The 210,054-nt window shown below is 65.0% G+C and carries 174 protein-coding genes and 7 tRNA genes; 114 read left to right on the top strand and 67 right to left on the bottom strand.

The features are described from left to right. The 14 genes from G606_RS10220 to G606_RS0107185 all read left to right on the top strand — a co-directional run. On the top strand, window positions 1-131 hold a 131-nt coding region (locus G606_RS10220; RefSeq protein ID WP_034523902.1), incomplete at its 5' end, for a type II 3-dehydroquinate dehydratase. A gap of 410 nt (window positions 132-541) precedes the next feature. Next, window positions 542-5,740, top strand: coding sequence for a type I pullulanase (gene pulA, locus G606_RS0107245; RefSeq protein ID WP_026645405.1), 5,199 nt, complete (start codon window positions 542-544; stop codon window positions 5,738-5,740). A 283-nt stretch (window positions 5,741-6,023) separates the two neighbouring features. Continuing rightward, a complete protein-coding gene (locus G606_RS0107240) occupies window positions 6,024-8,825 on the top strand; it encodes an InlB B-repeat-containing protein (RefSeq protein WP_026645404.1) in 2,802 nt (933 codons plus the stop codon). Window positions 8,826-9,085: 260 nt separating this feature from the next. After that, window positions 9,086-10,684, top strand: a complete 1,599-nt coding sequence (locus G606_RS0107235; RefSeq protein ID WP_024541392.1) for an alpha-amylase — start codon at window positions 9,086-9,088, stop codon at window positions 10,682-10,684. Between the two features lie 139 nt (window positions 10,685-10,823). Continuing rightward, window positions 10,824-11,105 (top strand): ATP-binding cassette domain-containing protein, encoded by a 282-nt coding sequence (locus tag G606_RS0107230; RefSeq protein ID WP_026645403.1) that lies wholly within the window; start codon window positions 10,824-10,826, stop codon window positions 11,103-11,105. A gap of 93 nt (window positions 11,106-11,198) precedes the next feature. After that, on the top strand, window positions 11,199-12,062 hold the full coding sequence (locus G606_RS0107225) for a helix-turn-helix domain-containing protein (protein ID WP_024541391.1): 864 nt from the start codon (window positions 11,199-11,201) through the stop codon (window positions 12,060-12,062). Window positions 12,063-12,114: 52 nt separating this feature from the next. Beyond that, window positions 12,115-13,776 carry a CTP synthase gene (locus tag G606_RS0107220; RefSeq protein WP_026645402.1) on the top strand — a complete coding sequence of 554 codons (1,662 nt, stop codon included), beginning with the start codon at window positions 12,115-12,117 and terminating at the stop codon, window positions 13,774-13,776. A 248-nt stretch (window positions 13,777-14,024) separates the two neighbouring features. Continuing rightward, window positions 14,025-15,638 (top strand): L,D-transpeptidase, encoded by a 1,614-nt coding sequence (locus tag G606_RS0107215; protein ID WP_051198670.1) that lies wholly within the window; start codon window positions 14,025-14,027, stop codon window positions 15,636-15,638. 205 nt (window positions 15,639-15,843) lie between these two features. Then, window positions 15,844-17,325, top strand: coding sequence for a Fe-S cluster assembly protein SufB (gene sufB / locus G606_RS0107210; protein WP_231371453.1), 1,482 nt, complete (start codon window positions 15,844-15,846; stop codon window positions 17,323-17,325). A 3-nt stretch (window positions 17,326-17,328) separates the two neighbouring features. After that, window positions 17,329-18,555 (top strand): Fe-S cluster assembly protein SufD, encoded by a 1,227-nt coding sequence (gene sufD / locus G606_RS0107205; protein ID WP_026645399.1) that lies wholly within the window; start codon window positions 17,329-17,331, stop codon window positions 18,553-18,555. Further along, complete coding sequence (gene sufC / locus G606_RS0107200) at window positions 18,555-19,334, top strand: Fe-S cluster assembly ATPase SufC (protein ID WP_024541386.1); 780 nt, start codon at window positions 18,555-18,557, stop codon at window positions 19,332-19,334. Before sufD ends, sufC begins: the two co-directional genes overlap by 1 nt. A gap of 19 nt (window positions 19,335-19,353) precedes the next feature. After that, a complete protein-coding gene (locus G606_RS0107195) occupies window positions 19,354-20,625 on the top strand; it encodes a SufS family cysteine desulfurase (protein WP_026645398.1) in 1,272 nt (423 codons plus the stop codon). Between the two features lie 99 nt (window positions 20,626-20,724). Continuing rightward, window positions 20,725-21,270, top strand: a complete 546-nt coding sequence (gene sufU / locus G606_RS0107190) for a Fe-S cluster assembly sulfur transfer protein SufU (RefSeq protein ID WP_026645397.1) — start codon at window positions 20,725-20,727, stop codon at window positions 21,268-21,270. A gap of 85 nt (window positions 21,271-21,355) precedes the next feature. Next, on the top strand, window positions 21,356-21,937 hold the full coding sequence (locus G606_RS0107185) for a metal-sulfur cluster assembly factor (protein WP_423734396.1): 582 nt from the start codon (window positions 21,356-21,358) through the stop codon (window positions 21,935-21,937). Window positions 21,938-21,996: 59 nt separating this feature from the next. Here the strand turns inward: G606_RS0107185 and G606_RS0107180 are convergent, their stop codons facing one another. Together G606_RS0107180 and G606_RS0107175 are read right to left on the bottom strand one after the other, a co-directional pair. Then, window positions 21,997-22,872 carry a TrmH family RNA methyltransferase gene (locus G606_RS0107180; RefSeq protein WP_026645395.1) on the bottom strand — a complete coding sequence of 292 codons (876 nt, stop codon included), beginning with the start codon at window positions 22,870-22,872 and terminating at the stop codon, window positions 21,997-21,999. A gap of 110 nt (window positions 22,873-22,982) precedes the next feature. After that, window positions 22,983-23,069: transfer RNA gene (locus G606_RS0107175), tRNA-Leu, on the bottom strand. 120 nt (window positions 23,070-23,189) lie between these two features. Here G606_RS0107175 and G606_RS0107170 point away from each other — a divergent pair. The 6 genes from G606_RS0107170 (at window position 23,190) to era (ending at window position 28,672) form a co-directional block, all read left to right on the top strand. Beyond that, window positions 23,190-23,996 carry a 16S rRNA (uracil(1498)-N(3))-methyltransferase gene (locus G606_RS0107170; protein ID WP_026645394.1) on the top strand — a complete coding sequence of 269 codons (807 nt, stop codon included), beginning with the start codon at window positions 23,190-23,192 and terminating at the stop codon, window positions 23,994-23,996. A 113-nt stretch (window positions 23,997-24,109) separates the two neighbouring features. Next, on the top strand, window positions 24,110-24,445 hold the full coding sequence (locus tag G606_RS0107165) for a histidine triad nucleotide-binding protein (RefSeq protein WP_026645393.1): 336 nt from the start codon (window positions 24,110-24,112) through the stop codon (window positions 24,443-24,445). Between the two features lie 151 nt (window positions 24,446-24,596). Further along, window positions 24,597-25,703, top strand: a complete 1,107-nt coding sequence (locus G606_RS0107160; RefSeq protein WP_026645392.1) for a PhoH family protein — start codon at window positions 24,597-24,599, stop codon at window positions 25,701-25,703. Then, window positions 25,700-26,245 carry an rRNA maturation RNase YbeY gene (gene ybeY, locus G606_RS0107155; RefSeq protein WP_026645391.1) on the top strand — a complete coding sequence of 182 codons (546 nt, stop codon included), beginning with the start codon at window positions 25,700-25,702 and terminating at the stop codon, window positions 26,243-26,245. The genes G606_RS0107160 and ybeY overlap by 4 nt, the downstream gene beginning before the upstream one ends. Window positions 26,246-26,274: 29 nt before the next feature. After that, complete coding sequence (locus G606_RS0107150) at window positions 26,275-27,693, top strand: hemolysin family protein (RefSeq protein WP_026645390.1); 1,419 nt, start codon at window positions 26,275-26,277, stop codon at window positions 27,691-27,693. Beyond that, the gene (gene era / locus G606_RS0107145) at window positions 27,686-28,672 is read left to right on the top strand and encodes a GTPase Era (RefSeq protein ID WP_026645389.1); all 987 of its coding nucleotides are present in this window, start codon (window positions 27,686-27,688) and stop codon (window positions 28,670-28,672) included. Before G606_RS0107150 ends, era begins: the two co-directional genes overlap by 8 nt. A 146-nt stretch (window positions 28,673-28,818) precedes the next feature. On the opposite strand, the gene G606_RS0107140 is transcribed toward era, so the two are convergent. Then, window positions 28,819-30,870 carry an AMP-dependent synthetase/ligase gene (locus G606_RS0107140; RefSeq protein ID WP_026645388.1) on the bottom strand — a complete coding sequence of 684 codons (2,052 nt, stop codon included), beginning with the start codon at window positions 30,868-30,870 and terminating at the stop codon, window positions 28,819-28,821. A gap of 272 nt (window positions 30,871-31,142) precedes the next feature. On the opposite strand from G606_RS0107140, the gene G606_RS0107135 reads away from it, so the two are divergent. From G606_RS0107135 to G606_RS0107125, 3 genes are read left to right on the top strand one after another with little or no spacing between them, the layout of a single operon-like run. Further along, entirely contained in the window at window positions 31,143-32,288 is a 1,146-nt protein-coding gene (locus G606_RS0107135) for an NAD(P) transhydrogenase subunit alpha (RefSeq protein WP_026645387.1), read from the top strand. Between the two features lie 13 nt (window positions 32,289-32,301). After that, entirely contained in the window at window positions 32,302-32,610 is a 309-nt protein-coding gene (locus G606_RS0107130; RefSeq protein WP_026645386.1) for an NAD(P) transhydrogenase subunit alpha, read from the top strand. After that, entirely contained in the window at window positions 32,610-34,040 is a 1,431-nt protein-coding gene (locus G606_RS0107125; protein ID WP_423734405.1) for an NAD(P)(+) transhydrogenase (Re/Si-specific) subunit beta, read from the top strand. Before G606_RS0107130 ends, G606_RS0107125 begins: the two co-directional genes overlap by 1 nt. Window positions 34,041-34,161: 121 nt before the next feature. On the opposite strand, the gene G606_RS10215 is transcribed toward G606_RS0107125, so the two are convergent. Continuing rightward, the gene (locus G606_RS10215; RefSeq protein WP_051198668.1) at window positions 34,162-35,298 is read right to left on the bottom strand and encodes an alpha/beta hydrolase; all 1,137 of its coding nucleotides are present in this window, start codon (window positions 35,296-35,298) and stop codon (window positions 34,162-34,164) included. Between the two features lie 276 nt (window positions 35,299-35,574). Here G606_RS10215 and G606_RS0107115 point away from each other — a divergent pair, with 276 nt between their 5' ends. The 3 genes from G606_RS0107115 (at window position 35,575) to G606_RS10210 (ending at window position 38,594) form a co-directional block, all read left to right on the top strand. Further along, complete coding sequence (locus tag G606_RS0107115; protein ID WP_026645384.1) at window positions 35,575-36,195, top strand: 50S ribosomal protein L25/general stress protein Ctc; 621 nt, start codon at window positions 35,575-35,577, stop codon at window positions 36,193-36,195. 224 nt (window positions 36,196-36,419) lie between these two features. Continuing rightward, window positions 36,420-37,547, top strand: a complete 1,128-nt coding sequence (locus tag G606_RS0107110) for a branched-chain amino acid aminotransferase (RefSeq protein ID WP_026645383.1) — start codon at window positions 36,420-36,422, stop codon at window positions 37,545-37,547. A gap of 192 nt (window positions 37,548-37,739) precedes the next feature. Beyond that, window positions 37,740-38,594, top strand: a complete 855-nt coding sequence (locus G606_RS10210; protein WP_081664106.1) for a trimeric intracellular cation channel family protein — start codon at window positions 37,740-37,742, stop codon at window positions 38,592-38,594. Between the two features lie 120 nt (window positions 38,595-38,714). Here G606_RS10210 and rpsT read toward each other — a convergent pair whose 3' ends face one another. Then, the gene (gene rpsT / locus G606_RS0107100; protein ID WP_026645382.1) at window positions 38,715-38,975 is read right to left on the bottom strand and encodes a 30S ribosomal protein S20; all 261 of its coding nucleotides are present in this window, start codon (window positions 38,973-38,975) and stop codon (window positions 38,715-38,717) included. A 115-nt stretch (window positions 38,976-39,090) separates the two neighbouring features. Between rpsT and lepA the strand changes: the two genes are divergently transcribed. The 5 genes from lepA (at window position 39,091) to G606_RS0107075 (ending at window position 49,295) form a co-directional block, all read left to right on the top strand. Continuing rightward, the gene (lepA, locus tag G606_RS0107095; protein WP_051198666.1) at window positions 39,091-41,004 is read left to right on the top strand and encodes a translation elongation factor 4; all 1,914 of its coding nucleotides are present in this window, start codon (window positions 39,091-39,093) and stop codon (window positions 41,002-41,004) included. Window positions 41,005-41,012: 8 nt separating this feature from the next. After that, window positions 41,013-42,215: a radical SAM family heme chaperone HemW gene (hemW, locus tag G606_RS0107090; RefSeq protein ID WP_026645380.1), complete on the top strand. Its 1,203-nt coding sequence runs from the start codon at window positions 41,013-41,015 to the stop codon at window positions 42,213-42,215. A 259-nt stretch (window positions 42,216-42,474) separates the two neighbouring features. Further along, window positions 42,475-47,043, top strand: coding sequence for a glutamate synthase large subunit (gene gltB / locus G606_RS0107085; RefSeq protein ID WP_026645379.1), 4,569 nt, complete (start codon window positions 42,475-42,477; stop codon window positions 47,041-47,043). A gap of 1 nt (window position 47,044) precedes the next feature. Then, window positions 47,045-48,580 carry a glutamate synthase subunit beta gene (locus G606_RS0107080; RefSeq protein WP_026645378.1) on the top strand — a complete coding sequence of 512 codons (1,536 nt, stop codon included), beginning with the start codon at window positions 47,045-47,047 and terminating at the stop codon, window positions 48,578-48,580. A gap of 256 nt (window positions 48,581-48,836) precedes the next feature. Beyond that, the gene (locus G606_RS0107075) at window positions 48,837-49,295 is read left to right on the top strand and encodes a hypothetical protein (protein WP_026645377.1); all 459 of its coding nucleotides are present in this window, start codon (window positions 48,837-48,839) and stop codon (window positions 49,293-49,295) included. Window positions 49,296-49,374: 79 nt separating this feature from the next. Here the strand turns inward: G606_RS0107075 and G606_RS0107070 are convergent, their stop codons facing one another. Then, a complete protein-coding gene (locus tag G606_RS0107070; protein WP_026645376.1) occupies window positions 49,375-49,860 on the bottom strand; it encodes a peroxiredoxin in 486 nt (161 codons plus the stop codon). Window positions 49,861-50,169: 309 nt separating this feature from the next. Here G606_RS0107070 and G606_RS0107065 point away from each other — a divergent pair, with 309 nt between their 5' ends. From G606_RS0107065 to G606_RS10975, 14 genes are all read left to right on the top strand, one after another. Beyond that, window positions 50,170-51,039, top strand: a complete 870-nt coding sequence (locus tag G606_RS0107065) for an ABC transporter ATP-binding protein (RefSeq protein ID WP_081664105.1) — start codon at window positions 50,170-50,172, stop codon at window positions 51,037-51,039. 178 nt (window positions 51,040-51,217) lie between these two features. Next, on the top strand, window positions 51,218-52,315 hold the full coding sequence (locus G606_RS0107060; protein WP_026645374.1) for a tRNA (adenine-N1)-methyltransferase: 1,098 nt from the start codon (window positions 51,218-51,220) through the stop codon (window positions 52,313-52,315). A gap of 124 nt (window positions 52,316-52,439) precedes the next feature. Beyond that, entirely contained in the window at window positions 52,440-52,991 is a 552-nt protein-coding gene (locus tag G606_RS0107055) for a SixA phosphatase family protein (RefSeq protein WP_026645373.1), read from the top strand. Between the two features lie 162 nt (window positions 52,992-53,153). Beyond that, window positions 53,154-55,454: a 5-methyltetrahydropteroyltriglutamate--homocysteine S-methyltransferase gene (gene metE / locus G606_RS0107050; RefSeq protein ID WP_026645372.1), complete on the top strand. Its 2,301-nt coding sequence runs from the start codon at window positions 53,154-53,156 to the stop codon at window positions 55,452-55,454. A 178-nt stretch (window positions 55,455-55,632) separates the two neighbouring features. After that, entirely contained in the window at window positions 55,633-56,469 is an 837-nt protein-coding gene (metF, locus tag G606_RS0107045) for a methylenetetrahydrofolate reductase [NAD(P)H] (RefSeq protein WP_034523894.1), read from the top strand. A 46-nt stretch (window positions 56,470-56,515) separates the two neighbouring features. Next, a complete protein-coding gene (locus tag G606_RS0107040) occupies window positions 56,516-59,617 on the top strand; it encodes a bifunctional [glutamine synthetase] adenylyltransferase/[glutamine synthetase]-adenylyl-L-tyrosine phosphorylase (RefSeq protein ID WP_026645370.1) in 3,102 nt (1,033 codons plus the stop codon). 156 nt (window positions 59,618-59,773) lie between these two features. After that, complete coding sequence (pyrB, locus tag G606_RS0107035; RefSeq protein ID WP_026645369.1) at window positions 59,774-60,736, top strand: aspartate carbamoyltransferase; 963 nt, start codon at window positions 59,774-59,776, stop codon at window positions 60,734-60,736. After that, window positions 60,736-61,158 (top strand): aspartate carbamoyltransferase regulatory subunit, encoded by a 423-nt coding sequence (locus G606_RS0107030; protein WP_026645368.1) that lies wholly within the window; start codon window positions 60,736-60,738, stop codon window positions 61,156-61,158. Before pyrB ends, G606_RS0107030 begins: the two co-directional genes overlap by 1 nt. Beyond that, window positions 61,158-62,561 (top strand): dihydroorotase, encoded by a 1,404-nt coding sequence (locus G606_RS0107025; RefSeq protein WP_026645367.1) that lies wholly within the window; start codon window positions 61,158-61,160, stop codon window positions 62,559-62,561. The genes G606_RS0107030 and G606_RS0107025 overlap by 1 nt, the downstream gene beginning before the upstream one ends. A 90-nt stretch (window positions 62,562-62,651) precedes the next feature. Then, window positions 62,652-63,605, top strand: a complete 954-nt coding sequence (pyrF, locus tag G606_RS0107020; protein WP_026645366.1) for an orotidine-5'-phosphate decarboxylase — start codon at window positions 62,652-62,654, stop codon at window positions 63,603-63,605. Window positions 63,606-63,698: 93 nt separating this feature from the next. Beyond that, window positions 63,699-64,517 carry a dihydroorotate dehydrogenase electron transfer subunit gene (locus G606_RS0107015; RefSeq protein WP_026645365.1) on the top strand — a complete coding sequence of 273 codons (819 nt, stop codon included), beginning with the start codon at window positions 63,699-63,701 and terminating at the stop codon, window positions 64,515-64,517. 23 nt (window positions 64,518-64,540) lie between these two features. Next, a complete protein-coding gene (locus tag G606_RS0107010) occupies window positions 64,541-65,503 on the top strand; it encodes a dihydroorotate dehydrogenase (protein WP_034523928.1) in 963 nt (320 codons plus the stop codon). Between the two features lie 50 nt (window positions 65,504-65,553). Beyond that, window positions 65,554-66,249, top strand: a complete 696-nt coding sequence (gene pyrE, locus G606_RS0107005) for an orotate phosphoribosyltransferase (RefSeq protein ID WP_026645363.1) — start codon at window positions 65,554-65,556, stop codon at window positions 66,247-66,249. A gap of 252 nt (window positions 66,250-66,501) precedes the next feature. Further along, the gene (locus G606_RS10975) at window positions 66,502-67,488 is read left to right on the top strand and encodes an Abi family protein (RefSeq protein WP_081664104.1); all 987 of its coding nucleotides are present in this window, start codon (window positions 66,502-66,504) and stop codon (window positions 67,486-67,488) included. Window positions 67,489-67,920: 432 nt separating this feature from the next. Here G606_RS10975 and G606_RS0106995 read toward each other — a convergent pair whose 3' ends face one another. The 7 genes from G606_RS0106995 to G606_RS0106965 form a co-directional block, all read right to left on the bottom strand. Then, complete coding sequence (locus G606_RS0106995; RefSeq protein ID WP_026645362.1) at window positions 67,921-71,460, bottom strand: SIR2 family protein; 3,540 nt, start codon at window positions 71,458-71,460, stop codon at window positions 67,921-67,923. Window positions 71,461-71,609: 149 nt separating this feature from the next. Then, the gene (gene brxL, locus G606_RS0106990) at window positions 71,610-73,766 is read right to left on the bottom strand and encodes a BREX system Lon protease-like protein BrxL (protein ID WP_026645361.1); all 2,157 of its coding nucleotides are present in this window, start codon (window positions 73,764-73,766) and stop codon (window positions 71,610-71,612) included. 31 nt (window positions 73,767-73,797) lie between these two features. Then, a complete protein-coding gene (gene pglZ, locus G606_RS0106985) occupies window positions 73,798-76,443 on the bottom strand; it encodes a BREX-1 system phosphatase PglZ type A (RefSeq protein ID WP_026645360.1) in 2,646 nt (881 codons plus the stop codon). A 64-nt stretch (window positions 76,444-76,507) separates the two neighbouring features. Further along, window positions 76,508-80,101, bottom strand: coding sequence for a BREX-1 system adenine-specific DNA-methyltransferase PglX (gene pglX / locus G606_RS0106980; RefSeq protein ID WP_026645359.1), 3,594 nt, complete (start codon window positions 80,099-80,101; stop codon window positions 76,508-76,510). Further along, window positions 80,098-83,763 carry a BREX system P-loop protein BrxC gene (gene brxC / locus G606_RS0106975; protein ID WP_026645358.1) on the bottom strand — a complete coding sequence of 1,222 codons (3,666 nt, stop codon included), beginning with the start codon at window positions 83,761-83,763 and terminating at the stop codon, window positions 80,098-80,100. The genes pglX and brxC overlap by 4 nt, the downstream gene beginning before the upstream one ends. Before the next feature lie 95 nt (window positions 83,764-83,858). Further along, complete coding sequence (locus G606_RS0106970) at window positions 83,859-84,566, bottom strand: DUF1788 domain-containing protein (protein ID WP_026645357.1); 708 nt, start codon at window positions 84,564-84,566, stop codon at window positions 83,859-83,861. A gap of 6 nt (window positions 84,567-84,572) precedes the next feature. Next, window positions 84,573-85,250: a BrxA family protein gene (locus tag G606_RS0106965; protein WP_026645356.1), complete on the bottom strand. Its 678-nt coding sequence runs from the start codon at window positions 85,248-85,250 to the stop codon at window positions 84,573-84,575. Between the two features lie 243 nt (window positions 85,251-85,493). On the opposite strand from G606_RS0106965, the gene G606_RS0106960 reads away from it, so the two are divergent. Further along, entirely contained in the window at window positions 85,494-86,780 is a 1,287-nt protein-coding gene (locus G606_RS0106960) for a zinc ribbon domain-containing protein (protein ID WP_026645355.1), read from the top strand. Window positions 86,781-87,002: 222 nt separating this feature from the next. Continuing rightward, window positions 87,003-87,431 (top strand): GNAT family N-acetyltransferase, encoded by a 429-nt coding sequence (locus G606_RS0106950; RefSeq protein ID WP_026645353.1) that lies wholly within the window; start codon window positions 87,003-87,005, stop codon window positions 87,429-87,431. A 1-nt stretch (window position 87,432) separates the two neighbouring features. Here the strand turns inward: G606_RS0106950 and G606_RS0106945 are convergent, their stop codons facing one another. Next, window positions 87,433-88,332 (bottom strand): ADP-ribosylglycohydrolase family protein, encoded by a 900-nt coding sequence (locus tag G606_RS0106945; RefSeq protein WP_026645352.1) that lies wholly within the window; start codon window positions 88,330-88,332, stop codon window positions 87,433-87,435. A gap of 108 nt (window positions 88,333-88,440) precedes the next feature. Here G606_RS0106945 and G606_RS0106940 point away from each other — a divergent pair, with 108 nt between their 5' ends. Then, on the top strand, window positions 88,441-89,013 hold the full coding sequence (locus G606_RS0106940; RefSeq protein ID WP_165778683.1) for a T4 RnlA family RNA ligase: 573 nt from the start codon (window positions 88,441-88,443) through the stop codon (window positions 89,011-89,013). Window positions 89,014-89,075: 62 nt separating this feature from the next. On the opposite strand, the gene G606_RS0106935 is transcribed toward G606_RS0106940, so the two are convergent. After that, window positions 89,076-91,076 (bottom strand): hypothetical protein, encoded by a 2,001-nt coding sequence (locus G606_RS0106935; RefSeq protein ID WP_026645350.1) that lies wholly within the window; start codon window positions 91,074-91,076, stop codon window positions 89,076-89,078. Between the two features lie 303 nt (window positions 91,077-91,379). Next, window positions 91,380-91,724 (bottom strand): winged helix-turn-helix transcriptional regulator, encoded by a 345-nt coding sequence (locus G606_RS0106930; protein WP_026645349.1) that lies wholly within the window; start codon window positions 91,722-91,724, stop codon window positions 91,380-91,382. Window positions 91,725-92,146: 422 nt separating this feature from the next. Here G606_RS0106930 and G606_RS0106925 point away from each other — a divergent pair, with 422 nt between their 5' ends. Next, complete coding sequence (locus tag G606_RS0106925; protein ID WP_026645348.1) at window positions 92,147-92,356, top strand: hypothetical protein; 210 nt, start codon at window positions 92,147-92,149, stop codon at window positions 92,354-92,356. 63 nt (window positions 92,357-92,419) lie between these two features. Here the strand turns inward: G606_RS0106925 and G606_RS0106920 are convergent, their stop codons facing one another. The 5 genes from G606_RS0106920 to G606_RS0106900 form a co-directional block, all read right to left on the bottom strand. Then, window positions 92,420-93,349, bottom strand: a complete 930-nt coding sequence (locus G606_RS0106920) for a LysR family transcriptional regulator (protein ID WP_026645347.1) — start codon at window positions 93,347-93,349, stop codon at window positions 92,420-92,422. Window positions 93,350-93,393: 44 nt separating this feature from the next. Continuing rightward, complete coding sequence (locus G606_RS0106915; RefSeq protein ID WP_026645346.1) at window positions 93,394-94,026, bottom strand: HAD family hydrolase; 633 nt, start codon at window positions 94,024-94,026, stop codon at window positions 93,394-93,396. Between the two features lie 180 nt (window positions 94,027-94,206). Further along, entirely contained in the window at window positions 94,207-95,979 is a 1,773-nt protein-coding gene (locus G606_RS0106910) for an FAD-dependent oxidoreductase (RefSeq protein WP_034523885.1), read from the bottom strand. Then, on the bottom strand, window positions 95,979-96,542 hold the full coding sequence (locus G606_RS0106905; protein WP_026645344.1) for a redoxin domain-containing protein: 564 nt from the start codon (window positions 96,540-96,542) through the stop codon (window positions 95,979-95,981). The genes G606_RS0106910 and G606_RS0106905 overlap by 1 nt, the downstream gene beginning before the upstream one ends. A gap of 41 nt (window positions 96,543-96,583) precedes the next feature. Beyond that, window positions 96,584-98,404, bottom strand: coding sequence for a bifunctional ADP-dependent NAD(P)H-hydrate dehydratase/NAD(P)H-hydrate epimerase (locus G606_RS0106900; RefSeq protein ID WP_442852245.1), 1,821 nt, complete (start codon window positions 98,402-98,404; stop codon window positions 96,584-96,586). Window positions 98,405-98,678: 274 nt separating this feature from the next. Here G606_RS0106900 and bsh point away from each other — a divergent pair, with 274 nt between their 5' ends. The 3 genes from bsh (at window position 98,679) to G606_RS10200 (ending at window position 101,776) form a co-directional block, all read left to right on the top strand. Then, window positions 98,679-99,623 (top strand): choloylglycine hydrolase, encoded by a 945-nt coding sequence (bsh, locus tag G606_RS0106895; RefSeq protein ID WP_026645342.1) that lies wholly within the window; start codon window positions 98,679-98,681, stop codon window positions 99,621-99,623. A 202-nt stretch (window positions 99,624-99,825) separates the two neighbouring features. Continuing rightward, window positions 99,826-100,632 carry a carboxymuconolactone decarboxylase family protein gene (locus G606_RS10205; RefSeq protein ID WP_051198663.1) on the top strand — a complete coding sequence of 269 codons (807 nt, stop codon included), beginning with the start codon at window positions 99,826-99,828 and terminating at the stop codon, window positions 100,630-100,632. 58 nt (window positions 100,633-100,690) lie between these two features. Then, window positions 100,691-101,776: a cation diffusion facilitator family transporter gene (locus G606_RS10200; RefSeq protein WP_081664103.1), complete on the top strand. Its 1,086-nt coding sequence runs from the start codon at window positions 100,691-100,693 to the stop codon at window positions 101,774-101,776. Window positions 101,777-101,930: 154 nt separating this feature from the next. Here the strand turns inward: G606_RS10200 and G606_RS0106880 are convergent, their stop codons facing one another. The 3 genes from G606_RS0106880 to G606_RS10195 all read right to left on the bottom strand — a co-directional run bounded on the left by G606_RS0106880 (window position 101,931) and on the right by G606_RS10195 (window position 105,294). Then, entirely contained in the window at window positions 101,931-103,532 is a 1,602-nt protein-coding gene (locus tag G606_RS0106880; protein WP_026645341.1) for an ABC-F family ATP-binding cassette domain-containing protein, read from the bottom strand. Window positions 103,533-103,702: 170 nt separating this feature from the next. Beyond that, window positions 103,703-104,164 (bottom strand): uracil-DNA glycosylase family protein, encoded by a 462-nt coding sequence (locus G606_RS0106875; RefSeq protein ID WP_231371451.1) that lies wholly within the window; start codon window positions 104,162-104,164, stop codon window positions 103,703-103,705. Window positions 104,165-104,256: 92 nt separating this feature from the next. Beyond that, window positions 104,257-105,294, bottom strand: coding sequence for a hypothetical protein (locus G606_RS10195; protein WP_051198660.1), 1,038 nt, complete (start codon window positions 105,292-105,294; stop codon window positions 104,257-104,259). A gap of 388 nt (window positions 105,295-105,682) precedes the next feature. Here G606_RS10195 and uvrA point away from each other — a divergent pair, with 388 nt between their 5' ends. The 9 genes from uvrA (at window position 105,683) to G606_RS0106825 (ending at window position 117,735) form a co-directional block, all read left to right on the top strand. After that, window positions 105,683-108,619, top strand: a complete 2,937-nt coding sequence (uvrA, locus tag G606_RS0106865; RefSeq protein WP_026645339.1) for an excinuclease ABC subunit UvrA — start codon at window positions 105,683-105,685, stop codon at window positions 108,617-108,619. 130 nt (window positions 108,620-108,749) lie between these two features. Further along, a complete protein-coding gene (gene uvrC / locus G606_RS0106860) occupies window positions 108,750-111,113 on the top strand; it encodes an excinuclease ABC subunit UvrC (RefSeq protein WP_026645338.1) in 2,364 nt (787 codons plus the stop codon). Window positions 111,114-111,219: 106 nt separating this feature from the next. Continuing rightward, a complete protein-coding gene (locus tag G606_RS0106855; protein ID WP_026645337.1) occupies window positions 111,220-112,122 on the top strand; it encodes a shikimate dehydrogenase in 903 nt (300 codons plus the stop codon). Next, window positions 112,119-113,051: an RNase adapter RapZ gene (gene rapZ / locus G606_RS0106850; protein ID WP_026645336.1), complete on the top strand. Its 933-nt coding sequence runs from the start codon at window positions 112,119-112,121 to the stop codon at window positions 113,049-113,051. Before G606_RS0106855 ends, rapZ begins: the two co-directional genes overlap by 4 nt. 165 nt (window positions 113,052-113,216) lie before the next feature. Continuing rightward, window positions 113,217-114,176 (top strand): DNA-binding protein WhiA, encoded by a 960-nt coding sequence (whiA, locus tag G606_RS0106845; RefSeq protein WP_026645335.1) that lies wholly within the window; start codon window positions 113,217-113,219, stop codon window positions 114,174-114,176. 162 nt (window positions 114,177-114,338) lie between these two features. Then, window positions 114,339-115,544 carry a phosphoglycerate kinase gene (locus G606_RS0106840; protein ID WP_026645334.1) on the top strand — a complete coding sequence of 402 codons (1,206 nt, stop codon included), beginning with the start codon at window positions 114,339-114,341 and terminating at the stop codon, window positions 115,542-115,544. A 105-nt stretch (window positions 115,545-115,649) separates the two neighbouring features. Beyond that, the gene (tpiA, locus tag G606_RS0106835) at window positions 115,650-116,456 is read left to right on the top strand and encodes a triose-phosphate isomerase (RefSeq protein ID WP_026645333.1); all 807 of its coding nucleotides are present in this window, start codon (window positions 115,650-115,652) and stop codon (window positions 116,454-116,456) included. An 81-nt stretch (window positions 116,457-116,537) separates the two neighbouring features. Further along, window positions 116,538-116,789: a preprotein translocase subunit SecG gene (secG, locus tag G606_RS0106830; RefSeq protein ID WP_024541321.1), complete on the top strand. Its 252-nt coding sequence runs from the start codon at window positions 116,538-116,540 to the stop codon at window positions 116,787-116,789. 118 nt (window positions 116,790-116,907) lie between these two features. Next, window positions 116,908-117,735 carry an HAD hydrolase family protein gene (locus tag G606_RS0106825; protein ID WP_026645332.1) on the top strand — a complete coding sequence of 276 codons (828 nt, stop codon included), beginning with the start codon at window positions 116,908-116,910 and terminating at the stop codon, window positions 117,733-117,735. Between the two features lie 155 nt (window positions 117,736-117,890). Here G606_RS0106825 and G606_RS11205 read toward each other — a convergent pair whose 3' ends face one another. After that, complete coding sequence (locus tag G606_RS11205; protein WP_133120872.1) at window positions 117,891-118,403, bottom strand: hypothetical protein; 513 nt, start codon at window positions 118,401-118,403, stop codon at window positions 117,891-117,893. Window positions 118,404-118,409: 6 nt separating this feature from the next. On the opposite strand from G606_RS11205, the gene G606_RS0106820 reads away from it, so the two are divergent. Genes G606_RS0106820 through G606_RS0106805 form a run of 4 tightly spaced genes read left to right on the top strand, consistent with a single transcriptional unit; the run spans window position 118,410 to window position 122,315 of the window. Then, window positions 118,410-119,870, top strand: a complete 1,461-nt coding sequence (locus tag G606_RS0106820; RefSeq protein WP_231371449.1) for an aminotransferase class I/II-fold pyridoxal phosphate-dependent enzyme — start codon at window positions 118,410-118,412, stop codon at window positions 119,868-119,870. Window positions 119,871-119,914: 44 nt separating this feature from the next. Next, window positions 119,915-120,460, top strand: a complete 546-nt coding sequence (locus G606_RS0106815) for an Lrp/AsnC family transcriptional regulator (RefSeq protein WP_081664102.1) — start codon at window positions 119,915-119,917, stop codon at window positions 120,458-120,460. Next, complete coding sequence (locus G606_RS0106810) at window positions 120,460-121,623, top strand: pyridoxal phosphate-dependent aminotransferase (RefSeq protein WP_026645329.1); 1,164 nt, start codon at window positions 120,460-120,462, stop codon at window positions 121,621-121,623. The genes G606_RS0106815 and G606_RS0106810 overlap by 1 nt, the downstream gene beginning before the upstream one ends. Window positions 121,624-121,649: 26 nt before the next feature. Then, the gene (locus G606_RS0106805) at window positions 121,650-122,315 is read left to right on the top strand and encodes a hypothetical protein (protein ID WP_026645328.1); all 666 of its coding nucleotides are present in this window, start codon (window positions 121,650-121,652) and stop codon (window positions 122,313-122,315) included. A gap of 170 nt (window positions 122,316-122,485) precedes the next feature. Here the strand turns inward: G606_RS0106805 and tal are convergent, their stop codons facing one another. Both tal and tkt read right to left on the bottom strand, forming a co-directional pair. Next, entirely contained in the window at window positions 122,486-123,592 is a 1,107-nt protein-coding gene (gene tal, locus G606_RS0106800) for a transaldolase (protein ID WP_026645327.1), read from the bottom strand. Between the two features lie 98 nt (window positions 123,593-123,690). After that, window positions 123,691-125,787, bottom strand: coding sequence for a transketolase (gene tkt / locus G606_RS0106795; protein WP_026645326.1), 2,097 nt, complete (start codon window positions 125,785-125,787; stop codon window positions 123,691-123,693). 314 nt (window positions 125,788-126,101) lie between these two features. Here tkt and hrcA point away from each other — a divergent pair, with 314 nt between their 5' ends. Next, window positions 126,102-127,217 carry a heat-inducible transcriptional repressor HrcA gene (gene hrcA, locus G606_RS0106790; protein WP_026645325.1) on the top strand — a complete coding sequence of 372 codons (1,116 nt, stop codon included), beginning with the start codon at window positions 126,102-126,104 and terminating at the stop codon, window positions 127,215-127,217. A 73-nt stretch (window positions 127,218-127,290) separates the two neighbouring features. Continuing rightward, entirely contained in the window at window positions 127,291-128,433 is a 1,143-nt protein-coding gene (dnaJ, locus tag G606_RS0106785; protein WP_026645324.1) for a molecular chaperone DnaJ, read from the top strand. Here the strand turns inward: dnaJ and G606_RS0106780 are convergent. Next, a complete protein-coding gene (locus tag G606_RS0106780) occupies window positions 128,426-129,220 on the bottom strand; it encodes a fructosamine kinase family protein (protein ID WP_026645323.1) in 795 nt (264 codons plus the stop codon). The two genes, dnaJ and G606_RS0106780, sit on opposite strands and share 8 nt — an antisense overlap. 175 nt (window positions 129,221-129,395) lie before the next feature. Between G606_RS0106780 and G606_RS0106775 the strand changes: the two genes are divergently transcribed. Further along, on the top strand, window positions 129,396-130,286 hold the full coding sequence (locus tag G606_RS0106775) for an undecaprenyl-diphosphate phosphatase (protein ID WP_026645322.1): 891 nt from the start codon (window positions 129,396-129,398) through the stop codon (window positions 130,284-130,286). A 150-nt stretch (window positions 130,287-130,436) separates the two neighbouring features. Here G606_RS0106775 and G606_RS0106770 read toward each other — a convergent pair whose 3' ends face one another. Further along, window positions 130,437-131,237 carry a PAC2 family protein gene (locus G606_RS0106770; protein ID WP_026645321.1) on the bottom strand — a complete coding sequence of 267 codons (801 nt, stop codon included), beginning with the start codon at window positions 131,235-131,237 and terminating at the stop codon, window positions 130,437-130,439. 308 nt (window positions 131,238-131,545) lie between these two features. Between G606_RS0106770 and G606_RS0106765 the strand changes: the two genes are divergently transcribed. From G606_RS0106765 to G606_RS10180, 11 genes are all read left to right on the top strand, one after another. After that, window positions 131,546-131,618: transfer RNA gene (locus G606_RS0106765), tRNA-Gly, on the top strand. A 30-nt stretch (window positions 131,619-131,648) separates the two neighbouring features. Then, a tRNA-Cys gene (locus G606_RS0106760) sits at window positions 131,649-131,719 on the top strand. Between the two features lie 30 nt (window positions 131,720-131,749). Further along, window positions 131,750-131,821 (top strand) — tRNA-Val (locus G606_RS0106755). Window positions 131,822-131,852: 31 nt separating this feature from the next. Beyond that, a tRNA-Val gene (locus G606_RS0106750) sits at window positions 131,853-131,925 on the top strand. 397 nt (window positions 131,926-132,322) lie between these two features. After that, a complete protein-coding gene (locus tag G606_RS10740; protein WP_051198658.1) occupies window positions 132,323-133,315 on the top strand; it encodes a hypothetical protein in 993 nt (330 codons plus the stop codon). A gap of 476 nt (window positions 133,316-133,791) precedes the next feature. Next, the gene (locus tag G606_RS11430; protein WP_231371448.1) at window positions 133,792-134,643 is read left to right on the top strand and encodes a helix-turn-helix domain-containing protein; all 852 of its coding nucleotides are present in this window, start codon (window positions 133,792-133,794) and stop codon (window positions 134,641-134,643) included. Window positions 134,644-134,659: 16 nt separating this feature from the next. Continuing rightward, complete coding sequence (locus G606_RS10185) at window positions 134,660-135,226, top strand: PIN domain-containing protein (RefSeq protein WP_051198656.1); 567 nt, start codon at window positions 134,660-134,662, stop codon at window positions 135,224-135,226. A 131-nt stretch (window positions 135,227-135,357) separates the two neighbouring features. Next, window positions 135,358-135,570 (top strand): hypothetical protein, encoded by a 213-nt coding sequence (locus G606_RS0106720; RefSeq protein WP_026645319.1) that lies wholly within the window; start codon window positions 135,358-135,360, stop codon window positions 135,568-135,570. A 241-nt stretch (window positions 135,571-135,811) separates the two neighbouring features. Next, the gene (locus G606_RS0106715) at window positions 135,812-136,225 is read left to right on the top strand and encodes a GntR family transcriptional regulator (protein ID WP_231371447.1); all 414 of its coding nucleotides are present in this window, start codon (window positions 135,812-135,814) and stop codon (window positions 136,223-136,225) included. Then, the gene (locus tag G606_RS0106710; protein WP_026645317.1) at window positions 136,222-137,115 is read left to right on the top strand and encodes an ABC transporter ATP-binding protein; all 894 of its coding nucleotides are present in this window, start codon (window positions 136,222-136,224) and stop codon (window positions 137,113-137,115) included. Before G606_RS0106715 ends, G606_RS0106710 begins: the two co-directional genes overlap by 4 nt. Continuing rightward, a complete protein-coding gene (locus tag G606_RS10180; RefSeq protein WP_081664101.1) occupies window positions 137,112-137,735 on the top strand; it encodes an ABC-2 transporter permease in 624 nt (207 codons plus the stop codon). The genes G606_RS0106710 and G606_RS10180 overlap by 4 nt, the downstream gene beginning before the upstream one ends. Before the next feature lie 113 nt (window positions 137,736-137,848). On the opposite strand, the gene G606_RS0106700 is transcribed toward G606_RS10180, so the two are convergent. The 3 genes from G606_RS0106700 to G606_RS0106690 form a co-directional block, all read right to left on the bottom strand. Next, the gene (locus G606_RS0106700; RefSeq protein WP_026645316.1) at window positions 137,849-138,520 is read right to left on the bottom strand and encodes a hypothetical protein; all 672 of its coding nucleotides are present in this window, start codon (window positions 138,518-138,520) and stop codon (window positions 137,849-137,851) included. Window positions 138,521-138,638: 118 nt separating this feature from the next. After that, window positions 138,639-139,013 (bottom strand): hypothetical protein, encoded by a 375-nt coding sequence (locus G606_RS0106695; protein WP_155802824.1) that lies wholly within the window; start codon window positions 139,011-139,013, stop codon window positions 138,639-138,641. 24 nt (window positions 139,014-139,037) lie between these two features. Continuing rightward, on the bottom strand, window positions 139,038-139,820 hold the full coding sequence (locus G606_RS0106690) for a hypothetical protein (RefSeq protein WP_026645314.1): 783 nt from the start codon (window positions 139,818-139,820) through the stop codon (window positions 139,038-139,040). A 137-nt stretch (window positions 139,821-139,957) separates the two neighbouring features. On the opposite strand from G606_RS0106690, the gene G606_RS0106685 reads away from it, so the two are divergent. Genes G606_RS0106685 through G606_RS0106675 form a run of 3 tightly spaced genes read left to right on the top strand, consistent with a single transcriptional unit; the run spans window position 139,958 to window position 143,197 of the window. Further along, a complete protein-coding gene (locus tag G606_RS0106685) occupies window positions 139,958-141,337 on the top strand; it encodes a hypothetical protein (RefSeq protein ID WP_155802822.1) in 1,380 nt (459 codons plus the stop codon). Then, window positions 141,337-142,257, top strand: a complete 921-nt coding sequence (locus tag G606_RS0106680) for a hypothetical protein (RefSeq protein WP_155802820.1) — start codon at window positions 141,337-141,339, stop codon at window positions 142,255-142,257. Before G606_RS0106685 ends, G606_RS0106680 begins: the two co-directional genes overlap by 1 nt. A 58-nt stretch (window positions 142,258-142,315) precedes the next feature. Further along, complete coding sequence (locus tag G606_RS0106675; protein ID WP_026645311.1) at window positions 142,316-143,197, top strand: ImmA/IrrE family metallo-endopeptidase; 882 nt, start codon at window positions 142,316-142,318, stop codon at window positions 143,195-143,197. A 258-nt stretch (window positions 143,198-143,455) separates the two neighbouring features. Here G606_RS0106675 and G606_RS0106670 read toward each other — a convergent pair whose 3' ends face one another. After that, complete coding sequence (locus G606_RS0106670) at window positions 143,456-143,920, bottom strand: hypothetical protein (protein ID WP_026645310.1); 465 nt, start codon at window positions 143,918-143,920, stop codon at window positions 143,456-143,458. Between the two features lie 238 nt (window positions 143,921-144,158). Here G606_RS0106670 and G606_RS10735 point away from each other — a divergent pair, with 238 nt between their 5' ends. Continuing rightward, complete coding sequence (locus tag G606_RS10735) at window positions 144,159-145,313, top strand: hypothetical protein (RefSeq protein WP_051198652.1); 1,155 nt, start codon at window positions 144,159-144,161, stop codon at window positions 145,311-145,313. Window positions 145,314-145,422: 109 nt separating this feature from the next. Further along, window positions 145,423-146,361 carry a hypothetical protein gene (locus G606_RS0106660; protein ID WP_026645308.1) on the top strand — a complete coding sequence of 313 codons (939 nt, stop codon included), beginning with the start codon at window positions 145,423-145,425 and terminating at the stop codon, window positions 146,359-146,361. 70 nt (window positions 146,362-146,431) lie between these two features. On the opposite strand, the gene G606_RS0106655 is transcribed toward G606_RS0106660, so the two are convergent. After that, window positions 146,432-146,956: a GNAT family N-acetyltransferase gene (locus G606_RS0106655; RefSeq protein WP_026645307.1), complete on the bottom strand. Its 525-nt coding sequence runs from the start codon at window positions 146,954-146,956 to the stop codon at window positions 146,432-146,434. A gap of 164 nt (window positions 146,957-147,120) precedes the next feature. Here G606_RS0106655 and G606_RS0106650 point away from each other — a divergent pair. From G606_RS0106650 to G606_RS0106565, 18 genes are all read left to right on the top strand, one after another. Beyond that, window positions 147,121-147,193, top strand: a tRNA-Gly gene (locus G606_RS0106650). A 230-nt stretch (window positions 147,194-147,423) separates the two neighbouring features. Next, on the top strand, window positions 147,424-149,013 hold the full coding sequence (locus G606_RS0106645) for an ATP-binding cassette domain-containing protein (RefSeq protein WP_026645306.1): 1,590 nt from the start codon (window positions 147,424-147,426) through the stop codon (window positions 149,011-149,013). Between the two features lie 66 nt (window positions 149,014-149,079). Continuing rightward, entirely contained in the window at window positions 149,080-150,039 is a 960-nt protein-coding gene (locus G606_RS0106640; RefSeq protein ID WP_026645305.1) for a DUF2971 domain-containing protein, read from the top strand. 152 nt (window positions 150,040-150,191) lie between these two features. Further along, window positions 150,192-152,270 (top strand): threonine--tRNA ligase, encoded by a 2,079-nt coding sequence (thrS, locus tag G606_RS0106635; RefSeq protein ID WP_026645304.1) that lies wholly within the window; start codon window positions 150,192-150,194, stop codon window positions 152,268-152,270. Between the two features lie 164 nt (window positions 152,271-152,434). Further along, entirely contained in the window at window positions 152,435-153,097 is a 663-nt protein-coding gene (gene pgsA, locus G606_RS0106630) for a phosphatidylinositol phosphate synthase (protein ID WP_026645303.1), read from the top strand. Window positions 153,098-153,106: 9 nt separating this feature from the next. Beyond that, on the top strand, window positions 153,107-154,138 hold the full coding sequence (locus G606_RS0106625; protein WP_026645302.1) for a phosphatidylinositol mannoside acyltransferase: 1,032 nt from the start codon (window positions 153,107-153,109) through the stop codon (window positions 154,136-154,138). A 37-nt stretch (window positions 154,139-154,175) separates the two neighbouring features. Next, window positions 154,176-155,378 (top strand): glycosyltransferase family 4 protein, encoded by a 1,203-nt coding sequence (locus G606_RS0106620; protein ID WP_231371446.1) that lies wholly within the window; start codon window positions 154,176-154,178, stop codon window positions 155,376-155,378. Window positions 155,379-155,432: 54 nt separating this feature from the next. Further along, window positions 155,433-156,188: a YebC/PmpR family DNA-binding transcriptional regulator gene (locus G606_RS0106615; protein WP_026645300.1), complete on the top strand. Its 756-nt coding sequence runs from the start codon at window positions 155,433-155,435 to the stop codon at window positions 156,186-156,188. Between the two features lie 6 nt (window positions 156,189-156,194). Beyond that, entirely contained in the window at window positions 156,195-156,776 is a 582-nt protein-coding gene (ruvC, locus tag G606_RS0106610; protein ID WP_024540393.1) for a crossover junction endodeoxyribonuclease RuvC, read from the top strand. A gap of 44 nt (window positions 156,777-156,820) precedes the next feature. Beyond that, window positions 156,821-157,447, top strand: a complete 627-nt coding sequence (gene ruvA / locus G606_RS0106605; protein WP_026645299.1) for a Holliday junction branch migration protein RuvA — start codon at window positions 156,821-156,823, stop codon at window positions 157,445-157,447. A gap of 5 nt (window positions 157,448-157,452) precedes the next feature. Further along, window positions 157,453-158,535, top strand: a complete 1,083-nt coding sequence (gene ruvB, locus G606_RS0106600; RefSeq protein WP_026645298.1) for a Holliday junction branch migration DNA helicase RuvB — start codon at window positions 157,453-157,455, stop codon at window positions 158,533-158,535. 75 nt (window positions 158,536-158,610) lie between these two features. Beyond that, a complete protein-coding gene (yajC, locus tag G606_RS0106595; RefSeq protein ID WP_026645297.1) occupies window positions 158,611-159,057 on the top strand; it encodes a preprotein translocase subunit YajC in 447 nt (148 codons plus the stop codon). Window positions 159,058-159,103: 46 nt separating this feature from the next. Then, window positions 159,104-159,685 (top strand): adenine phosphoribosyltransferase, encoded by a 582-nt coding sequence (locus tag G606_RS0106590; protein WP_026645296.1) that lies wholly within the window; start codon window positions 159,104-159,106, stop codon window positions 159,683-159,685. A gap of 38 nt (window positions 159,686-159,723) precedes the next feature. Further along, window positions 159,724-160,920: an ADP-forming succinate--CoA ligase subunit beta gene (gene sucC / locus G606_RS0106585; RefSeq protein WP_026645295.1), complete on the top strand. Its 1,197-nt coding sequence runs from the start codon at window positions 159,724-159,726 to the stop codon at window positions 160,918-160,920. After that, window positions 160,917-161,834: a succinate--CoA ligase subunit alpha gene (sucD, locus tag G606_RS0106580; RefSeq protein WP_026645294.1), complete on the top strand. Its 918-nt coding sequence runs from the start codon at window positions 160,917-160,919 to the stop codon at window positions 161,832-161,834. Before sucC ends, sucD begins: the two co-directional genes overlap by 4 nt. Further along, a complete protein-coding gene (locus G606_RS0106575) occupies window positions 161,831-163,255 on the top strand; it encodes a cell division protein PerM (RefSeq protein ID WP_034523878.1) in 1,425 nt (474 codons plus the stop codon). Before sucD ends, G606_RS0106575 begins: the two co-directional genes overlap by 4 nt. Continuing rightward, window positions 163,203-164,837, top strand: coding sequence for a bifunctional phosphoribosylaminoimidazolecarboxamide formyltransferase/IMP cyclohydrolase (gene purH / locus G606_RS0106570; protein WP_026645292.1), 1,635 nt, complete (start codon window positions 163,203-163,205; stop codon window positions 164,835-164,837). Before G606_RS0106575 ends, purH begins: the two co-directional genes overlap by 53 nt. A 182-nt stretch (window positions 164,838-165,019) precedes the next feature. Then, window positions 165,020-165,307 (top strand): hypothetical protein, encoded by a 288-nt coding sequence (locus tag G606_RS0106565; protein ID WP_026645291.1) that lies wholly within the window; start codon window positions 165,020-165,022, stop codon window positions 165,305-165,307. Here G606_RS0106565 and G606_RS0106560 read toward each other — a convergent pair. Continuing rightward, window positions 165,269-166,300 (bottom strand): MIP/aquaporin family protein, encoded by a 1,032-nt coding sequence (locus tag G606_RS0106560; RefSeq protein WP_231371445.1) that lies wholly within the window; start codon window positions 166,298-166,300, stop codon window positions 165,269-165,271. The two genes, G606_RS0106565 and G606_RS0106560, sit on opposite strands and share 39 nt — an antisense overlap. A 158-nt stretch (window positions 166,301-166,458) precedes the next feature. Between G606_RS0106560 and G606_RS0106555 the strand changes: the two genes are divergently transcribed. Both G606_RS0106555 and der read left to right on the top strand, forming a co-directional pair. After that, window positions 166,459-167,232: a pseudouridine synthase gene (locus tag G606_RS0106555; protein WP_026645289.1), complete on the top strand. Its 774-nt coding sequence runs from the start codon at window positions 166,459-166,461 to the stop codon at window positions 167,230-167,232. Then, window positions 167,229-169,370 (top strand): bifunctional cytidylate kinase/GTPase Der, encoded by a 2,142-nt coding sequence (der, locus tag G606_RS0106550; protein WP_026645288.1) that lies wholly within the window; start codon window positions 167,229-167,231, stop codon window positions 169,368-169,370. Before G606_RS0106555 ends, der begins: the two co-directional genes overlap by 4 nt. Window positions 169,371-169,474: 104 nt before the next feature. Here the strand turns inward: der and G606_RS0106545 are convergent. After that, a tRNA-Pro gene (locus G606_RS0106545) sits at window positions 169,475-169,551 on the bottom strand. Window positions 169,552-169,835: 284 nt separating this feature from the next. On the opposite strand from G606_RS0106545, the gene G606_RS0106540 reads away from it, so the two are divergent. The 6 genes from G606_RS0106540 to G606_RS0106515 all read left to right on the top strand — a co-directional run bounded on the left by G606_RS0106540 (window position 169,836) and on the right by G606_RS0106515 (window position 177,570). Next, the gene (locus G606_RS0106540) at window positions 169,836-171,263 is read left to right on the top strand and encodes a UTP--glucose-1-phosphate uridylyltransferase (protein ID WP_026645287.1); all 1,428 of its coding nucleotides are present in this window, start codon (window positions 169,836-169,838) and stop codon (window positions 171,261-171,263) included. A gap of 144 nt (window positions 171,264-171,407) precedes the next feature. Continuing rightward, window positions 171,408-173,333: a helix-turn-helix transcriptional regulator gene (locus tag G606_RS0106535; protein ID WP_026645286.1), complete on the top strand. Its 1,926-nt coding sequence runs from the start codon at window positions 171,408-171,410 to the stop codon at window positions 173,331-173,333. Between the two features lie 12 nt (window positions 173,334-173,345). After that, entirely contained in the window at window positions 173,346-173,663 is a 318-nt protein-coding gene (locus G606_RS0106530; RefSeq protein ID WP_026645285.1) for a hypothetical protein, read from the top strand. Between the two features lie 120 nt (window positions 173,664-173,783). Continuing rightward, window positions 173,784-176,387, top strand: coding sequence for a DEAD/DEAH box helicase (locus G606_RS0106525; RefSeq protein ID WP_026645284.1), 2,604 nt, complete (start codon window positions 173,784-173,786; stop codon window positions 176,385-176,387). 69 nt (window positions 176,388-176,456) lie between these two features. Next, window positions 176,457-176,804, top strand: a complete 348-nt coding sequence (locus G606_RS0106520; RefSeq protein WP_026645283.1) for an RNA polymerase-binding protein RbpA — start codon at window positions 176,457-176,459, stop codon at window positions 176,802-176,804. Window positions 176,805-176,847: 43 nt separating this feature from the next. Then, window positions 176,848-177,570, top strand: coding sequence for an HAD hydrolase-like protein (locus tag G606_RS0106515; RefSeq protein ID WP_026645282.1), 723 nt, complete (start codon window positions 176,848-176,850; stop codon window positions 177,568-177,570). A gap of 417 nt (window positions 177,571-177,987) precedes the next feature. Here the strand turns inward: G606_RS0106515 and G606_RS10175 are convergent, their stop codons facing one another. The 13 genes from G606_RS10175 to G606_RS0106450 form a co-directional block, all read right to left on the bottom strand. Further along, the gene (locus G606_RS10175) at window positions 177,988-178,461 is read right to left on the bottom strand and encodes a hypothetical protein (protein WP_051198651.1); all 474 of its coding nucleotides are present in this window, start codon (window positions 178,459-178,461) and stop codon (window positions 177,988-177,990) included. After that, entirely contained in the window at window positions 178,458-179,129 is a 672-nt protein-coding gene (locus G606_RS10170) for a MerR family transcriptional regulator (protein WP_101671115.1), read from the bottom strand. The genes G606_RS10175 and G606_RS10170 overlap by 4 nt, the downstream gene beginning before the upstream one ends. 109 nt (window positions 179,130-179,238) lie before the next feature. Further along, window positions 179,239-179,679 carry an FHA domain-containing protein gene (locus tag G606_RS0106500; protein WP_026645281.1) on the bottom strand — a complete coding sequence of 147 codons (441 nt, stop codon included), beginning with the start codon at window positions 179,677-179,679 and terminating at the stop codon, window positions 179,239-179,241. 6 nt (window positions 179,680-179,685) lie between these two features. After that, a complete protein-coding gene (locus G606_RS0106495) occupies window positions 179,686-180,516 on the bottom strand; it encodes a DUF881 domain-containing protein (RefSeq protein ID WP_034523909.1) in 831 nt (276 codons plus the stop codon). Window positions 180,517-180,681: 165 nt separating this feature from the next. After that, on the bottom strand, window positions 180,682-181,014 hold the full coding sequence (locus G606_RS0106490) for a small basic family protein (protein ID WP_026645279.1): 333 nt from the start codon (window positions 181,012-181,014) through the stop codon (window positions 180,682-180,684). A 2-nt stretch (window positions 181,015-181,016) separates the two neighbouring features. After that, window positions 181,017-181,988 carry a DUF881 domain-containing protein gene (locus G606_RS0106485; RefSeq protein ID WP_026645278.1) on the bottom strand — a complete coding sequence of 324 codons (972 nt, stop codon included), beginning with the start codon at window positions 181,986-181,988 and terminating at the stop codon, window positions 181,017-181,019. Window positions 181,989-181,995: 7 nt separating this feature from the next. Continuing rightward, window positions 181,996-182,616, bottom strand: coding sequence for a CDP-alcohol phosphatidyltransferase family protein (locus G606_RS0106480; RefSeq protein WP_034523876.1), 621 nt, complete (start codon window positions 182,614-182,616; stop codon window positions 181,996-181,998). 12 nt (window positions 182,617-182,628) lie between these two features. Next, window positions 182,629-183,480, bottom strand: a complete 852-nt coding sequence (gene hisG / locus G606_RS0106475; protein WP_026645276.1) for an ATP phosphoribosyltransferase — start codon at window positions 183,478-183,480, stop codon at window positions 182,629-182,631. 56 nt (window positions 183,481-183,536) lie between these two features. Beyond that, entirely contained in the window at window positions 183,537-183,800 is a 264-nt protein-coding gene (locus G606_RS0106470) for a phosphoribosyl-ATP diphosphatase (protein ID WP_026645275.1), read from the bottom strand. A 130-nt stretch (window positions 183,801-183,930) separates the two neighbouring features. Then, complete coding sequence (gene rpe, locus G606_RS0106465) at window positions 183,931-184,596, bottom strand: ribulose-phosphate 3-epimerase (protein WP_026645274.1); 666 nt, start codon at window positions 184,594-184,596, stop codon at window positions 183,931-183,933. 57 nt (window positions 184,597-184,653) lie between these two features. Then, on the bottom strand, window positions 184,654-185,670 hold the full coding sequence (gene lgt, locus G606_RS10165) for a prolipoprotein diacylglyceryl transferase (RefSeq protein WP_081664098.1): 1,017 nt from the start codon (window positions 185,668-185,670) through the stop codon (window positions 184,654-184,656). Between the two features lie 109 nt (window positions 185,671-185,779). After that, the gene (gene trpA, locus G606_RS0106455) at window positions 185,780-186,649 is read right to left on the bottom strand and encodes a tryptophan synthase subunit alpha (RefSeq protein WP_026645273.1); all 870 of its coding nucleotides are present in this window, start codon (window positions 186,647-186,649) and stop codon (window positions 185,780-185,782) included. 43 nt (window positions 186,650-186,692) lie between these two features. After that, window positions 186,693-188,777, bottom strand: coding sequence for a bifunctional indole-3-glycerol phosphate synthase/tryptophan synthase subunit beta (locus G606_RS0106450; RefSeq protein ID WP_026645272.1), 2,085 nt, complete (start codon window positions 188,775-188,777; stop codon window positions 186,693-186,695). A 238-nt stretch (window positions 188,778-189,015) separates the two neighbouring features. Here G606_RS0106450 and G606_RS0106445 point away from each other — a divergent pair, with 238 nt between their 5' ends. From G606_RS0106445 to G606_RS0106435, 3 genes are all read left to right on the top strand, one after another. Further along, a complete protein-coding gene (locus G606_RS0106445; protein ID WP_026645271.1) occupies window positions 189,016-189,330 on the top strand; it encodes a hypothetical protein in 315 nt (104 codons plus the stop codon). Window positions 189,331-189,447: 117 nt separating this feature from the next. Then, complete coding sequence (locus tag G606_RS0106440; RefSeq protein ID WP_026645270.1) at window positions 189,448-190,476, top strand: adenosine deaminase; 1,029 nt, start codon at window positions 189,448-189,450, stop codon at window positions 190,474-190,476. 105 nt (window positions 190,477-190,581) lie between these two features. Then, window positions 190,582-191,172: a uracil-DNA glycosylase family protein gene (locus G606_RS0106435; RefSeq protein WP_026645269.1), complete on the top strand. Its 591-nt coding sequence runs from the start codon at window positions 190,582-190,584 to the stop codon at window positions 191,170-191,172. A 124-nt stretch (window positions 191,173-191,296) separates the two neighbouring features. On the opposite strand, the gene G606_RS0106430 is transcribed toward G606_RS0106435, so the two are convergent. The 3 genes from G606_RS0106430 to hisF all read right to left on the bottom strand — a co-directional run bounded on the left by G606_RS0106430 (window position 191,297) and on the right by hisF (window position 194,103). Continuing rightward, entirely contained in the window at window positions 191,297-192,853 is a 1,557-nt protein-coding gene (locus G606_RS0106430; RefSeq protein ID WP_026645268.1) for a chorismate-binding protein, read from the bottom strand. After that, a complete protein-coding gene (hisI, locus tag G606_RS0106425) occupies window positions 192,850-193,266 on the bottom strand; it encodes a phosphoribosyl-AMP cyclohydrolase (protein WP_026645267.1) in 417 nt (138 codons plus the stop codon). Before hisI ends, G606_RS0106430 begins: the two co-directional genes overlap by 4 nt. 66 nt (window positions 193,267-193,332) lie before the next feature. Then, a complete protein-coding gene (gene hisF, locus G606_RS0106420) occupies window positions 193,333-194,103 on the bottom strand; it encodes an imidazole glycerol phosphate synthase subunit HisF (RefSeq protein ID WP_026645266.1) in 771 nt (256 codons plus the stop codon). Between the two features lie 316 nt (window positions 194,104-194,419). Between hisF and G606_RS0106415 the strand changes: the two genes are divergently transcribed. Further along, window positions 194,420-195,445 carry a helix-turn-helix transcriptional regulator gene (locus G606_RS0106415; protein WP_024541300.1) on the top strand — a complete coding sequence of 342 codons (1,026 nt, stop codon included), beginning with the start codon at window positions 194,420-194,422 and terminating at the stop codon, window positions 195,443-195,445. A gap of 25 nt (window positions 195,446-195,470) precedes the next feature. Here the strand turns inward: G606_RS0106415 and G606_RS0106410 are convergent, their stop codons facing one another. The 15 genes from G606_RS0106410 to G606_RS0106340 form a co-directional block, all read right to left on the bottom strand. Then, complete coding sequence (locus G606_RS0106410) at window positions 195,471-196,085, bottom strand: DUF5067 domain-containing protein (RefSeq protein ID WP_196800011.1); 615 nt, start codon at window positions 196,083-196,085, stop codon at window positions 195,471-195,473. Between the two features lie 187 nt (window positions 196,086-196,272). Further along, window positions 196,273-197,025, bottom strand: coding sequence for an ABC transporter permease (locus G606_RS0106405; protein ID WP_026645264.1), 753 nt, complete (start codon window positions 197,023-197,025; stop codon window positions 196,273-196,275). Continuing rightward, window positions 197,022-197,747 carry an ABC transporter ATP-binding protein gene (locus G606_RS0106400; protein WP_026645263.1) on the bottom strand — a complete coding sequence of 242 codons (726 nt, stop codon included), beginning with the start codon at window positions 197,745-197,747 and terminating at the stop codon, window positions 197,022-197,024. The genes G606_RS0106405 and G606_RS0106400 overlap by 4 nt, the downstream gene beginning before the upstream one ends. 1 nt (window position 197,748) lies before the next feature. Beyond that, entirely contained in the window at window positions 197,749-198,318 is a 570-nt protein-coding gene (locus tag G606_RS0106395) for a TetR/AcrR family transcriptional regulator (RefSeq protein ID WP_026645262.1), read from the bottom strand. 195 nt (window positions 198,319-198,513) lie between these two features. Then, window positions 198,514-199,731 carry a 23S rRNA (adenine(2503)-C(2))-methyltransferase RlmN gene (gene rlmN / locus G606_RS0106390; protein ID WP_026645261.1) on the bottom strand — a complete coding sequence of 406 codons (1,218 nt, stop codon included), beginning with the start codon at window positions 199,729-199,731 and terminating at the stop codon, window positions 198,514-198,516. Window positions 199,732-199,791: 60 nt separating this feature from the next. Beyond that, window positions 199,792-200,760, bottom strand: a complete 969-nt coding sequence (locus G606_RS0106385) for a phosphatidate cytidylyltransferase (RefSeq protein ID WP_026645260.1) — start codon at window positions 200,758-200,760, stop codon at window positions 199,792-199,794. Window positions 200,761-200,893: 133 nt separating this feature from the next. Then, window positions 200,894-201,448, bottom strand: a complete 555-nt coding sequence (frr, locus tag G606_RS0106380) for a ribosome recycling factor (protein WP_024541293.1) — start codon at window positions 201,446-201,448, stop codon at window positions 200,894-200,896. Window positions 201,449-201,502: 54 nt separating this feature from the next. Next, window positions 201,503-202,249, bottom strand: a complete 747-nt coding sequence (gene pyrH / locus G606_RS0106375) for a UMP kinase (RefSeq protein WP_026645259.1) — start codon at window positions 202,247-202,249, stop codon at window positions 201,503-201,505. Between the two features lie 200 nt (window positions 202,250-202,449). Then, window positions 202,450-203,310, bottom strand: coding sequence for a translation elongation factor Ts (tsf, locus tag G606_RS0106370; protein WP_026645258.1), 861 nt, complete (start codon window positions 203,308-203,310; stop codon window positions 202,450-202,452). A gap of 78 nt (window positions 203,311-203,388) precedes the next feature. After that, window positions 203,389-204,291 carry a 30S ribosomal protein S2 gene (rpsB, locus tag G606_RS0106365; RefSeq protein ID WP_026645257.1) on the bottom strand — a complete coding sequence of 301 codons (903 nt, stop codon included), beginning with the start codon at window positions 204,289-204,291 and terminating at the stop codon, window positions 203,389-203,391. A 261-nt stretch (window positions 204,292-204,552) separates the two neighbouring features. Beyond that, on the bottom strand, window positions 204,553-205,038 hold the full coding sequence (locus G606_RS0106360) for a peptide deformylase (RefSeq protein WP_026645256.1): 486 nt from the start codon (window positions 205,036-205,038) through the stop codon (window positions 204,553-204,555). Between the two features lie 74 nt (window positions 205,039-205,112). Next, window positions 205,113-207,167, bottom strand: coding sequence for an AMP-dependent synthetase/ligase (locus G606_RS0106355; protein WP_026645255.1), 2,055 nt, complete (start codon window positions 207,165-207,167; stop codon window positions 205,113-205,115). A gap of 37 nt (window positions 207,168-207,204) precedes the next feature. Next, entirely contained in the window at window positions 207,205-207,870 is a 666-nt protein-coding gene (locus G606_RS0106350; RefSeq protein WP_026645254.1) for an Rv3235 family protein, read from the bottom strand. A 586-nt stretch (window positions 207,871-208,456) separates the two neighbouring features. Next, entirely contained in the window at window positions 208,457-209,737 is a 1,281-nt protein-coding gene (tnpB, locus tag G606_RS0106345) for an IS607 family element RNA-guided endonuclease TnpB (protein WP_026645253.1), read from the bottom strand. Then, window positions 209,730-210,054, bottom strand: a 325-nt coding sequence (locus tag G606_RS0106340) for an IS607 family transposase (protein ID WP_026645252.1), incomplete at its 5' end; no start/stop codon positions are given. The genes G606_RS0106340 and tnpB, both read right to left, overlap by 8 nt.

The following is a 210,054-nucleotide window of genomic DNA, read 5'->3' as shown; positions in this document are numbered from 1 at the left end:
ACCCGGCGGCGCGCGACGAGTTTCGCAAGCGTTCGGTGATCAGCCCGGTGGCCACCGGCACGATCACCGGCCTCGGCTTCCTCGGCTACAAGCTCGCGCTCGAGGCCGTCGCCGAACTGACGAAGGGCTGAGCGGGCTCTGACTGTATCGGCAATACGAGGGGGGGCCGGGAACCGATTGCGGTTCCGGGGCCGCCGTCGTATCTGCACCGGTCGCCCGATCGCTGGAGGGCATCGCCGGCATGACGAGATTGCGGTGGGGACTTGCGGTACAGGTCGTTGGGTCTCACGGTGGGGGGGCGGCTATGGACGTGGGTTGTCCACGTAGGCGCGTTCCGGTGGATTTTTGCTTACAGCTGAGGTATCATGAAGGGTGATTTCGTTGCAAACGTATGCATCATTCGTTGACGAATGCCTCGGAAATCCTTGCATGATATGCAAGCGAGGTCTGCATGCATTGGCAAACCGGACAGGTGAGACGGTCGGCATCCCGATGTCGCCGACGAACCCGGCCGGTTAGAGAAAAAGGGAATGGACAACATATGGTGAATCAGCAGTTCCGCACTGCGATGCGCCGCACGACCGGGATGGGCGTGGCTTTCGCTATGGCCTGCTCGGGTGCGTTGCTCACGGTGCCGATGGCGGCCAACGCCGCGCCTGCCGACACGGGAAGCACGGCGCTTCCCGCCGCGACCGATGTGCAGGTCATCGCGTTCCAGCAGACCTGGAAGTCGATCGCGAAGGAATGCACGAACACCTACGGGCCGCAGGGCGTCAAATACGTCGAGGTCTCGCCGCCGCAGGAATCGATCCAGGGCACGCAGTGGTGGACGAGCTACCAGCCGGTCAGCTACAGGCTCGATTCGAAGCTCGGCACCGAAGCCGAGTTCCAGGACATGATCGAGACCTGCGACGCGGCGGGCGTCGGCATCATCGCCGACGTCGTGCTCAACCAGACGACCGGTTTGGATGTCGCTGCAGGCGAGCAGACCGGTGTGGCGGGCACAAAGTACAACGGCTTGACCGGCGACTATCCGGGCTTCACCGGCGAAAACGGCCAATATCCGCAAGGTGTGACCGCCGCCGACTTCCATGACTACAACAACGGCGCAAGCGTCTCCGATTACACGAACCAGCAGGAGGTGCAGGAAGGCCGCCTGAACTCGATGTGGGACTTCGACACGTCGTCGGCCAAGGTGCAGGACATCCAGTCCGACTACCTCGCCAAGCTCTACAAGATGGGCGTGCAGGGCTTCCGCATGGACGCGGTCAAGCACATCAACAACGAGGACATGAAGGCCATCAAGGACCAGATGGCCACGAAGGTTGGCAAGAACGCCAACGACATCTACTGGATCCAGGAAGTCATCGGCAATGCGAGCGAAGCGCCCGGCATCCAGCCGCGCAATTACCTGGAGACCGGCACCGTGACGCAGTTCGACTACAAGTCGGACCTCAACGCGAAGTTCAAGGGCAAGATCGCCGAACTCAAGGACCTCTCGGCGCGCATCGGCGACCTGTCGTCGAATCCGAACGCGATTGCGTCCAAGGACGCGAACGTCTTCGTGACGAACTGGGACACCGCTCGCAACGACGGTGCGATCACGTACAAGAACGATTCGATGTACGCGCTCGCGAACGCATTCATGCTCGCCTATGACTACGGCACGCCACGTCTGCTCTCCGACTACAAGTACGACGACAACGCCGCCGGCGCCCCTGGCGCGACCGAGACCTCGGTGCCGGACGTCGACTTCGACCAGGCGTGCTCGACGAAGGACGGCGACTGGAACTGCCAGCAGCGTTGGACGACGACGCGCGGCATGATCGCCTTCCACAACTACGTCGACGGCACGTCGGTCTCCGATTGGCAGGACGACGGCGCCAACAACATCGCGTTCTCGCGCGGTGACAAGGGCTTCGTCGCGATCAACAACTCGACCGAGGACAAGGAGGCCGAATACGCGACCTCGATGCCCGACGGCGAGTACTGCGACGTCTACGCCGTGCAGGACTGCTCGAAGACGGTCACCGTCTCCGGCGGCAAGGTCAAGACGACGGTGCCGGCGATGCAGGCCGTCGCGATCTACGGCGGCGCCACGAAGGCGACGCACCCGGCCTCCGACGTGGCCGTCGATCCGAGCACCCCGGACGTCGTGATCCCGGACACCACCGTCAAGCCGGACGACCAGACGACGACCGTCTGGTACAAGCCGACCAAGAAGTGGGACAAGGTCTTCGTGCACCACGGCGCCGGCAGCGACTGGACGGCCGCCCCCGGCGAGGAGATGGAAGGACCGGACGCGCAGGGCTACTACAAGAAGACGATCGACACCAAGGGCGAGGAGCACCAGATCTGCTTCAACGACGGCGGTAGCGACTGGGACAGCAACAACGGCTCCAACTACCTGATCGCCAAGGGCATCACGCAGGTCGGCGTCGAGAACGGCGCGCTCAGCGTGGGCAACCCGGAGGCGATCGGCGCGCAGACCCGTCTCGTCGTGCACTACAAGCCGGCGGCCGATGAGGCCACCGCGAACCGCGGCGTCTACGTCTGGGGCAAGGACACCACCGGCGCCGACATGACGGCCGTGAATCATCCGTTCACCGGCGAGGACTGCTACGGCAAGGTCGCGGACCTCACCTTCGACGGCAAGTTCGAGGACCTCGGCTTCATCATCACGACCGAGGACTGGAACAAGTTCGGCGGCGACCGCAAGGCCGTCGTGTCCAAGACCGGCACCGCCGAGGTGTGGATCGACGGCACCGGCGACGCGGACACGACGCTCGCCGAAGCGCCGGCCGACTACAAGTGCAAGGCCGACAAGGTCGACGTCACCGTCCACTACATGCGCAACGACGGCCTGTACTTCAACGCCGCCGACACCGAGACGAAGATTCCGCAGTGGGATCTGTGGATGTGGAACTCGAACAGCAACGGCTTCGCCTCGAAGTTCACGCAGCATGACGACTGGGGCGAGCTCGCCACGGCCTCCTTCTCGAACTACACCTACCAGGCAACGAACGGCGATTCGGACTTCGGTCTGCTGCGCCGCTACGGCGTCGACGAGTGGAAGAAGAAGGACGGCTCCGACGGCGACATCAAGATGAGCGCCGACGCGCTCGTCTTCTCCGCAGACGGCACCGCGAAGGCCGAAGTGTGGCTCATGCAGGACGACCCGATCGTCTACACGGCGCGTCCGGCGCTCGGCGCCCGCATCTCCACCGCCGAGATCGCGCAGAAGAACGCGATCGACGCGAAGCTGACGAAGCCGGCCGACGTCAAGGCTTCGGACGTCAAGGTCACCGACGCCGACGGCAACGCCGTCGCGGTCGCCGACGTGAAGGCCGACGGCACGACCGTCACGATCACGCTCAAGGACGACCTCGACCTGACCGCGAAGTACACAGTCGAGATCGAAGGCTTCGGCTCCGCCGACGCCGTCGCCGGCTCGGTCGTGCGCACCGACGAATTCGACAAGGAATACGCCTATGACGGCGACGACCTCGGCGCGACCTATAACGACGCCGGCTCCACGTTCAAGCTGTGGGCGCCGACCGCGGCCAAGGTCGAGCTCGTCACGTTCAAGGCCTCCGACACTGCCGACGCGGCCGAGGACAAGACGGTCGCGATGAAGCGCGGCGAGCGTGGCGTGTGGTCCGTGACCGAAACGGTCGCGCCGGGCACCGCCTACGTCTACCGCGTCTCCTTCGCCGACGGCACGAAGAACGACTCGCCGGATCCGTACGCGCGCGCCTCGGTCATCAACGGCCGCCGCTCCGTCGTGCTCTCCGACGAGCAGACGAAGGTCGAAGGCTCCGACCGCATGGCCCCGTTCTCGAAGAACACCGACGCGGTCATCGCCGAAACCCATGTGCATGACTTCTCGAGCAACGCCAACTCCGGCGTCTCGGAGGCCAACCGCGGCAAGTACCTCGGCATGATCGAGAACGGCACGAAGAACTCCGAGGGCAAGGCGACCGGCGTCGACTACCTCAAGGAGCTCGGCGTCACGCACGTGCAGATCCAGCCGATGTACGACTATCTGAGCGTCGACGAGACGAAGCCGACCGACGACAACAACTACAACTGGGGCTACGATCCGGAGAACTACAACGTTCCGGAAGGCTCCTACTCGTCGAACGCCGCCGATCCGAAGGCGCGCATCGTCGAAGCCAAGGAGATGGTCAACGGGCTGCATAAGAACGGCCTTCGCGTGATCATGGACGTCGTCTACAACCACGTCGGCGACGTCAACACGAACCCGTTCAACCTGACGGTGCCGGGATACTACTTCCGCTACCAGAACGGCTCGCTCGTCTCCAACTCCGGCTGCGGCAACGACACGGCGTCCGAACGTGCGATGATGCGCAAGTACATCGTCGATTCCGTCACCTACTGGGCGAAGGAATACAACATGGACGGCTTCCGCTTCGACCTCATGGGCCTGCACGACCTCGACACGATGAAGGCCGTGCGCGCCGCGCTCGACGCGATCGACCCGTCGATCGTCATCGTCGGCGAGGGCTGGGACATGAATACGACGATGGACAAGTCCCTCATGTCGATCCAGCCGAACGCCTACGAGCTCGACACCCACAACTCGACGGTCGCGTTCTTCAACGACTCGATCCGCGACGGGCTCAAGGGCTCCGTGTTCTCCGACGAGGACACCGGCTTCGCGACCGGCAAGGCGAACACCGAGCAGCTGATCCTCAACAACATGCTCGGCTGCCGCAACGGCGAGGAGTTCGACGGTGCGTACTGCACGAACGGCAACGCCAACGTCAAGTACGACAACGCGAACCAGATCGTCAACTACGTCGAAATCCACGACAACCTGACGCTCAACGACAAGCTCAACGTCTCGATGTTCGGCGCCAAGACCGACGACGGACTCGACGAGGGTCAGGTCGCGCAGAAGGTGGCCGCCTCGAAGCTCGCGAACTCGTCGATCTTCCTTGCCAACGGCATCTCCGAGATCCAGCTGGGCCAGGAGTTCCTGCGTTCGAAGGACGGCGATGGCAACAGCTACAAGAACGCCGCCACGAAGAACGCGCTCGACTGGGACCGCATGAACGACGCCGCCTACGGCGACAACGCCCAGTATGTGGCCGACCTCATCGCGCTGCGCAAAAAGACCGCCGCGTTCCGCATCGGCGACTACGACGCGATCGGCAGGAACTCGAAGGTCCTCAAGTCCGCCGATGGCGTCGTGGCCTACGAGATCTCCGACGACAGCGGCACCTACGTCGTCGCGCTCAACAACAACGCCGACGCGGTCGCGCTGCCGGGAGTCACCTCCGGCGACTACGGCGTGCTCGTCTCGAACGGCCGCACCTACCGCCACGCCCCCGAGGCCGCGGCGCAGGCCGACGAGGCCGTGCAGGGCGTCGACGCGTCGGTCGCCGGCGCGAAGATCGCCGTGCATGACGGCGACTCGGTCGTCGTGCCGGCCAACAGCGCGCTCGTGCTCGGCCCCGAGTCGGCGCTCGTCGACCCGGTCGAGCCGGACAACCCGGACAACCCGGACCAGCCGGGCAATCCGGGCAACACGGGCAAGCCGGGACAGCCGGGCGCGAACGACCATGTGGACACGGGCTCCACGAACGCCGCCGGCACGGTGAGCGACATGGCTTCGACCGGTTCCTCGGTCGCCATCGTCATCGTCGTCGCGGTGGTCGCAATCATCGCGGCCGCGGTGCTGCTCGTGGTGAACCGCGAGCGCCGCTCGCACTGAGCGTCGGACGCTGACATGACGTCGTCCTCCTGAACGGCGTCACGGCAACCAAAAGCGGGCAGACTGACCTTCGGGTCCGTCTGCCCGCTTTCGCGTATGCGCCCGTCGTGCACGGCCATGCACCGGACACGCCCCGTGGCATCGAGGGCACGTTGCGTGGCAAGGAAGCAAACGTTGCGTGAATAGGGCCTGCGGATGCATCCCGGCATGCTATGCTTGTTCGCCGTAGGCGCAATCACCCGCGCCGTCCTTTTCCCCCAACGAGCGAACTTCGAGGAGAACAATGACCACCAAACTACGCGCCGCCATTGGCGCGGTCTCGGCATGCGCCGTGCTCATCGGCGCGCTCGTCGGCCCCGCCGGCGCGCAGGAGACCGATCTCGATGGACACATCACGAACGTCTACACGGCCGGCAACGGCATGGCCTTCCAGAAGGTCAGCCATCCCGAAAACGGCCTCGAGACGGCCGACGGCGTCGTCGACTACGTTGGCAACGGTGCGATCTCGGCCAAGGACAAGGGTCAGGGCGACCGCGGTCAGTCCTACAGCTACGCCGCCGAATCGGTCGGCGACTGGGTCTACATCGGCACGATGTACGGCGGCCTCGGCGTCCAGGCGATCCTCAAGGGCAGCCTGTCGGCCAACATGGGCATGAGCGTCGAGGAGGCGACCGCGCTCATCCAGACGCTCTACGCCGGCAACATGTACCTCGGCGAGCCGGACGGCAAGAGCGCCGGCGGCACGCTGTTCAAATTCAACGTGAAGACCGGCGAGACGCAGATCCTCATGTCCCAGTCCGAAGGCATCGAAGGCGGCAAGGGCGTCATCCCGACCTTCCGCAGCGCGTTCAAGATGAACGGCAAGCTGTACTTCGAGGGCATGGTCATGGACACGAACAACAAGGACCTGACCGCCCAGGAGATCGGCACGGCGATGGCGATGCAGAACGGCTTCCCGTGCATCTACGAGGTCGACCCGGCCAACGGCGACAAGCTGACGAAGGTCTACGACAGCGTCGACGCCGCCGGTTTCCGCGAACTTGTCAAGCAGAACGTGTTCACGTCGACGCGTGCGATCGGCTCGTTCAAGGACACGCTCATCGCCGGCGACCTGAAGCCGACCGCCGACGGCAAGGGCGCGGCCTACCTCGTCGCGTCAAACACGCCTTCGGAGCCCGGCTCCTACAAGGTCATCGCCGACATGGCCAGCTTCGACGGCCTGCCGGCGATCCACCGCTCCGACGTCAACGGAGGCGGCGGCATCTATCAGGTGCTCGAGTTCAACGGCAAGCTGTACGTCGTCGTGTGCACCGGCAGTGTCGAGACGCGCAACGAGCAGACCGGCACCGTGCGCTCCTTCGCGATCTACGTCGGTGAGAACTCCGGCGACCCGACCGAGAAGGCCGACTGGACGTGGCGTCCGCTCGTCGGTGACAAGTCGAAGGGCGCGAAGTACACCTTCGGCCTCGACGCGAGCCGCGTGAGCGCCGGCGCGTGCACGCTGCAGATCTACAACGACCACCTGTACATCGGCGACTACAACGACGTCTCGAGCGCGCTGCAGGGCTTCGCGCTGCGCATGAACTTCGTGACGCAGGCGACGAACCTCGAACAGTCGATCAACCTGTACCGCATGGACGCCGACGAAAACGTCGAAATGCTCGTCGGCGACCCGAACGAGACCTTCCCCGACGGCGGCACAACGGGCCTGGGCTCTGGATACGGCAACCACATGAACCAGTACACGTGGCAGACGACCGTGCACGAGGGCAAGATGTACCTGTCGACGATGAACACGACGACGCTGCTCGAGCCGATCGCGCAGTTCACGAACGGCGACATCCTCAACATGAGCGAGAAGGACTGGAACAACACCGTCCACTACCTGCGCACCTTCGTCGAGCTCATCCTCAACCGCGACACGGCGTCCGCTGCGACGCTTGCGTCCGAGGACGGCGACACTGCGCAGAACGACGACCGTCCGCGCTCCGACGACGCCGACGCACTCGTCGACTGGGCGGTCAAGGCCGCCGACGCGCGCCTGAACGCCGCGACGCTCGCCGACATGGACGACGCCGACGAGGAGGCGCAGCACGTCACGCTGAGCGACGCGCAGCGCAAGGCGCTCGTCGACGGCATCAACGACGGCTCGATCGTCCCCGGCAGCCTGAACGACGAGGAGTCCGCCGCCCGCATGCTGCAGGCGAACGACCTGCTCACCGTGCTCGGCACGCAGCTCGACGAGAAGGCCTCTGAGGACTTCGCCGAGATGTACGAGGAGACCGAGCAGCTGCTCGCCGCCGCGCCGCAGATGCCTGAGAACCTCAAGAAGATCTACGAGACGCTCGTCAAGCTGCTCAGCGTCAACAACCTCAAGGCCTTCTTCAAGTCGCTGCCGTATCTGGCCAAATCGAAGCGCGGCTTCAACCTCTTCGAGATCAGCGAACAGGCCGACGGCGGCGTCAACGTGACGACCGTCGCCGACGACGGCTTCGGCGACCCCTTCAACCACGGCCTGCGCATCTTCGTGAACACCGATGACCATATGCTCATCGGCACCGCCAACCCGTTCTACGGCACCCAGCTGTGGCGCGTGGCGAACACGATGTTCCCGGTGCACGTCACCGCCGGCATCGGCGGCACCGCGAGCGCCGACCGCATGCAGGATGTCGCGCCCGGCACGACGGTGACGCTGACCGCGACGCCGGACGAGGGCTACCGACTCGCCGGCTGGAAGGTGACGAAGGGTGGCGTCGAGGTCGGCGCCGACGGTACCTTCGCGATGCCGGGCGAAGCCGTCTACGTGGAGGCCGTCTTCGAACGCGCCGACGGCGGCGACGCTAACGATCCCGGCGACACCGACGATCCCGGCGACACCGACAAGCCCGGCGACGCCGGCAAGCCGGACGCCACGCCTGCCGTGAAGCCTGAGGCGGACGGCGCACAGACGCCGTCGGACGCGACGACGACCCCCGCGGACATCGCGAGCACCGGCTCGTCGATCGCGCTGGCGCTTGCGGCGATCGCCGCTCTGGCGCTCGCCGGCGTCACGCTGCTCGCCTCAAAGCGCGCGACGCGTAACTGATTCGGCCGTCATCCGCACGCCGATGACGCGCGCATGACGACGCAGCGCGGATGACAAGCGCGGATGACAGGGGAGGAGGAAACCCACAGCGGGTTTCCTCCTCTTTTTGGTATCGATGTTCTATATCGATCATCAATCATCTTTTTTCTCCTTCCATCGATATCCATCCGCCTGCCGGCGATGTGACGCGCCATGCACGGCCATGCGCTAGAGTGGGTGCGACGTCGTCGAGGTCGACGGCGGGAGGAAAGGCGGTCGACATGGCATACGGGAACAGGCGCGGGGCCTCGATCAGGACGGCGGCGGCATGCGCATGCGCGGCGCTCGTCGTCGCGGCGGCGCCGGCGTGCGGCGCAAAGGACACCGGCAGCACGGCGACGCCGAAACGCACCGACGTCGAGGTCATCGCGTTCCAGCAGCCGTGGACGTCAATCGCGAAGGAATGCACGAACACCTATGGTCCGGAAGGCGTCGCCTATGTCGAGGTCTCGCCGCCGCAGGAGTCGATTCAGGGCACGCAGTGGTGGACGAGCTACCAGCCGGTGAGCTACAGGCTCGATTCGAAACTCGGCACCGAAGCCGAATTCAAGGACATGATCGACACGTGCGCTGCCGCGGGCGTCGGCATCGTCGCCGACGTCGTGCTCAACCAGACGACCGGCGCCGCGCACGACGGCGGATGGAAGGAGGGCGTGGCCGGCTCGAAGTACGATCCGACGACCGGCGCATACCCGGCCTTCACCGGCGGCCACGACCAGTACCCGCAGGGCGTCGATGCGAAGGACTTCCACGACTGGGAGCACGGCGCGAGCATCTCCGGGTACATGGACCAGCAGGAGGTGCAGGAGGGGCGCCTGAGCGGCATGTGGGACTTCGACACGTCCAGCGACAAGGTGCGCGACATCCAGACCGACTACCTCGCCAAGCTCTACGACATGGGCGTCAAGGGATTCCGCATGGACGCCGTCAAGCACATCAGCGCCGAGGACATGCAGGCCGTCAAAACGCAGATGGCCGAGAAGGTCGGCAAGGATCCAGACGACATCTACTGGATCCAGGAGGTCATCGGCAACGCCGCGGAGGCGTCCGGAATCCAGCCGCGCAACTACCTCAACACCGGCTCCGTCACGCAGTTCGCCTACGTCTCCAACCTCAACTCGGCGCTGCGCGGCGACGTCTCGGCGCTCGCCGACCTCGGCGAACGCCTCGGCGACACCGGCCGCAACAAGTTCGCGATCGCCTCGAAGGACGCGAACGTCTTCGTGACGAACTGGGACACGGCGCGCAACCCCGGTCAGGCGATCACCTACAAGGACGGCGCGCTCTACGCGCTCGCGAACGCGTTCCTGCTCGCCTATGACTACGGCACGCCGCGGCTGCTCTCCGACTACCGTTTCGCCGACCGCGACGCCGGGGCTCCCGGCGCGACCGACACGTCGGTGCCGGCCGTCGACTTCGACGAGGCGTGCGCGGCCGCCGGCGGCGACTGGAACTGCCAGCAGCGCTGGACGCCGACGCGCGGCATGATCGCGTTCCACAACTACGTGCACGGCATGAAGGTCGAGGATCTGCAGGAGCCGGACTCGTCGCTGCTCGCGTTCTCGCGCGGCGACAAGGGCTTCGTCGCGTTCAACAACGGCGCAAAGGAGGTCACGCACGAGTTCGCCACGACGATGCCCGACGGCGAGTACTGCGACGTCTACGCCGTCGAGGACTGCTCGAAGACCGTGAAGGTGCGCAAGGGCAAGGTGCAGGTGACGCTTGCGCCGACCTCGGCCGTCGCGCTGTACGCGGGAGCGACGAAAGGGACGCACCCGGCCGCGTCGCGCGCCGTCGACCCGTCGACCCCGCAGTGGTGAACGAGACGTCGCAATGATGAACGAGGCGTTGCAAACGTTGCAATGACGTCGATGCTACGCATCGTTGCGTCCGCGGGCGCATGTGCCGGTGTCCGTTGCTGGAACGGCCGCGCACCGCCCCTCTAACGTGGAGCCGTCGATGTGGGAACGCCATCAGGGCATTCCCGCCAAGCAGATGGGAAACCACGATGACACAGCAGCGCACTGCGCAGCCGCGGCGCGCCGAAGCCGAGGGGGCGCATGCTCGGATCGACGATCATCAGCGCCCGGGGGCCAGACGCAGACCTTCGCCGGCGTCGGCGGCGACCAGAAGATGCTCGACGGCCTCGATCTGGACATGCGCCGCGGCGACGTCACGGCAATCATGGGACCGTCGGGCGCCGGCAAATCCACGTTGCTCTATGCGCTCATCACCCGGTGAGCGACGTCGGCCGCGCCCATGCCGAGACAAAACAATATATGTCGTCAATGCACTCCAACACCACGGCAATGCAAGAAAAGGAATAAGACATCCATGGATTTCACGACAAAACTCAAGGACCTGCGCAGGCAGTCGGGACTCTCGCAGGAGCAGCTCGCGAACCGCGTCGGCGTCTCCAGGCAGGCGATCTCCAAATGGGAGAGCGGCGCCGGCCGCCCCGAACTCGAGAACCTCGTCGCGCTCTCCGACGTGTTCGCCGTCAGCGTCGACGCGCTGCTCGGCATCGCGATCGACCAGGCCGGCGGCGCCGGCGAATACCGCTACGAAAGCGTCACGAACTACGACATCGGGCAGGCCAAGCATTTCGACATCGACTGCGGGTCGCTCTACGCGTGCACGGTCCGCGGCTACGACGGCGAACAGCTGCGCGTGCGCGTCGTGTCGAATACTGTTGCGACGCTCGCGCGGCATTTCAAGGTCTCGATCGACGACCGCCCGAAACGCCTCGACGTCGTCGTCAACCGCGGCCCGGGCATCAGCGAGACGCTCGCCAAGGACGACGTCTCCGTCGTGCTGTCGGTGCCGCTGCGCTACGTCACGACGATGGAATGCGCGGCGAAGGCGTACGAGGTGGAGGTGCACGGCCTCGACTGCGCCGGCGTCGAACTCGACGTGCGCACGCAGCGGCTCACGCTCGACGACGTGCACGCGCACGTCGAGGTGAACTGCAACCTCGACATGGACATCGCATGCCTGTCGCTCGACGGCCGCGTCGACGTCAACCAGCTGTCCGCGACCTCGCGCATCACGGTGCCGAAGGACCGTCCGCTCGCCGTGCGCACACGCGGGCTGCGCACGCGCACGATCGTGGGCGCGGGCGTGCATGTGGACGAGGATTCGCCCAACGTCGTCGAGCTCAACGGCGTGGCGAGCGAGCTGATCATCGAGGCGAGATGAAGCGGAAACGCCTTCTTGTGCATGTCACGACGCGGCGATACCATGAAGACCCATGGCAAGAAGACAACATGGCAATGCTCAGGAACACGTCACCAAGCACATCTTCGTCACCGGAGGCGTCGTGTCCTCCCTCGGCAAGGGACTGACCGCATCCTCCCTCGGACGCCTGCTGCGCAGTCGCGGCATCCGCGTCCTCCAGCAGAAGCTCGATCCGTACATCAACGTCGATCCGGGCACGATGAACCCGTTCCAGCACGGCGAGGTCTACGTGACCGAGGACGGCGCCGAGACCGATCTTGACATCGGCCACTACGAGCGTTTCCTCGACGTCTTCCTCTCGCAGAAGGCGAACGTGACGACCGGCCAGATCTATCAGGAGGTGCTGCGCAAGGAACGAGCCGGCGAATACCTCGGCCAGTGCGTGCAGGTCATCCCGCACATCACCAACGAGATCAAGTCGCGCATGCGCGCGCAGGCGTCGGACGACGTCGATGTCATCATCACCGAGATCGGCGGCACCGTCGGCGACATCGAATCGCAGCCCTTCCTCGAGGCCGCGCGCGAGGTGCGCCGCGAACTGGGGCCGGAGAACTGCATGTTCATCCACGTCTCGCTCGTGCCGTACATCGCCGCCGCCCATGAACTTAAGACGAAGCCGACGCAGCATTCGGTCATGATGCTGCGCCAACTCGGCATCACGCCGGACGCGCTCGTGCTGCGCAGCGACCGTCCGCTCAACCAGGGCATCAAGGACAAGATCTCGCTGATGTGCGACGTCGACCCCGAGGGCGTCGTCAACTGCGTGGACGCCGCGAGCATCTACGACGTACCGAAGGTGCTCTTCGACGAGGGCCTCGACACTTACGTCGTGCGCGAGCTCGGCCTGCCGTTCCACGACGTCGACTGGGACGAGTGGGAGGACCTGCTCGAGCGCGTGCACCATCCCAAGCACGAGGTCAGCATCGCGATCGTCGGCAAGTACATCGACTTGCCGGACGCCTACCTGTCGGTGACCGAGGCCATCAAGGCCGGCGGCTTCGCCAACTGGGCGAAGGTCAACGTCAAGTGGGTCGCGGCCGACCGCTGCGAGACCGAGGAGGGCGCCGCCGCGGCGCTCGACCAGATGGACGGCATCGTCATCCCCGGCGGCTTCGGCATCCGCGGCATCGACGGCAAGATCGGCGCGCTGCGCTACGCGCGCGAACACAAGCTGCCGGTGCTCGGCCTGTGCCTCGGCCTGCAGTCGATGGTCATCGAATACGCGCGCGACGTGCTCGGCATCGAGGACGCCGGCTCGACCGAATTCGATCCGGACTGCCCGAACCCGGTCATCGCGACGATGGAGGAGCAGAAGGACATCGTCGCCGGCAACGGCGACATGGGCCACACGATGCGTCTGGGTTCGTACCCGGCGGAGCTGCTCGAGGATTCGCTCGTCGCCCGCCTGTACGGCACGACCCACGTCACCGAACGCCACCGCCACCGTTACGAGGTCAACGTCGCGTACAAGGACCGGCTGCGCGAGGGCGGCCTCGTCATCTCCGGCCAGAGCCCGGACGGCGAGCTGACCGAATTCGTCGAGCTGCCGCAGGACGTGCACCCGTTCTACGTCTCGACGCAGGCCCACCCCGAGTTCAAGTCGCGCCCGACGAAGCCGCATCCGCTGTTCGCGGGCCTCGTCAAGGCCGCGCTCGACCATCAGGCGCAGCGCTGAGCATGCGCGGCGCGCCCGCGCATCCCGGGCGCGCCGCGCATTCCGCCTACTCCGCGCACTTCATGCACTCTGCCGGCCGGTTCCCGCATGCGATCTTCTGCGGGGACCGGCCGGTCGGCAGTGGATGCGCCGGGCGGATATACGCCAAACGTGGATGTTTTGTCATCATTCGGCCGTGAAGCTCGCCATGTTCACGACCTTCCCCTATTATCGAAGCGAATCATCGTATTTTTCGTACAAGGAACTCTATGTCTTTTCCCAATGGAAACCATGGCATGGGCGCGGATGGGGACGGCTTCCGCGCGAATCCCGCAGTGCCGCCGGCGCCGCAGGTCGACGAACTGGCGATCGCGCAGCAGGATCCCGAGACGGGCAAGCGCCGCCGCGTATGGCCGTGGGTCGTGCTCGGCGTCGCCGTGCTCGCCGCGGCTGCGTGCGGCGGGACCTACGCCTATTTCCAGAACCGCGCGCTGCCGGGCACGACGCTGTGGGGGCACTCCGTCGCCGGCAAGAACGAGCAGCAGATCGCGCGCATGATCGATGACCAGGTCGCCGCCGTGCAGGTGCCCGTCACCTATGAGGGCACGCAGGCGACGATTGACGCGGCCGACCTCGGCATCGACGTCGACGCGGACGCGATCGCGAAGCAGGCCGTCGACGCCAAGCGCGACGGCGCCTTCTGGACGCGCTACCTGCCGTGGGAGCGCCGCGACGTCGCCCCGACGATCACGCCCGAGACCGATCCGACCGTGCTCGACGCCAAGCTCGGCACGAACAGCGCGAAGCCGGTCGATGCCACACTCAAGCTCACCGAGGACGGCACGCACGTCGAGACCGTCGCCGGCGCGAACGGCTCCGGCGCCGACGCGAAGGCCGTCGCCGACGAGGCCGTCGCCGCGATCGAGTCGCTCGGCTCGCACGGCGCGAAAACGGTGGCGCTGACGATGGACACGATTGAGCCGAACGTGCCCGACGCGACGGCCGATCAGGCCAGGGACGCGCTCAACCGGCTCATCGACGCCAAGGCCGGCGTCGCGATCGCGGGCGAGAAGGTCGCGACCTTCTCGCCGGAGGCGATCCTCGACGCCTCGCGCATCGAGCCGAACGAGGAATCGACGCTCAAGGACGGCGAGACGCGCGCCGGCGTCGTCGTCTTCGACGCGAACAAGCTGCAGAGCCACTACGACGAGGACATCAAGCCGCACTACTCGACGACCAAGGAGGACCGCGAGGTCATCGTCAACAACAACGACGAGGACGTCGTCGTCCTCAAGGAAGGCCATGACGGCGTGCGCATCAAGGACGGTGCCGACGCGCGGATCGGCGAGCAGGCCGCCAAGGCCTTCGCCGCCGGCGACGGCGACGTGACGGTGGATGGCGAGGTCGATCCGATGGTCGTCAAGAAGACGAAGCGCCACGTCGTCGTCGACCTGAGCGACCATAAGGTCTACGCCTACGAGAACGGCAAGCAGATCAAGGCCTTCAACATGTCCGCCGGTCAGGGCAACGACTACGCCACTGGCGCATGCCAGCCGAGCGGCGACCTATGCACGCCGCTGGGCGACTTCGAGGTCTGGCTCAAGTACCCGTCGCAGCACATGAGCGGCACGCTCACGCTCGCTGACGGCACGAAGGAGACGTGGGACGCGCCCGACGTCGGCTTCGTCAACTACTTCTCGAAGACCGGCTGCGCGATTCACCGCATCGCCACCGAGACGCCGTACACCGACGCGCAGATCGCCGCGATGGGCGCGAATACGTCGCACGGCTGCGTGGGCATCGGCTGGGACGCCGCCGAATGGTTCTACGACTTCGCCGTGCAGGGCGCCGACCACGGCGTCACCGTGCACGTCCAACAGTAGGCTGCTCTTCGCGGCCCCACGCGCATCGCAGGCCGGGACCCCACAGGGTTCCGGCCTGCCGCCGTTTTCGTGGACGTCGCGGTGCGCGGCGGATGCGGCATGCGGCGGCCGCGAAACGCTCTGGCGTGTCCATACACTGTCCGTTACCATGTAATGCGGAACAACCAAGAAGAACGAGAGGCGGCGACCTGTGGCAGACGATCAGATGCCCAACGCAGCGTCCGACGTGGAGATGAATCAGTATCTGGCTGATCGCGGCCGCGTCAACGAGGACAAGATAAGACAGGATGACGAGATCATCGGTCAGTTCGGCGAATACTCGTACGGCTGGCACGATTCCGACGCGGCCGGCGAGGCGGCGAGGAAGGGCATCGACGAGCACGTCGTGCGCGAGATCTCGGCCGACAAGCACGAACCCGAATGGATGCTCGACATGCGCCTGCGCGGCTACCGGGCGTTCGTCGAACAGCCGATGCCCAAGTGGGGCGTCGACCTGTCCGGCTTCCACGCGCAGGATTTCAAATACTACGTCAAGCCCGTCGGCAAGCAGGCGGCCCGCTGGGAGGACCTGCCCGACGACATTCGCGAGACCTACGACCGTCTCGGCATCCCCGAGGCCGAGAAGAGCCGTCTCGTCTCCGGCGTCGCCGCGCAGTACGAGTCCGAGGTCATCTACAACTCTATTCAGGAGGATCTGGCCAAGCAGGGCGTCATCTTCGTGGACACCGACACCGCGGTGCGTGAATACCCCGATCTGGTCAGGAAGTACTTCGGCACCGTCGTGCCGCCGGAGGACAACAAGTTCGGCGCGCTCAACACGGCCGCATGGTCCGGAGGCTCGTTCGTCTACGTGCCCAAGGGCGTGCACGTCGACATCCCGCTGCAGGCCTACTTCCGCATCAACACGCCGAACATGGGCCAGTTCGAGCGCACGCTCATCATCGCCGACGAAGGCTCCTACGTGCACTACGTCGAGGGCTGCACGGCGCCGATCTACTCGACCGACTCGCTGCACGCGGCCATCGTCGAGATCATCGTCGAGAAGAACGCGCGCGTGCGCTACACGACGGTGCAGAACTGGTCGAACAACGTCTACAACCTCGTCACGCAGCGCGCCTACGTGCGCGAGGGCGCGACGATGGAATGGGTCGACGGCAACATCGGCTCGAAGGCGACGATGAAGTACCCGGCGTGCATCCTCGCCGAGCCGTACGCGAACGCCTCGACGATGTCGCTCGGCTTCGCCGGCGCCGGGCAGTATCAGGACACCGGCGCGAAGATGATCCATCTGGCGCCGCACACGAGCTCGACGATCGTCGCGAAGTCGATCTCGCGCGGCGGCGGACGCTCCGCCTACCGCGGACTGGTGAAGATCGTCGACGGCGCCGAGGGCGCCAGCTCGAACGTCGTGTGCGACGCACTGCTCGTCGACGACTTCTCGCGCTCCGACACGTACCCGCATGTGGACGTGCGCGAGGACGACGTCTCGATGGCGCACGAGGCGACCGTCTCGAAGGTCTCCGAGGACCAGCTCTTCTATCTGATGAGCCGCGGCATCGAGGAGAAGGAGGCGATGGCGATGATCGTGCGCGGCTTCGTCGAGCCGATCAGCCGCGAGCTGCCGATGGAATACGCGCTCGAACTCAACAGACTCGTCGAACTGCAGATGGAAGGATCGGTGGGCTGACCGATGGCAGACAACGCGGAAATCAACATCCCGGTCGCGGATCCCGATGATCCGTACGCGGTGCCGGCGGCGATGCCGTCGAGCGCCGACACGAGCCCGCGCTCCTTCGACGTGGCCGACTTCGCCACGCCGACGCGCAAGCAGGACGACTGGCGCTTCACTCCGGTCGAACGCATCCCCGAGTTCTTCGAACCCTTCGAGCCGAGCGGCGCCACGCGCATCTCGGTGGGTTACATCGACGGCTCGCCGCTGGACGATGACGACGTGGACGTGCGCGAGGTCGCGATCGGCGAGGCGCCGTGCGGCACCGTCGGCAAGCCGTCCGACCGCGCCGCGGCCGTCGAATGGAACAGCGCGAGGAGGGCATGGGTCGTCGAACTCAAGCGCGAGCCGGCGCATCCGGTGCTCGTGCAGGTGCACGGCGAGGGGCTCGACCCCGACGCGCTGCACCTCGTCATCGTCGCGCGCGACCAGGTGCACGGCGACGTCGTCGTTGAACACGACGGCGACGCGCGGCTGGCCGAAGGCGTCGAGATCGTCACCGGACGCGACGCGCACATCGGCACGACCTTCATCCAGGAGTGGTCCGCCGACTCGAAGCATGTGGCGAACCACCGCATCCGGCTGGGCGCCGAATCGTCGCTGCGCCACTCGGTCGTCACGCTCGGCGGCGCCTTCGTGCGCATCCGCATGGACCAGGAGTTCGGCGGCGAACACGGTGACCTCAACATGCTCGGCATCTACTTCGTCGACCCCGGCGAACACATCGAGCATCGCACGATGGTCGTGCACAACCATCCCGAATGCCGTTCGCGCGTCGTCTACAAGGGCGCGCTCAGCGGCAAGGGCGCGCATTCGACATGGGTCGGCAACGCGCTCATCGAACCGACGGCGCCGGGTACCGACTCCTACGAGCTCAACCGCAACCTCGTGCTTACGCCGGGCGCGATCGCCGACTCCGAGCCGAACCTCGAGATCGAGAACGGCAACATCATCGGCGCCGGCCACGCGAGCTCCGTGGGCCGCTTCGATGACGAGGAGCTGTTCTACCTGCGCTCGCGCGGCATCCCGGAACGTCAGGCGCGCAAGCTTGTCGTGCGCGGCTTCTTCGGCGAACTCGTCGAGGAGATCGGCATCGACGAACTCGCGGCCCATCTGATGGACGCGATCGACCGCCGTCTGGCGCGCGGTGAAGACGAAGACACGCAACACGCATTGGAGGAGAAGTAATGTCCACGCTCGAAATCAAGGACCTGTACGCATCGGTCGAGACGAAGGAGGGCCGCAAGCAGATCCTGCGCGGCGTCAACCTGACCGTCAACTCCGGCGAGACGCACGCGATCATGGGACCCAACGGCTCGGGCAAGTCGACGCTCGCGTACACGCTCGCCGGCCACCCCAAGTACGAGGTCGACTCCGGGCAGGTGCTGCTCGACGGCGAGGACATCCTGACGATGACCCCCGACGAGCGAGCCAAGGCCGGCCTGTTCCTTGCGATGCAGTACCCGGTCGAGGTGCCGGGCGTGTCGATGACGAACTTCCTGCGCACCGCGAAGACCGAGATCGACGGCAAGGCGCCGGCGATCCGCACGTGGACGAAGGAGCTCACCGAGGCGATGAAGCGCCTGAAGATGGATCCGAAGTTCGCGACGCGTTCGGTCAACGAAGGCTTCTCCGGCGGCGAGAAGAAGCGCGCCGAGGTGCTCCAGCTCGAACTGCTCAAGCCGAAGTTCGCGATCCTCGACGAGACCGACTCGGGCCTCGACGTCGACGCGCTGCGTATCGTCTCCGAAGGAGTCAACCGCGCCAAGGCGGCCGACGACTTCGGCATCCTGATGGTGACGCACTACACGCGCATCCTCAAGTACATCAAGCCTGACATCGTCCACGTCTTCGCCGACGGCCACTTCGTCAAGACCGGCGGCCCCGAGCTCGCCGACGAACTCGAGGAGCGCGGCTACGACGAGTACCTGCCCGAAGGCTCCGACTCCGAGTCGGCGCTCGCCTGAGCGGGGGAGCGGAACGCGGATGAAGGACATCGAGACGATACGCGCGCAGTTCCCGATCCTCAACCAGCGGATCAACGGGCATCCGCTCGTCTACCTCGACAGCGGCGCGACGGCGCAGAAGCCGCAGAGCGTCATCGACGCCGAATCGCGGTTCTACGAGACGATCAACGCCGGCGTGCATCGCGGCGCGCACACGCTCGCGGCACGCTCGACCGTCGCCTTCGAGCAGGCGCGCGTTCAGGTCGCGCGTCTTGTCGGCGCCTCGAGCGAAGAGGGAGGCGAGGAGCTCGTCGTGACGATGGGCGCGACCGACGCGCTCAACATGCTCGCCACGGCGATCGGCAACGCCTCGCTCGGCCGCGGTGGCACCGAGGCGGAACGCTTCGTCCTCAAGCCCGGTGACGAGATCGTCGTCTCGCGCGCCGAGCACCATTCGGTGCTGCTGCCGTTCCAGGAGCTCGCCGCGCGCACCGGCGCGACGCTCAAATGGCTCGAGGTCGACGAGGACGGCCGTGTCATGGCCGACCTCGCGCCCGAGACGATCGGCGAACGCACACGCATCGTCGCGGTCACGCACATCGGCAACGTCACCGGCGCGATCACCGACATCGCGCCGATCGTGCGCCGCGCGCACGAGGTCGGCGCGCTCTTCGTCCTCGACGCCTGCCAGTCGGTGCCGCACATCCCCGTCGACTTCCACGCGCTCGACGTCGACTTCGCCGCGTTCAGTGCGCACAAGATGTACGGGCCGACCGGCGTCGGCTTCCTGTACGGCAGGCGCGAACTGCTCGAGGCGCTGCCGCCGGCGCGCTTCGGCGGCTCGATGGTCGAGCTCGCCTACATGGACCGTCCGGCGCTGTATATGGCGCCCCCGGCGCGCTTCGAGGCCGGCACGCAGCCGGTCGCGCAGGTCGTCGCCGCCGGAGTGGCCGCCCAATGGATGATGGACGTCGGCATGGAGAACATCGCCGCGCACGAACGGCTGATCACCGACGAACTGCTCAAGCTCGGGCAGGTCGACGGCGTGCGCATCCTGGGACCCGAGACGAACAAGGATCGCATCGGCACCGTCGCCTTCGAGGTCGACGGCGTGCACCCGCACGACGTGGGGCAGTACCTCGACGCCTCCGGCATCGCGATCCGCGTCGGCCACCACTGCGCGCAACCGATTCACCGGCATTTCGGCGTCTTCGCGTCGAACCGCGCGTCGGCGGGTGTCTACAACACCCCCGACGAGGCACGCGCGCTCATCGAGGCGGTCAAGGGCGTCAGGCCGTTCTTCCTGCGCTGAACGCGGCGGTAGGAAGGCCGGAAAAGGAATAATGCGGCCCGCGAACTGTTGGCCCGATAGGGCGGACGGATTGACGGGCCGCACGGAAAGGAAGGCACGATGGCCGACAACGGCACCGACGAACTCGAACAGATGTATCAGGAGGTCATCCTCGATGCCTCTCGTCACCCGCACGGCAAGGGCGCGCTTCCGCAGACGGACGCGGCGGCGACCGACGGCGAGGCGACGGTCACGGCGAGGCACGAGGCGTGCTCGACGGCGCGTTCGCACCAGTTCAACCCGACGTGCGGCGACGAGGTCACCGTCCACGTGGAGGTGGGTCGCGACGAGCCGCACCGCATCGAGGACATCGTCTGGGACGGGCAGGGATGTTCGATCTCGCAGGCGAGCCTGTCGATCATGGTCGACCTCGTGCGCGGACGCACCGTCGACGAGGCGATGCACCTGTTTGACGAGTTCCATGCGCTGATGTCCTCGCGCGGCGCGGGGCTCGACGACGAGGAGGCGATGGACGAGCTCGGCGACGCGACCGTGTTCCAGGGCGTCTCGAAGTATCCGATGCGCATCAAATGCGCGCTGCTCGGCTGGGAAGGCCTCAAGGACTCGGTTGCCAAGGCGCTTGCCGCGCAGCGCAAGGCGTCCTGAGCGGGCGGCCGCACGGGACGACATGGACGGTTTTGCAACCGTTTGCAGATGCTTGACTTTGTAGGTGTTTGTTAGGAAGGACAAGATGATGAGCGACAATCTGGTGCCCGGACCGCAGGCGACGATCCTCGACGCGGTCAGCGGCGTCGTCGGAGACGAGGCGCAGGCGCAGGCGATCATCGCCAACCCGTCGCTGGCGAAGGACGTGAATCGGAACGCCGACGAGACACGCACGGACGCGGCGCACGGGGAGGGCGGCTGCTGCGGCGGCCATGACGGCGCAGGCTGCCGTTGCGGTACCGACGACGGCATCACGCTCAAGGGCGTCGACGAGATCGGACGCGCAACGGCGCAGGACGTCATGGAGGCGCTCCATCAGGTCATCGACCCGGAGCTCGGCATCGACGTCATCGACCTCGGCCTCGTCTACGGCATCGAGATCGACGAACTCGGCCGCGCGATCATCACGATGACGCTGACGACGCCGGCGTGCCCGCTGACCGACCTCATCGAGGACGAATGCGCGAGCACGCTCGCCGGCCTCGTCGAGGAGTTCCGCATCGACTGGACGTGGACGCCGCGCTGGACCGTCGACAAGATCACGCCCGAGGGCCGCGAACAGCTCGCCGCGCTCGGCTTCAACCTCGACGCGATGCCGCGGTACTGACGCCGCCGCATTGGGGGCGGACGGACGCTCCTCAGCGACGCCGTCCCACCCATCTCACGCTATGCACGGCGCGCATCGCGCGTCGCGTAGAAGGCGACGGCGCTCGATGCGGCCACGTTGAGCGAATCGACGTCATGGCTCATCGGGATCTTGACGGTGAGGTCGGCGTTGGCGATCGTATGCTTCGATAGGCCGTCGCCTTCGGTGCCGAAGATCAGCGCGAGGCGGTCGATGCGCGTGTCGGCGGCGGCGTCGGGCCGCAGGCGTTCGACGAGGTCGTCGAGCGAGATCGAATCGTCGCTCAGCGCCATCGCCGCCGTCGTGAAGCCCAGATCATGCAGCTGCGCGAGGCCCTTCCACGGCCAGAAGTGCACATCGCCGCCGCCGATGCGCGTCCACGGCACCTGGAAGACGGTGCCCATCGAGACGCGCACGGCGCGCCGGTACAGCGGGTCGGCACACGACGGCGTCACGAGGACGGCGTCGACATCGAGCGCCGCGGCCGAACGCATGATTGCGCCGACATTTGTGTGGTCGACGATGTTCTCGAGGACGGCGACGCGCGTCGCGCCGGCGCATACATCCTCGACACTCGGCAGAGGCCAGCGGCGCATCGCCGCGAGCGCGCCGCGGTGCAGCCGGTAGCCGGTGAGCCTCCTGAGCTGTTCGGGGGAGGCGACGTAGACGGGCACATCCTCGCCCCACCGCGCGTCGATCGTCGCGAAGGTGTCCGCCATGCCGTCGATCCACGGCTCCTCGACGAGCAGCGACAGCGGTTCGCGGCCGGCGGCGAGCGCCCGCGTGATGACCTTTGGCGATTCGGCGATGAAGACGCCTTTGGCAGGTTCGAGACGGTTGCGTAGCTGCAGCTCCGTCAGATTCGTGTACGCATCGACGCGTGGATCGTCGACGGAGTCAAGATGGATGAACCGCAAGCTGGACCTCCCGGCTGGCCGCCGCGTCCGCGGGGGAGCGGGGCCGATGATGGATGTATGGATAAACGAAAAGACCGGCGATTCTCGAAGAGAACCACCGGTCTTGGTCGTGTCCGGAGCGGGACTTGAACCCGCACGCCTGTATAAATAGGCACTAGCACCTCAAGCTAGCGCGTCTACCATTCCGCCACCCGGACCCGGGTCGCTGTGCTGATCACTGTGCTGTGTTCTCAGCGGCAACAGTTGAATACTATAGGGTAGATGCGCGACGTGCGCAACTTCGGCGTGTCGCGCATCGTTCGAGTAGCCTAGGGGCTATGACAATCCCTTTGTTTCTCGTAGATTCCGGCCACGACGACGCCCCGATGGCGTCCGAGCAGATCGAGTCCGGCCGCATCGGCTGGATCATGACGCTCCCGGAGGGCGTGCGCAGGCATGCGTTCGGTTCGATGCGCCTTGCCGCGGGCGATGAACTGCAGATCTCCGACGGCCATGGGCTGCGCATCAACGCGACCGTCGTCGACGAGCGCTCCGGTGACGTATGCGTGGAGTCATTCGTCAAGGAGGAGCCGCCGCTCGTCCGGCTCGCGCTCGTTCAGGCCCTCGCCAAGAACGGGCACGACGAGCAGGCCATCGACGTGAGCACGCAGATCGGCGTCGACGACGTCTACCCGTGGCAGTCGGAACGCGCGATCGCACGATGGAAGGACGGGCGCACCGACCGCAAATGGCGCGCCACGCTCGCCGCGGCCACCGAGCAGTCGCGCCGCGCCATGATGCCCGACCTGCACGACTGCCTGAGCGGCAAGCAGCTCATCGCGTTGTGCAGGCGTGCATGCGTGCGCGGCAGCCTCGTCGTCGTGCTCCATCAGGACGCCACGCTGGGATGGGACGAGGTGGAGGCGCGCGTGCGCGGCGTGCTGGAGCGCAGCCTCGGCGACGGCGCGGCGCGCAGCATCTACGTCGTCGTGGGTCCCGAGGGCGGCATCTCCGGCGCCGAGGTCGACGCGCTCAAGGACGCCGGCGCCGAGGTCTGCGTGCTCGGGCGCAACATCCTGCGCGCCTCGACGGCGGGTCCGGTCGCGCTCAGCCTGCTGTCGCGCGAGCTGGGACGCTTCAGCTGACGGCGGCGCGGAATAGGAGGCGCGGCCGCGCTGTTTATCCCGGTGCGGCAATACGATGGGATGCGCCCGCCGCCAACGGCGGACGTGTATCCCGTATCGACGAGAGGAAGACGATGACCGACCCGGACTGCCTGTTCTGCAAGATCGTGAACTGCGACATCCCCAGCGAGAAGGTGTACGAGGACGCGAGCGTCTACGCGTTCCGCGACATCAATCCCAAGGCGAAGGTGCACGTGCTCGTTGTGCCGCGCGAACACTACCGCAACGTCGACGAGCTTGCGCGCGCCGATGCGCAGCTGCTCGCGCACATCGTCGAGGTGGCGCAGCGCATCGCCGATCAGGAGTACGACGGCTCGTACCGTCTGATCTTCAACACCGGCGAAAGCGCCGGGCAGACCGTCTTCCATGTGCACGCGCACGTGCTCACCGGCGAGCCGCTCGACGAGTAGGCCGCCGGCGCTCCGCGCGTTGCATGCATGCGGCTGCCGCGTCAGGGAGCGGAATCAGTGTTGTTGACGACGGACGCGCATGCCGCGCGCCGTCGGAAATGTTTGTTTTTGAACGACCGGCGCGCAGGAAGCGCCGTCAGAGAGAGGTGTGGTGGCGACTACAACACGAACGGTGATCGTGCCGGAACAGCTCGACCCGGTGCGCGTCTTCGGACCCTGCGACGAGGTCATCCGTGAACTCGAGCGCGCCTTCGACGAGATCACGATCCACATCCGGGGCGACCGGGTGACGATCCGCTCGACGTCGAAGGCGGGGGAATCCCAGGCCGCCGAGGCCGAGGACCTGCTCCACCTGATTATCGACGCCGCCTATGGGCATCCGATGGACGCGCCGACGCTGCGGCGCATGCTCGACCAGCGCGTGCTGTCCAACGACGTGCGCGACGAGGCGCCCGGACACGGCGCGCAGACCGACGAGATCCGCCGGATCCGCGCAAACAGGCGCGCCGCGGCGCGTGAGACGCGCGCCGAATACCGCAAGCCCAGCATGCCCGGGACGATCGCCTGGGCCAACGGCGTGCCGGTGCGTCCGAAGACGGCCGGACAGGTCGCCTACGTCAACGACATCGAGGCGAACACGATCACCTTCGGCATCGGCCCGGCGGGCACCGGCAAGACCTACCTCGCCGTCGCGAAGGCCGTGAGCGCCTTCGAGGACGGCCGCGTGCGCCGCATCATCCTGACGCGCCCGGCCGTCGAGGCCGGCGAGAACCTCGGTTTCCTTCCCGGCACGCTCAACGAGAAGGTCGACCCCTATCTGCGTCCGCTCTACGACGCATTGTCCGACATGCTCGGCCCCGAACGCATGCACCGGCTCATCGAGGAGGGCGCGATCGAGGTCGCGCCGCTCGCCTACATGCGCGGCCGCACGCTCAACGACGCCTTCGTCATTCTCGACGAGGCGCAGAACACGACGGCGCAGCAGATGAAGATGTTCCTCACGAGGCTCGGCTTCAACACGACGATGGTCGTCACCGGCGACATCACCCAAGTCGACCTGGCGGCCCCGCGCTCGGGGCTCGTCTCGATCGAACGCGTCCTCAAGGGCATCGACGGCATCGCATTCGCGCATCTGGGCGCCGGCGACGTCGTGCGTCACGAGCTCGTCGGCAGGATCGTCGCCGCCTACGAACGCTACGACGAGGCGCATGCGGCGAAGGGAACGGACCGCGACGGCACAAGGAGGGACGCGCGATGAGCGTTGAAGTGAACAACGAAACCGACTGGATCATCGACCCGAAGGTCTTCGCCGACCTCGGCGTATGGGTCATGGACCAGATGCGTGTGAGCACGCAGTCGGATCTGGCGATTCTGTTCGTCGATCCCGAGCCGATCGCCGAACTGCACGAACGCTGGATGAACCTGCAGGGGCCGACCGACGTCATGAGCTTCCCGATGGACGAGCTGCGCCCCGGCGACGACGGCGCTCCGAGCGAAGGCTGCCTCGGTGACATCGTCATCTGCCCATGGGTCGCCGCCCAGCAGGCCGCCGCAGCCGGACACAGCACGATGGAGGAGATGCTGCTGCTGACGATCCACGGCATCCTGCACCTGCTTGGCTACGACCACGCCACGCCCGAGCAGGAACACCAGATGTTCGGGCTGCAGCGCCAGCTGCTGCTCACGTTCTTCGCGCTCAGGCCGGACACGTCGTGGATCGCGCTCGTGCCGGACGACGCGCCGGACGCGCTCGCGATCTACGAGCGCCGCCACGGCACCGACCGTCAGCTCGGCCACTGAGACCGCGGCATTTTCAGAAGGATCGACCGATGTCCGAAGAACTCACGATCGTGCTCATCGTCGCGCTGTGCGTGGCGGCCGTGCTGCTCGCATGGCTCTCGATGATGCTCGCCGCGCTCGAAAGCGCGATCTCGCGCGTCACGCGCGCCAATCTCAACAACCTGATGATCGAGGTGCAGTCGGACGGCGAACTGTCCGACTTCATACGCCACAAGAAGATCAGGCGCCTGCAGGCGGCGCAGCGCATCGTCATGTACCGCTACGCCGCTTCGAACTCGTGCGCGTTCTTCCGCATCTGCGGCAACGTGCTCACCGGCGTGCTCGTCGCATGCATCGCCGCGACGCTCGGCTATGCGATGTGGGTGCAGCTCGTCGCAGGCCTCGTCGTCGCGCTCGTCATCGCCTGCGTCACCGTACTCATGCGGCCGCGCACCGTCGGCAGCTCGAAGCCGCTGTCCGTCCTCATCGCGCACTCGCCGCTCGCCGCCGCCTGCGTCAGGCTCACGCCGTTCATCCGCAGCCGCCGCGGTGACGCGCAGGGCGAACGCAGCTCCGACGCGATCTACGACGACGAGGAGCTCGAGAAGATCCACCACGAGCAGGGCAAGGCCGCGCTTGACCGCCTCATCGAAAGCAACCGCTTCGACCCCGAGGTCTCCGACATGCTGCGCAACGTGCTCATGCTCTCCGACACGCTCACGCGCGAGATCATGGTGCCGCGCACCGACATGATCACAATCGAGCGCGACGGCACGCTGCAGGACTTCTTGTGCCTGTGCTCGCGTTCCGGCTTCTCGCGCGTGCCGGTCATCGGCGCCGACATCGACGACCTGCTCGGCATGGCCTACCTCAAGGACGCCGTGCGTGCGACGGCCTTCAATCCGGCGGCGGGAGCACGCGACGTCGAATCGATCATGCGCAAGCCGATGTACGTGCCCGAGTCGAAGCCGGTCGACGACCTCTTCCACGAGATGCAGCGCACGCGCAACCATGTGGCCGTCGTCGTCGACGAATACGGCGGCATCGCCGGCATGGTCACGATCGAGGACGCGATCGAGCAGATCGTCGGCGAACTCGACGACGAGCACGATCGCACGCAGCACGCCGAACCCAAGAAGATCGGCGATCGCACGTGGAGCATGCCGGCGCGCACGCCGATCACCGAACTCGAGGAGATCTTCGAGATCGACCTCGACGAGGACGACGTCGACACCGTCTACGGCCTGCTCACCAAACTGCTCGGGCGCGTGCCGATCGTCGGCGCGAGCGCGACGACGCACGGGCTGCGCCTGACGGCCGTCGACTCGGCCGGCCGACGCAAGAAGGTCTCGACGATCGTCGTCGAACCGGCTTCCGTCGAGGGCGGCGACGACACTGGCAATACGACTCAGCAACAAGGCGATGACGCATCGCAGGATGGCAAGGAACAGGGGCACGACGATGACTGAGCAGCAGCACGCAACGCACGACGACACGGCGCAGGACAAGCCGTACCGCTCCGGATTCGTGGCCGTCGTCGGACGGCCGAACGTCGGCAAATCGACGCTGATCAACGCGCTCATCGGCACCCGCATCGCGATCGCGTCGTCCCGGCCCGAGACGACGCGCAAGGCGATCCGCGGCGTGCTCACACTCGACGGCGCGCAGATGGTGCTCGTCGACACGCCGGGCATCCACCGTCCGCGCACATTGCTCGGCCAGCGGCTCAACGACGTCGTCGACGAATCGCTCGCCGACAGCGACGAGATTGCGTTCCTGCTGCCGGCGGACCAGGAGATCGGCCCCGGCGACCGGCGCATCCTCAGCCGTCTGCGCTCGCAGTTCGCGACGAAGTCGGACACCGGCAAATTCGTCTGGAAGGTGCCGCTGATCGCGATCGTCACGAAGATCGACGAGCTCGACCGCGCGCAGCTCATCGACAAGCTCATCGAGATCGACGGCTTCGCCGACTTCAGTGACATCGTGCCGGTCAGCGCCCTCAAGGACGACAACCTCGCCGAGGTCACGAAGGTGCTCGTTGAGCATCTGCCCGAAGGCCCGCAAATGTATCCGGCCGAGCAGATCACCGAGGAGAGCCCGCAGGACGAGATCGCCGAGCTCATCCGCGGCGCGTTCCTCGAGGAGCTGCACGACGAGCTGCCGCATTCGCTCGCCGTCGTCGTCGACGCGATCGAGCCGCCGCAGGACAACGAGACCGGCGAAGGCTATGCCGGCAAGACGCGCGTGCTCGTCTCGATCTACGTCGAACGCGATTCGCAGAAGCCGATCATCATCGGTCACAAGGCCGAGCATCTCGTGCGCGTCAAGAAGCGGTTGCGCACCGCCGTCAACAGGATCGTCGGCGGCAAGGCGGTCCTCGACATGCACGTCAAGGTCGCGAAGAACTGGCAGTCGGATCCCAAGAAGCTCAACCGCCTCGGATTCTGAATCCGGATATCCGAACATGCCGGCCGCACACGCCGGCCGCGCGGTGCCGCCGTCGAAGACGAAGGACGCAAGGAGACGAACGACGAAAAGGACCCCCGGGAAGTGATTCCCGGGGGTCCTTTTCGTCGTTCGTCGTCAGTGCGGCGTCACTGCATCTTCTCGGCGGGGTTGCGCTTCGTGTACATCTGCGTGTTGAGTAGATCGGTGTAGCGCTTGATGACCTTGGGACGGATGACCTTCATCGATGCGGTCATCAGACCGTTCTCCTGTGAGAACTCCTCTGGCAGGATGATGAACTTGCGCACCGACTCGGCGCGCGAGACGCCCTCGTTGGCCTGGTCGACCCACTTCTGCACCTCGGCACGCACGGCCGGGTTGGCGGCCGCGTCCTGCATCGTCATGTCCGCGTCGAGGCCCTTCGACGACAGCCACGCGCGCAGCGACTCGGGGTCGAGCGTGACAAGCGCCGAGATGAACGGGCGCTTGTCTCCGAGCACGAGCGCCTGCGAGACGATCGGGCAGCGCTGGATGACCTCCTCCATCGGGCCGGGGGAGACGTTCTTGCCGCCAGCCGTGATGATGAGGTCCTTCTTGCGGCCGATGATGTACAGGAAGCCGTCGTCGTCGAGGCGGCCAAGGTCGCCGGTCGCATACCAGCCGTCGTCGGTGAAGGAGACTTCGGTCTGTTCCTCGTTCTTGTGGTAGCGCGGGAAGACGGCGGTGCCCTTGACCTGGATCTCGCTGCCGTCGCCGATGCGCAACTCGAAGCCGGGGAACGGGATGCCGACCGAGCCCTGATGGTAGGGCACGCCAATCGGGTTGAACGCGCACGGCGCCGTCGTCTCAGTCAGGCCATAACCCTCGTAGACGGGCACGCCGGCGCCGCGGAAGAAGGCCATGAGCTCGGGGTCGAGCGGCGCGCCGCCGGTGACGATCCACTTCGCGCAGCCGCCGAGCACGTCGCGGATCTGCGCGTAGACGAGCGGGTCGAAGGCGTTGCGGCGCATCGTGGCGAAACGGCTCGCCCGGCCGCGTTCGCTCAGCTCCTGCATGTACTTCTGCGCGGCGACGACCGAGGCGGCGAAGACGCGGCCCTTGGGGCCGTTGCCCGCCTTCTGCGAGGCCGCGTTGTAGACCTTCTCGAGCACGCGCGGCACGACGATCATGATGTGCGGGCGGGCGACCTTGAGGTCGCCGGTGAGCGTCTTGATGCCGTTGGCGATGTAGATGTGGATGTTGCTCGCCACGCAGATGTAGTTGATCGCGCGCGCGAAGGAATGCGCCTGCGGCAGGAACAGCAGCACGCGATGCTTCTTGTTGTGCAGCAGCTCGGGCATGTAGTCGGGTAGGTTCGTGGCCGTCGCGCAGTAGTGCGCATGCGTCATCTCGACGCCCTTGGGCGCCGACGTGGAGCCGGAGGTGTAGACGATCGAGCACAGGTCGTGCAGCCCGACCGTGGCGATGCGCTCGTCGAGCTGACGGTCGCTCACCTGCTTGCCGTAGGCCTTGAGCTCGTCGATTGCGCCGTTCTCGAGGCACATGACGTTCTTGAGCGTCGGGCAGTCGCGCTTGGCGAGTTCCGTCTTCTTGAGCATGTCCTTCGTCTCGACGACGAGGAGCGTGGCGTCGGAGTTGTCGACGATGTTGCGGATCTGCTCGGCGGAGTCGGTGTCGTAGACGGTCGCGAGCACGCCGCCGACGGCGAGCACGGCGGCGTCAAAGACGTCCCACTCGTAGGACGTGTGGCACATGAACGCGCAGCCGTTGCCCTTCTTGAAGCCCATGTGGATCAGGCCCTTGGCGACCGCGCGGATGTCGGCGAGCGTCTCGTTCGCCGTCTTCGACATCCATTCGCCGTCGCGCTTGAAGGTGTAGAGCGGCTCGTCGCCCATGCGTGCGGCGCGGTCCTCGTAGATGCGGTAGACGTTGAAGTTGTCCGGCAGCGGGCCGTTGCCCTCGGTGCTCGCCGTGATGAAGCCGGAGTCGGCGTCGATGAAGGTCGTCGTCGGGCGGTCGGGACCCCAGAAGTCGACGTGCGGGAGATTCTCGTAGTCGTGGTGCTGCGGCTGGCTTTCCGGGTCGACGTAGTCGGGCGTGTCGCCGTCGTCGCTGATCGGGTGCGAGAAGTCGCCTCCCAGGTGCAGCGCCCGCTGCGTGAGATCGGACGCGCGGTCCTTGACGGACTTGAAGATGGACATGGATTTGCTCCTTACCCGCAAAATACACTATTCCCTTGCAGTGTAGCCGTTTCGGGGGGACACGTCACCCTACGCTTGCGTAGCCACGCGGGCACGCGCGACCGGCTGCGCATACGCGTGGGCGACGCCGACGCGACCGAGTGCGCGCAGGGCGAAAAAGCCATGACCGGCCGAAAGATGGACGGATGGGAACAGGGGCACGGGGATTGGCTACACTGTAACGCTGTATGTTCACCATCCCGCGACGGGCGGGATGCATAGAAAGGGTTCACATGGCCGAACAACCAGAAGGAACCGTGACCTTCGGTGTCTTCAACGAGACATCGGAGCACGAGTCCCGCGTCGCGCTGACGCCGGACATCGTCACGCGGTTGCGCAAGTCAGGCGTCGCATGCCTGATCGAATCAGGGGCCGGCGAGGCTTCCGACTACACGGACGAGGACTACACGAAGGCCGGCGCGCAGGTCGTCGACGCCGCCGAGATCCTCGAGAACGCGGACGCCCTCGGCTTCGTCGAGCGTCCCGATGACCGGATGATCGCCCGCATCAAGCCGGGCACGTGGGTCATCGGCATGCTCGGATCGTTCACCGACGCCGACTACATCGAGGCGCTCGACAGGCGCGGCGTCACCGCCGTCGCGATCGAACGACTGCCGCGCCAGCTGAGCGCCGCGCAGTCGATGGACGAGATGACCTCGCAGAACTCCGTCATGGGTTACAAGGCCGCCCTCGTCGCGGCGAACGCCTATGGCTCCTTCCTGCCGATGATGACGACGGCGGCCGGCACGATCCGCCCGGCGAAGGTCCTCATCCTCGGCGCCGGCATCGCCGGCCTGCAGGCGATCGGCACCGCCAAGCGCCTCGGCGCCGTCGTCACCGCCTACGACGTGCGTCCCGCCTCGCGTGGCGAGGTCGAATCGCTCGGCGCGAAGTTCCTCGAGCTCGGCCTCGACTTCTCGAAGGGCCAGGGCGAGGGCGGCTATGCGCGCGCGCTGACCGCCGAGGAACAGGCGCAGCAGCAGGCCGCCGTCGATGAGAAGGCCGCCGGCTTCGACATCATCATCACGACCGCGAAGGTCCCGGGACGCAAGCCTCCGGTCCTGCTGACCGCGCGCGGCGTCGACGGCCTGCACCGCGGCGCCGTCGTCGTCGACTGCGCAGCGAGCGAACTCGGCGGTAACGTCGAGGGCTCTACGGTCGGCACGCACACCACCGACGGCGGTGTGACGATCATCGGCGCGCCGTATCTGGCGAGCGAGGTCAGCACGACCGCGTCGAACCTGCTGAGCCGCAACGTCGCCGACATCCTCGTGCACTTCATCAAGGGCGGCGCGCTCGTCGTCGACCCGTCCGACGAGATCGACCAGGCCATGGTCGTCGCCGGCAACAAGCCGTCGACCGAAACGAAGGGAGAATGACATGCAGGTCATCATGCCTAATCTTGTGATCGCGCTCACGCTGTTCGTCCTCGCGCTGCTCATCGGCATCGAGGTCATCGGCAAGGTGCCGGCGACGCTGCACACGCCGCTGATGTCCGGCGCCAACTCGATCCACGGCATCGTCATCGTCGGCGTCGTCATCGTCGCTGCGCACGCCACGAGCACGCTGTCCTACGTCTTCATCTTCCTGGCGGCCGTGCTCGGCACGATGAACGTCGTCGGCGGCTACGTGGTCACCGACCGTATGCTCGAGATGTTCAAGTCCGACAAGTCCGACGCGAAGAAGGGGGACAACAAGTGATCTACGACAACTGGATTCCCGCATCCACCGTCGACATCGTCGCCTGGTGCGTCTACGTGCTCGCCGCCGTGCTCTTCGTGATGGGCCTGCACTACATGAACTCGCCGAAAACGGCGCGCAAGGGCAACTTCGTGTCCGCGGTCGGCATGGTCATCGCCGTCGTGATGGCCTTCGTCAAGCTGTTCATCGACGGTGGCTTCTCGAAGATCGCGCTCATCCTGCTCGTCGCAGGCATCGTCATCGGCGCCGTCGCCGGCGTCATCTCGGCGAAGAAGGTCAAGATGACCGACATGCCGCAGCTCGTCTCGGTGTTCAACACCGTCGGCGGCGGCGCGGCCGCGCTCGTCGCGCTCAATGACATCCTCGCCGGCGAGGGCAGCCCGAGCCTCGTCGTGCTCATCACCGCCGGCCTCGGCGTCATGATCGGCTCGGTCACCTTCACCGGTTCGCTCGTCGCCGCCGGCAAGCTGCAGGGCATCAAGTGGGTCAAGAAGCTGAGCCTGCCCGGCAAGAGCGCGTGGAACATCCTGTTCATCGTGCTCACCGTCGCCGCCTTCGTCATGCTGTGCGTGCAGCCCGAGCACCGCGTGCTGTGGTCGATCCTGACGACGGTGTTCGCGCTGTGCTACGGCCTCGTATTCGTCATCCCGATCGGCGGCGCCGACATGCCGGTCGTCATCTCCGTGCTCAACGCCTGCACCGGCACCGCCGTCGCGATGTCCGGTCTGGCGATCGACAACGTCGCGCTCATCGTGGCCGGCGCGCTCGTCGGCGCGGCGGGTGTGACGCTGTCGGTGCTCATGTCCAAGGCGATGAACCGTCCGCTCATGTCCGTCCTCGCCGGCGGCTTCGGCGGCGCGAACGCCGCGGGCGGCGCCGCCGAGGGTCCGGAGGGCACGATGAAGGAGACCTCCGCCGACGATCTGGCCGTCCAGCTCGTCTACGCGGACAAGGTCATCTTCGTGCCCGGCTTCGGTCTGGCGCAGGCGCAGGCGCAGCGCGAGCTCGCCGACCTCGGCGAGCTGCTCAAGGAGCACGGCGTCGAGGTCGAGTACGCGATCCACCCGGTCGCGGGCCGTATGCCCGGCCACATGAACGTGCTGCTCGCCGAGGCCAACGTGCCCTACGAGGAGCTCGTCGACCTCGACGACATCAACCCGCAGTTCCCGAGTGCGAACGTCTCGCTCGTCGTCGGCGCGAACGACGTGACGAACCCGGCCGCCCGCAAGCCGGGCACGCCGGTCTCCGGCATGCCGATCCTCGACGTTGACAAGTCGCAGAACGTCGTCGTCATGAAGCGCGGCCGCGGCAAGGGCTACGCCGGCATCGAGAACGAGCTGTACTTCGAGGACAACACGCAGATGCTCTTCGGCGACGCGAAGGCGAGCCTGCAGGCCGTCATCGCAGCCGTCAAGGAGCTGCTCGCCTGATAGACCGAACGACATCGGTACGTATGGCGAAGGAGGCCGGCCCCCACGGGGGCCGGCCTCCTTGTTATGTGTCGTTATGTGCAGGATGATGCCGCTGTGTGCGACGATGCCGTCCGCGGCGTCAGGCGGCGGTGTTGGTGTTGACGGCGGTCTTGACGGTGGTTTTGGTGGTGCCGTCGGCGGCGTCGGCGAAGGCGGGGATGCGCCGCAGGAACGCGTCGACCGTCGACCAGTAGAGCGCGGGGTCGGCCGCGAGCGAGGCGACGTGGCCGGCGTCGGGCACGACGAGCAGCTCGCAGTCGTTGCTCGCGCACGCCTCATAGAGCCGGCGCGCGCTCGACGGGTCGACGATCGTGTCGGCGCCGCCCTGAATGAACAGCGTCGGCAGCGTCAGACGCCGCACGGCGTCGAGCACATCCGCGTCGGCGAGCGAGGCGTCGGCCACGCGACCGAGCAGCAGGTTCGCGACGCCGACCGACAGGCGCGCGAGCGCGCGCGGCACATGCAGCGCGTCAGCCATGCTGCCCGTCAGCTGCGTCGAGGCGCAGACGAAGGCGCTGTCGGCGACGATGGCCTTGACGTTCGGCGCGTGGCACGGGTCGGCGCCGGCAAGCAGCACGCTTGCGCCGCCCATCGAGTTGCCGTGCAACAGAATGCGCGCCTGCGGGTCACGCGAGATGATGAGGTTGACCCACTGCTTGAGGTCCCTGCGTTCGAGCGCGCCCATCGTCACATAGCGTCCCTCGCTGCGTTCGTGCGCGCGCAGGGCAGGCGTGAGGACGGTGAATCCCATCGCCGCGTAGTGCTGCGCCCACGGCGCCATCTCCTCGGGACCGCCGGTGTAGCCGTGCACGCAGACCGCGTAGCAGTGGGGCAGCGGTCGCGCCGTGTCCGGGTCGAAGCGCCAGCTGTGCAGCCGCAGCCGGTCGTAGCTGCGGATGACGACGCTCTGGCGCGTCATCTCGAACCAGCGTTGCGTCTGTTCGGGAACGGGGATGTTCGTCGCGCCGTGGTCGTCGAAATGGTTGCCGCTGCGTCGCACGAAGATCGAATGCGGGCAGTCGGCGTCGAGCGCGACGCGCAGCAGTGCGACGCCGGCGCCGGCCACGGCCGTGGCGGCGACGAGCGCCCCGCCCGCCGCGACGCCGGCGGCGATGCGGGCGGTGCGCGACGGCGTCGACGATGACAATGACGACGGCTGCGAAGACGGATGCGGCTGCGACGATGATGGTGACAATGACGGCGATGACGATGACATGACCGGCGGTTCCTCGATTCCTCGGACGATATGCGACGTGTCCGATCGGCTGCTGCACATTGTACATGCCGGCGTACGGCCCGGACCGGCGCGTGCACGGGCCACGCGCAAGGGGAACACGGCACGCGTTGTCCACGGCCGCTCCTAACCTTGAAACGTTGCTTTGGCGAGGGAAGGCGTGCGCGCCTTCCGTTATCGACTCGGCACGGAGACACTCCTGCGCGTGCGTCTTCGGCTCGTTGATGCGCCGAAGACGGAGCATAAAGGAGAATCATCATGGCAAACACCACCATCGTCCTCGAAGGCGAACTGCGCACCGAGTTCGGCAAGGGCCCGTCGCGCCGCATGCGCGCCGCGCACCAGATCCCGGCGACGATCTACGCCGGCGGCGACCAGCCGGTCTACGTCAAGCTCCCGATGAAGGAGACGACGCTCGCGCTGCGCCACACGAACGCCCTGATCACCGTCAAGTACGGCGAGGACAGCAAGCTTGCGGTCGTCAAGGACGTCCAGCGCAACCCGGTCAAGCGCATCGTCGAGCACATCGACTTCTACGAGGTCAAGGCCGGCGAGAAGATCGATGTCGAGGTGCCGGTCTTCGTCGAGGGCACGCCGAAGGGCGCCGCCGTCGCGTTCGTCGACATCCAGGAGCTCAAGGTTCGCGCCGACGTCAGCAACCTGCCGGAGCGCATCATCGTGACCGTCGACGGCCTTGCCGACGGCGACAAGGTCTTCCTCAAGGATCTCGCGCTGCCCGAGGGCGTCGAGCTCGACATGGAGGACCTCGACGAGTCCGTCGTCACCGTCGAGGTGCCGCAGGATGCCCCGCTGACCGAGGTCACCGAGGAGCAGGAGGAGAACGTCCCGGCCATCGACGAGTCGAACCCGGCCGCCTGATCCCTCCCTCCCGGCGCGTCGTCGCCGTGGAAACCGTCGCGATGCCCGTCCCGCAAGCCCGGGGCGGGCATCGCCGTATCCGGCGCGTGGAAGGCCAGAATGTGAACGCGCGAAACGCATTGGACATGGGGTTGTGCAAAAGTGAAGCATGTCGGCGCCAAAAGCGCTCAAGGACAACCACTACGATTTCGATTTTCAACGACACCCCCCAAAGAAGCATCAACATGACCAATGAATCCCATCACGATCCCGCGTACATCGATTCCCTCGCCGAACGGTTCACCGTCCTGCCGAACCCCGATCCGGCCTCGGACGCCAAGCGCGAGGAGCTCATCGACAAGCCGGCCTTCGGACAGGTCTTCTCGGACAGCATGGCCCACATGACGTGGACGAAGGGCGAAGGCTGGTCCGACCGCCGCATCGAGCCGTATGCGCCGCTCAAGCTCGACCCGGGCGCCTCGGTGCTGCATTACGCGCAGGAGGTCTTCGAAGGCCTCAAGGCGTACCGCCACGCCGACGGCTCCACTTGGCTGTTCCGTCCGGACGCGAACGCCGAGCGTCTGCAGAACTCGGCCAAGCGCCTGTACCTGCCGGAGGTCTCGATCGAGGACTTCCTCGGCTCGTGCGCCGCGCTCGTCGAGAAGGACGCCAAGTGGGTCCCGGCGCGCCGTGAGTACACGCTTTACCTGCGCCCGTTCATCTTCGCCTCCGAGGCCTTCCTCGGCGTGCGCGCCCCGGAAGAGGTCGAGTACTGCGTCATCGCCTCGCCGTCCGGCCCGTACTTCGCCGGTGGCGTCAAGCCGGTGAGCATCTGGGTCGAGGACAAGTGGTTCCGCACCGGCCCCGGCGGCACCGGCTTCGCCAAGTGCGGCGGCAACTACGCTGCCTCGCTGCTCGGCGAATACCGTGGCATCGCCGAAGGCTGCGAGCAGGTGTGCTTCGTCGACGCGGCCACGAAGACCTATCTCGAGGAGCTCGGTGGCATGAACATGATGGTCGTCCACAAGGACGGCCACGTCGAGACGCCGAGCCTGACCGGCAACATCCTGCCGGGCGTCACGCGCCGCTCGATCATCCAGCTGCTCGAGGACGACGGCCATGACGTCGTCGAGACGATGATCGTGCTCGACCAGCTGCTCGACGAGATTCGCTCCGGCGAGGTCACCGAGGTCTTCGCCTGCGGCACCGCCGCGATCGTCACGCCGATCGGCCGCTTCAAGTCCGAGAAGTTCGACGTCACCGTCGGCGACGGCCAGCCGGGCGAACTGACGATGGCGATCCGCAACCAACTGCTCGGCATCCAGCTCGGCGAGATCGCCGATCCGCACAACTGGATGTGGAAGGTGTGCTGAGCGCCCCCGTTGAATCGTAGTGACGGGGCGGCCATCATCGCGATGGGCGCCCCGTTTCGCATACATGCTCGATATGCGCCGCTGCGCCGAACGCGTAGCCGTCCGCGCACACGCGGATGAGGGGAGGCACGCGGCCGTACAATGGGGAAGGCCGCGGCTCGACGCGGCCGACGTGTACGGAAAGGGGAGGCGATGGAGGTCGTGCTGCAGAGCACGCCGTTCTTCCGCGGCGTCGAATACCTCGCCATCTTCTGCTGCGGCATGGCCGGAGGCCTCGCCGCGATCCGCAAGGGCTACGACGTCCTCGCGATCATCATCACCGCATGGCTCACGGCGCTCGGCGGCGGCATCATCCGCGACGTGCTGCTCGGCGCCGTGCCTCCCGTGGGCATCTCCGACCGCGTCTCGGTGCTCACGGCGCTGCTCGCCGGATGCACGGTCGCGATCATCCATCCGGAGGTCGACCGGCTCAAATGGTCGATGCTGACGATCGACGCGCTCGCGCTCGGCCTGTTCGCCGTCAACGGCGCGAGCAAGGGCCTGCTGTACAACACGAGCGGCATGACTGCCGTGTTCCTCGGCACGTTCACGGCGATGGGCGGCGGCATGATCCGCGACATCCTGCTCAACGAGGTGCCGATGGTCATCCGCGACCGCCACTGGTACATCGTGCCCGCCCTCATCGGCAGCGCGCTGACGGTGCCGGTGTGGCGCTGGCGGGCGCGCGGCATGATCTGCGAACGCGTCGCGATGGCGCTCGACGTGGCGATCGTCGTCATCGTCGTGCTGCTGCGTCTGGGATCGGTGCGCTTCAACTGGCAGCTGCCGACGGCCGTGCCGCGCGCGAAGGCGCATCTGCCGCGCGTGCTGCTCGAACGGCGCATCCACCATCGCACCGCATCGGTGGAATCCCCGGACACGCACGGCACACGACCTGCCGGGGAGGGCGGCGCCGGCTCGGCGGGAGCTGATGCGGCGCAAACGGCCTCGGCGGAAACGGACGTGCCGTCGCATGACGCGTCGCACAACGCGTCACATGGGGCCTGACGGCACGGCATACGTCCGCGACATTGGAACGACCTTGGGAACCGGAACAACCTTATGAACTTGACGAAGGGGCCCGGATGGATCACCCCATCCGGGCCCCTTCGTCAAGCGTGAATCGGATCACATCGCGTTGATCCGCAGCGCCAGACCGGACTTGCGGTTCGCGGCTTGGTTCTTGTGGATGACGCCCTTGCTGGCCGCCTGATCGAGCTTGCGGCCGGCGATCTGGAAGGCGGCCTCGGCGGCGGCCTTGTCACCGGAGGCGATGGCCTCGCGCGTGTGACGGATCGCGGTCTTGATCGCGGACTTGACCGCGACGTTGCGCTTGTGCGCCTTCTCGTTGGTGAGGACGCGCTTCTTCTGCGACTTGATGTTTGCCACTGTGTATTCTCCAAACAACGGTTTCTATAAGGACATACGGATATGAAGCATACCATGCACCGCGGATAAAGTCGCGGGCGGCGCGTGGGGGCGTTTGCCGTGCGTTGCCGCTAGAATGGTCGCGAATATCGTACAACAGGAGGGCGGCTTGAGCCAGCATCACAATCAGCCCGGTTTCACCGATCAGTCGGCGATCCGCAATTTCTGCATCATCGCGCACATCGACCACGGCAAGTCGACGGTCGCCGACCGCATCCTTCAGCTCAGCGGCATCGTCCCCGAGCGCGAGATGCGCGACCGGTTCCTCGACCGCATGGACATTGAGCAGGAACGCGGCATCACGATCAAGTCGCAGGCCGTGCGCGTGCCGTGGACCTACGACGGCCAGGAGTACACGCTCGGCATGATCGACACCCCGGGCCACGTCGACTTCACCTACGAGGTCTCCCGCGCGCTCGCCGCATGCGAGGGCGCCGTGCTGCTCGTCGACGCCACGCAGGGCATCGAGGCGCAGACGCTGTCCAACCTGTACATGGCGATCGACCACGACCTGACGATCATCCCGGTGCTCAACAAGATCGACCTGCCGAGCGCCGAACCGGACAAGCACGCCGAGGAGATCGCCGGCCTCATCGGCTGCGACCCGTCCGACGTGCTACGCGTGTCCGGCAAGACCGGCGAAGGCGTCGCCGAACTGCTCGACCGCATCGTCGTCGACGTGCCGGCACCCTCGGGGAACCCGGACGGCGACGCCCGCGCGCTCATCTTCGACTCCGTCTACGACTCCTACCGAGGCATCGTCACCTACATCCGCATGGTCGACGGTGAGCTGCGCTCGCGCGAGAAGCTGCACATGATGGGGGTGGGCACGACCTACGACCCGATCGAGATCGGCGTCATCAGCCCGGACATGATGCCGACGCGCGCGCTCGGCGCCGGCGAGGTCGGCTACGTCATCACCGGCGCGAAGGACGTGAGCCAGTCGAAGGTCGGCGACACGATCACGTCGGCCGCGCATCCGGCGGCCGAGGCGCTGCCCGGCTACCGCGACCCGCAGCCGATGGTGTACGCGGGCCTGTTCCCGATCGACAACGCGCAGTTCCCGGAGCTGCGCGAGGCGCTCGACAAGCTCAAGCTCAACGACGCCGCGCTCGTCTACGAGCCGGAGACCTCGGTCGCGCTCGGCTTCGGCTTCCGCTGCGGGTTCCTCGGCCTGCTGCACATGGAGATCGTATCCGAGCGCCTCAGCCGCGAATTCGGCCTCGACCTGATCTCGACGGCGCCGAACGTGCCGTACGAGGTGACGAGCGAGGACGGCACCGTGCACCGCGTCACCAATCCGAGCGAGTTCCCCGAAGGCAAGATCAAGAAGATCGTCGAGCCGGTCGTGGCCGCCGACATCATCACGCCCAAGGAGTTCATCGGCGCCGTCATGGAGCTGTGCCAGGACCACCGCGGTGTCATGGGCACGATGGAGTACATCTCCGCCGACCGCGTCGAGATGCACTACCGCATCCCGCTCGCCGAGATCGTCTTCGACTTCTTCGACCAGCTCAAAAGCCGCACGAAGGGCTACGCGTCGCTCGACTACCACGAAGACGGCGAGCAGGCGGCCGACCTCGTCAAGGTCGACATCCTCATCCAGGGTGAGAAGGTGGACGCGTTCTCAGCGATCGTGCACCGCGACAAGGCGTACAGCTATGGCGTGATGATGACGAAGAAGCTGCGCGAGCTCATCCCGCGCCAGCAGTTCGAGATCCCGATCCAGGCCGCGATCGGCTCGCGCATCATCGCGCGCGAGACGATCCGCGCGCTGCGCAAGGACGTGCTCGCCAAGTGCTACGGCGGCGACATCACCCGCAAGCGCAAGCTGCTCGAGAAGCAGAAGGCCGGCAAGAAGCGCATGAAGATGCTCGGCCACGTCGAGGTGCCGCAGGAGGCCTTCGTCGCCGCGCTGGCGACCGGCGAGACCGGCAACGACCGCGACACGAAGGACAAGATCCGCGCCGCCCAGAAGACCGAAGGCTAGACGGGCGCATGACCTACGAGATCTACGTGCATGTGCCGTTTTGTCTGCGTCGCTGCGGCTACTGCGATTTCAACACCTACACGGCACCCGACATGGGGCTGGGCGCCTCGCGCGGCGACTACGCGTCGACGGTGATCGCCGAGCTGCGCCTGCTGCGCCGCTGGCAGCTCGAGCACGGCATCGACGAGCCGGCCGCCTCGAGCGTCTTCTTCGGCGGTGGCACGCCGACCGTCCTGCCACCGCGCGACCTGATCGCCGTCCTCGACGCGATCGCCGGGCTGTGGGGGATCGAGGACGGCGCCGAGATCACGACCGAGGCGAACCCGGACACCGTCGGCGCCGCCGCGATCGGCGCGCTCGCCGCCGGCGGCTTCACGCGCATCTCCTTCGGCATGCAGTCGGCGGTGCCGCACGTGCTGCGCACACTCGACCGCACGCACACGCCGCGCAACGTCGTCGACGGCGTGCGCGCGGCGCGCGAGGCCGGGCTCGAGGCGAGCGTCGACCTCATCTACGGCGCGCCCGGCGAAAGCCTCGACGACTGGCGCATGAGCGTCGAGACCGCGCTCGCGCTCGGTGTCGACCACCTGTCCGCCTACGCGCTCACCGTCGAGCCGCGCACAAAGATGGGCCGGCGTATCGCCGCCGGCGAACTGCCCGCGCCGGACGATGACGACGAGGCCGCCAAATACGAGATCATCGACGACATGTGCACGGCCGCGGGCCTCGAATGGTACGAGATCTCCAACTGGGCCCGTCCCGGTCACGAGAGCCGCCACAACCTCGGCTATTGGAGGAACGTCGACTGGGCCGGCGTCGGCCCCGGCGCGCACAGCCACTACACGCTGGCCGCCGACAGCGTCGATGGCGACGGCGAGGACGCCGCGCGCTCGCTGCGCGCATGGGACGTGCTCCATCCGCTCGCATGGGCGCAGCGCATCCGCGCGGGCGAGCTGCCGTGGAGCGGCAGCGAGCGGATCGACGCCGCCGAGGACGTCGAGGAGCGCGTCATGCTCGGCATGCGCCTGCGCGAGGGGCTCGACCTGTCCGAAATCGAACGCATCAGCGGACGCGACGCCGCCGCCGTCGTCGACGAGCTGCTGCACGAAGGACTCGTGAGGGCCGCGGACGACGGGCGCATCGTGGCGACGCGGCGCGGACGCCTGCTCAACGACGCCGTCATCGAACGGCTCTTCGACGCGCTGCTGTAGCCACGCCGTCTCACTATGTGACTTTTTCCGCCGCGCCCGCCGCGCTCGTCATACTTCCGAAATATTGCGCCCAATAGAATGCAAAAGGCCGATTGCCCGGCCGTGCCGCCATGCCCCCGGCGCGCACGGTCCCGATGGATGGGCGCGCACGCTCCGCGATGCGGTCGCGCGCGACGTCCCGCCCGTGGTCGACGGTAATCTGGGCTGACAACTGTGCGATAGGGGATGGGCGTCCCCTGTGACTAGAGAGGTGATTGCGGTGACGTTTGGAACCCCGCTTGATTTGACGATCCGTCGTCCGGAAGGCATGTACGACCCCGGCAGCGAACATGACGCCTGCGGCGTCGGCATGGTCACCACCCTCAACGGCAGGCCCGAACGCAAGATCGTCGACGACGCCATCGAAGTGCTCGTCAACCTCAACCACCGCGGCGCCGTCGGCGCCGAGGAGAACACCGGCGACGGCGCCGGCATCCTCATGGCGATGCCCGACGAGTTCATGCGCGCGACGATCGACGCCGAACTGCCCGAGGCCGGACACTACGCGGCCGGCATCGCGTTCCTCGACCGCGACATCGCCACCTGCGGCCGTCAGGAGCAGGCGATCGCGAAGATCGCCGCCGAGGAGGGCCTCGAGGTCCTCGCCTGGCGCGTCGTGCCGACCGACCCCAACGGACTGGGACTGCAGGCGCTCGCGAGCATGCCGTCGTTCAAGACGCTCGTGCTCGCCGATCCGGAGCGCAAGCTCGCCGGCATCGAGCTCGACCGGCGCGTCTACCATGTGCGCAAGCGCGCCGAACATGAGGTCGGCATCTACTTCGCGTCACTGTCGGCGCGCACGCTCACCTACAAGGGCATGCTCACGACGATGCAGCTCAAGCCGTTCTTCCCGGACCTGTCCGACGAGCGCATGAAGACGACGATCGCGATCGTCCATTCGCGCTTCTCGACGAACACGTTCCCGTCGTGGCCGCTCGCGCAGCCCTTCCGCCTGATCGCCCACAACGGCGAGATCAACACGATCCAGGGCAACCGCAACTGGTTCTCGGCGCGTCAGGGACGCCTCAAGTCCCCGCTGCTGGGCGACATGGAGGATCTGCTGCCGATCCTGACCCCCGGATACTCGGATTCGGGCACCTTCGACGAGGTCCTCGAGCTGCTCAACCTCGCGGGCCGCTCGCTGCCGCACGCGATCCTGATGATGGTGCCGCCGGCGTGGGAGAAGAACAAGGAGCTCGACCCCGACGTGCGCGCCTTCTACGAGTACAACAATGCGCTCATCGAGCCGTGGGACGGTCCGGCCGACCTCGTGTTCACCGACGGCGTCCAGGTCGGCGCGCTGCTCGACCGCAACGGCTTCCGCCCCGGCCGCTGGCAGGTCACCGACGACGGCTACGTCGTGCTCGCCTCCGAGGCGGGCGTGCTGCCGCAGGTCGACGACGCGCGCATCGTGCGCAAAGGCCGCCTCGAACCGGGCAGGATGTTCCTCGTCGACACGGCCGCCGGCCGCATCGTCGAGGACGACGAGATCAAGCACGAGCTCGCCGCCCAGCATCCATACCGCGCATGGGTCGAGGGCAACACCGTGAACATGGCCCAGCTGCCGCAACGCGAGCACGTGAACTACTCCGACCAGTCGGTGCACCGCCGCCAGCGCGCCTTCGGCTACACGCAGGAGGAGCTCAAGATGGTGCTCAAGCCGATGGCGGACACCGGCAAGGAGCCGCTCGGCTCGATGGGCAACGACATCCCGCTGTCGGTGCTGTCGGGACGCAGCCGCATGCTTTTCGACTACTTCACGCAGAAGTTCGCCCAGGTCACGAACCCGCCGCTCGACTGGGAGCGCGAGAAGATCGTCACGTCGATCGAATCGGCGATCGGCCCGGAGCCGAACCTGCTCGAGGACTGCGCGACGCACGCGAAGAAGATCCTCATCGAGCAGCCCGTCATCGACTCCGACGAGATGGCGCAGCTCAAGAACGTCGACCGCGCCCGCCAGCTCGACGACTACTACAAGCCGGTCGTCATCAAGGGCCTGTACCAGGTCACCGGCGGCGGCGAGGCACTCAGGAACCGCCTCGACGAGATCTTCGACGAGGTCGACCAGGCGATCGAGGACGGCAGCAACTTCCTGATCCTGTCCGACCGCGACTCGAACCACATGATGGCCCCGATCCCGTCGCTGCTGCTCACCTCGGCCGTGCAGCACCATCTGCTGCGCCGCAAGACGCGCACGCAGATCTCGATGGTCGTCGAGGCCGGCGACGTGCGCGAGATCCACCATGTCGCGCTGCTCATCGCCTACGGCGCCGCCTGCGTCAACCCGTACCTCGCCTTCGAATCGGTCGAGGAGCTCGCGCGCACCGGCTTCCTCGAGGTCGACGCCGCCACGGCCGTGACGAACCTGAGGAACGCGCTGTCGACCGGCGTGCTCAAGATCATGAGCAAGATGGGCGTCTCGACGATCATGAGCTACCGCGGCGCCCAGCTGTTCGAGGCGGTCGGCCTCAACCAGGAGGTCATCGACGCCTACTTCACCGGCACCGTCTCGCGCGTCGGCGGCTGCGGCCTCGACGACCTCGCCGAGGAGGTGGCGATCCGCCACCGCGTCGCCTACCCGAATCAGTGGACGGCCACGCCGCACCGCACGCTGCGCACCGGCGGCGAATACAAGTGGCGCCGCACCGGCGAGGAGCACCTCAACGACCCCGAGGCCATCTTCCTGCTGCAGCAGTCGACGCAGCGCGGCGACTACGCGATGTTCAAACGCTACTCGGCGCACATCAACGACACGTCGAACCGCATCATGACGCTGCGCGGCCTGATGAAGTTCAACCATGCGCGCAAGCCGGTGCCGCTCGACGAGGTGGAACCGGCGAGCGAGATCGTCAAGCGCTTCTCGACCGGCGCGATGAGCTACGGCTCAATCTCGAAGGAGGCACATGAGACGCTCGCGATCGCGATGAACTCGATCGGCGCGCGTTCGAACTCCGGCGAGGGCGGCGAGGCGGTCGAACGCCTCAACGACCCGCTGCTGTGCAGCAAGATCAAGCAGATCGCCTCGGCGCGCTTCGGCGTGACGAGCGACTACCTCGTGCACGCCACCGATCTGCAGATCAAGCTCGCCCAGGGCGCCAAGCCGGGCGAGGGCGGACACCTGCCGGGCGCCAAGGTGCCGCCGTGGATCGCCAAGGTGCGCCACGCGACGCCGGGCGTCGAGCTCATCTCGCCGCCGCCGCACCACGACATCTACTCGATCGAGGATCTCAAGCAGCTGATCAACGACGCGAAGATGTCCAACCCGAAGGCGCGCATCCACGTCAAGCTCGTCTCCGAGTTCGGCGTCGGCACGATCGCGGCCGGCGTCGCCAAGTGCCACGCCGACGTCGTGCTCATCTCCGGCTACGACGGCGGCACCGGCGCGGCCCCGCTCAACGCGATCCGCCACGCCGGCACGCCGTGGGAGATCGGCCTGTCCGAAACGCAGCAGACGCTCGTGCTCAACGGCCTGCGCTCGCGCATCACCGTCCAGTGCGACGGCGAGCTCAAGACCGGACGCGACGTCGTCGTAGCCGCGCTGCTGGGCGCCGAGGAGTTCGGCTTCGCGACGACCGCGCTCATGGTCGAGGGCTGCGTCATGATGCGCGCCTGCCAGAAGAACACGTGCCCGCAGGGCATCGCGACCCAGGACCCGGAGCTGCGCGCACGCTACACCGGCAAGCCCGAGCACGTCATCAACTTCATGATGTTCATCGCCGAGGAGGTGCGCGAGCTACTCGCCGAGCTCGGCTTCCGCACGCTCGAGGAGGCCGTCGGCCACGTCGAGTGCCTCGATCAGGACGAGGCGATCAGGCGCTGGAAGTCCGAGGGCATCGACCTGGGCAACGTGCTCATGCAGCCCGGCCCGGTCCCCGGCACGATCCTGCACAAGACGATCGAGCAGAACCACGAGCTCGACAAGGCGCTCGACAACGAGCTCATCGCGCTGGCCGAGCCGGCGCTCGAGCGCGGCGAGCACGTGAGCATCCGCAAGGACATCCGCAACGTCAACCGCACGCTCGGCACGATGCTGGGCTACGAGATCACGCGCCGATACGGCGAGGAGGGTCTGCCGGACGACACGATCGAACTCGAGCTCGAAGGCACCGGCGGCCAGTCGATCGGCGCGTTCATCCCGCGCGGCGAGACGCTGCGCATCGTCGGCGAGGTCAACGACTACGCCGGCAAGGGCCTGTCGGGCGGCAGCATCGCGATCTCGGCACCGAAGGACGTCACCTACGACCCGCACGACAACGTCATCGCCGGCAACGTCCTGGGCTTCGGCGCGACCTCCGGCACGATGTTCGTCGCCGGCCGCGCGGGCGAACGCTTCGGCGTGCGCAACGGCGGCGCAAGCTTCGTCGTCGAAGGCGTCGGCGACCACGGCTGCGAGTACATGACCGGCGGCGAGGTCGTCATCCTCGGCCCCACCGGCCGCAACCTCGGCGCCGGCTTCTCCGGCGGCCATGTCTACGTCCTCGACCTGGACATGGACAAGGTCAACCCGGCCTCGGCGTCCGGCGCGCTGCTGTTCGAACCGCTCGACGACGAGACCGCCGCGCATGTGCACGACCTCGTCGCACGGCACGTCGAACGCACCGGCTCGCGCTTCGCGCAGGGCCTGCTCGACGACTGGGACCAGGCGCGCACACGCTTCACGCACATGGTGCCCAAGCAGTTCGTCGCGATGACCCGCGCAATGGAGCGGGCCAAGGCCGAGGACATCGATTTCAATGAGCCCGGCGTCTGGGAGCAGACGTACGAGCAGGTTATGGAAGGAGCGCGCTGACATGGCAGACCCACGTGGATTCCTCAAGGTCCGCACCCGCAGGGAGCTGGCCGAACGCCCCGTCGAGGAGCGCATCAAGGACTGGTTCGACGTGCACGCCGAGGACGGCCTGCAGGACTGGACGCGTGAACAGGCGGCCCGCTGCATGGACTGCGGCACGCCGTTCTGCATGTCCGGATGCCCGCTGGGCAACCTCATCCCCGAATGGAACGACCTCGTGCGTCAGGGCAAGTGGGAGGAGGCCTACAACCGCCTGTCGATGACGAACAACTTCCCGGAGGTCACCGGCCGCATCTGCCCGGCGCTGTGTGAATCGGCGTGCGTGCTCGGCATCCACCAGCCGCCGACGATGATCAAGAACGACGAGGTGACGATCATCGACCAGGCCTGGGAGCTCGAGTACGTCAAGCCTCTGCCGCCGGCGCGACTGAGCTCGCAGACTGTCGCCGTCGTCGGCTCGGGGCCGGCGGGCCTCGCCTGCGCGCAGCAGTTGACGCGCGCCGGCCACACCGTCGTCGTCTACGAACGCGACGACGAGGTCGGCGGCCTGATGCGCTACGGCATCCCGAACTTCAAGCTCGACAAGCGCATCCTCGACCGCCGCGTCGAGCAGATGAAGGCCGAGGGCACGCGCTTCCGCACGAACACCGAGATTGGCCGCGACATCACGTGGGACGACCTGCGTTCGCGTTACGACGCGGTTGTCGTCGCGATCGGCTCGACGGTGCCGCGCGACATGAACATCCCGGGTCGCGAGATGGACGGCATCCACTTCGCGATGGACTTCCTGCCGGACGCGACGCGCCGCGTCTACGGCAAGGAGCCGGTGCATGGCATCACGGCCAAGGACAAGCACGTCGTCATCATCGGCGGCGGAGACACCGGCTCTGACTGCCTGGGCACGTCGATCCGTCAGGGCGCGAAGGACGTCACGGTGCTGCAGATCATGCCGCAGGAGCCGTCGTCGCGTCCCGACAACCAGCCGTGGCCGACCTTCGCGCGTCTCTACCAGAAGACGTCGTCGATGGAGGAGGGCGGCGAGTACGTGTACAACACGGACTCGGTCGGCTTCGTCGGCGAGGAGGACGGCACGAAGATCACCTACGAGCATGCGGCACGCACTGAGGGCTTCGTCGCCGACGAGCAGGGCCACGTCACCGGACTGAAGGTCGTGACCGTCGCGCCGGGCGAGGACGGCCCGTTCACCCGCCAGCCGGGCACCGAACGCGTCATCCCGGCCGACCTCGTGCTCATCTCGGTCGGCTTCCTGCATCCGGACACGTCGACGCTGAGCGAGCAGCTGCCGTGTGACCTCGACGCGCGCGGCAACGTGGCGCGCGACGACGCCTTCCACACCTCGCAGGAGGGCGTGTTCTCGTGCGGCGACGCCGGACGCGGCCAGAGCCTCGTCGTCTGGGCGATCGCCGAGGGCCGTTCGTGCGCGGCCGCCGTCGACGCCTACCTCACCGGCGAGCCGACCGAACTGCCGGCGCCGATCGTCGCCTCGCAGCGTCCGATGTCGCTGCCGCGCGTCTGATCCATCGTCGATAACGCCGATAGGGCAGCGAACACCACGCATCGCAGGGGCCGGGCTTCCGTCGTATGAACGAGGGAAGCCCGGCCACTGCTTCCGTTTCATGCGCGTTGTGTGTACACCGTGCATGGGCGCGCGTGGGCGTCGTTGCGACGCTGGGCGCAACGACGCCCACCCGATGCCGTGGATTGCAGTACAGTAGAGGACGGTGCGCGCGCCGCCAACGGCGTGCGCGAAACGCTTGGCGAAAGGAGCAACCATGGCAAACCGTGCGGAGCGCCGCGCGCAGAAGAAGCGTGGCGTGCCGGAGCAGTACGACGCGACGAAGGGCCGCGCACGTTCGGGCATGATCGACGAGTACCAGCTGCAGGAGAAGTCCCGCCGTCTCAAGGAGGGCAAGACCGGCCCGTGGAAGCCGACGAGCAGCGAGCTCGAACATGCCGAGGAGGTCGCGATGGCCACCGACCCTAACGACTTCGATCCGCCGCAGGTCATCCGTGCGCCGCATTCGGTGCGCCAGTGGTTCCGCGTGGCCAGCTGGGTCGTCATCGTCGTCTCGGCGATCATGTTCTTCGTCGTCATGTGGCTGCCGCAGCATCCGCTGTGGTCGATCATCACCGTCTCCGCCTGTTTCGCCGCGGGCGTGCTGAGCCTGTTCTTCACGGCCGGCGATCCGAAGAACAACCCGAACCTCGACCAGAACGGCACCGCCGTCTGATCCCAGTGTCCCCCAAACGCCGGAAGGCGGGCGGACCGCGCGAGGCGGTCCGCCCGCCTTCCGGCGTTTGGGGGAGATGTTACTTGATCTTCTCGATCTGCTCGAGCAGCTCGTCGATCTGGCCGTTGACGTCCACGTCGTAGCCGGCGAAGACGATGCGGTCCTCACCGTCGAGCACGAAGGTCGAACGGATCGTCTCGTAGGTCTTCTCGCCGTCCTTGAAGTGCTCCTTCGCGGCGCCGTACAGCTTGTGCACGGTGTACTCGGGGTCGGACAGCAGCACGAAGCCCAGATCGTTGTGCTCGCGGAACTCCTGGAGCACCTTCACGTCGTCGGGGGAGACGCCGATGACGGTGTATCCCTCCTTCGCGAAGCGCTCGAGGTTGTCCTGGAAGTCCTTCGCCTCGCGCGTGCACACCGAGGATCCGGCCTTGGGGTAGAAGTACAGCACGACGTTCTGGTGCTTGAAGTCGGCGAGCGCGTAATGCTTGTACTCGTCGGATTCAAGTTCGAAGTTCGGTGCCACATCGCCTTTGGTCAGGCGTACCATGTTTGTTTCGCTCATGCCACCAACGGTAGTGCAAAACGGACGCGCGGGCGCGAAATACGCGTTGAGGGGAAGTTTGCGCCGTCGACGGAGAACCGGGCGCGCGCGACGGCGCACGGGTGGTATGCTGCCCGGCCTCGCGTTCCCGGATGCCGGAAACGCCGTGCGCCGGCCGCCTGTGATGCGCTAGCGTGGAGCAGGCAGGAGCGACGTCGCGCACGTCGCAGTCCCGTGGCATATCGAGCCACGTGCATGCTTCAGGGCATGCACAAGTCATGCACAGGGCACGCATATACATACAATCAGACACACGCAAGGGAGGCGGACATGGACACGCGGGGCGAGACGAGGCGGGACGGATCGGACGAAGGGCGCTACGGGGACGCGGCCGCCGTCGCGTTGCGCGGCGTCGGGTTCCGCCGTTCGGGGCGCACGATCCTCTCCGACGTCGACCTGACGGTCGGCCGCGGCGAGAAATGGGTGCTATTCGGCCCCAACGGCATCGGCAAGTCGACGCTCGTGCGGATGATGGCGACGCGCGCGCACCCCACGTGCGGCACCGTCGACATCCTCGGCCGCCGCCTCGGCAAGGTCGACGTGTTCTCCTACCGCCATCTGATCGGACTGAGCTCGGCGGAGCTGCTGCGCGCGCTGCCCGATCTCGAGGACCCACTCGACGCCGTCGTCACCGCGCTCAGGGCCGTCACCGGCCGTTGGCGCGACACCTACACGCCTGACGAGATCGCGCGGGCGCGCTCGCTGATGCGCGACTTCGGCATTGAATACCTCGTCGGCGGCTCGATGGCGAAGCTGTCCGAGGGCGAACGCACGCGCGTCATGGTCTGCCGTTCGCTGATGGCGCGCTCCGAACTGCTCATCCTCGACGAGCCGACGACCGGACTCGATCTGGGCGGCCGCGAGATCACGCTGCGCGCGCTCGGCGCGATCGGTCGTGACGACCCGCGCGCCGTCGTCCTCGTCACGCACCGGCTCGAGGAGATCCCTACGGGATTCGACCATGTGGCCGTCATGGGACGCATGGGCGGCACCGACGGGGATGGTCCGGCACCCGGCACAATCGTCTACGCCGGCCCCATCGCCGAGGGGCTGACTGATGAACGGCTCTCGGCCGTGTTCGGCCTCGATCTGGCGGTGCGCCGCGACGGGGGACGCTGGAGCGCGCGTCTGCGCGGATGATGAGCAAATGATGATGCGCGGCGGCATATCCTGAGGCGCCCCGCATGCGCCAAGATCGCTGCGCCACGTCCTCGTGTACGCTGTCCTCGTGTACGCTAAGGCATTGGAAACGTGCGGGACGGTGCGGCGGTCGAACATAGATCGCCGCGCCGATGAATATGAGTGAAGGAGTCGCCGTATGCGCCGTGGTCCCTTTGTGGCGGGGGAGAAGGTCCAGTTCACCGACAGGAAGTCGAACAAGATCACCGATCAGCTCGTCGCGGGAGGTTCGACGCAGACGGCGCACGGCCTGATCCTGCACGACGACGTCATCGGGCGCAGCGAGGGCGTCGTCGTGACGAGCGTGACCGCCAAACGCGAGGCGCAGGTCAACGCCGAGCATCCCGAACGCGACGCGAACAAGCCGTGGAAGGGCACGCGCGCGATCGGCGGCTGGCAGTACGCCGTCATGCGTCCGCGCCTCGCCGACTATGTGCTCTCGATGCCGCGCGGCGCGCAGATCATGTATCCGAAGGACACGGCGCAGGTCATCGAACTGGGCGACATCCGCCGCGGCCACCGTGTGCTCGAGTCGGGCGCCGGTTCGGGCGCGATGAGCCTGCATCTGCTCGAGGCGTGCGGTGCCGAGGGTGAACTGACGACGATCGAGCTGCGTCCCGAGTTCGCGCGCGTCGCACGGGCGAACGTCGACCTGTACTACGGGGAGCATCCGGACAACTGGACGCTGCTGACCGGCGACTTCGACTCGGTCGCCGCCACGCTGCCGGCCGGATGGTTCGACCGCGTCATGCTCGACATGCTCGACCCGTGGAACCGGCTCGAGCAGGCCGAGCGCGTCATCGCGCCCGGCGGCGTGCTCACCTGCTATGTGACGACGACGACGCAGATGGGCCGCCTCGCCGAGGCGCTGCGCCAGTCGGGACGCTGGAGCGAGCCGCAGATCCAGGAGACGCTCGAACGCAACTGGAAGGCGCAGGGCCTGGCCGTGCGCCCCGACCACCAGATGATCGGACACACCGGTTTCCTCGTCGTCTCGCGCGCGATGGCCGACGGCTTCGAGGCGCTGCGCCGCCGCGAGCGCGCCGCGAAGGACACGACGACCGACATTGATTCGCTCACTCCCGAGCAGCGCGAGGCGGCCTTCGAGGAGCTCGAGCTGCGCGACATCTCCGACCGCAAGCTGCGCAAGGTGCTGCGCGACCTCGACGCGCAGCTGCGCGTCATCGGCGAGACCGGCGACGCCGAACAGCGCGAAGGGCGCGAACAGCGCGAATAGCAAACGGAAGGCGCAGCAACGGCGGCGACGCCGAAGGCGAATGGCCGTGCGGCGCGCCGGGCGCGGGATATACTGCCAATAGACCCAAGCCCCCGCGGGGGCACCGATGGATGAAAGAGCGTGCATGAACGTCAGGAAGGCCGCGAAGAAGGCGAAGGACTACGAACACGTGCTGCTCGTCATGCGGCATGCGAAGACCGAACCGTCGAACGCGCAGGGCGACTTCGAGCGCGAACTGCTCGACAAGGGGCTCAAGCAGGCCAAGCGCATGGCCAAGGGCCTCAAGTCGATGGGCCTGACGCCCGACCAGATCGACTGCTCGAGCGCGGTGCGCGCCCGCCAGACCTGCGCGCGCATGCTCAAGGTGTTCGGCGACGGCCCGAAGGTCGACTATACGAAGTCGCTGTATGAGGACGGCATGCAGTCGGTATTCGACGCGCTCGCCTCGTGCAAGGACAAGCGGCGCACGCTGCTCGTCCTCGGCCATGAGCCGACCGTGTCGATGGCCTGCCAGTGGCTTGCCGGCCCCGGTTCCGACCCGGACGCCGCCGACCTGCTCACCTTGGGCATGTCTACGGCCTGCGTGGCCGTGTTCGGCTCCGATGAGCCGTTTCGCAAGTGGGGCACGCACGAGGCCGATCTGATCTGCGTGCTCGCGCCGAAGGATTTCGACTGACCGGGCTGCCGCGGCGGGGATATAAGCTGCGGTTATGACGTCGTCTCAATAACCGGTATGCCGTTTCGCTGGATTTTCGCAAGACGGGGGCGTGGCCGCCCGTCCGGGTCTGCTAGCGTGATGCACGTTGCAGCAAGCAAGCCCGATTTTTTGGAGGCAGCCATGAGCGTTCCCACGTCCATCTCCGGTTTCCCGCGCATCGGCCGGAACCGCGAACTCAAGAAGATCATCGAAGCGTACTGGAAGGGCGCCGCGTCGCTCGACGACGTGCGCCATGTCGGCCGCGAGCTGCGCGCCGAGCATTGGCGGCTCGAGGCCGCCGCCGGCATCGATCTGATCCCGAGCAACGATTTCAGCCTCTACGACCAGATGCTCGATACGGCGATCCTGCTCAACGTGATCCCGGCGCGCTACCGCCGCCTGTCTTTCGCCGACCCCGAGCAGACGCTGTTCGCGATGGCGCGCGGCTATCAGGGCGAGCGTGGCGACGTGACCGCGCTGCCGATGAAGAAGTGGTTCACGACGAACTACCATTACCTCGTGCCCGAGTTCGACGAGGCGACCGAGGTCAGGCTCAACGGCACGAAGCCCTTCGACGAGTACCTTGAGGCGAAGGCGCTGGGCTACCAGACGAAGCCGGTGCTTATCGGCCCGTACACGTTCCTCAAGCTCTCGCGCGACTCCCAGGCGCGCGAACTGAAGGTCGACGAGGGCCTCATCGATGCCGTCGCCGGCGTCTACGCGCAGATCGTGCGCCGTTTCGCCGACCTCGGCGCCGCATGGGTGCAGCTCGACGAGCCGTGTCTCGTCCTCGATAAGGACGACGCGGACGTGCGTCTGTTCAAGTCGCTCTACTCGCGCATCCTCCCCGCCCGCGGCGAGCGCGTCAAGGTGCTGCTCAACACCTACTTCGGCGACATCGCCGACATCTACGAGACCGTCAAGCTCTTCGAGTTCGACGGCGTCGGCCTCGATCTGGTCGAGGGCCGCGACGCGAACCTCGCCGCCGTCGGCGCGCACGGCGTGGGCGAACGCACGACGCTGTTCGCCGGCGTCGTCTCCGGACGCAACATCTGGCGCAACGACTATGCGACGAGCATCGGCCTGGTCGACGCGCTGCGTCAGGTCACCGACCGCGTCGCCGTGTCGTCCGCCTGCTCGCTGCTGCATGTGCCGTTCAGCACGAAGGGTGAGGAGGCTCTCGGCGGCGACGTCCTCAGGCATTTCGCGTTCGCCGTCGAGAAGCTCAACGAGGTGCGCGAGATCGCCGACCTCGTCGACCTCGACGATGACGCGAAGCAGTCGTCCGATGTGCTCGCCGCCAACCAGCTGCTGTTCGACGGCAGCCGCGTGGCGCGCGATGAGACCGTCGCGGCCCGCCTCGCCGCGCTCGCCGACGACGATTTCACGCGCAGCCCGGCGCGCGCCGAACGCCAGCGCCTGCAGCGCGAGGCGCTCGGCCTGCCCGCGCTGCCGACGACGACGATCGGCTCGTTCCCGCAGACCAAGGAGATCCGCGCCGAACGCGCGAAGCTGCGTAAGGGCGAGATCAGCCGCGACGAATACGACGCGTTCATCCGCGCGCACATCGACGACGCGATCCGCAGGCAGGAGCAGATCGGCCTCGACGTGCTCGTGCACGGCGAATTCGAACGCAACGACATGGTCGAATACTTCGGCCAGCGTCTCAACGGCTTCCTGTTCACGAAGAACGCGTGGGTGCAGTCCTACGGCACGCGCTGCGTCAAGCCGCCGATCGTATGGTCCGACGTCTCGCGCGCCGAACCGATCACCGTCGAATGGAGCCGCTACGCGCAGTCGAGGACCGACAAGCCGATGAAGGGCATGCTCACCGGACCGGTCACGATCCTCAACTGGTCATGGCCGCGCGAGGACATCTCCGCCGAGGAGCAGACGCGCCAGCTCGCGCTCGCGATCCGCGACGAGGTCCTCGACCTCGAGGCCGCCGGCATCCGCATCATCCAGATCGACGAGGCCGCGCTGCGCGAGAAGCTGCCGCTGCGCCGCTCCGACTGGCATGCGAAGTACCTCGACTGGGCGATCCCCGCGTTCCGCCTCGTGCATTCGGGCGTCAAGCCGACCACGCAGATCCACACGCACATGTGCTACTCGGAGTTCAACGACATCATCCGCGACATCGACGCGATGGACGCCGACGTCATCTCCTTCGAGGCGTCGCGCGGCGACCTCGTCGTCCTCGACGCGATCGCGGAGGCCGACTTCGAGACCGAGGCCGGCCCCGGCGTCTACGACATCCATTCGCCGCGTGTGCCCAGCGAGGCCGAGATCGAGGAACGCATCGGCGAGATCCTCGCGAAGATGGACGTCGACAAGGTGTGGATCAACCCCGACTGCGGCCTCAAGACCCGCGGCGAGGCCGAGACGTGGCCGAGCCTCGAGCACATGGTCGCGGCCGCCCGCGCCGTGCGCTCGCGCCTGTGACATCACATGGCCGCCGGTGACATCGCGGTGACACCGTAGCGGCACAGGGGAGCCGTCGGCGACGGCATGCGGCGTCCGCCACGCGCGGGCGCCGCATCCTCCCCGTCCCGCCACATCCTTCTTTTTCTTCTTTTTTGCCTGTTTCCCTTTTTCCCTCCCGTACCGAGGACGACCCATCATGCCCATCTTCTCGCTGGAGATCTTCCCTCCCAAACGCACCGCGCCGGTCGGCACGATCTACGACACGCTCGACGGCCTGCAGGGCCTCGAACCCGCCTTCATCTCGGTGACCTACGGCACCGGCAAATCGGTCGACCGCACCGCCACCGCGCGCATCGCGAACACCGTGCGCGCCGAATACGGCATCCCCGCCGTCGCCCACCTGACCGCCCAGTATCTCGACGAGGCCGGCGCCGAGGAGGCGCTCGACCTGTTCGACCAGGCGAAGGTCGCCGGCGTCCTCGCACTGCGCGGTGACCGCAACCCCGAACGCGAACCCGCCAACGTGTTCCACCACGCATCCGACCTTGCCGCGTTCATCCGCGAGCGCCGCCCCGACCTGCCAATCTACGGCGCCTGCTATCCGGAGAAGCATCCGCAGGCGGCGAGCCTCGACGAGGACATCGACAACCTCAAACGCAAGGTCGACGCCGGCGTCACCCACCTGATCTCCCAGCTGTTCTACGACGACGAGGACTTCCTGCGCTTCCGCGACAAGGCGCGCGCCGCCGGCATCGACGTGCCAATCGAAGCGGGCATCATGCCCGTCGTCAACGCGGGCTCGGTGCGCCACATGGCCGACCTGTGCGCCTCGAGGATCCCCGAACGGCTCGCCGTCATGCTCGAGATGTGGGGACAGGACCCCGCATCCCTCAAGGAGGCGGGCGTCGTCTACGCGTCCGAGCAGATCCGCGACCTCGTCGCCCGCGGCGTCGACGGCATCCACCTGTATACGATGAACCGGCCGTGCGCCGCCCGGCGCATCTGGGCGAACACGAAGGCGTTCTTCGCCTGAACCCTCGCGCGCCCGAAGCGTCATCCAGCGCGGGTAGATTGGACCCATGGAACAAGGCACACCGACGAACATCCCCACACGCGACGTCATCCACGCCGGACTGCAGCACATCAGCCGGGCGAAGCAGCTGCTTAGCGACCTGGCCGGCCCCGACGACGGGCGCGCCGTCGCCGTGCTGCTCGGCCAGCTCGCCGAATGCGACGACCCGGACACGGCGCTCGCGAACCTCGTCGACATCCGCCGCGCGCTCGACGAGCGCGGCGAACCGCTGTCGTCGATCGTCGCCGACGAGGCGCAGATGACGCGGCTGATCGGCGTGCTCGGCGCCTCGAACGCAATGGGCACGCTCATGCGCTTCCGCCCCGACCTCGTGCGCGCCGCCGTCACGCCGCCGCGCGACACGGCGATCGTCACGCGCGAGTCCCGCCGCGCGCGCATCCTCGACGCCGTCGGCGCCGACCCTGAGGGCACGACCCCGACTGCAGGCAAGGAGCTCGCCGAGGCGGCAGGCGCATTGCGCGCCGACTACCGCGAACAGCTCGCCGCGATCATGGCGCAGGACGTGACCGCCGGCGACCCGATCGAGATCCAGCCGAAGATCAGCGCCGAACTGTCCGACCTGGCCGACGCGGCGCTCGAGGGGGCGCTCGCGATCGCCAGACGCGAGGTGGCCGGCTCCGAGCATGTGCGCTTCGCCGTCATCGGCATGGGCAAGCTCGGCGCTCGCGAACTCAACTACGTCTCCGACGTCGACCTCATCTACGTCGTCGAACCTGCCGACGAGGCGACCGACAACACGACGCTCACGCGCATCGGCACGAAGATCGCGACGACGCTGCAGCGCGTGTGCCAGTCCGTCGTGGCCGGCGTGGCCGAACAGCCGCTGTGGCAGATCGACGGGGCGCTGCGTCCTGAAGGCAAGGACGGCCCGCTCGTGCGCCGTCTCGAGGCGCATCGCGCCTACTACGAGCAGTGGGCGCAGAACTGGGAGTTCCAGGCGCTGCTCAAGGCGCGCGCCGTCGCCGGCGACGCCGTGCTCGGCGCCGACTACGAGGCGATGGCAGCGGGGTTCGTCTGGTCGGCCGCCCGACGCGACAACTTCGTCAACGACTGCCAGCGCATGCGCGAACGCGTCGAGGATCTCATCGCCGCGCCGCTCAAGGACCGCGAGATCAAGCTCGGCCGCGGCGGCCTGCGCGACGTCGAGTTCACCGTGCAGATGCTGCAGCTCGTGCACGGCCGCACCGACCCGTCGCTGCGCGTGCGTCCCACGCTCGACACGCTTCAGGCGCTTTCCGACGGCGGCTACGTCTCACGCCCGCAGGCGAAGGCGCTGCGCTGGGACTACCGTTTCGAACGCGTCCTCGAACACCGCCAGCAGATGTGGATGCTCAAACGCACCCACCTGTTTCCCGACCTCGGGCCCGGCAACGTCGGCGGCCTCGAACGCAAACGCGCGATCGACCCCGACGAACTCAACCAAAGCCCCGAGATGCACCGTCTGGCGCGCGTCTTCCACATGCTGCCCGAACAGCTCGTCGACCAGTACGACGAGACGCGCCGCGAGGTGCGCCGCCTGCACAACGACATCTACTACCGGCCGATGCTGCCAATCTCGGCGACGAGCCCCGACGAGACGGTCGAACTGAGCGAGCAGGCGACGCTCGAACGCTACGAGGCGATCGGATTCGCCGACCCGGCCGCCGCGCTGCGCCATGTGCGCGCGCTGACCGACGGCGTCACGCGCGCCGCGAAGATCAACCGCATCCTGCTGCCCGCCGTGCTGCGCTGGCTGGGCGAGGGGCAGAACCCGGACATGGGCCTGCTGTACTGGCGCACCCTCGAGGAACGCTTCGGCGGCGAACACGAATACCTCGGCTTCCTGCGCGACTCGCCGTCCGCGGCGAGGCGCCTGTGCCACGTGCTGTCCAACTCCCGCTATCTGGGTGACGCGCTCAACAAGTCACTCGAATCGATCACGTGGCTCGGCGACGACGTGAAGCTGCACGCGCGTCCGCGCGCGAGCCTCGACACGCAGTGCGCGGCGATCATCGACCGCCATTCGCATTCGGAACGCGAGGCGGCCACGGCGCTGCGCGCGCTGCGCCGCCACGAGATCGAGCGCATCGGCCTGGGATGGATGAGCGGCGTCATCGAGGCGCCCGAGATGCTCACGGGCATGACCGACGTGTACGACGCGATCCTCGACGCCGCGCTGCGCTGGTCCGTCGCCGCCCAGATGCGCGAGGACGGCGCCGCGCAGGCGCCCGCCGCGATCGCGATCATCGCGATGGGCCGCTACGGCGGCCGCGAGGTCAACTTCAGCTCCGACGCCGACGTTATCGTCATCTACCGTCCCGCCGCCGGCGCCGACGACGCGACCGCCAACCGCTTCGCGCGCAAGGTGCAGGAGCGGCTGCGCATGCTCATGCAGGGCCCCGTCAGCCTCGAACCGAAGATCGAACTTGACATGGACCTGCGCCCCGAAGGCAAGAACGGCCCGCTCGTGCGCTCCTACGCCTCATGCGAGGAGTACTACCGCTCCTGGTCGAGCACATGGGAACGCCAGGCGCTGCTGCGCGCCCGCGCCGCCGCCGGCGACATGACGCTCGCCGACGATTTCCTGACGAACATCGCCGACCCGCTGCGCTATCCGGACCGCGACCTCACCGACGAGGAGATCGGCGAGATCCGCCGCCTCAAGGCGCGCATGGAGGCCGAACGCCTGCCGCGCGGCGTGCGCCGTGAACGCCACCTCAAACTCGGCAAGGGAGGCCTGAGCGACGTCGAATGGACCGTGCAGCTGCTGCAGCTGCGGCACGCGCACGACGACAAGGCGCTGCGCGTCAACTCGACGACCGAGGCGCTCGACGCGCTCGTCGCCGACGGCCACCTCAACGAGGAGGACGCGCGCATCCTCGGCGAGGCGTGGCAGATGTGCACCGACGCGCGCAACGGCAACTACCTGTGGAGCGGACGCGCCGCGCAGGCCGACGTCCTGCCGGCCGACATGTACTCGCTCGGCGGCATCGCCGTCTACCTCGGCTACGACGCGAACCACGGCCAGCGCTTCGAAAACGACATCCTCGCCCAGATGCGCCGCAGTCGCGAGGTGTGCGAACGGCTGTTCTACGGCGTCGAACAGTGACGAAGGAGAGGCGTGCGGCGCGCTCGCGACCGACGCGCGTCGCGCCAATAGGCGGGTGCGGTTATAGTTGGATAGGTCACTTCGGTGACCACCTTCACATTCGGTCAGAAAGGTGAGTCATTGGCTAGCGAAGCACACACCGCACCCGCCACTTCAATGGTCGGGAGAAGCGTCATCACATTGGACGACCTGTCCATCGCCCAGATCCGCGAACTGCTCGACAAGGCGCGCTACATCGACGCGCACCGCACCCAAGTGGCGCACACCTGCGACGGCAGGGTGCTGGCCACTTTGTTTTATGAGCCGAGTACGCGCACGCGCCTGAGCTTCGAAACGGCGATGCTGCGTCTGGGCGGCAAAGTCATCGGCTTCGCCGGCGCCCAGCTCGCCTCCGTCACCAAGGGCGAATCGATCGCCGACACGCTCAAGACCGTCTCCAACTACGTCGACGTCGTCGCGATCCGCCACCCCAAGGAAGGCGCCGCGCTCGTCGCCGCCGACGCCGCCTGTGTGCCCGTCATCAACGCCGGCGACGGCGGCCACATGCATCCCACGCAGACGCTCGCCGACCTCGCGACGCTGCGCTCGCGGTTCGGCCGCGTCAACCATCTGACGATCGGCCTGTGCGGCGACCTGACCTTCGGACGCACCGTGCATTCGCTCATCGAGACGCTGTGCCGCTTCGGCGACGTGCGCTTCGTGCTCATCTCCCCGAAGGAGCTGCGCACCCCGCAGTACGTGCTCAACCGCATCAACGCGACCGACAGCTGCTCGTACGTCGAGGTCAGCGACCTGAGCGAGGTCATCGGCGACCTCGACGCGCTGTACATGACGCGCGTGCAGAAGGAACGCTTCTTCAACGAGGACGATTACCTGCGCCTGCGCGACACGTACATCCTCGACGAGGCGAAGCTCGTGAAGGCGAAGCCGGACATGGCGGTGCTGCATCCGCTGCCGCGCGTCAACGAGATCGCCAAGGAGGTGGACGACGACCCGCGCGCCGCCTACTTCGAACAGGTCAGGAACGGCATGCTCATGCGCATGGCGTTGGAAAGCTCGGTGCTCGGCGACGAACTGCCCGGCTTCGACGCGTACGAGAACAAGGAGGTCATGGCCTGATGGAGGTCACCAGCATCCAGGACGGCATCATCATCGACCACGTGCCGGCCGGCACGGCGCTCAAGGTGCTCGAATACCTGCGCATCAACCCGTCCGCGACGAAGCTCGCGCTGATCATGAACACCGATTCGCGCCGCTACGGCACGAAGGACATCATCAAGATCGAGGACGCGGACACGGCGATCGACCTCGACGTGCTCGGCCTCGTGGCGCGTTCGGCGACCGTCGACATCATCCGCGGCGGCCGCATCGTCGACAAGAAGACGCCGACGCTGCCCGAACGCGTCGTCAACGTCATCACCTGCGTCAACCCGCGCTGCGTGACGACGACCGAGCCGGGCGTCGACCAGGTCTTCTACCTCGACCGCGCCGACGGCGACGTGTACCGCTGCCGCTACTGCGACGAGGAGGCCGAGTTCTGATGGCGATCACCTTCAGGGACATCCGCGTGTGGGACACCGGCGAACGCATCGACCTGATCGTGCCTGACGAAGGACGCGACGTGGCCGTCGACGCCTCCCGGCTGACGGTGGCGCCGGGCCTCGAGGACCCGCACGTGCACTTCCGCGATCCGGGCCAGACGCACAAGGAGACGATGGTCACCGGCTGCGCAGCGGCGGCCGCGGGCGGCTACACGAACGTGCTCATCATGCCGAACACGGTGCCGGCGATGGACGGCCAGATCGTCACGGCGGGGGAGCCGGGCGCCGACGAGATCCTCAAGGCCGGCTGCGACAACGTCATCGACTACCTGCAGCACTACGAGCGCATCCACGACGTGACGCTGCCGGTGCGCTACGAGCTGTGCGTGTGCGCGACGAAGGGCCGCGAGGGCAAGGAGCCGACCGAGCCGAAGGACTGGGCGTGGTACATGCCCGGCAACGACGACGAGAAGGACCCGGCGCAGATCGCGCATCCGGTCACGGCGATGAGCGACGACGGCTCGGCCGTGCCGACGCCGGTGCTGCGCGACGTGTTCGCCAACGTCAAGGAGACGGGGCTGTACCTGATCGAGCACTGCGAGCACCACGACGTCGGCGCCGTCAACGAGGGGCCGGTCTCCGAGAAGCTCGGTGTGCCCGGCATCCCCGAGGACACCGAGCTGGCGATCGTGCAGCGCGACATCGATCTGGTGCGTTCCACCGGCGTGCACGTGCACTTCCAGCATGTGAGCACGGCGATCAGCTTCGAGGCGATCCGGCGCGCCAAGGCCGAAGGGCTGCCAATCACCTGCGAGACGGCGCCGCACTATCTGGCTTTGAGCGATGAGGCGCTGCTCAAGTACGGCACGCGCGCGAAGATGAACCCGCCGCTGAGGAGCGAACGCGACCGTCAGGCCACGATCGCCGCGATCGCCGACGGCACCGTCGACATGATCGCCACCGACCACGCCCCGCACACCGCCGACGAGAAGGCGCTCGGCTTCCTCGACGCGCCCAACGGCATCATCGGCCTCGAATGCGCGTTCGCCGTGTGCCACACCGTCCTCGTCGACGGCGGCTGGATCAGCGACGAACGGCTCATCGAACTGATGTCCGTCAACCCGGCCTCGCTCATGGGCAGGCACGCGACTGACATCGCCGCGCTGCTCAACACGGGCGCGAAGTGCGCGACGAAACGCACGCTCGATCTGGGCGCGAGCGAACATCCCGAACGCAACGACCTCGTCATCCTCGGCCTCGACGACGCGTGGACGATCCGGGCGGACGAGTTCCGCTCGAAGGCGCGCAACACGCCGTTCGACGGCTGGGAGGTCACCGGCAGGCCGTATGCGACGATCATCGGGTCGCGTCTGGCCTCGAGCTGCCTCGACGCGCTCGCCTGAGCGGGGCGGCGACTCCCGCGCAATCGCAGCACCGTAGAACCGTAGAACCGTAGAATCCGACACCGCAGAACCACAATCCCAAGGAGCAGGATGGACCGCCTCATCGAAGCCATCGAAGCCAAGCAGAACCCGAGCGTCGTGGGACTCGATCCCACGCCGGCGCTCGTGCCCGCCCAGGTCATGGACGCCTACCGTCTCGAAGCCGACGAATACGTCGAGGACGACGACGACAACCTCGCCGCGACGGGCGCGGCGGCCGCGTACTTCGAGTTCAACCGCGCGATCATCGACGCGGTCGCCGACATCGTGCCCGCCGTCAAGCCGCAGATCGCGATGTACGAGGCGCTCGGCCCCGCCGGCGTCGACTGCTACACGATGACCTGCCAGTACGCGCGCCAGCAGGGCCTGTACGTGATCGGCGACGTCAAACGAGGCGACATCGGCTCGACGGCCGCCGCCTACGCGAAGCACCTCACCGGCTTCGACGGCGCCGACGTGTGGCATGAGGACGCGCTCACCGTCAACCCCTACCTCGGCTCCGACGGCATCGAGCCGTTCGTCGAGGCCGCCGACGAGGCCGACCGCGACCTGTTCGTCCTCGTGCGCACCTCGAACCCGTCCTCCGCGCAGATCCAGGAGCTCGAGCTTGCCGACGGCGGCCGCGTCTACGAACACGTCGCCGACCTCGTCGAGCAGTGGGGCGCCGGCACGATCGGCCGTTTCGGCTACGCGCGCACCGGCGCCGTCGTCGGCGCCACGCACCCCGAGGAGGGCGCCGCGCTGCGCAAGCGCATGCCGCACACCTTCTTCCTCGTGCCCGGCTACGGCGCGCAGGGCGGCACCGCGGCCTCGGTCGCCGGCATGTTCGACCATGACGGCTCCGGCGCAATCGTCAACTCGTCGCGCGGCATCATCGGCGCATGGCGCGACGACGCGCGCTACAGCGCGGACCTCGAGCCCGAGACCGCGCTCGAGATCGTCGCCGCGAACGCGCGACGAGCCGCCGAGGACATGCGCGACCAGTTGCGCGTCGCGCTCGCCTGAACGCGCCCGGCGCGTCCCGTGCCCCGCAGGAAGAGCAATCAAGAGAACGATCCAGAGAAGAGACCAGCAGACAAGAAAGAGGGACAGGAACCCATGCCAACCACAGCGTTTTCCCACACGGTGGAGGATGCCGTATCGAACGGCCGCATGCCGACGAGACGCACCGTCGACGTCGTCGACGTGCGTGAACTGACGCCCGGCGTCATTCGGCTGACGTTCCGCGACGAGTTCATCGCCGAGAACGTCAAGCCCGCGCAGTTCGTCAACCTGTATTCGGCCAACCCGCAGCATCTGATGCCGCGACCCTTCGGCGTCAGCGAGGTCGATGGCGACGACGTGAGCCTGATCTTCGCCGTCGTCGGCTACGGCACCGACGAGTTCGCCCATCTCAAGGGCGGCGACCGGGTGGATGTGCTCGGGCCGCTGGGCAAGCCGTTCGACATCCGCGCGAACGCCGACTACCTGCTCGTCGGCGGGGGACTGGGCATCCCGCCGCTGCTCGAGGCCGCGCAGGCGCTGCAGGGCCGTGACGACTGCCGCGCGATCGCCGTGCTCGGCTACCGCGACGCGCATTTCGCCGACGTGTACGCGGCCAAATACGCCGACGAGGTGCACAGCATCGATGAGTCGGAAGGCAATGTGCTCACGCTGCTCGAACGCCTGTGGCCCGGCCTGCAGGAGAGCGGCCGCAGGCTGATCATCCTGTCATGCGGTCCGACGCCGATGATGAAGGCAGTCGCCGAATGGGCATCCAAACGCGGCGTCGATGCGCAGCTGAGCATGGAGCAGCGCATGGGCTGCGGCTACGGCACCTGCGTCGCCTGCACGATCGACACGCGCGCCGGCCGTGAGAAGGTGTGCGAGGCCGGCCCGGTCTTCACCGCGCACCAGCTGGGATGGGACAACAAGTGAGCCAAGTGAGCGAGGACGACAACGTGAACATCGAACAGGAACTCAACGAAACCCCGACGAGCGTCTACGCTCCGCACGAATGGCGTCACGGCACCGTCGTCGCCGGCGTGCCGTGGAAGAACCCGGTCGGCACCGCCTCCGGCACCTTCAACGCGTACGCGTGCGGACAGTTCTACGACGTGTCCCAGATGGGTTCGGTCACGACGAAGGGCGTCTCGCCGGTAGAATGGCTCGGCAATCCAGGCGTGCGCACCGCCGAAAGCCCGGCCGCCACCGTCAACGCCGTCGGCCTGCAGAACCCCGGCGTCGACCATTACCTCGCGCACGACCTGCCGTATCTCAAGGACCTCGGCGCGACCGTCATCGCGAACGTCGCCGGCCACTGCGACGACGACTACGCGCAGGTCGTCGAAAAGCTCGCCGACTCCGACGCCGACATGCTCGAGATCAACGTCAGCTGCCCGAACGTGACGCACGGCGGCATGTCCGTGGGCACCGACCCGGTCGCTTTGGCCAAGCTCATGGACCGGCTGCGCCCGATGACCGACAAGCCGATGATCGTCAAGCTCACGCCGAACGTCACCGACATCGCCGCGATCGCGCGCGCCGCCGTCGAGGGCGGCGCCGATGCCTTAAGCATGATCAACACGCTCGTCGGCATGCGCATCGACATCAAGACCGGCGAACCGATCATCGCGAACCGCACGGGTGGGGTCTCGGGTCCGGCCGTGTTCCCGGTGGGTCTGGCGTGCGTGTGGCGCGTGCGCGCCGCGCTGCCCGACATCCCGATCATCGGCATCGGCGGCATCGACTCGGGCGAGAAGGCCCTCGAATACCTCTACGCCGGCGCCAACGCCGTCGAGGTCGGCGGCGCCGCGCTGTACGACCCGACCGCGCCGATCCGCGTCGCCCTCGAACTCGAGGAGCTCCTCGACTCCAGGCCCGAACTGACCGAAAAGCTCGCCAAGGGCGACACCTGGCGCTGAAGACGCCTCACGACGACACCACAGACCACCAATTTCCGGAAGGAGACACGATGTTCGACTCCCTCGACCACCGATTCACCAAGTTCCTGCTCGAATCGAACGCCCTCAAATTCGGCGACTTCACGTTGAAGTCCGGACGGCGCTCGCCGTACTTCATCAACGCCGGCGCGTTCGACGACGGCAGGAAGATCGCGACGCTCGGCGCGTTCTACGCCGAGAAGATCCAGACCGAGATCGACGACGAGCAGCTTCCCGCCCGCATCGACACGATCTTCGGCCCGGCGTACAAGGGCATCCCGCTCGCCGTCGCCACGTCGATCGCGCTCGAACTCAACTACGGCGTCACCGTCGGCTACACCTTCGACCGCAAGGAGAAGAAGGACCACGGCGACGGCGGCACGATGGTCGGCAAGCCGCTCGAGGACGGCATGAACGTGCTGCTCGTCGACGACGTGATGACCGCCGGCACCGCCGTGCGCGAGGTCGTCCCCAAGCTCAAGGAGCAGGCCGACGTCAACATCGTCGGCCTCGTGCTCTCGGTCGACCGCATGGAGAAGACGAAGGACTCCGACCTCTCCGCCGTGCAGGACGTGCAACGCGAGTTCGGCTTCCCGGTGTTCGCGATCGCGAACGTTAAGGAGATCTTCGCCGCCGGCCGCGAACTGCCCGACGACGACGGCAAGCCGTATGTCTCCGACGAGATCGCCAAGGCCGCCGAGGAGTACCTGACGCGCTACGGGGCGTGAGTGATACTGCGCGTTTCGGGATCGGGAACGCCATGCCCTAACTGAGCTTGGCGTTCCCGATCGACTTTCCCGCAATCGCAGCATTCGCTGCGTGGTTCTCTAGTGCAGAGATTTCGTTCTGGTACTAGATATACGGAATGTTGCCGATTGACAACTCGTGTTTCGACTTGTAACATAGATATCGTTACAAGCCACCACTGCCTCCCGTTTATCGGTGCACACTATGGTGGCATTTTTATATTTGGGGGAAACATGGCGTCGCATGACAATCTTACTGCTTATCCTGAGCACGCGGCGAGGAGCTATAGGAATCTTGCGCAGAGACTGATCGATAATGGGCTCGAAGATGTCACGGTTAAGGAACTTGAGAGAGAGCTTGAGCATATTGGTTATTTCCGGCTGAAAGGTTATTGGTATCCGTTTCTGACACCTAGTGCGAACGCCGTTGGGAAAAGATCGCTTCCTTTTCTGCCGTCCACAACTTTTCCGAAAGTTCTGGAGCGCTATCATTTTGATTCTGAATTGCGCATGTTGGTTTTTGAAGGAATTGCTTCCATCGAGGTTTTCCTCAAGAGTTATCTCTCTTGTGCGCTCTCAGCAGATGGGAAAGAATTTGGATTTCTCGACAATGCTAATCTACCGAACCTTAGTTTCGATCAACATCTGCAGTGTCTTAAAACGCTTCGTGACTCTTTCTTAAAATCACAGTTGCCATATATTCAGCATTTTCGTCATAACTATTCTAACCCTCTTCCGCCGTATTGGATGATTGTTGGTACATTGTCTTTTGGTTCGTTCAAGGAATACTTCTATCAAGGCGCGCCAAAAGAAATTAAGAAAGGCTTAGCGGAACGTCTTGGTATCATGTTTCCAGGTGGTGAAGGAGGAAATGACAAGATGCTCTCTCAATGGTTGGAGGTGATTCGAAGGGTGCGCAATATGGTTGCCCATCACGATAGATTGTGGAATTCGGCCGATGTGAAGATCGGTCCGTCTCTTCCTGTTCATCGTACAGGTAAGCATGCGGCGCAGTGGTGGGGCAACGAATGGGATGTGCTTAGAAACGACAACTCGCATAAGGTTGGTGCAGTACTTGCGGTAGAGAATCATATCCTTCGGCATATCAATGAGGATTCATGGTCGAAGAAACTAGATGATTTAATATCTCGCTATCCGGAAATACCGCTTGAAGAAATGGGAATGCCTGAAGATTGGCGCTCTTCTTCTCTGTGGAATTGAGGTCGTACGGGTCGTCCTATCATGTCAGCTGTCGCGAAAAGAGCAGATCGTTATGCATTCCGGGTGTCCGATCCTCCTGACGGAATCGGAAGGTGCCATGAGGCTGTCATCGTAACTGTCGTCATGGTGGATGACGGTCTTGTCGGTGTTTGGGATGAGTCCTAGTGATGCGCGATGCCGAAAGGCGCGGCGGGGCGTATTCAAAGATATGGTCGGCATCCCGGTCGCGGCCATGATGTCATACGGAATGGTCGACATGGTGCTTGCGTGGGGGTGGTTCCGATTTGACAAAATACAGGAATACATGCTGTGAGCTGTCGCGGGATCGTGCTTCTGCTGGTGGGGGCTTTTTCTTACGCACTGCAGGGCGTGGGAAAAGAACGTGCGCATTGCATCATGGCGATATTACACATGGTGTAATGCGCGCATCGCTTAGTCGATGGAGTATAGATCGTAGTCCTTCGCCGTCTGGACTAAAGCATCATATTCACTGTATGCAGCTGCATCCTTCAAATGGGCGAGTAGGCGGCTAATTGCGTTAGGGGATATCTTGTTGCGAATCGACGGAATTCGTATCAGTTGGGAATAGAAAGACAGCAATGCCTTGATGTTGTCTTCGTCCATTGTGCTGATATGGACGTCAACATCGAGCATTTTGTAGATATGGTAAGTCTCCATATCTGAATAATCAAGAAGCTTATCTGCGAGCAACTGCGTTGCTTCGTCGGTATGGTTTCCCAACATCGGAATCAGTCTGGAGAACTGGATCCGCTCTTCATTGCTCCATTGCGTTCCTATGTTCCGGGAACGAGAGTTGATGTAGTCTCTGAGCCAGCGTTCCCATACTAAATCACGAATACTCTGATCGGCGTCCTCGAGTCGCAGAGCCGTGTAATCCATCAGAGCGACCTTTGCTGTATGGCTAGGCTCGTTTACTACAGCTTGTAGGAGTTGCTTCTTCTCGTCTTTATTGAAATCCGGGACGCTGAGCACTCGAAATATGATGTTCATGAGTCCTTCGGTAAATCTGGAATCAGTGTCCAACCTCTTCTTGAGTACGCTTTGCAGGTTCTTAAAGAAGAAGAGCCTCATAAGTCGCAGGTTGGGCTGCTTATGATACTGTGTGATGACTCTCCAGACCATGACGGCGTCATCTGTTTGAAGCATCTGTGGAATGATCTTCTCCGTGAAGTCGTTGTCAAGCTCGTGAAGAAGATTCATATTGAAAAGCAGCGGAGGATGTGTGACGAACGCCGAATCTCCCTTGGCTTGTGCAAGTTGGGATAATGCGCTGCGTTCGACTTCGTTGAAACCGGACCAATCGGATGAGCTGCATTCCTTTCTGTATTGAACTCTATGAACCCAATACCATGCCAACTCGCCTGGCCAGCAGTTCAGCGAAAGAGTGATTGGATCGTTTCCCCAATCGGTGCGGTTTTGGACGGCGAAGGAGACATGCCGTTCGGTCCACTGTGTGACGGCGAATGCGTCCATCCAGTCAAGTACATCTTCGGGGATCGCGTCATCGGCTTTCTTCATCTGCGTGTGGATCAGACGGATAATGATATCGTTGAATGAGACCGTAGACTCTTGAGGAAGCTTATTTAGCCGAGTGACGATTGAACGCAGATCAGCAGGTGATTGTTTGTGATATGCCCATCCACTGAGAACGGCTGCTCGAAGGCGTAGGTTCTTGTCATGGACTGACGACGCAAGATCCCAAAGCGTCAATCCGACTTGAGCGTCATCTTTTACCAATCTCTGGATTTGGTAGGAAAATGTATTGTCGATCATCCAAGGGTCTTTTTGCGAGGCAAGAAGCAAAAGAAGATGTGAGGGATCATTGTGCAGCATTGCCAGAAATGCTTCATCATCCATAATTCCTTGTGGCAGCTGCCGCTGAGTCGGATAATTCCATACAAGAAAATCGGGATTTTCTGTAGGAATGTAATTGTATTTGTCTGCAAGTCGTTCTACGAGGGCATGAGCTTTCTGCCAAGATTTTTCCGGCAAAGCTCTAAGCATGAAATTCAGCATATCGTACTGTGTGCGGGCAACATCTGAATCATCACATGTCTCGTTAATGCCAATACTTTGGATCTGTTGCAAAAGCGCATCGCGTATATCGGAGGAGGCTTTGGATATGGAGGCATGAAGAAGCAACATGAGTTCATGCCATAACCACATATGCTGCTTGATGCTAACGATTATTCTCCTGTCTAGAACCCAGCTGAGTTTAGCATCTGCAGTGCGGTTGGATGCCGTGATGGCGGCGATGGATAGACGTTGAAGAAGAGGAGTGCCGCTTTTCCACCAACGCTCTGCGATGGCCTGATTGTCGTCCGCGTGATATCTGGCATATTCACGAAGCACTTCTATGAAGAATGAGGAGGTCGCGTCATATCGTTGATTCTGATCATGCGCTTCTATCGCAGGTCTGTGCAGAATAGACGTTATATTTATTGTTTCGTATTTTGAATATTGATTTATAGAGTGTTCGGTGAATTCTATAAAATCATTTGAAAAATAAACCGAATCATCATTTATCGGCTTATCTTCGTGTCGGTCATTGACGTCTACTGACCAGAAAACAGCGGGATATGTTTCATTTGCTTCCTGTCGATATACTGCAACTGGAAAAATGAACTGCGATAGAAGATGCGCGGGAAAGTTGATCGAAAGAAGCGGTTCGACGTGAATGTGGTAAACACGCGTTAACTGTTTTCTTGGGTTGGATGACAGTAAAACTGTCAGTGGCTTCACTGCCCATCCTTGCAGATTCTCACACTCGTGTATGAGAAGGTTGAAACATCCGTTGAAGAACTGGTCGCCGATGGTGTGCTGAATCTGAATCAGCAGTGCACATAAGGTGTCTACATATTTCTCTGATGCCAAGATGTCAGTGACTCGTCCACAAAGCAGCAATTCCTCATCGGTCAAGGCTTGGGATGTGGTGAACGGGTGCGATGTAGCGGGATCTTCCAATAACCAGAGCACCCATTCTTGCATGCTTTCGTTATCTTGACGCGTTATGTTGTTTGTGAAGCATTGTATGCCTTCGGTCGTGTGCAGTGCCCTGATCAGGAAATCACGGTCATCCCGCGTGATCGTTGCAGGTGCGCTGCAGACAATTCTTTCGATGCGGCTTTTCTTCGTCAGATAGTCATCGCACAGCTGATCGGCGAAGGAGTTCAGTGCCTTGGGAAGCTCTTCGTATGATGAATCAGACGATAATGGGAACAGTATCGTGGCGATGTTGCGTTCTTTCCAACTCTCGTGTTCCTCTTTGTATTTGTCGCCTGCTGCGGAGAGCGCGAAATGAGGATGATCCTGTGAGATGCCGCCCAAGGTGAGGTATCGCATGATGGGGTCGGATATCCCATAGCCGATGAAAAGAACAGAGTAGTGGCTGAACATCTCGACGAGGAATCTGGATGCCCATGACTCCAGCAGATATGCCTGCGCATAGTCCCGATCGTCGAGAATGATCTCGTCTGGCCTGCTGTGTATGTCACCGTGAAGGTGGACGATGCCGTCAAAGGAAGATCCGAGCGGCAACGCCGGACCACGATAGATGCGATCGATATCCATGGACAGGGAGTCTGCGGCTTTTTCCAAGAGAACGTCGTAGTTGGTGGTGACTATGCGCTTCGTCTTCATGGCTTTCGCGACGCGCATGATCGCTTTATGGGTTTCGTTGCAGTTCGCGTTGGTGGCGCTCATCATTTGCAGCGTTCGCTCGTGCGCGCTTTTCCTGTCGGGGAGTTTGCCGAGAAAACCGTCCAGCGGCGTCTTGGGCTCTGGCGGCTCTACGTCTTGCTCATCCGCTAGCTGCTTTACCAGTCCCTGATACGACGGTAGATTGGCGGGAGCGTCAAGGGATACGCCGGAGCCGACGAAGAGGACCAGCTCATCGTTGAGCGCCGCATTGACGAGTTCATCTGGAAATTCAACATTTTCGGTTACCCACATTGTTTCCCCCGTGGATTCATGGTTGCTTGTATATCATGTATATCATCGGTGCCCATATAGGCCGCTATTGCTGAGCGCGGCCATTGCCCCCGCCTGCGATGTACACCATGACAGCGTTTTCACAGGGGAGAGGCGACGGCGGTTTCTGCCTACATCTCCTGCTCGGTCAGTGCGTCATCGTCCCTGCGGTAGATGAATGTGCAGGATTTGACGCGGCGCATCTGCTGGATTCGGTTCTGCGGGTTGAGCCAGTCGGATTCGTTGCCTTTCTGGAAAATGTCGAGCCCGCGTCCCAGTGAGACCTTCCATCCGGTGTCGGTGCGCAGCTGCCGGTCGTGGATCGTCTCGTCGAAGGCGTATGTCAGGTCGATGCCCATCTGCGTGTAGTTGTGCTCGAGCTGTCCGAGCATCTCCAGCTGCTGCCGTGCCCGGTAGGCCTCCTCGTCCTCCTTCGTGATCAGGTGCACATGGACGCGCTGATGTGGATCGGAGTTGTTGCGCACCATTTCCAGGAATTCTGCCAGATTCCTCATCTGATGGGCGACGCGGATGTACGGGTCGGTCAGTTCGATCTGCCGCGCGCCGGCGACATACGGGCCGAACAGCCTATTGTAGGAGTAGCCGCGCTCGTTTTCCTCCAACGTCACCTCGCCGGGTTTCGCGAGCGCCTGCATGCGCTCCACCGCGGAGAGCGCCGGGCGCGCATTCGCGGCGTTCTTGTTCGGAGCAGCGGCCTGTGGTTCCTCCGCTTCCGGCAACGCGCCTTCGGGGATCGTGCCGTCGTCCTCGTCGGATTCGTCGTCGGTGCGTCGACGCCAGTACAGTTTCGGGTAGTCGATCTCCTCGAAGGTCTTGACAGCGATCGGCGTTTCAGATCCAATCCTCGTGTAGGCGAAGTCGACCGGTGTCATCGTCGCGTCCATGCGGCACAGCTGGTCCTTGACGCGTTTGCGGCCCTCGATCGCCAAGCGCAGCAGCAGTTCGATCTGCTCGGCCGACGCCTCGCCGGAGGGGTAGACGAGTTTCATCAGGCCGGAGAAGGTCTTGCGGATGCCGTCCTTGTCTCGCGTGGACAGCGACGACGAGAGTTCGAAGTACGGGTTGAAGCGGTCGCTGTAGTCGAGGTCGCGCAGGTTGTGCAGCACTTCGGCCAGATAGTCGACGACGAAGCCGTAGCCGTCGGTGAACATCTCCGAACGGATCTGTTCGAACTCCCAGCCGGGGATGTAGGCGTGGATGCGGTCGAGGAACGCCGGATCGTGGTATTGCGGCGGCAACGCCTCGAACAGGTCCGCCCTTTTGAGCATCGTGGGGACGTCATGGTCGGTGTTGCCGACGAACACGAGGCTCGCCTCGCCGGGGATCTGCTCGACGCCGCGCGAGAAGGTCTTGTTCGCCATGTAGTTCTTCATGATGTCGACGAGTTCTTTGCCGGCCTTCTTGTTCCTGCCGGCGAACTCGTCGAACGCGACCGTGTCCCAGAAGCCGACGAGGCCTACACGTCCGGTGGCGTTGTTGACGAACAGTTTCGCCACCGAGATCTCGCCTCCCGAGATGAGCATGCCGTGCGGCGAGAACTCCGAATAGATGTGCGACTTGCCGGTGCCTTTGGGCCCGAGTTCGATGACGTTGAAGTTGCGCTCGACGAACGGCACCATGCGCACGAGCAGCAGCAGCTTCGCCCGGTCGCTGAACATCTGCGGGTCGAAGCCGATCGACTGCAGCAGCAGGTCGATCCATTCCTCCGTCGTGAACGCCTTGCGTCCCTCGATGAAGTTGCTCACGTCGTCGGTCGTCATCTGCACCGGTTTGAGGTTCTCCAACTGCCACGGCACCTCGTCCTTCTCGCCGGTGTAGGCGTAGCCGAGGCGGCAGATGCACCAGATGCCGGTCACGAGCAGCTTCTCGTTCTTGCGCACGATCTGCGGGTCGACGACCACCTGCCGGATGTTGAGGTTCGAGAAGCTCGCCTCGTAGCGGTCGAGTTTCTCGTTGAGCGTCACCTGCACCTTGTCGATGATCTGATAGTGGCCCTTCTCGCGGATCTTCGACTGGATCAGCGTCGCCTCGTCACGATGCACGTAATGCTGGGCGAGGATCTCCTGCACACGCCGCACACCCGATTCGATGCTGGCCGCATCGGTCGTCGTCGCGTACTGGCTGAGCAGGAACTCGAGCACATAGGTGGGCACGACTGCGTTGCCTTTGATGTCGCCCGCCAGATCCTTGCGCACCGTGTACTGGGGGAACGTGTCGGTGATCTTCCCGTCCAAGGCGCTCAGTTCGTTCTGTGTCTCATCGCTCATTGGTCATCCTTTCGTGAATCGAGTCCTGTCCTCAGTCCCATGCGAACATGTCGTCGTCATCCAGATGGATGTTGCGTGTGAGCTTGAACTCCGCCTTGCGCGGCAGCGTCCTGCGTACGCTCGAACCGTCCACGGCCTCCTTGCACAGCAACATGACCGTCCTGTCGTTGAACCGGGCCGCCTCCTTCGTGAGCACGAACGTGGCCGGACGGTGCCGGTTCGCCGCCTCCGGCGACGTGGAATCGAAGGCAAGCGGCACCTCGTTCGACACAGGCGTCTCCACACGATGCCCGTCGATGCCGTAGAGTCCGACGAACACGGTGCGCTCGCGGACCTTGCCGCCGACCGGCTCGTTCTGCAGGAAGTCGACGGTGATCTGTCCCGTCGTGATCCGTTCCGTGGTCTGCTGGATCTCGAAGTTCACCGGCCGCACGTCGCCGCTCGCCGAACGTCCCTTGTTGATGGCGACGACCGGCACGACGATCTCCTGCAATGCCGCGCCGCCGTGTACGTACTTAACTCCTGCACCTCCCTGAGGCAGACGCAGGATCGAATTCGGCAGCTGGATTGCGACGCCCTCCTGCGGTGCGTTCGACAGCCCCGCCTGCCGTGCCGTATACGTCATGAACGCTTCGTTGGGCACGAGGCGCGAACCTGTGGAGAAGCGGTGCTTTCTCATCCAGACGGCGGCGCCATGCGGCGTCTCGCTGAGTCGTTCGGCCGCGTCGAGTTTACTGCGTTGGTACAGGAAGCCGTGGTCGGCCGTGATGAGGAAGTTGCTGACGTTCGCGTTCGCCAGTTTCTTGACGATGGTGATGAGCGTCGTGATTGCGGTTTCGCATGCGCCAAAGACCCCGTCTTCGCTGCGCGTCTCGTCGCCGGTACTGTCGATCTTGTCATGGTAGACGTACAGCACGTTGCACGATTTCACCAGTTCGCGTGCCTCGCCGGTGGACATGTCGAGGAGATTATTGGCCTGCACGGCATGACCATCATGGGTCTGCAGAATGGCGTCGCGGTTAGGGATGCCGTCGGTGGGATGCCCGTCGGCCAGCACAAGGCCGTCCGACGTGGCGCTCGCCGACCTCGTGTCGAACGCGAGCTGTTCATGGGGCAGCAGCGCCGCCATGCCGAGCTGCGTATAGGACGGCAGCACACCGAGCTGCGCGCCGATCGAGGCGGTGTAGCGGCTTTCCTCGTCGATGCGCCGCGTGAGCTCCTCGGCCACCTCGTAGCGCAACGCGTCCGAGATGATGACGGCGACCTTCTTACCCGACTTGAGGAACGGCTGTTCGACCTTGTTCGTGAAGAAATCCCACTGATTGGCCACATCGTTGATGCGCCACATGTCCAACGTGTTCAGCTGCCGTTGCCATGCGGCGCCCAGATCCAACTGGAAGCGCACATAGTCGTCCTCCAGCTCGTTGCCGAGCGTGCCGGCGTCGAGCTCGGGGGCCTTGTCGAGGGCTGCGCGGCAATGACGATACGCCTGATCCACCTTGAAGTACCGCGACGTGTAGGCGTCGAAGCCCTGCGTCGGCGACTGCAGTTCGATATGTTCCTCGACGGCGTCGAGCGTCGCGCGCAACGCGCTCGCGGCGCCGATGGCCTGATAGTCCTTGGCGAACTCGTCGTACCAGAGCATCGGTTTTCTGCCGTCGATGATGCGCTGCACGTCCGCGTCCGTGATGGAGCGGTCGGTGAGTTTGTCGAGCAGACGGGCGATGAGCCGTTCGTCCACCGTCCGGTACAGGCCTCGCGTGGCGAGCTCGTCGAGGTCCATGTCGTCGACCTGGGAGGGGATGCCGAGATCCTCGCCGACCGAGTCCGTGATGCGACGCATCGTGTCGCGCAGCCGTACATCGTGGCACCAGTCGGAGAAGTCGCGCCGGATGCCGGCGTAATACGTCTCGTCGTGTTCGGGGGAGGCGAAGCCGTGCCATGCGAGGCCAAGCAGCCACAGCTTGAAGTCCTTGACGGTGAGTTCGTCCTCAGCCCGCGTCGAAGCGGGGTAGCGGTAGATCGCCTCGGTGCCGGCCCAGTGGAAGGGCGCCAATCCCATCTGCTCGATCGCCTGCATGCCCGAATCATCGTCTTTGGCGTCCTGAGTGAGCAGAGCGCGCCAGATGTCCTGCAGGCTGTGCTGGTCGCGCGGCAGGCCAAGGAGCACGGCGATCATCTTCGCCTGCAGCTGCCGTGCGTCGTCGTGCGCGTTGAGTCGTGCGGCGAGCTTCTCCACCCGCTGTTTGGAGTCGAAGAACCGCGGCGTGGCGCGCATGACGGCGAGCCATGCCTCCTTTGTCCCCTCGCTGGCGTCGGGCGCCAGTTCGGTGAGCAGCATCGAGAGGCGGTCGGCGGAGAAGACCGGACCGTAGGCGAGCTTCATGTCGAGCAGCCAGTCGTCCTCGGCCTTCGGCTGCTTGCCGTGCAGGTACACGACGAACTTGCGGTCGGGGTGCAGCACGCTCATCGTGTACCGGTCGGTGAACGGCGTCTTGCCGCCGATGATGGCCGCAACGTCCCGCAGCTCCTCGTAGTGCGACTCCGGGCCGAACATCGTCTGTACTTCGTCGGCGTAGTCGCCAGCCTCGTCGAGCCAGAACACGATGCGGCCACGCTCGCCGGGTTCGGCGTAGCGTTTCGCGAGCATCGCCGCCACGGCATCCAGTTCACTCATCGCTGTATCGACCTTTCGTTGAAGTCTTCTTGTCCATGTGACTCATGTGTCCCTGTCGGCGCCGTCACTGCCGTTCGAGCGGGTGCACCGGCCAGGTCCACGTTTCGACGTCCTTGCGTTTCCTCTCGATCGCCTTGATCGTGCTCACGGCCCTGCCCATGCGCAGATAGTTGACGAGCACGCCGTCGTCGAGGTCGATCGGCATGTTGCGTGCGGCCAGCGGGTACAGCACATTGTCCTCGTAGGCCTTGCACTCGTCGACGATGCGGTGCAGCCGGTCCGCCTCACGCAGATCCTTGGCCGCATCTGATTTCTCGAGCATCGCGGCGTAGGCCGAGACACGTCCGATGTAGTCGCGCAGATACGTCAGCACCGTGCTCGTCGTCGACGGCGTGTAGCGGTGCAGATACACGAGAGCCTTGAACGCGCCCTTGTCCGTGTTGCCCTTGCCGTCGGCGCGGCTCGAATACTGCCAGTAGATCGGACGGTTCGAATACATCTTCACATGGTCGTTGTAGAAATCGTTGGCGAAGTACTTGCGCAACGGTTTACCCAGGACCTGTTCGATGTATGCGATGTTCTCCTCGAGATGCTCGGCGCCGAACGCAACGGCGATGAACCTGCGGAAGCGCACGACGATGTCGTCGTCGAAATAGTCGCCTTCGCACATCGGGATCACGTTGTTCGTATCCGGTTCGAACGACGGATTCGGTACCTTGGCATGGAAATCGTCGATCGTCTCGCCCTGCGAGGCGAGGATCAGCCCGGGTTCGTCGAGCGAATAGCGGCCGAACATGCAGCCGACCGCATAGGAGATGAGCTCCTTGACGAGGTCGAGCGTGAACAGCGTGTCACGCTCTTCAGGGCTTGCCTTCGAATAGGCGAAGGCCTTGTTGCGCTTGAGCGACACGCGTTCGATGGGGATGTCGCAATCGACGACGTCGCGTACGCCATATGCCTCGGCGACGATCTCGTTGTTGCGGATCTCGCGCTCGCGCTGTTCTTCGGTAAGGGCGTTAAATTGGGTGATGGCATTATGAGCACATTCTTGCAAATTTCTTGTTAATGATTGGTTCGTAATTGAAATAAGAGGATGTTGAGAGAAATCCCACGACGTTTCGTAAGAATCCCAATCCTGTTTAGAAGCATTTATTAAATCATTAATTATGTCATCGGAGTCTTTGATATTGATAAAAGGAAGTTGTCCAAGCTGTCCTGCTTCAAAATTGATGGTTGGTGAAAGCGCTGTGAGAAGTGTGCTAGTAAGTGTGGAATTTGCAAAAGATAGGAGCGGCTTCAACTCTTGATGGTGTTTGGGAAACATTGAGCAACCCGCTACGTCGAAAACAAACCCCTTAGGATATATGCGAAATGCTGGCTTTCCGGATGATACCTTTGACCATGATACTGATGGAAGAAAATACAGGTGTGGACTGTTGGGGCGTGAGCCGCGCAGTTTTGCCATCCGATTTCGACCGATTTGATCATAGCGAATGATACTATGCATATTTCCATACCATTTGCGGAAGAAACCACCCTTGTTATAGGGGAACCATGATTTACCGCATGAATTTGCGTCATCTTGATTTGTGCAATGGAAATCAATGTTCGAATAGCTTGTTTCAAACCATTCTCGTAACATCGACTCATTATTTCCGGTCGACATTCCGTTTTTGAGCAAAACGATTTCTTTAAGAGGCTCTCCTTCGCTGAAGGTTTTCAGTATCGGTTCTGGAAGCCAGTAGACGATGGGGGAGCCGGGGATCTGGGCGAACTCCTGCTGATTCATCTCATAGCGGTGATAGTTTCGGTCAAGGAATAGCTGCTGGATCTTCTCTACCGGTCTGACTTCTACATGCTGCTCGAACAGCCTACGATATACGCCTAGACGATTGGAAGAATCTGATTGTTGACATACGAAAGCGATGGAGCCGAAGTCGGAACCGAATATGCCGCGTCCGAGGTCTAGGAAGGATGCGATGAATTGATTACCCAACAGCCAGGTACGTAATCCAGCAAATGAGGAAAGCGTCAACCAAGAGGGTAGATTGATCATTCCCCAATAGCCATTGTGCTCTGTCAAACTGGCAAATCGCAGCATGAATGCGGCGAACAGGTCTGATTTGCCTTTCGGGTAGTGTGCTTCGACGTATTGCTTGAGCTGGGCGCTCATGTTCTTGCCGCCCATGTATGGCGGGTTGCCGACGACGGCCGCGTAGGCGCGGCTCAGGTAGCGGGTCTGTTCCAGCACGCGGCCGCCGCGTTCGATGAGGTCGGGGGCGAACAGCGTCGGCGCCTCGAGTTCGTGGATGTTGTCGGCGACGGCGGCGAGCATCGCGTCGGTTTGGATCAGCGAGCCGAACACGTCCGCGTCGGCGTATGTGTTCCACAATTCCGCCGGTAACGTGACGTCATAGAGCTCATTGAGCTCGGCCGTCTCCGTCTCGCTGAATGCGATCTTCCTGATCTGTTCGATGTGCGGGCGCACCTGTTTGCGGAAGAAGCCGCGCGAGCGTCCGCGCGCCTTCATCGTCAACGCGAACGCGGCGAGCTGGGCGGCTCGTTCGTCGATCTCCATGCCGAACAGGTTGTGTTCGAGGATGAGGCCGGGGATCTCCGAGGGGGCGTAGCCTTCGTCCTCGTAGATCTCGTAGAGCAGGTCGAAGGCGTAGGTGAGCATGTGGCCCGAACCGCATGCCGGGTCGCATACGGTCAGCTCCTCGGGGGACGTGATAGTGGTCTTTGCCGTCCGGTCATTGGCGGTGGGGGCGATGTAGTACTCCCAATGTTCGGCGAGTGTGCAATCGGGATGGCCTTGCATCCACAGGCGTCCCACTGTGTTCTGCACGAGGTAGCGTACGATCCATTCGGGTGTGAACAGCTGCGTGGCGGCCGGGATCTCGTCCGCGCCGGCCTTATGGCCTTTCTTGAAGCCGGCCATGACCTCGTCCTTGCGTGTCGCGATGTAGAACTGGTAGAGCCAGCCGATGATCTCGACGTTGCCGCTCGTTTCGCCCACGCCGCACGCCTCGGGTGTCATCACGCTGACCGCTTCACGCAGCGGCGAACCGTCGGTCAGCAGGTCCCGTGGCATCAGCACGACGTCGAGGGCGTTCTCCGGCGTATTCGGCTCGTCGAACAGGAACGGCAGGAAGGCGTGCCAGTAGTTGCAGGCGGCCTCCATGAGCAGGCCGTAGGCGGCGCCTTGCGGGTCGGCGCTCATGATGTCGCCGTTGAGGATCGCCTCGACGCGCGTTTTGATCGCCTCGTTCGTGCGGATCGTGGGGCCGAAGACGCGGTCGTCGTAGTCGCTGCGCATCGCAGCGGCGAGGATCGCGGGGACGCCGGTGGCGTTCGTCAGATCCGTCGGGGAGGCGACCGGCGTTAACGTGTAGCCGTGCACGTCCATGTAGCGGAACGCGATGATGCGGTCGAACCACCGGTATGCGTGCCGTTCGGTGATCTGCTCCGCATAGGCGTCGAAGGCCTTGCGGTCCATGGGATCCGGCGCGCCGGCAAGCAGAGGGGCGCAGGCGGCCCTGTTGTCCGCATGCAACGCCGAATGGGGATCCAGCGCCTCCCGCACGCGCGGTTCGATCGCGCTCATCAGCGAGGCGCGCGCGTCGGCGGCGAATCGTTGCAGCTGGTTCGTGTTCATGGCAGGATCTCATTTCCTTCTTCGATGGTTGCAATCAGCCGACGGCGGTACGCGTCGAGGTACGCGTCGACGTCGTCCTTCGTCCTGAGCACCGTGAAGCCTTCCGGCTTGCCGACGGAGCTCATCGAGACGGTATGGGCATAGGCCGGCTTGTCTGCGGCCTGCGGCGCATGCTCCGGGACCAAGGAGTGCCCATCAGGCGTATGCGCATTCGGCGTCTGTTCGTCATGTGCCGGTTCGGCGACGGCCGGCGTCTGCACATGCTGGCCCAGATAGTTGTACAGCTCCGGGCGCAGACGGTCGGACACGCTCTGCTCGCGCAGTCGTATCGTGCCGATATCGGAAGCGGTCTCGAACCAGATGCGTTCGTTTTCCAGTCTGCGTTCCGCCTCGCGTTTCGCGTCGTCGGTGGCGTCGCGGTACTGGGGGGAGGCCTTCAGCTCGGTCATGGTCGTGTCGATGCCGGCCAGCGCGGCCTCGCGTTCGCGCTCGACCTGCTCGTCGACGATTTGCTTGAGTTCGTCGACGATCGTCCTGAGCTGCTTCGTCTTGGATCCGCGGTAGACGTTCGGATCGTCGAGCAGCGCCTGCGCCTGTTCGCGCAAGGTCTCGGTGCCGTCGGCGCATACGGCGATGTTCTGTCGGTTGTCGTCAAGCCAGCGTCTGCACTCCGCATACGTCTGGAACTGCTTGCCGCGGAAGAACTCGAGGATCGGGCGGACGACATCCTCGTCCTCCTCGAGCGCCTTCTCGTACCATTGGTCGCTGCCCGGGGCGGTGAACCCCTCCAGCATCCATGGTGCGTTCTGTCGCGCCAAATAGGACAGCGTGTCGATGGGGTCGTCGAGCTGGGCGACGATCGCGGCGCAGTCCGCGTGGGCGGTTCTGAGCGTCTTGAGCTCGTCCAGACGCTCCCCGATGCGCTCGTGCACCTGTTCGGCGAAGCGCTGCACGTCGACGCCGGAGTCGCGGGACATGTCGAGGAACGTGCGGGCGAACTTCTCGAGTCGTTTGACATGCGCCGCGTCGATCTGCCGGGGCAACGTGACGATGATCGATCCGTGTTTCCTTGTGTTGCGCAGCAGCTCGACGAGCTGCGTGTTCGCGATCGGATGCGCGTCGATGCTCAGTTCGATGCGGCGCGCCCCATACAGGTAGGCGAGCATGCACACGACGATCCCGTCGGGCCAGCCATAAGGGGCCTCATGGTAGTGGTCGATGAGGTCCTTGACGCTCACGGTGCGCTTGAGCTTGGCCTCACGCGTGAGCGTGCCGACGATGTCCTCGGCGATCTGCGTGATCGTGCGCATCGCGCCGTTGGTGCCGTCGAGCCTGTCGTCTTCCTCGTCGGCGCCGATGGCACGGTAGCGTTCGATGTCCCCGTCGTCGCACACCAAGTCGGCGAGCATCGAATAGTTGCGGTAGTGGTTCCTGACCACGTCGTCCATCGCCGTCGTGATCCGGGTCTTCATGTCGGATCCGGCCACGTCCATCGTGTTGCCGTTGTAGTAGAACGTGCCCGTCTCGATCGCGCGGCGCACGCGCTCGCGTATGTTCTTCTCCTGCTTCTCCTTCTGTGCCTGCCTTGCCATGATGATGACCTGACGCGTCGAGGTCTTGTCCGTGGGGTCGATGTTGTGCTTGATGAACGTGTCGGCCTTGACGAGCAGGCGGATGTCGTTGTACAGGGTGGTGTCGCTCTGGTCGAACAGCAGCGAGATCGCGCGGGTGTCGCCGATCGTGCGGCGGACGAGTTCGGAGTCCTCGGCGACGTGCGTCCACAGGTCCAGTCCGATCGGTTCGGTACGTCCCTGGGCGACGCCGTCGATGCTGAGCGTGTACCTGAACGGCGTGCGCTGGGCGCCGTGCACGACGCTTTGGGAATCGACTGCGGCGGTGAAGGTCTCCTTGAGGTATTTCGTCACGGCGTTGTCGTCGATGTCGGTGTTCTTGATCTCCTGTTCGACGTCCTGCTCCTCGTTGGTCAGGTATTCGTAGGTGTCGTCGACGCGCTGCACGAACGTGTACCGTTCCAGCACGGCGAGCGTGTCGATGACGCGCCGCTCAAGGTCGGTGACATCTACGTCGAAGCCATCGGTCAGTAGGATGCGCAGGTTGCGTGGCGTCGCCTTGAAGCCCTTGATGTGTTTGACCATGAGCAGTGCTTTGAGCAGACGCACACCGAGTTCATTGACGTCTGGCTTGAGCCGGTATTTTGCTTCGAAGATGCGGTGGGTCTGCGAGCTTTGCAGGATGTCCTTGATGCCTTCGAAGAGGCTGTCGAAGGGGACGAGATATCCGAGTGGCCGGTCGGCGGTCTCCTGCAGCGTCGCGCTCCAGGCGGACAGCATCGAACGTTCGCCGACCGAGGAGTGCCGGCCGCTGAACATGCCGAAATCGCTCATCGCACGGAACGAGCTTTGCAGCAGACCGAACTCGTAGTTGAGAAACGGGTAGGAGGCGACGAAGTCCGATTCGTCGCCGGCCTTGTTGTTCTGGAAGCGCGTGTCGGCGTTGAATTCGAACAGCGTGCGCATGTCGTCGTGCCTGCGTTCCCACAGATCCTCGAGTTCGGGGACGTATTGCGGCTTCTTGTCGAGCAGGCGCTTTTGGATCACTTCGGTCGTGTCGGCGCTGTTGAGCTTGAGCTTGATCGAGAAGCGTCCCTGGATCTTCGAGAAGTCGTTGCCTTGACGGGCGTTCTGGTCGTTGATGATCGTGTCGAGGTTCTCCTGGGAGGTGACGACGATCCATGCGCGTCCGCCCGTCTTCGTGTTCAGATCCTCGGCGATGGACTGCAGGTCGAGCATGCGGTGCGTGTCGTCGCCGATGAACTGGCCGACCTCGTCGACCATGAACAGGACACGATGGTCGGGCGACTGGTGGGAGAGCCATGTGGCCACGTCATCGGTGAACGAGTCGACGCTCGCCGTGAATCCGTTTTCGTAGCGGCCGATGATATCGGATTGAGGTTCGCCGCCCGTCACGTCCGCATAGGCCTGTCCGATCTCCGGATCCCACAGGATCGCCTCGTCGCGTCCCTCCTGCCATGATTTGCGGGCACGGGCTTCGAACGCCTGCTTGAACGCCTCGTATTTGCCGTTGGCGTCGAGGTCGCGCTCGAAGCGCGCCACGCCGCGGTTGCTCCCGCTGTAGCCGCATGCGGCGTTGAAGACGTCGATGAACGTGAACAGCAGCGGCGCCTGCCTGCTCTTGTCCGCCTTCTGGTCGATGTTGAACAGCATCGACGTGGCCGGGATGGCCAGCGACCGTTCGAGCAGCCCTTCGAGTTCGAGGTTGTCCTGTTCATGCGCCTTGCGCATCATCGTGCGCACGATGGATTCGTGCGACGGGATCCGCGGGTCGCCGTTCTTGTCGATCAACGCTTTGGGTACGGTGCCGAGGATGAAGGAGAGCATCTTGAGCAGGTGCGATTTGCCCGAGCCGAAGAAACCCGAGATCCATGCACCGTTGTCCACCTGGTTGGCCCGGTCGTCGTAGGCTTCGAGGAACTTCACGAGATTGTTCTGGATCTCGTTCGTCAGCACGTATTCGTCGATCTCCTGGCCCAGAGCGCGGTCGTCGTGCGCCTTGATGACGCCGTTGATGCGACGGTCGATGTCCTTGGCGAAGATGCCCCTGAGTTCGGTCGTCTCTTCCATGTGGTCCCTCTTCTCGTTGTGGTTGCGTGTGGTGAATGTATGGTGTGGCGGTTGGCTGATGTGTCGGACGTCCGGGTTTGGTCGGGCGCCAGCCGTCAGCCGATGACTTCCATGTCCCGGATGTTTTTCGCCCGGTAGTAGTTCTCGGCGTCGATCCGGTCGTACAAGTTCAACAGCGAGCCAGTAGGGGAACTTTGCGCATAGGTGCCGGGGAAGAACAGGACAAGCGGGCTGGACTCGATGCGCCCCTGCAGATTGCTGAGCAGCGTGTGGCCGCGCACATACGGGTAGACGGCGCCGATGCCGGTGACGAACACGATGTCCGCCTCGCCGTCCGTGAGCGCCTGCTCGTAGCGTTTGGCGATGAAGTCGTACAGACTGTTCGTTGTGGCGTTCACCATGTCGACGAGCACATGGAGGAAGCGGTCCTGCATCGGATCGGAGGAGACCGGCTCATGCTGGCGCGCTTCGAAGTCGAGGATGCGTTCGAACATGCGGCGGCTTCCTAGGAAGTCGCATACGGTCTCGAACAGGTCGATGCGCAGGATGCTGGGCGCGGGGGAACCGTCCGCATAGCGCGTCGTGCGCAACCGCGCGACCAATGCGTCGATGCACGAACGCACCTCAAGCTCATGGGAGGCCGGATAGTCGCAGATGTAGAACGCCTGCTCGCCGCCCAGACCGGTCATGTGCAGGAACGACGGCTGCGCCATGACGCCGAACACATGTTCGAAATCCTTTGCGACGTCATATGTGTCAGCCGACGCGGAACGCTCGTTATGTGGAAAACCAGTGGTGCTCATATGACCTCAGTTCATCGAATCGCGGGAAGGGAGGAAACGCAGGGAATCGGCATGGGGCTCCAGCAGAGCGGCCAGCGTGGAGCCGGGTACCGCAGTGACGGGCACATCGGCACCATGCGAATCACGGACGGTGAGCTCGGCCTCACGCATCGCCTTGAATAGGTTGGAACGCAGCTTCGTCGCCGTCGCCGCACTGAGCGACTCCAATTCGGGATGCCACGACGCCCTGTCGAGCACGAACCGGTCATAGTCGGCATAGGAGATCGTCTCGCCGAGCAGGAAGCGCTCGCGAAGCACCTCGGAGGCGAACTCGCCGATGAACAGGTAGTACCGGCACATCGCAATCCACATCAGATAACGACGATCCTGCGGCGAGGCGTCATCCGAAGCCAAAAACCCAAGCTCCGCGTAGGACAGGGCGCTCAGCCGCTTGCACACCTCCGCCGTGACGCGTTTGTTCGCGGATACGGTACGGATCGCCAGCGCATTGGAATCGACAACCTCGTCACGAATGGACACGATTGACTCACCCACCGGAGCGTCCGGCGCATCCGGCCGCGGATGGGAATCGACGAAGCGGCGTGCGCACACCACGCCCTGCGGCATCAGCAGACCGCCGACGGTGAATGAGAGACGATAGCGGGCGTCCTGCTGCTCACGCTCGACACCCCAACGCTCCCGCATCGCATCTCCTCCACGAATCGTCCCTGTGCAGCTGGTCTCAGTGTAGCCAACATCACACGACACGCAAAAAACTGCCGACCTGCGATGGACGCGCGTAACCGCAACGAGACCCTTCGGGAAAGCCGCATTCGATAAATCGGTATACTGGCTTCAACATCGACGGACCGTCCACGAACGGCGCATGCGCTCGCGGACGGTTATGAGGGAAGCCGATCGACGACGACGTCAGGGAAGGAACGCATCATGCCCATGATCCAATGTCCCGAATGCGGCACGCACATCGCAGCCACGGCGTGTGCATGTCCCGAATGCGGGCATGTCGCAGACGATCCGACGCGCCCCATCGGCGCGCAGGAAACCTACGAACCTGCACCGCAACTGCAGCTCGAAATCGAACGCTGGGATCCGGTTGGCAAGAAAATGGGCACGACACTCGTGGATATCAACCCTAAAACCAATAGGAGAATCTGGAAGGCGCTCAGATGGGAGCAAGTGCGGACCACGCTGCCGGCATTCGCCGAAGCCGTGCGTGAGATGGCGCACCATGATGAGGCGCAATTGGTCGCAGACATCCCCGAATACTACAAGAAGCTGCTCGTGAAAGGACAGGTTACCTTCGTCATAGACAAGACAGGCCAGACCATGGCGCAATTGAGAGGCGAAAAAGGACGTATCTGTCACCATATACGGCTTAAGGAGGTCACGACAGAACCCCAACTGCTCAGGAACCTGCAGCATTTGGAAACGCAGGCCACGCTCGCGATGATTCAAGGACAGCTGGAGGACATCCACGAACAGATCGTACAGATTCGCGGCGAATTGCAGCAGGATCGGCTCGCCAAGGCGGATGCCGCATGGGATCGGCTCAATCAGGCGTTGAAGATCACGGACGGGCGCAGACGTGAACAAGAAATCATGCTGGCAATCGGAACGGGCACTGAGGCCAAGCACGCCCTCATGCGTCATTTCCATGATCGCCTGCAACTCATCGAAGACAGCGCTGACCGAAGCCTATGGCAGGTATTCATTCAGGATTGTAAAGACGGTCGCATCTTCAGAAGTCGGAAGTGGAGGGAAGCGCAAAGAATCACCGAGGCACGCATGGCATACGACGATATCGCCGGCATCCTCAACTGCGTCCGCGTGGAAACCGCGGGCCACGTGGCGCTCGGCGACATGGACGCCGCACGGTACGTGCTGAAGGAATGTGCGGACTTCATCGAGAGGGAGCGGCTCGACGACCGCGACACGATCCTCAGGATTGACTCGAGGCTGCCGAGAGCGCAGAAACGCCCCGACGTCGTCGATGAGATTGATGACGCCGCCCGACGCATCTTACAGTTCAGCGCGCTGACGGCAGGCGAAGACATACCGAGGAATCTGCTTGAAACTTATCGTCCGATGCGGAACGACGAGACAGCGGAGGAAAACCAAGATGACAAGACAGACGACGATGATCTGCCAAGCCTCCATGTAAGGAACGAGACAACCGCAATAGACCAAGAACAAACTGACAAGGAGGAATCATGAACACTCGTGAGCAAAGAAACTGTGCGGAATGTGGAGGGCCGATCCCGAGCAAGAACGAGCAGGACCGCTGTGACGACTGCATCGCACAGGCGGCAGACTGGGTGGGAGCCGCTGCGAAAATCGGCACATCATTACTGCCGGCAGCAGTATTCGGCATTGTAAGGCTAGCCCTTAAACTGAAGAGGAAATAGAACCCCCAAAGGAACCCCGATGATCCGCATCATGACACCTGACGACTACGACGCCGTCGTCGCATGCTGGACCTCATGCCCCGGCATGGGACTCAACACCATCGATGACTCACGCCAGGGCATCACCAGATACCTCCAACGCAACCCCACCACCAGCTTCGTCCACGAAAACGACGACGGCGTCATCGAGGGCGCCATCCTCGCAGGGCACGACGGACGACGCGGCTACATCTACCACACCGCCGTCAGCCCCGAACGCCAACACCAAGGCATTGGCACCGCACTCGTCAACGCGACGCTGCATGCGCTCGCGAACGAAGGCATCGTCAAGGTCGTCCTCGTCGTCTTCGCGCACAACGACGCCGGCAACATGTTCTGGCAGCGTCTCGGATTCGACGCGCGCGGCGACCTCACCTACCGTAATAAGGCATTGTGTAAGATCACCCGCATCGACACATGAGCTACGCCGCGAACGGACGATGCTCGAAGAACAACGGCGGCACGTCGCGCTCGCGGTAGAAGTCGTCCCAGCGTTCGAGCACGTCGCGCAGCGGGCCGGGCAGGTAGGAGAGCGCCTGCTTGGCGATGTCGTCGGTGATGCCGTAGGCCGCCTGCGCGATGCTTGCGGCCATCGCGGCCTGCGTGTCGCTGTCGCCGCCGAGCGACACGGCGTTGCGGATCGCGTCCTCGAAGCCGTCGGAGTCGAGGAAACAGCAGATCGCCTCGGGCGCCGACCCCTGGCAGGTCACGTCGAAACGGTAGCCGGGGCGGATGCGGTCGACGGACAGGCTCATGTTGTAGCCGTACTCGTGGTTGATGTAGTCGCGGATGCGTTGTTTGCATTCGGCCGGATCGTCGGCGATGCTGTGTTCGAATTCGCCGTGGCAGCCGCCGAACCAGTAGCGGGCGAGGAAGATCGCGTCGGCCACGGCCATGCCGCCTTTGACGCCTTCGGGATGGTCGTGCGTCACGGCTATCGAACGTTCGGCCAGCTGACGGCCGACGATCGGCATGAAGCCGGTGCGCGCCATGAATCCGCAGTCCATCATCCAGCCGCAGGGGGAGACGCGCATCGCGGCGCCGTTGCCGAAGCTGCCGATCGGCTCGCGGCTGTCCGAGGCGAGCCAACGCCGGAAGCGGCCGCCGTATCCGGCGTTCGGGTACATGCGGCCGTACTTTTTCATCGCGTCGATGAAATCGTCGGCGCCCCCGCCGTTCATGATGCCCTCGGCCACGGCGCAGGTCATCACCGTGTCGTCGGTGAAACGGCAGCCGTCGGAGAACAGCGGGAAATCCTTCGTTTTGATCGGGTTCCACTCGTATTTCGAGCCGACGATGTCGCCGATGATCGCTCCGAACATGATGCCCTCCTTTGGTCGGATACGGACCGGGCGTCCTCGCCCGACGTTGCTTCAGTAGTGTAGCCGCATCGCGCGTACGACGCGGACACGGATGCGCCGATGGTCCGCATGCGCGGCGCATATGGGCCGCCGGACGTCGTCGGCGCGCGCGACGACGGCATCATCGTCACCACACAGGGCAAACTCAAGGCATACTGCCGCGAACACAACGCCACACCGCTGTTCGAAGTATGCGACAAAACACACGACGAGCACATCATCGAATACCCCAAGACGACCGCCTACCTGCTCGACGCGGTACGCAACAACTTCGAATTCCGGGAACTATGCGACTACGACGAACTCGCGACGCTCGCAGAAAGCCTTGGCGTGCCGGTCAAAGAGCGCGTGACGGTATTCGGGGACGAGGATGCGGCGCGTGCCTTCGTCGTCGACATCATCCGCGACGACTACACCTACCGCGGCGAGCATATCGAAGGGTTCGTCTTCGCCGGCGCCGACGGGCATATGCTCAAGGAATTCCGCTCTGGGCGCGCGTGGCCGGACGATGCGGACGCGCATACCGACGATGCGTCCACCATGGACGCATCCGACGTGACAGTGTTCGACAGCGGCGACCTTATCCGGCTGCGCAACGCGTATCAGGGAGCCCAAGGCATGCCTGCGGGCAGAAACCAATGAGCATGGGCCGGCCGTGATGTGCGCCGCGGCCGGCCCATGCCGAAGGGCGTCCGCGCCCGTCTTCAGGATTGCGCTCGCCGACCGCGTGCGGCCTGATCCACCGTCGCAGGTTTGAGCATGCCGTACCGGAGGCTGGCGCTCAATGCGCGCATCAGATCGTTGTCCGCGATCATGGACACGCCGGCCGCATACTTGAAACCACAGTCGGCGAGCTCCTCGGCGGCACCTCGGGCGAACATCCAGGCTTTGGACGTTTCGTCGATGTCCAGCTCCTGCGCGCCGAGCAGCTGCGCCCTCTCGTCGTCGTCGAACGGCTGCTCGCGCCCGAGCCGCGCACGCAGTCGCAGGAACACCTCGATGGCGTCGTCGATCTCGTCATAGGGCAGGTCGCCGTCGAGCGCGCATTGCACGCAGGCGAGCGCGAGTGCGCTCCTGCCGACATCGGCGAGCAGATAGCCCAGATGCAGATACAGCAGACTGCGGTCGCGCAAGGTGACGGCATGCGCGAGCCCCGTGCGGAACGCATGAATCGCCGCATCGGCGTCGTGGGTCGTCCTCCAGACCACGAGCGCCAGCGTGGAATACGACGCCGCGGTGAGCGGAGCCAGTTCCACAAGCGCGTGCGCATGCCTGAGCGCCGCTTGTACGCTTCCCTCCTTCATGTAGAGGTTCGCGAGCGCCAGATGCGCGTAATACAGCGACTTCGGCACGCGCCTGTAGATCGTGGACGGCGGGGCGAACAGCATGCCGACCGCCGCACGTTCGTGCGCATGCTCACAGAACAGCGGCTGTTTGCCATCGTCGGGCATCGTCGATTCGATCCGTGCGATCGCCGATTCAAGCTCGGCCTCCATGATGAGCGGGCGGTCCCGGTTCTCCTGTTCAATCCGTGCAATCTGCCCATAGGTGACGACCCCGTCATCATGTTCGGTGTCCAATGAGCGTACGTTGAGCGCATGCAGCCGACGTTGCAGATTCGTCGGCAGCGCACGGTTGTCCCTCCACAGCGGGATGCGTCCGTCGAGCAGCGGCTGCGGCAGCGGCAGCGGCTGTATCACGTCCAGCTCGCCGGTGAGCGCATCAAGTCGCACGCTGCATGCACCCGCGGCAAGCAGGACACGCAAGGCCGCCGCCGCGTCGCCATCCACAACCGCATCATCCAGCCCGGCCGCATACTGCGGCGCAATGCGCGCGTCGAAACTCGCACGGTCCACGGTAAAGCTCACGACGGGCCGATCCATCCGCTGCACCGAATCCGCGTATGCGGTGACCCACACCGTACGCGTAGCGGCATGCGCGCTGAAACCGATCTGCGCCACAACGCCCGCAAGCAGCAGCGTGTACGCGGACGCCCATGCCGCGCGCCGCTCATCGGAAAGCAGACTCCATCCGCCACACCCGTCGTAGACATACCGACTGAACTGGCCAGCCTCGGGCGCCTGGAACACGATGCCCATCGTACCGGACGCACGGTCGAAGTCGCAGCGATACTCATAGTGCAGCGGAAGCACGGTCGACTCGCTGATCGCACAGCACCTGAGCATCGCACCCCAGTCGCCATCGTCCCCGCACTGCCCATAGCGGTCGACGTCGAGATCCGCCTGACGGCGCGCGAACCGCATACGCTCGCGCCAACCGCCGAGGATCAGTGGGTCCATCTCACCGAGATCGGCATCGGTGAGCGTGGTGAGGAGACCCTGCCCATCATCCAGCGAGCACGCCACGGCATCCGCGGCGAACAGACGCGTGAGCGCGGCCTCCACGGCATGCACGACCATGCGGTCCTCGGCAGGCATCCCATCAGGCACGGCGATCCATGCGGATCCGTTGTCCAGACGCATACCGCGAAGAGGATACTGCGCGCTGATGCGGCGCAGCCGCGGGGCATCAGCCGCCTCCATCTCGCGCGCCGCATACCGCTCGAACGCAGTGGCGTCCAAGCGGCGGCCATTCCAGATCAAACGGTCGATGACGTCGGCAAGCGGCTCATCCTCGAACGCGGACATCAGCTCACTGATGCGTCCCGGCTTAGAGGATTCAGATAAACGGTCCGGTGCGTCCATGCGGCTCTCCTTCTCGATGGCTTGATGCGGGAGTCTAACCGGGACCGCCTGCGGACGCGCCGGATTTCCGATGCATGAGACCACCGACCGCCATGAGGCACGATCAGCCGAATCATCAGCGATGCCATGCACGTTATGGAAAAGCCCATGTGGCACCGCGAGACCTTCACCTATCATGGGCAGAAGGATTGTACGGAGACGGGGAACCGTGCCGACGATATTCATAAGGATTCGCCTATGCGACCCTCTACAAGGTGATTGTGTCGCTGATGGCGCTCGCAGCGGTGGGTGCCCACCTTGCAATCAGTCGTGGTGGTAGATCAGCGCGTCCACGTTGCGGTTGGCGATCTCGACGAGCTGGGAGAGGGGAGCGACGAACTGCCTGCCCAACGACGTGAGCTCGTAATACACCTGCGGCGGCTTCGCATGCTGCACGACGCGACGGCGCACGACGCCGCAACGCTCGAGATACTTGAGCGTCTGCGACGCCATGCGTTCGCTGATGCCGCCGATCGTACGCACCAGTTCGCTGAAGCGCAGCGAACGGTCCGCCAGCGCCAGGATGATGAGTAGTCCCCATTTGCCGCTGATGACCGACAGGTTGAAGCGCGTGGGGCAGTCCTTGGAGAAGATGTCGATGTCCTGCATGTTCTCATTATATCATACGAATATACAGGTACTTACGGTTAGTAAGCATCTCTTCCCATACCATCGACCCAAGCGCCAATCCGACGGTAACAAAAGCACTTAGGGAAGAGGGTCCTCTCAATGGCTGTCAGCACCGCAGCCGCCATGCATAGCTCGATATTCCTGCTGGAATCTTGAGTTATGCGCAGGGCTCTTCGACGAAATCGGCACGCGAATGGTGCAGCTATGGGCAATTGTCAATTGCTGCGCTGTTGCGTCATGGATTCGAACGTGACACGTGCGCTTATGTTCGGAATGCGCCGGTGGTCGAGCGCAGTCAGCGCACAGACCGCGCATAACCCAATTGTGCGGCCAAAATCCTGAGTTATGTGTGCCAAGAGAAGAGCCACGCAAGCGGAGGGAGAGGAAAGGAAAGAGGAAGAATGAAGGAAAGAGGGAAAAGAGAGCGAGTGGAAGAAGAGGGGAAAGGGAGGAAAAGGAAAAAGAAGAGCGAAGAGCGAGCGAAAGAAGACGTGGAGGAGGGGCAATATGTCTGGATTCGCGTCCCGCACATGCTTGATGGGCCCGCGGAGTGTATCTGCGATTTCGGGGTGGGGAAGACGGGCATAACCGCCGGCGTGTTGGGCTGCTGAACGGTGACACGCCGGGGGATATCGCACCTGTTCCACCCCAAAATCGCAGATACGGCCATCTCCCTACTGCTCGATGACGTCGTAGCCATGCCCGGCGAGCACGGCCTTGAGCTTCTCCAGATACACCTGCGCCGGTTTCGTGATCTTTGCGCGTTCATGCGAGATCCAGCCGACGAGCATCGTCACGTCGGTGTCGAGCGGCACGGTGACGATCTTCTCGTTGTTGAGGTCGCCGTTGTCGATGCCGGTGCACACCGTGTACCCGTTGAGTCCGATGATGAAGTTGAGGATCGTGGCGCGGTCGGTCACGTTGATCTGCTTGGGGGAGTACTCCGGCCACACCGCTTCCTCGGCGAAGTAGAAGCTGCCTTCCTCGCCCTGCTCGTACTGGATGAACGGGAAAGGCTTGAGATCCTCCATCGTGACCTTCTTCTTCATCGCGAGCGGATTCGTGCGCGCGATGAACACGTGCAGCGGCGCGCGGAACAGCGGATGGAATTCGAGGTGCTTCTCGCGCAGCAGCTTGCCGATGACCTGCTTGTTGAAGTCGGACAGGTACAGGATGCCGATGTCCGAGCGCATGTTCGCGACCTGGTTGATGATGTCGCGCGTGCGCGTCTCACGGATCGTGAACTCGTACTCGTCCGAGCGGATCGATTCGATCATCTTGACAAAGGCCTCGACGGCGAACATGTAGTGCTGCGTCGACACCGAGCACAGCTGCTTGCGCGGTTTCGCGTTCTTGTAGCGTTCCTCCATGAGCGAGACCTGGTCGAGCACCTGACGCGCGTAGGTGAGGAACTCGGCGCCGTCGACGGTCAATGCGATGCCCTGCGACGAGCGGGTGAAGATTTCGATGCCGAGCTCGTTCTCGAGTTCCTTGACCGACGAGCTCAGCGCCGGCTGCGAGATGTACAGCATGTGCGAGGCTTCGTTCATCGAGCCGCATTCGACGATTTTGACGATGTACTTGAGCTGCAGCAACGTGGCCATGAGCCGCCTTTCCTTATCCTGCCTGTGTCCTAGTGTCCTGATGTTCAGATGGCCGCGCCGAGCCCGCGCAGCGCGTCGCGCGTGCCGTCCGCGTCGGTGAAGCGGACGCCGTGCCAGCCGAGCGCCTCGGCGCCGGCGACGTTCTTCGCCGTGTCGTCGATGAACACGGTCGTCGACGGGTCGAGCGAGAAGCGTTCCTCGGCGAGCCGGTAGATCGGCGCCTCGGGTTTACGCAGCTTTTCGACGCCGGAGACGACAGTGCCCTCGAGCAGCTCCCCGAGCTGCGGGAAGCGTTCGAACGCGAAGTGGAAGGTCTCCTCGGCCCAGTTCGTCAGGCCCCACACGTGCACGCCTGCGGCCTTGAGGTCGCGCAGCAGCCGCTCCATGCCGGCGACCGTGTCCGGCAGCGCGTCGCCGTAATGCTCGATGTAGTAGCGGTAGATCGCGGCGATGTCCGCGCCGTGCTCCCTTTCGACGATCGGCAGCACGTCGTCGAGCCGCATGCCGCCGTCCATCAGGTCCTCGTAGTGGAAGAAGCCGTAGGGGTCGTCGTCGGCGCAGATGCGTTCGACGAGCGCGGCGTCCACATGGCCGTCGAGCGCGCAATGGCACTGCCAGTCGACGAGCACGCCGCAGAAATCGAAGACGACATCGGTGATCGGACGGGCATCGGCCATCGGGAACCTCGCTTGGTGAAGACTGATAGGGGGACTTACGACATCGTCAGTGTACTGCACGGGCGTCGAAGTCGTCGTGCGCCCGTACATATGGCGGAACAGCGTGCGCATATGCGAAAGGAGGGCCCTGTCGCCGGGACCCTCCTTTCGCATGCTGCTGTATTGAATCAGTCGCGCTCGTCACACATGGTCGATGAGGTCGAGCATCTGCGTGACGCCCTTCCTGCCGAAATCCGTGCGCGTCCGGTCGCCGCGCGTGACGACGATGCACGGCACGCTCATGACGCCGTAGCGTTCCTTGAGTTCGGGGTAGTGCGCGATGTCGTAGGCCTCGGCGCGTACGTTCGGGTTGAGCGATGCGATGCGTTGCGCGGCGCGCACCGTCTCCGGACACATCGTGCACGTCAGCGAGACGAGCAGCATCACGTCGACCGGATCGTGGATCGCCTCGATGCGTTCCCGTTCGTCGTCGGGCAGCGGCTGGCCGGGGCCGGCCGCGTTGTACAACGCGAGCGCAAAGGCGTTGAATTCATGGCCGCCGGGCACGCCGTGGAATGCGATGCCGGTGGGTACGAGTTCGCCGGTGTCGTTGCGCACGAGCAGGCTTACGACGGGTGCGGCGAAGGGCAGCGGCAGCGTCGCGTTGAAGATGCCACGGCCGTGTTCGTCGACACGTTCGACGTGGTCGGACAGCATGGCGAGCTTGCCGCCGCTAAGGTGCACGAGTTCCTCGATGAAGGCTTTGAGTTCGACGCTCAGCGGCGTGTCGTCAAGTTGCAGCTGCAGTGTGACGTTCCGTTGCATGCGTGCGAAGATGACGCGCAGCTGCGTGCGCACGTCGTCGTCGAAGAACGAGCCGACCTGCGGGGCGGGCGTGTCGTCGACGGCGTTCGAGGCGGGCGCGATCGTCGTCTGCTCCGGGATGTTTGCACCCGCCTCGCGTTCCCTGCGTTCGTGGACGGAGACAGATGGGCGTTCGGGCACGACGCCGGTGCGCCTGGATGCGTCCGCCGCGTACTGTTCGGCGTGCACGGCGGCGATCGCGCCGTCGGCCGTCGCCGTGACGACCTGCCGCAGATCCTTGGCGCGCAGGTCGCCGGCGGCGTAGACGCCGGGCACCGACGTTTCGAGCGTCATCGGATTGCAGATCACGTAGCCGTCGTCGTCGAGGCGTACGAAGCCGTCGACGATCGAGGTTTGCGGCACATAGCCGGCGAAGACGAAGACGCCGAAGGTGCCGTCGTCTTCGGGCTGCCAGTGGCGCCTGTCACCGGTGTGCGCATCGCGCAGCGTGGCTTCGACGAGGCCGTGTTCGCCGGCTTCGACGCCTTCGAGTTCGGTGTGGTAGAGGACGTCGATCTTCGGATCGTGCTTCGCGCGGTCGGCGACCTGCGCGTCGCAGGTGAAGTCGTCCTCGCGCACGAGCACGGTGACCTTGCGCGCGTAGCGGGTCAGGAACACCGATTCCTCGGCCGCCGCGAAGCCACCGCCGACGACGAGGACGTCGCGGCCGGTGAAGAACTCGCCGTCGCAGGTCGCGCAGGTGGCGACGCCACGTCCGGCGTATTCGCGTTCGCCGGCGAAACCGATGCGTCTGGGGGCGGCGCCCATCGCGAGCACGACGGCGAACGCGCGCACGTCGCCGCGCGTCGTGTGCACGAGTTTGACGCCGTCGTCGAGCACGTCGATGCCGGTCACGTCGGCCGTGCGCAGTTCGGCGCCGAAGTCCTGCGCCTGCCGGCGCATCGTCGTCGCGAGCGCGCGGCCGTTGGTCGTCAGGACGCCAGGGTAGTTGACGACTTCGTCGGTGATCGTGATCTGGCCGCCGAAGTCGTCCTTTTCGATGACGATCGTGCGGTAGCGCGCTCGTGCGAGGTACATCGCCGCCGTGAGCCCGGCCGGGCCGCCTCCGATGACGACGGCGTCGTAGAAGTCCTGTTCGGGGGTGCTCATCACAGCTCCCCGACGAGGTCGAGGCTCGGCTTGATCGTCTTGTCGCCGGGTTCCCATGTGGCCGGGCACACCTGATCGGTGTGCTCGTAGACGAATTGGGAGGCCTTGACGCGGCGCAGGATCTCAGCGGCGTCGCGGCCGACGTTCGACGAGATCACCTCATAGGCGACGACGCGTCCTTCGGGGTCGATGATGAAGTCGCCGCGTTCGGCCAGCCCGGTGTGCTCGTTGTAGGTGTCGAGGTCGCGTGCGAGCGCGCCGGTCGGGTCGGCGAGCATCGGGAAGGCGATCTTGCCGATCTTCTCGTTCGCGTCATGCCATGCCTTGTGCGTCCATTGGGTGTCGCACGAGACGGAGTAGATCTCGCAGCCGGCCTGCTTGAACGCGTCGTAGTGGTCGGCGAGGTCCTCGAGTTCGGTCGGACAGACGAAGGAGAAATCGGCGGGGTAGAAGAAGAGCAGCGACCAGTGGCCGAGCAGGTCGGATTTGCCCACTTGTCGGATGGCGTCGTTCTGGTAGGCCTGGAGGGTGAAGTCGATGACGTCGTGCTGCAGCAGTGTCATGATGGTTCCTTTCTGTTCTGTGTTGTACGTCTGTTCTGCGTTTATTCGTAGCGCGCGGTCGCGTTGAGCATGTCGAAGGCGGCGGGCAGCGCGTTGACGACGTCCATCGCGACGATTGGATGGCCGACCGATTGCGAGGCGTGCGTGTCCTCGTCGCCATCGGAGAACAACGCAGGTTCGTCCCAAGCGCGCTGGTCGCTGTGCGAGGCGAGCGCGGCGGCGAGTCCGTGCACGTAGGCGGCGCCGGCGACGATCTCGGCGGCGAGCGAGGGATCCGCGACGACCTCGTCGGCCTGCTGGGCGAGCATCGCGCCGGTGATGCCGGCGAGTACGTCTCCAGCGCCGGCGGTGGAGAGGAACGCGGGGGCACGTCCGCATACGAGCGTACGTGTCGCGCCGTCATCGTCGGCGCCGACGATGACGGTCATCGCGCCCTTGAGCAGCACGGTCGCACCGGTCAGTTCGCAGGCGCGGCGCGCGGCGGCCAGCGGTCGGGCGGACACGTCGGCGGGGTCACGCGCCTCGCCGAGGCGCGTGAGCAGCGCCGCCATCTCGCCGGCGTGCGGCGTGACGACGACATGCGCGGGCACATGCGCGGGCAGCAGGTCGAGCGCGCCGGCGTCGACGACGATCGGCGGCATCGCAAGCGCGGCGCGGCGCCCGTCCTCGTCGCCGTCGAGCGAGTAGTGGGCGAGAAGGGCTTTCGCGCGGGTCCGCTGCAGGTCCTTGTCGTCGCCGTGCACGCCGTCGGGGATGCCGCAGCCGACGACCCAGGACTGCACATGGCCTTTGCCGATGACGGCTTCGGGAAGCGCATGCAGCACGAGGTCCTGTGCGCGGTCAGGCCCCAGATAGCGCACCATGCCGATATTCGAACGCGCGGCGGCGCATGCGGACAGGACGGCGGCGCCCGGATAGGCGTCGGAGCCTGTGATCAGTCCGGCCACGCCGCGTTCGTATTTGGCGTCATCAAGGCGCGGGATGCGGATCGCGGACTGCGCGAAGGCGCGGTCGACGATCTCGACGTCCGGGTCGGCGGCGTCGACGTCAAAGCCGAAGTCGACGAGCGTGACGCGGCCGCACGCGTAGCAGGCGGGCGGCAGCATCGCACATGGCTTGAGCGCGCCGAACATCATCGTCACGTCGGCGGGAATGTACGCGCCGGGCAGTGTGCCGTCCCCGACGCCGACGCCGGATGGCGTGTCGATGGCGAGCACAAAGGGGAATTCGATGTCGAGCTCGTCGTCGGGTAGTGCGGGGCGCGGGGGCGCGCCGTGCGTGCCGACGACCTCGGCGATGGCCGCGGGAATGCCGTGCAGCGCGCCGTTGACGCCGATGCCGGTCATCGCGTCGATGATGATGTGCGCACGCGAGGTGAAGCGCACGGCCTGTTCGAGGCGTGCGCCGGCCTCGCCGGAGGAGAATCCGACGGGGGCTCCGGGGATGCTCGCGTTCGGGTCGAGCGTGAAGACGTGGCCGCCGGCTTTGCGGAATGCGGCGTACGCCTCGTCGTGCAGCGATCGGCCTACGGCGATCGCCGTCACGTTGAGTCCCTCGTCGGCGAGCATCGCGCCGCAGTACAGGCCGTCGCCGCCGTTGTCCCCGGCGCCGGCGAGCACGCATACGCGCAGCGTGTCCGCCTCCCATCCTTGTTCGTCGATGACGTCGAGCACGCGGTGCGCCGCGGCCGCGGCGGCCATGCGCATGAGCGGCACGCCGTCGTCGAGCAACGGGCGTTCGAGTGAGCGCACCGTCGCCACGTCGTAGGCGCATGAGCGCAGCACGTCGGTGCGTGGCCCATCCTCGGGTTCGATGTCCTGTGCGCTTGCCATGCCGGCGCCGCTCGTGCCGTGATCGTTCATCATCGGTCCTTTCCCCGCCTTCCCGCGACGTGCGAGCGCATGGCCGGGAAGGGACAACACATACGCCATCCACTCTAGTACCGCGCGCCGTGTGCGCCGCCGGCCGAACGCCGGAACGCGCCGTGGCACCGCTTCCTCTGACAACGATAACCAGCGCGCCGGCGCCGTCACGCTCCCTACAATGGCGGCAACGGCGCACGCCCCGCCCGCCGGGCGGCGTGCGCGACCGAACACGGGCGGCGTGACCGACCGCGATATGGAAAGGAACATCATCATGTGCAGTGCAGTTCGCTTCGTCGACGCCGAAGGCAACCTCTACTTCGGCCGCAACCTCGATTGGGAGTGCGGCTACGGCGAGAAGATCGTGTACACGCCGGCCGACTACGCCTACCAGCCGGCGTTCAACGCCGAGGACCGCAACCACGCCGTCATCGGCGTCGGCATCGTCGTCGACGACACGCCGCTCTACTTCGACTGCGCGAACGACGCCGGCCTGGCCGTCGCCGGACTCAACTTCCCCGGCTACGCGCAGTACGCCGAGGACAGCGTCAACTTCACGACGAACGTCGCCGCCTACGAGTTCCCGCTGTGGGTGGCGCGCAGCTTCACGAGCGTCGACGAGGTCGCCGAGGCGCTCAAGAACGTGACGATCGTCGCCAAGCAGATCAACGACCAGTACCCGGTCGCGATGCTGCACTGGATCATCGGCGACGCGACGCGCAGCATCGTCGTCGAATACACCGCCAGCGGCATGCACGTCTATGACAACGACATCGACGTCATGACGAACCAGCCAGAGTTCCCGGTGCACCGCGCCAACCTCATCAACTACATCAACTGCACGCCGACGATGGTCAAGCCCGTCAAGTGGGCAGGCGCCGAACTCAAGCCGTGGGGCGCGGGACTGAGCGCACATGGCCTGCCGGGCGACCCGAACTCGATGTCCCGCTTCGTGCGCATCGCCTACGCGAACGCGCACTATCCGGACAAGCAGGGCGAGAAGGACAACGTCACGCGCCTGTTCAAGACGCTGTCGAGCGCCGCGATGATCGAAGGCATGAGCGCGATGGCCGACGGCCAGTTCGAGAAGACGATGTTCACGAGCGGCTATTCGGCGAAGACGAAGACCTACTACATGGCCACCTACGACGACCCGACAATTGTGGCGACGCCGGTGAGCGACTTCGACGCGACGAGCAACAAGCTGCAGACCAAGTGAACCGACGCGGGGCCCGACGGCCCCGCCATGTACCATCATCATGCCCATGGCGAAAACCGCATGACATGCGCGTTTCGACATGGGCATGATGCGATGGTCTGTCGTATTATACGGACGTCGTAAGCCCGTTTCGTCCATGCGCCCGCACGTCGCGCGGCCATGGAGGCGGGATCCGCCCCGACAGCCGGACAGGAGGCATGCAGTGTTCGAGGAACTGCACAAGAAAATGAACCATTTCTGGAACGACGACCGTACCCTGGCCCAGACCGACCCGGAGTACATCGAGATGTTCTCCCGATTCGCCTACGACGAGGTTGTGCACGAGCGCGAGGCGAACGACCCGAAACTGGGGGAGGCCGACCGGTGCCTCGCGGTCATCGCCGCGATCATCGGCGCGCAGGGCATGGACGCCTTCGAGATGATGCTGCCGGTCGCCTATCGCACCGGCGTCACGTCTCTGCAGCTCAAGGAGGTCATCTACCAGGCGACGCCCTACGCCGGATTCGCCCATGCGCTGCCCTACCTGAGGAAGGTCAACGACTTCCTCAACGCCGAGAACGTCGCGATGCCGCTGCCCGCGCAGAACACCGTCGCCGCCGACGGACGCATGGACGCAGGCGAGCAAATCGAGATGCGGCTGTTCGGGGACATGATGAAGGACTTCCCGCGCAAAGGACCCGAGGACACGCGTCACATCAACGCATGGCTCACCAAGGACTGCTTCGGCGGCTACTACACGCGCGGCGGCCTGACGTTGGCGCAACGCGAAATGGTCACGTTCTGCCTGCTCATCGGCCAGGGAGGCTGCGAGGCGCAGGAACGCGCGCACATCCAGGCCAACCTGCGGCTGGGCAACGACGAGCATTTCCTCATCGCCGTCGTCTCGCAGTGCCTGCCGTACATCGGCTACCCGCGCGCGCTCAACGCGATCGCCTGCATCCGCGCCGCGCTCGGCGAACGCGAGACCGGCCTCTACGCAGACATGACCGCGGGCAACGGCGAGGCGTGACGCACGCCAACGCCAACGACGACGTCAGCAACGACGAGAACGAGAAAAGGACGAGGACATGAAGGACAACGAGGAGAAGGACATCGCCGTGAAGGACGACGCCGATAAGCACACCGCCACGCCGGCGACGGGCGTGGGCGTCAGCGCGCAGCAGGAACGCAAGCACGAGGGCGCGGCCGTCAAGGCCGCCCTCGCCGCGAACATCGGCGTCGCCATCGCCAAGCTCGGCGCGTTCCTCTTCACACGCTCGTCGTCGATGCTGTCGGAATCGGTGCATTCGATCGCCGACTGTTCGAACGAGATCGTGCTGATGGCCGGCGACCGCGTCGCCAGAAGACGGCGCAAGAACGCGCAACACCCCTTCGGCTGGTACCGCGTCAAATACCTCGCGTCCTTCGTCGTCGCCACGCTGCTGTTCTTCGTGGGTGGCTTCTTCTCGACGAGCGAGGCGCTCAAGAAGGTCGGCGCCGTGCTCGAGGACCCCGCCATCCGCGCCGCCAACCGCGGCGAACTCGTCGTCGCGCTCGTCGTCGTCATCATCTCCGCATGTCTCGAAGGCTACGGCCTGCACCAGTCGATCAAGGAATCGAACGAACGCATGCGACATACCGGCATGCCGCACATGGGCATCTACAGATTCTGGCGCGTGACGAAATCCGCTGACCTTGCCTCGGTCATCATGGAGGACACGCTCGCGCTCATCGGCCTCGCCTTCGCGTTCCTCGGCATTGGCCTGGCGATCGCCACCGGCGACGAGCTCTATGACGCGCTCGGCGGCATGTGCGTCGGCGTCGTCCTCATCGTCGGCTCGCTGCTGCTCGCCTACAAGGCGGGCTCGCTGCTCATCGGCGAATCGGTCAGCCCGCTGACGCAGGAACGCATCATCAAGGCCGTCGAAGGCACCGAAGGCGTCGAGGATCTCATCAACATGCAGTCCGTGCACATGTCCGAGGACAACATCCTGCTGTGCCTCAAGGTGCAGACCTCCAAACTCGACCGCGACTACGACGTGGACACCGTCAACAAGATCGAACGGTCGGTGCGCGAGTCGATGCCGTGGTACAACTGGGAGATCTACGTCGAACCGGACATCATGCGCGCCTCGCAGGCCGGCACGCCTGACGAGCCGGTCGACATCGACTGACTGCAACAACCGACACGACACAAAGGGCCGCGTCTTGCGGAACACGGATCGGGAATCCCGATCCCGGATGTTCCACAAGGCGCGGCCCTTTGATTATGTGATTATGCGAGGGAATTGGTTGGGCTCTGCGAGGAGAGAGGCGCGGAGCGCAGCGTCACTCCTCGGCGACGAGCTCGAGGTAGGAGTCGTTCCACAGGTCCTCGTCGCCGTCGGGCATGAGCAGCACGCGTTCGGGACGCAGCGCCTCGACGGCGCCCTCGTCGTGGGTGACGAGCACGATCGCGCCCTCGTACTTGGAGATCGCCTTGAGGATCTCGGCGCGCGAGGCGGGGTCGAGGTTGTTCGTCGGCTCGTCGAGCAGCAGCACGTTCGCGCGCGACGTGACGAGCGTGGCGAGCGCGAGCCTCGTCTTCTCGCCGCCGGAGAGCACGCGCGCCGGCTTGAACGCGTCGTCGCCGGAGAACAGGAACGAGCCGAGAATCGAACGCGCCTGCGTGTCGGTGAGCTCCGGGGCCACATGCTGCAGGTTTTCGAGGACCGTCATGTCCAGTTCGAGCGTGTCGTGCTCCTGGGCGAAATAGCCAATCTTCGCGCCGTGGCCGTATTCGACGACGCCGGTGTCCGGCTCGTCGAGATGGGCAAGCAGACGCAGCGTCGTCGTCTTGCCGGCGCCGTTGTAGCCGAGGATGACGACGCGCGAGCCCTTGTCGATCGCGAGGTCGACGCCGGCGAACACGATGTTGTCGCCGAAGGACTTCGAGATGTCCTTCGCCATGATCGGCGTGCGTCCGCACGGCGCCGGATCGGGGAAGCGGATGTCGGCGACCTTCTCCTTCTTCTGCTCGCCGCTCGTCTCGCTGAGCAGGCGTTCGGCGCGGCGCATCATGTTCTGCGCGGCCACGGCCTTCGTCGCCTTGGCGTGCAGGCGGATGCCCTGCTGCATGAGCCGCTCCGCCTTCTTCTCGGCGACCTCGCGTTCGCGGCGGCGGCGTTCCTCGTCGACGGCGCGTTGGTGCAGGTACGCCTTGTATCCGAGCGAATACATGTCGATCTGCGCGAGCTGTGCGTCGAGATGCCACACCTTGTTGACGACCTCGTCGAGCAGTTCGACCGAGTGGGAGATGACGAGGAAGCCGCCCTCGTACTTCTTGAGGAAGCCGCGCAGCCATTCGATCGAATCGGCGTCCAGATGGTTCGTCGGCTCGTCGAGGATGAGCGTGTCCGCGTCGGAGAACAGGATGCGCGCCAGCTCGATGCGGCGGCGCTGGCCGCCCGAGAGCGTGCCGAGAGGACGTTCCATGACGTCCTGCGGCAGCCCCAGACTCGCCGCCATCGCCTGCGCCTCGGATTGCGCTGCGTAGCCGCCGGCCTTCTCGAAGTCTTGCATCGCCTTGTCGTAGCGGTTCATCGCCTTCGTCATCACGTCCGGGTCCGGGTCGGTCATCTCCTTCTCGGCCTTGCGGATGCGCCGGATGATCGTCGCGATGTCGCGCGCGCTCATCATGCGGTCGAGCGCCGACTGCTCCGGGTCGTCGGCGTGCGTGTCCTGCGGCAGATAGCCGAGCTTGCCGGACACGCGCACGGTGCCGGCCGTTGGCAGCAGTTCGCCGGTGATCGTGCGCGTCAGCGTCGTCTTGCCGGCGCCGTTGCGTCCCACGAGGCCGATTTTGTCGCCCTTGGCGACGTGGAAGCTCGTCGGATGCAGCAGCGTGCGCGCGCCGATCTGAATCTCCAGTCCCTGTACTTCGATTGCCATTGATTCACCGTCTCCCGACCGTAGAAGTCCCTAGATGTTCGTGTTCGTCTGATTGTTCGTCCGATGTCCGTCGGCGCGCCGCATGCACATGAACCGCGCGCACCATCATGAACCGCGCGCACCATCATAAACGCGGCCATGAACGCGCCGCGCGCCGTCCGGTCCGGCGTTTAGTCGAAGTCGGACATGTCCACGCGTTCGCGGTAGACGGCGATCAGGTCGTCGAGCGTCTTCGCCGCGTAGGCCGGCGACGTGCTCGGCAGTGCCGTGGCCGGCAGGTCGATGCCGTCGGCGAGCAGCATCGGCCGGCAGTAGCGTTCGTACAGGCCCGCGGCCTTCGCACCGCACGGGTAGATGTGCCGGATCTGCGATCCGCGCACGATCGGTGTCAGGTCGCTCGGCACGACGTCGCGGATTGACGCGTCGGACGCCCCGAGGATCTCGCACGATTCGACGGTGTCCCACAGCGCGAAACGGTGCCTGAGCGCGAACGCGCGGCGCGACTCCACGCTCGTGCCCACCCTGTCCGACGGATCGGACGGGTCGGCGAACAACGCGTCCATGATCGGCCAGAAACGGTTGCGCGGATGCATGTAGAAGAACCCGGCCTCACGCGACTTCGGACTGGCCATCGTGCCGAGGAAGAGGATGCGCGAACGCGCGTCGAACAGCGGCGGGAAGCCGTGTTCGACGCGCGTCCAGCGGCCGTCGGCGCCCTTCGCGCTCACCGTCCGTCGTCCTTGTTCGCGGCGGTGTGTGCGGCATCGTCGGCATGCGCGTCCACGGTGTCGGCATCGTCGTCGGCGCGCAGGTCCTCGACGTGCGGCGCGTCCAGCGAACGCATCGCCTCGCGCTGCGCCTTCGTCGGCTCCTGCCTGCGCGGCTCGATCGTGCCGAGCCTGCCGGAGACGCGCTTCCACGGCACGTACATGAACACGGCCGTCACGGCGGCGAGCGCGATGATGACGACGGCCGTGAACTTCGAGACGTCCATCAGATGGATCGCGATGCCGACGACCGACCACAGCGAAACGAGGCCGAAGACCCAGTCGTCGAAGCGGAAGCGCGCGAGGCAAGCGGCGGCGAGCAGCGCGAGCGCGAGCACGATCGTGGCGACGGACTGGGCCGTGCCGCTCATCGCGCCGTCCTTCGAGACGTAGTAGGTGACGGCGCGCGCAATGTCGACGAGCGTCTCGACGACGAGCCACGACCCCCACAGCGAGAACGGCGCCCATCCCCACACGCTCGCGTCGTCGCGCCGGGAGAGGAACCACAGCACCCATACGAGCGCCGTCTGCACGACGATGAGCGTGACCGAGGCGGGGTAGTTCTTGAAGGCCCACGCGAACACCCAGCCGACGCCGACGAGGCAGGCGGCCGTGAACAGCGCGCCGAGCATCGTGAAGCGCGCGCGGCCGAGCCGTTTTGCGTGCCGGCGTCCGTTGCCGACACGCACGAGCCACACGGCGAGCAGCAGGTAGACGGGGATCCAGATGAGCTGCACGTAGCGCGGCGCCGAGAACCACGAGTGCACGCGCTGGCGAGCGTCGTTCATGTCCACGTGCACAAGGACGCCGGCCTGCGCGAGCGCCATGACGACAATGAGCGCGGCGAAGGAGGCCCATGCGACGATCATTTCGACGTCGCGTTCGCGCGCCCTCGTGCCGGCCTGCGCGTCCTTGCCGCGCCCCGCCTTGCGCGGAGGTGCGGCCTTGTCCACTGCGTGCGGCGCGCCGTCGTGCGTATTGCCGTTGTCTGCCATGTTCGCTCTCCTTACGTTTCGTTCCCTGCGCATCGCGTCGCGGTCGGCGCGGTGGCGCGCGGCCGCCTGCGCGGATGCTTGGATGATCGATGATCGATGACTACCAGCGTAGGCGAAGTGAGTGCGCCGACGTGCGTCGCGGCGCCGATTTTCGCCGTGCGGGCGAATATGCGCCGCGTGCGGCGCGCCGTCGGACCCCGATGCGGAGATTTCGAACAGGTGTTCGATTTTTCCGCCGCGATGCGCTATCCTTGTGTTGCCTGTGCCACCCATGTTGCCCGCGCGTCCGCGGGACGGGGCGCACGGACGGCCACACGGAATCGAAAGGCGGTATCCATTGGCAGCAGAACATGAAGCACACGCGTCGCGCGCGGTCCTCGAACGCGTCATGTCGAGCGACACCTTCCTGAGCCGCGAGCTGGCGAAGGCGCCGCTGCGCGAGGAGCACGGTTCGCTCATCGCGGACATCGGCCATCTGCCGAACGACCTCAAGATCGTCATCCAGGGCGCGCGTGAGCACAACCTCAAGAATGCGGACCTCGAATTCCCGCGCAACCGCATGGTCGTCTTCACCGGCCTGTCCGGATCGGGCAAGTCGTCGATGGCCTTCGACACGCTGTTTGCCGAGGGACAGCGCCGCTACGTCGAATCGCTGTCCGCCTACGCGCGCCAGTTCCTCGGCCAGATGGACAAGCCCGACGTCGACTTCATCGAGGGCCTGAGCCCGGCCGTCTCGATCGACCAGAAGACGACGAACCGCAACCCGCGTTCGACGGTCGGCACGATCACCGAGATCTACGACTACCTGCGTCTGCTCTTCGCGCGCACCGGCGTCCCGCACTGCCCGGTGTGCGGGGCCGAGGTGAGCGCGCAGACGCCGCAGCAGATGGTCGACCGTCTGCTCGCCAACCCCGAGGGCACGCGCTTCCAGATCCTCGCGCCGGTCGTGCGCGGCCGCAAGGGCGAGTTCGAGGACCTGCTCGAACTGCTGCGCGGCGACGGCTACGCCCGCGCGCTCGTCGACGGGCAGATGCGCCAGCTGTCCGATGAGATCAGCCTAGCCAAGCAGAAGAAGCACACGATCGAGGTCGTCGTCGACCGTCTCGTCGTGCGCGACGGCATCCGCCAGCGCCTCACCGACTCCGTCGAGACGGCGCTGCGCCTGGCGAAGGGGATCATGGTCGCCGACTTCGTCGACCGCGACGCCGACGCCTCCGACCGGCGCGTCCCCTTCTCCGAGCACATGGCCTGCCCCAACGGCCACACGCTCGAACTCGACGAGATCGAGCCGCGCACCTTCTCCTTCAACGCGCCCTACGGCGCCTGCCCCGAATGCACGGGCCTGGGCTTCAGCCTCGCGATCGACCCCGAACTCGTCGTGCCCGACCCGGACAAGACGCTCAACGAGGGCGCGATCGAGCCGTGGATGATGACGAAGTCCACCGGCGACTACTATCGCCATGTGCTCGAAGGTCTCGGCTCCGAACTCGGCTTCGACCTGGACACGCCGTGGAAGGACCTGCCCGAGGAGACGCGCCAGGCGATCATGTACGGCAAAGACTTCAAGGTCACCGTCTCGTACCGCAACCGCTGGGGGCGCATGCGCGAATACTCGACCGGCTTCGAAGGCGTCGTGCGTTCGCTGATGCGCCGCCACGAGGAGACCGACTCCGAGCAGCGCAAACAGTACTACGAGTCGTACATGCGCGAGGTGCCGTGCGCCGCCTGCCACGGCAAGCGCCTCAAGCCCGAGGTCCTCGCCGTGACCGTCGACGGCCGCTCGATCGCCGACGTGTGCGACATGCCGGCCGAACGCAGCCTCGCATGGATCAACGAGCTCGACCTGACGGGCCCCGCCGCGCACATCGCCGGCGAGGTCGTCAAGGAGATCCGCGCGCGCCTCGGCTTCCTCAATGACGTCGGCCTCAACTACCTGACGCTCTCGCGCGCCGCGAAGACGCTGTCGGGCGGCGAGGCGCAGCGCATCCGCCTCGCCACGCAGATCGGCTCGGGCCTCGTCGGCGTCATGTACGTGCTCGACGAGCCGTCGATCGGCCTGCACCAGCGTGACAACGCCCGCCTGATCGACACGCTGCACCATCTGCGCGACCTGGGCAACACGCTCATCGTCGTCGAACACGACGAGGACACGATCCGTTCGGCCGACTGGCTCGTCGACATCGGCCCGGGCGCCGGCGAACACGGCGGCGAGGTCGTCTACTCGGGACCCGCCGACCATCTCGTCGACGCGAAGCGCTCGATCACCGGCGACTACATCGCCGGGCGGCGCAGGATCGAGGTGCCCGCCAAGCGGCGCAAGCCGAAGAAGTCGCGCAGGCTGCGCGTCGTCGACGCCCGCGAGAACAACCTCAAGGACATCACCGTCGACTTCCCGCTCGGCGTCATGACCTGCGTGACCGGCGTGTCCGGATCGGGCAAGTCGACGCTCGTCAACCAGATCCTGTATCCGGTGCTCGCCGACCGGCTCAACGGCGCGAGGATCGTGCCCGGCAAGCACACGCGCGTCGAAGGCGTCGACCAGTGCGACAAGGTCATCCACGTCGACCAGAACCCGATCGGGCGCACGCCGCGCTCCAACCCGGCCACCTACACCGGCGTGTGGGACAAGATCCGCGCGCTGTTCGCGAAGACGCCCGAGGCACAGGTGCGCGGCTACGGACCGGGACGCTTCTCGTTCAACGTCAAGGGTGGCCGCTGCGAGGCGTGCCACGGCGACGGCACGCTCAAGATCGAGATGAACTTCCTGCCGGACGTCTACGTCGACTGCGAGGAATGCCACGGCAAGCGCTACAACCGCGAGACGCTCGAGGTCAAGTACAACGGCAAGTCGGTCGCCGACGTGCTCGACATGCCGATCAGCGAGGCCGCCGAGTTCTTCAAGGCCTACCCGGCGATCTCGCGCTACCTTGACACGCTCGTGCAGGTCGGACTGGGCTACATCCGCCTCGGCCAGCCCGCCACGACGCTGTCGGGCGGCGAGTCGCAGCGCGTCAAGCTCGCCACCGAGCTGCAGCGCCGGAGCACTGGCAAGACCGTCTACATCCTCGACGAGCCGACGACCGGCCTGCACTTCGAGGACGTCAACAAGCTCCTCGTCGTGCTGCAGGGGCTCGTCGACAAGGGCAACACCGTCATCGTCATCGAACACAACCTCGACGTCGTCAAGTCGAGCGACTGGATCATCGACCTCGGCCCCGAGGGCGGCGAAGGCGGCGGCACGATCGTCGCCGAGGGCACACCGGAGCACATCGTCGAGTGCGACGAATCGTGGACCGGCAAGTTCCTCGAACCGCTGCTCGGCTAGCTGACGCCGTTTGCCGGCGTCAGCTAGCCGAGCAGCGGCGTCATCATGGACGTCCACCGAAAGCATGGACGCTAATCGAAGGTCATCGTGAAGGTCATCCCGTGAACGTCATCGTGGAAAGGCAGGGGAGATGAGCGTATTCGAACGGCATGCGCCGGGCACCTGGCATGCGATCGCGCGCGACCTGGCCGCGTCCGGCGCAACGGACGCGGCGGCTGCGGCGGCTGCGGGCCCGGGCGTCAACGCGAACGGCGCGCCGCTGCTCGGCGACAGCCGTGACCTGTTCCGCCCGAAGACCTCGGACATCCCCGCGCAGCCGGGCGTCTACAAATGGCGCGACGGCGAGGGGCGCGTCATCTACGTGGGCAAGGCGAAGAACCTGCGCAACCGGCTGACCAACTATTTCCAGCCGCTGGCGCAGCTCCACCCGCGCACGCAGACGATGGTGCTCACGGCACGCTCGCTCGAATGGACCGTCGTCGGCACCGAGATCGAGGCGCTCACGCTCGAATACACGTGGATCAAGGAGTTCGACCCGCGCTTCAACGTCGTGTTCCGCGACGACAAGACCTACCCATATCTGGCGATCTCGGCCGGGGAGGAATACCCGCGCGTGTGGATCACGCGCAGCCGCAAGCGCCGCGACACCCGCTACTTCGGCCCCTACGCGAAGGTGTGGGACCTGCGCAAGAGCCTCGATCGGCTGCTGCGCGCGTTCCCGGTGCGCACCTGCACGCCGTCCGTGTTCCGCAAGGCGCAGCTGACCGAACGGCCCTGCCTGCTCGCGTCGATCGGCAAATGCTCGGCGCCATGCGTCGGCAGGATCGCGCCGCAGGAGCACCGGCGCATGTGCGAGCAGCTCGTCGGCGTGCTCACCGGACGCATCGGACGCTCGTACATCGCCCAGCTCACCGCGCAGATGAAGGAGGCGAGCGCCGAGCTCGACTTCGAACGCGCCGCGCGGCTGCGCGACGACATCCACATGCTGTCGAGCGTCGTCGAGCAGAACTCCGTCGTCCTCGACCAGGACGTGGACGCCGACGTCTTCGGTTTCGCCACCGACGAGCTCGAGGCGTCGGTGCACGCCTTCTTCGTGCGCGCCGGCACGATTCGCGGCGAACGCAACTGGAGCGTCGAACGTTGCGAGGACGTCGGGGACGACGAGATCATCGCCGACCTGCTCGTGCGCGTCTACGCCGACCTCGTCGGCGACGGCACAGGCGAAAGCGGGCAGGGCGCGAAGGTCGTCGTCAACGAGGAGCGCAACGCCGTCGCCGCCTCGCAGCGTTTCCGCGCGACCGATCCGACGGCGCGCGCGCAGGCGACGCGCGAACGCAACGAACGGCTCGAACAGACCGGACGCGCCGACCTGCTCGCGCCGATCGCGCCCGTGCCCAGGCAGATCCTCGTGCCGGTCGAACCGTCGCGCCGCGAGGAGCTCGAGATGTGGCTGTCGCGGCTGCGCGGGGGAGCCGTCTCGATCGACGTGCCGCAGCGCGGCGCGAAACGCCAGCTGCTCGAACGCGCGGACCAGAACGCGCAGCAGGCGCTCCAGCGCAGCAAGATGAGCCGCATCAGCGACATCGGCGCGCGCACCGAGGCGATGAACGAGGTCGCCGAGGCGCTCGGGCTCGACCAGGCGCCGCTGCGCATCGAATGCTACGACATCTCGAACACGGTCGGCGGCTCCTATCAGGTCGCGTCGATGGTCGTGTTCGAGGACGGCGTCGCGAAGAAGTCCGAATACCGGCGCTTCGCGATCCGCGGCGAGGACGGCTCCGGCGCGCTCGACGACCTCTCGGCGCTGCGCGAGACGCTCACGCGCCGCTTCCGGCACGGCAACATCGCCGGCGACAGCGGCGACAGCATCGACGACGAGCGCCGCGCGGCCCGTGCGATGCGCGACGGCGTGGCGCATGCGACGGATGACACGGGCGTCGCGGATGACGCGGTCGAGGCAGACAATGCGGGCGCGGAGCTGATCGTGCAGCAGAACACCGACCGGCGCCGCTTCGCCTACAAGCCGAACCTCGTCGTCGTCGACGGCGGCAGGCCGCAGGTCATGGCCGCCGCGCAGGCCCTCGCCGACTGCGGCGTCGACGACGTGGCCGTGTGCGGACTTGCGAAACGCCTCGAGGAGGTGTGGGTGCCCGACGACGACTATCCGATCATCCTGCGGCGCGCCTCGGAGGGCATGTACCTGCTGCAGCGCGTGCGCGACGAATCGCACCGTTTCGCGATCGACTACCATCGACGTTCGCGCCGCAAGGGCGCGCTGCGTTCGGCGCTCGACGGCATCCCCGGCGTGGGACCGGCGTTCCAGAAGCGGCTGCTCGCGCATTTCGGATCAGTGCGCGCGATGCGCGAGGCGAGCGTCGAAGCGCTCGAGGAGGTCAAAGGCATCGGCTCCGCGAAGGCACAGCGCATCTGGCAGGCGCTGCATGCCAATGCCGAGCCCGGCGTCGGCGACGACGGCGCGTCGGACGATGCATGAGCGCCGCCCGACGGTACCTCATCACGGTCGTGCATCGCGCCGGTCGTGCGGTACGCTGGTGGCAGACCAAGCCGGAGCCATGCCGGCGACCATGTCAGGAGGTTGCATGAACAACGGACCACGGCGGTGCGCCGTCCTCGGCAAGCCCATCGCCCATTCGCTCTCGCCGGTGCTCCACGAGGCGGCCTACCGCGCGCTCGGACTGGACGGCTGGAGCTACGGGCGCATCGAGATGGACGAGGAGGGGCTCGCCGGTTTCCTCGGCTCGCTCGACGCCGGCTGGGCCGGGCTGAGCCTGACGATGCCGCTCAAACGCACGATCCAGCCCTACGGCACGCCGTCGAACCTGTGGGCGCGCGAACTCGGCGTCGCGAACACGGCGGTCTTCGCCGGCGGCTCGACGCGCCTGTACAACACCGACGTCTACGGCATCGCCCGCGCCTTCGCGCATGCGGCCAACAAGGAAGGCGTCACGCCGTCGGCGAACCGCTCGGCGGTCGTCCTCGGCAACGGCAATACGGCCACGTCCGCCCTCGCGGCGTGTGCGATGATGGGCGACGTGGCCGGCGTGACCGTCGCCGCGCGCCATCCGGAACGCAACGCCGCCCTCGCCGAGATCGGCGCACGCCACGGCATCGACGTGACGACGGTCGCGCTCGACGACGCACGGCTGCCGCGGCTGCTCGCCGGCGCCGACCTCGTCGTCAACACGATCCCCGCGCACGGCGCGGACACCGTCGCGAACCGCCTGTCCGAGGCCGGCGAAAGCGTGCATGGGATGCTGCTCGACGTGGTTTACGATCCGCGGCCCACCGAACTGATGCGCATGTGGGGACGTCTGGGCGGCGTCGCGCTCGGCGGCGAGGAGATGCTACTGTATCAAGCGGTGGCCCAGGTGCTGCTCATGACCGGACTCGCCGCGGACGGGGACTTCGACGCCGTCGGTGCGCAGCCGGTGCATGACACGCTCGAGAAGGCCATGAGAGAGGCATTGGAGGAGGCACTGTGAGTCAAGGCAACGAGACGGCGACGCACGGGGACGGACAGCAGGGGCACATCGCAGGCCCCGCCGAGGGATTCGAGGTCATGCTCATCACCGGCATGTCCGGGGCGGGCAGGTCGCACGCCGCGCACAGCATCGAGGACATGGGCTGGTATGTCGTCGACAACATGCCGCCGCAGCTCATGGTGCCGATGGTCGACATGATGACCGCGTCCAAAAGCGGCGTGCACAAGCTCGCCGCCGTCATCGACGTGCGTTCCCGCGACTACTTCACCGACCTGTCCGCGATGCTCAGTCATCTCGACGACCTCGGCGTCAAGACGCGCATCCTGTTCCTCGACGCCGACGACGAGGTGCTCATCAAGCGCTTCGAGGCGGTGCGCCGCCCGCATCCGCTGCAGCGCAACGGCCGGCTCATCGACGGCATCCGCGAGGAGCGTGAGATGCTCGAGAACCTCGAGGAGCGCGCGGACATCGTCATCGACACCTCCCATCTGAGCATCCACCAGCTGTCGACGAAGCTGTACAACGCGCTCATGGGCTCGGGGCCGACGACCGTCTCGGTGCATATCTTCAGCTTCGGCTTCAAATACGGCATCCCGATCGACGCCGACTTCGTGGCCGACGTGCGTTTCCTGCCGAACCCGTACTGGGTGCCCGAGCTGCGCGGACTCAACGGCCGCGACGAGCCGGTGAGCGACTACGTGCTGCGCAGCAAGGGGGCGACCGATTTCCTCGACGCGTACGAGAAGGCGATCGAGATCGCCGTGGAGGGCTACGCGCAGGAGGACAAGCACTACGTGACGATCGCTATCGGCTGCACCGGAGGCCAGCACCGCTCCGTCGCGATGAGCGAGGCGCTGGCGGAGCGTCTGCGCGCGCACGGGCTCAACGTGAGCGTGTCCGCGCGCGAGCTCGACCGCCACCAGTCCTGACCCGTTGCGGCGCCCGCGCGACACGCGGAGAAACAAGCACAATTCCAACGGTTTGTCAAATGCGATTCCACATTCGTCGTTGTCCAAGACCTTCGGTATCACGGAATCTCGGTGGTCACTTGCGACACGCCGTATCGATCACGATAAACACAACAGGAGGATCCTTTGGCTCTTCTCGATGAAGTCAAACGTGAGCTGTCCGAAATCGACGGGGAGATGGTCCTCGCGCAGAAGGCGCAGGTGACCTCGATGCTCCGTTTCGGAGGCGGCCTTCGCAAAAGCGATCGAAACATCATCGTTCAGGCGCAGTTCGACTCGCTCGACGCGGCCCAGTGGCTCCAGCGGGCGATTAAGAACCTCTACGGCCACGACGCAATGCTGACGGCCGTCGAACGCCAGACGCCGACCGGCCCGGTGCGGCGCTACATGGTCATCGTCGAACGCGGCGGCGTCGCCCTCGCACTGCAGACCGGCCTGCTCGACCGGCGCAAGCATCAGGTCGTCGCAGGCCTGCCGCAGGAGCTCACGGCCGGCAACATCGCGCAGATCAAGGCGATCTGGCGCGGCGCGTTCCTCGCGCACGGCGGCCTGTCCGATCCGGGCAAGGCCAGCTATCTCGAGATCATCTGCCCGACCGATGAGACCGCGCTGGCGCTCACGAGCGCCGCACGCCGCCTCGGCATCAGCGCCAAGCCGCGCCAGCTGCGCAGCTCGCGCCGCGTCACGCTCAAGGACCCCGACGCGATCGAACGCATGCTCAACCTGATGGGCGCGCCGCGCTCGGCGCGCGAATGGACAGGCAAGCGCTCCGACGGCGAGGCCCGAGGCAAGGCGAACCGTCTGGCCAACTTCGACGACGCGAACATGCGCCGCAGCGCGAAGGCCGCGGCCGAGGCGTGCGAGAAGGTGCGCCGCGCCTTCGAGATCCTCGGTGACGACGTGCCGGAGAACCTGCGCGCCGCCGGCCAGCTGCGCCTCGACCACGACGACGCGAGCCTCGAGGAGCTCGGACGCCTCGCCGAGCCGCCGATCACGAAGGACGCGGTTGCCGGACGCATCCGTCGCCTGCTGCAGCTTGCGGACAAGGTCGCCAAGGCGTCCCAGGAGAACGACGCCGAGGCCTGAGGCCTCGGTCCCCGGGGCCGGCAGGGCCCCGCAGATCTGTGGACAGGCGCGGCGACGCTCTCGGCGAAGGCATCGCCTGTTCGTTTTTGGCTGTATGATGCGTAACTGGCGGATCATGCAGCCGTTCCCCGTCAACCCCGGCGGCGAGAAAGGAAAATCCATATGAAGACACTCAAGGATCTTGGAGATCTCAAGGGCAAGCGCGTCCTCGTCCGCGCTGATTTCAATGTGCCGCTCGATGGCACGACCATCACCGACGACGGTCGCATCAAGGCCGCGCTGCCCACGATCGAGCAGCTGCGCAAGGACGGCGCGAAGGTCATCCTCATGGCTCATCTGGGCCGCCCGAAGGGCAAGGTCGTCCCGGAGCTCTCCCTCGCGCCGGTCGCCGCGCGCCTGAGCGAGCTGCTCGGCGTGCCGGTCGTCCTCGCGAAGGACACCTACGGCCCGGACGCGCAGGAGAAGGTCGCCGCGATGAAGGACGGCGACGTCGTGCTGCTCGAGAACGTCCGCTTCAACCCGGAGGAGACGAGCAAGGACGAGGCCGAGCGTTCCGCGTACGCGAAGAAGATCGCCGCCCTCGGCGACGTCTTCGTCTCCGACGGCTTCGGCGTCGTGCACCGCGCGCAGGGCTCCAACTACGACGTCGCGGCCGATCTGCCGGCCGCCGCTGGCCTGCTCGTGGAGAAGGAGGTCAAGGCGCTGTCCAAGGCGACCGAGGACCCGGAGCGTCCATTCACCGTCGTGCTCGGTGGTTCGAAGGTCTCCGACAAGCTCGGCGTCATTGAGAACCTCCTCGACAAGGCCGATCGTCTCGTCATCGGCGGCGGCATGGTGTTCACGTTCCTCAAGGCCAAGGGCTACGAGGTCGGCACCTCGCTGCTCGAGGAGGACCAGATCGAGAAGGTCAAGGGCTACATCGAGACGGCCGAGAAGAACGGCGTCGAGCTCGTCCTTCCGATCGACATCGTCGTCAACAAGGGCTTCCCGGCGGGCGACACCCCGATCGACCCGGAGGTCGTCCCGGCCGACCAGATCCCGTCCGACATGATGGGCCTCGACATCGGCCCGGAGTCCTGCAAGCTCTTCCATGACAAGATCGTCGATTCCAAGACGGTCGTGTGGAACGGCCCGATGGGCGTGTTCGAGATCCCGCAGTTCGCCAACGGCACCCGCGCGGTCGCCCAGGCGCTCGTCGACGCGACGGCTAACGGCGCGTTCACGATCGTCGGCGGCGGCGACTCCGCGGCCGCGGTGCGCAACCTCGGCTTCCCGGAGGACGGCTTCTCGCACATCTCGACCGGCGGCGGCGCCTCTCTCGAATTCCTCGAGGGCAAGGAGCTCCCGGGCCTCAAGGTCCTCGACTGACACATTCCGCCGCGAGCGACCCGATACACCAAGGCGCGCACCGTCCGGTACACGGCGGTGCGCGCCGCGCGTTCCATCCGCAGACCCAAGTCCTAGGGAATCCATATGGCATCAGCACGCATTCCGATGGTGGCCGGTAACTGGAAGATGAACTTCGATCATCTTGAGGCGACCGCCTTCGTCCAGCAATTCGCGAGAAACCTCAAATCCCGCCGTTTCGACTTCTCGAAATGCGAGGTGGCGCTGTTCCCGGCCTTCACGGCGCTGCGCAGCGTCCAGGTGCTCGTCGACGCCGACAACCTCAGGATCCGCTACGGGGCGCAGACCGTCTCCGTCACATCCCAGGGCGCCTTCACCGGCGACGTCTCCGCGGACATGCTCGCCCGGCTCGGCTGCAGCTACGTCATCGTCGGGCATTCCGAACGCCGCAAATACCATCCCGAGGACGACGCGAACATCGTCGACCAGGTGCGCGCCGTCCTCGCCGCCGGCATGCAGCCGATCCTGTGCGTCGGCGAAAGCCTCGAGGAGCGTCGCAAGGGCATCGAGCTCGACTTCGCCGTCGGCCAGGTGCACGACGTGACGCGCGACCTGTCCGACGAGGAGGCCGAACGGCTCATCATCGCCTACGAGCCGGTGTGGGCGATCGGCACCGGCATGGTCGCCACGCCGCAGTCCGCGCAGGACGCAGCCGAGGCGTTCCGCGCGCATCTGGCGCGCACCTTCAACGACCACGTCGCACAGACGGTGCGCGTGCTGTACGGGGGATCGGTCACGTCGAAGAACGCCGTCGAACTCATCAGCGAACCCGACGTGGACGGATTCCTCATCGGCGGCGCCGCTCTGCACGTCGACGAGCTGACGAGGATCTGCATGCTCACGCTGCAGACCACATCTTCACAAGGTCTTTGAGATTATGCATCGTTTTGTTCTCGGCCTTGCGCTAAGGTGGTACCAGCAATTGATAGTTTTGGAGGTTCACCAGTGTCCGGTATCGCAGTTGTCAAGCTGATTCTGCAGATTGTGCTCGTCGTGCTCAGCCTGCTGCTCACCCTGCTCATCCTTATGCACAAGGGCAAGGGTGGCGGCCTGTCCGACATGTTCGGCGGCGGCCTGACGCAGAACGCCGGTTCCTCGGGCGTCGCGGAGAAGAACCTGAATCGCTGGACGGTCATCATCGCGCTCATCTGGGTCGCGATCATCGTCGCGCTCGGACTCATCGCGAAGTTCGTCCCCGCAGCCTGAGCATCCGGACGACGCTCATCAGCTTCGATCCCATGGCCATGACGGCCATGGGATTCTTTGTATCCGACCACCGCGTATCCGACCATTGCCACGACAACCTGATAGGGGAGGGGAGACCATGCCCGACACACCATCCGTCATCGTCGATCTCGACGGCACGTTGCTGCACGACGCGCTGCGTTTCGAGGACCGCGACTTCAGCGCGCGCACGCAGCGCGCCGTCGACCGTCTGCACGCCGCCGGTGTCCCGTTCGCCGTCGCCACGGCGCGCCCGGTGAGCACCGGCCTCGGCATTGTCCAGCGTCTGCACGCCGACGCGTGCATCTATCTCAACGGCGCGCTCATCGACTTCGACCCCGCCCATTCCGACATGGACTCGCTCACCGGGCGACGCCCCGTTGCGGCGGACGGCATCCTCAAGGTCGGGTTCCCGTCGCGCCGCGCATGCGAGGTGTGCCGTGCGATCCTGAGCGTCATGCCAGATCTGCAGATCGGCATCGTCATGGACGACGTGCGCTACACGAACTTCGACGTGACGCAGTACTGGACGACGCAGACGTGGACCTACACCGATTTCCGTGATGTGCCCGAAGGCGTTGCCGACAAGATCATCATCTTCCCGCGCGCCGACCAGACCGAACTGCTCGCCACGCTTGTCCCGGACGACTTTGACGTGCACATCTCGGAGGGGAGGCTGTGGATGCTGATGGCACCGGACGCGAACAAAGAGCAGGCGATGCGCACGCTGTATGAACGCTGGGGGATCGACCCGACGTCGGCTGTGTCCTTCGGTGACGACATCGTCGACATCGCGATGATGCAGCAGTCCGGCACCGGCGTCGCCGTCGCGAACGCGAACCCGCAGGTCCTCGCCATCAGCGACGACGTATGTGCGTCGAACAACGACGACGGCGTCGCACAGTGGATTGAACAGAATCTGCTGTAGTTGAACACCTGAACACAGACATTGAACAAATAATCGGTAGCGTTGAACATCAATATGACAATGTTGAACACATGTCTGAAAAGGCATGCGCAGATATGCCCGGTTGGCTGCGTTCAACGATGTCCATATTTTGTTCAATGTTCAGCGTGTCATGTTCAACGTGTGCTAGACTGTCGCTCAGTTTTGCGTTGAACACCCGTTGGAAGGAGCTTCAGATGGAGGATCGCTTCGCCCATCGTCTCAATCAGGCGATGGAACTGCGCAACATACGGCAGAGCGATTTCGTGAAGGCCGCCGAGGAGCACGGCGTCAAGCTCGGCCGCAGCCACGTCAGCCAGTACGTCAACGGCAAGACGCGTCCGCGCCCTGAGATCGAACGATTCCTCGCGGCCGTGCTCGGTGTCGACGCGCGTTGGCTCGCAGGCGAGGCCGTCGCCTTCGACGCGCATCCGGCGACCTTCGACGATGTGATCGAGGGGAGCGGCGCGCATGATAACGTCGCACATCACGATGCCGTTGAACATGACGATTCCGTTGAGCACACGCACCCAGTTGAACATAGTGAGTACGTCGAACGGAACATCAACATTGAACATGTTGACGACGTTGAACACGGCACAGATGTTCAATCTTATGACAGCGTTGAACAACGGTCCAACGTTGAACAATCGGAAATCATTGAACAGTCAAGCAATATTGAATATACAAAGATTGAACAGGCTGCTCACGTTGAACATCATGCCTCCATTGAACATAACAACGGTGAACACTTCTCATCATCAACTTTGAACAACCAGCACATCGCAGCACAACCCGGACAGGAGCACAGCATGGAACCGCAATTCGACGACGATGTACAGGATCCCTCGTTCACCGACGTGCCGTCGAGCGTGACGTCCGAGGAACCCAAGACGCGCGGCAGGCGCACCTTCACGAAGTCGCACAAGCTCGACAACGTCCTCTACGACGTGCGCGGACCGGTCGTCGACGAGGCCGCGCGCATGGAGGCCGCCGGCATGCATGTCATGAAGCTCAACATCGGCAACCCGGCGCCCTTCGGCTTCCGCACGCCCGACGAGGTCGTTTACGACATGGCGCAGCAGCTCACCGACACCGAAGGCTATTCGGCATCCAAGGGCCTGTTCTCGGCACGCAAGGCGATCATGCAGTACGCCCAGCTCAAGAACTTGCCGAACGTCGGCGTCGAAGACATCTACACCGGCAACGGTGTCAGCGAACTGATCAACCTGAGCATGAGCGCGCTGCTCGACAACGGCGATGAGGTGCTGCTGCCGATGCCCGACTATCCGCTGTGGACGGCGTGCGTCACGCTGGCCGGTGGCAAGCCGGTGCACTACGTGTGCGACGAGCAGTCGGAATGGTATCCGGACATCGACGACATGCGCTCCAAGATCACCGACCGCACGAAGGCGATCGTCATCATCAACCCGAACAACCCGACCGGCGCGCTCTACCCGAAGGAGGTGCTCGAGCAGATCGTCGAACTGGCGCGCGAGCACCAGCTGATGATCTTCTCCGACGAGATCTACGACCGGCTCGTCATGGACGGCCTCGAGCACACGTCGATCGCCTCGCTCGCGCCGGATCTGTTCTGCGTCACCTACAGCGGCCTGTCGAAGTCGCATATGATCGCCGGCTACCGCATCGGCTGGATGATCCTGTCAGGCAACAAGGCGATCGCGAAGGACTACATCGAGGGCCTCGACATGCTCACGAACATGCGCATCTGCTCGAACGTGCCGGCGCAGTCGATCGTACAGACCGCGCTCGGAGGCCATCAGAGCGTCAACGACTACATCGTGCCCGGCGGCCGCATCTACGAACAGCGCGAATACATCTACAACGCGCTCAACTCGATCGACGGCATCACCGCCGTCAAACCGAAGGCCGCGTTCTACATCTTCCCGAAGATCGACGTGAGGAAATTCAACGTCCACAACGACGAGCAGTTCGCACTCGACCTGCTGCACGACGAGAAGCTGCTCATCGTGCAGGGCACCGGCTTCAACTGGAAGGACCCCGACCACTTCCGCGTCGTCTATCTTCCGCGCGTCGAGGTGCTCAAGGGCGCCGTCGACAAGATGACGCGATTCTTCTCCTACTATCGCCAATGATTACGACGCACGCAGCGGACAGACACACGGAAGGAGGGCGCCACATGGGCGACATGGATAGGGACGGCCGCGCGCAGGACGCGGACGTCGACGCGAACGATCTGTCGATTCTCGAACTGCTCGAGAACGACGCGCGGCTCGACGCGCGCGACCTGGCGGACATCCTCGGCGAGGACGAGGAACGCGTCGCCTCGAGTGTGCGGCGCATGGAGGACGAGCGGATCATCTGCGGCTACCATACGGTGATCAACTACAACAAGGTGTTGCGCGACGAACGCATCATGGCGTTCATCGAGGTGGACGTCAGCCCGATGAAGGACGAAGGCTACGACCACACGGCTGCGCTGCTCGCGAAGTACCCCGAGATCGATTCGCTGTATCTGATCACCGGGGACAACGACTTCATCTGCCTCGTGCAGGGCAGGACGATGTTCGAGGTGTGCCGCTTCGTCGCCGACCGCATCGCCGTCATGGAGCACGTGCGCGGCACGAAGACGCTGTTCGTGCTCAAGCAGTACAAGCAGTCAGGCGTGCTCACCGGCGCCGCCCGCGCGACGGGTGACGAGGGACGATTGGTGGTGAGCTACTGATGAAGCCGATCAATGCCGTCGTCGAGGCGCTCAAGCCCAGCGGCATCCGCAAGTACTTCGATCTGGCGAACGCGATGAAGGGCGTCATTTCGCTCGGCGTGGGCGAGCCGGACTTCGACACGCCCTGGCATATCAGCGCGAAGGCCGTCGAATCCTTCGAGGACGGCCACACCCACTACACGGCGAACCGGGGACTCATCGCGCTGCGGCGGCGCATCGCCGACTACTACCGCAGCCGTTACGGCATCGGCTACGACCCCGAATCGCAGATCCTCGTGACAGTCGGCGGTTCTGAGGCCGTCGACCTGTGCTGCCGCACGCTGATCAACCCGGGCGACGAGGTCATCGTGCTCGACCCGAACTACGTGGCCTACGAACCGGCGATCGTGATGGCCGGCGGCGTGCCGGTGCGCATCGAACTGACGCAGGAGCACGACTTCAAGCTGCTGCCCGAGGATCTCGAGGCGGCGATCAGTGAGCGGACGAAGGCGATCATCCTCAACTTCCCGTCGAATCCCACCGGCGGCGTCATGAGCCGCGACGACTATGCGCGCATCGTGCCGATCATCAGGGATTCGGGCATCTACGTCATCTCCGACGAGATTTACTCCGAGCTGGTGTTCGACGGGGAATTCTGTTCACCGGCGAACTTCGGTGAGATCCGCGATCAGGTGCTCGTGATCAACGGCTTCTCGAAGGCTTTCGCGATGACCGGCTGGCGTCTCGGCTACCTGCTGAGCAGCCCCGAGCTGAGTGCGCAGCTGACGAAGGTGCACCAGTTCGTCATCATGTCGGCGCCGACGGCCGCGCAGTACGCGGCAATCGAGGCGCTCGAGCACGGCGTGCCGGACATCGTTGCGATGCGCCGGCAGTACGAGGCGCGACGCAACCTCATCTGCGCGCGGCTCAACCGCATGGGCCTGACGACGAATGTGCCGAAGGGCACGTTCTACGTCTTCGCGAACATCACGTCGTCGGGGCTGAGCTCCGACGAGTTCTGCGTGCGGCTGCTCGAGGAGCAGCGGGTCGCCGTCGTCCCCGGAACCGCGTTCGGCGACTCCGGCGAGGGATTCGTGCGCATCTCCTATGCGACGGGCATGGAGCAGATCAAGGAGGCGTGCTCGCGGATCGAGACGTTCCTCGCATCGCTGCGCGACATGTGAGCGACGGATCGCCCTATGCTGGTCCTATGCCGAACATCCATGCCACGACGCCGCCACGTCTGCCGCGTCTTCCCAATGACGATGCCGTGTACACTGACGCCCGCATCGCCGTCATACGTCCCGAGGAGGATCTGGACGGTGTGCGCGTCGCCGATCAGCGCGTCGACGCCGTCGACCTGACCGCTACCGCCATGCTCGACTGCGCCTTCGAACGATTGGCCGTCGGCGAGTTGGTCGCCACGCGCGCCCATGTCAGACACACGGTGGCGCGCGACTGCCGTACCGCGTCCTGCGACGTCCACGCGGCCGGCATCGAGGCGAGCCTCGTCGAGGATTGCGCGTTCGGCGCCGTGCAGGCGCATGCGACGCGAATCGTCGGCGTCGAGATACGCGGATGCCGCATCGACTATCTCAACTGCCGCAGCGCCGTGTGCCGCGATCTCGTGTTCCGCGACTGCGCGATAGGGGAGTTCGACGGCAACGACGCCCGGCTTTCCCGTATCGCGTTCGTCGATACGCGCGTGGACATTCTCTCGCTGCAGCACGCCGCATGCGCCGATGTCGATCTGCGCGGCGCGCGGCTGCGCGAGATCCGCGGCGTCGATTCGCTCGCAGGCACGACGATGACGCTCGAACAGATCGCCGACCTCGCCGCGGTGTTCGCGCGCAGCATCGGCATCCGCACCAGCTGAACCGCGCGCACGATCGTTCGTGCCGTCCAGACGCGACGACGTCGTCGCAGACGACAATCACATGCATGCGGATACGACACGCATACGGATACGAAAAGGGCCCCGGCAAATGCCGGGGCCCGATGTGTTGACCTTCAGGTCAGCAACGGATCATGTCCGAGGGACGGAGCTCAGCCGTTGACGCGGTCGATGCCCGCCTGGACGTCGGTGAGGACCGAATCCCAGGACTTGATGAAGGCGGCGACACCGTCGGCCTCGAGCTTGTCGGTGACATCCTTGAAGTTGATGCCGACTTCAGCGAGGTCGTTCATGATGTCGTGGGCTTCGTCGTAGTTGCCCGGGATGATGCCCAGCGTGGCCTGACCGTGATCGGCGACCGCGAGCAGCGTCTTCTCCGGCATCGTGTTGACGACGTCCTTGGCGACGAGCTCGTCGACGTACTTGACGTCGGAGTAAGCCGGGTTCTTGGTGCCGGTGGAGGCCCACAGCGGACGCTGCTTCTTAGCGCCCTTGGCTTCGAGGGCAGCCCAGCGCGGATCCTCGGCGAACTTGTTCTCGAAGAGCTCATAGGCGAGGCGGGCGTTGGCCACAGCGGCCTTGCCCATCAGGCCCTTGGCCTCGAGCGAGCCGATCTCCTCAAGACGCTTGTCGACCGCGGTGTCCACGCGGGAGACGAAGAAGGAAGCGACCGAAGCCATCTTGGAGAGGTCCTTGCCGTTCGCGTCGGCCTGGACCATGCCCTCGATGAAGGCGTCGATGACCTGCTCGTAGCGCTCGAGCGAGAAGATCAGCGTGACGTTGACGGAGATGCCCTTGGCGAGCGTGGCGGTAATCGCCGGAAGGCCCTCGAGGGTCGCCGGGATCTTGATCATCGCGTTCGGACGATCGACCTTGGCCCACAGCTCCTCAGCCTGCTTCTCGGTCTCGGCGGTCTCATGCGCCAGACGCGGGTCGACCTCGATCGAGACGCGGCCGTTGACGTAGTCGGAGGCCTCGGCGACCGGCTTGAAGATGTCGCAGGCGTTGCGCACGTCGGTGGTGGTGAGCTCGCGGATCGCGGTCTCGACGTCGACCTTGCCGAGCTCCTTGAGCTGGGCGTCGTACGGTCCGACCTGGCTCAGGGCCTTCTGGAAGATCGACGGGTTGGTCGTGACGCCGACCACGTTGTCGTTCTTGATGAGCTCTTCGAGGTTGCCCGACTCGATGCGGGTGCGGGACAGATCGTCCAGCCAGATCGAAACGCCGGCATCGGAAATTGCCTGAGTGGATGCAGTCATGTTGCTTCTCCTGTTTGTTGTTGGGGAAAAATTTTTCCGCCTATTGCAGTATAGGCGCAAGGGGAGGGGATGCCGTGCGACATCCCCTCATGGATGAATCAGCGAGCCTCTTCGATCGAAGCCTTCGCGGCCTCGACGACGTGCTCGGCTGTGATGCCCAGATCGATCATGTTCTGGGCACCGTCACCCTGCAGGCCGAACTGGTCGATGGCGATGGCCTTGCCGTAGCTGCCCAGGTACTTATACCAGGACATCGCGGAGCCGGCCTCGACGGAGACACGGGCCTTGACGCTCTTCGGGAGGATCTCCTCCTTGTACTCGTCGTCCTGCTCCTCGAACCATTCCATCGAAACCATCGAGATGACGCGGGCCTTGATGCCTTCGGCGGCCAGCTGCTTGGCGCCCTCGAGCGCCCACTGGACCTCGGAACCGGAAGCCATGATGATAACGTCCGGCTGGCCTTCCTCGCCGTAGAGCACGTAGGCGCCCTTGCGCACGCCTTCCTTGGCCTTCTCGGCGGTCTCGACGAGCGTCGGGACACCCTGACGGGTCAGGACCATCGCGGTCGGCAGCGTGTTCTTCTTCTCGAAGAAGTAGCGGTAGGCCTCGGCGGTCTCCCACTCGTCGGCCGGACGGACGACCTCGAGCTGCGGGATGTCGCGGAAGGAGCTCAGGTGCTCGATCGGCTGGTGGGTCGGGCCATCCTCGCCGAGGGCGACGGAGTCATGGCTCCAGATGTACAGGTTCGGGATCTCCATGAGCGCGGACAGGCGGACCGCGGCGCGCATGTAGTCGGCGAACTGGAAGAAGGTGCCGGAGAACGGACGGGTGTCCGAGCCGAGCAGGATGCCGTTGGTAATGCAGCCCATCGCGAACTCACGCACGCCGAAGTGCAGCTGGCGGCCGTACGGCGAGCAGTTCGGCCACTGGGTCGTGGCGTCCTCGGCCGGAGCGAAGGAAGCGGCACCCTTGATGTTCGTGTTGTTGGAGCCGCCCAGATCGGCGGAGCCGCCCCACAGTTCCGGCATGATCGGTGCGATCGCGTTGATCACGGCGCCGGAGGCCTTGCGGGTGGCAACCTTGGAACCGGCCTCGAAGCCGGCCTCGAGATCGTCGATGGCCTTGTCGAACTCGGCCGGCAGTTCGCCGTTCTTGATGCGCTCATACAGCGCTGCCTTATCCGGGTTGGCGGCGGCCCACTTATCGAAGGCCTCGTCCCATTCCTTGTGCGCCTCGAGGCCGCGCTCGGCGACCTTGCGGGCGTGGGCAAGCGCCTCCTCATCGACCTCGAAGGTCTTCTCCGGGTCGAGGCCCAGTGCCTTCTTGAGGCCGGCGACGGCCTCGTCGCCGAGGGCGGAGCCGTGCGACGACGGATCGTTCGTCTTGCCCGGGGTCGGCCATGCGATGAGCGTGTCGACCTTGATGAAGTGCGGGCGGTCGGTGACCTGCTCGGCCTTCTCGAGGACCTTGGTCAGGCCTTCGATGTCCTCCTTGTAGGAGCCGTCGGGCTGGATGAAGCTGATCTCGTCGGTGTACCAGCCATAGGCCTTGTAACGGCCGATGACGTCCTCGTCGAGCGCGATCTTCGTCTCGCCCTCGATCTGGATGTGGTTCGCGTCGAAGATCACGAAGAGGTTGCCGAGCTTCTCGTTGCCCGCGAGCGAGGAGGCCTCGCCGGAGACGCCTTCCTCGATGTCGCCTTCGCCGCAGATGACCCACACCTTGTGGTCGAACGGCGAGGTGCCCTCCGGGGCGTCCGGGTCGAGCAGGCCGCGCTCGTAGCGCTGGCCGTATGCGAAGCCGACGGCGGATGCGACGCCCTGGCCGAGCGGGCCGGTCGTCATCTCGATGCCCGGGGTCAGGCCGTACTCGGGATGGCCCGGAGTGCGCGTGTCCGCGCCGCCGCGGAAGTACTTGAGGTCATCCAGCGTCAGGCCGTAGCCGGAGAAGTACAGCTGAACGTACTGGGTGAGCGACGCGTGGCCGCCCGAGAGGATGAAGCGGTCGCGACCGGCCCAGTTCGGGTCGTTCGGGTCCTGCTTGATGAAACGCTGATAGAGCGTGTAGGCAATCGGGGCCAGCGAAATCGGGGAGCCGGGATGGCCGTGACCCGCCTTCTGCACCGCATCGGCGGAGAGGGCCTTCGCCATCTTGATGGCGCGCTCGTCCAGTTCAGACCAGATGTTATCGGTCATAGGTGATCTACTTTCCTTCCAATACTTCGGACGCACGGGGGGCCGGCATTGTGCCGTTCTTCGCACGTCCTTCACATTGCCCTTACATAGTAGCCGCCGTAACCGACTTAAACGGCGGAGTTTGGCGTGTTCGTTCGTGCGCGGTCGCCTACGGGGCGGTCCCGGGGCGACCACGCGGGGCCCGCGGGGCGTTCGCCGGCAGCGGCAAACTAGCACTCGATGACCAAGAGTGCTCATACAATGGATCCCGATCGGTCGCGCGCGTCGTCACGCGCGCCCGTCCGCTTCGAACAGTTCAGGAGGCTTGAGCGACCATGACCCAGACACGTCGCATGCAGGTGCTGCACGCTGTCGTCGAGGACTACATCCGCACGCAGGAGCCGGTGGGCTCCGCCGCGCTCATCGCACGCCACCATCTTCAGGTGAGCTCGGCCACGATCCGCAAGGACATGGCCGCGCTCGAGGAGGAGGGATACCTCGTGCAGCCGCACACCTCGGCTGGCCGCGTGCCCACTGAGCGCGGCTACCGCTATTTCGTGGACACGCTCGCCACCGTCGTGCCGCTGAGCGAGTCGCAGCGACGCGCCATGCGCACCTTCCTGGACGATTCGGTGAACCTGCAGGACACGCTGCAGCGCGCCGCGCACCTGCTGTCCGAACTCACCGGCCAGGTGGCCGTCGTCGCATCGCCGTCGCTGGGCAAGTCACGTCTGTGGCACCTCGAGCTTGTGCCGGTCTCAGCCGTGTCGATCCTGGCCGTCGTCGTCACCGACACCGGCCGTGTCGCACAGCACGTGCTGTCGGTGCAGGAGCTGCCGTCGCGCGAACATCTGCAGCGGCTCGCCGTCGTCGTCAACGAACGCTGCAGCGCGCTGACGCTGCGCACGGCCGCCTCACGCATCCGCGCGCTGCGTCTCGGCGATGACATGGACGACGTGCGCGCACTGCCCGGGCTCGTCGCGCACGCCTTCGAATCGATGGCCGACGAGGAGCGCACGCACGAGCTGTTCATGTCCGGCGTCTCGACGCTCGCGCACCAGCATGCGACCGCGCAGGACCTCGCTCCGCTGTTCGATGCGCTCGAGGAGCGCGCCGTGCTCATGCATCTGATGACCGCACTCAGCGAGACGACGGACGCGCGCGGCGTCGGTGTGGCCATCGGCTCCGAGACGAACACGCCCGGACTCATCCACGCGGCCGTCGTCACGAGCGGCTACGGTGCGAGCGAGGCGGACGGGGAAGACACGGATGACATGGACGCCGAAAAGGACGAGGAAGGCGCGGCGGTCGCGCCGATCGCCTTCGTCGGATCGATCGGACCCACCCATATGAACTACGCCGTCACGATGGCGTCGGTGCGCGCCGTGGCGCGGTACCTGACGACGTTCCTGGGGCGCACCGGCACGACCGAGACCAGCATGGCCTCGTGACCCACGGACCTGACGGCAGACACGTTGAACCTGTTGAACCAGTTGAACCATCGGAAGAAAAGGAACCCCGGCATTGGCTGACTACTACGAAACGCTTGGCGTGGAACGCACGGCTACCGAAGAGGAGATCAAGCGGGCGTACCGCAAGATGAGCCGCAAATACCATCCGGACATCGCCGGCGCCGAATACGAGGACAAGTTCAAGGAGGTCAACAGCGCCTACGAGGTGCTCTCCGACCCGGACAAGCGGCGCATGTACGACGCGGGCGTCGACCCGAACGACCCGAACGCCGGTGGCTACGGCGCGTCGGGCCCCTTCGACATGGGCGACATCTTCAGCCAGTTCTTCACCGGCGCCTTCGGCGCAGGCGGCGAAGGGCCGATCCCGCGCACGCAGCCGGGCCGCAACACGATCGAATCGCTGACGGTTACGCTCAAGACCGCCGTGTTCGGCGGCACGCAGCAGCTCGAATACCGCACAATGGGCGTCTGCGAGCATTGCGAGGGCACTGGCTCCGAGGACCGCAAGCCGCCGGTCACCTGTCCGCAGTGCCACGGCACCGGCCACGTCCAGAAGGTCGTGCGCACGCTGCTCGGCCAGATGATGACCTCGGCGCCGTGCGAACGCTGCGAAGGCCACGGCACGATCATCGAGCATCCGTGCACGGTCTGCCACGGCCACGGACGCGTCCCCACGCGCCGCACGGTCGAAGTGCCGGTGCCGGCGGGCGTCGACGACGGCATGCGCGTGCGTATGGACGGCCAGGGCGAGGTCGGCGAATGCGGTGGTCCCGCGGGCGACCTCTACATCGACTTCCGCGTGCGCCGCGACCGCCAGTACACGCGCGACGGCGACGACCTGCACTGCTGGATCAGCGTGCCGATGACGTGGGCCGTGCTTGGACACCAGACCACGCTCGACACCTTCGACGGCGAACAGCCGCTCGAGATCCCCGCCGGATGCCAGCCGGGGCAGCAGATCGAGCTCAAGGGGCTCGGCGTCACGCATCTGGGCGGCGACGGCGAGCGCGGCGACCTCGTTGCCCACATCGAGGTGCAGATCCCGACGAAGCTCAACGACCGCGAGCGCAAGCTCATCGACGAGTTCGGCCAGTTGCGCAAGGACGACGACCGTTCCGTCGACGCGCACGGTTCGAAGCCGGTCGCCGCCCAGAAGAAGGGGTTCTTCAGCAAGATCAAGGACGCGTTCAGCTGAGCAGCGAACGGCACATCTGGCGGTATTCGCTCACATAGCCTCCGCCGAAGAATACGCAGTGGCCGGCGATCGGGTAGAGCTGCCAGAGCGTCGTGCGTTCCTCGTATCCGGCTTTGAGCGGGTGTACGGACTGGTAGCCGGCGGTGATCTCGCTCAGGTAGGACATGCCGAACAGGTGGAGCATCGCGAGGTCCTCCTCGCGGTGTCCGCCGTGCGCGGCCGGGTCGATGAGGACGGCTTCGACGTCGCCTCGGTCGGCGGTCCACATGACGTTGCCGCTCCACAGGTCGCCGTGCACGCGTGCGGGCCGGTCGGAGGCGGCGCGGCCGAGCAGTTCGGGCAGCGCGTCGATGACCTCGTTCGTCAGGTCCATGTCCGTCTCGCGCAGCGTGCCGCGTTCGATGCCGAGCTGCACCATCGGGCGCAGACGCCCTTCGGCGAGGTAGGTGGCCGGGTCGGTCCATGTGCCGGTGTCCATCGGCACCGGATCCTGCAGCGGTCCGAAGTAGCAGGTGCCGTCGTAGCCGTCGGGGGCGGATCCGAAGTAGGGGGCGCCGGCGTCGTGCATGTGGGCGAGGGCCGCGCCGAAGCGGTAGGCGGCCTGCGGTGTGGAGGGGCAGGCGTCCACGCGTTCGATGTCGAGGTGGTCGTCGCCCCAGCCGTACACCTTGACGACGCGTGGACCTCCCTGCGCCGTCGCCTCGCCGAGCCATTCGAGTCCTCTGCCTTCGCATTCGAAGAAGCCCTTCGGTGCGTGCGCCCTGCTCTTCCTGTATTCCAAAGCCATCGTCGGCTCCTTTCGCTGTTCGCCGTTGCGCGTTGTCGGGGCGGGCGATGGGTGCCCCGCGTCCCCGGTGCCCATCCTAGGGCCTGCGCGGTATCGTGCGTGTAGGCGTCGGGACGGGTAGCGGTACAGTGAACACGAAGTCAATCCACTCATCCATCTATCTCAACGAGGGTCCATGAACTTCTTCCAAGCAATATTCCTGGGACTCGTGCAGGCGCTGACCGAATACCTTCCGGTCTCGTCGAGCGCGCACATTCGCATCATCGGCGACCTCATGCTCGGGCAGGATCCGGGTGCCGCGTTCACGGCGATCATCCAGATCGGCACCGAGCTCGCCGTGCTGCTGTATTTCCGCCATGACATCTGGAACATCCTCAAGAACTGGTGCCTGTGCCTCGCCGGCAAGCACGGCTCCGACTGGCGGCATCGCATGGGCGCGGGCAACAAGGACGCGCGTCTCGGCTGGTACATCATCATCGCGACGATTCCGATCGTCGTCGCCGGCCTGCTGTTCCAGGACGCGATCGAAAGCACGCTGCGCAACCTGTGGATCACGGCCGCGATGCTGCTGATCTTCGGCATCATCCTGTGGATCGTCGACGACCGCGCCCCGCAGGTCAAGACGATCGACGACATGACGACGAAGGATTCGATCCTCTACGGCATCGGACAGATGCTCGCGCTCATCCCGGGCGTTTCGCGTTCGGGCGGCACAATCACGTTCGGCCGTGCGATGGGCTACACGCGCGAGGCCGCGGTGCGCTGCGCGTTCCTGATGGCGATCCCGGCCGTGTTCGGCGCCGGCATCCTCGAGGCCGCCAAGGCGATCAACGGGGGAGCGGCCGCCGATCCGATGTTCCCGGGCTGGGGTGCGACGATCGCGGCGACCATCGTCGCCTTCGTCGTCGGCTACATCGTCATCATCGGCTTCCTCAAGTTCGTATCGACGTTCTCCTACAAGGCGTTCGCGATTTACCGCATCGTGCTCGCCGTCGTCGTCGCCATCCTGCTGCTCACCGGTGTGCTGCAGCCGCTCGAGGGCGCGCCGCTCGGCGGCAACGCCTGACGGCGACACTGAGTCGCGATATGCTTCGGCCCCGCGCAGGGATCCCTGCGCGGGGCCGAAGCATATCGATGTCGAATCAACCGCCGTCAGAAGGCGTCGATGAACATCAGGTGAATTCGTCACCGTCCGTATCGGAGACGTCTGCGATGGCTACAGCTGTTGGTCGCGCAGATAGGCCTCGGCCTCATGCACGAGTTGCTCGACGGCGGGCGCGCCGGCCGTCGTGATGTCCTTCGCATGCTGGCGCATGTCGGCGTCATGCTCGAGCTGGTCGACGTACTGCGCGAGATCGGCGTTGTTGCGCACCACGATGTCGCAGTGCGAACGCCACTGCGCGGCCTTGTTCTCGAGGTCCTTCGCGTCGAGCTTGAAGCCGATGACCTTCGAGAGCTCGTCGAGCAGCTGCAGCGTGGCCTGCGGACACGAGTCGGAGCCGAGGTACTGCGGCAGCGACACCCAGATGGCCGTCGTCTCGTAGCCTTCCTCGATTGCGAGCGCGTCGAGCAGATGGGGGATGCCGATCGGGCCGTTGTATTCGTTGTCCGGATCGGTCTGCTCGCCGTCGACACTCACGTCCATCGGCAGCGGACGCGTATGCGGGCATTCGGCGAGCATCGATCCGAGCGTGATGATGCTGTGCACGTCGTACTGCTGCGCGAAGTGCAGGCTTTCCTTGCAGTATTCCATCCAGTGGTAGTTCGGTTCGGGGCCGAGCTGGGCGAGGATGTGCAGCGAATCGTCGATTGTGATGTCGTAGAACGCGGTCTGCGGCCACAGGATGCAGCGCGTGCCCTGGATGACGCATTGTATCGGGCGGGCCGTCTGATAGTCGTAGTAGCCGTCGCGGCTGATGTGGCCGACTTCGAGTGCGTGGAATTTGGAGACCAGATGGCGCACGACGTTCGTCGCGCTCTGACCGACATCGTTCCAACCGTCGAATGCCGCGACCATGATGTATTTCACTCTGGGTCTCTGTCCGTACATGATTTTTACTTTAGACCTCGGTTTGTTTGGGAATCGTGAAAATTAGCCTCGGGCTGACACTTCGGCGCACGGCGTACCCGAGCGTTGGAGGCACATTGTAGGTCCGCGACGGCGGCGGATGCGGCCGGCGTCCCGCACTGTGATCCGCGAGGATCGTCCCGCACCGCCGAAAAGGGCTTCATGGCAGGCGACACGCCGTGATGTTGCGAATCACGACGGCGTCGTTTAAGGTAGTCAATCGTGCTCAGGCAGCGCAAACGCCGCCGGAAACACACGCGGACATAGCTTAGTTGGTAAAGCGCGACCTTGCCAAGGTCGAGACCGCGGGTTCGAGTCCCGTTGTCCGCTCTAAGGTCCGATGAGTCTGACGACCTTGTCGGTGGGTTAGCCAAGCGGTTAGGCAGCGGCCTGCAAAGCCGTATAGACGAGTTCGACTCTCGTACCCACCTCGCATGGATGAGCGATCATTCAGGCCGACCGGGCGGTTGGCGCAGTGGTAGCGCACTTCCCTGACACGGAAGGGGTCACAAGTTCGAATCTTGTATCGCCCACGAGCCGAACAATCGGCCATAACTGAACAGCGGGTGATTGGCGCAGCGGCTAGCGCACTTCCTTCACACGGAAGGGGTCGTAGGTTCGATTCCTACATCACCCACTCATATGAGCCTCCGACGGCATGTCGGAGGCTTTTCTGTTTCGGCGTGTCCGTTGGGATGGGTCGACGTGTCAGGCGTGTCGCCCGGGTGTGCGTCCAGAGGTGGTGCGTGCGTGGTTTCGGAAACCGGATACGTGATTTCGGGTACCAAGGCACCCGGGATCGTTCCGGGTTGGACGCGCCTCCCTGTGTTTCGGCGTGTCGCGGTGAGGAATGGCATGTGATCTGCGAGCATGGCTTCGACCTGCGCCGCCTGCACATGCCGGAGACGACGGAACTGAAAAAAAGACGCGCTCACCTGCCACATGTGGGCCGCCGACACGGCCGATCGGACACGCGCCATGCCGGAAGGCATGAGCCGTGAGACAATGAACACCAACGGCTGAGGGGAAGTATCATGAACGACGACACGAAAACCACCACCGATCCGAAGAAGAGAAGGCGGATCATCATCGGAGTCTCGGCGCTGCTGGTCGCCGCCCTGGCTACGGGCGGTGCGGTCGCCATCTACCAGCATTCCGCGTCCGTGCAGTTGGCGGAGGTGAAGGAGGCGTGCGCCCAGTCGAGCGAAACATTGCGGGTGGCGCGCAACAAGTACGATACGCTGCACGACAAGGATGCGGCCGAGGCCGTGAAGATCACCGACAAGCAGGTCGAGGACGCCGCAGTCGTCACCACGCTCGCCAAAACCTACAAGGAGGAGGCCCCCGATCTGGCCGCATGCAACGTTGAGGGTGTGGACGCGCTGCGCGAGGCGACGGCGCGCATCGACAAGAACGCCGCATGGTATGAGGCGCACACCGCCGACCTGTCGAAGGCCGTGAACGCGGTCAACGAGTCGCATGACGCCAAGACGTTGAAGGACGCCAAGGACGCCCTGTCCAAGCAGCTCACTGCCGCGCAGGAGAAGCACAAGGCGACGGACGGCAAGGTCAAGGACGACAAGACCCGCAAGGAACTCAAAACCCTGATCGACAAAGCCGCCAAAACCAAGGACGGCAAGGACACGGAGGCGATGAACGAACAGGCCAAACAGCTCAAGACGCTCATGGGCAAGGTGGACGCGTCCGTCAAAGCCAAGACCGATGCGGACAGGAAGGCGGCCGAGGAGAAGGCACGCAAGGAAGCCGAAGCGCAGGTGGCGGCGCAGGCGCAGACGCAGCAGCAGTACGTCGTTCCGCAGCAGTCGTACACGCCGACCTACACCGCACCCCAGCAGACGTACACTGCGCCAAGTACGCCCCAGTACACGGCACCCGCACAACCCGCACAGCCGGCCACCCCGTCCAAACCCAACACCGGCGGCGGACCCATCAGCGGCGGACACGGTATGACGGGACCGTGTGATGCAGCATGTCAAGCTGAAGCAATGAAACCAATTCAGCGTTGATTGTTCATTTACGTATTTCCTCGTGTGACCATCTCTGCGCATGGGACGATGGTTTTCAACCATGATGGTTTCTGATTCCTAGCCCCTTCAATCACCCCTTGGGCGGTTCTGGCATTGCCGGGGCCGCCCTTCACCGTTCAGCGGGGCATGGGCCGTGCATGCTGGGCCGTATGTTGCGTCCATGGGCGGGGACGCGCCCTAGATATGGATTTGTGCCGTCGTGGCGTGTCGTGGAATATTGGAGTCGTTCAATGGCACAGGAACCACAACGGCATGAAAAGAGCGGAGAGTATCATGACTGACGTGTTCGATGTCGCCGCATACATCCTGCAACAGCAGGGGCGCAGGGCGACGATGAAATTCCAGAAGCTCTGCTATTACGTGCAGGTCTGACATTGCGCCAGCCGGTGTGGTGCCATCACACCGAGAACAGCGGTCCTTGGGATAGTGGCCAAATGAAAGAACAGTGATGAGCCATGATGAGCATGATGACGATTCCCGGACTGGACAATTCACCCCGGTTGGAGGAACTTCGCGAGGAGTCGATGCGGACGGCGCAGCGTAACCTGAGGAAGCAGATGAAGGCCCGTGCGCTGTCGTCGATCATGATGGAACTGTCCGACCGGAGGAGGACGGCTGCGTATACGAACGACTGCAACGGTCAGCCGCAGCGCACGGCACGGGTGGCAACGCCGATGTTTTTCGAATATTGCGAATATCCTGCTAGACTGATATGGCTAGATGTGAGAAGCTCAAGTAGATGCATTCGCTGCTGCGTCGCGGGAAGGAGTTCAATAATGGCCAAACGTAGTATGTCGCAAGGTGGTGTGGCTTACATGCCTCCGACCGAACCCGAGGCGCGGCGCAGGACACGCGATGTCGGTGAGGCTCTTTCTCAATCGCGTTCATTGGGTGATTCCACGAATCGTGATTTCGAGGATATCGCCGCCTATCCTGATTTTCCTGTCCCGCTGCTCAAGATCCCCGGCGAGGAAGACCGTCCTCTGACGCCCGAACTTGCACGGATTTTGTTGCGTGTCGCTGAGCTGCTGTCGGGAGGAAAGGCCGTTTATATGGTCGAGTATGACACCCAGCTCACGACTCAGGAGGCCGCCGATCTATTGGGTGTCTCCCGTCCCACGTTGGTGAAGTTGCTTGAAGATGACCATATTCCTTTCACCAAGGTTGGCCGTCATCGTCGTGTCATGCTGGATGATCTGCAGAAGTATGCCGCGCAGAGGCACCAAGAGCATATCGCCATGTTCGATGAGCTGGCCGCTGATGAAGACCCATCGCTCACCCTTGACAATCCGTTGATCCGACATTGAGAGGAGACGGCGAAGCATGGGATTCCCCGTCTTTTTCGATACCTGCACCTTATATGGCGAAATAGTGAACGATGTGATTCTACGGTTGGCCGAGGAACTATTGTTCGTGCCATATTGGTCCAGTGGTGTGCTGGAAGAGCTGGAGCGGAATCTCGCTCCGCGCATCGGGGAGGGGAGAGCCAAGAAGCGCATAGATGCCATGTGCTCCGCCTTCCCCGACGCGACGGTGACCGGTTATGACGCTTTGATTGAAGATATGACCTGTGACGTTAAAGACCGACATGTGTTGGCTGCAACCGCCTATTCACCGGCGGAAACATTGGTGACCTTCAATCTCAAGGATTTCCCGTCGCAGTCGGTTCAAGATGTCGGTGTTGAGCTGAGGCATCCTGATGACTTCTTGCGGGATGTGCTCGACCTGGATCCCGGAAGGGTCAGCCGGGCATGTTATGCGGCACTGCTGAGCAACCGTTTATATCCGCAAACTCCTGTAGATTATGCGGATATGCTCAGCAGGAGCGCGCTACCGAATTTTGCAAACAGTTTATTGCCTTTGTTGGAAACACTGCATGAGTCTTGCTGATTCCGTGCGGTACGGAAGCCGTTGTGTCTTCGCTGCCGTCAACCTGAACGCCAACAGGTCCAATGTCCAGAATGAGGGGCAATTCTGAACATTGACGGCATCTATGTTCAGAATGAAGCATCAGAACGAACATGGATGCCGATTGTCTTTATCAGTGGGTGCAGGACATCGTCACCGGCCACGGCTCCGCGGCCGAGCTGCGGCTGACGACCGACCGCAATGTGCCACCGGCGCCTATCGTGGCGGCCGCCGGTTCCTCCGTCATGGCTGTCGTGACGACCTTCGGAATGCTCGCAGCCATTGGTCTGGCAATGCTCGCCGTGAGGAAGATGCGCCGTGGGTGACCGTTCGTCGTTGCCGTCCCGTTGAGCATCTGGTATCTGCGCGGCGCGCGAAGCGGCGTCGTGCAGTAGCGCACCCGGCATGGTCATGCCGCCGTACGCCGCCTTGCATGAGGTTCCGCATGGCGACACGCCGCTATGGCATCCGACGCCAGACCGACATATAGTGTATTGTACTGTTATATGGTGTTATACACTTGGTTATGGCATACGCCACGACCGATGACGACGGGAGGACGAAGACATGATGGACATCGTCATCAACGCCGCCTCGATGACGCCGATCTACGAGCAGATCGTGGACCGCATCCGCGCGCTCATCAAAACAGGCGACCTCAAGGCAGGCGACGCGCTGCCCTCGGTGCGCGCCCTCGCGCGGCAATGCGCTATCTCGGCGCTTACCGCGAAGAAGGCGTACGACGTGCTCGAACAGGAGGGCCTCGTCGTTACTGTGCAGGGCAAGGGCACCTTCGTCGCCGAGGTCTCGCCGAACATCGTGGCCGAGGAGCTCAACCGCCAGGTGGAGGAGGAATTCGCGCAGGCGATAGCCAAAGCGCGCAGGCTGCGGCTGTCCGACGGGGAGATCATGGAACTCGTCACGATGCTGCTCGACGAGACGGACGACGAGACTGCAGATACGAAAGGGGAAGAGCGATGAACGACGACGCGATTGCGCTCGACCATGTATGCAAACGCTACGGCGATTTCACGCTCGACGTGACGATGCGGGTGCCGAAGGACGCCATCACCGCGCTTGTGGGCGTCAACGGATCGGGTAAGACGACGGCGTTCCGGATCATCCTCGGGCTTGTCGCGCCGGACGGCGGATCGGGCACGCTCCTCGGCGCCGACGTCACAAGACTGCCGAACGCCGTCAAGCGACGCGTCGGCGCCGTGCTCGCCGAGGCGTCCTTCGACGCCGTGTTCACCGGCGAGGACGTCATCAAACAGCAAGCGGCCTTCTATCCCGACTTCGACGCGACACTGTGCCGAGTGCTGCTCGAACGTTTCGGGCTGCCGACGAACAAGACGATGGGCGACTTCTCCACCGGCATGGCCGCGAAGTTCAGAACGATCATCGCGATGTCGCATCGCCCCGAGGCCCTCATCCTCGACGAGCCGACGGCCGGACTCGACGTCGTCGCGCGCGGCGAGCTGCTCGACCTGCTGCGCGCATACATGGAGACGCCGGGACGCGCGATTCTCGTCAGCTCGCACAACGCGAAGGATATCGAATCACTGTGCGACGACTTCTACCTCATCGACCGCGGACATATCTGCCTGCACGAGACGATCGACCGTCTGCGTGACGACTACGCGACGCTCATCCTCACCGACGAGCAGGCGGCGACGATGGACCGCTCGCACATCCTCGCAAGCGCGCGCATGCACGGCGCCGTCCATGTGCTCACCGACGAACGCCGCTATTACGAGGAGAACATGCCCGGCGTCCAGATCGCGCGAGGCGACATCGACGGGCTCATCACCGTCATGACGATGGCCGGGGAGTCGGAACACGAGACGATCAGGGAAAGGAGCCGGTCATGAGAGGACTGCTGGCAAGGGATGTGATTGCGACGGGCAAGAATCGGGCGTTCCTGCTCGTGGCGTTGGCGCTGTGCGTGTTCTACACCGTCTCGGACATGTACGTCACGGGCGTGCTGCTTATGCCGATGCTGCTCGCCACGGTGTGCGGGAACATGATTCGCAACGATTTGAGCGCCCCGATACGGCGCATGTTGTTCTCGATGCCGTTCAGCAGAGAGCAGTACGTGGCGGAGAAGTACCTCGTCTCGATCGTCCCGTCCTGTCTGCTCGCGTTCGTGCTGCAGGCGCTCAGCGCCGCCGTCCACAAGCAGTCCGTCGCACAGTCGGCGATGGTTGTCGCATGTGCGACGCTGCTCACCGTGCTGACCGTCTCGATTGAGATCCCGGTGAACATCATCTTCCGCGACCGTGCGCAGATCGCCCGCGTGTGCATCCTCGCGGTCGTCTTCACGCTCGTCGTGCTCGCCGTGTCGCTTGACATCGGCACCGATGGATTGCTCGCGACCATCGTCTCGATGCCGTCATGGACGCTGTACGACATCGGCGCCGCGCTGGGCGCGGCGGTGCTCGCCGTGTCCGTCATCGTGTCGCGGCATGCGCTGCGCGCGGCGCAGCTGTAGGCGGCCGTCGGCGTCATCGACGGGATCGGGCGGCCGCGTCGTTCATCGACACGGCCGCCCGATCCGCGATGCTCCTGCACGTCTATACATATGCATATAGATGCACGCGGCGTCTATTCCTGCGACGTCGACGTGTCGGCGTCGCCGGTGCCCATGTCCACATATTCGAGCGTGAGCACGCCACCATTCGCCTTCGCGTCGTCGGAAAGACCTGCGAACAGCACCTGATAGCAGCCGGCGTCCTTGACGCCGTCGGTCATGCACTGCGCGTCGAGGCCGTTTGCCGTGGCGCGTACGCGGTAGCCTTCGTGGGCGTCCTCGTTGACGGCGAGCACAAAGAGGTCTCCGTCCTTGCCCTCGTTCCATTGTCCGGACAGGTCCGCCGGGTCGGCGGGGAAGGACGTGGAGACGGTGTAGTAGGCGCCGTCGAGTTTGATGTCGGCGTACTGCAGGAACTCGAACTGCAGCAGCTCGCTCTGATCTTTGACGCTTTCGGGGATGAGCGTCGTATGATGGTCGTCCTTGCCGCGCGTCGTCGGCATCGGCATATGCGGCCACGCCTCGGACGTGTCATGGAACATGACCATGTCGCCGTTGGATGCGCGCCACGTCGTCGTCTCGAACTCGTCGGCCGTCAACGCCGTGCCCGCATCGGCGACGTGCTCGTTCCAGACGGCGTCAGCCTGCTTGGCGTCCCATGAGGAGGACGAACCGCATCCGGCGAGCGCGGAAGCCATGAGCGCCGCCGCGGCGAGCGCCGCTGCCTTCGTTGATCGTGTGGTCATCTGCACGTCCTTTCGTCGGTTGTCCTCGGGCGTATCGTTTTCCGCACCAAGTATATCGTCCGGGGCATCGTTCGAACCCTGGCGGACGAATCCGGACCGAATCGACACAAATCGGCTTCTAATCGCGGATGCGTTGTGCATTGGTGTAGTAGGTGAGGAACGCCGAGTTTCGCTCCGCCTCCGTCTCGAATTGACGAAACCAGTTGTCGCTCGTCGTCGCGTCGATGATGAAGTGCAACTGCAGGAGGAAATGTTTGGGACAGTAGCGCCGGGTGTACGTCGTGCCGTCAGCGTCGTTGGCGGTGAGGGAGAACTTGGCGGTGTTCTCGCACATCCCGTAGAGGTAATTGCATGATTCGTCGCCGGATCCGTCGTCATCGTCGAATATCGAACCGATGACGTCGATGAAATCCCCGTCATTGCCCGCGCATGAATCGTCGGATGCGGCGACGGACGTACATGTGTTGCTGCGGGTCATCTGTAATACTGCCATGATCATTCCTTACATGAAGTGTTGTTAATGCATTGGGTGGTATTGCTTGTTGAGCGCTTGCGGCGGCGCGAATATCAACTGCTCTTGAGGCACTTCCAGAGGATTGAGGGGTGTGTCGCGAATCAGGTTGAGGACATTGAGACAATCGGCGATATCACGCTCCACGTCATCATCCGAAAGGATTGAGTCCTTATCGAACAGTTGCGGGTAGGCGTTCATCTGCATACGCAGCGACACCGCGTCATGGATGCCGATGTCGATGATCGATCCGTCATCATCGGTTTTCCAGACCACCACGCTTTCGTTTGGCAATGCCAATGTGAGTCCGGTTCGCACGCAGTTCAGGGCGAGCGCGTCGTGCTCCCGCTTGTCGTGTTCGCAGGTGAGCAGTCCATGGCGATGCAGCATGGAGGTCCGTTGGACGTTCGTCAGTATGCGATGCTCATCCAGACCGCCCTCATCGAGAAAACGCACCACGAAATCACCCGTGCTGACCGAGTTGATCGGAGTCAGGGCGCGAAGCGCGGCCATGTTGAACGCGATCTCCCGGATGGTGCCTTGTTGCCTGCGCATGTATGAGCCCTGCCAATCCCGGCACAGGAGCACGAATGCGCAAGGCCAGCCATAGCGGTTGCATGCAAGCGTCGCGAAATCCTTGAAGCCGGTGATGCGGAACTCCTCGGACGCATGGTGCAGCTGCTCGTCGAATGAGCGCTGCACCTGTTCGATCGCATCAGGCCGGCTTGTGTCCCCAACCCAGATGAAACCTTCGTCGTGATCGTCGGGGTCGTCGTATGCATCGTTCATGATTCACCGATCCTTTCCTTTTCTATGACCGTCATGCCGTACACGGCTACCAACCGGACAAAACGACACAACGATGGAACGATGGAACGAGGGTGCGGCCGCCGTGGCCGGCGACGGAATGGAGATATGTCCGATTGGTGACGAAGAAGGTTGTCCTCTCCGGCGTCGACCCGCTAGAATCGTATATGCCGCAGGAGGAGAGCGAAGGGGGAGCGATGTCGCCTCAACAGAAGAAAGCGATATGGGATCCCGCGCAGCATCCGCGAGGATGGCGCGCGGAATGGTTCGAAGCGCCCGAGGCGCCCGATGACGGCAGTTACCGGATCGGCGAGGAGATTCGCGAGCTGAAGGAGCCCGGCCCCAGAACCATCGGCGTTCTGGGACGGACGTGCAGCGGCAAGATCGCGCTCTACCCGGATCTGCGCGCCCTCTATACATGGCCTGACGGTGCCGACCGGAGCGCCGACGGGCAGGAGGGGGAATTCTGGGCGAACGAGTTCTGCACGATGCATATGGTCTGCGACGGCAAACGCAAGGCGGTCGGATTGCGGCCCGCGTTCATCAAGCTTTATCTCAGCTCCCACAGCGACCGGCAGTTCCGTATCCGCTCACATAAGCCGATTCGTGAGTTCTTCGGCAAGGAATTCGCCCAGAACACCGATTTCGGCCGGCTGCGCGCACGCATCGAGGCTAGGTTGCAGCGGTGCAGGTCCGTGGAATCCGGAGAACCGGTTTTCGAGAACGTCATGGCCGCATGCGACGCTTCGGGGCGCAAGGAGGCCGTGAACGCGTGGCACGTAGCGGGCGCTTCCATCGCACGGACGACGAAGACGAAGGGCGAGTTGGCCGAAGCCGGAGCCAAGGTCAAGGTGGTGTGGCCGTCCGAGGAAGCGGTGAAGGAAGTGGACAGGAAACGCGCCGCGCTTGCCCTCGAATACGATCCCGATACCGGCAGGCTCTATCATCAACGGGGCCCCAAGTATACAATCGGGAGAAATGGAGCGAAAGGGAGGATGTCGCAGCTGGATGAGTGGCTTCTGGCCGTGCTCACCGCAGCCGAGGGGTCGATGACGCTTTCCGAGATCGTCGAGGTGATGCTCATCGACCATCCTTATCTGGCGCCCGACCATCAGGTCGACATGCACATGGAATCATTGGAGCTTGAGGATGGCACGATGCGTCCCGACGCCGAAATGAGCACATACGGACGATATATCGCCACAGACGTTTCCACCATCGCCGATCCCGCCGACTCATTGGACTTCTACGAGCGTCGCGACGGCAAGCAGGCTGCGCAACGCAGGCGCGCGTTGATTGCAATCATCCGCGAGGAGCTTACCGGCGAGCAGCTGAAACAGCTGGATCTGCACTCGACTCCTACGCGTACGCTGATGGAGCTCGCGCTCACCGCACGCTGCCTGCGCATGCGGACGACGAGCAGGGACGAGATTGAGGAACGGCTCGAATCCGAGCTGCACGACGCCGAACTGCGCGGATCGACGAAGGAGGATAGGTGATGGAGAAGAACGCACCGGTACGCATACCTCAGCGGATGCTCGACGTGACCGATCCCGCATACCGGCGTCGGGCGCTCGACGAGGGGCCGCACGCGAACCAATTGTGGATCGCCGAGGACCACGACGACACGGAGTTCCTGATGATCGTCGACGTCGACGAGCGCGATCCGCGCATCGTACACGTCATTCCGATGTCCAATGACCCCGGTGAGCAGACGGCGGACGGGCTCGTCGTCGGCAGGACGCCCATCGGATTGCCGATGATCGCATGGCCCGCCCTGGCGATTCCTATCCCGATCCGCGTATTGGATGTACCACTGGGCGATTTCGACGCGCGTATCGCACAGGCCGTGGCAGGCGACGACCCCGATCTGGACCCCCACGTGCACAGGGCACAGGACTTGGAGGACTTCCTTGCGGCGTATGCGCTCGTCTCGGCACGGGCGCGCGTCTTCCAGCAGTGGTGGAACATCGGCAGACATCTGCCGCCGCTGCATCAGGAGGAGGCCATCGTCTTCGGCATCTCGGAGGAACGCAGGGCGTATGCGGAGGCGTTGAAGACGGTGCTCGGCCTGAGTGCCACCCAGCGCAACGCGATCATGAACCATGGCATGCCGCTGACGAAAACGCAGGCCAAGAAAATGGGGCAGGCCGGATTCGCGGCCGAGCCGCCGCAGGCGCAGGAGGCCATTCCCGATGCGTATCTGATCGCGGCCGAACAGCCGCGCTGGCGTCAGGTGCTCGACGATATGGATATCGATGGCGATGACGTTCGTCTGGAGCTCGCCCGCAAGGCCGCGTTTGACCTCGCCGCCCGCACGTCGGGCCATGACGATGCCGCCGTCAACGGCGCGCTGCTCAAGGCCGTCGAATCCATGAAGAGTGGGCAGAACGGCCAACGTGGACAGCGTGGACAGTGATGCGATGACGGATTCCAACTCCGCATTCCATCGCGCAGTGGATGCGCAAGCTAGGCGTATGGTTGAGCTCGCCCGCACGCTGCATCCCGAATTCGAACAGGACTGCGTCACGAATCCGGATATGCTTGCCAAGCATTGGCATGATGACGTCCGTATCCGCTTCGTCGATGCGCTCGTCGACAGCCGGCTGCGTGATGACGCCTACGTGTTCTATGAGAACGACGGCGAGGACCATTCGTCGCTCAATGACCTGCTCGGATTGTTCAGCCCCGCCTTTGACAGGCGCCATGTCCATAGGATCCAGGTCCAATACGGCAAGAAGGAGCGTCGCGAGGAGCGCAAACGGATCAGCAACGATCGGGTCCGGTATCCGATGCGCAGATACTTCACGATACTGCATGAGCTGGGCCATTATCTTCAGCAGACCGACGACGATCTCGCCGAGACGCTGATGTCGATCAGTTCGACGAACTACAACAAACGCTTCGAGGAGGGCGCCTGCAACAGGTTCGCTTCGCTCTCGCTGCTTCCGGATGCCTACATGCGCAGGCATTGCAGGGCGCTGCGCGATTTCAGCGCGAAGAACGTCGCGGATTTCTTCAAATCGGATCAGAGCCGCGGCGTGCATCGGGTATGCAGGGTGTCACGGCAGGCGGTGACGAGAAGATTCGCTGATTTCCTGCCCGAAGGAGGCTACACGGCCTTGGTGCGCATGGCGGAGGACGGCAACGATGCGCGGCTTGTGTTCCGGGCGCATGCCGATGGCGGGACGGAATATGATACGCCATGCACATTCGATGAGCAACGTCTTCTTGAGACCGCCGGCCGTGTCCCGACCAGCAGGCGGACCGAAGAGGGGACGATGACCTTGTCCGCGCAGCAGACTGGCAAAGGCGGTATTCGATGGCACATCATCGTCTGGAGACCATGCCGACCATGAAGCGTGCCCGATGACCGGCGTGGGCTCGGGAACCTGCAACACCCGAGCCCGCACCGGATCATACGCATGCGCACTAGTTGGCCGGACCTTCCGCTGTTCGTTTAGCCGTGAAGCGATTTCGGTCGGGTGGTCGACATGCATCTGCGTCCTGGCGTCATCTGGGCGATGTGAAGCCGTGCGATGAATTTGCTTGTATCGATTGCGGTAGTCGGCACGTCGACCAACATGCCGACTACCGCAATCACGAGCCTGCTCGCCTTATCGCCGCATATCACGCGCGGCCTCAACGCCAGCGGAGGGCCGTGTCAGGGCTTGTACGGGCGCCGGCGCATCGGCGGACTCAGTCGAAGGACGGGGCGCGTTCGCATATACGATGCCTTCCGGCACAGGACGCTCCCGCATCCTTTGCTCGGTCTGCCTGTCCTGCGTGCGGTGTTCGCGCCGGATGCGCACCACGGCGCTGACGGCATAGATCAACGCCGCGATTGTTGCGAAAATCCATATCATATTGATCGTCTGGCCTCTTCCGTGCGCCGACTTGCTCCCGAGGGCGGCAAGGACGAGGAACCCGATGATGAACCACGTGATTCTGAGCGCCCCATCACGCACGGCGCGCAGAGGGGAACGACGCAATGCGCGGATGGCGGCGCGGATCTTGACGAGACCGACGATGAGTCCCGCAAGGAAATAGATGCTGCCGAGAACATTGAACAATGTCGACATGATAGGCCCTTTCTACGTTTCTTCGTTCATAATCACAAGTCGCAACGCCGTATGCGTCGCGGCCTTCATTTCTGGGAACCGGACAAAACACCGACGAAGATGGGCCGACGCATATCGGGCGCGTCCATCCGCCCATTCGCAGTTCCCGACCGATAATGCAAGCGTTTTATCCGGTTCGTACAGGCGACGCATCCGACCGGGTGCGAAAGAAACGGGAAAGCAAAGACAGGAGCTCATCATGGCATACATAGGCCATTTCTTCGCAATGGTGTTCAGCGCGGGAGGATTGCTGACATGCCTCATCGTCGGCGGCGTATGTGCGCTGCTCGGGTCTATCGTCAGCAAGGAGCATCGCGCGCACAATGCATGCGCCGCCGGGGCCTATGGCGTCGGCATCGCATTGCTGCTGATACTGTTCGGCGCGGGAGGTTCCTACTCGGCCACACCAATCGTCTGCCTCAACGTGCTTGTCCTCATCGCCGCGATCACGGCCATTGTCCGGTTCTTCCCCTTCCTCAGGGCGTTGCGGCTGCAACCGCAAATCCGCGCGCAGCGCATCGCGCAGGAGCAGTACATCCACGACCATATGCCATCCGTCATGTTCAGCCGCGCCGTCCAGCGATTCCAAATCGTCCCGGCGATCCCGGGCGAACCCGAATTCCGCGGGTACCGCATGGTCGCTTCAGATGGGGAAGGCCTGCCTGATCCGCTGTATGAGCAGGCAAGGCACTATCAGTTGTCGAAAGCGCGCAACGAACATCGTCTGTTCGGCAATCCCGGCGTGGGTCTCAAATCCTCCGACTTCGGCGACATACACATACATTCCGGACTATTCGGGGAACAGATGCTCGCCAAGATCATCGCAAGCAGCGGTCTGAACGTCGTATCCTTCTGGTCGTTGTACGGGAAAGACACACATGGCAACCGCACCGACGCGGACATCGACGCCGTCATCGTCGGCGTCGGACGCAACGGGCAGCCATACGCATGGTTCGTCGATGCGAAGAACTACAAAGGCGGCTCGGACACCGCATATGTGAACATCGCGGACGATACGCTCGCGCGCATCAGCATCAGCGAACACGCGTTCGTATCCGGGTCGGACGGTCGTGCGGATGTCCGCATGAGCACGAACATGATCACGCAATGCCGGCATTGGCGGCCTCTTCTCGAACGATACGGCATCATGAGCGATTGGCTTGTCTGCATGGTTCCGACGGGCAAATCGGGCACACCACGCCTGCAGGACGTAACGTGGCCGGGAGGGGTGCCGGCGATGCCGCCGGAAGCGCTGCTTGAACGCATCGGCGCGTTGGATCTGGCCGACCCCGCGAACATCCCCGCCGGAATCATTAGCCTCTTCGCGCAGGACCTCAAACCGGGCAACGCATGACGATCGGAGTTTTGTCCGGTTTCAAGCAACGTCAGCGAAACGACGACTCCGCATCGGAAACGATCGGGGGCAAACGCAATCCGGGAACGAACTCAGGAAAGGACATGTCATGAACAACCACATCATGGACACCATCACGAACAAGGGCACGATCGCCGACGAAGCGCTCGACATCCTCGAATACGGCCTGCTCGTCGAGGCGCTGCGGGGATACCGGCCGAAAGGCGACTATCCGGCCGATCCGGACAACGAGGCCGCGCAGCAGGAAGCGCGATTCGTCAACCAGCTCGTCGCCAAGGGCTTCGGCGGCTTCGACCCGTACGGCGGATTCATCCCCAACGAATACGCCGCGCAGTGGCTGGAAGAGCACCGCGGCAGGGGAGCGTACAGCCTTGAGGCGAACCCGGTCGACGAACCCGAGGAATGGTGGGATTCACCGGAATATGTGATCGCCGCCCCGTTCTGGCTCACCGATCAGATCGAGTCGGTGCGTCCGCTCAGCAACAGGGAGGTCACCGACTTCGCGGCGTACAACAAGGAGCCCTACGTCGGCTACACCATCGAATTCACCTGCTGGGACGACGGCTGGAGGTGGATGAGCGACATGGAGGCCTACGCGCTCGACGCCCACGTCACCGAGCTTCCCTGGGTGCCCGACCCGCTCGAATACTATGTGGCGCGCGCCAAGTTCAGCCATGAACGCGAATGGGACGCCATCGAGGCGCAGATGGCCGCTACGCTCGGCGTGCCGCTGGAGGAACTGTGCGACCTTCCCGACAAGAAGTACCACACGCTGTTCTGGAACATCGCCGACGAACGGCGGCGTATCAATCCTCCGCGCTGCATCCAGGATGATCCGCTGACCTACCCCTATCTGCAGACGGAAGGCTACATCGAGGATCTGGGGGAGGACGGCTTCCGTTTTCTCAGGCGCACGCGGAACCTGGGTCTGATCCAGGGCCAGGAGCCGTACGTCGAAGCATGCGAGCGCGCCGAGCATGACGTCGACGAGCGTCTGCGGCGCATCGCGCAGGAGGAGGGCAACTGACCGACTCCGGCCGGCACCGATGGGAAAGCGGGCAGGGGCGGCGATCACCCTCCCTGCTCCGTCAGCCCCGTCACTCTTGCGCCGGCACGGCCGCTTCCATCAGCAGGTCGGTCTGCCTGTCGTCACCGAGCACGAAGTCGTGGGAGCCGATCTGCGTGAAGCCGAAACGCTTGTAGAACGCGATCGCCGGGTCGTTGTGCTCCCATACGCCGAGCCATATCCTCGTCTTGCCCTGCGCGCGCGCCATGTCGAAGGCGGCGCGCATGAGGCCGGCACCCAGCCCGTGGCGTTTGAATACCTTGAGGATGTACAGGCGCTGGACCTCCATGGCATCGTCCGGCATCTTCTCGGTCTGCGCATCGCCGACGTTGACCTTCATGTAGCCTGCCGGCACGCCGTCCACGGTGGCGACGAAGAACGCCGAATCCGGATCGGCGATCTCCCGGCGGATCTCGTCGGGGGAGAGGCTGTCCGCGATGTACTTGTCCATGTCCTCCTGCGTGTTGAGCGCGGCGAAGGTCTGCGTGAACGTCTCGACGCTCAGGTTCCTGATCACGGCCACGTCGTCGCTTCGGGACATTTCGATCATCGGCATATATGCGTGTTCCTTTCTCTTGGTTTCGTTCCAGTATAGAAACGCGCGTTCGGTGATGGCTGAACGCGCGCATGCATATATGTGACACGCCGGTTTGGCATCGGCGGCGATATCCGGTAAAGTATCAGCTTGTGCCTGCGCGACGCATGTCGCGCCGTGCATATGCGGACATAGCTTAGTTGGTAAAGCGCGACCTTGCCAAGGTCGAGACCGCGGGTTCGAGTCCCGTTGTCCGCTCTCGTCGAATCAATATCACGCTTCCCTGATATGCCAGGGGAGCGTTCCATTGGGAGGTCAACGGACACTTGCGGATCTGAGTGCGGTGAATGAATCAGTCGGCCGGTCACGTCCCGCGTGCCGCCGTGTTTTTTTCTGCGCCCGTCCGGATCCGTGCAGGCGTACCGCGGTCTCATTCACTGTCTGCTTGTTCGTTTTGATGGCACGCCATATCGGCAAAGGAACCCGACATGGCCACGACACTCAATCTGCATGACCTCTCCTATATCTATGAAGGCGCGTCCGAGCCGCTGTTTGACGGCATCGACGCGACGATGCCGCAAGGCTGGACGGCACTGCTCGGCGACAACGGCTGCGGCAAGACGACGCTCGCACGCGTCATCATCGGCGAACTGACGCCGACGCACGGCTCGGTCAGCCCGTCGCCGTCCACGTTCGTCGCCGCCTACTGCGCGCAGGAATGCGTCAGCGAACCCGACGGACTCGACGAGCTGCGCGACGACTGGTCGCCCGAGGCGATCGCGCTACGCGACGCGCTCGGCATCGGCGACGACTGGCCCTACCGCTTCGCGACGCTCTCCGGCGGCGAACGCAAACGCCTGCAGGTGGCGTGCGCACTGCACGGCGCGCCGGATCTGCTCGTGCTCGACGAGCCGACGAACCATGTGGATGCGGACACCCGCGACGCCATCGCTGCGGCGATGCGCGCCTACCGGGGCATCGGCGTGCTCGTCTCGCACGACGTCGAACTCATCGACGCGACCTGCGCGCAATGCCTGATGTTCGTCCGGCGCCACAAGGACGGGCGCAACCGCACCGTCATCGAACGCTACGCCGGCGGCTACACGAAGGCGCGGCGCACCTATGCGCTGCGCCGCGCCGAATCCGAGGACGAGCTCAAGGCGGCGCAACGCAAACAACGCACACTCGAAGGCGCCCGCGACGCGCGGCGCGCGATGATGGACGCGGCGGCCGCGCGCAAGCACAGCGGCCATCTGATCGACAGGCTCGACCACGACGCGCGCAACACGCACAAATGGAACGAGAAGCAGGCGGACAAGGCGAGTGCCGCCGCCTACCGCGCGCTCGGCAGCCGGCTCGAGGCGGCGCGACGCGAGGCCGACGCGATTGAAACGGATGCGAAACGCTACGACGGCGACATCCTCGTCGACATCGCACCGTCGGCACGGCGGCAGGTCGCGCATGTGGAATCCGGCATCCTGCGCTTTGGCGACGCGACGGCGGCCGACGGCGGCATCGCCGTGTCTGAACTGATCGCCGACGGCGGACGCTGGCATGTACGGACGGTAGCCGCGAATAGTACGCTTACGGGCGACCGCGGCATCCGTGTGCCGTCCGTAAGCGTCGGCCCGCGCGACCACATCGGCATTGACGGCGCCAACGGCACCGGCAAGTCGACGCTCGTGCAGGCGCTGCTCAGGTCGGTCGACGATACACTGCCGACGTTATCCATCAGCCAAATCCCCGACACCGACGCCCATGCGCGGCTGTTCGCACGGCTGCATGGGCTCGACGCCTCCGACAAGGCGCGCGTGCTGTCGATGCTCGCGCAGCTCAACGACGACCCCGACCGGCTGATGCGCGGACAAGACCCGAGCCCCGGGCAGGCGCAGAAACTCGCGCTGTGCATCGGACTGCTGGGCGCGCCGCAGCTCATCGTGCTCGACGAGCCGACGAACCATCTCGACCTGCACTCCAAGCAGGCATTGGCGCGCTTCCTGCACGGCTACCGGGGCGCGCTCATCGTCGTCAGCCATGAGCGGTGGTTCCTCGACGAGGTGTGCGGCGCCGACGCATAGGACAGGCGGTGCGTCGCCGCTACGACGACGATACGATGGCAGACAGGACGACGGAAGGAGACGACGATGCCGCTGACCTACCACTACTGCTCGCTGGATACGGCGTGCGCGATCGTGCAGAACGGGTCGCTGCGGCTGTGCGACGTCACGAAATCCAACGATTCGGCGGAGATCACCTACGGGTATGCGGCGGCCACGGACGGACTTCGACGTGCCGGCCTCGTCTCCGGATCCGGCGACGGCCTGCATTTCGTCGACGATTGGGACGCGTTGCTGCGCCCTGACTACCGTGCATTGCTGCGCGAGGCGCTCAGCGACCACATGCTGCCGCCGAACCGGCTGTGCTACGCAGCGTGCCTGTCCGAGGAAGCCGATCTGCTCAGCCAGTGGCGCGCCTACGGCGACGACGGGCGCGGCGTGGCACTCGGATTCGACTTGTCCGATTTCGCTCAGGTGAACCCCTCGTTCACGGTTCGCGACGGCGGCGACCGTCTGCTCGAGACGCACATGATGACGATGTACCGGCCGATCGTCTACGGACACGACCGCGCCGCCGCGTATTTCGACGTCCTCGCATCGCGCATCGCGCAAGACGTGCACGATCTGCGCATCACGGGGGAGTGTGACGACGCGCGCATCCGCGCACGACTGCTCGACGCGACGCTCGAATTCGTCGCCTCCACCGCGTTCTGCAAGAAACGCTTCTTCCACGAGGAGCGCGAATGGCGGCTCGCCGTGTGGGGACCCAACGCGAACGTCGACGGCTTCGAGGGACTGCAGGCCGCGTTGGCGGCCGCGCTGCCGCGCCGCTTCCCGGACGCCGTCACGCATGCACGCTTCCTGATGCTGGCACGCGGCGACCGTCTTGTGCCGACGCTCGACCTCGGGCTCGACCTGCGTCGCACGTTGCGCCGCGTCGTCATCGGCCCGCGCTGCGCGGCCAGCGCGCGCGACATCCGCATGCTGCTGGCGGGAGCGCACGTCGCCGACGCCTCAATCGCGCGTTCGCTCGGCACCTACCGCTGAAAAACGCATGACGAGACGTCCGCGTCCATACCTGCGTCCACGGCGGCCGGACGTGGGCGTCTTTGTCTGCGCTGAACCCTAGGTTATGTACCTGTAATCAACAGTCCAGGTCTGCACCTTGTACCGCGGACCCAGATAGACAAGGACGAACCATGGCACAGAACACCATCTCCATCACGGTCAACGGCGAAGCGAAGGAGGTGGATGCGAGCCAGACGGGCGTCGAGCTGTTCGCCGACGACAAGAACATCATCGCCGTGCGCCTCAACGGCGAACCGCGCGACCTCTACACGCCGCTCAAGGCCGGCGACGTCGTCGAATCGATCACCCTCGACTCCGAGGACGGCGTCGCGATCATGCGTCATTCGGCGACGCATGTCATGGCGCAGGCGGTGCAGGAGATCCGCCCGGACGCCAAGCTCGGCATCGGCCCGGTCATCGAAAACGGCTTCTACTACGACTTCGACGTGGCCGAACCGTTCACGCCCGACGACCTCAAAACGATCGAAAAGCACATGCAGCGCATCATCAAGTCCGCGCAGCGCTTCTCCCGCCGCGTCGTCACCGAGCAGGAGGCGATGAAGGAGGAGGCCGACCAGCCGTACAAGCTCGAGCTCATCAAGGACAAGGAGGACGCGCTCGACACCGAGGCGGCCGTCGAGATCAGCGACAAAGAGCTGAGCATGTACGACAACATCGACCGTGACGGCAACGTCGTGTGGACCGACCTGTGCCGCGGACCGCACCTGCCGAACACGCGCTTCATCAAGGCGTTCAAGCTCGAGCGCGCGGCCGCCGCCTACTGGAAGGGATCCGAAGCGAACCCGATGCTGCAGCGCATCTACGGCGTAGCGTTCCCGACGAAGGATGAGCTCAAGGCCTACCAGACGCGCATGGAGGAGGCCGCCAAGCGCGACCACCGCAAGCTCGGCCAGGAGATGGACCTGTTCAGCTTCCCGGAGGAGATCGGACCGGGGCTGGCCGTCTTCCACCCGAAGGGCGCCGCCGTCATCAACGCGATGGAGGACTACTCGCGCGAGATGCACCGCAAGCACCACTACAGCTTCGTGCAGACACCGCACATCACCAAGGGCGGCCTGTACGAGACCTCCGGCCATCTGCAGTGGTACAAGGACGGCATGTACCCGCCGATGCACCTCGACGAGGAGAAGGACGAGGACGGCAACATCGTCAAGCAGGGCTTCGACTACTACCTCAAGCCGATGAACTGCCCGATGCACAACCTCATCTTCAAGTCGCGTCAGCGTTCCTACCGCGAACTGCCGTTGCGCCTCTTCGAGTTCGGCACCGTCTACCGCTACGAGAAGTCCGGCGTCGTGCACGGCCTGACGCGCGTGCGCGGCCTGACGCAGGACGATTCGCACATCTACTGCACGCGCGAGCAGATGCGCGACGAGCTCAAGAGCCTGCTGACCTTCGTCCTTGACCTGCTCAAGGACTACGGCCTCAACGACTTCTACCTCGAACTGTCCACGAAGGACGAGCACAAGTTCGTCGGCTCGGACGAGATCTGGGAGGAGGCGACGAACACACTCGCCGAAGTCGCCGAGGAATCGGGACTCGAGCTCGTCGCCGATCCGGGCGGCGCCGCGTTCTACGGCCCGAAGATCTCGGTGCAGGCACGCGACGCGATCGGCCGCACCTGGCAGGTCTCGACGATCCAGCTCGACTTCAACCTGCCGGAGCGCTTCCAGCTCGAATACATCGCGCCGGACGGCACGCACCAGCGGCCGGTGATGATCCACCGCGCGCTCTTCGGCTCGATCGAACGCTTCTTCGCGATCCTGCTCGAGCATTACGCGGGCGCTTTCCCGGTGTGGATCGCGCCGGTGCAGGCCCTGGGCGTGCCGGTCGCCGACGAGTTCGCGCCGCATCTGCAGCGGTTCATGGACTCCCTCGAGGAGGACATGGTGCGCGTCGAGACCGACCTGTCCGACGATCGCTTCGGCAAGAAGATCCGCAACGCCTCGAAGTCGAAGGTGCCGTTCATCATCATCGCCGGCGAGGAGGATATGAACAACGACGCGGTGAGCTTCCGCTTCCGTGACGGCAGCCAGCTCAACGGCGTGCCGGTTGACCAGGCCAAGGCGTGGATTCTCGAGGTCATCGCCAAGCGCGTCCAGGTCAACAGCGCCGACGACTTCCGCAAGGCGACCGGTCAGCCGGTCGAGGACGTGGAATTCAGCGTCTCGGACGCCGACGCCGAATAAGCCTCTCAGCGAAGGCCGGGGCATGACCGATCGGCATGCCCCGGCCTTCCTTCGTCCATGCGCCGATCGCCGGTCCCAGAACCCCGGTTATCGGCGTCCTTTTCTATGCTTCAATACGGAAGGCTCCAACGGGGAGCCGCAGAGCACACCGGGAACAACACATCATGCTGGAAAAGCTTCGACCATGGTTCAAGCGCCTCATCAACCCCGTCGCGAAGGGCATGGTGAAAATCGGCCTGACCGCCAACGCCGTCACCGTCATCGGCGCCATCGGCACGACGATCGTGGGCATCGCCACCGGCATCACCGGCTGGCTGTTCTGGGGCGCCCTCGCGATGACGCTGCTCGTCATCTTCGATTCGCTCGACGGCTCCGTCGCGAAGCTGACGAACGGCGGCACGCATTTCGGCGCGTTCCTCGACTCGACGCTCGACCGCGTCGCCGACTGGGCGGTGCTGCTCGGCGTCATCATCTACTTCTTCATGCGTAACTGCACGGCGCTGCTCGTCGAAAGCCGTTACGACGTAGTCGCGCTCGTCGGCATGGGCGCCGCGATCTACGCGATCATGACGTCCTTCGTCACCTCGTACATCCGTGCACGCGCCGAATCGGTGGGCGCCGAGGCGAAGGGCGGCATCGCGACGCGTTCCGACAGGCTGACGATCATCCTCGTCGGTATGGCGATCAGCGGACTGACGCATCAGGACGCGTGGCTCATGGCGACGATGTGCGTGCTCGCGCTGCTCGGCACCATCACCGTCGGCCAGCGCATCCACGAGGCGCGCATCTCGATCGAGGCCACGCTCGACGATGCGAACAAGGGCTGAGGACCCGACATGACCAATGTGATGGCATGGGTTGCGAACCATCCGCGCGTGCTGCCCGAACGCGTCGTGCGCGGGGCGTTCCTCGCCGCCGCCGACATCGCCTGGCTGCTGCGCGTCGGCTCCGTGCGCCAGCTCGAACGCAATCTGCGGCATGTGCTGACATGGTCGGCCCGCGACGCCGCCGCCACCGTTGATGGCAACGCACCCGCCGCGCCTGTCGGACGCCGGACGCTGCGACGCATCTCGCGTCAAGGCATGCGCTCCTATTTCACCTACTTCAGCGAGGCGCTCACCGTTGGCGCATCCGACCGCGAGCGCCTGTTGGCGCGCATCCGCGGCGCCGGCGACGGCCTTGATTCGCTCATCGCGTTCACGTCGCCGGATGGCGCGAACTCTTCTGCGCCGATCGCGATGGGCCATCAGGGCAACTGGGACTACGACGGCTTCTGGGCGCAGTTCGACGTGGCGCCGGTAACGACCGTGGCCGAGCGGCTCGCCGATCAGGAGATGCTCGACGTCTTCGTCTCGATCCGCGAGCGCCTCGGCATGCGCATCCTGCTGACCGGCACGCCGCATCTGACCGAGCGGCTCGAGGAGGCGCTCGGGACGCCGCATGTCCTCGTGCCGCTGCTCGCCGACCGCGATCTGAGCCGGCATGGCGAGTTCGTCGAGGCCTTCGGCTCGACGATCCGCGTCGCGAGGGGGCCGGCGACGCTCGCCTACGACACGGGGCTGCCGCTGTACGTCGCCAACACGTACCGCGAGCGGCTTTCCGGCGCGCGCCGCCGCGCCGCGAGCACCCCGTACGGCTATGTGTGCGAGGTCAGTGGGCCTGTGGACATCGACATGTACCGCGGTCTCGAGCGTGAGAAGGCGATCCATGCGATCAGTCAGGCGTGGGTCGACGTCTGGGCGCGTGGCATCGCCGCGCATCCCGAGGACTGGCACATGCTGCAGCCGATCTTCCTCGAGGATCTCGATTTGTCGCGGCTCAGGGACGTGCCCGAGTCGCTGCTGGCGAAGGCGCGCGCCGACGGCTGAGGAGGCGAAGTCCATTCGGTCGGCGACAATGCTCTGTATGTCTTCGCAGGAACCAGCATCCATCGGCGTGCGCCCGGACGGCCGTCCGTTGCGCGTGGGCATCGTCTGCCCGTATTCGTTCGAGACGCCGGGCGGCGTGCAGAACCACATCCGTGATTTCTCCGAGGCGCTTATGCGCCGCGGGCATCACGTGTCGGTCTTCGCGCCCGGACGGCGCACGAAGGACATGCCGTTGTGGGTGCAGACGAACGGCTCGTCGTTCGCGATCCCCTACAACGGGTCGTGGGCGCATCTGAGCTATTTCCTCGCCGCCGGGCTGCAGACGAGGCGCTGGGTGCGCCAGGGGCAGTTCGACATCGTGCATCTGCACGAGCCGGAGGCGCCGTCGGTGAGCCACAAGCCGCTCGTCATGCGCGGCGCGCCCCCGATGGTGGCCACGTTCCATGCGAGCATCGAGCCGTATCCGCGGGCGCTGCACCTGTTCCAGCGGTATCTGCATTCGTATCTGGAGCCGCTGAGCGAGGCGATCTTCGTCTCGCCGTCCGCGCAGCGCACCGCCGACCATTATCTGCCCGCCTCGATCAGCCGTCACGTCATCCCCAACGGTATCAACCGCGCCTCCTATCTGCGTGCGCGTCCCGACGAACGCTGGCGGGGCACGCCGAAGCATCCGACGATTGGCTTCCTTGGCAGGCTCGAGGAGGAGCGCAAGGGCTTCCCGATCTTCGTCGAGGCGGCCTCGCGGGTGCTCGAACGCCATCCGGGTGCGCGTTTCCTCGTCGTCGGCGACGGCGGCGACGAGGCCGCGAAGGCGATCGCCGAACGAGACGGGGGAGCGGCGCTGCTCGAACGCTTCGAGTTCCTTGGTCGCGTGGACGACGACGCCAAGGCGCGCTTCTACAAGTCTTTGGACGTCTATGTGGCGCCGCAGACCGGCGGCGAGAGCTTCGGCATCGTCCTCGCCGAGGCGATGGCGGCGGGCTGTCCGATCGTGGCCTCCGACCTGCCGGCCTTCGTCGATGTGACCGAGCAGGGGCGCGACGCGGCGCTGTTCGCCAACCGCGACGCTGCGGATTGCGCCGAGCGCATATGCGAGCTGCTCGCCGACCCGTCCCTGCGCACGCGTCTGGGGAAGGCCGGACTGAGGCGCTCGGGGGACTTCGATTGGGAGACCATCGTCGACGAAGTGCTCGCCGTCTACCGTCGCGCCCTGTCCGCACAGCCCGGCGCCTTGTCTTAGAAGCGCATTAGAATCAACACGTTTCGTAATATCCATCACCTGTCTAGGAGCATTATGTCAGGGCATTCCAAGTGGGCCACCACCAAGCACAAGAAGGCCGCCATCGACGCCAAGCGCGGCAAGCTGTTCGCCAAGCTCATCAAGAACATCGAAATCGCCGCCCGCCAGGGCGGTGGCGATCCCGACGGCAACCCGGCGCTCTATGACGCCATCTACAAGGCCAAGAAGGCCTCGATGCCCGCCGACAACATCAAGCGCGCCGTCAAGCGCGGCTCCGGCGAGGAAGCCGGCGGCGCCAACTACGAGGACATCGTCTACGAGGGCTACGCGCCGGCGGGCGTGGGCCTGATCATCGAATGCCTCACCGACAACCGCAACCGCGCGGCCGCCGAGGTGCGTTCGACACTCGGCAAGGGCGGCGGCTCGCTCGCGACGACCGGCTCGGTGAGCTTCAACTTCGAGCGCAAGGGCGCGATCGTCGTCCCGTCCGAGGGCGTCGACTTCGACGACCTGTTCGAGAAGGCGGCCGAGGCGGGTGCCGAGGACGTCACCGACGACGGCGAGACCTACACCGTCGTCACCGACCCGTCCGACCTGATCGCCGTGCGTCAGGCGCTGCAGGACGCCGGCATCGACTACGATTCCGCCGACCTCGTCATGATGCCGAAGAACGAGGTCGAGCTTTCGCTCGACGACGCCCGCAAGGTCGCCCGTCTCATCGACAACCTCGATGACCTCGACGACGTGCAGAACATCTACAGCAACTGGACCGCCTCGGACGAGGTCATGGCACAGCTCGACGAGGAGTAATCCCCGTTGATCATCCTTGGAGTCGACCCCGGACTGACACGGTGCGGAGTCGGCGTGATCGAAGCCGGCGCACCCCGCCGGCTTTCGTTTATCCACGTCGACGTCGTGCGTTCCGACCCGCACATGTCACAGGACCTGCGACTGCTGACGATCTACAACGGCATCGCCGCCAAGCTCGACGAGTTCATCCCGGACACTGTTTCGATCGAACGCGTGTTCGCGCAGGAGAACCGCAACACCGTGCTCGGCACCGCGCAGGCCGCCGGTGTCGCGATGCTCGCGGCGGCCCAGCGCGGCATCCCGGTCGCACTGCACACGCCGACCGAGTCGAAGCTCGCGATCACCGGCAACGGCAAGGCGCAGAAGGTCCAGATGGAACGCATGGTCGCCCGTCTGCTCAACCTCAATGCGCCGCCGACGCCGGCCGATGCCGCCGACGCCCTCGCGATCGCGATCTGCCATGCGCTGCGCCCGGCGGGGGCGCTCGAAGGCGGCGAACGCGAGCAGCATCTGACGAAGGCGCAGCGCCAGTGGGCGCAGGCCGCGCAGCACGCCTCGCGCCGCGGCGGCGTCCGCAGAGGCATGTAGACTACCGAACATCTGTTCGAACATCAACGAAAGGGGCCAAACGCATGATCGGCCTGCTCAACGGCGTCGTCGTTCAGATCGATGCGACGACGGCGCTCATCGACGTCCACGGCGTGGGATTCGAGGTGCGGATGCCGAGCGCCGATCTGGGCGCGCTGCACGTCGGCTCGACGGCGAGCGTCCAGACGGCGATGAGCGTGGCGCAGGACGCGATCACGCTCTTCGGTTTCCTCACCGCGGCCGAGCGGCGCATGTTCCTGCAGCTGCAGAAGGTCAGCGGCATCGGTCCGAAGGTCGCGCTGTCGCTGCTGTCGACGCTGCCGAGCGACCAGCTCGTCCAGGCGATCCGCGACGAGGACGCAGCCGCCCTTGCGAAGGCTCCGGGACTCGGCCGCAAGGGCGCGCAGAAGATCATCCTCGAACTCAAGGGATCGATCGACCTGTCCGCCGCGCCGGCGCAGGGGGAGCGCGGCACCGAGCGACTCATGCCGCAGGACGCCGGCGTCGACCGCGTCGTCGAGGGGCTCATGTCCCTCGGTTGGAAGCAGCAGGAGGCGCAGCAGGCCGTCGACGCCGTCATCGAGGACAACGCCATCGCCACGCCATTGTCCGACGAGGCCGTCGCCGACGTGCTGCGGCTCGCGCTGACATCGATGGACAGGGGAAGGTGAGACGCATGGCGAACGACGATTTCGACGTCTTCAGCGCGGACAACAGCAACGCGAACGAGGAGTCGCTGCGCATGGTCTCCGCGAACGCCGTCGGCAACGAGCCGGTGAGCGACGAGGAGCTGCGTCCGCACATCCTCGAAGGCTTCATCGGACAGCCGCGGCTCAAGGCGCAGCTGCAGCTGTTCCTCGATGCGGCGCGCAAACGCGACGTGCCGCCGGACCACATCCTGCTCGCAGGCCCTCCGGGACTGGGCAAGACAACGCTGGCGATGATCGTCGCGAACGAGCTCGGCGTGCCGATCCGCGTCACGTCGGGCCCGGCGATCCAGCATGCCGGCGACCTCGCGTCCATCCTCAGCTCGCTCGACGCGGGCGAGGTGCTGTTCATCGACGAGATCCACCGTCTGCCGCGCGCCGCCGAGGAGCTGCTGTACATCGCGATGGAGGACTTCCGCGTCGACGTCATGGTCGGCAAGGGTCCGGGTGCCTCGTCGATCCCGTTGACGCTGCCGCGCTTCACCGTCATCGGCGCGACGACGCGCGAGGGCATGTTGCCGTCGCCGCTGCGTGCGCGCTTCGGTTTCACCGCGCATCTCGACTTCTATCCGACCGAGGAGCTCGAGAAGCTCATCGAACGTTCGGCGAAGGTGCTCGGCCTCGAACTCGACGAAGGCGCTGCGCATCAGCTCGCGCGCCGTTCGCGCGGCACGCCGCGCATCGCCAACCGCCTGCTGCGCCGCGTGCGCGACTGGGCGATTGTGCACGACCTGCCGATCGTCGAACCCGACGACGTCAAGGAGGCGCTGGCGCTCTACCAGATCGACACCGAGGGCCTCGACCGCCTCGACATCGCCGTGCTCAATGCGATCATCCGCAACTTCAACGGCGGACCGGTCGGACTCAACAACCTCGCGGCGATGGTCGGCGAGGAGGCGGAGACCGTCGAGACGGTGTGCGAGCCGTACCTCGTGCGCGAGGGGTTCATGATGCGCACGCCGAAGGGACGCGTCGCCACGGCCCGAGCCTGGGAGCATCTGGGCCTCGAGCCGCCGGAGGGCTCGGCCGTCGATGTCAGCAAGCTATTCTAGACTGAGCCTTCCGTACACACCGTTTCCAATCGATCCCCACGGTCGTCTCGTTTCCCAAGGAGCCCTGTCATGAGCATGGATTACATCTTCCTCATCGTTCTTCTCGTCGCCATGATTCTGATGATGGTGTTCCAGACGCGGAAGGCGAAGAAGCAGCAGGCGGAGCGCCAGAGCTTCTGGAAGAACCTGGACGCCGGCACCGAGGTGATCACGATCGGCGGCGTCATCGGTAAAGTCGTCGAGGTCGACGAAGAGTACGACGAGATCGTCATCGACTCCGAAGGCAGCATCCTGCGCTTCTCCTCGAAGGCCATCAGCCGCGAGTACATCCGCCCGGCCTACGTCTCCGACGACGACGTGGACGAGAACGGCAACCCGCTCGTCAAGGACGACGAGAACGACGCCGACAGTCCCAAGGAAATCACGACGCAGGTGAGCGAGCACTCGACGGATGCCGACGGCGATGAAATCGACGTCGAGGAGACGACGAAGAGCACGAAGTCGCCGTACGACGCCGACTGACGAACGACCACCGATACAGGACCGACACAGGGGAGAACTGCCGACCATGACTTCCACGGACATCACGCTCACCGATCCCACCTCGATGGACAAGGCGGATGCCGACTACCTCATCTCACTGATGCGCGCAATCCCCGGATTCCCCAAGGAGGGGATCCTGTTCCGCGACATCATGCCGGTCTTCGCCGACGCGCGCGGCCTGTCCATCCTGATGGACGCGCTCGTCTCGAACCTGTCGATCGCGAACGACGAATTCGACGCCGTCGCAGGACTCGAGGCACGCGGCTTCCTCTTCGGGCCCACGCTCGCCGAACGCCTCGGCAAGGGTTTCATCGCTGTGCGCAAGGCCGGCAAGCTGCCGCCGCCCACGGTCCGCGAAAGCTACGCGCTCGAATACGGCGACGCCTCGATCGAGATTGAACGCAACGCGATCCGCGAAGGCGAGCGCATTCTCATCGTCGACGACCTGATCGCCACCGGCGGCTCCGCCTCCGCTGCCCGCGATTTGGTCATCTCGTGCGGCGGCGTCGTCGCCGGATTTAGTTTTATCATGGAGCTTTCGGGCCTCAACGGCGTCAAGACGCTCGGCGACTACCCAGCGAGCTCCCTGCTGACGATGCCCGCCTGAGCATCGTCCGACGCCACCGCCCATCTCAAGAGGAATCCATGGATCTATACGAATACCAAGCACGTCAGCTGCTTGACGAACAAGGCATCGACACCCCGCGCGCGATCTTCGTCCGGCGCGTCGAGGACGTCCCGCAGGCGGCCGAGACGATCGGATACCCGGTCGTCGTCAAGGCACAGGTCAAGATCGGCCACCGCGGCCAGGCCGGCGGCGTCAAGATCGCGCACGACCGCGACGAGGCCGTGCGTGCCGCCGAGCAGATCCTGCCGATGACGATCCACGGGCACAAGGTGCGCGGCGTGCTCATCGCCGAAGCCGAATCCATCCTGCACGAATACTATGTGTCAATCTCCGTGGACCGTTCCTCGCGTGACTTCGATGTGCTCGCGACCGCCAACGGCGGCACCGAGGTCGAGCAGATCGCCAAGGAGCATCCCGAATCGGTCAAGCGCCTGCACATCAGCGCGCTCGAGGACTTCGACCGGCGCGCCGCGACGGCGATGGCGGAAAGCATCGGCTTCTACCACGCCGACGTCGATCAGGCCGCCGACATCCTGCTCAAGATGTGGAAGTGCTTCCACGACAACGACGCGACGCTCGTCGAGATCAACCCGCTCGCCAAGGTCGGAGACCCGGACGACGAGTCCACGAAGCGCCTGTGCGCGCTCGACGCGAAGATCTCGCTCGACGGCAACGCGGCGTTCCGCCACGACGGCTGGGAGCGCTTCGCCGACTCCGCCACGACGGACCCCTACGAGCGCAAGGCAGCCGAGCACGGCCTGCACTACGTGCATCTCGACGGCCAGGTCGGCGTCATCGGCAACGGCGCGGGCCTCGTCATGAGCTCGCTTGACGCCGTGTCTTTCGCGGGTCAGGAGCAGGGGACCGACGTCCAGCCGGCCAACTTCCTCGACATCGGCGGCGGCGCCTCGGCCGAGACGATGTGCCAGAGCCTCGAGATTGTGCTGTCCGATCCACAGGTCGAATCGGTGCTCGTCAACGTGTACGGCGGCATCACCTCCTGCGAGCAGGTGGCACTCGGCATCATCGAGGCCGTCGAACGGCTCAACGTCACGAAGCCGATGGTCGTGCGCTTCGACGGCAACGCGGCCGCCGAAGGCCTGACGATCCTCGACGACGCGGACATCGCGAACATCCATGTGGCGGCCACGATGGAGACGGCCGCGTCCGAAGCGGCCCGTCTCGCCGCGCAGGCGAAGGAGGAGACCAAATGACCGTCTTCATCGAGGATGACGCCCCCGTCATCGTTCAGGGCATGACCGGCCATCAGGGCATGACGCACACCGCGCGCATGCTCAAGGCGGGCACGAACATCGTCGGCGGCGTCAACCCACGCAAGGCCGGCACGTCGATCATCTTCGAGAACGCCACCGGCGCCGACGTCGATATCCCCGTCTTCGCCGACTGCGCCGAGGCGAAGGCCGCGACCGGGGCGAAGGCGAGCGTCGTCTTCGTGCCGCCGAGGTTCGCGAAGGACGCCGTCGTCGAAGCGGTCGAGGCCGGCATCGAGGTCGTCGTCGTCATCACCGAGGGCATCCCGGTCGCCGACAGCGCCTACTTCGTCGAACTTGCGCTGCAGCGCGGCGTGCGCATCGTGGGCCCGAACTGCCCGGGCCTGATGACGCTGCCGTCGAGCGAGGAGACACACGGCGTCAACCTCGGCATCATCCCCGACGGCATCGTCGCCCGCGGCCCGCTCGGCCTCGTCTCGAAGTCGGGCACGCTCACCTACCAGCTCATGGGCGAGCTGTCCGACATCGGCTTCACCGCATGCCTCGGCGCCGGCGGCGACCCAATTGTCGGCACGACGCTGCAGGAAGCGCTCGAGGCCTTCGAGGCCGATCCGGACACGAAGGCCGTCATGATGATCGGCGAAATCGGAGGCAGCGCCGAACAGGACGCCGCGAACTGGGCGAGCGAGCACATGACGAAGCCCGTTGTCTCCTACATCGCGGGCTTCACCGCCCCCGAAGGCAAGCAGATGGGCCACGCCGGCGCCATCGTCTCCGGCGGCAAGGGCACCGCACAGGACAAGCAGGAGGCCCTCGAGGCTGTCGGCATCCGCGTGGGCAGGACCCCGTCCCAGGCCGCGCAGTACATGCGTGAGGCGCTGGCAGCGCTCGGATGAACAGGACGAAGCTGATTCCCTGGTTGCGAGGCGTCGCCGCGTCCTGCGTGGCGATGCTCGTCTACGCCGTGCCGCTCGGCTTCCTGATGGCGCTCGTCCTCCTCGTCGCCGCGATGGAGGAGGGCGGCGACACGATGTCGTCGTTCACGGTGCCGCTGACGCAGGCCGTCGTATTGCTCTCCCAGGGCGTCGGCTTCCACACATCCTCGATCGTTGTCACGATCGTCCCGCTGCTGCTCACCTTCCTGCTCGTCGCGCTCGTACGCACCGTCTTCCGCCGGATGGGCACCGACCCGCGCGGCTACGTCGCCGGGCTGGTCACATGGCTCGTGCTCGACCGGCTGCTCGAGAACAACCTGTCTGTCGCGCTCAACGATTCGACCTTCCTCGTGCTGTGCAAGGGCGCGCTCGTCTTCACCGCCGGCTTCGCATGGGCCTTCGTCCACGACCGCAGCCATCTCGAGCCGCTGCGCGGTTATCTGCGCGCGCATCTGTCCGCGCCGATTCGCCACGTCATCGCCGTCGGCGTGAGGCTCGGCGTGCTCATCGTCGCCATCGTGCTGCTGTGCGGATTGGGCACCGTCATTGCCTGGATTGTGCTCAACCACCATGCCGTCGGCGCCGCATTCGAGGCGATGCATGTGCAGACCGGCTCGCGCATCCTCATGTGCGTCATGGCGGCCGCATGGCTGCCCAACCTCATGCTTTGGGCCGTCTCATGGCTGTTCGGCGCCGGATTCTCGATCGGTGACTTCGCGACCTACACGCTCACCGAAGGATCGGCGGCGCATCTGCCTGCCCTGCCGATCTTCCGCCTGTTCCCGCAGCCGGTCGCCGACCCGACGATCCGTCTGTGCGTGACGCTCATCCCGCTCGTCGTCGGCGTCGTACTCGGCCTGCTCGTGCTCGTCGCCAAACGCGGCTTCGGCCTGCGCCCCCTACAGGCGGACGCCGACGACCGGCGCGACCTGCTGTTCGCCTACGCCTATCCGGTGGGCGCGTTCTGCATCACGTCCGTCGTTGTCTCGCTGCTGTGCACGCTGCTGTACGCGCTGTCCGACGGCGCGCTCGGCACGAAGCACCTCGCGTCCGTCGGCGTCGACGTCCGCCATGCCACCAACGCCACGGCGCGACCGTGCGCGTTGGGTCTGTTCCTGGCCTGGGGCACGATGCTGCTCCTGACCGCCATCGTCCTCGCCGTCCGCGCGCTCATCGCGCGCCGGGGCGCCACGGAGTCCGGCTCCGAAGCCCCGCGCAAGGCGCGCAGCGTCTCCTCGCAGCAGGAGACTGACGGGGACGACCCCACAGAGAAGAAGAGGTCCGGCGCGCGTGTGGCGGACCCAAACCACCAACCAAAGGAGAAGCAAGGTGACGACAACGAACCGACCGCTACGACGAGCATTGGTATCGGTCTTCCATAAGGACGGCATCGAGATCCTCGCCAAGGCGTTCATCGACGCCGGCACGCAGGTGGTGTCCACCGGTTCCACCGCGAGCAGGCTCGCTGAACTCGGCGTGGACGTCACGGAGGTGTCCCAGGTCACCGGTTTCCCGGAATGCCTCGACGGCCGCGTCAAGACCCTCGACCCGCACATCCACGCCGGCATCCTCGCTGATATGACGAACGAGGACCACGCTCGCCAGCTTGAGGAGTTCGGCATCGAGCCCTTCGATCTGGTCATCGTCAATCTCTATCCCTTCGCGGACACCGTGCGTTCGGGTGCCGGGGAGGCCGACGTCATCGAGAAGATCGACATCGGCGGCCCCTCGATGGTGCGCGGCGCGGCGAAGAACAGCGCGACCGTCGCGATCGTCACCGATCCGGCCGACTACGCGCTCGTCGCCGCACGCATCGAGGACGGTACCGGCTTCTCGCTCGAGGAGCGTCGCTGGCTCGCCGGCAAGGCCTTCGCGCACACGGCCGCCTACGACGCCACAATCGGCGAATGGACGGCGGCCCATTGGCCCAAGCCCGCGTCAATCGAAGACGCGGCCCACGACGCCGACCCGGTCGAGCAGGCCAAGCTCGCCAAGTTCCCGCAGACCTTCACGCGCACCTGGAACCGCGCGCATGTGCTGCGCTACGGCGAGAACCCGCATCAGGACGCCGCACTCTACGTCGACCCGCTCAACACGCGCGGATTCGCCGACGCCGAGCAGCTCGGCGGCAAGCCGATGAGCTACAACAACTACGTGGACGCCGATGCGGCGTGGCGCGCCGTATGGGACTTCGCCCCGCAGATCGCCGTCGCCGTCGTCAAGCACAACAACCCCTGCGGCCTGGCCGTCGGCGCGACCGTAGCCGAGGCGCACAGGAAGGCGCACAGCTGCGACCCGATGAGCGCCTACGGCGGCGTCATCGCGACGAATGCGACGGTCACACTCGAGATGGCCGAAGGCGTGCGCCCGATCTTCACCGAGGTCATCGTCGCGCCCGACTATGAGCCGGAGGCGCTGGCGCTGCTGCAGGCGAAGAAGAAGAACCTGCGCATCCTCAAGGTCGCGGAACCGCCGAAGTCGAAGCGCCAGTTCCGTCAGATCGACGGCGGCCTGCTCATGCAGTCCACCGATCTCATCGACGCTCCGGGAGACACGCCGGACGCCTGGAAGCTCGTCGCGGGCGAGCCGGCCGACGCCGCGACGCTCAAGGACCTCGAGTTCGCATGGCGCGCCGTGCGCTGCGTCAAATCGAACGCGATCCTCATCGCCGACGACATGGCGACGGTCGGCATCGGCATGGGTCAGGTCAACCGCGTCGATTCGGCAAACCTCGCCGTCGAACGCGCGAATACGCTCGACGACGGCCGCAACCGCACGAAGGGCGCCGTCGCGGCCTCCGACGCGTTCTTCCCCTTCGCTGACGGCGCGCAGATCCTCATCGACGCCGGCGTCAAGGCGATCGTGCAGCCCGGCGGCTCGATCCGCGACGAGGAGGTGTTCGAGGCGGCGCGCAGCGCGAACGTGACGATGTACGTCACGGGCACGCGCCACTTCTTCCACTGATCGTCAGCTGACATCGCACGGCGGGGCCGCGCCTCGGGGATTTCCCGAGGCGCGGCCCCGCCGTATAGTGGGTAGTAGTTGGATTCGGTAGTAGGATGGGCGGTGTCTTCAACGACGAATCGTCGAATTCATCGCAGCAGCGAAATCAACCATCACATTCCCAAGATCTTCAAGGAGTCCAGATGAACGCGCAGCATCCCCATGTCTCCGAGCATGACGAGGGCAGGCCGTGGTTCGAATGGTGCGTCGCCGGGCTCGTCGTCGTTGCCACGGCACTTGCGGCAATGGGAGAGCCGATGGTCGCCACGGCCATCGTGTCCGTGACTTCCATCGGCTCCGGTGCGGTGCGGCTGATTTATCGGGAACGCAGTCCCTGGAAGGTCAGATCGGTCGCCTTCGACGCCGCGTGCGGCATCGGCTTCGGCGTCGTGCTAGCGCTGCTGTACCTCGCCATCCGCTTCATCCACTGACCCGGCGTCGTCCACCGGCGTCTGGGGCTCATCCAGCTCGGCGGACTCGGACTGTTCCTCCAGGACGTCGACGTCGGGCGCGGCGATGTCGGCGTCCTGCTCGGCGTGATCGGACTCGTCGCCCTGCGCCATCGCGGCCTCGGCCACGTCGACGTCCATCTCGTCACCGTTGGCGGCACGCGAATGCGCAAGCTGCGCGACGATCATGACGAGCGCGACGATGGCGGCCGCGAGGATCGCCGTCACCCAGAACACCCACAGCTGCGAGAGCGGGTTGACGGTGTGAGAGCCTTCCTCGTGCTGCGCGAAGACGGCGACGCCGGTGGCGCGCATCGGGTTGATCGACGCGCCGGTGATCGGGGCGGCCATCGCGGCCGCGGCCGCGTAGGCGACGCCCATCGTGACGGCGGCGGAACGCGTCGCGCGCCCGCTGCGCTTAAGCGTCGTCATCGCGGCGGCCACGACGATGATCGAGGCGAGCAGCTCGACGACGATCGCCATCGAGACGCCATAGGTCAGCCCGTACTGGCTCAGGCTTGCATAGGTCAGGCTGTTCACGTCGTAGCCGTTGATCGCCATCATCGTCCACTGCGACTTGCTGACCGTGTCCGAACTGGGGATGAGGAAGACGAAGAGCGCGCCGGCGACGAGGCCGCCGAGCACCTGCGCGATGATGTAGAACACGCCGTCGCGCACGCGAGTCTTCGACGTGAGCATCGCCGCGACGGTGACGGCCGGATTGAACTGCGCTCCGGAGACGCGCGCGAAGATCGACGTCATCGCGCCGTAGACGACGCCGGTCGCCACGACAAGGAACGCGAGGTTGAGTCCGAAGTTCACCACGCCGAACGAGCTCACCATGTAGATCGCGAAGCAGATGAGCAGGCTGCCGACGAATTCGGCGCCGAGGCGGGCCCAAATGCTGTGTCCGTCGTTCTGCACGGCCATGTCCTCGCGGACATCGACCGTGGAATCGTTATCAACAGCAGTCATAGATATATTCCTTTGCGGTACTTGAAGCCATGGTGAAGACCATGGCTGGGCCGTCGCTGTTCGGCGGCCACGCTGTACAATACTAGACAGTGGTCCTGCCGTCGCCTTCGCGCGCGCAGGACGACGCCATCAATACGAACGGCCACGTTGGGAGAACGATGCCACACGCATATAGTCAAGCAAGGAAATCACACACCGAAGAACACGACGGAATACGTTTGCAGAAGCTGCTCGCGCAGGCCGGATTCGGTTCGCGGCGCAAGTGCGAAGAGATGATCGTCGACGGCCGCGTCGAGGTGGACGGCGAACTCGTCACCGAACTCGGCACGAGGGTCGACCCCAAGACGCAGCAGGTGCGCGTGGACGGCTCGCGCATCCGCCTCAACCCGAGGCACGTCACGCTCGCGCTCAACAAACCGAAGAAGGTGCTCAGCGCGATGGAGGACCCGAAGGGCCGCTACACGCTGCGCGACATCGTCGGCGACAAGTACGAGCGCATCTTCCACATGGGACGCCTCGACTACGATTCCGAGGGCCTCATCCTGATGACGAACGACGGCGAACTGTCCCAGCACGTCATGCATCCGAAGTACGAAGTCGAGAAGACCTACATCGCCACGCTCGAGGGACGCATGAGCGGCAACGTCTGCCGCCGCCTCGTGCGCACCGGCGTGCAGCTCGACGACGGCTGGATCAAGCTCGACCACTGCTCGATCATCGACCAGAGCCGTGACCAGACGATCGTCAAGGTCACGCTCCATTCGGGCAAGAACCGCATCGTGCGCCGCATCTTCGGCGCGATCGGCTTCCCGGTCAAGCGCCTCGTGCGCACGCAAATCGGCCCGATCAAGCTCGGTGACCTCAAGCCCGGTTCCTACCGCGTGCTGTCGGCCACCGAGGTCCGTTCGCTCTCCAAGGAGGTGGGCCTGTGATCACCGTCGCTATCGACGGGCCGGCCGGCGTCGGCAAGTCCTCGACGTCCAAAGCGCTTGCGAAGTACTACGGCTTCGCCTATCTCGACACCGGCGCGATGTACCGCGCCGCCACATGGTGGGCACTCGAGCAGGGCATCGACCTCGACGCCGACGACATCGACGAACGCGAAGTCACCGAGACGGTCGCCGCGCTGTTCACCGAAGGCCACTTCGACATCAGCGTCGACCCCGACACGCCGAATGACGCGCGCGTGTTCTGCGACGGGCGCAACATCAGCGAGCAGATCCGTTCGAGCGAGATCAGCGCGCACGTCTCGCGCGTCTCGTCGATCATCCCGGTGCGCCACATCCTCGTCGCCGCCCAGCGTGCGTACATCGCCGCCGAAGGCGTCGAGAACGGCTTCTCGCACGGCCAGGGCATCGTCGCGGAAGGTCGCGACATCACCGACGTCGTCGCGCCGCACGCCGAGGTGCGCGTGCTGCTCACGGCCCGCGAGGCCGTGCGCCAGGCGCGCCGCGCGCATCAGGCCGCCGACGGCGACGCCGGCGCAGAGAACGTCGCCGCGCGCGACGCCGCCGACTCCAAGGTGACGAACTTCACCGTCGCCGAGGACGGCGTCACGACGATCGACAACTCCGACCTCGACTTCGAGCAGACGCTCGACCTGCTTGTCGGGCTCGTCGACGACGCCATCGAGGAGCAGGAGTACGCCGAGTACGCGCGCAACCTCGAGGGCTACGAGCTCGACGAGGGCGACGAGGCACTCATCGACGGCTCCGCGTTCACGTCCGGCGAACAGACAGCCAGGCGCAAGGAGGTCGGAGTGCTCGCGGTCATCGGGCGGCCGAACGTCGGCAAGTCGACGCTCGTCAACCGCATCCTCGGCCGCCGCGCCGCCGTCGTCGAGGACACGCCCGGCGTCACACGCGACCGTGTCAGTTACGACGCCGAATGGGCAGGCGTGGACTTCAAGCTCGTCGACACCGGCGGCTGGGAGGCGGACGTCGAGGGCATCGATTCCGCGATCGCTTCGCAGGCGCAGATCGCCGTCGAGCTTGCCGACGCCGTCGTCTTCGTCGTCGACGGCCAGACGGGCCTGACGCAGACCGACGAACGCATCGTGAGGATGCTGCGCTCGGCGGGCAAACCGGTCGTCGTCGCCGTGAACAAGGTCGACGACCAGGCCGGCGAGTACATGGCCGCCGAATTCTGGAAGCTCGGACTGGGCGAGCCGTACCCGATCTCGGCGATGCACGGCAGGGGAGTGGGCGACCTGCTCGACGCGGCCCTCGATGCGCTGCGCAACGCCGAACACACCTCCGGGTTCCTCACGCCGTCCCATCTGCGCCGCGTCGCGCTCGTCGGCAAGCCGAACGTCGGCAAGTCGTCGCTGCTCAACCAGCTCGCGCACGAGGAACGTTCGGTCGTCAACGATTTGGCCGGTACGACGCGCGACCCGGTCGATGAGATCGTCACGATCGACGGCGAGGACTACCTGTTCATCGACACGGCCGGCATCAAACGCAGGCAGCACAAGCTCTCCGGCGCCGAATACTATTCGTCGCTGCGCACGCAGGCCGCGATCGAACGCGCCGAGCTCGCGCTCGTGCTCTTCGACGCTTCAGTGCCGATCTCGGACCAGGACCTCAAGGTCATGAGCTCCGCCGTGGACGCGGGCCGCGCCGTCGTGCTCGTGTTCAACAAGTGGGACCTCATGGATGAGTTCGACCGCCAACGCATGGAGCGTCTGTGGAAGACCGAGTTCGACCGCGTGACGTGGGCGCAGCGTGTCAATCTCTCGGCGAAGACCGGCTGGCACACGAACCGCCTGTCGCGTGCGATGACGCAGGCGCTCGAGTCCTGGGACAAGCGCATCCCGACCGGCAAGCTCAACGCCTTCCTCGGCAAGGTGCAGGCCGCGCATCCGCATCCGCTGCGCGGAGGCAAGCAGCCGCGCATCCTGTTCGCGACGCAGGCCTCGAGCCGGCCGCCGCGCTTCGTCATCTTCGCCACTGGCTTCCTCGAGCACGGCTACCGCCGCTTCCTCGAACGCCAGTTGCGTGAGGAGTTCGGATTCGAGGGATCGCCGATCCAGATCTCCGTCAACATCCGTGAGAAGAAGCGCCGCAAGTGACGCGACGCGTCGGGGCCGGCAAAACCGGCCCCGACGCATATGCGGATCCGCGCGTCTGCTGGAAATACGAAAATCCCCGGAACGTTCGCCGTTCCGGGGACCGATGGTCGGACCAGCGGGATTTGAACCCGCGACCCCTTGACCCCCAGTCAAGTGCGCTACCAAACTGCGCTATGGTCCGAACGGTGCGTCCTGCACCGAAGAGTCAATGTAGCACAACCGTGCCGACAACGCCAAATCGTCCCGCAGGTCCATATGACCGCATCCGTTCCACCAGGGCGTCAATCATCGTATTATCATCGAGGAAACCATGACGCAAACCGTAACGCGGCGAAGATAATGTGGGATGCACAAGGCTCAATTAGACAGATTGAAGGTTAGGTCGCTACACTGAGACACGGCATTGCGCACGGGTGCACCGGCATCGACCGTGCGCGCAACCGGAGAAAGGGATTGGTCATCACCATGGTCGACGTTTTCGAGCGCTCCGCGCACAAGATGCGTTCACAGGGCATGAGCGACACCGCGATAGCCCAGTTCGAACACCTCTACGACGTCTGGGCGAACGAGGAGGACACGAGCTACATCCACGAGGCCGACGTCGAGCCGATCACCGACATCCCGAACTTCCACGACGTCTACGAGACGATCAACCACGACAAAGCCGTCGACGCCTTCGCCAAGACGGCGTTCCTCAAGCTCAACGGCGGCCTCGGCACGTCGATGGGCCTCGACTACGCGAAGTCGCTGCTGCCGGTGCGCCGCCACAAGGCGCGCCCGATGCGCTTCCTCGACATCATCCTCGGCCAGGTCGACACGGCGCGCACGCGTCTGGGCGTCGAACTGCCGCTGACCTTCATGAACTCGTTCCGCACGTCGAAGGACACGATGGACGCGATCGCGAAGAACCACCACTTCACGCAGGCGGGCGTGCCGGTTGAGATCGTCCAGCACGTCGAGCCGAAGATCGACCTGTCGACAGGAGAGCCGGTACAGTGGCCGGCGAACCCCGACCTCGAATGGTGCCCGCCGGGGCACGGCGACCTGTATTCGACGCTCTACGAGTCCGGGTTGCTCGCCATCCTCGAGGAGCGCGGCTTCAAATACCTGTTCATCTCCAATTCGGACAACCTCGGCGCACGCCCGTCGCGCACGCTTGCGCAGCATTTCGAGAACACCGGCGCGCCGATCATGATCGAGGTGGCGCGGCGCACCGAGGCCGACCGCAAGGGCGGTCACATCGTGCGCGATCGCGTGACCGGACGCCTCATGCTGCGCGAGATGACGCAGGTGGACCCGCGCGACCGCGGCGCCGCGATGGACATCCACAAGCACCCGTTCTTCAACACGAACAACATCTGGGTGCGCATCGACGCGCTGCGCCGGATGCTCGAAGAGCACGGCGGCGTGCTGCCGCTGCCGGTCATCCGCAACTACAAGACCGTCGACCCCACCGATCCCGCGTCGACGAAGGTCGTCCAGCTCGAGACGGCGATGGGCGCCGCCGTGAACCTGTTCAACGGCGCCATCTGCGTGCAGGTGGACCGCATGCGCTTCCTGCCGGTCAAGACGACCGACGACCTGTTCATCATGCGTTCCGACCGCTTCCACCTGACCGACTCCTACGAGATGGAGGATGGCGACTACCATTTCCCGAACGTCGAGCTCGACAAGCGCTACTACAAGAACATCCAGGACTTCGAGGAACGCTTCCCCTACGGCGTGCCGTCGATCGCCGCCGCCGCGTCATTCCGCGTCGAGGGCGACTGGACCTTCGGGCGCAACGTCAGCCTGTTCGGCGATGCGAGGCTCACAGATTCGGGGCGGCCCAGCTACGTGCCGAACGGCGAATTCGTCGGCCCGCAGGGCGTCGAGCCGGACGAGTGGCTGTGACCGGCGTTTGTTCGCAGACCAAGAAAATCGGAGTTTTTTCGAGAAATCGGCCATCCCGGCCGAAAAAGCCTATATCATAGGAGAGGGTGTATGGCATCCCCGATGCCCACACCTACGAAAAACTTTAACGATACGTGAGGACTAATGGCTGAGGGTAGTAACGGTAGGCGCCGCTTCTCCGACAAGTGGGGCAAACACGAGCTCGATGTTCTGGCAGTATTGTCATCCGCCTTCCCGCAATGGCTGACATCGCGGCAGATCGCACAACGTGTGAAGGCCTACGCCGATTCGTACGGCGAACTGGCCGACCAGGCGGCGAAGGCGGCGTTCGCCAAGCAGTTCCAGCGCGACCGGGCCAAGCTCGCCGCGATGGGCATCGCGATCGAGTCGCGGCAACCCGAATACTCCTCGAAGTCCGAAGGCCAGGACTTCGCGTCCTACCGTCTGCAGCTCGGCGACGAGCCTCGCATCCGCCTACGCTTCCGCCCCGAAGACCTGCCGGTACTCGCGGCAGCGAACTATCTGGCGCGTTCGATGTCGATGTCCTCGATGCCGGCCCATACGCAGCCTGCGCACGCCTCGCGCACCGCTCCGCGCGTGCCGCAGACGCCGATCCCGGGACTCGGCCTCGATTCGATCGCGCCGGGCCTGGGCACCCAGCACATCCCGGAGAACCTCGTCAAGGAAGTCGATTCGCGCCGCTTCGCCGCGACCGTCGCCGTCGACGGCGAGCACATCAACGTCGCCTACACCGATTCGGATGATCTGGCCATGTTCGTTCTCGAACACCCCAATTCGTCGGTCGTCAGCCCGCCCGAGGCTGTCGCGGCCTACCACCGCCGCCTCAACGCGGCCACGCAGTTCCAGCTCGCCGACGACTCCGCCAATCCGATGACCGCGAAGGTGCTCGCCCATTCAATCGAATCGGGCGAACCCGACGAGGACGAGGAGCCGCAGAGCACGAAGGCGCACAAGAAGAACGCGTTCCAGACCGGCAGCGAGGTCGACCGCCGCCTACGCCTGATGCTGTTCCTGTCCGCGCATCTGGGGGAGGAGTACTCGCTGCCCGAACTCGCCGAACGCTTCATCGGCAAGCCGAAGAACGACGACGAGATGAAGAAGTACGTCAACACAATCCACAAGGACATCAACACGCTGACGACGGTCTCCGACGACGGCGAGATGGCCGGCAGCCAGTTCTTCGACATCGACTGGTCGCTGCTCGACTCCGAGGGCATCGTCTCGGCGACGAACTCGCTCGGCCTCGAACGCCTCGCGGGCATCTCGCCGCAGTACATGAGCATGCTCACCGCCTCGGTCAACTACCTCGCCCATGCGCAGCTGCTGCCCGAGGACCAGCGCGAGCAGGCGCGCGACCTCTATGAGCGCCTTGTCAAGTACGTCGCGCCGGGCGAGACGCCGTGGCTGAGCCTGACCGGCTACGAGCTCGAGCCGCGCTGCTTCGACGCCGTCAAGCGCGCGATCAAGGACCACGCGCTGCTCAACATGGAGTACCGCGACGGCTCGGGCCGCGTCATGCGCCGCCTCGTCGCCCCGTCGAAGATCTACGTCGACGAGGGCGTCTACTACGCGGCGATGTGGACGGACGTCGAGCACTACGCGCCGGACGACCTCAAGCCGCTCGTGCGCAAGGACATGACGCTCAACAAGGAGACCGGCGAGCCGCGCATCTGGCAGGTGCTGCGCGTCGCGCGCATCGAGGACGCGAGCATCGTCACCCCGACGAAGCCGCTCGACATCCCGAAGGTCTCCGTCTCCGACCTGCGCAAGTGGATTATCGACACGGCCACGCCGGCCGTGTTCATCACCGATCAGCCGCATCTCGACTTCATCAAGACGCTCGCCGACGCGGACGTCGAGCCGTGCGGCGAAGGCGAGAAGGTGCATCTGTTCGTGCAGTCGGACTCGTGGTTCGTCGCCTTCTGCATCGCCCACGCCCGGCACATCGTCGCCGTCGCCCCGGAGACGTTGCGCACGATGATGATCGCCCGCGCCGAACGCGAACTCAGTCTTTCCGACCAGGTCATCGAGACCGAACGGGAACAGTAGGAAAGGATCACGATGCCCTGGTGGATCTGGCTCATCCTCGCGCTCTTCATGCTCGCGATGCTCGTCGTCGGCGTCGTCTACGCGGCGGTGCACGCCGTGCGCGCGTCGAAGGTCATCGGCGCCGTCGCGGCCGACGTCAATGCGCGCATCGAGGAGATCAACGCGCCGCAGGACGAGGGGAGCGCGCCGCGACGCGCGATCTTCACCGAGCCGCTCGCCGTTGCTGCCGACCGTTACACGGACGCCCATGTCGGCGTCATCGAACGCAAGGAACGCCGGCGCGAACGCCATGCCGCCATCTGGCAACGCTGGGCGCAATTCAACGACTGAACATTCCGCGCCGCGCGGGACGGCTCCGGCTGCCGACGCGGCGCGACGACACACACCCGGCCGCGGGCGTCCCGACGCGAGGGCGCCCGCGGCCATCGACATCAACGGATGAAGGTTTCCATGACACGACATCACAGGCACTGCGATCATCGTCCCGACGAGGACGCCGATACGCGGGAGCTGAGCCCGTCCGAACGCTACGCGCGCTTCACCGAGACGCGCCGCCGGCGCCGTTCGGTCGCGCAGCGCTTCGCCGATTCGCTGCCCTTCGAGCTCGACGGGTTCCAGACGGAGGCGAACGAGGCGCTCGAGGAGGGGTCGAACGTGCTCGTCGCGGCACCGACCGGCGCAGGCAAGACCGTCGTCGCCGACTTCGCCGTCTACCTCGCTCAGGAGCAGAACGCGAAGGCCTTCTACACGACGCCGATCAAGGCGCTGAGCAACCAGAAGTACCATGACCTCGTCGCGCTCTACGGCCCCGACAAGGTGGGTCTGCTCACCGGTGACACCTCGATCAACTCGGAGGCAGACATCGTCGTCATGACGACCGAGGTGCTGCGCAACATGCTCTACGAGCATTCGACGACGCTCGAGGCGCTGCGCTACGTCGTGCTCGACGAGGTGCACTACCTCGCCGACCGCTTCCGCGGACCCGTCTGGGAGGAGGTCATCATCCACCTGCCCTCCTCGGTGCGCATCGTCGGCCTGTCGGCGACGGTCTCGAACGTCGAGGACTTCGCCGACTGGATCGCCTCGGTGCGCGGCGAGACGAAGCTCGTCATCTCCGAACACCGTCCGGTGCCGCTCGACCAGTACGTCCTCGTGCAGCGCGACCCGCGCACCGAGCCGGAGCTGCTCGACCTGTACCGGCGCGACGACGACGGCAAGGCGACGACGAAGCCGAACGCGCGGCTGACGGCGAAGCTCGACGAGTTCGACCGCCGCGAGCTGCGGCGCAAGGGCGCCGATGCCCACGACAGGCGTCGCGGCGGCGGACGTCACGGACGTCTGGATGGCCGCGGCGGACGTGCACACGTCGAACGCTACCATCCGCGCCGCTGGGCCGTCGTCGACGAGCTCGACTTCCTGCGCATGCTGCCGGCGATCTACTTCATCTTCTCGCGCAACGGCTGCGACGAGGCCGTCGAGCAGTGCCTCGACGCCGGCCTGCGCCTGACGACCGACGAGGAGGCGCGCCGCATCGACGTCATCGTCGACGAGATGATCGAAGGGCAGCTCACGCACGACGATCTCAAGACGCTGCGGTTCGCGCAGTTCCGCCATGCGCTCGAGGAGGGCTTCGCCGCGCACCACGCGGGCATGATCGCGCTGTTCAAGCAGATCGTCGAGCGGCTCTTCGAGGAGGGCCTGATCAAGGTCGTGTTCGCGACGGAGACGCTCGCGCTGGGCATCAACATGCCGGCGCGCAGCGTCATCATCGAGAAGCTCGAGAAGTACGACGGCACCGGCATCGTCGGCCTGACGCCGGGGGAGTACACGCAGCTCACCGGCCGCGCCGGCCGCCGCGGCATCGACACGATCGGCAACGCGATCGTCGTCGACCACCGCGGCTTCAAGCCCGAGACGGCGGTGGCGCTGTCGAGCAAGCGCGTCTATCCGCTGCATTCGAGCTTCAAGCCCACGTTCAACATGGCCGTCAACCTGCTCAACAGCAGCGACTACGAGACGGCGCGCGACACGCTCGACCATTCCTTCGCGCAGTGGGAGGCGAACGCGTCCGCATGGCAGATCGAAGCGCGCATCGAGACGCTCGAGAAGGCAATCGCCGGCTATGAGGAGGCGATGGCCTGCGAGCACGGCGACTTCACCGAACTGCTGCGCATCCGCATGCGACTGAGCGACCTGCAGAAAAACGAACGCCGCCGCCTCAAGCACGAGATCTTCCGCGACAACGCCGAGAAATCACGCGCCTTCCGCCGTCTCGATGCACGAATCGCCGAGCTCAAGGAACGCGAGCACGATCATCCGTGCAAGGCATGCCCCGATTTCGCGCAGCACATGAAGTGGGGCAACCGCTGGATCCGCGAGACGCGCGAACTCACACGCCTGCGCGACCGATACGATTCGCGCACCGGCTCGGTGGCGCGTCAGTTCGACCGCATCTGCACGATCCTCGAGAAGCTCGGCTATCTGGAAGCCGCCGACGAGAACGGCGTGCGCGACTACCGGCTGACCGAACATGGCCAGCTGCTGCGCCGCCTGTATTCGGAACGCGACCTCGTGCTCGCCCAGGCGATCACGTCGGGCACGCTCGACGGCCTCGACGCCGCGCAGCTCGCCGCGCTCATCTCGTCGATCCTCTATGAGGCGCGCCGCGGCGAAGGGGGAGAGCCCCGCCGCTATCCGGGCGGCCCGCACGGCATCGTCGCGCAGCGCGCACGCGAACTTGCCGAGCTCGACGACCAGGTGCTCATGCTGTGCGAGGACCTCGGCGTCACGAACTACCTGCAGCCGCTCGACTTCGGCATCGTCGACGTCGTCTACGACTGGGCGCGCGGCGACAGCCTCTCCGAGGTGCTCGAGCATACGGAGCTGACCGCCGGCGACTTCGTGCGCAACGCGAAGCGCCTCGCCGACGTGCTCCAGCAGATCGCCGTCGCCGAACCGTACATGGGCACCGAGCATGTCGAGCTCGCGGCACGCGCGCACGAGGCCTACGACGCCGTCAACCGCGGCATCGTCGCCTACTCGGGCGTCGACTGATGGAATAAAACCCACGTCCGCGCTGTTTTGTAGCGTGGAACCACTAACCGTCTTCTGGGAGGAACATACATGGCTGAACGCAGTCTGCGTGGCATGAGCATCGGCGCGAAATCGTTGGAATCGGACACGAACGTCGATTTCGCCGCCCGCACCGAGGTGGCGTACGTCTGCCCGCGCGGCCATCGTACGATCCTGCCGTTCGCGGAGGGTGCCGATTTCCCGAATGAGTGGGAGTGCCGCTGCGGCGCGACCGCGCACCGCGAGGACGACAAGGACGGCGAAGCCGACGAGATCACGAAGCCGACGCGCACCCACTGGGACATGCTGCTCGAACGCCGTAGCGAGGACGAGCTCAAGGCGCTGCTCGAGAAGCGTCTCGAGATGCACCGCGAAGGCTGGATTCCGGACTACGAGTGACGACGGTCGGACGCGACGACCGAAGGTGAACAGGGAGACCACGATGACGAACATCCATCATCCGCTGCGGGCCGTGCTGCTCGACCTGGACGGCACGCTGACGAAATCCGATCCGGGCATCCTTTCCTGCGTGAAACTGGCCTATCAGGCCGTCGGCGTGCCCGAGCCGACGCCGGCGCAGCTGCAGCGCTTCATCGGTCCGGCGATCTTCGAATCGATGTCCAAGTACGGCATCCCGTCTGACAAGCTCGACGAGGCCGTGAGCGTCTACCGGCACTATTACGGCGACGAGGCGGTCTTCGACGATCCAAATGAGCCGGGGCACAAGGTGCCCGGCCGGCTCTACAACACCGTCTATCCGGGCATTCCCGAGCAACTCAAGGCGTTGCGCGAACAAGGCTATTTCCTTGCGATTGCGACGGCGAAGCCGGAATATCAGGCCGTGCCGATCTGCGAGCATTTCCATCTGACCGATCTCGTCGATGCCATCTACGGTGCGAGCATGGACAATTCGCGCACCGACAAGGATCAGGTCATCCGCTACGCCTTCGAGAACATGGGCTATGATCCGGCGGCCGGCGACCGTGCGCTGATGGTCGGGGACCGGTGGACCGACGTGGACGGCGCGAAGGAATGCGGCATCGACTGCCTCGGCTGCGGCTGGGGCTATGCAGAGCCCGGCGAACTCGTCGAGCACGGCGCCTACCGCGTCATCGACACCGTCGGCGAACTGAGCGCCGCCGTTGAGGAGTATTTCAACGCCTGACATCGTTGTTTGAAGCATAATGTGCCGTCGTCTTTGCATGGTTATCCAAACAAAGACGACGGCACATCGTTTATTACGCAAAGAAAACGATTATTACATACAGAACAGTCGAGCAATGCACATACGCGAAATAATACAGGCGCATCGATGATTGAAACGTGAACAATGCATGACGATGACATCATGCGACATTCGGCGTGCGGCGCACATGCGCACGTCGACACCGCACGCACGCGCATATATGAACGCATGACGCAAGAGTCGACGATGACGAAACAACGGCGACCGCGACGACCGGCGGAATCAGTGTGCAGATACACGCACATACCACGGTAAGGGACCGTCCATATATATCCGATAATGTACGTTATGTCAGATTAGATGGTGTGGCGAATCCTTAGCCGCCGTCCTCGGGCGTCATACGAGCGTGCTAGGCCAGTCGTCGTCCTCGGCTGCGTCTTTCGTTACTGTGTCGTCCTTCTGTGTCGTCCTGTACTTCTGTACAGCGTCTTCTTGCCTTGTCGCAGTCTCCACCTGCTGTTCGGCGGTGTTGCGTGCCTCCTGCGCGAGCATCGCGCGACGCGCCTGCATGTACATCAGGAACAGTTCGAGCATGATGACGCTGATCGCGATGATAGCCGACGGCCATCCGAGCTTCTCGTACAGCGCACGCGCATGGGCGCCGATCGTGTCCTTGTGCTGCAGATAGATCGGATACGGCAGCGCGACGAGGACGAGCGTGACGAAATGCGCACCGATGACGGCCCAGCTGACCGGCCGCACCTTGAGATTCTCGCCGTCGTGGTAATGGCTGCGTGCAATCGTGATCGCGCACACAGCCAATGCGCTGACCACGCCGATGATCCATATGATGGCCGGCACCGCGTTCATGCCGCTCCCCTTTCGTCGTCCTTCATCATGTTCGTTTCGCCGTCCTCGACGTCCTGCCTGCGACGCAGCGCGTCCTCGATCGTCTGATTCGCGTACCGTTCGACGAAGCGCGCGCGTTCGACGCGGCGCCGTTCGAGCCGTTCGCGCATCGACTGCGCGGCGAGGTCGTCGATCGGCCGTGTGTTGCGCCGCTGTACAGTGCCGGTCACATCCGTGTAGTCGGCGTGCTCGAGCGCCGCCTCAACCCTCGTCCACAACGCGCCCACTGACACGCAGAACACGGCGTCGCCGTCCTCGAGCGCCTGCGCGATCTGCTCGCCATCCGAGCATTCCTCGACGTGCTGTCCGTCACACAGAATCGTCAGGTGCCGCAGCCGTTCGGGCGGCTGCGCGATGAGGAACTCGATCGCCGCCGTCGCGTTCTGCAGATTCACGCCGATGTCGAGCAGCTTCTTCGAGACGGCGAGGACGACGACGTCGTCGAATGAGTACAGCCTTCTCGTGCCCGAACCATTCGACGGCGTGATCGATGGGACGACGATGCGTTTGCGCGCCCAATAATCAAGCTGACGATAGGTGATGCCGGCCACATCCGACGCGACGGTGCCGCGGTAGCCGCGGATCGTGACGTCGAATCCCTCGTCGGGGAACAGCTCCCCCTGCACCATCGTGTCGTCCACGTCGATGAGCGGCACATCCACGTAGCGCGGCGCATTGCCCTGTCCCGCGGACGTGCCGCGGCCTCGTTGCCGGGTCATGGATCGCTACGGCCGTCCGTCAGTGCTGGCGGATCGCCGAATTCGTGAAGTAGACGAGGCGGAACTTGCCGATCATGATCTCGTCGCCGTTCTTGAGGACGGCGCGATCGACGCGCTGACGGTTGACGTAGGTGCCATTGAGGCTGCCGGCGTCCACGACCTCGTACTTGCCGTCGACGCGGCGGAACACGGCATGCGAGCGGGAGACCGTCGAATCGTCGAGCAGGATGTCGGCGCGCGGGTCGCGGCCCACCGTCACCTCGTCCTCATCGAGCAGATAGCGTGACCCCGACAGCGCGCCGCGCGTCGCGATGAGCAGCGCGGTGTTGTCGGAAAGCCGCGTGATCGTCTCGAGGTCCTCCTGCGTGAGCGGACGGTCGCCGGAGGTCGTGATGGGGATCTGGATGGCCGGGAGACCGATGATCGTGGTCTCGCCCGCACCTGGAATCGGTTCTGTCATAACTGCCTATTCTACAATCGTTGCGTACTTGTATTTCATGACCGGCTGCGTCGCGGTGATCCTGACGTCGTCGGATGTCTCTACCGTCACATTAGCACCATATTTGACGGTGAGCCGCGAACCTACGCCACCCGCAATGTTCACGGCGTTCGCGAGGTTGCCCGGATTACCGATCGCCTTGATCACGTACGGCGTCGCCAGCGCCTGCCCGTCGCACACGAGTCCGCTGCTCGTCTCACTGACATAGGTGGATGTGACGACGCGCACGTTGTCGATCTGGATGACCTCGGCGCCGCCATTGCGCAGCTCCTCGATGAGGTTGAACATCGTCGCCGCGTCGATCGGCGCCTTCTGCGGCCTCGAGATGCGGATGACGACGCCTTTGCCCTGCGCAGGCAGTCTTCCCGACAGGATGCCGCTCGTCTCCTCATTCTCCTGCGCGATGCGCTGCGCCTGCTCCTCCTTGTCTGCTGCCTCCTCGAGCGATTTCAGCTGGTTCGTCAGTTCGCTTTTGCGCTGTTCGAGGCGTTCCACCTGCGTGCTCGTCTCGCTGATCAGTCGCGTCAGCTCGGCTTCGGTGAGCGTCTCGTAGGCCGTGTCTTTGTTATTGATCTGGATGACGTAGGCGTAGGCGAGCAGCGCGCACAGCACGGCGATGAGCAGTCCGGTGCCGAAGCGCGCCTTGAGCGACCTGGCGTTCGACGACAATGCCTTCGGCTTGCGTTTGCGCACGACCGGGAACGCGCCCGTCTTTGTGCGGTCGTTGTCCTTGTCGCGGCTGTGCTGCGAGATGATGCGCTTGAGCAGGTCCGGCTGCCCGTCGTCGCTGGACGCCACGCGCGGATGTTCCGCCGTCAGCGGCTCGCACTCCCCCGCCGTCTCCGTCCGTGCGCCACGTTCGCCGTCGTGATCGACATCGATGTCGACGTCGTGATTGATGTCATGACGCATGTCGTTCCCGTCGTCGGGCACGTTCTGTTTCGTCTGTTCGTCGCTCATCGATCACCCCTGGAAGATGTAGCGGCGGATCGCCGAGACGTTCGAGAAGATGCGGATGCCGAGGACGACGATGACGGCGGTCGTCAGCTGCGAGCCAACGCCGAGCTGGTTGCCCAGCAGCACGAGCAGCGTCGCCGTGATGACGTTCGCGAAGAAGGAGATGACGAACACGCGGTCCGAGAAACTGCGTTCGAAGTAGGCGCGCGCGGCGCCGAGCAGCGCGTCGAGCGCGGCGATGACCATGATCGGCAGGTACGGTTGCAAGAACACCGGGATGTCCGGACGGACGAACAGTCCCACGACCACTCCGATGATGAGTCCAAGCACGGCTGCCATCTTCAGCTCCTCCTCGCATAGGTCAGTTTGCCGACGCTCGCGGCCTCGAGCCGCATCTTGCCCGCCTTGTCGATCTGCGGATACATGCCGGCCTTATGGAAATCACTGTACAGCGTCGGCAGCGTCTTCTCGCCCATCGCGTCGGCCAGCGCGTTGCGGTCCCCCACCGCCTGGATGCGGTACGGGCTTTCGATCGGCGTCGTGCCGACGAGGATCGAATTGCCGGCCGTGCGGATCGATGTCTCGACGCCGAGACGGTTGCCGTTGATGGCGATTGCCTCGGCGCCGGCGCGCCACAGCAGGCAGACGAGCAGCTGCAGGTCGGCGTCGGTGACGACGCGCAGCCGGTCGCTTGCGCCGTCGCGCGGCAGCGCGCCCTTCGACGAGTCCGAGGCCGCGGCGACCGGGTCGGCGATCGTCATGACGATGCCCTCGCCTTCGACCGGCGTGGCGCCGGCGGCCGCCTCGTTCTCCTCGACGACCTGTTCGATCGGCGATTTCGTCGCCGACTTCGACTGTTCCTCCACCTGCCTGCGCAGGTTCGCGATGTCCTTGTCGAGCGCATCGACGTGCGCGTTGTTCGTCACAAGCTGATTCGCGAGCGATTCGCGCACCTGTTTCCTTGGATCGGTGTTGAGCAGGCGGACGAATTGGCTGCCGAAGAAGCCAACGATGATGCAGATGAGGAACACGACGATGCGCGTGCCCCAGTAGACGACCTTGGAATCGGGTTTCGTGACGAGCCGTGAGTCGCTGTACAGCGAATCCATCGGACGGTTGATGAGGTCGTCGATGAGCCGGAGCGAATCGTCGCCGCCGCGCCGGTGACGCGGCCGGTCGCGCAGTTCGTCCGGCGACGCCGCATGATGGGATTCGATCGCCGCCCAGCCGCGCGAGAATACGGCGCGGCGGCGCACCGGCTCATGGCCGGGTGCGATTGGCTGGACTGGCGGCATCGAGGATTGATCGGCCAACGGGCACCTACCTGCCGGTGGCGCGGCGACGGGCGAGCCGGTCGGCCCGGATGAGCGTGACGCCCTGACGCAGGTAAATCACGCCGGCGAGCCAGTAGAGGCCGATGCCCCATATCGCGCATGCGATCGCGCCGTAATGCAGGATGTCGAGCGGAATGAACGAGCGGCGGATGTCGGCCACCATCAGCCCGATGATCGAGATGAGCAGCACGGCGGTGCCGGTCTTGCCGACGAAGTGCACCGGCAACGGGCCGTAGTCATGTTGGGCGAGGACGAGCGTGAGGATGCCCATCACGATGTCGCGCAGCGCGACGAGCACGAGCATCCACCATGGCACGACGCCGCAGACCGCCAGCGCCAGGATGCTGCAGATGATGAGCAGCCGGTCGGCGATCGGGTCGAGGATCTGTCCGAGCTTGCTCACCTGGTTGAAGTTCCTCGCGATGAGGCCGTCCAGTCCGTCCGAGGCCGACGACACGGCGAGGACGACGAGCGCCCACACCATGTCGTGTCTCGCGATGAGCCAGGCGATCACTGGAATCGAGATGATGCGCAGCGCGCTGATCAGGTTCGGGATCGTCAGGATCACGTCGCGCGGTTCGGGACTGTATTTTCCTTCAGCGGCCATGGGCACCCACCGTCACATGCGGGTGGCTTGAATTGCCGTGACGATGATGCCGCGCGCGCCCACCGCGTACAGTTCGTCCATGAGCCGGTTGACCTTCGCCTTGGGGACCATGACGCGTACGGCCGACCACTGCTTGTCGTGCAGCGGCGAGATCGTCGGGCTTTCGAATCCGGGGGTGATGTCGACGGCGGCCGAGATGCGGTCGACCGGGATGTCGAAGTCCATCAGCACGTAGCGCTTGGCCGTCAGCACGCCCTGCAGGCGCCGTTCGAGGCGTTCGAGGCGCGCATCGTCCGGTTCGAGGCGCGGCGAGCGGATGAGCACGGCCTCCGAGTGCACGATCGGGTCGCCGAAGATGCGCAGTCCCGCGTTGCGCAGCGTCGTGCCGGTGGACACGACGTCGGCGATGAGGTCGGCCACGCCGAGCTGCACCGACGATTCGACGGCGCCGTCGAGGTGGATCGTCTCGGCCTGGATGCCGTGCTCGGTCAGATAGTCGTGCACGAGCTTGTCGAAGGACGTCGCGACGCGCTTGCCGTCGATGTCGGCCAGCTCGCGGATCTCCGAATCCTGAGGGGCCGCGAAGCGGAACGTGGACGCGCCGAAGCCGAGGTCCATGACCTCCTGCGCGTCGGTGCCCGAGTTGAGCAGCAGGTCGTGGCCGGTGATGCCGACGTCGATCGTGCCGCGACCGACGTAGACGGCGATGTCGAGCGGACGAAGATAGAACAGTTCCACGTCGTTGTCCGGGTCCTCGACGACGAGTTGGCGTGGATTGCTCCGCAGACGGTATCCGGCCTCCTCGAGCATGTTCCAGGCGGGTTCGGACAGCATTCCCTTGTTCGGGACGGCGATGCGTAGCATGGGCTCCTCCAAAGATAGTCGTGCGCACGGGCCGTCGGCTGCGTGCGCGGTGCCGGTCACAGGTTCTTGTAGATGTCGTCGAGCGTCAGTCCGCGGTCGATCATCATGACCTGCAGATGGTAGATGAGCTGGCTCATCTCCTCGGCGGTGCGCTCGGCGCCCTCGTATTCGGCGGCGATCCAGGTCTCGCCGGCCTCCTCGACAATCTTCTTGCCGATGAAATGCGTGCCCTTCTCGAGCTCCTGCACGGTCAGCGAGCCCGGCGTCTTCGCAGCGGCCTTCGCGTTCAGTTCTTCGAACAGCGATTCGAACGTCTTCATGTGGTGGTTCCTGTCAGTTCACTTTGGCGCGCCCCCCGATGGGCGCGCATATGGTCATGGTCGTGGATTCGGCCGCGCCGATGGACGGTCGCGGCCGGGGATTGCCGGATTGGCATGTGGGTGGACGCGGTCAGTCGCGGTAGGCGGCGCGTGCGGCGTCGCGGATCTCGTCGATAGCCTTCGCCGGATCGTCGGCGCCGTAGACGGCGGAGCCGGCGACGAGGATGTTCGCTCCGGCTTCGGCGACGATCGGCGCGGTCTTGACGCCGACGCCGCCGTCGACCTGGATGTTCGTCGCCAGACCGCGGCGCGTGATCTCGTCGCGCAGACGGCGCACCTTGCCCATCTGATTGGCGAGGAACTTCTGGCCGCCGAATCCGGGTTCGACGGTCATGATGAGGATCGTGTCGAACTCCTCGAGGATGTCGAAGATCGGCTCGACCGGCTCGGCCGGGCGCACGGCGAACCACGCCTCGCAGCCCATGTCGTGCAGCTGGCGCGCCAGACGCACCGGGGCGTGGGTCGCGCCCATGTGGAAGGTGACGGAATGCGCACCGCGCTCGGCGTAGCCCGGAGCCCAACGATCCGGGTCGTCGATCATCAGATGGACGTCGACCGGCAGCTTCGTGACCTCGCAGATGCGCTTGACGACGGGTTCGCCGATCGTGAGGTTCGGGACGAAGTGGTGGTCCATGACGTCGACGTGGACGAGGTCGGCATTCGCGATGCGATCGAGGTCGCGCTCGAGATTGCAGAAGTCCGCGGAAAGGATGCTGGGTGCGATTTTGATATCCATGTCTGCCATTCTAAATAAGGCAAGCGACGAACGGCGGCCGTCTGCGGGCCCCGCGGCTCAGTCGTCGCGGCCGCCGTCGTCCTTGGTGTCGTCGGCTGAGTCGTCTCTCGCGTCGTTGGTCGCGCCATTCGTCGTGCCGTGCGCGCCGCGGCCGCCGTGCGCGGACGCGGCGTCGTGGTCGGCGTGCGCGCGTTCCTCGATTTCGGTGACGGTGCGCAGCTTCTCGGCGAGCAGCGGCGTGGGCTTGCCCACGCGTTGGATGACGGCGAAGGCGACGATGCCGAGGATGAAGACGATGATCGAGACCCAGACGTTGACGCGCAGGCCGAGGAATTCGTGGGAGAAGTCGATGCGCAGCATCTCGATCCAGGTGCGTCCAGCCGTGTACCAGATGACGTAGAGCGCGAACAGCGATCCGGCCTTGAGCGTGTGCACAGTCTTGCGGCCGATCCAGATGATGAGCGCCGCGCCGATGAGGTTCCAGATCATCTCGTACAGGAAGGTCGGATGGAACAGCGTGCCGGTCGGGCAGGTCGCGCCGTCGTAGCACTGCTCGGCGTTGCCGATCGCGGAGCCGGCGGTGTTGAGCTTGAGGCCCCACGGCATCGTCGTCGGCTTGCCGTAGAGCTCCTGGTTGAACCAGTTGCCGAGGCGTCCGATGGCCTGGGCGACGAGCAGCGCGGGCGCGATCGCGTCGGCGAGCAGCGCCATCGGATAATGCTTATGGCGCACCCAGGCCCATGCGCCGAGCGCGCCGAGCACGATCGCGCCCCAGATGCCGAGACCGCCGTTCCAGATGCGGAAGATCTCCACCCAGTCGCCGTTCGGCCCGAAGAAGCGTTCCGGCGTCGTGACGACGTGGTAGAGGCGTGCGCCGACGATGCCGCACGGCACCGCCACGAGCGCCGTGTCGAGGATTTGGTCGAAGGTGCCGCCGTAGCGTTTCCATCGCACGCTCGTGATCCACACGGCGGCGACGATGCCGAGCAGCATCGTCAGCGCGTAGATGTGGATCGTCAGCGAGCCGATGTGGAATTGGGAGACCGTCGGCGAGGGGATGTAGGCAAGGTTCATGGTCCCGATGGTAGCAACAGGTGCGTCCGCCGCCGATACGGCGACGGCGCGCATCCTTCGGGCCGTCATGCCCGGAAGGATGCGCGCCGTGTGGGTGTCGCCCGGCGGTTCAGCGACGGCAGCCGTGGATCGCGTCGGCCAGTGCGGCCGTCGTGTTCGCCAGCGCGCCGAGTCCCTGGACGGGGTCGCGCACGTCGCCGTGCTCGTCGAGCAGCGTGTGCACGAGCGCCGAGCCGACGATGACGCCGTCCGCGTACTGGCCGACGGAAGCGCCCTGCGCGGGCGTCGAAACGCCGATGCCGACGCAGACGTTCTCGGCGCCGGCGGCACGCGTGCGTTCGACGAGTTCGCGCGAGGAGTCGTTGAGCGTCGCGCGTTCACCGGTCACGCCCATGCGGGCGGCAGCGTAGACGAATCCGCGCGCGTTCTCGGCGACAACGCGCAGGCGTTCGTCGGTCGAATCCGGCGAGACGAGGAAGATGCGGTCGAGCCCGTGACGGTCGGAGGCCTCGATCCACTCCCCCGCCTCGTCGGGGATCAGGTCTGGGGTGATCAGGCCCGCGCCGCCGGCGTTCGCGAAGTCGGTCGCGAAGCGTTCGACGCCGTAGTGGAAGATGAGGTTCCAGTAGCTCATGATGAGCGGCACGCCGCCGGCGTTCGCGACCGTCTCGACGGCTTTGAACACGTCGGCGATGCGCTCGCCGTTGCGCAGCGCGATCTGGCTCGCCGCCTGAATGACCGGGCCGTCCATGACCGGGTCGGAGTACGGCAGGCCGATCTCGACGATGTCGACGCCGTTGTCCACCATCGTGCGGAACGCCTCGAGAGACAGGTCCGGGTCCGGGAATCCGAAGGGCAGGTAGCCGATGAACGCCGGCATGTTCTGCACCTTGTACTCGTCGAACAGCCTGCGGCATGGGCTCGGTCGGTGCGAGATGCCGAGGGGCTGTCCCGACGGGGTGGTCGCCGTCGCGGTCACGTCGGCGACGAAGCCGTCGCCGTTCTCGATGATTTCGATCGTCTCACGCATTGTTACCCTGTGCTCCATTCGCTTCCAGTGCCTTGCTCTGTTCGTCGGTCAGATAGCCGAACCATTTGCCCGCGGTGTTCATGTCCTTGTCGCCGCGGCCGGAGATGTTGATGATCATGACGGGATGCTCGTAGCCCTTCGCCTTGAGGTCGGCGGCCGCCTTGTAGGCGCCGGCGACGGCGTGCGAGGACTCGATCGCCGGGATGATGCCCTCGGTCTCGCACAGGTCCTTGAACGCGCTCATCGCCTCGCCGTCGGTCGCCCACGAATAGTTGACGCGGCCGATCTCCTTGAGCCATGCGTGCTCGGGGCCGACGGACGCGTAGTCGAGGCCCGCCGAGATCGAATAGGTGTCGAGCGTCTGTCCTTCGTCGTTCTCGAGCAGGTAGCTCTTCGCGCCCTGGAACATGCCGAGTTCGCCGGTGCCCGGCGCGAAGCGGATCGCGTGGCGTCCCGATTCAGGGCCGTCGCCGCCCGCTTCGTAGCCGTAGAGGTTGACGCGCGGGTCGTCGAGGAAGGCGTTCATGATGCCGATCGCGTTCGAGCCGCCGCCGACACATGCGCAGACCGCGTCCGGATGGTCGATGCCGTACCAGTCGCGCAGCTGCTCCTTCGCCTCCTCGCCGATGACCTTCTGGAAGTCGCGCACCATCTCGGGGAACGGGTGCGGTCCGGCGACGGTGCCGAGCAGGTAGTGCGTGTCCTTGACGTTGGTCACCCAGTCGCGCAGCGCCTCGTTGATCGCGTCCTTGAGGATGCGGTCGCCCAGCGTCACTTCGACGACCTCGGCGCCGAGCATGCGCATGCGCGCGACGTTGAGCGCCTGGCGGCGCGCGTCGATCTGCCCCATGTAGATGCGGCATTTGAGGCCGAGCATCGCGCACACCGTGGCCGTCGCGACGCCGTGCTGGCCGGCACCGGTCTCGGCGATGACGCGCGTCTTGCCCATGCGCTTGACGAGCAGCGCCTGGCCGATCGCGTTGTTGATCTTGTGTGCGCCGGTGTGGTTGAGGTCCTCGCGCTTGAGGAAGACGCGCGCGTCGAGGCCGGTGCGTTCGCGCAGCCGTTCGGCGAAGCGCGGCGCCTCGGTGAGCGGCGAGGGACGTCCCACGTACTGCTTGTTAAGGCGAGCGAGCTCCTTGTGGAACTCCGGGTCGCGCTTGGCGTCCTCGTAGACCCGTTCGAGCTCGTCGAGCGCGGTGACGAGCGCCTCGGGGACGTACCGTCCGCCGAACTGGCCATAATACGGGCCGTGATGGGTGCTGAGCGGCTGTGCTTCCGAGGCCTTCACCTTGGTTCCTGCTTTCACTAGACGTGCTACTGCGAGTTCATGGTCGTCGGCCGTGGCCACGCCTTCGCCGACGAGCACGGCGTCGGCGCCGGCGCGCGCGTAGTCCTCGGCCTCCGTTTCACCGAAGACTCCCGATTCCGCCACCTTGATGACGTCGTCGGGCAGGCCGTCGGCGAGCTGCGCGTACCTGCCGACATCGACGCGCAGATCCTTGAGGTTGCGCGCGTTGATGCCGATGACGCGCGCTCCGGCCGTGACCGCCCGTTCGATCTCCTCGCGCGTGTGCGTCTCGACGAGCGCCGTCATGCCGAGCTCATGGGTCAGGGCGAGCAGACGGCCGAGCGTGTCGTCGTCGAGCGCGGCGACGATGAGCAGGACGATGTCCGCCCCGTGCGCACGCGCCTCCCAGATCTGGTAGTCGGTCGCGATGAAGTCCTTGCACAGCACCGGGATGTCGACCGTGGCGCGCACGGCGTCCAGATCGTCGAGCGATCCGAGGAAGCGGCGTCCTTCGGTGAGCACCGAGATCGCGGATGCGCCGCCGCGCTCGTATTCGCGGGCGAGCGAGGCCGGGTCGTCGATATCCGCCAATGAGCCCTTGGACGGGGATGCGCGCTTGATCTCGGCGATCACCGGTACGCCGTCGCCGCGCCTAAGCCATCGCTTCGCGTCCATCGGGGCCGGAGCCGAGGCCGCCATGGCCTTGAGCTCGTCCAGCGACGTGACACGTGCACGGTCGCGCTGATCCTCGAGCGCGCCCGCTACCAGTTCATCCAAAACCGACATGCTCCTCCTTGGGGATGCGATGGCGAAGACGGGTCCTTCCCGTCAGGGGACACTCTAACGGATGGCGGATGACGAACGCATGTCGGCGTCTGAATGGTGGTCGCGGCCGCACGACACGCCTAACACGACATCATCCGCGCCGGAAAAGTTTCACTTGAGAGTGGAAAAGCATCCGGAGCCACCACCGACGGTGGTCTAATGGGACGTAGCCCGTACCGTATGGCGAAAGGAGCCGATTATGGCAGATATCAAGGAACACTTCGAGGAATTCAAGGATCACATGGAGGAGCGCCACGAGGAGCATGAGGCGAACCGCGACGAGAAGCGCGCCGAGCGCGCCGAGGAGCATGCCGCCAAGGTGATCGCCAAGGAGGACGAGAAGATCGTCAAGGCCGCCGACGATCCGCAGGCCAAGCTCGAGAAGGTCACCGACAGGGCCGACGACAAGAAGGACAAGGCCGAAGGCAAGGCGGCCGCCGAAGAGGCGAAGGCCACCGAGGATCAGGTTGAACTCAACGACCGCTTCGGCCGCCAGCTCGACCTCGACGACTGATTCGGGTTTTCCGATCCGTCCATGAAGGGCGGGCGTGATCGCGCACGATCACGCCCGCCCTTCGCATATCCGGCGCCGTCCCGCGCCGTCACACGGAACACACAGGAAAGGACAACGATGACCGACACAGACAACATGCACGCCGCGCTCGCGACGATGCCGAAGGCGGAGCTCCATCTGCACATTGAGGGCACGCTCGAACCCGAACTCGCGTTCAAGCTCGCCCGACGCAACGACGTGGCGCTGCCGTGGAGGACGATCGACGAGCTGCGCGCGCAGTACCGCTTCGAGAACCTCCAATCCTTCCTCGACCTCTACTATGCGCTGACGAAGACGCTGCGGACCGCCGACGACTTCCGCGACCTCATGCTCGCCTATCTTGCCCGCGCGGCGCGCGACGGCGTCATGCACGCCGAGATCTTCTTCGATCCGCAAGTGCACGTGTTCTCGAACGGCGTGCCCTACGACACAGTGCTCGACGGCCTGCTGGAGGGCCTACGCGCAGGCCGGAAACGCTACGGCGTCACCGGCGGCCTCATGCTGAGCCTCGTGCGCGACATGAGCGTGGAGTCGGCGGACCGCATCCTCGACATGGCCGAGCCGCGCCGCGGCGAGATCCTCGGCATCGGTCTGGACTCCGCGGAGGCGGGGTATCCGCCGTCCATGTTCGTCGACCAGTTCGCCCGCGCACGCTCCTTCGGCTGGCATGCCGTCGCGCATGCCGGCGAGGAGGGTCCCGCCGACTACATCCGCCAAGCGCTCGACCTGCTGCACGCCGAACGCATCGACCACGGCATCCACATCCTCGACGACCCCGAGCTGCAGGCGCGCGTCGTGCGCGACCGGATACCGCTCACCTGCTGCCCGCTGTCAAATCTGCGGCTGCAGGTGGTGCACGACATGCGCAAGCATCCGGTGCCGCAGATGGTGCGCGACGGCATCGTGTGCACGATCAACTCCGACGACCCCGCCTACTTCGGCGGCTACGTCGCCGCCAACTATGCGGCGCTCGCCGACGCGGGCATGTCACTCGACGGCCTCGCCGCGCTCGCCGGGAATTCGATCGACGCGTCGTTCGCCGATGAGCGGCGCTGGATGCGCATGCATGCCGCGCTCGCCGACTGGCGCACCGCCAACGGCGTGTGAACGGAGAGGGGACATATGACGCTATCGGCGCAAGCGCGTCGCATTCGCCGACGGCGGCGCGGCGGACGTGCTATGCCGGTGGGTAGGGCGAACATAAGGAGAGTCATGGAAACGATAGCATCGATCACCAAGCAAATCGAGGACGACCCGCGCGACGCGCAGTTCACCGAACGCGGAGAGAAGCCGATCTTCTCGGCGCCGTCCACCGCACTCATCACGATTGTCGGCCAGTCGCCGAGCCTGGACGCGCAGACCCGCGGCCTGTGCTGGGACGACCGCAGCGGCGACACACTGCGCGAATGGCTCGGCGTGGACAAGGCCACGTTCTACGATTCGGGCAAGTTCGCGCTCGTGCCGATGGACTTCTACTATCTGGGCGATGCGTACGGCGACAAGGGCATGGAGGCGCCGCGCGAATGGGTAGCACCGACGTTCCACCCGGAGATCATGAAGCTGCTGCCGGATGTGAAGCTGACGATCCTCGCCGGCTCCTATGCCGTGAAGTACTACCTCGACCAATGGTCGAAGGCGCGCCTCGAGGACACGGTGAAGAACTTCCGCGAATATCTGCCGAAGTACTTCCCGATCGTGCATCCCTCCGGCCGCACCGACATCTGGCGCACCGAGCATCCCTGGTTTGACGAGACCGTCGTACCCGCGCTGCGCGAGCACGTGCACGCCATCCTCGGCGAGTGAGCGCGTCCGCGATCAGCTCGTCAGGCGAGAGGCCCCGCCGTCCGTAGCGTTACGGACGGCGGGGCCTCTCGCCTGACGAGCTATTGATCCGCGGGACATCGAAGATCTCCCGCGCGACCTTCGGTCACACGCGGCGCAGCTGCGCGGCGATCTTGATCGCCTCGACGCTCGCGCCCGCCTTGTTGCGCGTCTCCATCCATTCGGTCTCAGGCACCGAGTCGAGCACGAGCCCCGCGCCTGCCTGCACCGAGGCCTGATGGTCGCGGATGAAGGCGGTGCGGATCGCGATTGCCATGTCCATGTTGCCGGAGAAGTCGAAATAGCCGACGGTGCCGCCGTAGATGCCGCGGTCGGCCGGTTCCATCCGGTCGATCAGTTCGATCGCCTTCGGCTTGGGCGCTCCGGAGAGCGTTCCGGCCGGGAACGCCGACGTGAACACGTCCATGACGGTCATGTCGGGGCGCACCCGTCCGGTGACCGTCGAGCAGATGTGCATGATGTGGCTGTAGCGCAGCACGTCCATCAGCGAGACGACCTCGACCGATTCGGGTTCGCACACGCGGCTCAGGTCGTTGCGCGCCAGATCGACGAGCATAATGTGCTCGCTGCGCTCCTTGGGATCGGCGAGCAGCTCGTCGTGCAGCCGCTCGTCCTCCTCCGGCGTCGCGCCGCGCGGACGCGACCCGGCGATCGGGAAGCTCATCGCCAGGCCGTCATCGACCTTGATGAGCGTCTCCGGCGACGAGCCGATGACGTTGAAGTCGCGGCCCTGCGCGTCGGTGAGCGTCATGAAGTACATGTAGGGGCTCGGGTTGAGCGTGCGCAGCACACGGTAGACGTCGAAGGGGTCGGCCGGCGAGTCGATGTCGAGACGCTGCGAGCCGACGACCTGGAACACGTCGCCGTCGATGATGTGGCGTCGCGAACGCTCCACCATCGCGAGGAAGTCCTCTTTCCTCGTCCGGAACCGCAGTTCGGGCTGCGGAATCGAGGGATCGAGCACGTCGACGCGGAACTCGTCCTGCGTCGGCGTGGCCGCCCGCACCTGCATGAGCTCCACGCGGGCGACCGCCTCGTCGTAGGCGGCGTCGGCGCGCGTGGGGCGGTCGTCGACGTTCACGGCGTTCGCGATGAGCCACACCGAGCCGTTCTTGTGGTCGACGACGGCGATGTCGGTGGCCAGCGCGAGCGTCAGTTCGCTCTGCCCGGTCTCATCGGGCGCGTTCGCCGGCAGCATCGGCTCCCAATGGCGGATCACGTCCCAGCCGACGTTGCCGACGAGGCCGCCCGTTAGGTTCGGCAGACCGTCGATCCGCGGCGCATGCAGCACGTCGAGCGTCGCGCGCGCCACGTCGATGACGTCGCCGTCGCGCGGCACGCCCGCAGGCACCGTGCCGAGCCAGTCGGCGCGCCCGCCGTTCGAACGCAGCTGTGCCATCGAATCGACGCCGATGAAGCTGTAGCGGCTCCATGTGCCGCTCGTCTCGGCCGATTCGAGGATGAAGGTGCCGGAACGTCGTCCGGCGAGACGCTCGTACAGGCCGACCGGTGTCAGCGAATCCGCGAGGATCCTGCGCACGATCGGGATGATACGGTAACCTTCGGCCGCCAGTGCATGGAAGCGCTCACGGCTCGGCCAGGTCTCCCCCCAGCCCAGATCGGACACGCTGTTGACGCTCATGCCTGCTCCTCCTGTCCTTCGGGGCGCATGCCGACGACGGCCGGCAGCGGACCGCCCTCGTCGAAGCAGCTGCGCTTGCCGGTGTGGCACGCCGCGCCGACCTGGTCGACTTCGACGAGCAGCGCGTCGCCGTCGCAGTCGAGGCTCACCGACTTCACGTACTGCACATGGCCGGAGGTGTCCCCCTTGCGCCAATACTCCTGGCGGGACCTCGACCAGAACGTCACACGGCCGCCTGTCAGCGTGCGGCGCAGCGCCTCGTCGTCCATGTAGCCGACCATGAGCACCTCACGGGTGTCGTACTGCTGGACGACGGCGCACACGAGCCCCTTGTCGTCGTACTTGAGCCGCGCTTTGATGCGCGGGTCGAGCATCACGAAATTGTCGTAGGTCTTCTCAGCTTCGCTGCCCATCATGCTCCCATATCATCGTTCGCGAACAACAGACCACATCATCATACGCGCGCATGCCGCGCACGCTCAGCGCACCGTGTAGCCGGCGGCGCGCAGTGCGTCCTTGACCTCGCCGATCGTGACCTTGCCGTAATGGAAGATCGACGCGGCGAGCACGGCGTCGGCGCCGGCCGCGACCGCCGGCGGGAAGTCGGAGGCCTTGCCCGCGCCGCCCGAGGCGATGATGGGGATCGAGACGACCTCGCGCATCGCACGGATCATCTCAAGGTCAAAGCCCTGCTGCGTGCCGTCGGCATCCATCGAATTGAGCAGGATCTCGCCGGCGCCGAGCTCCTCGGCGCGCTTCGCCCACCACAGCGCGTCGATGCCGGTCGATTTGCGTCCGCCCATCGTCGTGACCTCGAATCCCGAACGCGTATGCCGTTCGCCGCGCTCGCGGCGCGCGTCGACGGACAGGACGAGCACCTGGTTGCCGAATCGTTCGGCGACGCGGGAGATCAGCGTCGGATCGTTGATCGCAGCCGTGTTCACGCCCACCTTGTCGGCACCGCAGCGCAGCAGCGAATCAACGTCCTCGGGCGTGCGTACGCCGCCGCCAACGGTCAGCGGGATGAAAATCTGCTCGGCGGTGCGCGTGACGACGTCGATCATCGTCTGGCGATGCGAGCTCGACGCGGTCACATCAAGGAAGGTCAGCTCGTCGGCGCCCTGACGGTAGTATTCGGCGGCGAGCTCGACCGGGTCGCCCGCATCGCGCAGGTTCTCGAAGTGGACGCCTTTGACGACGCGTCCGGCGTCGACGTCGAGACATGGGATAACACGGACCGCCAACGGCATGGTCGCACCTCTTTCGAATCGTTGCTGACTCAACACGGAACGCCACCAGCGTACCGATTCCCTGTTACAACGCGCCGCACGCGCCGCCCACGCGACCGCATGCCGAAACGGCCGGGCCTGCATCCCCGAGCCGTTCCGGGACGCGAAATCGTTGGAACCGCGCGGATGCAACCGCAGGTTGCCGCGGAAGTCGACGGTTGCATCCGCCGATGCAACCGAAAGGTGGTAGCGCGGCTTTCGCATACCGGGCATAGTTGGTGCCATGGAGCCGACGACGGTAGCGTCGATACGGCCACGGTCAGGAAAGGACACGGACATGACCTTCAGGGACAATCTGCAGTACCTGCGCGCCCAACGCAACATGACGCAGGAGCAGCTCGCGATGCTGCTCGGCGTCTCGAGACAGGCGATCAGCAAATGGGAGGGCGACAAGGCCTATCCGGAGATGGACAAGCTGCTGATGATGTGCGACCTGTTCGGCGTGACGCTCGACGATCTCGTCATCGGCGACGTGCGCGACGGACGCGCCGAGACCGCAGCGGCCGACGACACCGGGGACGAACGCCCAAAAGCGCCCGTCGGCGCCGGCGCGACGATGCTCGCCGAGCCGTCCGCGCTGCCGCAGGACATCACCGGCTATGACGAGCACATGCGTTCCTTCGACCGCAAGATCTGCGCCGGCGTCTTCGCCGTCATCTTCGGCGTCGGCGTCGGTCTGCTGTTCGACGGCGACAACAGCGTGCCGGTGTCGGCCTCGATCGGCGAATTCCTCGTGTTCCTGTGCATCTCGATCGGCGTGCTCGTCGCGCTCGCGTTCTTCGTGCCCGCGGGTCTGGGCCACGCCGAGTTCATGCGCCGCCACCCCTTCGTCGAGGACTTCTACACCGGCGAGGACCGCCGTCAGGCGGCGCACACGCTCGCGGTCAGCCTCATCTTCGGCGTCGGCCTGATCCTCATCGCCTGCGGCTTCATGGTCTACGCCGACGGCGTCATGCACATGGACGAGGGATGGCCGGTCGCGCTGTTCATGATGATCGTCGCCGGCGGCGTGGCCGCATGCACGTACGGTGGCATGAACTACGCGCGCGTGAACGTCGAGGAGTACAACAAGGCGGCGATCCGCGAGGAGCGCAGCCGCAGCATGGACACGGTCGAGGGCGTCAACGGCGCAATCTGCGGCACGATCATGATCGTCGCGACGATTGTGGGCCTTTCGATGCTGTTCTTCTTCGACGGCGGCCCCAAAGGCATGTTCTGGATGTCGTGGGTCATCGGCGGCCTGCTGTGCGCAATCGCGTCGATCGTCACGAACGCGATCGCCGAACGCCGCGACCGGCGCTGAACGGCGCGCGCCGGCATGGCGTGCGTCAGCGCATCTCGAGCGCGATCTCGCTGCCGAAGGTGTTCGGTGTGCCGTCCGTCACCTGCAGCAGCACCGGCGCCGCCGCGTCGAGGAGCACATAGGCGAGCTGGATCGATGTTTTCGTGCCGGGAAGCACCTTGCGGAAGCGTGACGCGTCCTCGAAACCAGCCGGCCTCTCTTCGCCGTAGGCGGCCTGTTCGAGCACGATGCCGTGCTGCGAGACAGTGAAGGTCGGCACCAGCCCTGTCGTGTACGCCGTCGTGTTCTCCCATTCGACGGTGAGCAGCACCGTCGCGCGGCCCTGCGCGTCGTCCGTCGCGTGCACCGCCGTAACCGATTCGATCGTCGGCCGCTTCGTCGTCGCGCTCGTCTGAGTCGAGGCCTCCTCGACCTCCCCGTCGCCGTCCGCGCCGCGCACATCGATTGTCGCCGCGGGCGCGGCCTGCAGTACGGGAGGCGCACTCATCGCCTTCGCCTGCCATCCGCCGAGGAAGCCCAGCGCGAGCACGAGCGCCGCGCCGCCGCCGAGCGCCGCCATGCCGGCTCCGGCCTTCCTCCCCCGTCGCCGACGCGCGCGGCCGCCCGCCGCCGGCGACCTTCTCGCGTGCGCTCCACCCATACGATGCTCGTTTCTCGTCATGCCTGCACGGGGCATGCGGCCCGGCCGCGCACCCCGATTATGTCCATGGGCATTGTAGCGGGGTGCACGTTGAAGGCACCGTCGACGGTCTCACTGTAAGACGCCTTCAACGAATCTTCACATCGACCCCTGTGACCACGCCGCCGACAGGGCATCTCCGCCGCCTTCAGCGCTCCCGCCTGCGCCACGCGAAGACGGCGACGGCCGCCGCCATGCACACGAGCGCATACAGGCACACGATCCACAGATGCGGCCAGATCTGACCGTCGGCGCCGTCGAGCGCCGCGACGACCGCCTGCGTCGCATGATAGAACGGCAACGCCTGCACGATACGGCGGAACGTCTCCCCCATGATCGCCAACGGCACGGTGACTCCCGACAGGATGAAGGCCAGCGTCGTGAGCATCGCCCCGCACACGCCGCCGACCGCGCGATCGCTCATCACACAGCCGCACAGCAGCCCAATCGCCGTATACATGAGCGCGACCGGCAGCACGACCACGACGCCCAGCAGCAGACGCGAAGAGACATGCCAGCCGAACAGGCCCGCGCACAGGAACGTGACAAGCGACTGCGCAAGCGAGACGACGAGCATCGGCACCGTATAGCCGAACATGAAATCCGCCGACGTCATCGACGAGACGAACAACCTCGCCAGAAAGCTCGACGTACGGTCCTTCGCCAGCAGCATCCCCGAGAACAACGACAGGAACACCGGCGCATAGGCCGCGATCGACGCCGTCAGATCGCCGATCGACATGGCACGCGCGCCGGGCATCTGACCGACCTGACGGTAGATGACCGACAACGCCCACAGCAGCAGCGCCGGGAAGGCCATGCCGAAGAACAGGTTCACCGAATCGCGCAGCACCTCCTTGACCGTACGCACTGAGAACAGCCACACCCTGCGCGCGCTCATCGTGCACCTCCCGCCAACGCGACGAACGCGTCCTCCAACGTGGACGCGCCCGTCTTCTCCTTGAGCTGCTCGACGGTGCCGGTTGCGACGACACTGCCGGCGACCATGATCGCGACCATGTCCGCAAGCGTCTCGACCTCCTCGAGGTAATGCGTCGTCAGCAGCATCGTCGTGCTGCCCTTGAGCGACGCGATGACCTTCCACAGCTCCCGGCGCGCGAACACGTCGAGACCGACCGTCGGCTCGTCGAGGAACAGGATCTTCGGCGACGTGATGAGCCCCATCGCGATGCTCAGACGTCGGCGCATGCCTCCCGACAGCGCCGACGCGCGCCGCGAGGCTACGTCGGCGAGCGAGAACACGTCGATGACGTGGCGCGCGCTCGCGACGGCCTTCGCATGCGGCTGCCCGTAGATGCCGGCGATGAGCTCGAGGTTCTCCTGGACCGTAAGGTTCTGCGCGACGGCCGTCTCCTGCGGCGCGACGTTGATGCGCTCGCGGATCCATGCGCCGTCCTTGAGGATCGACTTGCCGAGCAGGTAGGCGTCGCCGCTCGTCGGGCGCGTCAGCCCGGTGAGCATCGAGATCGTCGTCGTCTTGCCGGCGCCGTTGACGCCGAGCAGCGCGAAGAGACTCCCCTCGGCGACGGTGATGTTCTCATGGTCGACGGCGACGAGGTCGCCGTACCGTTTCGTCAGATCGACGGTGCGTATCGCATCCATCTCATGCTTCCTTTCCGGATTCGAGGTCCGCCTTGAGCGCCCGGTAGACCTGCGACGTGGAGCGTTCGACAAAGTCGGCATCCCAGTCGAGGTAGCGTGTGGCGATCATCGTGGCGAGGCCGTGCACATACACCCACAGCTGCGTGTGGAATTCGAGGGCCCGTGCCTCGGTGACGCCGAGCTGGCGGGCGACGATCGCCACGATCGGCTCGACGTCACGTTCGGCCTGCCTCATCTCCTCGTCGGTACGCGGACGCATGAACAGCATCGCGAACAGCTGCGGCTCGCGTCTGGCGAAGTCGACGTAGGCGAGGCCGCTCGACAGATACGGACGGTCGGCGCCGCGCTCCATCGCGTCGGTGACGAAGGCGTTGTACGTCTCGTTCGCTCGCCGCCAGACGGCGTGCTGCACCTCTTCCATGCCGGCGAAGCGGCTGAAGATCGGACGCACCGAGCAACCGAGGCGTGCGGCGAGCGAACGCGCGGACAGCGCATCCTCCCCGTCCTCACGCACGATTGCGAAGGCGGATTCGACAATCTGCTCGCGTGTGTATTGCTGTGCGCGCGGCATCGCGGCCTCCCTCCCCGCGCGTACTTCAACGCGCGGAACATAATGTAACAGGTGTTACGTAACAGTTGTTACATTACTTAGCGTCCCTCTTCGGCGCAAGTTCCGGCGATTGCGCAGGGCCGATTTCGGCCGCCGACACGATGAAGGCCCGCCCATCCGTTCGTGGATGGGCGGGCCTTCGCGGCCTGCGGGCGCTCAGGAACGCTGCGGCATCGTCATGTCGATCGTCTTGGCGGCGAGCTGTCCGCAGGCGCCGTCGATGTCTTGGCCGCGCGTGTCGCGCAGCGTCGCGGTGATGCCGGCGTCATGCAGGATCTCAAGGAACCTCGCCTCGTCCTCGGGTTTCGACGCCGTCCATTTCGACCCCTCGATCGGGTTGAGCGGGATCGGGTTGACATGCGCCCAGTTGTCGCCGTAGTGGTTGAGCTTGTTCGCGAGCTGGCGCGCGTGCACCTCCTGGTCGTTGATGCCGCGCATCAGCGCGTATTCGATGCTCACGCGCCGCTTGCTCGCCAGATAGTAGTCATGCGCGGCGTCGAGGACCTGATCGACGTTGAAGCGCCTGTTCATCGGCACGAGCTCGTCGCGCAGATCGTCGTTCGGCGCGTGCAGCGACACGGCGAGGCGCACCGGCAGCCCCTCCTGCGCGAGGCGGCGGATGCCGGGGACGACGCCGACGGTCGAGACCGTGATGTTGCGCGTCGAGATGCCGAAGCCGTCGGGCGGCATCGCGCCGATCTGACGCACCGCGGAGACGATGGCGCGATAGTTGCCCATCGGTTCGCCCATGCCCATGAACACGACGTTGCTCAGACGCCCCGGACCTCCCGCGACCTCGCCGCGCGCCATCATGCCGGCGGCGATGCGCACCTGTTCGAGGATCTCGCCGGTGGACATGTTGCGCGTCAGCCCCAGCTGGCCGGTCGCACAGAACGGGCAGCCCATGCCGCAGCCGACCTGCGACGAGATGCACAGCGTCGTGCGGTTGGGATACCGCATGAGCACCGATTCGATCTTCGAGCCGTCGAACAGGTTCCACAGCGTCTTGATTGTCTGCCCGTCGTCGGCCACCTGACGTGTCACCTCGTCGATCAGTATCGGGAAGAACGCCTCCTGAACCGGTTCGCGCAGCGCCGCCGGCAGATCGGTGAAATCGGCGGCGTCGGCGTCGAAACGACCGTAGTAGTGGTTGGCGAGCTGCTTGACGCGGAACCTCGGCATGCCGAGCTCCTTCGCGCGCTCCTCGCGTTCGTCGACGGTCATGTCGGCGAAATGCAGCGGCGGCTTGCCCCGTCGAGCGTGGTCCTTCGCGAGCACGTCGCGGAACGCCCCGGTGGTGCCGCCGGGCGTGATGCCGCTGTCCGCGTCGTCATGCGGATGCGCGGCGGGGCGGAAGGTGTCGTTGGAGTTCATGATGGAATCGGCTTTCCTCGGGGAATCGTGATGGTTCAGACGGTGCGCGGCGCTCAGACGTCACAGACCGGTCATCCACAGCAGCACGCAGATGAACGGCGCGCACAGCAGGATGGAGTCGACGCGGTCGAGGATGCCGCCGTGCCCCTTGAGCAGGTGACCCATGTCCTTGATGCCCAGATCACGTTTGATCAGCGACGCGCACAGGTCGCCGAAAGTGCCGACGACGCCGATCATGACGCCGGCGACGATCGGCACCCACCAGCGCGACGCCCACATCGGCGCCTCGTAGGTGCACGCGAAGACGGCGAAACAGCCGGCCATCGCGAACAGGATCGAGCCGAGCAGACCTTCGACCGATTTCTTTGGCGAGATCGTCGGACACAGCTTGTGCCGGCCGAACCACGCGCCGGCGAACAGACCGCCGGTGTCGCTCAGCGCCGGCATGAACACGATGAGGATCGCATGGGCGACCGGATGCCCGTTGAAGGTGAGCGGCATGATGATGCACGAAGCGAGCAGCGGAATGTAGAGCACGGTGAACATCGAGACGGCCACCTGCGTCAGGCGGCTGTGCGGCTCGTCGGCGCGCGACTGCGCCTGTGCAGGCGTCGCGGTCGTTGCCTTGCCGGCGACGACCTTCGATGTGCGCCCGTTGAGCGTGATCTGCAGGCTCGCCGTGACGGCGACGACGAGCAGCGACGCCAGCACGCCGACGGCCATCGCCACGACATGGCGGTCGCAGAAGTAGACGGAGAGCAGCGTCGCCGTCGAGCAGATCCAGAGCGTGAGCACAGGGATGCGCAGGCCGCGCGTCGCGAAGTCCACGCGCAGCTCCCACAGCGCGGGGAGCATGAAGACGACGACGAGGAGCGCGAACAGCATCGGACTGATGAACAGGCACGCGAGGATGATCACGATGAGAACAACGGCCGTGGCGACGGCCTGCGGCATGTTCCTGCCGGTCCTCTTGTTGATCTGCTGAAGCTTCTCTTCGGCCTCACGGGATTGCTGCATATGCGGCATCATGGCCCTCCTTCGGGAACATGCGCGACGACGTGCACCGGCGGGGTCCGCCCGGTGCACAACAAGGATGCGCCTGCGCGCCGGGCGTCGCTTGAAGCCGTGGCGGTCGCGCGCAGGCGCATCGTCTCAGGGAGGATCAGACCTCCATGATCTCCTTCTGCTTGCCTTCGAGCAGGGCGTCGAGTTCATCGGTGATCTGCTTGGTGACCTTGTCGAGATCCTTGAGCAGACGATCGCCCTCGTCCTCGCCCATCTCGCCGTCCTTGACGGCCTTGTCGATCGCTTCCTTCGTCTTGCGACGGATGTTGCGCACGGCGACCTTGCCGTCCTCGGCCTTCGTCTTGGCGAGCTTGACGTATTCCTTGCGGCGGTCCTCAGTGAGCTCCGGCATCGTCAGCAGGATCTGCGCGCCGTTGCGGCGCGGGCTCGCGCCGAGGTCGGAGTCGCGCAGCGCCTTCTCGACGGCGTTCGCCTGCGACGGGTCGAAGGGCGTCACGGACAGCGTGCGCGGCTCCGGCACGCCGATCGTGGCAACCGACTTGAGCGGCGTCGGCGCGCCGTAGTATTCGACGACGATGCCGTTGAGCAGCGCCGGGTTGGCGCGGCCGGTGCGGATGCCGGAGAAGTTCTCCTTCGTCGATTCGACGGACTTCGCCATCTGCGCCTTGGCCTGATCCACAAGATTTGCCATGTTTGTTCTCCTTTGATGAAACCTGTTGTCGGCGTCGTGGGCGTCACACGGCGTTCATGCCAGCTGCGACTCCCCGTTGGACACCAGCGTACCAATCGACTCGCCGAGCAACGCGCGGGTGACGTCGCCGGGCGCCTCGAGCCCGAACACGCGGATGTGCTGGTCGTTGTCACGCGCCATCGCCATCGCCGAGGCGTCCATAACCGCGAGGTTGTCGACGAGCGCGCGCTTGTAGCTCAGGCGCGCGAAGCGCTTTGCGTCCGGGTCCTTGCGCGGGTCGGAGGTGTAGACGCCGTCGACGCCGTTCTTACCCATGAGCACCTCATCGCAGTGAATCTCGAGCGAACGCTGGATCGAGACAGTGTCGGTCGAGAAGTATGGCATGCCGGCGCCGGCGCCGAAGATGACGACGCGGCCTTTCTCGAGGTGGCGGATCGCCTTGAGCGGGATGTACGGCTCGGCGACCTGCCCCATCGTGATCGCCGTCTGCACGCGCGTCGCCTGACCTTCCTGCTCGAGGAAGTCCTGCAGCGCGAGGCAGTTCATGACGGTGCCGAGCATACCCATATAGTCACCGCGGGAACGATCGATGCCCGCCTGCTGCAGTTCGGCGCCGCGGAAGAAGTTGCCCCCACCGGTGACGATCGCCACCTGCACGCCGGCTTCGACGGCCGGCACGATCTCGGAGGCGATGCGCCGCACGACACCGGTGTCGATGCCGACGCTGCCGCCGCCGAAGGCCTCCCCCGAGAGCTTGAGCAACACCCTGCGCGGTTCGGTTTGCGTCGTTTCCTCTGCCATATCATGCCTTCCTCGTCGATGGATCGCAAAATACCGTCTTTTAGAGTATCGGTGGCGTTTGACACCACCCGGCGGCGCAGGCCGGAAACGCGGATGGGGCCGCACGCCGTCATGGCGTGCGGCCCCATCCGCCGCATCGGCAAATCGCCAGTGCGGCGGTTCCGGCGCGATCATACGCATGCGCCGGAACCCTGATTGTGTCAGTCGACGTCGGCCTCCGGGCCCTTGCCGACCTCGAGGCGGGCGAAGGCGAGGGCCTGACCGCCGACCTCCTTGAACAGATCACCGATCGTCTTCGACGGATCCTTGACGTAGGCCTGCTCGAGCAGCACGTTCTCCTTGAAGAACGCGTTGAGGCGGCCTTCGACGATCTTCGGGACAATCTTCTCCGGCTTGCCTTCGGCGAGCGACTTCTCGGTGGCGACGCGGCGTTCGCTCTCGACGACGTCCTCCGGGACGTCCTCGCGGGTGAGCCAGCGGGCGCCCATCGCGGAGATCTGCAGCGCGGCCTCATGGGCCACGGCGGCGCCGGCCTCGTCGGTCGCAATCATCGCGACGATGCTCGGCGGCATCTCGGCGGACTTCTTATGGGCGTAGATCTCAACGCGCGGGCCGGTGATCTTCGCGAACTGGCCGACCTTGACGTGCTCGCCGAACAGGGCGGCGGCCTCCTCGATGTCGGTCTTCACGTCGCCGTCGGCGGACGGCGCGTTGAGGACGTCGTCGATGCTGTTCGCGTCGGCCTTGACGGCGTCGGCGAGGACGGTGTTCGAGAAGTCGACGAACTTCGGGGTCTTCGCGACGAAGTCGGTCTCCGAGTTGAGCTCGACGGCGTAGCCGGTCTGGCCGTTCGCGGAATCGACGACGGTCGACGCGATCGTGCCTTCCTGGGCCTTGCGGCCTTCACGCTTGCCGGCGGCCTGGATGCCCTTGGCGCGGATGATTTCCTTCGCGCGTGCGACGTCGCCTTCGGCCTCGGTGAGCGCCTTCTTGACGTCCATCATGCCGGCGCCGGTCTCCTCGCGGACCTGCTTGATCAATGCTGCGGTGATTGCTGCCATTGATGTCTCCTTGGTTGAAACGGAAAAGTATATGGAGGCAAGCGTTCGGCTGCGTGATGCGCCGCCGAACGCTTGGGATCACTTGGACTCGGTGTCCTGCTCGGCCTGCGACGCCTCGAAGTGGGCGTCCGAACGGGCGGCCTCGGAGGAGGCGCCTTCGGCCTCGTCGTCCTTGAGCACGGCGCTCTCGGTGACGACTGCGTTCTCACGGTCGGTGTTCTCGAGCAGTTCCTTCTCCCAGGCGGCCATCGGCTGCTCGGTGGAGGTGCCTTCGCTCTGTGCGCTCTTTCCGGAACGCTCGAGCAGGCCTTCGGCGACGGCGTCAGCGAAGAGCGTCGTCAGCAGCTCGATGCCGCGGATCGCGTCGTCGTTCGCCGGGATCGGGTACTCGACGGTCTCCGGATCGGCGTTGGTGTCGACGATCGCGACGACCGGGATGCCGAGCTTGTGGGCTTCCTCGACCGCGAGGGCCTCCTTGTTGACGTCCACGACGAACATCGCGGAAGGCGTGCGGTTCATGTTGCGGATGCCGCCGAGCTGCTTCTCCAGCTTGTCCTTCTCGCGCTCGAGGAGCAGGAGCTCCTTCTTCGTCAGGCCGGAGCCGTGCACGTCGGAGAAGTCCATCTCCTCGAGTTCCTTGAGACGGGTGACGCGCTTGGAGACGGTCTGGAAGTTGGTCAGCATGCCGCCGAGCCAACGCTCGGAGACGTACGGCATGTTCACGCGGGTGGCCTGGGTCTTGATGGCCTCCTGAGCCTGCTTCTTCGTGCCGACGAACAGCACCGTGCCGTTATGCGCGACGGTCGTCTTGATGAAGTCGTAGGCGACGTCGATCAGGTCGAGCGTCTTGAACAGGTTGATGATGTAGATGCCGTTGCGCTCCGTGAGGATGTACTGCTTCATCTTCGGGTTCCAACGGCGGGTCTGGTGTCCGAACTGGAGACCGGCCTTGAGCATCTCGCTCATCGTGATCTGAGCCATGGTATCGCTACCTTTCTTGTCGGTTATTGCCTGGCCATGCGGCATTGCGTGCAATCTCGCCCCGAAGGGTCCGACCGACCGACACAAGCCGTCGCCCACATGACGCGTTGTCGTGGTGCGCCCGCAATAGGAAATGTCTGGTGGCGACCCATGCGTGCGACAGCACGGTACGCCGATTGGCACACCGTTGACGAATATACCATGCGCCCCTCCCAGAATCAATGGTTCCGCGAGGGGCGCATCCGTCCGTGGCTCGGACGGTCAGGAGTTCATGCTGCGCATGCGGCGCATCGCGGCGCGACGCTCGTCCTTCTCGAGCCGATCGATGTAGACGTGGCCGTCGAGATGGTCGGTCTCGTGCTGGAGCATGCGTCCCATGATGCCGTCGCCCTCAAGGACGACCTCGTTGCCGTCGAGATTGATGCCGCGCACGCGCGCGTAGTCGGCGCGGCGCGTCTTGTACCACAGGCTCGGCAGCGACAGACAGCCCTCGTCGCCGTACTGCTCGCCGCGCGTCTCCTCGAGCACCGGGTTAAGCACGTAGCCGACGGTGCCGTCGATGTTGTAGGAGAAGGCGCGCAGCCCCACGCCGATCTGATTGGCGGACAGGCCCGCACGGCCCGGGTCGTCGACGGTGTCGAGCAGATCCTCGACGAGGCGACGCACCGCCGGCGTGATCTCGGTGATCGGATCGCACGGTGTGCGCAGGACCGGGTCGGGGACGACTCGTATTTCACGGATTGCCACTGGTATGCTCCTCTTTCGTTGCTTTGTTGGTTCCTGATTGATGATTCATCACGTCCGGCGACGCCTTGTTTCGGTCAGCGCGAGGCGGACGCGTCGTCCTTCGCGGCAGCATCGTCCTTCGCGGCGTCGGCGTCCTGCGCGGCGTCGGTGTGCTCGTCGCGCCATTCGCCGAACCGTTCATGGACGTTGCCGATCGCCTGACGCACGCGCGGCGTCACGTTCTCGGAGGCGGCGCGCACGCTTTCCCCGGCCTTCTTGACCGTCTCGGTCGTGCTCTCGAGGATCTGCATACCGACGTTCGCGCGCACCACGGGCGCCACCGGGGCGTACAACTCCCCTTCGATCACCTCGTCGTACTGCGCGAGCACCTTGGGGCGCACGACCTTCATGCTCGCGGTCATCGTGCCCTCCTCGAGGCTGAAATCGTGCGGCAGCACGATGAACTTGCGCACCGATTCGGCACGCGAGACGTCGGCGTTCGCCCGGTCCACGTACTGCTGGATGAAGGAATGGACGGCGTCGCTGTTGGCGACGTCCCCCATCGGCATGTCCGGGTCGAGCCCCTGCTCGGCGAGCCACGACGGCGTCATCTCCGGGTCGAGCGTCACGAGGGCGCCGACGAACGGACGGTTGTCGCCGACGACGACGGCGTGCGCCACGATCGAGCATTCGCAGATCGTGCCCTCCATCGGCGCCGGGGAGACGTTCTTGCCGCCGGCCGTGATGATGATGTCCTTCTTGCGGCCGGTGATGTACAGGAAGCCCTCGTCGTCGATCGTGCCGAGGTCGCCGGTGTGCAGCCAGCCGCTCGGCTCGAGGACCTCGTCGGTCATCTCGGGGTTGCGGTAGTAGCCGAGGAACACGTTCGGTCCCTTGACCTCGATCTCGCCGTCCTCGGCGGTGCGGATCGCCATGCCCGGGCCGGGCCTGCCGACCGAGCCCGGACGGTTCGCCTTCTGCCAGTTGACGACCATCGGCGCGGCCGTCTCCGTCATGCCGTAGCCCTGGATAAAGGTGATGTCGTCCATGCCGTTGAAGAAATGCACGAGGTCGGTGTTGATCGGCGCGCCGCCGCATGCCAGATAGCGCAGGTTGGGTCCGAGTGCCGAACGGAACGACGAGGCGACGGTGCCCATGTAGAAGGAGTGCTTCATGCGCATGATGGCCGACGGCCGCTTATGCTCGACCTCCATCTTCGACCATGCGACGAAATGCTTGAAGGCGTTCGCGAAGATGCGGCCACGCATGCCGGTACCCGCCTTCTGCGACGCGGCGTTGTACACCTTCTCGAAGACGCGCGGGACGCCGAGCAGGTAGGTCGGCCTGAAGCCGCGCAGGTCGGCGAGCAGGTGCTTGGCGCCGGGCACGTAGCCGACGACGCCGTGGCCGCCGATGGCCGTGTACTGGATGTAGCGCGCGAAGCAGTGCGCCAGCGGCAGAAACAGCAGCAGACGGTTCGGCTCGTAGAGCATCTCAGGAAGGATCTCGTAGCCGTTCTTGACGATGTGCGTGAAGTTGCGGTGGGACAGCATGGCACCCTTCGGCCTACCGGTCGAGCCCGACGTGAAGACGATCGTCAGCAGGTCGTCGGCGCGCACGCGGCCGATCGCTTCGTCGAGCGCGTCGTCGTCGAGCGCCTCACCGTAGTTGATGAGCGCGTCCAGGGCTCCGTTCTTCAGGTTGAAGACGTGCTTGAGCCCCGGATGGTCGGCCGCGATGTAGTCGAGCGTATGCGTATGCTCCTCGTCGCCGCCGAAGGCGATGAGCGGCTCCACCTCCTCGATGATCGACGCCGCCTGCTTGAGCGAATCGGTCTCGTAGATCGGCACCGACACCGCGCCGATCGCCGCGCACGCGAAGTCGAGGACGCCCCATTCGTAGCACGTGGCCGAATACAGCACGACCATCGTGCCTTGCTTGGCGCCAAGGGCCATCAGGCCCTTGGCGACGCTGCGCACCTGGGCGAGCATCTCCCCAGCCATCACGTCGTTCCACTGGCGGGTCCTCTCGTCCTTCCACTGGGCGATGATGTCGTCCGGATCGGCGATCGCACGGTCCGACAGCAGTGCGTACACCGTGTCCTTCTGCGTGGTCACGTAGATATTGTCGAGTCCGTATTCCCTGAGCATGCCTCCCACTATAACGCACGGCCGAGCATATGCGGCCTCAGCCGAGGTCGATCATGTCGCACACCCAACGCGCACCCTGGCGCACGAGCCTCATGTTGCCGCAGTGGGGCGTCGCGCCGAGCGAGATGTGCAGCGAGATCTCCAGTGTTTCCTCGTTGAGCATCATCGCGTGCACGAGATGAGGCATGACCGGCGCGTAGCGCATCTTGAGCGCGGGCGCGGGCAGCAGGTTGGGATTGCCGGCGAGGACCGAGCGCATCGTCTCGATGCGCCTGATGCATTCGGGCTTGACGTACTTCGCGAGCGAACTGCCGCTCTGGCGTGCGCGCATGACCTCGATCGCGGCGCAGGCGGTGCGGCAGACCTGCATCACCAGATTGCGGATGTAGGCGTCGGTGTACTCGTGCTCGAAGCATAGCTGCACGTGGTAGTGCAGGGATTCGTCGCGCACCGCCAGCGGGATGTCGCCGTCGTAGGACGGCAGCGGCCGGCGCCTCGCGTCGCGCTGCATGCGGCCGACGGCCCGCAGATCCTCGATGCGCGCACGTTCCGCGCGCCGGCGGTCGCGTTCAACTGCCTCGTCGAACTCCCTGCAGCTGCGTTCGTCCATCTCCTCGTAGAACGCCGCCAACCCGAGGTCGAGGACCTCCGCGTTGTCGGCTTCGTCGAACTCGTCGTCCCGGTAGTCTTCGTTGGCACTCATTGCCTGACCCCTTCCGCTTCTCCCGCCCGGGGAATCCCCCGCGCATCCACGGCCGTGGCCGCGCAGGCGTGGAACCATATTCCCGATTTACAACTTCCTTTATGCGTTGACGGACGACCGCCTTCCCGGGCGGGCCAGAGGTCCGGCGGGTCGTCCCGTCGAACACGAATCTAGCGTATTTCGCGACAAAATGCCAACGGTTGCACGATTGAATGTCCATTTGTGGATAACTTTCCACTTATCCACATATGCGCGGATTCATTGTGGATAACGCGGAGCCGCGATTTTATGAAGCCCTTAACATGGTGTCCCGCCACTGTTTTTGGGACGTCGTTCATGAATACGTTTGCACATCGTGGCAGACACGAAGATCAAGAAATACGACATTCGACACATATTTGACCAATCCAAATAGTGGGACGCGATGGGTGAATCGCACGCTATACGACGTTTGCGACACGTGCACATTATGCCATGTGCGTAATCGTTAGATGCATATGACAGCACCCGACGAACTGACGCCCTGCCGATGCCATGCCGTTCGCGTTCGCCGCGCGCGTTCGCCTCCGCTGCACGCCGTTGCAAACTAGTTTGTGGTAGTTTGCATGGTCTCGTTGTCGAGGCCAGCTCCAAGTCTCACGCGGCTCGCGCCGCTGCTTGGTTCACGTTTCGCCGGGGTCCGCGCGGCCGGCTTGCGCCGGTCGCGTCTTACGTCCCCTCCGCGTGCGTTTAGGGTCTCCGGGGCACTCCCGGCGACCATGATGTTGATGGCCGCGTTCAGGTCGCGGTCCATGTCAAGCCCGCACTTGTCGCAATGGTAGACGCGTTCGCTTAGGGACAGCTTGGCTTTCACTGTTCCGCAGTTCGAGCACGTCTTGCTTGATGGATACCAACGGTCGATGATATGGATGGCCGCGCCGGTGCGCGCGCTTTTGTACGCGAGTTGGCGGCGCAGTTCGGCGAACCCGCAGTCTGACACGGCTCGCGCGAGCCTGTGGTTGCTGACCATGCCCTCCACGTTCAAGTCTTCTATGCTGATGTCCCTGTAGGTGCGTGTGAGCATATCGGTGAGCTTGTGCAGCCCGTCTCGTCGTTGGTCGGCGATGCGTGCGTGGATGCGTTGCACGCGGGTCCTGACCTTCCGCCAACGGTTCGACCCCTCCCTGCGTCGGCTCAGGACGCGTTGCGCATGAGCGAGTCGGAGAAGGCTCCCGCTCATATGACGAGGATTCGGCACCACCGTGCCGTCGGAGAGCGTGGCGAGGGCCCTGACACCCAAGTCCACGCCGACACCGCCACCCCTAGGGGCAGCGGGTGCGGTCGGGGCGTCGCGTTCGACGGTCAGGGACGCATACCAGCGTCCCGCCCGTTTGGACACGCTCATGCGCACCACTTTCGCGTCCCCGACCCGTCGGCCGATGTCCTCCATGCAGTGCACGCGGCCGACGCGGGGCAGTTTCAACCGTTTCGGATCGCCCTCGACAAGGCCGAACGAGCCGGTCGTGTACACGAACCGTGGCGTGGTGCGACGCCTGCTTCTGAACCTCGGCCAGCCCATGCGCTTTCCCTTGCGCCCGCCGGTCTTCGAGTCGAAATGGTTTTTCAGCGCGGCCGCCAATGATTCGAACGCGCTGTTGTACGCCTCCTTGCTGTATTCGGCCCACCACGGCGCGATCTCGTTCTTCCACTCGTTCCACCAACGCCGCATCGCGTACATCGACCAATCCGCCTTCCCGCCGCGCGCCAACTGTGACCGCACATGTGAAAGCATGAGATTATAGGCGAAGCGCGCCGCGCCTGCATGACCCTCCAGCAAGCGTTCCTGCCGTGGCGTGGGATCGAGCACCACCTTCACCGCCTCAAGCATCTTCCGCCGCCTTCAACGCGGCCCTCGCCTTGTCCCCGGCGGCGCGCCTGCCGTACAGGCGCGCGCACAACGACGTGAGCACCTCGGTCATGTCCCGCACCAGATCATCGTCCAGCTCCTTGTCGTCCACGACGATGAGCCTGCGCCCCTGTGCCTTCAACGCGCTTTTGATCAATCCCGCGTTCATACGGGCAAGGCGATCACGGTGCTCCACGATGATCATGCCCACACCCGGGTCGGCCAGCAAACGGTTGAGCTTGCGCCGCTTGTCGTTCATGCCTGACCCCACTTCCGCGACGACCTCGGGCTGTTCGACG

It is taken from the genome of Bifidobacterium sp. AGR2158, assembly GCF_000424225.1.
Lineage (GTDB): Bacteria > Actinomycetota > Actinomycetes > Actinomycetales > Bifidobacteriaceae > Bifidobacterium > Bifidobacterium anseris.
Note: the sequence above shows the minus strand (reverse complement) of the source record. Positions and strands in the feature narration are given on the sequence as shown.

Excerpts from the sequence above, each read along its gene's own strand:
- pulA (WP_026645405.1), top strand. The coding sequence starts at position 542 with ATGGTGAATCAGCAGTTCCGCACTGCGATGCGCCGCACGACCGGGATG.
- G606_RS0107240 (WP_026645404.1), top strand. The coding sequence starts at position 6,024 with ATGACCACCAAACTACGCGCCGCCATTGGCGCGGTCTCGGCATGCGCC.
- G606_RS0107235 (WP_024541392.1), top strand. The coding sequence starts at position 9,086 with ATGGCATACGGGAACAGGCGCGGGGCCTCGATCAGGACGGCGGCGGCA.
- G606_RS0107230 (WP_026645403.1), top strand. The coding sequence starts at position 10,824 with ATGTGGGAACGCCATCAGGGCATTCCCGCCAAGCAGATGGGAAACCAC.
- G606_RS0107225 (WP_024541391.1), top strand. The coding sequence starts at position 11,199 with ATGGATTTCACGACAAAACTCAAGGACCTGCGCAGGCAGTCGGGACTC.
- G606_RS0107220 (WP_026645402.1), top strand. The coding sequence starts at position 12,115 with ATGGCAAGAAGACAACATGGCAATGCTCAGGAACACGTCACCAAGCAC.
- G606_RS0107215 (WP_051198670.1), top strand. The coding sequence starts at position 14,025 with ATGTCTTTTCCCAATGGAAACCATGGCATGGGCGCGGATGGGGACGGC.
- sufB (WP_231371453.1), top strand. The coding sequence starts at position 15,844 with ATGCCCAACGCAGCGTCCGACGTGGAGATGAATCAGTATCTGGCTGAT.
- sufD (WP_026645399.1), top strand. The coding sequence starts at position 17,329 with ATGGCAGACAACGCGGAAATCAACATCCCGGTCGCGGATCCCGATGAT.
- sufC (WP_024541386.1), top strand. The coding sequence starts at position 18,555 with ATGTCCACGCTCGAAATCAAGGACCTGTACGCATCGGTCGAGACGAAG.
- G606_RS0107195 (WP_026645398.1), top strand. The coding sequence starts at position 19,354 with ATGAAGGACATCGAGACGATACGCGCGCAGTTCCCGATCCTCAACCAG.
- sufU (WP_026645397.1), top strand. The coding sequence starts at position 20,725 with ATGGCCGACAACGGCACCGACGAACTCGAACAGATGTATCAGGAGGTC.
- G606_RS0107185 (WP_423734396.1), top strand. The coding sequence starts at position 21,356 with ATGATGAGCGACAATCTGGTGCCCGGACCGCAGGCGACGATCCTCGAC.
- G606_RS0107170 (WP_026645394.1), top strand. The coding sequence starts at position 23,190 with ATGACAATCCCTTTGTTTCTCGTAGATTCCGGCCACGACGACGCCCCG.
- G606_RS0107165 (WP_026645393.1), top strand. The coding sequence starts at position 24,110 with ATGACCGACCCGGACTGCCTGTTCTGCAAGATCGTGAACTGCGACATC.
- ybeY (WP_026645391.1), top strand. The coding sequence starts at position 25,700 with ATGAGCGTTGAAGTGAACAACGAAACCGACTGGATCATCGACCCGAAG.
- G606_RS0107150 (WP_026645390.1), top strand. The coding sequence starts at position 26,275 with ATGTCCGAAGAACTCACGATCGTGCTCATCGTCGCGCTGTGCGTGGCG.
- era (WP_026645389.1), top strand. The coding sequence starts at position 27,686 with ATGACTGAGCAGCAGCACGCAACGCACGACGACACGGCGCAGGACAAG.
- G606_RS0107140 (WP_026645388.1), bottom strand. The coding sequence starts at position 30,870 with ATGTCCATCTTCAAGTCCGTCAAGGACCGCGCGTCCGATCTCACGCAG.
- G606_RS0107135 (WP_026645387.1), top strand. The coding sequence starts at position 31,143 with ATGGCCGAACAACCAGAAGGAACCGTGACCTTCGGTGTCTTCAACGAG.
- G606_RS0107130 (WP_026645386.1), top strand. The coding sequence starts at position 32,302 with ATGCCTAATCTTGTGATCGCGCTCACGCTGTTCGTCCTCGCGCTGCTC.
- G606_RS10215 (WP_051198668.1), bottom strand. The coding sequence starts at position 35,298 with ATGTCATCGTCATCGCCGTCATTGTCACCATCATCGTCGCAGCCGCAT.
- G606_RS0107115 (WP_026645384.1), top strand. The coding sequence starts at position 35,575 with ATGGCAAACACCACCATCGTCCTCGAAGGCGAACTGCGCACCGAGTTC.
- G606_RS0107110 (WP_026645383.1), top strand. The coding sequence starts at position 36,420 with ATGACCAATGAATCCCATCACGATCCCGCGTACATCGATTCCCTCGCC.
- G606_RS10210 (WP_081664106.1), top strand. The coding sequence starts at position 37,740 with ATGGAGGTCGTGCTGCAGAGCACGCCGTTCTTCCGCGGCGTCGAATAC.
- lepA (WP_051198666.1), top strand. The coding sequence starts at position 39,091 with ATGGTCGCGAATATCGTACAACAGGAGGGCGGCTTGAGCCAGCATCAC.
- hemW (WP_026645380.1), top strand. The coding sequence starts at position 41,013 with ATGACCTACGAGATCTACGTGCATGTGCCGTTTTGTCTGCGTCGCTGC.
- G606_RS0107080 (WP_026645378.1), top strand. The coding sequence starts at position 47,045 with ATGGCAGACCCACGTGGATTCCTCAAGGTCCGCACCCGCAGGGAGCTG.
- G606_RS0107075 (WP_026645377.1), top strand. The coding sequence starts at position 48,837 with ATGGCAAACCGTGCGGAGCGCCGCGCGCAGAAGAAGCGTGGCGTGCCG.
- G606_RS0107070 (WP_026645376.1), bottom strand. The coding sequence starts at position 49,860 with ATGAGCGAAACAAACATGGTACGCCTGACCAAAGGCGATGTGGCACCG.
- G606_RS0107065 (WP_081664105.1), top strand. The coding sequence starts at position 50,170 with ATGGACACGCGGGGCGAGACGAGGCGGGACGGATCGGACGAAGGGCGC.
- G606_RS0107060 (WP_026645374.1), top strand. The coding sequence starts at position 51,218 with ATGCGCCGTGGTCCCTTTGTGGCGGGGGAGAAGGTCCAGTTCACCGAC.
- G606_RS0107055 (WP_026645373.1), top strand. The coding sequence starts at position 52,440 with ATGAACGTCAGGAAGGCCGCGAAGAAGGCGAAGGACTACGAACACGTG.
- metE (WP_026645372.1), top strand. The coding sequence starts at position 53,154 with ATGAGCGTTCCCACGTCCATCTCCGGTTTCCCGCGCATCGGCCGGAAC.
- metF (WP_034523894.1), top strand. The coding sequence starts at position 55,633 with ATGCCCATCTTCTCGCTGGAGATCTTCCCTCCCAAACGCACCGCGCCG.
- G606_RS0107040 (WP_026645370.1), top strand. The coding sequence starts at position 56,516 with ATGGAACAAGGCACACCGACGAACATCCCCACACGCGACGTCATCCAC.
- pyrB (WP_026645369.1), top strand. The coding sequence starts at position 59,774 with ATGGTCGGGAGAAGCGTCATCACATTGGACGACCTGTCCATCGCCCAG.
- G606_RS0107030 (WP_026645368.1), top strand. The coding sequence starts at position 60,736 with ATGGAGGTCACCAGCATCCAGGACGGCATCATCATCGACCACGTGCCG.
- G606_RS0107025 (WP_026645367.1), top strand. The coding sequence starts at position 61,158 with ATGGCGATCACCTTCAGGGACATCCGCGTGTGGGACACCGGCGAACGC.
- pyrF (WP_026645366.1), top strand. The coding sequence starts at position 62,652 with ATGGACCGCCTCATCGAAGCCATCGAAGCCAAGCAGAACCCGAGCGTC.
- G606_RS0107015 (WP_026645365.1), top strand. The coding sequence starts at position 63,699 with ATGCCAACCACAGCGTTTTCCCACACGGTGGAGGATGCCGTATCGAAC.
- pyrE (WP_026645363.1), top strand. The coding sequence starts at position 65,554 with ATGTTCGACTCCCTCGACCACCGATTCACCAAGTTCCTGCTCGAATCG.
- G606_RS10975 (WP_081664104.1), top strand. The coding sequence starts at position 66,502 with ATGGCGTCGCATGACAATCTTACTGCTTATCCTGAGCACGCGGCGAGG.
- G606_RS0106995 (WP_026645362.1), bottom strand. The coding sequence starts at position 71,460 with ATGTGGGTAACCGAAAATGTTGAATTTCCAGATGAACTCGTCAATGCG.
- brxL (WP_026645361.1), bottom strand. The coding sequence starts at position 73,766 with ATGAGCGATGAGACACAGAACGAACTGAGCGCCTTGGACGGGAAGATC.
- pglZ (WP_026645360.1), bottom strand. The coding sequence starts at position 76,443 with ATGAGTGAACTGGATGCCGTGGCGGCGATGCTCGCGAAACGCTACGCC.
- pglX (WP_026645359.1), bottom strand. The coding sequence starts at position 80,101 with ATGAACACGAACCAGCTGCAACGATTCGCCGCCGACGCGCGCGCCTCG.
- brxC (WP_026645358.1), bottom strand. The coding sequence starts at position 83,763 with ATGGAAGAGACGACCGAACTCAGGGGCATCTTCGCCAAGGACATCGAC.
- G606_RS0106970 (WP_026645357.1), bottom strand. The coding sequence starts at position 84,566 with ATGAGCACCACTGGTTTTCCACATAACGAGCGTTCCGCGTCGGCTGAC.
- G606_RS0106965 (WP_026645356.1), bottom strand. The coding sequence starts at position 85,250 with ATGCGGGAGCGTTGGGGTGTCGAGCGTGAGCAGCAGGACGCCCGCTAT.
- G606_RS0106960 (WP_026645355.1), top strand. The coding sequence starts at position 85,494 with ATGCCCATGATCCAATGTCCCGAATGCGGCACGCACATCGCAGCCACG.
- G606_RS0106950 (WP_026645353.1), top strand. The coding sequence starts at position 87,003 with ATGACACCTGACGACTACGACGCCGTCGTCGCATGCTGGACCTCATGC.
- G606_RS0106945 (WP_026645352.1), bottom strand. The coding sequence starts at position 88,332 with ATGTTCGGAGCGATCATCGGCGACATCGTCGGCTCGAAATACGAGTGG.
- G606_RS0106940 (WP_165778683.1), top strand. The coding sequence starts at position 88,441 with ATGCGCGGCGCATATGGGCCGCCGGACGTCGTCGGCGCGCGCGACGAC.
- G606_RS0106935 (WP_026645350.1), bottom strand. The coding sequence starts at position 91,076 with ATGGACGCACCGGACCGTTTATCTGAATCCTCTAAGCCGGGACGCATC.
- G606_RS0106930 (WP_026645349.1), bottom strand. The coding sequence starts at position 91,724 with ATGCAGGACATCGACATCTTCTCCAAGGACTGCCCCACGCGCTTCAAC.
- G606_RS0106925 (WP_026645348.1), top strand. The coding sequence starts at position 92,147 with ATGAAGGAAAGAGGGAAAAGAGAGCGAGTGGAAGAAGAGGGGAAAGGG.
- G606_RS0106920 (WP_026645347.1), bottom strand. The coding sequence starts at position 93,349 with ATGGCCACGTTGCTGCAGCTCAAGTACATCGTCAAAATCGTCGAATGC.
- G606_RS0106915 (WP_026645346.1), bottom strand. The coding sequence starts at position 94,026 with ATGGCCGATGCCCGTCCGATCACCGATGTCGTCTTCGATTTCTGCGGC.
- G606_RS0106910 (WP_034523885.1), bottom strand. The coding sequence starts at position 95,979 with ATGAGCACCCCCGAACAGGACTTCTACGACGCCGTCGTCATCGGAGGC.
- G606_RS0106905 (WP_026645344.1), bottom strand. The coding sequence starts at position 96,542 with ATGACACTGCTGCAGCACGACGTCATCGACTTCACCCTCCAGGCCTAC.
- G606_RS0106900 (WP_442852245.1), bottom strand. The coding sequence starts at position 98,404 with ATGAACGATCACGGCACGAGCGGCGCCGGCATGGCAAGCGCACAGGAC.
- bsh (WP_026645342.1), top strand. The coding sequence starts at position 98,679 with ATGTGCAGTGCAGTTCGCTTCGTCGACGCCGAAGGCAACCTCTACTTC.
- G606_RS10200 (WP_081664103.1), top strand. The coding sequence starts at position 100,691 with ATGAAGGACAACGAGGAGAAGGACATCGCCGTGAAGGACGACGCCGAT.
- G606_RS0106880 (WP_026645341.1), bottom strand. The coding sequence starts at position 103,532 with ATGGCAATCGAAGTACAGGGACTGGAGATTCAGATCGGCGCGCGCACG.
- G606_RS0106875 (WP_231371451.1), bottom strand. The coding sequence starts at position 104,164 with ATGGCCAGTCCGAAGTCGCGTGAGGCCGGGTTCTTCTACATGCATCCG.
- G606_RS10195 (WP_051198660.1), bottom strand. The coding sequence starts at position 105,294 with ATGGCAGACAACGGCAATACGCACGACGGCGCGCCGCACGCAGTGGAC.
- uvrA (WP_026645339.1), top strand. The coding sequence starts at position 105,683 with ATGTCGAGCGACACCTTCCTGAGCCGCGAGCTGGCGAAGGCGCCGCTG.
- uvrC (WP_026645338.1), top strand. The coding sequence starts at position 108,750 with ATGAGCGTATTCGAACGGCATGCGCCGGGCACCTGGCATGCGATCGCG.
- G606_RS0106855 (WP_026645337.1), top strand. The coding sequence starts at position 111,220 with ATGAACAACGGACCACGGCGGTGCGCCGTCCTCGGCAAGCCCATCGCC.
- G606_RS0106840 (WP_026645334.1), top strand. The coding sequence starts at position 114,339 with ATGAAGACACTCAAGGATCTTGGAGATCTCAAGGGCAAGCGCGTCCTC.
- tpiA (WP_026645333.1), top strand. The coding sequence starts at position 115,650 with ATGGCATCAGCACGCATTCCGATGGTGGCCGGTAACTGGAAGATGAAC.
- G606_RS0106825 (WP_026645332.1), top strand. The coding sequence starts at position 116,908 with ATGCCCGACACACCATCCGTCATCGTCGATCTCGACGGCACGTTGCTG.
- G606_RS0106815 (WP_081664102.1), top strand. The coding sequence starts at position 119,915 with ATGGGCGACATGGATAGGGACGGCCGCGCGCAGGACGCGGACGTCGAC.
- G606_RS0106810 (WP_026645329.1), top strand. The coding sequence starts at position 120,460 with ATGAAGCCGATCAATGCCGTCGTCGAGGCGCTCAAGCCCAGCGGCATC.
- G606_RS0106805 (WP_026645328.1), top strand. The coding sequence starts at position 121,650 with ATGCCGAACATCCATGCCACGACGCCGCCACGTCTGCCGCGTCTTCCC.
- tal (WP_026645327.1), bottom strand. The coding sequence starts at position 123,592 with ATGACTGCATCCACTCAGGCAATTTCCGATGCCGGCGTTTCGATCTGG.
- tkt (WP_026645326.1), bottom strand. The coding sequence starts at position 125,787 with ATGACCGATAACATCTGGTCTGAACTGGACGAGCGCGCCATCAAGATG.
- hrcA (WP_026645325.1), top strand. The coding sequence starts at position 126,102 with ATGACCCAGACACGTCGCATGCAGGTGCTGCACGCTGTCGTCGAGGAC.
- G606_RS0106780 (WP_026645323.1), bottom strand. The coding sequence starts at position 129,220 with ATGGCTTTGGAATACAGGAAGAGCAGGGCGCACGCACCGAAGGGCTTC.
- G606_RS0106775 (WP_026645322.1), top strand. The coding sequence starts at position 129,396 with ATGAACTTCTTCCAAGCAATATTCCTGGGACTCGTGCAGGCGCTGACC.
- G606_RS0106770 (WP_026645321.1), bottom strand. The coding sequence starts at position 131,237 with ATGGTCGCGGCATTCGACGGTTGGAACGATGTCGGTCAGAGCGCGACG.
- G606_RS10740 (WP_051198658.1), top strand. The coding sequence starts at position 132,323 with ATGAACGACGACACGAAAACCACCACCGATCCGAAGAAGAGAAGGCGG.
- G606_RS11430 (WP_231371448.1), top strand. The coding sequence starts at position 133,792 with ATGATGAGCATGATGACGATTCCCGGACTGGACAATTCACCCCGGTTG.
- G606_RS10185 (WP_051198656.1), top strand. The coding sequence starts at position 134,660 with ATGGGATTCCCCGTCTTTTTCGATACCTGCACCTTATATGGCGAAATA.
- G606_RS0106720 (WP_026645319.1), top strand. The coding sequence starts at position 135,358 with ATGGATGCCGATTGTCTTTATCAGTGGGTGCAGGACATCGTCACCGGC.
- G606_RS0106715 (WP_231371447.1), top strand. The coding sequence starts at position 135,812 with ATGATGGACATCGTCATCAACGCCGCCTCGATGACGCCGATCTACGAG.
- G606_RS0106710 (WP_026645317.1), top strand. The coding sequence starts at position 136,222 with ATGAACGACGACGCGATTGCGCTCGACCATGTATGCAAACGCTACGGC.
- G606_RS10180 (WP_081664101.1), top strand. The coding sequence starts at position 137,112 with ATGAGAGGACTGCTGGCAAGGGATGTGATTGCGACGGGCAAGAATCGG.
- G606_RS0106700 (WP_026645316.1), bottom strand. The coding sequence starts at position 138,520 with ATGACCACACGATCAACGAAGGCAGCGGCGCTCGCCGCGGCGGCGCTC.
- G606_RS0106695 (WP_155802824.1), bottom strand. The coding sequence starts at position 139,013 with ATGGCAGTATTACAGATGACCCGCAGCAACACATGTACGTCCGTCGCC.
- G606_RS0106690 (WP_026645314.1), bottom strand. The coding sequence starts at position 139,820 with ATGAACGATGCATACGACGACCCCGACGATCACGACGAAGGTTTCATC.
- G606_RS0106680 (WP_155802820.1), top strand. The coding sequence starts at position 141,337 with ATGGAGAAGAACGCACCGGTACGCATACCTCAGCGGATGCTCGACGTG.
- G606_RS0106675 (WP_026645311.1), top strand. The coding sequence starts at position 142,316 with ATGGTTGAGCTCGCCCGCACGCTGCATCCCGAATTCGAACAGGACTGC.
- G606_RS0106670 (WP_026645310.1), bottom strand. The coding sequence starts at position 143,920 with ATGTCGACATTGTTCAATGTTCTCGGCAGCATCTATTTCCTTGCGGGA.
- G606_RS10735 (WP_051198652.1), top strand. The coding sequence starts at position 144,159 with ATGGCATACATAGGCCATTTCTTCGCAATGGTGTTCAGCGCGGGAGGA.
- G606_RS0106660 (WP_026645308.1), top strand. The coding sequence starts at position 145,423 with ATGAACAACCACATCATGGACACCATCACGAACAAGGGCACGATCGCC.
- G606_RS0106655 (WP_026645307.1), bottom strand. The coding sequence starts at position 146,956 with ATGCCGATGATCGAAATGTCCCGAAGCGACGACGTGGCCGTGATCAGG.
- G606_RS0106645 (WP_026645306.1), top strand. The coding sequence starts at position 147,424 with ATGGCCACGACACTCAATCTGCATGACCTCTCCTATATCTATGAAGGC.
- G606_RS0106640 (WP_026645305.1), top strand. The coding sequence starts at position 149,080 with ATGCCGCTGACCTACCACTACTGCTCGCTGGATACGGCGTGCGCGATC.
- thrS (WP_026645304.1), top strand. The coding sequence starts at position 150,192 with ATGGCACAGAACACCATCTCCATCACGGTCAACGGCGAAGCGAAGGAG.
- pgsA (WP_026645303.1), top strand. The coding sequence starts at position 152,435 with ATGCTGGAAAAGCTTCGACCATGGTTCAAGCGCCTCATCAACCCCGTC.
- G606_RS0106625 (WP_026645302.1), top strand. The coding sequence starts at position 153,107 with ATGACCAATGTGATGGCATGGGTTGCGAACCATCCGCGCGTGCTGCCC.
- G606_RS0106620 (WP_231371446.1), top strand. The coding sequence starts at position 154,176 with ATGTCTTCGCAGGAACCAGCATCCATCGGCGTGCGCCCGGACGGCCGT.
- G606_RS0106615 (WP_026645300.1), top strand. The coding sequence starts at position 155,433 with ATGTCAGGGCATTCCAAGTGGGCCACCACCAAGCACAAGAAGGCCGCC.
- ruvA (WP_026645299.1), top strand. The coding sequence starts at position 156,821 with ATGATCGGCCTGCTCAACGGCGTCGTCGTTCAGATCGATGCGACGACG.
- ruvB (WP_026645298.1), top strand. The coding sequence starts at position 157,453 with ATGGCGAACGACGATTTCGACGTCTTCAGCGCGGACAACAGCAACGCG.
- yajC (WP_026645297.1), top strand. The coding sequence starts at position 158,611 with ATGGATTACATCTTCCTCATCGTTCTTCTCGTCGCCATGATTCTGATG.
- G606_RS0106590 (WP_026645296.1), top strand. The coding sequence starts at position 159,104 with ATGACTTCCACGGACATCACGCTCACCGATCCCACCTCGATGGACAAG.
- sucC (WP_026645295.1), top strand. The coding sequence starts at position 159,724 with ATGGATCTATACGAATACCAAGCACGTCAGCTGCTTGACGAACAAGGC.
- sucD (WP_026645294.1), top strand. The coding sequence starts at position 160,917 with ATGACCGTCTTCATCGAGGATGACGCCCCCGTCATCGTTCAGGGCATG.
- G606_RS0106575 (WP_034523878.1), top strand. The coding sequence starts at position 161,831 with ATGAACAGGACGAAGCTGATTCCCTGGTTGCGAGGCGTCGCCGCGTCC.
- G606_RS0106565 (WP_026645291.1), top strand. The coding sequence starts at position 165,020 with ATGAACGCGCAGCATCCCCATGTCTCCGAGCATGACGAGGGCAGGCCG.
- G606_RS0106560 (WP_231371445.1), bottom strand. The coding sequence starts at position 166,300 with ATGACTGCTGTTGATAACGATTCCACGGTCGATGTCCGCGAGGACATG.
- G606_RS0106555 (WP_026645289.1), top strand. The coding sequence starts at position 166,459 with ATGCCACACGCATATAGTCAAGCAAGGAAATCACACACCGAAGAACAC.
- G606_RS0106540 (WP_026645287.1), top strand. The coding sequence starts at position 169,836 with ATGGTCGACGTTTTCGAGCGCTCCGCGCACAAGATGCGTTCACAGGGC.
- G606_RS0106535 (WP_026645286.1), top strand. The coding sequence starts at position 171,408 with ATGGCTGAGGGTAGTAACGGTAGGCGCCGCTTCTCCGACAAGTGGGGC.
- G606_RS0106530 (WP_026645285.1), top strand. The coding sequence starts at position 173,346 with ATGCCCTGGTGGATCTGGCTCATCCTCGCGCTCTTCATGCTCGCGATG.
- G606_RS0106525 (WP_026645284.1), top strand. The coding sequence starts at position 173,784 with ATGACACGACATCACAGGCACTGCGATCATCGTCCCGACGAGGACGCC.
- G606_RS0106520 (WP_026645283.1), top strand. The coding sequence starts at position 176,457 with ATGGCTGAACGCAGTCTGCGTGGCATGAGCATCGGCGCGAAATCGTTG.
- G606_RS0106515 (WP_026645282.1), top strand. The coding sequence starts at position 176,848 with ATGACGAACATCCATCATCCGCTGCGGGCCGTGCTGCTCGACCTGGAC.
- G606_RS10175 (WP_051198651.1), bottom strand. The coding sequence starts at position 178,461 with ATGAACGCGGTGCCGGCCATCATATGGATCATCGGCGTGGTCAGCGCA.
- G606_RS10170 (WP_101671115.1), bottom strand. The coding sequence starts at position 179,129 with ATGGTGCAGGGGGAGCTGTTCCCCGACGAGGGATTCGACGTCACGATC.
- G606_RS0106500 (WP_026645281.1), bottom strand. The coding sequence starts at position 179,679 with ATGACAGAACCGATTCCAGGTGCGGGCGAGACCACGATCATCGGTCTC.
- G606_RS0106490 (WP_026645279.1), bottom strand. The coding sequence starts at position 181,014 with ATGGCAGCCGTGCTTGGACTCATCATCGGAGTGGTCGTGGGACTGTTC.
- G606_RS0106480 (WP_034523876.1), bottom strand. The coding sequence starts at position 182,616 with ATGGCCGCTGAAGGAAAATACAGTCCCGAACCGCGCGACGTGATCCTG.
- hisG (WP_026645276.1), bottom strand. The coding sequence starts at position 183,480 with ATGCTACGCATCGCCGTCCCGAACAAGGGAATGCTGTCCGAACCCGCC.
- G606_RS0106470 (WP_026645275.1), bottom strand. The coding sequence starts at position 183,800 with ATGAAGACGTTCGAATCGCTGTTCGAAGAACTGAACGCGAAGGCCGCT.
- rpe (WP_026645274.1), bottom strand. The coding sequence starts at position 184,596 with ATGGATATCAAAATCGCACCCAGCATCCTTTCCGCGGACTTCTGCAAT.
- lgt (WP_081664098.1), bottom strand. The coding sequence starts at position 185,670 with ATGAACCTTGCCTACATCCCCTCGCCGACGGTCTCCCAATTCCACATC.
- G606_RS0106450 (WP_026645272.1), bottom strand. The coding sequence starts at position 188,777 with ATGTCGGTTTTGGATGAACTGGTAGCGGGCGCGCTCGAGGATCAGCGC.
- G606_RS0106445 (WP_026645271.1), top strand. The coding sequence starts at position 189,016 with ATGGCAGATATCAAGGAACACTTCGAGGAATTCAAGGATCACATGGAG.
- G606_RS0106440 (WP_026645270.1), top strand. The coding sequence starts at position 189,448 with ATGACCGACACAGACAACATGCACGCCGCGCTCGCGACGATGCCGAAG.
- G606_RS0106435 (WP_026645269.1), top strand. The coding sequence starts at position 190,582 with ATGGAAACGATAGCATCGATCACCAAGCAAATCGAGGACGACCCGCGC.
- G606_RS0106430 (WP_026645268.1), bottom strand. The coding sequence starts at position 192,853 with ATGAGCGTCAACAGCGTGTCCGATCTGGGCTGGGGGGAGACCTGGCCG.
- hisI (WP_026645267.1), bottom strand. The coding sequence starts at position 193,266 with ATGGGCAGCGAAGCTGAGAAGACCTACGACAATTTCGTGATGCTCGAC.
- hisF (WP_026645266.1), bottom strand. The coding sequence starts at position 194,103 with ATGCCGTTGGCGGTCCGTGTTATCCCATGTCTCGACGTCGACGCCGGA.
- G606_RS0106415 (WP_024541300.1), top strand. The coding sequence starts at position 194,420 with ATGACCTTCAGGGACAATCTGCAGTACCTGCGCGCCCAACGCAACATG.
- G606_RS0106410 (WP_196800011.1), bottom strand. The coding sequence starts at position 196,085 with ATGGGTGGAGCGCACGCGAGAAGGTCGCCGGCGGCGGGCGGCCGCGCG.
- G606_RS0106405 (WP_026645264.1), bottom strand. The coding sequence starts at position 197,025 with ATGAGCGCGCGCAGGGTGTGGCTGTTCTCAGTGCGTACGGTCAAGGAG.
- G606_RS0106400 (WP_026645263.1), bottom strand. The coding sequence starts at position 197,747 with ATGGATGCGATACGCACCGTCGATCTGACGAAACGGTACGGCGACCTC.
- G606_RS0106395 (WP_026645262.1), bottom strand. The coding sequence starts at position 198,318 with ATGCCGCGCGCACAGCAATACACACGCGAGCAGATTGTCGAATCCGCC.
- rlmN (WP_026645261.1), bottom strand. The coding sequence starts at position 199,731 with ATGAACTCCAACGACACCTTCCGCCCCGCCGCGCATCCGCATGACGAC.
- G606_RS0106385 (WP_026645260.1), bottom strand. The coding sequence starts at position 200,760 with ATGATGCCGCATATGCAGCAATCCCGTGAGGCCGAAGAGAAGCTTCAG.
- frr (WP_024541293.1), bottom strand. The coding sequence starts at position 201,448 with ATGGCAAATCTTGTGGATCAGGCCAAGGCGCAGATGGCGAAGTCCGTC.
- pyrH (WP_026645259.1), bottom strand. The coding sequence starts at position 202,249 with ATGGCAGAGGAAACGACGCAAACCGAACCGCGCAGGGTGTTGCTCAAG.
- tsf (WP_026645258.1), bottom strand. The coding sequence starts at position 203,310 with ATGGCAGCAATCACCGCAGCATTGATCAAGCAGGTCCGCGAGGAGACC.
- rpsB (WP_026645257.1), bottom strand. The coding sequence starts at position 204,291 with ATGGCTCAGATCACGATGAGCGAGATGCTCAAGGCCGGTCTCCAGTTC.
- G606_RS0106355 (WP_026645255.1), bottom strand. The coding sequence starts at position 207,167 with ATGCTCAGGGAATACGGACTCGACAATATCTACGTGACCACGCAGAAG.
- G606_RS0106350 (WP_026645254.1), bottom strand. The coding sequence starts at position 207,870 with ATGAGTGCCAACGAAGACTACCGGGACGACGAGTTCGACGAAGCCGAC.
- tnpB (WP_026645253.1), bottom strand. The coding sequence starts at position 209,737 with ATGCTTGAGGCGGTGAAGGTGGTGCTCGATCCCACGCCACGGCAGGAA.